The sequence below is a fragment of the Amycolatopsis sp. NBC_01307 genome (assembly GCF_035975215.1).
In the GTDB taxonomy this organism is placed as follows: domain Bacteria; phylum Actinomycetota; class Actinomycetes; order Mycobacteriales; family Pseudonocardiaceae; genus Amycolatopsis.
This window is the reverse complement of sequence record NZ_CP108403.1, coordinates 10527630-10758315: the sequence shown is the minus strand read 5'-3', so window position 1 is coordinate 10758315 and position 230686 is coordinate 10527630. Positions and strand designations below refer to the sequence as shown.

The window sequence follows — 230686 nt, the reverse complement described above, 5'->3', positions numbered from 1 at the left end:
ACGCTGTCACCCTCCGCGGGTTCCGGCGCCACGGACAACGCCAGCTGGGCGCTTTCGCCCTCGGCGTTCTGGACCGCCAGGCGGAGCCCGGCGTCCCCGTCGCCCTGGCTGGTCAGTGCGGTGATCGCCTCGGCGGCGGCTTCGGTCACGGTCAGCATCTTCGGCCTTCCCTTCGTCGCGGTCCGGTGCACTGGGGTCCCACGCTAAATGCGCCCGAACGGACGCGCAGCGTGAGCGGATCAGCCCTGTCTCGCCTCGCGGATGGCGTCCGCCACGGAGCCGCCCGCGTAGTCCGCCCGCTCGCCCGGATCCGGGTTCGCGTGGCGGTGGGGCACCTCGTCGTCGGGGACGACCTGCTCGTAGTCCGCCGGCGCGTCCTCGACGGTTTCGTCGAGCTCAGCCGCCGGGGTGGCCGCGAGCGGGCGGTCCGGGATCGGGTCCGGCTCGGTGTCCGGCTCCTCTTCCGCGAGCCGCAGGTCGATCGGCTCGCCCTCGCGGACCTCTTCGGGCGTGGTGCCGTACCGGTCGGCGGCGCTCCAGTGCTCGGGCGGTTCGAGCCCCTCTTCGAGCGGGTCGACGCGCAGCTCGTCCTCGTCCAGGGCCTCACTGGGGCTCAGGCTGTCCGATTCGGCCGAGTCGCGGTCACTCACTGGTTTCTCCCGGCGTAGAGGAAGTAGTCATCGGAAATAGTCATCGCCGGGGACCTACCCGAGGTGCCGGGGCCCGAAACGCCCGCGGTGTCACCGGGATCACATTTCTTCAACGGGTTTAACATATTCACAAGTTTGTGAAGGCGGAGTAGCTTCGGATCATGGCCACCACCAGGTGCGCACCGGAACACCGGCTCATCGCCACCGACCCGGACCGCCACCACGAACTCGGCATGCACGCGGCGTGGTACGTCGTGGCCGGCGTCGTGACGACCGGCATCCAGGCGGCCCTGTTCCTCCTGCTGCGCGACCGGCTCGGCTCCCAGGTGGCGAACCTGGTCGCGATCGCGCTGACGACGGTCGGGAACACCGAGTTCCACCGCCGCGTCACCTTCGCCGGGCGGCAGAGCAACGCCGGGAAGCGGCATCTGCAGGACCTCCTCACCTTCGCCTTCTACGCCGGGTACGGCTCGGCGGTGCTGGCGATCCTCGACGCGGTCGTCGACCGGCCGACGTCGTGGGAGGAGACGGGCACGCTGCTGCTGTCCAGCCTGGTCGGCGGGTTCGTGCGGTTCGCGGTGCTGCGCTGGTGGGTCTTCGCGCACCGCAGCGAAGAGGCCGAGGCCGCGCACACCGGCTAGCGTGCCGACGTGGCCCCGCGAGAAGACATCAAGCCCCACGAGGGCGGCACCGAACCGGACTACCGCTTCACGCTGGCCAACGAGCGCACGTTCCTCGCCTGGCTGCGCACCGCGCTCGGCCTGCTCGCCGGCGGGGTCGCCGTGCACCAGCTCGTGCCCGCCCCGGCCGGGGCCAGCGCCGTGCTCGCCGGGCTGTGCGTGGCCTTGGCGGCCGTGCTCGCCGCGGCGGCGTACCCGCGCTGGCGGCGTGTGCAGATCGCGATGCGGGCCGGTGAGCCGCTGCCGCGCAGCCTGATGATCGTGGTGCTGACGGCGGGCCTGTTCCTTCTCATCCTCACGGCGGCCGTCCTGCTGGCGCTGTCGTGACGGCCGCCACACCGTTCGGTCACCGTCCGTGGTGCCCCGAAACCGGCGTCCCGGGCCGGCCCGGCGCCCTCGGACCCGTCCCGGCCGCCGGCTTATTGGCAGTCGGATTATCGGCCGTTCGCGACTACTCCGGTCTCACCGCACCGGTGGCACCGTGACCGCCCCCGCCGGTGCGCAGGCCGAGCGGACCGGGCTGGCCTGGCGGCGAACCGCCCTGGCCTCCGCCGCCTGCACCCTTCTGCTGCTCCACTCGGCCGCACTGCGCCACTGGGGCCTCGCCCTCCTGCCCGTTCTGCTCTCCGCGGCGACGTCCGCCCTGCTCGCGGGGGTCGGCGCGGCCCGCGAACGGGCGTTGCGTGCCGCCGAACCGGTGGCCATGCCCCGGCTACTGCCCGCCGTGACGTCGCTCGCCGTGACCTTGACTGCCACGTCCGTGATCGCGCTCCACTGACGAGTGAAGTCGGCACATCCTGAAAGCGATTAATCGCAATGTGAGGCGTCTGGTCGCGGTTGCATCACGGTCGCTCCTGCGAACGGGGTATTGGTGGTTGAAATCTGGACTGATGGGCCAGGAGGTGCTTACGATTACCCAGCGTCGCACGGAGCGCAGGTGGGACCGGATCTCCGGGAGTACCTGCGATCACACCGTTACGGAGAGTTGAACCCCCGGCAGCGACGGTCGAGGGTCGGCCGGGGAGACGACCATGACTGCACCGTCCAGGACCACCGGGGAATCCGCCACGGAGGTTCGCGATTATCGCACTCCGGAATCATTGCCCCGACCTGGTGGGCGACTGACCAAGGAGGACCTCGACCCGCTCGTCAAAGACGCGGGCGAGGGCAATCCCGCCGCCATCCACACCCTGCTCAAGATGATCGAGCCGGTGGTCGTGCGGTACTGCCGCGCCCGGATGGGCGGCCGTGACCTCTCGTACCTCTCGGCGGACGACGTCGCCCAGGAAGTGTGCCTCGCGGTGCTGAAGGCGCTGCCGGACTACCAGGACCGCGGCGGTTCCTTCCTCTACCTCGTGCACGCCATCGCGGCGAACAAGGTCGCCGACGCCTACCGCGCCGTGGCCCGCGACCGCTCCGAGCCCGTTCCCGAGCTCCCGGAGCGGCCGCTGATCGGCAACGAGCCGGAGAACCGCGCGCTGTCGCTCGACCTCGGCGCCCGGCTCGGCCGGCTGCTCGCCACGCTGCCCCGGGTGCAGCAGGAGATCCTCGCGCTGCGCATCGCCGTCGGCCTCTCGGCGCAGGAGACCGCCGAAGCGCTCGGCATCTCGGCGGGCAACGTGCGCGTGACGCAGCACCGCGCGCTCGCCCGGCTGCGCGGCATGATCAGCGACGACGAGTTCTAGGACCAGACCTTCACGCCGCGGGCGTGGGACCTCCTGTACCCCCTGGGGGAGGTCCCGCGCCCGCATCCATGTGTTCAGAGGCCGTAGACCTCGCGCGCGTTGTGCTCGAAGACGCCCAGGCGTTCCGCGTCCGACAGGGAGCCGGTCAGCGAGACCGCCGCGTCCAGGACGACTTCGTAGGACGCCGCCAGTTCGCAGACCGGCCAGTCCGAGCCGAACAGCAGCCGTTCCGGACCGAACGCGTCCAGCACGTGGTCGACGTAGCGGCGCAGGTGCGCCACCTCCCAGCCCGACCAGTCCGCCGCCGTGACCAGGCCGGACAGCTTGCACACGACGTTCTCGCGCTCGGCGAGCGCGGCGATCGCGCCGGCCCACGGCTCCCACTCCCCCGCCGCGATCGGCGGCTTCGCCGCGTGGTCCAGGACCAGCCGCAGCCCCGGCAGCCGCAGCGCCACCTCGCTCGCCGCCGCGAGCTGCGCGGGCCGCACCAGCAGGTCGTAGACCAGACCGGCGTCCCCGACCGCGCTCAGCCCCGCCACGATCTCCGGGCGCAGCAGCCAGTCGTCGTCCGGCTCGTCCTCGACCTGGTGCCGGATCCCCACCAGCGGCCCCCGCGACCGCAGCGCGGCCAGCCGGTCCGTGACGTCCGGGGCGCGCAGGTCGACCCAGCCGACGACGCCCGCGACCACCGGTTCCGCCACGGCCGTCGCGAGGAACTCCTCGGTCTCCTCTTCCGACGACACCGTCTGGACCAGCACGGTCGCGTGCACCCCGGCCGCCTTGGTCACCGCGCGCAGGTCGTCGGCCGTGTAGGGCCGGCGGATCGGGTCCATCGCGCCCCCCGCCAGCCACGGGTACGCCCGCCGCGACGGGTCCCAGAGGTGGTGGTGCGCGTCGATCATGAGACTCCTTCGGCAATGACGGCGTCGGCGCGCAGCAGTCCCGCGTCGACCAGTTCGGCCCACAGCTCCGGCGGCACGACGGCCCGGGCGCGCCGCGCGTTCACGCTCACCTGTTCCGGATCATGCGCGCCGACGACGACCGACGCCACCGCGGGATGGGCGATCGGCAGGGCCAATGCGGCCTCCGGCAGCTCGACGCCGTGCCGCGCGCAGATCTTCGCGATCAGCTGCGCCCGCTCGACGAGCTCGGGCGGCGCCTCGGCGTAGTCGTAGACCCGGCCGGGTTCCGCGGTGGCCAGGATGCCGGCGTTGAAGACCCCGCCGGCCACCACCGTGACGCCGCGCTCGGCGCACAACGGCAGCAGCTCGTCCAGCGCGGCCTGGTCGAGCAGCGTGTAGCGCCCGGCCACCAGCACGACGTCCAGGTCGGTGCGGCGGACGAACTCGCCGAGCATCGGCGCCTGGTTCATCCCGGCGCCGAACGCGCCGATCACGCCCTGGTCCCGCAGCTCGCGCAACGCCGGGAAGGCACCGCGCAGGGCCTCCTCGAAGTGGTCGTCCGGGTCGTGGACGTAGACGACGTCGACGCGGTCGAGGCCCAGCCGGGTCAGACTGTCCTCGAAGGAGCGCAGGACGCCGTCGCGGCTGAAGTCCCAGCGGCGCTTGTAGGCGGCCGGGACGGCGAAGCCCTCGTCGTCCTTCTCCCCCGCCCCGCCCGGGTTCGGCTCCAGCACGCGGCCGACCTTCGTGGACAGCACGTACTCCTCGCGCGGGAACTCGCGAAGGGCCGCGCCGAGGCGGGCTTCGGACAGCCCGAGGCCGTAGTGGGGCGCGGTGTCGAAGTAGCGGACGCCCTCGTCCCACGCGCGCCGCACGGTCTCGGCCGCCGTCTCGTCGGTGATCGCGTGGTACAGGTTGCCCAGCTGCGCGCAGCCGAGCCCGAGCGGGGACAGGGAGAGGTTCACGCGGTCACTCCTTCACCGGCAGTTCCCAGACCAGCCCGATGCCGGTGTCGTCGCCGGAGTAGTCGTCCTCCACGGCCAGCAGCTCGGCCATCCTGGCCTGCCACGGGACGTTCGCTGGGTGCTCCCGCAACGCCGCGCGCATCGCCGCGTAGTCGTCGACTTCGAGGACGTGGAAAAGGTCGAGGCCGTTACGCCAGATCCGCCAGGTGCGGACGCCGGCCGCGCGCAGCGCGACGTCCAGCTCGGGCGGGATCACGGCGTGGACGGACTCGTACTCGGCTTCCTTGCCGGGTTTCAGCTTCGTGTGCAGGGCCACTCTTTGTGGTGCGGGATCGTGGGTCATGACCACTCCTTCGCCGGGACATGGCACGCTGGGGAGTAACACCCAAACATCCGAGGTCTGTTGCAGGGAAGGGCGGACACGATGCCCGTCACCGATGTCGCGATCGACAAGATCAAGGACATGATCATCTCCGGCGAGCTGGCGCCCGGCGACCGGCTGCCGAAGGAGGCCGAGCTGGCCCAGCGGCTCGGGCTTTCGCGCAGCTCCCTGCGGGAGGCCGTGAAGGCGTTGTGCCTGATCCGGGTGCTCGACGTGCGCCAGGGCGACGGCACGTACGTCACCAGCCTCGAGCCGAACCTGCTGCTCGACGCGATGACGTTCGTGGTCGACTTCCACCGCGACGACACCGTGCTCGACTTCCTCGCCGTGCGGCGGATCCTCGAGCCGGCCGCGACCGCGCTGGCCGCGCTGCACATGAGTGACGACGACATCGCGGAGCTGGGCACCCTGCTCGGGGAGCTGGCCGACTCGCCGACCGTCGAGGCGCTCGTCGCCAACGACCTCCAGTTCCACCGCAAGATCGCCGACGGCTCCGGCAACCCCGTGCTCTGCTCGCTGCTCGACAGCCTCTCCGGGCCGACCGCGCGGGCCCGGATCTGGCGCGGCCTCACCCAGGAGGGCGCGGTCGCGAAGACCCGGGAACAGCACTCGGCGATCTACGAGGCCATCGCGGCCCGCGAGCCGGAACTGGCGCGCTCGTGGGCGACCGTGCACGTCGCGGGCGTGGAGCAGTGGCTGCGCAACGCACTGGGCACGGCCGACGACCCGACGTCGGACGCCGCCGCCGACCTGCCCGCCGCGGAAGCTTCCTAGCCGCACCCGCAGCACCTCCTCCTCCCACCGGTCGTGAGTGGTAATGAGGGTTAGAACCCTCATTACCACTCACGAGAGCCGCGGCAGACCCTGGAACGTCGGATGATCACGCTTTTGGACTCAGGTCTGCGGCTTTCCACCCGCATACCGGGCGATGATCAGCGCGACCAAGATGATGGCGCCGTAGATGGCGCCCTGCCACTCCGCCGTGACGTGCGCGTAGTTGAGCAGGCTGGACACCGACGACAGCAGCAGGACGCCGGTCAGCGCGCCGACCAGCGTGCCCTTGCCGCCGTCGAGGGAGACGCCGCCGATCACCGCGGCCGCGAAAACCTGCAGGATCAGCCCGGAGCCCTGGTTCGCGCCCAGCGCGCCGACGTACCCCGTGTACGCGAGCCCGCCGATCGCGGCGAGGATGCCGGCGACGACGAACACCGCCCACGCGATCCGGTCGACGCGCACACCGGCCGCCCGCGCGGCCTCGCGGTTGCCGCCGATCGCGTACAGCGCGCGGCCGACGCGGTGGTAGCGCAGCACCCAGCCGGCGACCGCGAACAGCACCGCCGCCAGCCACACCGACATCGGCAGCCCGGCGAACGTCGTGGTCGCCAGGTTCGTGAACGAGTCCGGCAGGTTGAACAGCGTCTTGCCCTTGGTCGAGCCGACCTGCACCCCGCGCAGCACGGTGAGCATGGCGAGCGTGACGATGAAGGCGTTCAGCTTCAGCTTCACGATCAGGAAGCCGTTGACGAACCCGACGAGCGCGCCGCACAGCGGGATCACCAGCAGGCCGATCGCGGTGGGCAGTTCGACGCCGAAGCCGGCCGACGCCGCCGGGATGACCACCATCGCGCCGAGCGCGGGCGCCAGGCCCATGGTGGATTCCAGCGACAGGTCGAACTTGCCGGTGATCAGCACCAGCGACTCGCCCAGCACGACCAGCGACAGCGCGGCCGACGCGGTCAGGATGCTGACGATGTTGCTCCAGCCGACGAACGTGTCGTCGACCAGGCCGCCGATGACGAACACCACGACGAGCGCGGGCAGCAGCGCGAGTTCCCGCAGCCAGAGGGCCTTGCGACGCCGGGGTGGCGCGGGCAGCTCCGTTTGGGGATCGGTCATCACGTCGGTCACGACAGCTCGACTCCTTCGATGTCGGCCACGAGGTCGCCGTCGGACCACCCGGCCTGGTGCTCGGCGACCACGGCCCCGGCGCGCAGCACCAGGACCCGGTCGCTCAGGCGCAGGTCGTCGAGCTCGTCGCTGACGATCAGCACACCCTTGCCCTCGGCGCGCACCCGGTCGACGACCGCGAGCAGCGCCTCCTTCGACTTCACGTCCACCCCGGCCGTCGGGTTGATCAGCACGACGACCCGCGGGTCACTGGCCAGCGCCCGGGCGAGGACGACTTTCTGCTGGTTGCCGCCGGACAGGTCCGACACCGGCTGCTCGGCGCTCGCGGCGACGATGCCGTAGTCCGCCAGCGCCTGGGACGCCTTCGTGAACCGCGTCTTCGGCGACGCGAGCCCGCCGCGGCCCATCTTGTCCAAAATGGACAGTGTGGCGTTGTCCATGATCGGGTGCTCCAGCACCAGGCCTTCGTGGTGCCGGTCGCGCGGCACGCAGCCGATCCCGGCCTTGAGCGCCGCCGGGATGTCGCCCGGCCGCAACGGTTTGCCGTCGACGCGGACCGTGCCCGCCGACGGGCGCCGCAGGCCGTAGACCGTCTCGGCGACCTGGTGCTTCCCGCTGGCGTTGCTGCCCGCGAGCCCGACGACTTCGCCCTGGTGGAGCCGGAAGGAGACGTCCGAGAAGCCGTCGCCGGACAGGCCGTCGACCGCGAGGATCTCCGGTGCGTCCGCCTCCAGGGCGTCCCGCGTGGCGGCGTCGCGGACGGACAGGCCGCCCGGTTCACCGGTCATCGCGTCGACCAGCTCGGCCCGGCCGACTTCGGCGACCGGCGCGGTCAGCACGTGCTTCGCGTCGCGCAGCACCGTGACCGCCTGGCAGACCTCGTACACCTCATGGAGGTGGTGCGAGATGAACAGGAACGTCACGCCGTTCGCCTGCATCTGGCGCATCCGCTCGAAGAGCCGCTCGATGGCCTGCTTGTCCAGCTGCGCGGTCGGTTCGTCGAGCACGATGAACCGGGCGCCGTAGGACAGCGCGCGGGCGATCTCGACGAACTGCCGGTCCTCGACCGACAGCTCGCCGGCCGGGGTGTCGACGTCGACGTGCACGTCCCACGACCCGAGCAGCTCGGTGGCCTGCCGCCGCAGCTTCTTCCAGCCGATCGAGAACCCGCCGCCCGCCTGCCGGTTCAGGAACAGGTTCTCGGCCACCGTGAGCTGCGGGACGACCATCGCGTGCTGGTAGACGCACGCCACGCGCGCCTTCCAGTCGTCCTGCTTGGTCAGGGGCGGGGCCGGCTCGCCGCCGAACTCGACGTGCCCGGTGTCCGTGGCGGACAGGCCGGTGAGGATCGAGACGAGCGTCGACTTGCCGGCCCCGTTGCGCCCGACGAGCGCGTGCGACTCGCCCGGGTGCACGTCGAGGCTGACGTCGTGCAGCGCCACGGTCGGGCCGTAGCGCTTCCCGACGCCGCGGGCGCTGACCACCGCGGTGGCGGGCGGCGCGATCACAGGTTGTTCCCCCACAGGGCCTTGTCGTCCACGTTGGCCTTGGTGATGACGGGCGCGGGCAGCTGGTCCTCGAGGATGCCGGGGCTGATCTCGACGATGGTGCTGTCGTGGTCGGTCGGGCCCGGCTTGAACGTCTCGCCGGCCATGGCCTTCTTCAGCCAGTACAGGCCGTACTTCGCGTACGCGTCGGCGGGCTGGGACACGGTGGCGTCCAGCTCGCCGGCCCGGATCGCGGCCAGCTCCTGCGGGATGCCGTCGTTGGACACGAGCACGATGTGCTTCGGGTCACCGACCGGGAAGAACAGGTTCTTGCGCTTGAGCGCCTGCTCGGTCGGGGCGAGGTAGACGCCGCCGGCCTGCATGTAGACGCCCTTGATGTCCGGGTTCGCCGTCAGCATGCTGTCGAGGCCGGAGGACGCCTTGTCGGCCTTCCACTCGGCCGGGATGTCCAGCACCTGGATGCCCGGGTACTTCTGCGCCATGCAGGCCTTGAAGGCCTCCGAGCGGTCGCGGCCGTTGACCGAGGCGAGGTCACCCTGGATCTGCACGACCTTGCCGGACTTGACCTTCTCGCCGATCGCGTCGCACGCCTTGGTGCCGTAGGCCTTGTTGTCGGCCCGCACCACCATCGCGACCTTGCCGCTCTCGGGGGCGACGTCGACCGCGACCACCGGCACGCCCTTGTTCTCCGCCTGCTTGAGCCCGGCGACGATCGCCGCGGAGTCCAGCGGCGTCACGACCAAGCCCTTGACGCCCTGGTTGAGGAACGTGCCGATGTCGGTGATCAGCTTCGCCGGGTCGCTGTCGGCATTGACCGTCGGGAGGACGTCGACACCCTCGGTCTTCGCCATCTGCGGCACGTAGTTGTTGTAGGCCTGCCAGAACGGCGAGGTCAGCAGCGGCAGGGTCGCGCCGACCTTGCCGCCGGTGTCGCCCCCGCCCGCACTCGGTGCGGCCGCATTGTCCTTAGTGGACCCGCAGGCGGCCAGCACCAGGCCGCAGACGGCGGCCGTGGCGGCCACCTGGATCACCCTGTTGTGCACCGCATCCTCCTTGATGACAGCGAAAAAGTCTTATTGGGGTTGCACCGGCCCGCGCGGGCGCAGGCCGTACATGCCACCGTCGACCGCGAGCGCGGTGCCGGTGGTCGAAGCGGACAGCGGGCTGGCGAGGTAGACGATCGCGCCCGCGACCTCGTCGGCGGTGACCAGCCGGCCCATCGGCTGGCGCGCGGCGAGGGCCGCGCGTTCGGCCGCCGGGTCGTCGGCGGAGTCGAGCAGCCGGCCCACCCAGGGGGTGTCCGCCGTGCCCGGGCACACGCAGTTGACGCGGATCCGGTCGGGCAGGTGGTCGGTCGCCATGGCCAGGGTCAGCGAGAGCACCGCGCCCTTGCTGGCCGAGTAGAGCGCGCGGCTGGGCAGGCCGGCCCAGGCCGCGATGGAGCAGGTGTTGACGATCGCCGCGGACGGCGAGTTCCTGAGGTGCGGCAAGGCGGCCCGGGCGAGCCGGACCATGCCGACGACGTTGACGTCGAACACGCGGTGCCACTCGTCGTCGCCGTTGGCGGTGACGTCGCCCTGCGCGCCGATGCCGGCGTTGTTGACGAGGATGTCGAGCCGTCCGAAGCGCTCCACGACGGCGTCGACGGCCGAGCGCACTTCGTCGTCCGAGGAGACGTCACAGCGGAAGCCCTCGTCACCCGGTTTCAGATCCAGGACCGCCACCTGCGCGCCGCGCTCGGCCAGCAGGGTGGCCGTCGCCAGGCCGATCCCCGAGGCGCCTCCGGTGACGGCGGCCACCAGGCCCTCGAATTCACTCACTTGCGGTCTCCGTCCACTCGGGACCGTCCGGGAAGCGGAACCGGCGCAGCGTGGCGTCGTGCATGCGCGCGGAGAACCCGGGGGCGGTCGGGGCGAGGTACCGGCCGCGCTGCACGACGGCCGGGTCGGTGAAGTGCTCGTGCAGGTGGTCGACCCACTCGATGGTGCGGTCGGTGTCGGACGCCGACACCGCGACGAAGTCGAACAGCGACAGGTGCCGCACGAGCTCGCAGAGCCCGACACCACCGGCGTGCGGGCACACCGGCACGCCGAACTTGGCGGCCAGCAGCAGGATCGCCAGGTTCTCGTTGAACCCGCCGACGCGGGCGGCGTCGAGCTGCAGCACGGAGATCGCGTTGGCCTGCAGGAGCTGCTTGAACATCACCCGGTTCTGGACGTGCTCACCGGTGGCGACGCGGATCGGCGCAAGCGCTTTCGCGATGGCGGCGTGACCGAGGATGTCGTCCGGGGACGTCGGTTCTTCGATCCAGTACGGGTCGTACGGCGCGAGCGCGGTCATCCAGGTGATCGCGGCGGAGACGTCCCAGCGCTGGTTGGCGTCGACGGCGATGCGGATGTCGTCGCCGACGGTCTCGCGGGCGAGTTTCATCCGCCGGACGTCGTCGTCGAGGTTGCCGCCGACTTTGAGCTTGATCATGTCGAAGCCGTCCGCGACGGCCTGTTCGGACAGCCGCACCAGCTTCGCGTCGGCGTACCCGAGCCAGCCGGGTGACGTGCTGTAGGCGCGGTAGCCGTGCGCTTCCAGCTGCGCGACCCGCTCGGCCCGACCCGGCTCGGCGGCACGCAGGATGTCGAGGGCTTCGGCCTCGGTGAGCGCGTCGGACAGGTACCGGAAGTCGACCAGGCTGACCAGCTCTTCGGGCGTCATCCGGGCCGCGAACTTCCAGACCGGGAGGCCGGCGCGGCGCGCGGCGAGGTCCCACGCGGCGTTGACGACCGCGCCGACCGCCATGTGCGCGACGCCCTTTTCCGGACCCAGCCAGCGGAACTGCGAGTCGCCGACGAGCGTGCGCGAGAGGTCGCCGAGTGCGGCCGCGTCCGCCGGGACGTCCCGGCCGACGACGTGCGGCGCGAGCGCGCGGATCGCGGCGGCCTGGACGTCGTTGCCGCGGCCGATGGTGAACGCGAGGCCGTAGCCGTCCGGGCCGCCGTCGGTGTGCAGCACGACGTAGGCCGCGGAGTAGTCCGGGTCCGGGTTCATCGCGTCCGAGCCGTCGAGCTCCCGCGACGTCGGGAACCGGACGTCGAGGACCTCCATGCCGATGATCTTCGCCATGGTCAGGCCTGCCTCGCGGTCTGGCGCTGCCGGCCGAGGCCGTCGATCTCCAGCTCGATCACGTCGCCGTCGCGCAGGTACGGCTTCGGGTCGGGCTGGCCGAGCGCGACGCCTTCGGGCGTGCCGGTGTTGATCAGGTCGCCGGGGCGCAGCACCATCACCTGGCTCAGGTGGTGGATGATCTCGGCCACGGAGAAGATCATGTCCTTGGTCGACGAGTCCTGCTTCTTCTCGCCGTTGACCCACAGCCGCAGGCCGAGGTCCTGCGGGTCGGGCACCTGCGCCGCGGGCACCAGCGCCGGGCCGAGCGGGTTGAAGTTCTCGCAGGACTTGCCCTTGTCCCACTGGCCGGCGCTGAACTGGAACGCGCGCTCGGAGACGTCGTTCGAGACGACGTACCCCGCGACGTGGTCCAGGGCCTCCTCGACGCTGTCGAGGTAGCGGGCGGTCGTGCCGATGACGACGCCGAGCTCGACCTCCCAGTCGGTGCTGACCGACTTGCGCGGGATGAGGACGTCGTCGCCGGGGCCGACCACGACGTCCGGCGCCTTCATGAACACGACGGGCTCGGTGGGCGGCGTCGCGCCGGTCTCCTCGGCGTGGCGGCGGTAGTTCATCCCGATGCAGACGACCTTGCCCGGCTGGGCGATCGGCGAGCCGACGCGCAGGCCCGTGACGTCCTCCGCCGGCAGCTCCCCGGCGGCGAGCGCGGCGGCCACCCGGGCGAGGCCGCCGGTGGCGAGGAACCCGCCGTCGACGTCGGCGGTCAGCCCGCTCAGCCCGTAGGTCGTACCGTCGTCGGCGCGGACGTACGGACGCTCGCTTCCCGGCTCTCCGAGGCGTACCAGCTGCACGGATGTTTCCCTTCACCAGCCCGACCAGACATCCGATGTATATCGCAGACGGGGCCTCCGATCCAGAGCCGTCGCACAATCGGCGGGAAAATGATCGGATCAGTGTCGGTGGGAGCCCGGTCGAGCACGGGGTGTCACCAGTCACAGGCGGAATAGGCCCGGTGACCGCGTCGCTGCTCCTCGGTGTAACTGGAGGAGGCGCATGACCGACACGGCGGAACCTGCCGCGCCCACCCGGCGCGCGCAGCTGAAGTTCGTCCTGATCCTGGGCGGGCTCTCGGCGTTCGGGCCCCTGTCCATCGACATGTACCTGCCGGCGCTGCCGCAGATGGCGGGCGACCTGCACGCCGCGGACACGACGGTGCAGCTGACGCTCAGCGCGTTCATCGTCGGCCTCGCGGTGGGCCAGCTGGTGCTCGGGCCGCTGTCGGACGCGCTCGGCCGTCGCGGGCCGCTCCTCGTGGGGCTGGTCCTGTACGTCGTGGGCTCGGTGCTGTGCGCGGTCAGCCCGGACGCGTGGCTGCTCGTCGCCGCCCGGGGTGTGCAGTCCCTCGGCGCCGCCGCGGGCATCGTGATCGCCCGCGCCGCCGTGCGCGACCTGTACTCCGGCACCGCGATGACGAAGTTCTTCTCGACGCTGATGCTGGTCAGCGGCCTGGCCCCGATCCTCGCCCCGCTGATCGGCGGCCAGCTGCTGAACTGGACGTCGTGGCGCGGGGTGTTCGTCGTGCTGACGGTGTTCGGCGCGCTGCTGCTCGCGGTGGTGGCTTTCGCGCTCCCCGAGCCGCTGCCGGTGTCCCGCCGCTCACCCGCGCGTCTGGGCCGGGTGATGAAGACGTACGGACGGCTGGCGGTGGACCGGACGTTCGCGGGTTACGCGCTGGCGTCCGGCCTGCTGTTCGCGTCGATGTTCGCCTACATCTCGGGATCGTCGTTCGCGCTGCAGGGCGTGTACGGGTTGAGCCCGCAGTCCTACAGCGTGGTCTTCGGCGCCAACGGCGTCGGCATCGTGCTGGCGGGTCAGCTCAACGGCCGGCTGGTGGGCCGGGTTCCCGAGCGCACGCTGCTGCTCGCCGGTCTCCTCCTCGGCGCGCTCGGCGGCGTCCTGGTGCTGGTGTCGGCGTTGGCGCACCTGCCGCTGGCCGCGCTGCTGGTGTCGTTGTTCCTGCTGGTGTCGAGCATCGGCCTGGTGATGCCGAACGCGAGTTCCCTGGCGCTGGCCGAACACGCCCGCTCGGCGGGCGCGGCGTCGGCGCTGCTGGGCGTGCTGCAGTTCGTGGTCGGCGGAGTGGCCACACCACTGGTGGGCTTGGGCGGCCCGGGAACGGCCGTCCCGATGGCGGCGACCATCGCCGGGTTCGCGTTGCTGGCGCTGGTGGCGTTCTTGACGCTGACCCGGCCGGTGGTCACGGCTCCGGATCCGCTGCCGTAAGCCGGCTGTTCTCCCTCGAGCCGTCGTCGATCGAACCCAGGTCGACGCGCATGGCGTTCGTGAGCAGCTCGAACGCGTCCACGGCAGGGTCCCACACGTCGTCGAAGTTCCGTCCCCGCAGCTTCATGTCCGGCCGGGCGAGCCAGTCCCGGGTCGCCCGGAGCCGGCCACCGAAGCCGCGAGCCGCCGACGTGACGTCTTCGGAAGCGACGATGGCGCACGAGGTGACCAGGTCCTGCAACCTGCGCAGCGCCCCGGCCAGCTCGAGAACGGTCTCCGCGTTGCCATCGGACTGATCGGAACGAGAGACGGAAAGCGCGGTCACAGCGTCCGCGAACACCTGGGTGATCTTCAGGTAGATCTCCGATCTCAACCCGAACAGGAGCTTCCGGCGTTCCAGCTCGCGCTGGTGCTCGAGCTCCTGGGCGAACCGCGCTCGTTGCTGCTCCAGCTCGGTCGCGGATCTCTTGTTCGCGCTTTTCGTCGTCAACCACGTGGTGATCGACGCCGTCAGGAGGGCGACCACCGCTGTCATGCCGGCGACAGCGATGGTCAGCCAAGCGGGAGTGTTGTTCATCTGGGCAGGCTTGACCCTCAGCCGAGGTCCGCGAGATCGCCCGTCTCGAGCTGCTCCGCCGTCACCTTCGTGCGGCCGTCGACCAGCGCGCTCAGTGCGTCGCCGTCGTCCCACATGTTCACGTTCATCGCCGCCGCCACTTCGCCGTCGCGGAGCCAGAACGCCGTGAACTCCCTCGACGCGAGGTCGCCCCGCACCACCAGCTCGTCCGCGGCCGGGTCGGCCAGGCCGCGGTACTCGCAGCCCAGGTCGTACTGGTCGGTGAAGAAGTACGGCGACGCCAGGTAGGGCTCGTTCTCCCCCAACAGGTTCTGCGCCACGTGCGTGCCCTGGTCCTTCGCGTTCTGCCAGTGCTCCACGCGGATGCGGCGGCCGTAGCGCGGGTGGAAGTGGGCCGCGATGTCGCCGACCGCGTAGACGTCCGGGGCCGCTGTGCGCAGGCCCGCGTCCACCGCGACGCCGCCGTCGTCGGACAGCTCCAGGCCCGCCGCGTGGGCCAGCTCGACCCGTGGGGCCGCGCCGACCGCCACCAGGACCACGTCCGCCGGCAGCTCGTCGCCGTTGCCCAGCTTGACGCCGCGGACGCCGTCCGGGCCGCCCGTGATCTCCGCGACCTGCTCGCCCAGGCGCCAGTGGACGCCGTTTTCCGTGTGCAGGTCCCGGAACACCCCGCCGATCGTCTCGCCGATGACCGTCGAGAGCGGGACCGCGACCGGGTCCACCACCGTGACGTCCGCGTCGTGCGACCGGGCGGCCGCGGCAGCTTCCGAGCCGATCCAGCCGGCGCCGATCACGACCACGCGCTCCGCCTCGGCGAACGCGGACCGCAGCTTGAGCGCGTCGTCGAGGCTGCGCAGCGTGTAGAGGCCCGGCAGGTCGCCGCCGGGGACCGGGAGGACCTTCGGGCGCGAGCCGGTGGCCAGCACGAGGCGGTCGTAGCGGTGCTCGCCGCCCGCGTCGTCCAGGACCAGCCGCGCGCCCAGCTCGACGCGGGTCGCGGTGACGCCCGGGGTGAACCGGATGTCCTTCTCCGCGTAGTACTTCTCTTCGTGCACCCAATCGGGTTCGTCGGTCGTGCCGAGCAGGACGCCCTTCGACAACGGCGGCAGCTCGTACGGCCGGTGCGGATCGGACCCCATGAGCAGGACTTCGCCGGTGTAACCGCGTTCGCGCAACGCGGCCGCGGCGGACGCACCGCCCAGGCCCGCTCCGACGACGACGATCTTCCGCGGCTCCGACATCCTGACCTCCACCGGCGACAGCAAATCCTGGCGCGAACCTACTCCGGAACCCGCCGCACCACATCCCGGTACGCCGGAACCCCTCGTTCCGCAAGGGAAAACTCGCGAGTAGGCAAATCGGGTGAACCGGCGTCATGGCCCCGTGGCGCAGGTCTCCCACCCCCGCACGAAGCAGAACGTCGAGGGAATCGGAGGCGACGACCATGAGTCGGGGCGAGTGGTCGGTCACCTGCCGGGATCTGGCCGGCAGGCGCAGGGACGTGACGGTGTTCGTCAGCAACGACAAGGTGGTGCTCGTCGCGCCACCGGGCGAGGCGGCGGTGCTCGGGCCGCTGGACGTCGGACGGCTGCGGGCCGCCCTGCGTGACGCCATCGTGGCTACGGCGGACGACAAGGTGGAAACCTGACAACTACCGTTCCTACTTTCCAGTAGGTTAGAGTCGGCCCGACGACGTCGAGTGCGAGGGGCCGGCCATGACCACCTACTTCGTGACGGGCGCGACGGGTTTCCTCGGGAAACGCCTGGTCGCCCGGCTGCTGCGGCGACCGGAGACGTCCGCGGTGTACGCGCTCGTGCGTGAGACCTCGCGGGAGCGGCTGTCGGTGCTCGCGGAGGGCTGGGCGAACGCCGGCAAGCTGCACCCGGTGGTCGGCGACCTGACCGAGCCCCGGCTGGGCGTCGACGCCGCCGGGCTGCCGCACCTGGACCACGTCGTCCACCTCGCGGCGGTCTACGACTTCACCGCGGACGAGGAGACCAACCGGCGCGCCAACGTCGAGGGCACCCGCCACCTGCTCGCCTTCGCCGCGACGGCCGGGGCGGGGCTCGTGCACCACGTGTCCTCGATCGCCGTCGCCGGCGACCACGCCGGGCGCTTCACCGAGGCCGACTTCGACCTCGGCCAGCACTTCGGCTCGCCGTACCACGCGACGAAGTTCCAGGCCGAGAAGCTCGTCCGCGAGCAGCCGCTGCCCTACCGCGTCTACCGGCCCTCGGCCGTCGTCGGCGACTCGCGCACCGGCGAGATGGACAAGATCGACGGCCCGTACTACTTCCTGCCCGCGATCTCGCGGCTGGCGGCACTGCCCCGGCGTCTCCCGCTCGCCGCGCCCGACCTCGGCGCGACCAACCTGGTGCCGGTCGACTACGTCGTCGAGGCGATGGAACACCTGATGCACCGGGACGCGCCGGCCGGGGCGACCTACCACCTCGCCGCCGCGCGCCCGCAGTCGCTGAACTCCGTCTACAACGCCTTCGCGCGCGTCGCGGGCGGGCCGGCGATCCGGGCCGTGCTGCCCGCGAGGCCGTCGAACGTGCTGCGGCGGGCGGGCACCCGGCTCGCGCACGCGGCCGCCGCCGGGGTCGACCGCGTGCCCGGCGGGCGCGCGACGCGGGCCGCCGTCCTCGACGAGCTGGGCGTCCCCCTCGAAGTCCTGCCGCACCTGAGCACCGAGGTCGTCTTCGACACCGCGCGCACGACGACGGCGCTGTTCGGCAGCGGCGTCCAGCTCCCCGAGCTGCGCGACTACGCCGCCCCGCTCTACCGCTTCTGGCGGGAGCACCTCGACCCCGACCGCGCCCGCCGCACCCACGGCCTGGCCGGGCGGACGGTATTGGTCACCGGCTCGTCGTCCGGCATCGGCCGCGCGTCGGCGCTCGCCATCGCGCGCAAGGGCGCGAAGGTGATCCTCGTGGCCCGGCGCGCCGACGAGCTCGACGACGTCCGTGGCGAGATCACGGCCGCCGGCGGCGTCGCGGCGGCGTACCCGTGCGACCTCACCGACGGCGACGCGGTCGACGCGCTGGTCAAGGACGTGCTGAGCGACCACGGCGCCGTCGACATGCTGGTCAACAACGCCGGCCGGTCGATCCGGCGCTCGGTTTCGCTGTCCACGGAACGGTTCCACGACTACGAGCGCACGATGGCGATCAACTACTTCGGCCCGGTGCGGCTCATCCTCGGGCTCCTGCCGTCGATGGCGCAGCGGCGCTTCGGGCACGTCGTCAACGTCACCACTATGGGCCTGCAGACCGACACCCCGCGCTTCTCCGCCTACTTGGCTTCGAAGGCGGCGCTGGAGGAGTTCGGGCTGGCCGCCGGGCGCGAAACGCTCTCGGACGGCGTCACCTTCACCTCGGTCCGGATGCCGCTGGTGCGGACGCCGATGATCGCGCCGACCGGCTACCGCGGGATCCCGTCGAGCAGCCCGGAACGCGCGGCCGCGCTCGTCGTCAAGGCCCTCGAAGAACGTCCCGCGATCCTCAGCCTCCCCGAAGGACGGGCCGCGGAGATCGCGACGTTCGTCGCGCCGCGGCTCTCCCGCTTCGCCGCACACCTCGCCCACCGGGCGACGCGGGAGTCGGCGCCGGAGGCCCGCGGGCTGCCGGGCCGGCCCGCGCCGGCGGCCGTCGCGGCGGCGATCACCCGCGTGATCTGGCGCCGTCGTGCGTGATCGGTGCGAATTCCGGCAAAACCCTGGCACCGCGGCGACGGTACTTCTACCCTCGCGCGAGTCTCGTTCATCAGGACGAGCGTGAACTGGGGAGTTCGAAATGCCGGAACGCAGTACTGGGGAACGCACCGCCTTCGCGGATCAGACCGCCGCGATCGGCACCGCCCGCACCACGACCGGGTGACGTCTTGTGAGTGTTTAGGGCGGTTAGAACCGCCCTAAACACTCACGAGCAGGTGGGGGCGGGTGGTCCGGCCGGTATCCGCGGGCGGCCCGGCCGCTACCATCGCTTCCCGGGTGTGATCGGGAGCGGAAGGCGGGCGGCGTGGACGTGGCGAGTCCGGTGCGCGCCACTGCTTCTCCGGAGCCCGCTCCCGTGGAGCCCTCCCGGCCGCTGCTGCGCTGGAGCGTGCACGCCGCCTGGGTCGTGCTGCTCGCGCTGGCCACCGAACTGCGCGTCGGCCGCTTCGGCTTCCACCCGTCCGACCAGGGCTTCATCCTCGCCCAGGCGTGGCGGGTGCTGCACGGCGAAGTGCCGCACGCCGAGATCATCTCCGCGCGCCCGCTCGGTTCGGCGGTGCTGCACGTCGCCGACTTCGCGCTGCCGATGCCGCTGTTCTTCGGCTCGAGCTTCCTGTCCATGATCGAGATCATCGTGGCGACCATCGGGTTCGCCGCGCTGGTCACCCGCCGCCGGGTGCTGGCCTGGGGGCCGGGCATGACGGCGATGGTCGCGGCGGCCTCGCTCATCAACCTCAACGCGTTCCCGCTGATGGCCTGGCACACGGTCGACGGCATCGCGCTCACCGCGTGCGGCGCCTGGGCCCTGGACGCGGGCCTGCGCGGCGGCCACGCGTTCGCCCGCCGCGGCGGGCTGGCCCTGCTGGGCTGCGCGGTGTTCGTCAAGCAGAGCTTCGCGCTGGCCGCGGTGATCGGCGTCTGCTGGCTGCTGCTGCACCCGGCGACGCGGGCCGGCGCGCTGCGGACGGCGCGCTGGTGGCGTCGCCTGGTCCTCGACCTGCTGTCCCTCGGCGCGCCCGGGCTGGCGTACGTGGCCTGGGTGAGCCTGGGCGGCGGGTTCGCGGAGATGGTCGAGCAGCTCACCGGCGGCGTGCCCGCGTACGGCCAGCGGCTGCTCGGGCTGTGGCTGGAGGACCCGGAGGTGCTGACCCGGGCGCCGGTGCGGGAGCTGAGCTTCTTCGCCGCGATCGCCGTGGTGCTGCTCGCGGTCCGGCTGCCGGGCGACCGGCTCGGCGCGGCCGGCCGGGTGGCGTCCTGGGTGCTGGTGCTGGCCGGCGCGACGGCCGTGGTCCTGACCGTGGTCGACGGCCGGTTCACCGGCTCGTCGCGCTGGGCGGACGTGCTGTGGTGGATCGTCGCGGTGAGCGTGCTGGTCAACGCGGCCGTGACGCGCAAGGTGCCGTGGGCCGGGCTGCTGGTGCTCGCGACCGGGTTCATGACCAGCCTGTCCTGGGGCAACGACACACCGACGCTGCTCACCGGGACGCTCGCGCTGACGGCGTTGCTGCTGCTGAGCGCCGTGGTCCCGCCGCGGCCGCGGCTGGCGCGGCGCTGGGTGACGGCGACGGCGGGCCTGACGGCGGTGGCGGTGTGCGGCTGGGTCGTCGTCGCGCGCCACGACCAGGCGGCCTACCTCGACCTGAGCCACGACAAGCTGACCGAGGACCTCGGCGCGGTGACCCCGGCGATGAGCGGGATCCGCACCAACCCCTCGACGTTCACCTACGTCCGGCAGATCCGCGACTGCCTGGCGGAGTTCCCGGCGGCCCGCACGGCGATCCTGCCGGACAGCTCGTTCGCCTACCCGGCGTTCGGCCTGCGCAACCCGTTCCCGCTGGAGTGGCCGCTGCCGCTGGAGATCGTCGGCGACGCCCCGCAGCGCATGCTCGCGGAGGCCGACGACCTCAACCGCGAGGGCGACTACCTGGTGCTGTTCCAGACGGACTCGATCCGGCAGCTCGCCACCGGCGGCCCGGTGCCGGCCCAGATCCCGCTCGACACCCCGGTGTTCGACTACCTCGGGCTGGAGAAGGCGATCCAGGCGAAGCTCACCGGGCGCGCGGTGACCTGCGGCAGCTTCGTCGGGAAGTACGCGCGCTGAGTCACCCGCCGTCGATCTGCTCCTGGATCCAGCCGGCGACGACGTCGACCCGCGCGATGACCTCGAGCCCGGGCTGGGGGCACGCCGGGCCGTCGTTGACGATGGCCACGAGGGTGCCGGTGCGGTCGTCGTCGGAGGTGAAGAACGGGCCGCCCGAGTCGTCCTTGCACGGGCTGTTCTCGACGGTCCGCGTCACGACCGGCGCGGCTTCGAGGGTGGTCTGCCGGATCTTCGCGACGGTGAACTGACCGCGCTTGAGGTGGTCCGAGGGCGCGACGACGGTGGCCGACACCGAACCCCAGCCGATGAACCGCAGTGGCTGCCCCTTCGACGGCGGCTCGGTCGCCAGCTTCAGCGGGGTGATGCCGGTGATGGGCGCGCTGAGCTTCACCACGGCGAGGTCGTTGACCGCGGACTGCCGGACGTCGACGACCTGCGCCGACTCGCCGCCGGTGTCGCTGTCCTTGAGCTTCCCGAGCGTCACGGTCATGTCGTAGCGCGGCTTGCCCCCGACCCGGACGTCGTTGACGTCGTGGAAGCAGTGCCCGGCGGTCACGACCCATCGGGCGTCGATGAGCGAGCCGCTGCAGGCACCGCTGCGGACACCGCCGCCGGGGACCGGAATGTCCGTGGAAGTCAGCTTCGCGTTGAACGGCAGGATGGGATCCGGTACCGGACGACTGAGCACCGGAGTCGTCGGACTACTCCCGGTAGTGCTGCTTTCGGTCACCGCGGTGTGACGCGGAGCGTCGGCGCTCGCGATCAGCGACGCGCCGAAAGTGGTGTAAGCGCAGGCCAGCCCGGCTCCCACGACAGCCGCGACAGCGGCAGCCCCCAGCCTCGGCCCGCGGCGGCCGCGCGATTTCTTCCTCACTCTTATGAGTACGTACGCCAGGCCGAGATGGTTGCGTGATCTAGTCCACGAGCAAGTCGTCGGGCGTGCCGGACGCCAGCTCGGCGAGGACTTTCAGGGCCGCGTCGAGCGTTTCGGGAGGCGGCGCCGACACCGCGATCCGCACCGCGTTCGGCGCGTGACCCGGCAGCACCGCGAACGCCGACGCCGGGGACAACGCGATCCCGCGCCGCGCCGCCGCCGCGACGAACGTCTCCGCGCGCCACTGCTCGGGCAGCACCCACCAGCGGTGGTATGACGCCGGGTCGCCGTGGACGTCGAACCCGGCCAGCCGCTCCGCCAGCACCGCGGCCCGCGAAGCGGCGTCCGCACGCTTCGCCGTCTCCACCTCCGCCAAGGTGCCCGTCGTGATCCACTGCGTCGCCGCCTCGACCGCGAACCGCGGCGCCGCCCAGCCGCCCGAGCGGACCGCCGATGCCAGCCGGGCCGTCCACGCCGGCGGCGGCACCAGGAACCCCGCTGTCAGCCCCGGCGCGACGCGCTTGGACAGGCTGTCCACGAACACCGTCCGCTCCGGCGCGAACGCGGCGAACGGGCGGACGTCGGCGCGCAGGAACGTGTAGATGCCGTCCTCGATCACCGGCAGGTCCAGCCGCGTCACGACCTCGGCGAGAGCCGCGCGGCGGGCCGCGGGCATCGTCGTGCCGAGCGGGTTGTGCAGCGTCGGCTGGACGTACAGCGCCCGCACCGGCCCGGCCGCCAGCAGCGCCGCGGGCACCAGGCCGTCGTCGTCCGTCTCGATCGGCACCAGCTCCACGCCGAGCCGCGCGGCGACGCCCTTCACCACCGGATACGTCAGCGACTCGACCGCGAGCCGCTCCCCCACCGGCACGAACGCGGCGATCGCCGCCGCGATGGCCTGGCGGCCGTTGCCGGTGAACAGCAGCGTCGCCGGGTCCGGGCGCCAGTCGCCGCGGGTGAGCAGCGCGGCCGCGGCGTCGCGCGCGACCGGGGTGCCCGCGGCGCCGATCGGGTGCAGGGCCGCGGTCAGGACGTCCTGGCGCAGCAACGGTTCCAGCGCGCGGGCGAGGCTCGCGGACTGGCCCGGCAGCACGGCGAAGTTGAGCTCGAGGTCGACGCGGGCGTCGCCGGGCTCGGCGAGCGCGGGTTCCGCCGGTGGCTTCGCGGCCCGGATGAACGTGCCGCGGCCGACCTCGCCGACGGCCAGGCCGCGCCGGACCAGCTCGCCGTAGACGCGGGCGGCCGTGGAGTTCGCGATGCCGCGCTCCCGCGCGAAGCGGCGCTGCGGCGGGAGCCGGTCGCCGGGGCGCAGGCGGCCGGCTTCGACGTCGGCGGCGAGGGTGTCCGCGACGACGCGGTAGTCGTCCATGTCCACCTTCCTCCCCGGCCGTCCCAGCCATGATCCCACCGGCGCGGATCCCGCTAGGTTGGGTCCCATGAGCGACAACACCTGGGCCGCGGTCGACGACTACTTCGCCGCCGCCGTGCTGAGCCCCGATCCGGTGCTCGACGCCGCGCTGGCCGATTCCGCGGCCGCCGGCCTGCCGTCGATCGCCGTCGCCCCGAACCAGGGCAAGCTGCTGAACCTGCTGGCCCGCCTCGCCGGCGCGCGGTCGATCCTGGAGATCGGCACGCTCGGCGGGTACAGCACGATCTGGCTGGCCCGCGCGCTCCCGGCCGGCGGCCGGCTGGTGACCTGCGAGTACGAGCCCAAGCACGCCGACGTCGCGCGGGCGAACCTGGCGCGCGCGGGCTTCGGCGAAGAGGTCGTCGACATCCGGGTGGGCGCCGCGCTGGACACGCTGCCGACGCTCACCGGGCCGTTCGACTTCGTGTTCATCGACGCCGACAAGGCCAACCTCGACAACTACGTCCGCGAGGCCCTGGCGCTGTCGCGGCCGGGCACGACGATCGTCGTCGACAACGTCGTGCGCGGCGGCGCGGTGGTCGACGCCGGGAGCACCGACCCGAACGTCCAGGGCGTGCGGCGGATGGCCGAGCTGATCGCCGCCGAACCCCGGCTGGACGCGACCGCCGTCCAGACGGTCGGCGGCAAGAGCTACGACGGGTTCCTGCTGGCCCTGGTCAGCTGAGCCGTCACCGCCGCGGGCGGATCTCCGGCGGCGGCGCGAGCGCCACGCCCCGCTTCGCGTCGCCGAGCGGCCGGATCGGCTGCCCTTCGTGCGCCGCGGCCATGAACGCGCGCCAGATGTCGGCCGGGACGACGTCGCCGGTGAGCTTGGCGCCGGTCGCGTCCTTGAGCAGCCGGTCGTCGTCGGAGCCGATCCAGACCGCGGTCGCCAGCTGCGGCGTGTAGCCGACGGCCCAGGCGTCCTGGTTGTCCGGCGAGTTGCCGTGCTCGGCCGCGCCGAACCGCAGCGCCGCCGGGCGCCCGTCCGGCAGTGACGTGCCCAGCGTCGCGGTGACGTCCTCGGCGATGCGGCGGCTCGCGTCGCCGTCGTCGTCGAACGCGGGCCGCTCGGTGTCGGTGTGCTCCCAGACGACCGCGCCGCTCTCGTCGCGCACCTTCGCCACGAAGTGCGGGGTGGCGCGCTGCCCGTCGGCGGCGAAAGTCGCGTACGCGCCCGCCATGTCCAGCGGCCGCAACGGGTACCGGCCGATCGCGATGCCCGCGCCGATCAGGAAGCCGTCCTTCTCCCGCATGGTCGGCACGCCGTCGACGGCCTCCGGGATGCCCGCCTGCCGCGCGGCCTCGCTCAGCGCGTCCGGGCCGAGTTTCCTGGCCACGGCGATGAACGGGCCGTCGGCCTGGGACTGCATCGCGGCGACCGGCGTGCACTTCGGGCAGACGACCGGGTACTGGAAGCTCTCGCCGAGGAACTCCTGCTTCTCCGGCGACGGGAGCGGCTGGTCGAGGCCGTACCCGCCGCGCAGGGCCGCGGCGAGCGTGAACGGGTAGAACGCCGAGCCGGCCGCGTGCGGGGTGCTCGCGTAGTCGCGGACGCCCTGGTCACCGCCCTGGTAGGCGCGCACGGCGCCGGTCTTCGGGTCGACGGCGACGACGGCGCCGCGGAACTCCTTCGGCTCGCCCTTCAGCCTGTCCTGCAACGCTTTCGTCGCGGCGGCCTGCGCGGTCCGGTCCAGTGTCGTCTCGACCGTCATGTTGCCCTGCTGGAGCCGGCCGAGCGGGAAGCCGTCCTGTTCGAGCTCGGCCAGCACCTGCTGCTTGACGTGGAATCCGTCGTAGGTGACGCGGCCGGCGCGGGTTTCCGACGGTGGCTGGATCTCGGTGCCGGGGTAGGCCATGCTTTCGTCGCTCTTCACGTAACCGCGCTCGACGAGCTTGTCGTGCACGTACTGCCAGCGCCGCGCGGCGTGCGCGTCGCCGGAGGCCGCCGGGTCGTGCACCGACGGCGACTGGATCATCCCGGCCAGGAACGCGGCCTCGCTCCAGGTCATCGAGTCGTCGAGCTTCTTGCCGAAGTAGGCGTTCATCGCCGCGGCGGGCCCGAACGTGCCACGGCCGAAGGAGATGATGTTGACGTAGCTCTCGAAGATCTGTTCCTTGCTCTGTTCCTGGGTGATCTTGGTGGCCAGCACGAGCTCGGCGAACTTGCGCCCGACCGTGGCGTCGTCGTCGCCGGTGGACTTCTTGATGTACTGCTGGGTGATCCCGGACCCGCCGCCGACGCCGGTCAGGAACGCGCGGCCGATGCCGGTCGGGTCGAACCCCTGGTTGTCCCAGAAGGTCGGGTCCTCGGTGGCGATGATCGCATCGCGCAGCTTCGAGGGCACCTGCGCGTAGGGCACGAACATCCGGTCGCCGTCGGCCGGAATCACCTTGAGCAGCGGCGATCCGTCGGAGTAGTTCAGCACGACGGTCTTGTCGAGCCCGGCGAGCACCTCCTGCGGGCTGCGCACGTCGAGCACGAGGTAGGCGATCCAGAACGCGATCAGCGGCACGCCGACGAGGAGCCCGAAGCTCCAGTAACCGATCCGCCGCATCCGCCGCCATCGCCGGCGCCGCGGGGTGTCGGGCTTCGCTTCGGCGTCATCGGCACCGTCGGGTTCCGTCGTCGTCGAGGTCACGAATGGATGACGTCCGGTCGAGTGAAAAGGTTCTGTGGAGAATTAACGGAGTTGTTCGAATCCTGTCAAGACGCCTCGGCCGGGTGCTTCAGGCCAGGAAAGCGCGCAGCAGCGAGGCTGCGCGTTCGATGTGCTCCGCCATCGCCTGGCCGGCCGCGGGCGCGTGACCAGCCGAGATTGACGTGCGCTGCGCCGGTTCCGACCGGATCGGAGCATCGCGGGCGCGAGCTGGCGGCTCGCGTCAAATCCGCCGGGATCACGTCGCGCCACATCGGTTCCGGCCTGCGCCGGAACCCCATTTCGCGGGCTGACCGCGGCGCGCGTCAGGCCAGGAAAAGGCGCGCAACAGCGAAGCCGTTCCCTCGATCAGCTCTGCCATCACCTCGCGGCCGCAGGCGTGTCACCAGCCAGGATCCCCTCACGCTGCGCCGGTTCCGGCCGAAACCGAAGCAGGCGTCAGCGGGAGGTCAGCGGGAGGTCAGCGTTGCACCAGCCGAGATTGCGCCGCGTCGTTTCCGGCCTGCGGCGGAGCCCCTTGTGCCGGGCTGACCGCCGCGCTCGTCAGGCCAGGAAGGCGCGCAACAGCGAAGCCGTTCCCTCGATGTGCTCCGCCATCGCGTGGCGGGCCGCGACCGCGTCGCCGGCCAGGATTGCGTCCACTATTGCCTCGTGCTGGGCGTTCGAGTGCTCCAGGTTCGGCTGCAGCAGCGGGATCCGGTCCAGCAGCTGGTTCACCCGGGTGCGCGCGTCGGCCATCGCCGTGGTCAGTGAGCCGGATGCCGTGACCTCGGCGATCGCCAGGTGGAGGCGGGAGTCCTTGCGGCGGTAGTCGTCGAGGTCGGCGCCCGCCGCCTCGGCCAGGGTGCCCGTGAGGTGCTGGCGGTCGGCCGGGCTCAGCGAGCGGGCCGCGGCCATCTCCGCCGCGCCCGTCTCCAGCACGTAGCGCAGGCTCAGCGCGTCCTCCAGCACCACGGAGTCGACGGCGACCGCGTCGGGTGCGTGTTCCGGCGGGCCGGGGAGGGTCTCGTTCACGAACGTGCCGCCGTAGCGACCTCGACGTGACTCGACGTAACCGGCGTCGGAGAGTGCGCGGATGGCCTCGCGCAGCGTGACGCGGCTGACCCCGAGCCGCTCGGCGAGCTCACGCTCCGACGGGAGCCGCTCCCCCGCGCCGACCACGCCCAGCCGGATCGCCTGCAGCAGCCGCTCGACGGTCTCCTCGAAAGCGTTGCCCGCGCGGACCGGCCGGAACAGCGCTTCGCCGGCATTCACCACCGAGGTCGACTCCATCCCGCGAGTTTAGGCCGCGGGCCACGGTGGCCGGGTGGTTCACCCGCCGCGCGCGACCCGGGCACGCTGGGTGTCCGTCACGGTACGCCTCGCACCTTCGAAGTGGACCGAGGCTCGCGCGGCGATCACACTGTGTTCGCGGTGTGAAAAACCTGTGGAACCGAACGGGCACAGTCGGCGACGATGGGCCGCACGACACCGATGAGCGACGCAGGGGGCGAGCCGGTGCACTTTCTGATGGCCGAGGATCTGGTACACGAGCGCGAGAACGAGTTGCGCCACGGCGTGCGCAACCGTCCGCCGGGCCGGGCGACACCACGCCGCCACACCGGGACCCGGCGCCAGCAGTTCGGCTGGACCCTCGTGGAGGTCGGCCTGCGGCTGGCCACCGAGTCCGACGACGAGGCCCGCCGCAACTGACCCGTCAGCACTCGATGACGTTCACCGCCAGGCCGCCGCGGGCGGTTTCCTTGTACTTCACGCTCATGTCGGCGCCCGTCTCGCGCATCGTCTTGATCGCCTTGTCCAGCGTCACCACGTGACTGCCGTCGCCGCGCATCGCCATCCGGGCCGCGTGGATGGCCTTCGACGCGCCGACCGCGTTGCGCTCGATGCACGGGATCTGCACCAGGCCGCCGACCGGGTCGCACGTCAGGCCCAGGTGGTGCTCGACGCCGATCTCCGCCGCGTTCTCGACCTGCGCCGGGGAGCCGCCGAGCACTTCGGTGAGCCCGGCCGCCGCCATCGCGGACGCCGAGCCGACCTCGCCCTGGCAGCCGACTTCGGCGCCGGAGATCGAGCCGGTCTGCTTGAGGATCGAGCCGATCGCGGCCGCGGTGAGCATGAACGTGACGATGCCGTCGTCCGACGAGTGCCGGATGAACCGCTGGTAGTAGTGCAGGACCGCGGGGATGATCCCGGCGGCGCCGTTGGTCGGCGCGGTGACGACGCGCCCGCCCGCGGCGTTCTCCTCGTTGACCGCCAGCGCGTAGAGACTGACCCAGTCCATCGCGTACAGCGGGTCGTCCAGGCCGTCCTCGGCCAGCAGCTTCTCGTGCAGCGCACGAGCCCGGCGCGGCACCTTCAGCCCGCCCGGCAGCACGCCTTCGTGGACGCAGCCGTTGCGGACGCACTCGGCCATGACCGCCCAGATCCGCAGCAGGCCGTCCCGCACCTCTTCGCGCGAACGCCACGACAGCTCGTTCGCCATCATGATCTCGCTGATCGGCAGCCCGGTCGACGCGCAGTGCCCGAGCAGGTCCGCGCCGGTGCGGAACGGGTACGGCACCGGCGTCGCGTCCTCGACGAACACCGCGTCCGTCTCGTACGACTCATCGCGGACGAAGCCGCCGCCCACCGAGTAGTACGTCCGCTCACGCAACAGCGAGCCGGACGCGTCGAAGGCCCGGAAGATCATGCCGTTCGGGTGCGCCGGCAGGGACTTGCGGCGATGCATGGTGAGATCGGTGTCCTCGTCGAACGCGATCTCGTGCGTGCCGCCCACCTTCAGCCGGCCGGACTCGCGGATCTCCGCGACGCGCACCGGCACGGTGTCGGTGTCGATGGCCTCGGGACGCTCACCCGAAAGCCCGAGCAGGACGGCTTTGTCGCTGCCGTGGCCGAAGCCGGTCGCGCCGAGCGAGCCGAACAGCTCGGCCTGCACGCGCGCGGTCCGGCCGAGGTCGTCGCCGAGACCGTCCACAAAGGTCAGTGCCGCGCGCATCGGGCCGACGGTGTGGGAGCTCGACGGCCCGATACCGATGGAAAACAGGTCGAAGACGCTGATCGCCATTGATCCGCCTCTCCTATCTCGCCAGCAGGGAGCTGGCTTCTTGCGCGGCCGGCCCCTGGTCGGTGAGGTGCCGCAGGTTCTCCGGCAGCTCCTCACCACGGTGGGCCTTGGTCTGGGCGTAGAGCCGTCCCGCGCGGTACGACGACCGCACCAGCGGACCCGCCATGACGCCCGCGAAGCCCATCGCCTCGGCGGCGTTCGAGTGCTCCACGAACTCCTCCGGCTTCACCCACCGGTCCACCGGGTGGTGCCGCGGGGAGGGGCGCAGGTACTGCGTGATCGTCAGGATCTCGCACCCGGCGTCGACCAGGTCCTGCATCGCCGGCGCGACCTCGTCCGGGGTCTCCCCCATGCCGAGGATCAGGTTCGACTTCGTGACGAGCCCGAACTCACGCGCCTTGGTGATGACCTCCAGCGAGCGCGCGTACCGGAAGCCGGGACGGATCCGCTTGAAGATCCGCGGAACCGTCTCCACGTTGTGCGCCAACACTTCCGGCCGCGAGCCGAACACCTCGGCCAGCTGCTCCGGGTCCGCGTTGAAGTCCGGGATCAGCAGTTCGACACCGGTACCCGGGTTCAGCGAGTGGATCTGACGGACGGTCTCGGCGTACAGCCACGCCCCACCATCGGCGAGGTCGTCACGAGCCACGCCGGTGATCGTCGAGTACCGCAGCCCCATGGCCTGGACGGACTCCGCGACCTTCCGCGGCTCGGTGCGGTCCAGCTCCGCGGGCTTACCCGTGTCGATCTGGCAGAAATCGCACCGGCGGGTGCATTGGTCGCCGCCGATGAGGAACGTGGCTTCGCGGTCTTCCCAGCACTCGTAGATGTTGGGACAGCCCGCTTCTTCGCAGACGGTGTGCAGACCTTCGCGGCGCACGAGGCCCTTGAGTTCGGTGAACTCCGGGCCCATCCGCACTCGCGTCTTGATCCACGGCGGCTTCTTCTCGATCGGCGTTTCGCTGTTGCGGACTTCGAGACGCAGCAGCTTCCGGCCCTCGGGCAGAGCGCTCACCGGGACAGGTCCGCGTACAGCGGGTGCTTCTTGGCCAGGGTCTCGACGCGGTCGCGCAGCTTCGCGCGGAGGGCGTCGTCGAAGTCGGGCTTGAGGGCCTCGGCGATGACGTCGGCGACCTCGGTGAAATCGTCGGCCTGGAAGCCGCGGGTGGCCAGCGCCGGGGTGCCGATCCGCAGGCCGGAGGTGATCATCGGCGGGCGCGGGTCGAACGGCACGGCGTTGCGGTTGACCGTGATGCCGACCTCGTGCAGCCGGTCCTCGGCCTGCTGACCGTCCAGAGTGGACTGGACGAGGTCGACGAGCACCAGGTGGACGTCGGTGCCGCCGGTCAGCACACGCACGCCGGCCGAAGCGCAGTCCTCCTGCGACAGCCGCGACGCCAGGATGCGGGAGCCGTCGAGGGTGCGCTGCTGGCGCTCCTTGAACTCCTCGCTCGCGGCGATCTTCAGCGCGACGGCTTTGGCCGCGATGACGTGCTCGAGCGGCCCGCCCTGCTGGCCGGGGAACACCGCCGAGTTGATCTTCTTCGCCAGCTCCTGGCGGCACAGGATCAAGCCGCCGCGCGGGCCGCCGAGGGTCTTGTGCGTGGTCGTGGTGACGATGTCGGCGTGCGGCACCGGCGACGGGTGCAGGCCGGTCGCGACCAGCCCGGCGAAGTGCGCCATGTCCACCATCAGCTTCGCCTCCACCAGGTCCGCGATGCGGCGGAACTCGGCGAAGTCGAGCTGACGCGGGTACGCCGACCAGCCGGCGATGATCAGCTTCGGCTTGTGCTCGACGGCGAGGCGCTCGATCTCGGCCAGGTCGACGATGCCGGTCTCTTTGTCGACGTGGTAGGCGACGACGTTGTAGAGCTTGCCCGAGAAGTTGATCTTCATCCCGTGCGTCAGGTGGCCGCCGTGCGCCAGGTCGAGGCCGAGGATGGTGTCGCCGGGCTTGAGCACGGCGAACATCGCGGCGGCGTTGGCCTGCGCGCCCGAGTGCGGCTGCACGTTGGCGTGCTCCGCGCCGAACAGCGCCTTCGCGCGGTCGATCGCGAGCTGCTCGACGACGTCGACGTGCTCGCAGCCGCCGTAGTAGCGGCGGCCGGGGTAGCCCTCGGCGTACTTGTTGGTCAGCACCGAACCCTGCGCCTCGAGCACGCCCACCGGGGCGAAGTTCTCGGAGGCGATCATCTCCAGGGTCGACTGCTGGCGGGTCAGCTCGTCGGCGACGGCCGCCGCGACCTCGGGGTCGACGTCGGCGAGGTGGGCGTCGAAGGTCGTCATCAGCTCTCCTGGGTGAGTGCGGCGTAGGCGGCGGCGTCGAGCAGCTCGGGGACGTCACCGGAGAGACGCACCTTGAGCAGCCACCCTTCGGCGTACGGGTCCGAGTTGATCACCTCGGGGGTGTCCGACGTGGTGCCGTTGACCTCGACGACCTCGCCGGAGACCGGCGCGTACAGCTCGCTGACGGACTTGGTCGACTCGACCTCGCCGAACACCTCGCCGGAGGTGATGGTGGCGCCGACGTCGGGCAGCTGGACGAACACGATGTCGCCGAGCGACTCGGCGGCGAAGGCGGTGATGCCCACGGTGGCGACGTCACCTTCGACGTTCAGCCACTCGTGTTCCTTGGTGTACTTCAGGTTCTCGGGGATGCTCACGGTGGAAGAGTCCTTTACGCGCGGGAGTAGAAGGGCAGGGCGACGACCTCGACGGGCTCGATCCTGCCCCGGATGTCGACGGAAAGTTCGGTGCCGGGCTCGGTGTACGCCCGATCGACGTACGCCATGGCGATCGGGTGACCCAGCGTGGGCGACAGCGCCCCGCTGGTGACCTCGCCGATCACAGTGCTGTCCACGCCATCGGCCAGCAGCTTGTAGCCGTGCCGCGGAGCGCGCCGCCCCTGGCCCTTGAGCCCGACGCGCACGCGCGGGACGTCGGCCTTGGACCGCTCTTCCAGCGCCGCGCGGCCGACGAAGTCACCCGGCTTCTCGAACTTGACCACGCGCCCGAGCCCGGCTTCGAACGGGCTCTGGCCGAGGGTGAGTTCGTTGCCGTACAACGGCATCCCGGCTTCGAGCCGCAGCGTGTCGCGGCAGGCCAGCCCGGCCGGGACGAGCCCGTGACCCTCGCCGGCCTCGGACAGGATGCGCCAGACGGCCGGGGCCTCGTCGGCCGGGACGAACAGCTCGAAGCCGTCTTCACCGGTGTAGCCGGTGCGGGCGAGCAGGACCTCGTGGCCCTTCACGACCGCCGGCACGCTGGCGTAGTACTTGAGCGCGTCGAGGTCGGCGTCGGTGACCGTGCCGAGGATCTTGACGGCGTTCGGGCCCTGGACGGCGATCAGCGCGGTCGTCTCGGACCGGTCGTCGACGACGGCGTCGAAGCCCGCGACCCGCTCGGCGAGCGCGTCGGCGACGACCTTCGCGTTGCCGGCGTTGGCGACGACCAGGTAGTGCTCGTCGGCCAGCCGGTAGACGACCAGGTCGTCGAGCACGCCGCCGCCGGCGTCGCAGATCATCGTGTAGCGCGCCCGGCCCGGCTTGACGCCGGTGAGGTTGCCGACCAGCGCGAAGTCCAGGACGTCGGCGGCCTGCGGGCCGGTGACGTGGATTTCGGCCATGTGCGAGAGGTCGAACAGCCCGGCCGCCTCGCGGACGGCCTTGTGCTCGGCCAGCTCGCTGGCGTAGCGGACCGGCATGGACCAGCCGGCGAAGTCGGTGAACAGCGCACCGAGTCCCTTGTGGACTCCGTGCAGGGACGTTTCGCGAGACATGTTCGCCTTCCGTGGGTGGGGTCGTGAGTGCGTAACAGTGTTAGAACACTGTTACGCACTCACGACCCGTACTCGCTGAGGGGCGGGCAGGAGCAGACCAGGTTGCGGTCACCGCGGGCGCCGTCGATGCGGCGGACCGGCGGCCAGTACTTGTTCTTGCGCGACACGCCCGCCGGGAACACGGCCAGCTCGCGGTCGTAGGCCTTGTCCCACTCGCCGACCAGCGTCTCGGCGGTGTGCGGCGCACCGCGCAGCGGCGACGACTCCGCCGTCCAGGTGCCCTTGGCGACCTCGTCGATCTCGCCGCGGATGGCGATCATCGCGGCGATGAACCGGTCGATCTCGCCCAGGTCCTCGGACTCGGTCGGCTCGACCATCAGCGTGCCGGCGACCGGGAACGACATGGTCGGCGCGTGGAAGCCGTAGTCGATGAGCCGCTTCGCGACGTCGTCGACCGTCACGCCGGTCTCCTTGGTGATCTGGCGCAGGTCGAGGATGCACTCGTGCGCGACCAGGCCGTCCTGGCCCGTGTAGAGCACCGGGTAGTGCGGGGCGAGGCGCGAGGCGACGTAGTTCGCGGCCAGCACGGCGACCTTCGTCGCGGCGGTCAGGCCGGGCGCGCCCATCATCCGGACGTAGGCCCAGGAGATCGGCAGGATCGACGCCGAGCCGTAGGGCGCGCCGCTGATCGGGCCGACGCCGGTCGCCGGGCCGGCCGCCTCCAGCAGCGGGTGGTTGGGCAGGAACGGCGCGAGGTGCGCGCGCACCGCGACCGGGCCGACGCCGGGGCCGCCGCCGCCGTGCGGGATGCAGAAGGTCTTGTGCAGGTTCAGGTGCGAGACGTCGCCGCCGAACTCGCCCGGCTTGGCCAGGCCCAGCAGGGCGTTGAGGTTCGCGCCGTCGACGTACACCTGGCCGCCGCCGTCGTGCACGATCTTGGCCAGCTCGTCGATCGAGTGCTCGTACACGCCGTGCGTCGACGGGTAGGTGACCATGATCGCGGCGAGCGTGTCCCGGTGCGTGTCCACTTTGGACCGCAGGTCGGCCAGGTCGACGTTGCCCTCGTCGGTGCACTTGACGACGACCACGCGCATCCCGGCGAGCACCGCGGACGCGGCGTTGGTGCCGTGCGCGGACGACGGGATCAGGCAGACGTCGCGGGCGTCGTCGCCGTTGGCGCGGTGGTAGGCGCGGATCGCGAGGAGCCCGGCCAGCTCGCCCTGGCTGCCCGCGTTCGGCTGCAGCGACACCTGGTCGTAGCCGGTGACCTCGGCCAGCCACTCGGCCAGCTGCGCGACGAGGACGTGGTAGCCCTCGGCGTCCTCGGCCGGCGCGAACGGGTGGATGCCGGCGAACTCGCGCCAGCTGATCGGCTCCATCTCGGTGGTGGCGTTGAGCTTCATCGTGCAGGAGCCGAGCGGGATCATGCCGCGGTCGAGCGCGTAGTCCTGGTCGGACAGCCGGCGCAGGTAGCGCAGCATCGCCGTCTCGGAGCGGTGGCTGCCGAAGACCTCGTGGCCCATGAAGCCGCTCTCGCGGGCGAGGCCGTTCGGCAGCGCGACGCCGTCCCGCGCGTCCTCTTCGACGCCGAAGGCCTTGAGGACCTTGGCGGTGATCGCGGGGGTGCTGACCTCGTCGAAGGCGACGCGGACGTGGTCGGCGTCGACGTGGCCGAGGTTGACGCCGGCCGCGCGGGCGGCGACGTGGACGTCGGCCGCCTGACCCGGGACGTGCGCGACGACGGTGTCGAAGAAGGACTCGTGCACGACCTCGACGCCGGTCTTGCGCAGCGCGTCGGCGAAGCCCGCGGCCAGGCCGTGGACGCGCTGGGCGATCCGCTTGAGGCCGTCCGGGCCGTGGTAGACCGCGTACATCGCGGCCAGCACGGCCGGGAGGACCTGCGCGGTGCAGATGTTGGACGTCGCCTTCTCGCGGCGGATGTGCTGCTCACGCGTCTGCAGCGCGAGGCGGTAGGCCGGGTTGCCGTCGGCGTCGACCGAGACGCCGACCAGGCGCCCGGGCAGCGAGCGCTCGAGCCCGGCGCGGACCGACATGAACCCGGCGTGCGGGCCGCCGTAGCCGAGCGGGACGCCGAAGCGCTGCGTCGACCCGGCGGCGACGTCGGCGCCGAACTCGCCGGGCGAGGTGATGAGCGTCAGCGAGAGGAGGTCGGCGGCGACGGTGAACAGCGCGCCCGCGGCCTTCGCCGACTCGGAGATCGCGTGGTAGAAACCGCGGCCGCGCAGCACGCCGGACGCGCCGGGGTACTGGACGACGACGCCGAAGAAGTCCTCGGGCAGCCCGGTGAGCAGGTCGCGGACCTCGACCTCGATGCCCAGCGCCTCGACGCGGGTCCGCACGACGGCGATGGTCTGCGGCAGGCACTCGGCGTCGAGGACGACCTTGTTCGACTTCGACTTGGACGCGCGGCGCATCAGCGTGACGGCCTCGGCGACGGCGGTCGACTCGTCGAGCAGGGACGCGTTCGCGGTGGCCAGCCCGGTCAGGTCGGCGACCATCGTCTGGAAGTTGAGCAGCGCTTCGAGGCGGCCCTGCGAGATTTCCGGCTGGTACGGCGTGTAGGCCGTGTACCAGGCGGGGTTCTCGAGGACGTTGCGCCGGATCACGCCGGGGGTGACGGTGTCGGAGTAGCCGAGCCCGATCATCTGCGTCATCGGCCGGTTACGCGCGGCGAGCGCGCGCAGCTCCGCGGTGGCGTCCTCTTCGGACGCGGCGGGCGGCAGGACCAGGTCGCGAGTGACGCGGATCGCACTCGGCACGGCCGTTTCGAGCAGCGCGTCGAGGGATCCGTAGCCGCACTCGGCGAGCATCTTGGCGCGTTCGGCCTCGGAGGGGCCGATGTGGCGGGCGTCGAACTGCGTAGAGGTGATCGGGAGCTCCTCGGGCCGGGCACCGGACACAACGGTGCGCTGGGAACTCCCCCTCTGTCATGGCACCTGAGAGTTTCACCGTGTCAGACACGGCTTTCACCTTGGGTGAGGCGCGGGTGCGCCTGCTTTCCAGAGTGGCCTCGCACGAAGCGGTAGCAGGTACCTGAGAGATTCCGGGGAGTTTGCTCCTTCGGTGCCCCACTGACTTCGTGAGGGCTCTCCCGCCTCGGCTCGACGGCCCGATCTGCAGTTATGGCGGCTACCGTACCTGCCGGGTTCAACCCCCGTCTACTTCACCCGGCCAACACCACACCGGCCCTCGAGCCCGCCTCGACCGCCCCTGGCCCGAACGGGATCAGCGGCCGGCGACCCGGCGGGTGACCGCGCTAGCCAGCGCCGGTGGGCGGCGGACCCGGCCCGAGGGCAGCACCAGCCGTTTCAACGGCCCGCCCAGCGGGACCGGTGGTAGGCCCGCGCCCAGCAGGACGTGCTCCACCACCTGCTCCGCGAGCCACGCCACCGAGTCGTTGAGCCGGTCCAGGGACGGCCGGTCGCCGTCGAAGACGTCCGTGTCGTCCAGGACCACCTCGAAGTACTCCCCCGGCAGCCGGGCGACCACCGCGTCGACGGCCGTCTCGATCGCGCGGGCGCCTTCCGCCGGGTCGGCGAACCCCGCCTCGAGCAGCGGCTCGCGGTAGATCCGGGCGGCGCGGGCGCGCATCCGCGGGCCGTAGCGGACCACGACCGGGAGCCGTCCGGTCAGGTCCGGCACCTCGAGGCCGTGCAGCAGCATGATCGGCGGCACCGCGTGCACCAGCCGCGGCGCCGGCTCGGCCAGCTCGCGCGCGGTGATCCGGAGCCGGCCGGCCATCGCGTCCGGGAGGCCGAAGTAGCGGAAGTCGACGTTGCCGAACCCGAGGCCGTCCGCGACCAGCGACGCGAGCAGCTCGCCGTAACCCCAGATCGGCGACAGCACCACGACCGGCGGCGCCGTCACGAACGGCGGCGACGGTGACGGCGGGCGGGACGCCTCCTGCTCGGGCACCTGGATCACCAGCCGCGGCGGGTCGTCCCAGTCGTGCGGCTCGGCGACCCGCCAGTACAGCCCGAGCGGCTGCCAGAGCCCGCCGAGGATCTCGCGTTCGATGATCCGGCGCGCTTCGGCGTCGGAATGCGGGAAGTCGCGGGGCGGCACGATCCCGACGTAGTGGTGGTAGGTGACGCGGATCTCGTCGCCGCGGGTGGCCGAGCGAATCCGCATCTCCCAGTCGATCGGCGACGCGGCGATCGCGTTCGCCACCTGCGTGCCGGGCGAGGAGTAGACGAGCGCGGTGGCCTGCCGCAGGAAGTCCCCGGCCCGCTCGATGCCTTCCCGCAGCGACTTCGCGGCCTGCGCGACGTGCACCGGCGTGGCCAGCGACTCGGGCAGCACACCGGCGACGCGGAGCAGCTCGGCCTCGCCGAGCCCGGTGACCTCGGCGAGCTGCGCCCAGTGGTCGAAGACGGTCACCTTCGGCGCGTGCCGGTGCTCGACCCAGCTGCGCAGGGTGGACGTCGGCACGCCGATCCGCCGCGCGGCCTCGTCGAAGGAGAGCCCCCGCGCCCGGATCCCGGCCCGGACCGCTTCCGCCCACTCGTCGGCGCGCCAGTGCGTCACCTCACAAAGCTAACGAAACCCGCTAGCTTTGCGCAGGGACAAACCGCCCGCACCACGTCGACGCTGGTGAGCATGACCACCACCGTCCTCGCCCTGACCCTGATCGTCGGCGTGCTCACCTTCGCCGCCGGGGCGTTCCTCGCCGCCGAAACCGCGGTCCGCGTGCTTCGCCGCCGGGAAGCGCGAGTCGCCGCCGAGCGGAAGTCGCTCAACGCCGCGTGGAAGTACCTGCGGGAGGTGTACGGCCTCAAGAAGGCGTGGTTCCCCGGCGAGAAACCCGCCGGGAACCGCAAGCGCCGTTAGATCGGGGTGACGTACGCGCCGGAGATGCCGCCGTCCACCAGGAACTGCGACGCCGTGATGAAGCTGGCGTCGTCGCTGGCCAGGAACGCGACGGCCGCCGCGATCTCGTCGGGCTCGGCGAACCGGCCGACCGGGACGTGGACCAGGCGCCGCGCCGCGCGTTCCGGGTCCTTCGCGAACAGCTCCTTGAGCAGCGGCGTGTTCACCGGCCCCGGGCACAGCGCGTTGACGCGGATGTTCTCCCGCGCGAACTGCACGCCGAGCTCGCGGCTCATGGCGAGCACGCCGCCCTTCGACGCGGTGTAGGAGATCTGCGACGTCGCCGCGCCCATCACCGCCACGAACGACGCCGTGTTGACGATCGAGCCCTTGCCCTGGCGCTGCATGTAGGGCAGGACCGCCTTGCAGCACAGGTAGACCGACGTCAGGTTGACGCGCTGGACCCGCTCCCAGGCCTCGATCCCGGTGGTCAGGATCGAGTCGTCCTCGGGCGGCGAGATACCGGCGTTGTTGAACGCGACGTCGATCGAGCCGAACTGCTCGGCCGTGGTCCGGTAGAGGGCTTCCACCTGCTCGGCGTCGGTGACGTCGGCCTGCACGAACAGGCCGTCGACCTCGTCGGCGGCGGCTTTGCCGGATTCCGGCGTCAGGTCGGCGATGACGACCTTCGCGCCTTCGCTCGCCAGACGGCGGGCCGAGGCGAGGCCGATGCCGCTCGCGCCGCCCGTGATCACCGCGACGCGGCCTTCGAAACGCTGGACCATTACTCCTCCGTGCTGATGAAAACGTTCTTGGTCTCGGCGAACGCCGTCGGGGCGTCGGGGCCCAGCTCGCGGCCGAGGCCGGACTGCTTGAAGCCGCCGAAGGGCGTCCAGTAGCGCACCGACGAGTGCGAGTTGACCGACAGGTTGCCGGCCTCGACGGCGCGCGCCACGCGGAACGCGCGGCCGGTGTCGCGGGTCCAGATCGAGCCGGACAGGCCGTACTCGGTGGTGTTGGCCTGCCGCACCGCGTCCGCTTCGTCGGTGAACGGCACGACGGCCACGACCGGGCCGAAGACCTCGTCGGCCGCGGCCGGGTGCCGCAGGTCCGGCGGGGTCAGGACGGTCGGCGGGAACCAGAAGCCGGGCCCGGCCGGCGCGGTGCCGCGGAACGCGACGGGCGCGTCGTCCGGCACGTACGAGGCGACCTTCTCCCGGTGCGCGGCGGAGATCAGCGGCCCCATCTCGGTGTTCTCTTCGGCGGGATCGCCGACGACGACGCCGTGGACGGCGGGTTCCAGCAGCTCCATGAACCGGTCGTAGACGCTGGCCTGCACCAGGATCAGGGACCGGGCGCAGCAGTCCTGGCCGGCGTTGTCGAAGACGCCGTAGGGCGCGGTCGCCGCGGCTTTCTCCAGGTCGGCGTCGGCGAAGACGACGTTCGCGTTCTTGCCGCCCAGCTCCAGCGTCACGCGCTTCACCCGCGCCGCGCAGCCGGCCATGATCTGCTTGCCGACCTCGGTGGAGCCGGTGAAGACCACCTTGCGCACCGCCGGGTGGTCGACGAACCGTTGTCCGACAACGGACCCCTTGCCGGGCAGCACCTGGAAGACGTCTTCCGGGATGCCGGCCTCGCGCGCCAGCTCGCCGAGCCGGATCGCGGTGAGCGGGGTCAGTTCGGCGGGCTTGAGCACGACGGTGTTGCCGGCGGCGAGCGCGGGCGCGAACCCCCAGCCGGCGATCGGCATCGGGAAGTTCCACGGCACGATCACGCCGACGACGCCGAGCGGCTCGTGGAAGGTGACGTTGACCCCGCCCGGCACCGGGATCTGCTGCCCGATCAGGCGTTCCGGCGCGGCGGAGTAGTAGTTGAGCACGTCGCGGACGTTGCCCGCCTCCCAGCGCGCGTTGCCGATGGTGTGCCCGGAGTTCTCGACCTCCAGCCGCGCGAGGTGCTCGATGTCCGCCTCGACGGCGTCGGCGAAGCGGCGCAGCAGCCGCGCGCGGTCGCCGGGGGCGACGTCGCGCCAGACCGGGAACGCCGCCTGGGCGCGGACGATCGCCGCGTCGGTCTCGTCGGCGCTGGTCAGCGCGACCGACCGCACCACCTGCTCGGTGGCGGGGTTGATCACCTCGAAGCTGGTCATGCCCTCTCCTTGCTCGCCGCGACCAGGGCCTGGAACAGCCGGACGTCGTCGGTGTGCTGCTCGGGGTGCCACTGGACGCCGAGCAGGAAGTCCTCACCCGGCGCTTCGGCGGCTTCGATGGTGCCGTCGGCGGACCAGCCGACCGGGTCGAGGCCGTCACCGAGCCGGTCGATCGCCTGGTGGTGGTAGCACAGGGTCTTGGTCTCCGGCCCCAGGATCCGCGCGGCGCGGCTGCCGTCGGCCAGCGTGACGACGCCCTGGCCGAACGTCGCCGGCGCGGGCTGGTGCTCGGTGGACTCCCGCGCCTCGGGCAGGTGCTGGACCAGGGTGCCGCCGAGGGCGACGCTGATCACCTGCAGGCCACGGCACACGCCGAGCACAGGCTTCCGCGCCTTCCTGGCCGCGTCGAACAGGCCGAACTCGAACGCGTCGCGCTGCGGGCGGACGTAGGTCTTGGGGTGCTGCTCCTGGCCGTAGCGCTGCGGCTCGACGTCGGCGCCGCCGGTCAGCACCAGGCCGTCCACTGTGGACATCAGCCGATCGTACGCGTCACTCATCGGTGGCAGCAGCACCGGGATGCCGCCCGCCGCGACGACGCACTCGACGTAGACGCGGTGCAGCAGCGCGACTTCCGTGTCCCACACGAGGAACTTCGCGGGCTCGAGGTAAGTGGTCAGCCCGATGATGGGCTTAGAGGCGCTCGAAGCCACGAACCCGCTCCCAGTCGGTGACGGCGGCGTTGTACGCGTCCACCTCGATCTTCGCCGCGTTCAGGTAGTGCTCGACGACGTCCTCGCCGAAGGCCGCGCGGGCCAGCTCGCTGCCCGCGAGCGCGGCGGCGGCTTCGGGCAGGGTGGTCGGCACCGTGTCGCGGCCGGAGTTGTAGGCGTTGCCGGTGAAGGGTTCTTCCAGCTCCAGCTCGTTCTCGATGCCGTGCAGACCCGCGGCGATCAGCGCGGCGACGGCGAGGTACGGGTTGACGTCCCCGCCCGGCACGCGGTTCTCGACGCGCAGCGACTCGCCGTGCCCGACGACGCGCAGCGCGCAGGTGCGGTTGTCGGTGCCCCAGGCGATGGCCGTCGGCGCGAAGCTGCCGGGCACGAACCGCTTGTAGGAGTTGATGTTCGGCGCGAGGAAGTAGGTCAGCTCGTGCAGCGCGGCCAGCTGGCCGGCGAGGAAGTGCTCCATCAGCTTCGAGAAGCCGTGCTCACGGTCCCCGGCGAGCACCGCGCCGCCTTCGGTGGCGCGCAGGCTGATGTGGATGTGGCAGGAGTTGCCCTCACGCTCGTTGTACTTCGCCATGAAGGTGAGGCTCTTGCCCTCCTGCGCGGCGATCTCCTTGGCGCCGTTCTTGTAGACGCTGTGGTTGTCGCAGGTGGCGAGCGCGTCGGTGAAGCGGAAGGCGATCTCCTGCTGGCCGGGGTTGCACTCGCCCTTGGCGGACTCGGGGTAGAGCCCGGCGCCGGCCATGTCGTTGCGGATGCGGCGCAGCAGCGGCTCGAGGCGCGCGGTGCCGAGCATCGAGTAGTCGACGTTGTACTGGTTGGCCGGCTTGAGGCCGTGGTAACGCTTGTCCCAGGCGGCTTCGTAGGTGTCGTCGAAGACGATGAACTCGAGCTCAGTCCCGACGAAGGCGCCGAGCCCGCGCTCGGCGAGCCGCTCGAGCTGGCGGCGCAGGATCTGGCGCGGCGACACCGACACGGGCCCGCCCTGCACGCGCTCGACGTCGGCCAGCACCAGCGCGGTGCCCTCCTGCCACGGCACCAGCCGCAGGGTTTCGAAGTCGGGCCGCAGCACGAAGTCGCCGTACCCGCTGTCCCACGACGAGAGCGCGTAGCCGTCGACGGTGTTCATGTCGACGTCCACGGCGAGCAGGTAGTTGCAGGCCTCGGTGGCGTGCCCGACGACCTCGTCGAGGAAGTACTCCGCCGCGCAGCGCTTGCCCTGGAGCCTGCCCTGCATGTCCGTGATCGCGACGAGCACGGTGTCGATCGTGCCCGCCTCGACGAGCTCCCGGAGTTCGTCGAGGGTGAGCATGCCTCGCCTGCGTGCCATCAGCTACCCCAAAGGTTTGATGCGAATCCTTTGCCGGTCCTTCCTACCCTGGTGGCGCGCGACGGGTCAACCCTCGAAAAGGTATTTTCTTGACCCATTACAGTGACGTTCTCGCGGCGTGGTGGAATGTCCGGGATGCCCGGCTGAGAAGAGTCTGTGAATCCCGTCCGACCGGGAGGAATCCGGGGTACTCCCACGTTGTACGGGGCAAGAGAGGTGAGATCGATGACCACAGCATTCACGCAGAGCACGATCGGGCAACAGCAGCAGGCCCGGCCTCAGCTGCCGACCCTGCCCACGGGCTGGCCGATCGGTTCGTACGAGTCCTACGAGCAGGCACAGCGCGCGGTCGACCACCTCGCGGGCACGGACTTCCCGGTCACCGACGTCACGATCGTGGGTGTCGAACCGCTGCTCGTCGAGCGCATCGCGGGCAAGATGTCGTGGAGCAAGGTCCTGGGCAGCGCGGCGATGTCGGGCGCGATGTTCGGCCTGTTCCTCGGCCTGGTGCTGAGCCTGCTCAACCCGGGCGCCGGCCTGGTCCCGATCGCGATCGGCCTGATCGCCGGTCTGGGGTTCAACCTGCTGTTCGGCGCTCTGGGTTACGCGACGAACCGCAACAAGCGGGGGTTCATCTCGCAGAGCCAGCTGGTCGCCCGCAGGTACGACGTCCTGTCCCAGCCACGCAACGCGGAGAAGGGACGTGCGCTGCTGGCCGACCTGGCCGCCCGAAGCGCATTCGGCCACTGACGGGTTTCCTCTCGAAGGCCACTTCCCCGTCCGGGAGGTGGCCTTCGGCGTGTCCCCGCTCGGGTTGGCCTTCGGCGTTCCCTCGGCAGGTGACTTTCGGCGCGTCCCCGGGGTCGCTTCCGCGCGGAACTGTCGGTGCCCACCGGTAACGTGGGAATTCAGGGGGTGCTCGATCAGCTCACCCGGCCCCCACCTGCGCGCCGTCGTCGGCTGGTGCCGCGTTCGACCGTTCGCACCCCGTTGAACGGCCGCTGAGCGCGTCGGCGGGCTCGCGCCAACGGTGGATTCCGGCCCCCAGCGGCGCGCCCATCAGCTCCGCGGCCGCGGGTCATGCGCGCTCGCCCAGCGACTCCGGCCCCAGGCGGCGGACTCGCGCCAGACTTCCGGACCCCAGCGGCGGCACGCGCGCCAGCGGTGCGCCCATCAGCTCCATGCCCCGCGGGTCGTGCGCACTCGCCCAGCGACTTCCAGTCTCAGGCGGCGGTCTCGCACCAACGGTCACTTCCGGACCCCAGCGGCGGCACGCGCGCCAGCGGTGCGCCCATCAGCTCCGCGGTCCGCGGGTCGTGCACGCTCGCCCAGCGACTTCCAGCCCCAAACCGCGGGCACGCGCCAATGGCGACTTCCGGACGCAAACGTCACCGAACCGCCGGGGCCCGACCGCGGCCACCCGGGACTGTCGGTGCCCGCCGGTAGCGTGGAAACGGGGGCTGCTCAGGTGCCCGACGAGACCGTCGGGGTGCCGGGGGCGTCCTCCGGGTCCGGCAGGTCCGCCGGGCGGCCCGAGCGCAGCAGGTCACCCCAGCGGGAACGGTCGTGGTGCGCCGCCGGGGTCGTCGTCAGGAACTCGCGCAGGATCTCCAGGAACCGCTTCGGGTCGGAGCGGTGCGGGAAGTGCCCGGCGCCCTCGAACAGCACCAGCTTGCTGCCCGGCATCGCCTGGTGGGCGCGCAGCGCGTGGCCGCTCGGCACGACGACGTCGTCCGTGCCCCACACCAGCAGCGTCGGGATTCCCTCGGTCAGGTAGCACCGGTCGAGCATGTTGACGACCTGGCCGCGCCAGTCGACGACCGAGCGGAGCGTCCGCAGGAACGCCGTGCGGCTGCTCGGCTGGAGCAGGCGGACGTAGCGCGTCAGCACGTAGTCGAGGTCCGGGCCGAGCCCGAGGCCTTCGGAGATCCGCAGCAGCTCGGCGAACCCGCGCATCGCGGCCAGCGCCGGCTTGGTGCCCAGCAACGGCATCACCAGCCCCGCGCCGGGCGCCGCCGCCAGGCGCAGCAGCGGGTGGACGCTCGCGCCGACCCCACCCGAGCCCACCAGCATCAGCCGTTCGCAGCGCTCCGGGAACTGGTACGCGAACTGCATCGCGACACCGCCGCCGAGCGAGTGCCCGACCACCGTCACGCGGTCGATGTCCAAAGTCGTCAGCAGGTCCCGCATGCCGCACGCGTAGGCGGCGACCGAGTAGTCCGCGCGCGGCTTGGCCGACGCGCCGTGGCCGAGCAGGTCCGGCGCGATCACCGTGTAGTCGCCGGACAGCGAGGCCAGCAGGTCCAGCCAGGTCGACGAGTCGTCGCCGATGCCGTGCAGGAACAGCAGGGCCGGCCCGCGCCCGGCCATCCGGTACGCGCGCTCGTACCCGTGGACCACCCGTATCCGTGGGGCGAAGGTGTCCGCCCCGATCCCCGTGAGTGCCGGCACCCACCCAGATCACCACGCCGGCGTTCGCGGCACGTTTCGGGCAGGTTCGGATCGGGTGAACGCCAGGAGCGGCCCCGACCTCCGCTCCTGGCGTTCGTCCCCCCTACCTCGTCGGCGTCGTCGTGGATGGCGCCGTGGGCGCCGACGTCGACGAGGGAGCACTGGGTGAAGGTGGCGTCGTAGGCGACGCCGTGGGTGGCGTCGTCACCTTCGGGATCGCCGCGCTGAACGGCACGTTCGGGTCTTCGCGGCAGGCTGAGCGGTAACCGTTGTAACCGTCGAAGTTGCCCTGGTCGTCGGTGACGCCCTGCTGGATCCGCGGCCGCGGGAACCGGTTGTCCGACCCGATCTTCTCCTTGGTGCCGGACGAGCGTTCACAGGCGTAGCGGGTCAGCGTGATCGGCCGGCCCTCCTCGTCGTAGAGGTAGACCTCGGTCAGCGGCTTGCCCTCGGCGTCGAAGGCGTAGACGTTGCCGATCGACTGACCGCCGTAGGACAGCTGGTCGTTGCCGTACGGGTCGGACGACGACGGGTAGTACGACGACGCGCTCTGGTAGACGTTGCGGTTCGAGATGAGGTCGACCGCGGCACCGAACCCGCCCAGTGACCCGCCGATGACGAACGCCGACACCGGCACGGCCACCCACAGCAGCCGCCGGTCGGCCCGCACCCGCGGCCCGGCCCACACGATCGCGACGCCCGCGAGGAGCAGGAACGGCAGGAGCAGCACCGCGTCCCGGTCGCGCAGCATGAGCAGCACCCCGAAGGCGAGCAGCGCGAGGGCGCACAGCACCCACCACGCCGGCTTGAGCGAACCGAGGTAGCCCAGGAACTTCCCGCCGTCCTCCTGCTCGCGCACCTTCGTCAGCGAGCCGCGCAGCCAGGCGAGCTCCGGCAGTGCCAGCACCGGTTCGACGCCGCCACGCAGCAGCAGTACCAGGCTGATCAGGAACACCGGGGCCACCACCAGCAGGCCGGCGAGGACGTCGGGATTGACGCTGACGGCGGCGCCGAAGGCCAGCAGGGCGAGCGCCACCGCGCAGAGGATGAGCCCCCACAACGCGATCCGCGGCTTCACCCGGCTCGGTGACGCCGGCGCCGCGGTCAGCACGGTCGTCGCCCCCTCCGCGGCCGGCGGATAACCGCCGGACGCCCGCAGTTCGGCCGCGTAGCTCTCGGGCGTGCCGAGCCGTTCGATGAGGGCCTCGACGCGCGCGCCCTCCCCCAGCTCGGCTTCCAGTTCCGTCAGGTGCGGGCGGACGTCTTCGAGGATTTCTTCGATCTCGCTCGCGGGCAGGTCGGCGAGCGCGGTCCGGACCCGCGCCAGATACACCCGCACGGCGGTCGGCTTGTCGCTCATGCTGCCTCTCCCAAAAGCACGTTCATCGTCGAAGCGAAGCTGTGCCAGGTCTTGCCCGACTCCGCCAGGCGGAGCCGGCCCGGCTCGTTCAGGCTGTAGTACTTGCGGTGCGGCCCCTCTTCACTGGGCACCACGTACGAGGTGAGCAGGCCGGCCTTGTAGAGCCTGCGCAACGTCCCGTACACCGACGCGTCCCCCACCTCTTCGAGGCCCGACGCCCTGAGTCTTCGCAGGACGTCGTACCCGTAACCGTCTTCCTCGCGGAGCACCGCGAGGACAGCGAGGTCGAGCACACCCTTGAGCAGCTGACTGATCTCCACTGCACCCTCCAGTCGTACGCTTAGGAAGGTACCACGCATTGCGCAGTAGTGTGCACGGCGGAGGGGCGCCGCGAGGTCAACCGGGGTCGACCGGCCGCTCGAAGAAGGACTCCAGCACGACGATCGTCTGCGTCCCGGTGACGCCGTCGATCGTGAACAGCCGTTGCAGCGCCGCCTGCAGTTCCTCGGTCGACGCCGTCCGCACCTTCACCAGCAGCGACGCCGGACCCGCGACGACGTGTGCCTCGATGACCTCGGGCAGCGCCTCGAGGGCGGCCTTCACCGAGCTGTCCCCCATCCAGGCGTTGGCTTCGACGAGGACGAACGCCGCGACCCCGCGGCCGACCGTGGCCGGGTCGACCTCCACGGTGGTCCGCCGGATCACGCCCTGTTCGCGCAGCTTGCGCACGCGCTCGTGGGCCGCGCCGGCCGAGAGCCCGACCGCGCGCCCGAGCGCGGTGTACACCTGAGCCGCGTCCCGCTGGAGTTCCGCCAGCAATTTCCGATCCACGTCATCCACCTCTTGACCATACCAGGTTCGGTGTACGATGATCGAAGCAGGATGACATTCGGACTCGGGAGGTGAGAGATGGATCTGGTCAAGGCGGATTTCCAGGTGCTCGACGAGCGGTTCACACCCGTCAACGGCGACGAGTGGATGCAGCGCCTGCACACCGGCTGCCGCTGGACCGAGGGACCGGCGTACTTCCCGGCCGGGCGTTACCTGGTGTTCAGCGACATCCCGAACGACCGCACGCTGCGCTGGGACGAGACGACGGGCCAGGTCGGCGTCTTCCGGCAGCCGTCGGGCTACGCGAACGGGCACACGGTCGACCGGCAAGGCAGGCTGATCAGCTGCGAGCAAGGTCCCCGGCGGGTGACGCGCACCGAACACGACGGGTCGGTCGCCGTGCTCGCGTCACACTTTCAGGGGAAGAAACTGAACAGCCCCAACGACGTCGTCGAGCACTCCGACGGCTCGATCTGGTTCACCGACCCGAGTTACGGCATCGACAGCGACTACGAGGGCTACCGCGCGGAGAGCGAGATCGGCGCGTGCCACGTGTACCGCGTCGACCCGGCGGACGGCGAGGTGCGCATCGTCGCCGACGACTTCTCCCGGCCGAACGGGCTCGCGTTCTCGGCCGACGAGTCGCTGCTGTACATCGCCGACACGCGCCAGGAACCCAGCCACATCAGGGTGTTCGACGTCCGCGCCGACGGCACGCTGACCGGCGGCGAGATCTTCGGAACCTGCGACAGCGGCGGCTTCGACGGCGTACGGGTCGACAGCGAGGGCAACGTCTGGACGGCGGCGCACGACGGCCTGCACTGCTTCGCCCCGGACGGCACCCGCATCGGCAAGCTCCGGATGCCGGAAGTCTGCTCGAACTTCACGTTCGGCGGCGAGAGGAGGAACGAACTGTTCATCACCGCGTCGAGCTCGCTGTATACGCTGCGGGTGACGGTGAACGGCGCCCGCTACCCGTAAATCCCGGCGGCTGTCCTGGCTCGGTGGCGGCAGGCGCGGCCGGAGCAGCACGTGAACGCTGCGGTTCGGAGTTGGGTTCGGCAGCACCCCATAACCAGGGCCGAAGCCGACACCCGCGGGCGGGCGGCTGAGCGCGCACCAGCCCGAACCTCGTTCGGCGGCACCCGTAGCTGAGACCGAGTCGACACCGCGCGTGGTGGGGTCAGTTGAGCGCGGCTGACCGAACCTGGTTCAGCGGAGGCCGACGTGGCTGGAGCCGACAGGAGGCGGGCCGGCTGAGCGGCGCGAGCCGGACCGGGTTCGGCGGGAGCTGGCGTGGCTGGAGCCGACGAGCGGCAGGTCAGCTGAGTGCTGCGGCTCGGACCGGGTTCGGCCGGAACCGGCGCACGGAGCTGGCTGGCGAGGGCCAGCGAAGCACCGCGGCCCGAACCTCGTTCGGTTGGAACCGGCAACTCGAGCCAGTAGGCGACACGAGGCGAAGTCAGCCGAGTACCGCAGCCCGAACCGGGTCCGGTTGGAGCCAGCGGCTGGAACCGGCGAGTGACACACGGCGGGGTCAGTTGAGCACTGCGACCCGAACGTGGTCCGGTCGGAAGCAGCTACCGAAACCGGCGAGCGACAGGCAGCGGGACAGCTGAGTGCCGCTGTCCGAACCGAGTTCGGCTGGAACCGGCGACTCGGGCCACTGGGCGACACGAGGCGGAGTCAGCTGAGTGCCGCGACCCGAAGCGGGTTCGGTTGGAACCCGCGACCGGAGCCAACGGGCGACAGGTAGCGGGTCAGCTGAGTGCTGCTGTCCGGACCTCGTTCAGCAGGGCGTTGCGGCGCCAGGCTCGGCTCACCCGGACGAGCCAGGCCGCTTCAGCTTGGACGTCTGCGTCCACGTCGGCGATGTGCTTTGGCTCCTCGTCGGCCGGGGCGAACTTGTGGCCTTTGCGCTCTGCCTCGATCGCCGCTGCCAGGGTGACTGCTTCCACCGTTGCCGCGATGTCGGCTTCGGGGACTCCTGCGCGGCGGGCTTCCTCCTCCGCTCGGGCCGGGAGCTGTGGGTCGAAGTGGGCGCGTAGGGCCAGGTGGCCGTCGCGGATTTCGATGACCCTGCGGTACAGCGCGAACTCGGGGCCGCTCGTCAGCTCGTGGCCCGGGTTGAGCGCGATGCCCGGGACGGCCGCGTGCAAGGCCGTCCACAGTGGCTCGATGCGGCGGTACGCCCGGTACGCGCGCACCCGGCCCAGCACCGATGACACCGCCGGTGACCACGCGCTCAGCGTCGCTCCGGCGGTGAGGAAGCTGACCGTCGTCGCCGCGAGGACCGAGGACAGTACGTCCTCGCGGGCGCCGATCCTCGCGGTCCGGAGCAGCTGGCGGACGTCGTCGACGTCCCAGAACGTCCAGGCGAACGCGGCGCCCACCCCGCCCACCAGCAGCCAGAGCCCGGCGCGCAGCGGGCCTGGCTCCGCGTGCCACGCGCTGCGGACGAACACCGTGATCAGCAGGCCGAGGCTGATCAGGCCGTAGGCCAGGAACACGCCCTGGTTGGCGAGCGCGAACGGCAGACCGGCTTGGGAAACGACCATGTCGTCGCCGTCGCGTTCCGGCCCCGACAGCGCGTAACACACCGCGAGCAGCACCATCGCCGCGCCGGTGAACAGCGCGTGCGGGGCGAGCCGGGCGCCTTCGCCGCGCCACACCGACTGGCTGAAGGCGACCGCGAAGCCGATCGCGGCGAACTTCAGCTCGTCACCCACCAGTGGCGCGACCCAGTCGAACACCGGGCCCTGGCCGACTAGCGCCTCCATCGCCGGGGTCAGCACGACGATCCCGGCGGCGATGCAGATGCCGAACCCGGCGAGGAACCACATGGTGCGCACCGGCTGGCTGCGACGCGCCTCGACAAGCTTGTACCCGAACCCGGCGAATCCCACCAGGCACAGGTGATAGGCCAGCGTCTCGATCACGGCGTACGGCGGGGGCCGAACAGCGAATCGAAACGTCGGACGCCGTCCGGGACGTCGGCCGCCGGTTCGCGCGGTTCTTCGGGCCGCACGACGCGCTGGGCGAGCAACGTCGCGACCAGTTCCGCCTCGCGCTCCTCGACCTCGGTGTAGGTGGTGCGGCCCAGGACCCGCCGGACCAGCTCGGGCGAGAGGTTCGGCATCAGCTGCCGGCCCGCGGCGGCGTCGATGGCCGCGCCGTCGGCGCCGGCGCCGGAACCCGTGTGCCCGCACAGCAGGTGCCCGACCTCGTGCAGCAGGATGTGCCGCCGGTGCAGGGCGGTCGTGTTGGTCGGGTAGAGGATGTAGTCGGCGCGTTCGGTGCTCATCAGCAGCCCGCACGGCGCGCCTTCGGGGGCGCTGACCGGCATCAGCTCGATCGGGCGCCCACGCACGGCGGCCAGGCCGGCGACGAACGCCTCGGCATCGAACGGTTCCGGAAGGCTGACGGCGTCGGCGACCTCACGGGCCCGCCGCCACAACGCGCGGCCCGGTCGCCGCGCGGAGAGCCGCGATGGTCGTTCCGCCACGTCAGCCCTCCTCGCATCACGCCGCCACGGCCGGATTCGTCGCGGCAGGCGATGGCGAGAGCCCGCTCCGGGATCCGGTTTTCGTCCGCACCGCCATGCCGACCCCGCGAACCTACCGCGACAACGGGCGCCTCGGGGCCACCACGTCAGTTCTCACCTCACCGCGAGGCCCGAAGTGTGTCCGCGCGGCTCCGAGCGATGACGCGTTGGCTCTCCCTCGCGACGCCTCAAGCGGTCCGAGGCCGAGTCGACGCCACGTCAGATCACTGACACAACGCCCGAAGTGTGCGTGCGGCCCCGAGCCATGACGCAGTGGCACTCCCGCGCAACGCCTCGCCCGACGCATCCACACAGCCCGAACAACGACGCATCGGCACTCCCTCACGACGCCTTAAGTGATCCGCCGCCGAGCTGACACCGCGCCAGCTCCCCGACACAACACCCCGACGCAGCCTCGAGCGATGACGTGTCGGCTCTCCCTCACGACGCCTCAAGTGGTCCGCGGCCGAGCTGATCCCGCATCCGCCCCCCGACGCAACCCGCCGACGGGTGCCTGCGCAGCCTTGAACGAAGACGCAGTGGCTTCTCGCGTCGCCTCGAGTGGTCCGCGGCCGAGTTGGCGCTGCGTCAGATCTCCTACACAACGCCCGATCTATACCCACGCGGCCCCGAGGGGTGACGTAGTGGTTCTCCTGCTCCGCCCGGGTAGCGACGCCTGGAGTTCGCTGCTTAAGGCAGCGACGCATCACCACACCCGAAGTGCGCCCGGCGGCTTGTTCCCAAGGCGAAGCTTGGGGTGCTTCCGTCGCGACGTCGAAGTGTGGGTCGCGCGGTGGGTCAGTTCTCCTTCTTCGGGGCGCGACTTGCTTCTCGGCGGGCTATTGCGTCGATCATGTCGCTGATCGTGTCCAGGCCGTCCGCTGACAGTGTCACCGCTCGCAGGGCCAGGTCGCGGACGCCCGCGTCGCGTAGGGCGCCCAGTAGGGCCAGCTCGTCGGCTATCTTGCGGCTCTGCTCGTCGTCGAAGAAGTAGGCCGGGGGGACTCCGAAGAACTGGGCCAGGGCTTCCAGGTGACGTTTGGTCGGGTTGGTGCGCCGACCGGTGCGCAGCTGCCACAGGTAGGTCGTCGAGAAGCTTTCGCCCGTGGCCTCGCGGCAGGCCGTCGCGACCTCCTCGTTGCTGTACGGCTCGCGATCAGACCTGCGGACCACGTGGAACAGCTGGTCGACCTTGTCGGCCAGCGTCGACTTGCCGGGCTCCTTGACCACGTTGCACTCCCTCAGCTACCAGGCGTATTCATCCTAGCTGAAAGGCGAACACCTTTTATCAACGCGAGTTCGCCCTCGGCCGGGGCTGGCACCGCGGGCACGAGAACGACGACCGGTTCATGAACGGCTCCCGCCGGATCGGCGAGCCGCAGCGGTGGCACGGCAGGCCCTCCTGGCCGTACGCGTCGAGCGAACGGTCGAAGTAACCCGACTGCCCGTTGACGTTGACGTACAGCGCGTCGAACGAGGTGCCGCCCTGGCCCAGGGCCGCGTTCATCACGTCCGACGCCGCGGACAGCAGCTCGCGGCACTTCGCGACGGTGAGCTTCTCCGTCGGCCGCGCCCAGTGCAGCTTCGCGCGCCACAGGGCTTCGTCGGCGTAGATGTTGCCGATGCCCGAAACCAGGGTCTGGTCCAGCAAAGCGCGCTTGATCTCGGTGCGGCGGGACCGCAGGGCCTTGACGGCCGTGTCGAGGTCGAACGCCGGGTCCATCGGGTCGCGCGCGATGTGCGCGATCGTGCCGGGCAGCAGCACGCGCTCGCCGATGTCGGTCAGGTCGTCGAGCACCAGGCCGCCGAACGTTCGCTGGTCGACGAAACGCAGTTCCGGACCGTCGTCGTCGAAGCGCAGCCGGACGCGCAGGTGCTTCTCGTCCGGCGCGTCTTCGGGCTGGACGAGCATCTGCCCGCTCATCCCGAGGTGGGCGACAACGGCTTCCTTGTCGGACAGTTCCAGCCACAGGTACTTGCCCCGCCGCCGCGCGGCTTCGACGCGGACGCCTTTGAGCCGCCGGGTGAAGTCGTCCGCACCCGGCACGTGCCGGCGGATCGCCCGCGGGTGCAGGACCTCGGCCTCGCGCACCGTCCGGCCGGCGACGTGCGCTTGCAGGCCCACGCGGACGACTTCGACCTCGGGAAGTTCGGGCATGACGTCATTGTGCCCGGGGGGTACGACACTTTTCGCAGGGGCGGTGCCGAGGCAAAAGAAATCCGCCTGTCTCCCGGAGGATTCGTGGCGGCCGGCCACGAACGCCTCTGGGCTACAGGCGGATCAGGGGAACGCGAGCTTCAGGCGTCCCCGGTGTCCTTCTTCTCGGCCTCGAGCTCGGCCGACAGCGAACGCCAAGCCGTCTCGGCGGCCTTCTGCTCGGCTTCCTTCTTCGTCGAACCCGAACCCGTGCCGAGGGGACGGCCGCCGATGAGGACGGTGGCCGTGAACTCCTTGCGGTGGTCCGGGCCCGTGTCCTCGACGCGGTACTCGGGCACACCGAGACCGGCCGACGCCGTCAGCTCCTGCAGGCTGGTCTTCCAGTCGAGACCGGCACCGCGCAGCGGAGCTTCGGCGAGCAGCCCGTCGAAGAGGTGGTGCACGAGCTTGCGGGCGATCTCGATGCCGTGCGCGAGGTAGACGGCACCGATCACCGCCTCCAAGCCGTCGGCGAGGATGCTCGCCTTGTCCCGGCCGCCGGTGAGCTCTTCGCCCTTGCCCAGCAACAGGTGCGCCCCGAGCCCGCCCTCGCCCAGCCCGCGCGCGACCCGGGCCAGCGCGTGCATGTTGACGACGCTGGCACGGAGCTTCGCGAGCTGACCTTCGGGCAGGTCGGGGTGTGTGTTGTACAGGTGATCGGTGACGACCAGGCCGAGCACGGCGTCACCGAGGAACTCCAGCCGCTCGTTCGGCGGCAGGCCCCCGTTTTCGTACGCGTACGAACGGTGGGTCAGCGACAGAACGAGTAGCTCGGGGCCGAGTGTGACTCCGAGCGCTTCGAGCAACGCCGCCGAATCGGCTGGTGGTCCCCCGGGCGTCTTGCCCCCCATATCGGCTACCCGATCAGGCGGGCTCGACGACCTGGCGGCCGTTGTGCTGGCCGCACGACGGGCACGCGATGTGCTGGAGCTTCGGCTGCTTGCAGGCGCGGTTGGAGCAGGGCACCAGCTGAACCGGAGCCGCCTTCCACTGGCTGCGGCGGGCGCGCGTGTTGGATCGCGACATCTTCCGCTTCGGGACGGCCACGAGTAGATCTCCTTAAGACGGTCTGCTCGCGGTGCGAGCGAACTTTCCTCACCGACGAGCTGGACGCTCGTCAGGCTTGCTCTTGCTCAGCGGGGTCCTGCGCAGGCTTTTCGCCCGCATTCTCGTCGAAGCGCTCGACCAGTGCGGCCCACCGAGGGTCTATCTTCTCATGCCCGTGTCCGGGCTCGAGATCGGCCCACTTGACGCCGCAGCCGATGCAGAGCCCGGCGCAGTCTTCGGTGCACAGCGGCGCCAAGGGCAGCGCCAAGACGACGGCGTCGCGGACGGTCGGCTCGAGGTCGATGCGGTCGTCGACCAGCCGCGGGATCTCGTCCTCGTCGGTGGTCTCCTCGGTGACCGACCCCGGGTAGGCGAACAGCTCCTGGACCTCGACCTCGACCTCCTCGACGACCGGGTCGAGGCAACGCGCGCAGTTGCCCTTCGCGGTCGCCGTCGCGGTGCCGCTGACGAGCACACCTTCGACGACGGACTCGAGCAGCAGGTCGAGCCGGAGCTCGGAGCCGGCGTCGATGGTGATGACATCGGGGACGCCCAGGGGCGTCTCCACCGGCACGCTGCGCTGCAGAGCGCGGCTGAGACCGGCGTGACGGCCGAGCTCACGGGTGTCGATCACCCACGGGCTGCGGCCATCGAGCTGGGGGGTCTTGTTCTCGGACATCCAGTCCAGAGTACGCACGGGGTGCCGGCCCGTTCGAGCTGGCACCCACGCACGTCGGAAAGCGGCCGAGAGGCTCGTCACACCTGATAGTCGTAGAGCGTCGGGCGGCCGCCGCTGTTGGGCAGGTTCGCCGGGGAACGCAGGTGGTTGCGGCCCGAGTCGACGGTGCGCAGCGTCGTCGCCAGCAGCTCCGAGAACTCCGCGAGCTTGCCGTCGACGTACGCGTCGCAGTCGCCGCGCTGGCGGTCCGCTTCCGCGTGCGCCTCGTCGACGATGCGGGCCGACTCGGCGTGCGCCGCCTGGACGACCTCCGTCTGCGCGACCAGCCGGGACTGCTCGAGGCGGCCGTCTTCGATGGCGCGGTCGTAGGCGTCGCGGCCGGCCTGGATCATCCGCTCCGACTCGCCGCGGGAGCGGTCGGTGAGGTTCTGGTACTCGGCCTGGCCCGCCGCGACCGTGCGGTCGGCCTGGTCGTGCGCGTCGGCGAGCATCTGCTCCGCGCGGGCCCGGGCGTCGGCCAGGATGCGCTCGGCCTCGTCGGTGGCCTCGGCGATCGCGCGCTCGGCCTCGGAGTTCGCCCCCGCGACCGTCTCGCCTGCCTCCTTGCGGGCGGCGTGGATCAGGTCGTCACGCTTGTCCAGCACGTCCTGGGCGTCGTCGACCTCCGCCGGCAGTGCGTCGCGGACGTCGTCCAGGAGTTCGAGGACGTCGCCGCGGGGCACCACGCAGCTGGACGTCATCGGGACGCCGCGCGCCTCCTCGACGATGGTGACGAGCTCGTCGAGCGCCTCGAAAACCCGGTACACGGCAACTCCAATCCCCTGTCGCTGGGACCAGTCTGCCCTCATCCGGCGCCGAAGCGGTGAAGGCGCACGGCGCCGGGCGTGTCCGCGTTCCACGACCGGGTGAACGCCGGATCGGTGATCACCTTCACGAGCTGGTCGCGGGTCGCGCCGGGTCTCCCCCGTCCGTGTCCCGAATGGCCACGGACGAGGGAGTCACCGCGTTCAGGAGTTCAGGTCGACGGCCTTGAAGGTGACGTAGCGGTCGGGGGTGTAGGCCAGCTCGCCGGCCTTGCCGGAGATCACGCGGTCGTTCGTGCCGACGGCGAACAGCTTGTAGTAGCCCGCCGCGCAGGCCGGGAGCACGCCTTCGCGGTTCTCGTAGGTCGTGCCGGTGGACGCGCCGCCGCGGACGTTGTCCACCACGGTCTTCGCGGCCGCCGAGAGCTGCGAGTAGCCGATCTTCGCCAGGCCGGAGAGGTTGCCGCACTGCGACGGCGTGCCGCCACCGCCGATGTCGACGACCTGGAAGGTGGCGTAGTGGTCGCCGGTGTAGAAGTACTCGCCGCCGCTGCCGGTCACGATGCGGCGCGTGCCGCGGTTGCTCGCGCCCGGGGTCGGCACCGTGTACTCGTGGTAGTAGCTCGTCGCGCAGGACGGCAGGATGCCCTCCCGGTTGTCGAACACGACGCCGTCGTTCTGCGGGTAGGGGAACGGCCCGCCCTTCTTGATGAGGTTGTAGGTCGTCGTGGCCTCGGCGGGCAGCGACGAGAGCGCCTTGTGCGTGAACCCGGCGAGGTTGCCGCACTGGTTCTGCGCCGCGACGGCGGGTGCGCTGGTGACCGCTTCGGCGGCGGTGACCCCGGTGAACAGCGTGGCCAGGAGCGCGAAGACAACCGCGACCAGGCGAGATCGGGAGTTGGTCATTTTCGGACCGTAACCCGATCGAGTGATCGTCAGAAGACGGGAATGTGAACTCCGCCGCTGTCGGCCCGAAGTCCCGACGTTCGTAGGGGGCCGATCGACGGGAACCGGACGCGCGGGGCTCTCTTGTGGAGCGTCAGCGGCCGAGCGCGGGGAACTTCGCCGACAGCCGCTCGTAGACGATGTCGGGCACCAGGTGCTCGATGTCACCGCCGAGGGCCGCGACCTCCTTGACCAGCGAGCTGGACACGAACCCGTACGCCGGGTTGTTCGCCATCAGCAGCGTCTCGACGCCGGTGAGCTCGCGGTTCATCTGCGCCATCTGCAGCTCGTAGTCGAAGTCGCTGACCGAGCGCAGGCCCTTGGCGATCGCCGCGATGTCGTTGTCGCGGCAGTAGTCGACCAGCAGGCCTTCCCACGAGTCGATCCGCACGTTCGGCAGCTTCGAGGTGATCTCGCGCAGCATCTCCAGGCGCTCTCCGAGTTCGAAGAGGCCCTTCTTGCTCTTGTTCACCCCCACCGCGACGACGACCTCGTCGAACAGCCTGCTCGCCCGCTCGATGATGTCGAGGTGCCCGTTGGTGGCCGGATCGTAGGAACCGGGACAGACCGCACGCCGCATGGCGCGGACGCTACCGTGCCCGCGCGCTCCACGCGGGGTGGTTCACACCACAGCCGCGAATTCCGCCCAGTACACCGCGGTGTCGCCGTACTTCTTCGCGCGCGAAGGCTCGAAACCGGCCGGCCAGTCCGGTTCGCCGTCACGCGCGGCGCGTTCGACGACGACCAGCGCGCTCTCGCCGAGCCAGCCGCCCTCGGCCAGCGCCGCGAGGACCTTGCCGAGGGCCGCGGCGTCCACGGCGTAGGGCGGGTCGGCGAGCACCAGGTCGTAGGCCCGCGGCGCCGGCGCGGCGACCACCGCCTCGACCTGGCCCGCGCGGACCGTGCCGCCCAGGCCCACCGTCGCGACGTTGCCGCGCAGGACGTCGACGGCGCGCCGGTCGGACTCGACGAACAGCGCGCCCGCGGCGCCGCGGGAAAGCGCCTCCAGGCCGAGCGCGCCGGAGCCCGCGTAGAGGTCGAGCACGTGCGCGCCGTCCAGCTCGCCGGCCGTCCCGAGGGCGTTGAACAGGGCCTCCCGCACGCGTTCCGACGTCGGCCGGGTGCCCTTCGGGGGCACCTTCAGCCGCCGTCCGCCCGCCGTTCCGGCCACGATCCTGGTCACCCCCTGATTGTGCGGGGATGACACGGAGCACGGATGGCCGGGACATTGGTGAACCCGCCGGACGCAACGCGTAGAGTCGTTCTTCGCCCTCGGAGGCGATCCAGAGCTGTCAAGGAGCCATGCGTGTCGGAACCTCGGGTCAGACGGGCCGAGATCGCCATCGAACAAGCCCACGTCGATCACGTCTACACCCGTCTGGACGAACTGCGGACCCAGGCCGAGGCGATGCGCACCAAGGGCTACGAGCTCGGCCAGGGCGCGCAGCGCGAGGCGATCTTCGAGCAGGCGTCGATGCTGTTCGAGCGCGACATGATGGTGTACCACGCCAACCAGACGCTGCAGTCGCTCGACGCCGAGTACGAGGGCCTGGTCTTCGGCCGGCTCGACCTGCGCGAGGACAACGAACGCGTCTACGTCGGCCGGCTCGGCATCCGCGACGCCGAGTTCGACAACCTCGTCACGGACTGGCGCGCCCCGGCCGCGGCGGCGTTCTACCAGGCCACCGCCGAAGAGCCGATGGACGTCGTGCGCCGGCGGGTGATCCGCTGCTCCGGGCAGAACGTGCTGGACGTCGACGACGACGTGCTGATGGCCGACGCCGTGCCCGAGGACATGCAGATCGTCGGCGAGGGCGCGCTGATGGCCGCGCTGGGGCGCTCGCGCGGCGAGAAGATGCGCGACATCGTCGCGACCATCCAGAAGGAGCAGGACGAGGTCATCCGGGCGCCGTGGCGCGGCGTCACGGAGATCACCGGCGGGCCGGGCACCGGCAAGACCGCCGTCGCCCTGCACCGCGCCGCCTACCTGCTCTACCGCCACCGCCGTCAGCTCGGCGGGGCCGGCGTGCTCGTGATCGGGCCGTCCGGGGTGTTCACCAGCTACATCTCGCGCGTCCTCCCCTCGATGGGTGAGACGAACGTCGAGCTCCGCGCGCTCGGCGAGGTCCTCGACGGCCTGGAGGCGACGCGGCAGGACGCGGCGCCGCTGGCCGCGATCAAGGGCTCGCTGCGGATGCGGCGGGTGCTGCTGCGCGCGCTGCGCGACACGCCGCCGGACGCGCCGGAGGAGATGCGGATCGTCTACCGCGGCGAGGTCCTCAAGCTGGACGCGCGCGAGCTGGAGAAGGTGCGTCGCAAGGCCCACACACAGGGCGCGCCGCCGAACCGGTCGCGGATCCGGGCGGCGGAGATGCTGCTGGACGCGCTGGCGACGAAGGCCGAGGGGTACGCGAAGGCCGACGGCAAGCCGTTCGAGCGGGCCGACCTGGTCTCCGACCTCGGCGAGCGGATCGAGTTCCACCGCTTCCTGGTCGTGTGGTGGCCGGTGCTGTACCCGGCGCAGATCCTGAAGTGGCTGGGCGAGGAGAAGCGGCTGGCGGCGGCGTCGAAGGGCGTGCTGAACCGGCCGGAGATCTCGCTGCTGGCCGCGGACCTCGCGGACCGCTCGCGGGGCTGGTCGATCGCGGACGTCGCGCTGCTCGACGAGCTGCGGGTGCTGCTCGGGCCGCCGCCGAAGCGCAAGCGCCGTCAGGTGGTCGAGGGCGAGGTCGAGCGCGGCGGGGGCGGCACCACCCGGCCCGAGCACTACGACGAGTACTCGCACGTCGTCGTCGACGAGTCGCAGGACCTGTCGCCGATGCAGTGGCGGATGGTCGGGCGGCGCGGGAAGTACGCGAGCTGGACGGTCGTCGGCGACCCGGTGCAGAGCTCCTGGCCGGACCCGGCGGAGGCGGCGCAGGCCCGCGACCAGGCGTTCGGGGTCAAGACGACCCGGCGGCGGTTCACGCTGCGCACGAACTACCGGAACTCGGCCGAGATCTTCGACCTGGCGGCCAAGGTGGTGACCGGCCACGCGGAAGCGGGCGAGCTGCCGGTGGCGGTCCGCAAGACGGGCGTCGAGCCGGACGTCCGCCCGGTCGAGCCGGCCGGCCTCGCGTCGGCGACCCAGGCGGCGGTGAAGGAGCTGCTGGGCGCGGTCGAGGGCACGGTCGGCGTGATCACGGCGATGGACCGCGTCCCGGAGGTCGCGGGCTGGCTGTCGGACCAGGCGGACGAGCGGCTGAAGGTCGTGGGCAGCCTGGATTCGAAGGGCCTGGAGTACGACGCGGTGGTCCTGGTCGAGCCGATCGACCTGGTCACGGAGTCGACGACCGGACGCCGGGTGCTGTACGTGGCGCTGACCCGCGCGACGCAGCAGCTGACGGTGCTGGCCTCGAACCCCGACTGGATCCCGGCGGGCTGAGCCGCTCGGTCTGGCGCTCCCGGGGAGCGGCGACGTCGTGCCCGAGCGGACACGGCGAGGGCGGGAATGGCTCGCGTGGCCTGAAGCGGGACTCACGTGATCCGGGCCGGAACTCGCGTGATCCGAGGCGTGACTCGCGTGATCACGGGCGGAACTCGCGTGATCCGGGGCGTGACTCGCTTTCACGTGGGATCCTGGCGGGCTGAACCTGCTTTGCGCGAGAAACGCTGAAGGGCTCCTTCGAGGGGCGGGAGGCAATTTCCCGTGCCCTTGAAGGAGCCCTTCAGACCCCCGGTGAGCGAAACGTTCGTGGGACGCGGCCGTCCGAGGGCATGTCTAGTCGATCCGGGTTGTTCGGTGTCCGCGAGCGGCTACCGAACAACAACGCCGAACAATGTCGTTACGCCGTTCAGGTGCACGGCGGGGCGTAGTCCAGGCCCGGCAGGCTCGCCGTCCACTCGTCCTGTGTGATGCGCGGGGCCGCGATCGCGCAGATCCGCTCGGCCGCGCGATCGGGATCCGTTTCCTGCACCCGGACCGTGCCGTCCGCGATGGCTGCGGCGAGCGTGTGACCGTCCGGGGCGTACCGCACGGCGTAGACGCGGTCGCGTTCCTCCGGCAGGACCGCGCGCGGCGCCGCCGTGTCGACGTCCCACAACCGGATCGTGCGGTCGTAGCCGCCGGAGGCGAGGGTGTGGCCGTCGCCGCTGAACGACACCCCCATCACGATGTCGGTGTGCCCGGTCAGCACCGCTGCCGGGCGAGCGGGTGCGACGTCCCACAACCGGACCGTGCGGTCGGCGCTCGCCGTGGCGACGCGCTTGCCGTCGGGGCTGAAGGCGATCGAGAAGATCGTGTCCGTGTGCCCTTCGAGCTTGGTCAGCGGCTTCGGCGCATGTGGCGCCGAGATGTCCCACAGCCGCGCCGTGTGGTCCCAGCCCGCGGTGGCCAGGGTCCGGCCGTCGGGGCTGAAGGCGAGGGTGTGAACGTCGTCGGCGTGGCCCTCGAGCCGGGCGATCTCGACCGGGTGCGCGCGGTCGGCGAGGTCCCAAAGCCGGGCCGTGTGCCCTTCGCCCGCGGTGGCCAGCAGCCGGCCGTCCGGGCTGAACGCGACCGCGTCGATGTCGTCACCCGGCCGCGAAAACACCACCGGCGGCCCGGGTTTCGCCGGGTCGGTGATGTCCCGCAGCGTCATCGTGTGGTCCCAGCTGCCGGTGGCCAGCGTCCGGCCGTCGGGGCTGACCGCGACGCCGCAGACCGCGTCGCCGAAGCCGCCGATCGTGGCCAGCGGGCGCAACGTGCCCAGGTCGCGCAGCCGCACCGTCTTGTCGTAGCCGCCGGTGACGAGCAGGCCGCCGGGGCCGAAGTCCACGTCGCACGCCTTGTCCGAGTGCGCGGGGACGGCGGGGCCCGGCAGGTCCCAGAGCCGGGCGGTCTGGTCGTCGCTGGCCGTGGCGAGGGTGCGGCCGTCCCGGCTGAACACCGCCGAGCCGACGGCGCCGGTGTGCCCCGGCAGCGGCGCCAGCTCGCGCGGCCGCCGCGGGTCGGCGACATCCCACAGCCGCGCCGTGCGGTCGAACCCGGTGGTCGCGAGGGTGCGCCCGTCGGGGGTGAACGCGACCGACCGCACGATCGCCTTGTGCGCGAGGAGCGCCGAAAGCTGCGCCGGCCGGGCCGGGTCCGTGACATCCCACAGCCGCGCGCTCTGGTCGGCGCTCGCCGTCGCGAGCGTGTTGCCGTCAGGGCTGAAGGCCACCGAGTGCACGACGTCGGTGTGCCCGGTCGCGACGCCGAGCGGGCGGCGGCCGGCGACGTCCCAGAGCCGCGCCGTCTTGTCCGCCGACGCCGAGGCGAGCAGCTTGCCGTCGGCGCTGAAGGCCAGGTTGTTGACGTACGACGTGTGCCCCGTCAGCTCCCCCACCTGCTTGAGGCTCGCGGTGTCGTACAGCCGGAGCGTGCCGTCGACGTCGCCGGTGGCCAGCAGCGGACCGGCGGGGCTGAACGCGACCGCGTACGCCTTGCCATCGTGGCGTTCCACGACGACGCCGGGCCCGGGCCGGTGCGGATCGGTGACGTCCCAGACCCGGACGGTGCCGTCGAAGCCCGCGGTGGCGACGGTCCGGCCGTCGGCGGCGAAGGCGACGTTGTTGACGTTGCCGGTGTGCCCGCTCAGCGTGGCGAGCGGCGCCGGGTGGTGCGGGTCGTGGACGTCCCACAGCCGGGCCGTGCCGTCCCAGCTCGCGGTGGCCAGCACCTGCCCGTCCGGGCGCAGGGCGACGGTGTTGATCCGGCCGGTGTGCCCGGTGAGCCGCGTCGAATACGGCGTCGCGAACACGCCGAGGACGGCACCGCGCGCGTCGGCGGCCGGGTCGAGGCGGTACGCGGCGAGCGCGAGCTGCGCGGCGAGCGCGGGGTTGGTGGCGCGCATGGCCAGCGCCTGGCCGGCGACCTTCTGGGCGAGCGCGCTGTTGCGCTGGCCGGTGGCGGTGGACTCGGCGCGCACCGCGTAGGCCGTCGCGCCGACGGCGAAGACCAGCAGCACGGCCAGGAGCGCGACCAGCTGGCGCAGCCGCCGTGTGCGTCGGCGTTCCCGCTGCTGCTCGGCGTGCTCGACGGCGAGGCTGGCGTCGAGGAACCGCCGTTCCCGCTGGGACAGCACGGAGTCCTGGCGCGCGGCCCATTCCCGCGCGATCGCGAGCCGGGTGCCGCGGTAGAGCCAGCCGGGGTCGCGCTCGACGGACTCCCAGGCGTCGGTCGCCTCGGTGAGCTGGCGGTGCACACGCAGGCCTTCGCGGTCTTCGGTGAGCCATTCGCGCAGCCGCGGCCAGCCCCGGATGAGGGCCTCGTGCGCGATGTCGATGCCGGTGTCGTCGAGGGTGACCAGCCGGGCCGCGGCCAGTTCGGCGAGGACGACGGCGGTGTCGTCGTCCTCGGTGTCGAGCTCGTCGCGGCTGAGCCGGCGCTTGGTGTCCTCGGTGCCCTCGCCGAGCGCGGTCATCCGGAGGAAGATCTGCCGCGCCAAGCGTTGCTGGCGCGCGGAGAGCGTGGCGAACGTGCCTTCGGACGTCTGCGCGACGGCCCGTTCGATGCCGCCGGTGGACTCGTAACCGGCCAGGGTGAGGGTGGTGCCGCGACGGCGTCGCCACGTCTCGAGCAGCGCGTGCGAGAGCAGCGGCAGCACGCCGGGCTGGCCGGTGGCGTCCGCGACGAGCCGCGAGACGAGCGCGTTCTCGACGCGGTAGCCGGCGTCGACGGCGGGGCGCGAGATCGCCTGCCGCAGCTCTTCGGTCGTCATCGGGCCGAGGAGGACCTGCGCGTCCTGCATGGCTTCGGCGAGGTCCGCGTGACGCGCGCAGTGGGTGTAGAAGTCGGTGCGGATGCCGAGCACGACCCGGGTCCGGCTGCCGGGTTCGGTGGTCGCGGTGACCAGCGCGGCGAGGAACGCGGCGCGCTCGCCGGCGTCCTGGCAGAGCGTGAAGACCTCTTCGAACTGGTCGACGACCAGGACGACGTCTTCGTCACCGCCGTCGGCCAGCTGCCGTGCGGCGAGGCCGAGGTTGCGCGGGTGGGCGGTGAAGTCGTCGAGCAGCGCGCCGGGGGCGACACCGAGCGCGGCGGCGAACTTGACGGCGCACTCCTGCAGCGGCCGGGCGCCCGGGGTGAGCAGCACGACGTGGCCGCGGACGGCGGGGACGAGACCGGCGCGCAGCAGCGAGGACTTGCCCGAGCCGGACGCGCCGAGGACGGCGAGAAAACGCTGTCTCGAAAGGCGTGTCGTGAGCTTTTCGACCAGTCGTTCCCGGCCGAAGAACCGGCTCGCGTCGGCGGCTCCGAATGCGGCCAGGCCGACGTACGGCGGCGATTCCCCGGCTTCCGGCTCGGCCGGTGAATCGGCGCCGCTCCGGTCGTCCGCGACCTCGTGCCAGCGCTTTTCCCAGTCGCCGGGGGTGCCGCCGCAGGCGCGGACGTAGGCCAGAGTCACGGCCAGGCTGGGGAGTTTCCGCCCGCCGGCGGCCTCGGAGAGCGTGCCGGCCGAGTAGTGCGCGCGCCGGCCGAGCTCGCGGTAGGTGGGATTCCCGGCACTTTCGCGCAATCGCCGGAGATCGGCGGCGAAGTCGGTGAGCAGGTCGTCCCCGGGATCCAGCGGTCGCTCCGGACGCGGCACCCGTCCTCCTTTGCGGTTCCGGTGCGCCACACGGTATCCGGTCGGACATGCCTCAGAGGGAAAAGGCGGATTTCACAATCGGCGCCGGACTTCCTGCTGGTCGACGCCGAGCGCGGCGAACAGGTCCGCGGCCGGATCCGGCGGGGTCACCGACAACAGCGCCCGCAGCAGCTCCACCGGATCCCGGCGCCGCGGCACGCCGCGGATCGCCTCGTTGACCACCGCCCGGGCGTTCGACGTCAGCGCTCCCGGCGTCAGCTTCGCGCGCCGCCGGGGTGCGGGTGCCGGGCGGAGGCTTTCGACGTCGATGCCCAGGGCCGTCAGGGCTTCGCGGTCCAGGCGGTCGAGGGCGGCGTGGGCCGCGGCCAGGTCGACGCCGAGGGCCCGCGCGCAGTCGGCGTTGTGGAGCAGGCCGAGCAGCAGGTGTTCGGTGCCGAGCCGGCGGTCGCCGCGGCGGCGGGACTCTTCGAGGGCCTCCGCGACGACCGACGCGAACGGGCTCTTGGCGATCATCCGGCCCTCACTTCCCGTGCTTCGTGTGCACCGACTGCCGGGCCACGCCCAGGGCGTCGCCGATCTGCTCCCACGACCAGCCGCGGTCCCGGGCGTGCGCGACCGCCGCCGTCTCGACCTGCTCGGCGAGCCGGTGCAGCGCGCCGACGGCCCGCAGCGCGACCGCGGGGTCGGTTTCGGAAACCCGGCCCGAAAGCTCTTCCGCCTCCATGGCATGTCAGTCTAGCCTGACACCAGACGTCAGTTCAAACTGACAAGAGGAGAGACGTCATGGATGTAGCGGTGATCGGAGCGGGCCCGGTGGGCCTGATGCTGGCGGCGGAGCTACGCCTCGGCGGGGTCACGGCCGTGGTCCTCGACCGGCGGGCGACGCCGGACGAGCGGCCGCGGGCGAACGGGCTCGGCGGCCGGATCGTCGAGCAGCTGGACCACCGGGGGCTGTTCGAGAGATTCGCGGCCGAAGCGGCGTTCGCCGGGCCGTTCCCCGGGTTCCCGTTCGGGCCGGTGCCGCTGGACTTCACGAAGCTCGCCAGTCCGCCGCTGCGTGGGCTGATGCTGCAACAGCCGCGAATGGAGGCGCTGCTCGCCGAACGCGCCGTCGAACTCGGCGTCGAGATCCGGCGCGGGCACGAACTCGTGGACGTCGATACGGTTCGCGGCCCGGACGGCGAGTACCGGCCGGCCGCGCAGTACGTCGTCGGCTGCGACGGCGCGCACAGCCGCGTCCGCACGCTGGCCGGCATCGGGTTCCCCGGCACGACCGACGACGAGCTGCTGCGGTTCGGGCACTTCCGGACGGACCAGCCGTTCGACCTCTTCACCACGGCTCACGGCCTGCGCCGGGGCTGGAACCGCCGTCCGGCCGGGCGGGTGCTGGTGACGTCGCTGACGCCGGGTGTGGTGATCGTCGGCGTCCGGGAGGTGACGCCGGAGCCGTCCGGCGAGCCGACCCTCGACGAATTCCGGGAGAGCGTCCGGCGCGTGCTCGGCGCCGACCTGCCGCTGGGTGAGCCGCTGTGGCTGTCGCGGACGGTCAGCCAGGCTCGGCTCGCCGAGCGCTACCGGGCCGGGCGGTTCCTGCTGGCCGGCGACGCCGCGCACCTCTTCCCGGCCGGCGGCTCGTCGCTGAACGTCGGGCTGCTGGACGCGGTCAACCTCGGCTGGAAGCTCGCCGCCGTCGTCCGCGGCGAAGCCGGTGACGATCTGCTCGACAGCTACGGTTCCGAACGCCGTCCGGTGGCCGCGCGGACGTTGACCCAGACGCGCGTCCAGGCCCTGCTCGAACGGCTGATCGGCGAGGACGGCGACGCGCTGCGGACGCTCTTCGGCGAGCTGGCCGCGTTCGAGGAGCCGACGCGGCACCTCGCCGGGCTGCTGCGGGACGCCGACGACCTGCCGTACGTCGCCGATCTGGCGCTGACCGTCGGCGGCGAGACGACTCGGGTGGCCGAGATCATGCGGGCCGCCCGGACCGTGCTGTTCGACTTCGCGGACCGCGCCGACCTGCGGGAAGCCGCCGGATCGCGCGTGAAGATCGTCACAGCCACCTGCCCGGAGGCGACGGAGGACGCGCTTCTCGTGCGTCCGGACGGCGTCGTGGCGTGGAGCGGCGGCGATCCGGCGGCGTTGCGGGAAGTTATCGGGACACCGGGGCGTTGACCCCGGTTGTGAGCTCACTGCCTGATGTGCCGCTGTCCGTGCTCGATCTGTCCCCGGTGTCCGAGGGGATCAGCATCGGGGAGACGTTGCGCAACACCCTCGACCTCGCCCGCGCCACCGAGCGACTGGGCTTCAACCGCTACTGGCTGGCCGAGCACCACAACATGCCCGGCATCGCCAGCTCGGCGACGGCGGTGCTGATCGGGCACGTCGCCGACGCGACCGAGCGCATCCGCGTCGGCTCCGGCGGGGTCATGCTGCCCAACCACGCGCCGCTGGTCGTCGCCGAGCAGTTCGGCACGCTGGAGGCGTTCCACCCGGGCCGCATCGACCTGGGCATCGGCCGCGCGCCGGGCACCGACCAGCGGACGGCGCTCGCGCTGCGCGGGCCGGGCGGGCTGTCGGCGGAGAACTTCCCGGAGCACCTGCAGGAGCTGATCGGCTACTTCACCCACTCGGAGGCCCGCGGGGTCAACGCCGCCGTCGCCGAGGGCAACCAGCCGCCGGTCTGGCTGCTGGGTTCGAGCGGCTTCAGCGCGCAGCTCGCCGGCCGGCTCGGGCTGCCGTTCTCCTTCGCGCACCACTTCGCCGCGGAGAACACGATCCCGGCGGTGCAGCTCTACCGCGACAACTTCCGGCCCGGCGCGCTCGACGAGCCGTACGTGATGCTCGGGACGTCCGTGATCGCCGCCGAGACCGACGAGCGTGCCCAGTTCCTGGCCGGGCCGTCGGGCCTGACGTTCCTCAGCCTGCGCCGCGGCCGGCCGATCGCCATGCCGACGCCCGAGGAGGCGGCGGAGTACCCGTACACCGAGATGGACCGCGCGTTCCTCGCCGACCGCTTCGGCTCGAGCATCATCGGCTCGCCGGAGACGGTCCACAAGGGACTCCAGCAGCTCCTCGACGACACGGACGCCGACGAGCTGATGATCACGACGATGGTCCACGGCCACGCGGACCGCGTCCGGTCCTACGAGCTGATCGCCGGCCTCAAGTCCTGACGGGCTTCCGGCGGACGCGTGATCCGAGGGTCGACACGCGTGATTGAGGAGCCGACTCACGTGATTGAAGGGTCGACACGGCGCGGCATCGCCCGCACCACCGTGTCGACCCCAGGATCACGCGTGTCGACCTCCTGATCACGCGTGTCGGCTTTGCGATCACGCGGGCCGGCGTTCCGGACATCTCCGGCGAACACGCGTACCGGAAGGGTCGGGTCGCGTGGCTGGACGGGCGGCTCTCTTGCACCTACCCTGCCGGGCAATCTTCCGGCAGGGTTGATGTGTCGTCCATTCGGGTAGACGTGCGTGCCGGGAATGGGCCGGACTGTGCAGGGGTGAACAGTGCGTGCGCCCGGAGCCGTAATTTCCTTTCCTCGGTTGACAACAAGATCCGGGCCGTTTGTCAGTAATCGACAAGAAATGCGCGGTTACCAGGCCGTGACCGCGTGATCATGCTCAAGTTCTTGTCTCCCAGCAGGGCCGTGGTTAGCGTACCGACCAGTAGGAAACGGCACGGTGACCCCCGAGACCGTGAATGGCCGACATGAGATAGCCCGTTCGGACCAGTTCATTTGCTCACCTCGGGTGTATTCGTCGTGCCCGCGAAACACTGGGGAGGCACTCGAATGGCCGAACGGACGACGACGACGTCGTTCCCCGGGGCCGCCGCACTGCGGCAGACCGGGCGGCTTTACGCGCTCGGCCTCGACGTCGTCCGGCTGACGTTCCGGCGTCCCTTCCAGACGCGCGAGCTGATCCAGCAGTTCTGGTTCATCGCGAGCGTCTCGATCCTGCCGACGGCCCTGGTGTCGATCCCGTTCGGCGCGGTCATCGCGCTGCACATCGGGTCCCTCACCACGCAGATCGGCGCACAGTCGTTCACCGGCGCGGCGAGCGTGCTGGCCATCATCCAGCAGGCCGCCCCGATCGTGACGGCGCTGCTCATCGCCGGCGCCGGCGGCAGCGCGATGTGCGCCGACCTGGGCTCGCGGACCATCCGCGAAGAGATCGACGCGATGGAGGTGCTCGGCGTCTCGCCGGTCCAGCGCCTGATCGTGCCGCGGGTGCTCGCCGCGATGGGCGTCGCGATCTTCCTCAACGGCATGGTGAGCGTCGTCGGCGTGCTCGGCGGCTACTTCTTCAACGTCGTCATGCAGCACGGCACCCCGGGCGCGTACCTGGCGAGCTTCTCCGCCCTCGCCCAGCTCCCCGACCTGTGGATCAGCGAGATCAAGGCGCTCATCTTCGGCTTCGTCGCCGGGGTCGTCGCCTCCTACCGCGGGCTCAACCCCAAGGGCGGGCCGAAGGGCGTCGGCGACGCGGTCAACCAGTCCGTGGTCATCACGTTCCTGCTGCTGTTCGTGCTGAACCTGGTGCTCACCACCGTCTACCTGCAACTCGTGCCGCCCAAGGGGAGCTGAACGTGACCACCACGGAAGTCCCCAAGTCCGCGCGGGTGCGCGAAGCCGTCGACCGCCGGTTCGGGTTCCTCGACACCCTCGGCGACCAGATCCTGTTCTTCCTGCGCGCGATCGCCTGGATCCCGCGCGCGCTGCGCCGCTACCTGCGCGAAGTCGTCCGGCTGCTGGCCGAGGTCAGCTTCGGCAGCGGCGCGCTCGCCGTCATCGGCGGCACGATCGGCGTGATGATCGGGATGACCGTCGCCACCGGCACGGTCGTCGGGCTGCAGGGCTACTCCGCCCTCAACCAGGTCGGCACGTCGGCGTTCGCCGGGTTCGTCTCGGCCTACTTCAACACCCGCGAGATCGCGCCGCTCGTCTCCGGCCTCGCGCTGAGCGCCACCGTCGGCTGCGGTTTCACCGCGCAGCTCGGCGCGATGCGCATCTCCGAGGAGATCGACGCGCTCGAGGTCATGGGCATCCCGAGCGTCCCGTACCTGGTGACGACGCGGGTGATCGCCGGTTTCCTCGCCGTCATCCCGCTCTACGCGATCGGCCTGCTCTCGAGCTACCTCGCCTCGCGGCAGATCACCGTGTGGTTCTTCGGCCAGTCCGCGGGCACCTACGACCACTACTTCCTGCTGTTCCTGCCGCCCGGCGACGTGCTCTGGTCGTTCGGGAAGGTCCTGGTGTTCAGCGTCGTCGTGGTCTTGGCGCACTGTTACTACGGCTTCCGCGCGAGCGGCGGCCCGGCCGGCGTCGGCGTGGCCGTGGGCCGCGCGGTGCGCACCGCGATCGTCGCGATCAGCGTGCTCGACTTCTTCCTGTCCCTGGCCATCTGGGGCGCGACGACCACCGTGCAGGTGGCCGGATGAGACGCGATACCCGCCGGAAGGCCGGGGTCCGCACCGCCGGGGTGCTGTTCCTGGTCGTGATGGGCGTGCTGGTCACGCTGTCCATCAAGGTCTACGACAAGGACTTCGTCGCCACGGTGCCGGTGACGCTCAAGGCGAGCCGCATCGGCAACCAGCTCTCCCCCGGCGGCCAGGTCAAGGCCCGCGGCGTGCTGGTCGGCGAGATCCGCGACGTCAAGGCGACGCCCGAGGGCGCCGAAGTCGCGCTGGCGCTGGAGCCGGACAAGGTCTCTCTGCTGCCCAAGGACGTCTCCGCGTTGCTGGTGCCGAAGACGCTGTTCGGCGAGCGGTACGTCCAGCTGTCCATCCCGGACGGCGACCGGGGCCCGCACCTGAGCGCGGGGGACGTCATCGCGCAGGACCGCTCGGCCAACGCGATCGAGCTGGAGCGGGTGTTCGACAACCTGCTGCCGCTGCTCAAGGCCGTCCAGCCGCAGAAGCTCGCGACGACGCTGACCGCGGTGTCGACGGCGCTGCAGGGCCGCGGCGAGCAGCTCGGACAGACGATCGACACCGCCGCGAGCTACCTCAAGGAGTTCAACCCCAACCTGCCGCAGCTGACCTCGGACATCCGGGACCTGGCCACGGTTTCCCAGGTGTACGGCGACATCGCGCCCGACCTGCTCGACGCGCTCACCGCCTCCGCCGTCACGCTCAACACGGTCAAGGAGAAGCAGGCCGATCTCGCCGGGGTCTACCAGCAGGTGACGTCGTCGTCGCAGGAGATCACGACGTTCCTGCAGAACAACCACGACAACCTCATCTCCCTGGCCGCCGACAGCCGCGCGCCGCTGGAGATCGCCGCGAAGTACTCCCCCAGCTTCGCCTGCACCCTCGCTTCGCTGAACGCCCTGAGGGGATCCATGGACAAGGTGCTCGGCGCGAGCACGAACGAACCGGGCCTGCACGCCGAGGTCGCGGTGACCGCCGACAGCGGCAAGTACCTGCCCGGCAAGGACGACCCGCGCTTCACCGACGGCGGCGAGCCCCGCTGTTACCCCTCCGGCGTCGCCCCGACCGCCGGCACCGCCGCGGCCACCCCCGGTGCCACCGGTCATCCGCTGCTGCCCGGCGGCCAGGGTGACCTCGGCGTCGCGAACTCGCCGCAGGAACAGCAGCTGCTCGCCACGCTCGTCGCGCCGTCGATCGGCGTCCCGGACGCGCAGGTGCCCGGCTGGAGCAGCGTGCTCGTCGGCCCGCTCTACCGCGGCACGGAGGTGAAGCTCAAGTGAGGAACATCGCCTCCCCGCTGATCAAGAGCCTCATCTTCATCGTCGTCACCGCGCTCGCCACGACGTTGCTGGCCATCTCCATCACGAACTCCGGCCTCGGCGACTCGAAGCCGTACTCGGCGAAGTTCCTCGACGCCACCTCGCTCAACGTCGGCGACGACGTGCGCATCTCCGGCGTCCGCGTCGGCCAGGTCGAGTCGCTCGACATCAGCGACCACAACCGGGCGCGGATCGGGTTCTCCCTCGACAGCGGCCGCCGGCTCCCCGCCGACGTCCACGCGGTCATCAAGTACCGCAACATGGTCGGGCAGCGCTACATCGCGCTCGAACGCGGCACCACCGGGACGCGGGACCAGCTGCCCGAAGGCGGCGAGATCCCGCTGGACCGCACGACGCCCGCGCTGGACCTGACCGACCTGTTCAACGGCTTCAAGCCGCTGTTCCAGGCGCTCTCGCCCAACGACGTCAACGAGCTCTCCGGCGAGATCGTCCAGGTGCTGCAGGGCGAAGGCGGCACCGTCGAGAGCCTGCTCGCCCACACCGGCTCGCTGACCACCACCCTCGCCGGGCGCGACCAGGTGATCGGCGAGGTGATCGGGAACCTCAACACGGTCCTGAAGACGGTCAACGGCAAGGGTGACGCGCTCGCGAACCTCGTCTCCACGCTGCGGCAGCTGGTGTCCGGGCTGGCCGGCGACCGCGCCGCGATCGGCGACGCCATCAGCGGCATCGGCGACCTCACCCAGTCCACCGCCGGGCTGTTCGAGCAGGCCCGGCCGCCGCTCAAGGCCAGCATCGCCGGGCTGCAGGGCGTCGCCGGGAACCTGGCCCAGAACCAGTCCGATGTGGACAGTTTCCTCACCAACCTGCCGGTCAAGTTCACCGAGATCGGCCGGGTCGCCTCCTACGGCAGTTGGATGAACTTCTTCCTCTGCCGCGCCACCCTGGAAACCACGCCCCAGCGCGGTGTCTACGTCCCGACGCCGAGGTGTGAGTCGTGAAGTCCTTCAAGGAGCGCAACCCGCTCGTCCTCGGCGTGCTCGGCAGCGTCGCGCTGGCCGCGCTGCTCACCGTCACGTTCAACTACGACAACCTGCCGATCGTCGGCGGCGGCACGACGTACGAGGCCGAGTTCTCCGAGGCGGCCGGCCTGCAGGCCGACGACGAGGTCCGGATCGCCGGCATCAAGGTCGGCGAGGTGCGCGACGTCGCGCTGGCCGACGACCACGTGCTCGTGTCGTTCCGGGTCAAGGACGCCTGGGTCGGCGACCGCACGTCCGTCCAGATCAAGATCAAGACGTTGCTGGGCCGCAAGTTCCTCTCCCTCGACCCGAGCGGCGACGCTGTGCAGAACCCGGACCAGGCGATCCCGCGCACCCGGACCGTCACGCCCTACGACGTCACCGACGCCTTCAACGGGCTCGCGAACACCGTCGGCTCGATCGACACCAAGCAGCTCGCGGACAGCTTCACGACGTTGTCGGACACCTTCCGCAACTCCCCCGAGCACGTCCGCAGCGCGCTCGACGGGCTGTCCCAGCTGTCGAAGACGGTGTCGAGCCGCGACAGCCAGATCTCCGAGCTGCTGGCCAACGCCCGGACGCTGACGACGACCCTGGCGAACTCGAACGACGACTTCGAGAAGCTGATCGACGACGGCAACCTGCTGCTCACCGAGCTGAACCGGCGCCGCGACGCGATCCACGACCTGCTCACCGGCTCGGCCCGGCTCGCCGACCAGCTCAGCGGGCTGGTGCAGGACAACACCGCGCAGCTCAAGCCGGCGCTGCAGGCGCTCAACCAGGTGACGGACCTGCTCAAGCGGCAGAACGACAACCTGACCAAGGGCCTGCAGCTGGCCGGGCCGTACTTCCGCGTCGTCACCAACACGACCGGCAACGGCCACTGGATCGACGCCTACCTCTGCGGCCTGCTGCCCGAGAACCACGACCCGTGCGTCCCGCCGAAGAACCCGGGAGGGACCAAGTGAGCGCGCTGACCACCACCAGGGCCGGGGTCCTGACCAGCCGGTTCATCGCCGCCGCCCTGCTGCTCGCGCTGGTCGTCACGGCCGCGTTGTGGTGGGTGTTCGCCGGCAGCGGCCAGCACCACGTCACGGCCTTCTTCTCCCGCGCGGTCGGCGTCTACCCCGGCTCCGACGTCCGCGTGCTCGGCGTCCGGATCGGCGAGGTCGACGCCGTCACCCCGCGCGGCGAGCAGGTGCAGGTCGACATGAGCGTCGACGGCTCGGTCGGCGTCGCCCAGGACACGACGGTCCTGGTGATCGCGCCCAGCGTCGTCGCCGACCGCTACGTCCAGTTCGCCAAGCCGGCCCGCGGCGGGCCGCGGCTGCCGGACGGCGCGTCGATCCCGGTGCAGCGCACGGCGACGCCGGTGGAGCTCGACCAGCTCTACGCCAGCCTCGACTCGCTGACCAAGGCCCTCGGCCCGAACGGCGCCAACTCCCAGGGCGCGCTGTCGGACCTGCTGAAGACCGGCGCGGCGAACCTGCAGGGCAACGGCCAGGCGTTCAACGACAGCGTCAAGAACTTCGCCCAGCTGGCCCGCACGCTGGCCGGCAACTCGGGCGACCTGTTCGGCACCGTCGACGAGCTGCAGCAGTTCACGACCATGCTCTCGACCAACGACCAGCAGGTCAGCAGCGTCAACCAGCAGCTCTCACAGGTGTCGGGCACGCTGGCCGCCAACAGCGGCGAGCTGGCCCACGCCCTCGACGGCCTGGGCCGCGCGCTCGGCGACATCCAGGGGTTCATCCGCGACAACCGCGGCGCGCTCAAGGCCAACGTGGACAACCTGGTGACGACGACGCAGACGCTCGTCGACCAGCGCGCGTCGCTGGCCGGCACGCTCGACGCTGTCCCGCTGGCCGTGACGAACGTGCTCAACGCCGTCGACCCGGACACCGGACGGCTGCTCGGGCGCGCGAACCTCGACTACTACCAGGAGCTTCCGCTGCCGGTCACCGGCGACGTCTACACCAACGGGGGTGGGCGATGAAGCGGGCCCTCGCCGCCGCGGCCGTCGGCTGCCTCCTGCTCACCGGCTGCTCGTCGGGTGAGTTCAAGGGCGTCTACGACCTGCCGCTGCCCGGTGGCGCCGACGTCGGCGCCCACCCGTACGACGTGACCGTGCAGTTCGCCGACGTCCTCGACCTCGTGCCGCAGGCCGCGGTGAAGGTGGGCGACGTCCCGGTCGGGCGCGTCCGGGAGATCCGGCTCGGCACCGACGGCTGGACGGCCGAGACCGTGCTCGAGGTCAACGGCGACGTCGTGCTGCCCGCCAACGCCGTCGCGCGGCTGCGCCAGTCCAGCCTGCTGGGCGAGAAGTTCGTCGAGCTGGCGCCACCGGACGACACGACGACGGCGTCGACCGCGGGCCCGCGGCTCGCGAACGGCGCCACGATCACCCTCGACCGCACCAACCGCAACCCCGAGTTCGAAGAGATCTTCGGCGCGTTGTCCCTGCTGCTCAACGGCGGCGGGATCGGGCAGCTGCAGACGATCAACCGCGAGCTGTCCAAGGTGATGGACGGCAACGAGGAGCAGATCCGCTCGTTCCTGGGCGGGGTCGACAGCCTGATGACCGACCTGGACGCGCACCGCTCCGACATCACCGAGGCGCTCGACGGCCTCAACCGCCTGTCGGCGACGCTGGCCAACCGCCACGAACAGGTGTCCGGCGCGCTGACCGACCTGACGCCGGGCCTGCAGTCCCTGACCGAGCAGCGCACGCAGCTCGTCTCGATGCTGCAGTCGCTCGACCGGCTCTCGACGGTGGCCACCGACGTCGTCGACCGCAGCCGCGACGACCTGGTCGCCGACCTGCGCTCGCTCGCGCCGATCCTGCAGCAGCTGGCCAAGGCCGGGGACGACCTGCCGCAGTCGCTGCAGATGCTGCCGACGTTCCCGTTCCCCGACTCGGTGCTCCCCGCGGTGAAGGGCGACTACATCAACGTCTACACGTCGATGATCCCGGCGGCCGGCGTGCCGCTGCCGCCGCCCGGCCAGGGCGTCCCGCCCGGCCTGCCGACGCTCCCGCTGCCGAGCGGCGAAGCCCGCGTCTCCGGAGGCCGCTGATGCTGACGCGCAGAGTGCGGATCCAGGTGGTGCTGTTCGTCATCATCGCCCTGGCCACCACGGCGTTCGTGGGCGCGAACTACGCCGGCCTCGGCCGGTTGTTCGGCTCCGGCAGCTACACGGTCAAGCTGGAACTCGCCGAAGGCGGCGGCCTGTTCACCAACGGCGAGGTGACCTACCGCGGCGTCGCCGTCGGCCGGGTCGGCGAGCTGCGGCTCACCACCACCGGTACCGAGGCCGACCTGCTCATCGACGACGGCGCCCCGCCGATCCCGGAGAACTCCCAGGCCGTGGTGGCGAACCGGTCCGCGGTCGGCGAGCAGTACGTCGACCTGCAGCCGCGCACGTCCGACCGGCCGTACCTGGCCCAGGGTTCGGTGATCCGGCGCGAGTCTACGACGCTGCCGCTGCCGGTGAACAACCTGCTCACGGACCTGGACTCCTTCACCGCGTCCGTGCCGACGCAGGACCTGCGCACGGTGGTGAACGAGCTCGACGACGCCCTGCGCGGCGCCGGCCCGGACCTGCAGACGCTGATGGACTCGGCGACGACGTTCACCCAGGAAGCGAGCACGCACCTGCCGCAGACGTCGAAGCTGATCGGCGACGGCGCGACCGTGCTGCGCACCCAGGTCGACTCCGCGGCCGAGTGGCGCTCGTTCAGCAGCAACGCCAAGGTGTTCGCCCAGCAGCTGGCCAGCTCCGACGGCGACCTGCGGCGGCTGATCGCGACCGCGCCGCCCGCGGCGTCCGAGCTTTCGAGCCTGCTGAAGGAGAACGACCCGGGCCTGCCGATCCTGCTGGCCAACCTGCTGACGACGTCCCGGGTGTTCGCCACCCGCACCGACGCCGAGCAGCAGTTCCTGGTCAACACGCCCAAGGCCGTCGCGGCCGTCGGCTCGGCGCTGAACGACCAGGGCAACGCGCTGCGGATGGGCCTGGTGCTGAACTTCGACAACCCGCCGCCGTGCCGGCAGGGCTACGAGGACACCCCGCACCGGGCGAGCACCGACGTCTCACCGCTGCCGTTCCGGACCGACGCGGCGTGCACGCTGCCGTACGGGAACGAGAGTTCGGTGCGCGGCACGCAGAACGCGCCGCACCCGGCCGTGCCGGCCCCGGCCGTGCCGGGCGGGCTGACCGGCCCGCTCGGGTTCGGCACCCAGGCGACGTCGACGAGCCTCGAGGAGATGCTGTGGCTGCGGTGAAGTACCTGCCCTTGGTGCTGGTGGCGGCCGCCTTGGGGGCCACGGTGTTCGCGGGCGGGTCGGGCTACGCGTGGTACTCGGCGTCGAACGACCCGGCCCTGACCTACGGCACCGCCCGCGACGACGCCCTCTCCAGCGGCCGGACGCTGGTGACGGAGCTGAGCAGCCTGGACTACCACGACGTCGACGGCGGTCTCGGCCGCTGGCTGGCGGCGTCGACGGGCCCGCTGCACGACCAGCTGGCCCACACCGACGACACGACGAAGAAGACCCTCGCGGCGAACGCCACGGTGGCGACGGGCCGCGTCCTGGACGCGGCGTTGAGCGAGCTGGACGAGCACGCGGGCACAGCGAAGCTCCTGGCCTCGGTGGAGATCACGATGGCGAAGCAGGGAACGGCCCCGGCGGTCAAGCGCAACCGGTTCGCGGCGGCGCTGACGCGCACGCCGGACGGCTGGAAGCTGAGCGCGCTCGACCAGCTGCCGGTGGGTGCGTGATGAGCCGCACGGAAGAGATCACGGCGATCGACGAAGCCGACGAGCGCGACCTCGTCACCGAGCCCGACACCGAGACCGACGCCGACGCTGACGCCATCGAGACCGAGACCGACGACTCCGACGTGGTCCCCGAGGCAGCTGATGCGGACGAAGCAGACGAAGCAGACGAAGCGGATTCCGCCGAAGCGGCACTTTCACGTGAAAGTGCCGCTTCGACCCGGCGACCGGCCTGGCTGCGGCTGCCCGCGCTCCTGCTGGCCGCCGCCCTCCTGCTGACCGGGGCCGGCGTCTGGTTCACCCTCGAAGCGCGGTCCGCCTCGGGGAACCCGGCCGCCGACAACCTCGCCCTCACCGACGTCGGCGCCACCGCCGACGTCACCTCGGCCGTCACGCTCGCCATGAACCGGATCTTCTCCTATTCCTACGACAAGACCGACGTCACCGAGAAGGCCGCCGCGGCCGTGCTGCGCGGTTCAGCGAAGGATTCCTACGACAAGCTCTTCGCCCAGGTACGCGAGAAAGCGCCGCAGCAGAAACTCGTGCTCACTTCACGCGTTTCGGCGATCGCCGTGCAGGATCTCCGGAATGGTCACGCGCGGTTACTCGTCTTTCTCGATCAATCAGCCGTCCGGGCCGACAACAATGCGACCGACAGTGCCGCGGCCCAGCTTTCCGTGACCGCGGAACACACCGGCGACGGCTGGGTCGTCACCGAACTCGAACCGCGCTGAGGCCGTTCCACCGAATAGCGCACTTCACCGGTTCCGGAAGCATCCGGAACCGGCCGGGAAAATCGCAAGGGAGAACAACTATGTCCGTGGCAACGCAGCTGAAGAGACTGGCTGTGCTCACGTCGGCGGCCGCCGTCGTGCTGACCGGGGTCGCCGTGACGCCCGCGTCGGCCGACATCATTCCCATCGCGGTGTCCTACAAGGTCACCGGCTCCACCACGGTCAAGAAGACCGGCAGCGCCATGAAGCTCGGCCCGGGCAGCCTCAAGGGCAACCTGCTGATCGACGACCAGACCGGGTCGGTCGGCCTCAGCGCCGACCTGGCCCTGCCGCCGGCGCAGGCCGACATCTCCCTGCTCTCGGGCATCTTCCGCATCAAGGCGAAGGTGAAGGTCACGCCGCTCGGCCCGGCCACCGGCACGATCGCCGACGGCAACATCGTCACCAAGGCCAAGGCCAACATGGAGATCTACGACATCTGGGCCGGCCCGATCGTGCCGATCATCCCGCTGCCGACCGTGCCGGGCAGCTGCAAGACGAAGACCCCGCTCGACCTGACGCTGTCCGCGCAGGACGTCGACATCACCGCGCCCTCGTTCACCGTCAAGGGCACCTACACGATCCCCGAGTTCACCAACTGTTTCATCGCCGACATCGCACTCGGCGCGCTGATTTCGGGGCCGGGCAACACGATTTCGCTCGACCTCGCCAACGACGCCACCTGATCCGGCCGCGGGTGGCGGGCTTCCGGGCCCGCCACCCGCAGCTTCAGCAGGCCGCGGCCGGGTCCTCCTTGAGCGCGAAGCTGTCGTTGTCCCCGGCGGACACCCCGAAAACCGGGCCGCACCAAATGAACGTCGACTCGCCGACGACGTTGGAGCCCCAGCTCACCACCGTTCCGTCGGCCTTGTAGGCGACGTTGTGGTTGAACCCGGCGTCGACGCCCACGACGCCCGACTGGGCCTCCGGCGGCACCTCGGTCTGGTGCAGGCTGTCGCGGCCCCACGCGTAGACGCGGCCGCCCTTGAGCGCCAGGCTGTGGTTGAACCCGGCGGACACCGTCGTGACACCGGATGTGAGCCCGGCCGGCACCGTCGCCTGGCCGTAGGTGTTGCTCCCCCAGGCCAGCACCCCGCCGTTCTTGATGGCCAGGTTGTGGTCGCCCCCGGCGGAAATCGCGGTGACGCCCGTCTGCGCGGCGGCCGGCACGTCGGTCCGCGTCCCCCAGCTCACCACCAGCCCGCCCTGCTTGAGGGCCAGGCTGTGCATGTTGGACGTCGAGATCGCGATGACGCCGCTGCTCACCGACGCGGGCAGGGTGGTCTGGCCGTACCAGTTGTTCCCCCAGGCCAGGACCTTGCCGCTCTTGAGGGCCAGTTCGTGCCCCCAGCCGGACGCGATCTGGCTGACCCCGGACGTCGCCGCCGCGGGGATCTGGTTGGCGCCCCAGTTGTTCGCGCCCCACGCGAGGACCGCGCCGCCCTTCAGCGCCAGCGCGGTCGTGCTGCCCGCCGACACCGCGGTGACCCCGGTCAGCGCGTCCGGCGGCGGGATCGTGACGTCGTAGTCCGGCTTGCCCCAGGCGAGCACGCCGCCCACGGTGGCCGCGTTCGCGGGCAGCGCGCACAGCGACGCCGCCATAACCGCGGACACCGTGAATACGGCTCCGCCGAGCGATAGCCGTCCACAACGGGAAGTACCGGGCACGGTAGCCTCATTTCTCCGGTTTCGTTATCCGGGATTGCCTCGGCAAGATCACAAATGGTAGACCGTTCGGCACAGCGGTTCGCCGCCGTGACCGCACTTTGTCACAATCCGCCAAATCCGCGACCGAGCCTACGCGGCGGGACACAAGAAATCGATGCACCCGCACGGGCCCTCACCCACGCAAGGACGAAGTCTTGTTCCGTACTGAACTGGCGAGTAGCCTCGATTTCGGCAGATGGACCTCCACCTCGCACGCCGGTGAATCGCGTCCCGCCACCCGGGGCAATGGGGTCGGGTGAACGCGATGGGGGCACGGCGGCGAGAAATCGATCAGCCAAAGCCGAGACTGAACTGAATCAAAGGAGATGAAGCCATGTCCCGACTCAGCAGGCTGTCCGCCGGTATCGCCACCACCGCGACCGCCATCGGCGCCATCGCGGTGCTGACGGCCGGCGTCGCGTCGGCCGCGACGATCACCTACACCGCCGGCGGCTCGACGCCCGTCACGTACAACTGCACCTTCCCGGGCATCTCGCCGCAGCCGGTCACGGTCGTCGCGCACCTGGACGCCCCGAGCTCGGTCGTGCACAGCACCTCCGTCACCCCGACCAACGTGAACGGCACGGCGACAATCAGCGCGACCGTCCACTCGCTGCTCACCGCGGTCGGCTACGACGGCATCCGGGGCACGGCGTCCGTGCCGGTCTCCGTGTCGTCGGGCACGCTGTCGCAGCCGGCGGCGACCGGGCTGAACATCCCGCAGGTGATCTACCCGACCGGCGGGGCGATCACGGTGAACATCGCGCAGGTCGCGACCTCCAGTATCCCGACCTACACCGCCCCGGCCGCCGCGGGCACCTCGACGCTGTCGCTGACGAGCTCGCTGTCGGCGGCGCTGGAGTTCCACAAGAAGTCCACCGGCGCCTGGACGCCGTGGGCGATGAGCTGCACCCTGAAGGTGACGAGCCCGGCGCAGAACACCGCGTTCAGCCCGAGCATCACCGTCTCCTGACGCGACGTCCCGGTGCGGGCCCCCTCGACGGGCCCGCACCGGGACTTCCCGTCCCCGCTCGCGAACCACCCGAGGAACCCGATGCCCCGTCGAGTCCGGCCCCGCACCCTCACCGTTTCCGCGCTGGCGGCCGTCGGCCTGCTGTCGGCGGTGAACGGCGCGCTGACGGGAGTCGGCTCGGCCGCGCCCGCACCCGCGGTCCCGCCGGACACGAACGCGAAGACGTCGGTGACGGTGACCTGTCCCTTCGCCGATCCGCTCGGCGCGCGCAAGCTCACCACCGAGACGGCGGCCACGCTGCCGGCGCAAGCGAAGACCGGGACGTCGGCGACGATCCGCGAGTTCGCCACGAAGCTCACCCTCCCCCGCGACGTCGCGCTGTCCCTCCTCCCGGCCGGGGCCACCGCCGGGTCGCTGCAGGGGAGCCTGGACGTCGACCTCGCCGTGCACCAGGGCGACCGCGCGGACAAGGTCCCGGTCCCCCTCACCGTGGCGGCCACCCCGCTGCCGGACACCGGGGACGTCACCCTGACCGCCACCGGCGCCGTGCCGGAGATCGCGCTGAACACCGTCGGCGCCGTCACCTTCGACGTCACCGCGCCGACGCTCTCGCTGACGGCGGTGCCGCCGGCCGGCACCGTGGCCACGCAGCCGGCGCCGTTGATCGCGTGCACCCTCGATCCCGACCAGCAGACGACGCTGGGCAAGGTGCTGGTCCTCCCGCCGGTGAAGCCGGGGACAGCGGCGAAGAAGCCGGCCGCGGCCGGCGCCGACGCCCCCGCTCCGGGCGATCCGCCGACCGAGGACGAGTTCGCGGTGCCGCTGAGCCTGGTCACGATCATGACGAGGTCGACGGTCAAGAAGCTCGGCGCGACCGTCACCGCCGACCCGTCGTTCCTGATCAACGGGCTGTTCATCCTCAACCTGAACGACGGCAGCTCGCGGGTGACCGGGTCGACCACCTTCAACCAGGCGACCACGTCGTTCCTCGGCTTCGGTTTCGTGCCGACGACCGCGACCGTGGAGTTCCTGCCGGTCGACTACCGCAACAGCAAGATCATCGAGGTCGCCGGGAACATCACGACCGACCCGGACACCGGGGCCACCTTCCTGAACACCACGCTGCAGGTGATGGCCCGGCTGAGCAACGCGAAGGTCAACGGCGTCCCGCTCGACCTCGGCCCCGACTGCGTGACGGCGGAGACGGTGACGCTCACCCTGAACGGCCCGTACGAGGCGTTCGGGGTCGGGCACATCCAGACGGACCCGGAGAAGGGTTTCCGCCTCCCGGCGTTCACCGGCTGCGGCACCGGCGGGCAGGACCTGTCACCGCTGCTCACCGGCATGAGCTCCGGCGACGGCAACCAGGCCTACGTGGACACCTACAACCTGGTGGTGTGCACGGATCCGGACAGCACCCAGTGCCCGCCCGGCTCCAACGGACCGCCGCCGGACGCGCTGAAGGCGGCCGCGAAGCACGCGGAGAAGGCCGTCAAGAAACCACACTGAGGGGGAAGCTCATGAGGGGGCTCGGAACGGCCGTCGTCGCGGCACTGCTCGTCACCGGCGTGACGGCGGGAACCGCGAGCGCGACCACGCTGACCAAAACCGGTTCGCTGACCTACAACTGCCCGTTCCCGGGCATCACGCCCCAGCCGACGACGGTGGCCGCGGAGCTGTCGGTCACCGATCCCCACCCAGGCCTGCCCTTCACGGTTTCGCCGTCCCTCCAGCAGACCTTCCCCACCAGTGTGCGGACGCTGCTGAACGCGATCGGCTACGACGCGGTGCGCGGGTCGCTCAGCGCGGCGTTCTCCGTCACCGACGCGACACCGGCGGCCGGAGTGATCGCGGGCGGTTTCCCCGCTCAGCCGTTCACCACCGTCACCGTGACCGGCGCGCCGCAGACGTTCACCGCCGGCACGGCCGGCGCGGTCGGCTTCTCGCTGGGCGCGAGCGTGAGCGGGATCCTCGAGTTCCACAAGGCGTCCACCGGGGCGTGGACCCCCTGGACGTCGAACTGCACGCTCAAGGTCACCAGCCCGGCGCAGAACACGGCGTTCACGCCGAGCGTCCCGATCACCTGACCCGGGAGGAAACCGTGAAGATCCGCCGCTCGCTCGTCCTGGCCGCCGCGACGGCCGCCGTGCTCGCCGGAACGGCCGCGCCAGCCTGGGCGGTCACGACGACGTTCCACTCCGCCTCCGGCGTGGCCCACAACTGCACGTTCCCCGGGATCGCCGCGCAAACGCTGTCCGCGGTGGAGCAGTTCGACGGTCCCGGCTCGATCCCGCACGGCACCGCTCCCGGGATCACGAACATCTCCGGCAGCCTCGGCATCACGACGACCCTGAAGAACCTGCTGCACGCCGCTGGGTACGACGGCGTCCGCGGCAGCGGCATGATCCCGGTGAAGCTGACGGGCGCCACCGTGACCTCGAGCACGCCCGGCGTGATCGCCCCGACCATCTGGAGCGGCACCACGGCGGCGATCACCTTCACCGGCGGCGCGGAGACGTTCTCGGCCCTCTCGGGGACCGTTTCGGCCACGTTCGCGATGAACCCGCCGTTCAGCCTGGCCCTGGAGATGCACAAGTACACCACCGGCACCTGGACGCCGTGGACGATGAACTGCTCGCTGAAGGTGACCAGCCCCGCGCAGAACACGGCGTTCAGCCCGAGCCTGATCATCACCTGAGCGCGGCCACCGTCCACAGGGGAGCAACCACGACGATGCGCCGTGCCCGGACCACGGTTCTCGCGACCGTGGCGGTCTTCGCCGCGGCCGCGGGGCCGGCCCGGGCGAGCACGATGCAGCTGTCGCCGCACCGGGTGCCCGGCACCACGGGACCGACGGGGTTACGCGCCGACCTGCACGCAGCAGCCCGGCCAGGACGGCGCGTTCACGCCGGCCCTGCCGATCCGGCAGCACTCGACCGCCCGCTGCGGCCGGAGCAACCACTACCGCTAGCTCGGCGTCCACTGTGGACGGATCGCGCCCGTGCGCGGGACCGGCAGCAGGTCGCTCACCGGGTAGCGCAACGGCAGCGGGGCCGCGCCCGCGCGTAGCGCCAGCTCCATCTCGAAGCGGGCGCCCGGGTCGCGCAGGCTGTCGCCGAAGGTCGCCTGGAGCTGGCGCATGCGGTAGCGGACCGTCTGGGGGTGGACGCCGAGGCGTTCCGCGATCTCCACGACGTTGCCCTGGCTGTCCAGCCACGCCCGCAGCGTCTCCAGCAGCCGCTCCTGCTGCTTGCCCGTCATGTCCGCCAGCGGCGCGAACAGGCGGTGCCGCAGCGTGCCGACCAGGCCCGTGTCGGAGTTGACCAGCAGCGTCGCCAGGTGCTCCTCGGCCCGCAGCACCGGGCGGGGCACCAGGACGCCGCGTTCGGTGAGCTGCAGCGCGTTCCGGGCCCAGCGCAGGGAGTCCGCGACCGAGGCCAGCGGCACGCACGGGCCGATCGAGAGGCGGCAGTCCGGCAGCGCCACCTGCAGCGTCGCCAGGCGGGCGCTGCCCAGCTGGCCGGGCACGACCAGCTTCGGGTCGGGGGTGTCGAGCTCGGCGAGGACGTCGGCGTCCAGGCCCGCGTGCCGCCGGGCCGGGGCGACGCCGTCGGCCGGGCAGACGGCCACCGGGGTCGCGTCGGTCGGGACCGTCCAGCCGATCAGCTGGGCCAGCTCGGCGATCGCCTTCGGTGACGCGGGCGGCGTCTCGAGGATCAGGTGCAGCAGCTTGCGGCGCCAGGTGTCGAGCGCGCCCGCCGTGCGCGCCTTCGCTTCCAGGTAGCCGTCGAGCGCGACGGAGGCGAGCTCGTCCATGAACGCCAGCATCGCGTCGGCCAGCTGGGACATCACCGCCGACGAGAGCCCGCTCCGCCGTCCGACGCGCATGATCCGCCGCCACGACACCCGCGCGCCGACCCGGTAGGCCGACTGCAGCGTGTCGAGGCTGCGGCCCTCGCGCATCTCGTTCTGCCCGAGGCGGTGGTGCACGTCGTGGGACTGTTCCTTGGACACCGTCGGGTCGGCGATCTGCGCGACGAACAGCGTGATCGCGTATTCGACGCCGGCGCGGATCGACTTGCCGTAGGGCCCGTCGAGCGGGCGGGCGTAGGCCGGGATGGTCGCGCGGATCTCGTCGACGATCTCGGCGGCGAGGCTGGCCAGCTCGGGCCGGAGGATGTCGGCGAGCTTGCGGGGCAGTGCCGCGGGTGGTGCCGGATGGTCGAATCCGCGCTCGACCGACATCGCAGCTCCTTTGCTCCGCCCCAGAGGCCCCGCTCCACGCGCGGCCGAGCACCCCGCGTCCGATGCGGGGTGACACCGGACACATCGAAAAACTAGCCCGGAACGTGTCACACCTTCGAAGGGAAACCGATTTCTTGTCATCTTCGTGACAAGTTCACGAGGACTCCATGCGCAACGCTGACAACTACCCCGCCGACTGCACCCGGATGTACGTACGAACGGACGAACTCCGCGCCCGCCGCGCACCCGGACACGGCCGCTTGTATCGTGTGGTTGATACAAGCGGGAGGTACGACATGGCGTGGGACAACATGCTCGCGGTCGGGCTCTTCATGGGCCTGGTCGGCCTGGTGATCCTGATCATCCTGTGGCCGAACGACAAGCGCGGGGCCCGCCTGCTCGTGCGCTGGGGGGTGCCGGACCCGGACGCCGCCGAGGTGGCGCTGGCCGTCCGGTACCTCAAGCGGCGCCGGTTCTGGTACCCGTGGCTCTACCTGGGGCTCCCGCTGCTGTTCGGCGGCAACAACGACGGCGCCTCGATCGCCGGCACCCTGCTGCTCGGCGGCCTGATCGCCGAACTGCTGGCCCAGCGGCCCACGCGTGGCCCGCGGCGGGAGGCGGTCCTCGTCCGGCGGCGGCTGCTGGACGTCGTCCCGGCCTGGGCCCTGGTGCTCAGCGGGCTGGCGTCGGTGTCCGCGATCGCGCACCTGGCCCTGATCACGCAGTGGAAGCTGCTGGCGGTGGCCGCGGGCACGACGGCCGTCTGCTGGGCGATCACCCTGCTGGCCGTGCGGCGCCCGCCGGCCGGGGAGCCGCGCGCCGACCTGGCGCTGCGCTGCCGCAGCGCCCGCGTCGCGATCGGGCTGGGCATCGGCACCTGCACGGCGATCGGCTGGACGCAGGGCAACCTCGGCTCGCTCCTGATCGTCGTGGTGGGCATCGCCGCATTCCTGGCCGTCACCGCCCCGCTGAAGAGGCTCCCGGCTCTCGCGTGAAGATCGTCGTCGACACCGAGAACGGCCTGGCGCCCTGGCGGCAGGTGCACGACCAGATCATCCGCGCGGCCACGGCGGGCGCGCTCCCCGAGGGGACGCGCCTGCCGCCGATCCGCCAGCTGGCCCGCGACCTGGGCCTGGCGTCGGGCACGGTGGCCCGCGCGTACCGCGAGCTGGAGGCGGCGGGCTGGGTGGAGACGGCGCGGGCCCGCGGCACGGTGATCACGATCCCCACGGACCGTCCGGACCCGGCGGCCCTGCTCCTGGCCGCGGCGGCCGAGTACGCGACCCGGGCCCAGGACCTGGGCGCGAACCTCGACATCGCCCTCGACGCGGTCCGCAAGGCCTACCCGTCGTGAGTGGTAATGCGGGTTAGAACCCTAATCACCACTCACGAGAAGCCGGCCCAACGCAGCCAGAACCGGCTGAAGGACCTCGACCTCGCGCGAGTTGCCCACGCACTCGGTGACGCCCGCACCCACGACGTCGTAGGCCGCCAGGGCGTCCAGCGACGACACCAGCCGCGCGATCGTCCACCCGTCCGGCTCGGGGTAGTTGAGGCCGCCGAACTCCGACGGATCCAGCACGTCGAGATCCACGTGGACGTACAGCTTCTCCGCGCCCGCCAACGCATCGACCGACGTGACCGCCAGCCCCCGCGCAACCGCCGCACGCTCCTCCGGGTCGAACACCCGCGTCCCCAGCAGCACCGCGCGTCCCGGCTCCAGAGCCGGCGCCGCCGCGAACTCCGGGTCGCCCTCACCGAGCAGTGACCGCAGCACCATCCCGTGGAACGCCCCCGACGGCGACGTCGCCGCCGTGTTCAGGTCCGCGTGCGCGTCGAACCACGCGACGCCGAGGCCCGGGCCGTACCGGTACCGGGCGACGCCGATCGGGACCAGCTCGACGCCGCAGTCGCCGCCGATCGTCAGTACCGGTCCACCGGGCGCCTCCAGCGCGGCCAGCTGGGCCGCGCGGTTGGGCCCGGTCAGCACGGCCCGTGACGCGATCCCACCGTCCACTGAGGACAGTTCCGGGGACTGCGGGACGTGGTGCACGGGCCGGCCGAGCACGTGCCCGGCCAGCTCCGCGAGGGCCGCGCAGCCCCCGGGCAGGTCGCCCGCCCGAGGGCCCACCGCGCCTTGCCGCTGCGGTACGGCGTTGATCAGCAGGGTCACTCCAGGACGAGCAGGAGGTCGCCGCCCTCGACCTGCTGGACGGCGTTGATCGCGCGCCGCGCCACCTTGCCGCCCGCGGACGCCGTGATCGACGCCTCCATCTTCATCGCCTCGATCGTCGCGACCGTGGCGCCGGCCTCCACCGTGTCGCCCTCGTTGACCTGCAGCGTGACCACGCCGGCGAACGGCGCCGCGACCTGCTTCGGGTTGCCCTTGTCCGCCTTCTCGGTCGCCGGGATGTCCGACGCGATCGAGGTGTCGCGGACCTGGATCGGGCGCAGCTGGCCGTTGAGCGTCGACATCACCGTGCGCAGGCCGCGCTCGTCGGCCTCGCCGATCGCCTCCAGCTCGATGAGCAGCCGCACGCCCGGCTCGAGGTCGACGGCGTACTCCTCACCCGGGCGCAGGCCGTAGAAGAAGTCCTTGGTGGGCAGCACCGAGGTGTCGCCGTAGGCCTCGCGGTGCGCCTCGAACTCCTTGGTGGGGCCGGGGAACAGCAGCCGGTTGAGCGTCCGGCGGGGGTTCTCCTCCAGGGCCTTGCGGTCCTCTTCGGACAGTTCCTGCACGGGCTTCGGGTCCGCGCGGCCTTCGAGGGCCTTCGTGCGGAACGGCTCCGGCCAGCCGCCCGGCGGGTCGCCGAGCTCGCCGCGCAGGAAGCCGATCACCGAGTCGGGGATGTCGAACTTGTTCGGCTCCGCCTCGAAGTCGGCCGGGGAGACGCCCGCGCCGACCAGGTGCAGCGCGAGGTCGCCGACGACCTTCGACGACGGCGTCACCTTCACCAGGTGGCCGAGGATCTTGTCGGCCGCCGCGTACATCGCCTCGATGTCCTCGAAGCGGTCGCCCAGGCCCAGCGCGATGGCCTGGGTGCGCAGGTTCGACAGCTGCCCGCCGGGGATCTCGTGGTGGTAGACGCGCCCGGTCGGCGAGGCCAGCCCGGCCTCGAACGGCGCGTAGATCTTGCGCACGCTCTCCCAGTACGGCTCCAGCTCGCCGATCGCGTCCAGGCTCAGCCCGGTGGTGCGGTCGGAGTGGTCGGTGGCCGCCACGATCGAGGACAGCGACGGCTGCGACGTCGTGCCCGCCATCGACGACACCGCGCCGTCGACGGCGTCCGCGCCCGCGTTGATCGCCGCGAGGTAGGTGGCCAGCTGGCCACCCGCGGTGTCGTGGGTGTGGATGTGCACCGGCAGGTCGAACTCCTTGCGCAGCGCGGTGACCAGCCGGGTCGCCGCGGGCGCGCGCAGCAGCCCGGCCATGTCCTTGATCGCCAGGACGTGCGCCCCGGCGCCGACGATCTGCTCGGCCAGCTTGAGGTAGTAGTCGAGCGTGTAGAGCTTCTCGCCCGGGTCCGACAGGTCCGAGGTGTAGCAGAGCGCCACCTCGGCGACGGCGGAGCCGGTCTCGCGCACGGCTTCGATGGCCGGGCGCATCTGCTCGACGTCGTTGAGCGCGTCGAAGATCCGGAAGATGTCGATGCCGGTCTTCGTGGCCTCCTGGACGAAGGCGTTGGTCACCTCGGTCGGGTACGGCGTGTAGCCGACGGTGTTGCGCCCGCGCAGCAGCATCTGCAGGCAGATGTTGGGCACGGCCTCGCGCAGCGCGGCGAGCCGCTCCCACGGGTCCTCGGCGAGGAACCGCAGCGCGACGTCGTAGGTCGCGCCGCCCCAGCACTCCAGGGAAAGCAGCTGCGGCACGGTGTTCGCGACGACCGGCGCCACCGCCAGCAGGTCCTTGGTGCGGACGCGGGTGGCGAGCAGCGACTGGTGCGCGTCGCGGAACGTCGTGTCGGTGACGCCGATGTGCGGCGACTCCCGCAGCCAGCGCGCGAAGCCCTCCGGACCGACCTCGACGAGCTTCTGCTTCGAGCCGGCGGGCGGCTGCGCGTCCTTCGCGAGCTTCGGCAGCTTGAGCGTCGCGTCGGGCGTCTTCGGGCGCTCGCCGTGCGGCTTGTTGACCGTCTGGTCGGCGAGGTAGGTCAGCAGCCGCGTGCCGCGGTCGGCGGAGTGCCGCGCGGTGAGCAGGTGCGGCCGCTCCTCGATGAACGACGTCGTGACGCGCCCGGCGCGGAAGTCCGGGTCGTCGAGCACGGCCTGCAGGAACGGGATGTTCGTGGCCACGCCGCGGATCCGGAACTCGGCGACGGCGCGGCGCGCGCGGCCGACGGCGGTCTCGAAGTCGCGCCCGCGGCAGGTGAGCTTCACCAGCAGCGAGTCGAAGTGGGCGCTGATCTCGGTGCCGGAGAAGGCGGTGCCGCCGTCGAGCCGGATGCCGGAGCCGCCCGGCGAGCGGTAGGCGGAGATCATCCCGGTGTCCGGGCGGAAGCCGTTGGCCGGGTCTTCGGTGGTGATGCGGCACTGCAGCGCGGCGCCGCGCAGGTAGATCTTGTCCTGGCTCAGGCCGAGGTCGTCGAGGGTCTGGCCGGAGGCGATCCGCAGCTGCGACTGCACGAGGTCGACGTCGGTGACCTCTTCGGTGACCGTGTGCTCGACCTGGATGCGCGGGTTCATCTCGATGAACACGTGGTTGCCCTGCTTGTCGAGCAGGAACTCGACGGTGCCGGCGTTGCGGTAGCCGATCTGCTTCGCGAACTTGACCGCGTCGGCGCAGATCCGGTCGCGCAGCTCGGGGTCGAGGTTCGGCGCCGGGGCCAGCTCGACGACCTTCTGGTGGCGCCGCTGCACCGAGCAGTCGCGCTCGTAGAGGTGGATGATGTTGCCCACGGCGTCGGCGAGGATCTGCACCTCGATGTGCCGCGGCTCCACGACGGCCTTCTCGAGGAACACCGTCGGGTCGCCGAAGGCGGACTCCGCCTCGCGCGCCGCGGCCTCGATGGACTCGCGCAGCTGGGCGGGCTCCAGGACGCGGCGCATACCGCGCCCGCCACCACCGGCGACGGCCTTGACGAACACCGGGAAGCCCAGCTCGTCGGCCGCCGCGACCAGCGCGTCGATGTCGCTCGATGGCTCGGACGAGCCGAGCACCGGGACGCCGGCCTCGCGCGCGGCCTTGACCGCGCGGGCCTTGTTGCCGGTGAGCTCGAGGATGTCGGCACTCGGGCCGACGAAGGTGATCCCCGCTTCCTCGCACGCGCGCGCGAGATCGGGGTTCTCCGACAGGAAGCCGTAACCCGGGTAGACGGCGTCGGCCCCGGCCTTCTTGGCCGCGGCGACGATCTCGTCGACCGAGAGGTAGGCGCGCACGGGGTGACCCGGCTCGCCGATCTCGTACGCCTCGTCGGCCTTCAGGCGGTGCAGCGAGTTGCGGTCTTCGTGGGGGAACACGGCAACCGTGCCGGCCCCCAGTTCGAAGCCGGCGCGGAACGCGCGGATCGCGATCTCACCGCGGTTGGCCACCAGCACCTTGCGGAACATGCCCGGTCCTTCCCGTTTGGATCGGTAGTCAGCGCACGTTACCCGGTTTTTCCCGCTGGGCGGGAGCTGCATACCAGGTGATGGACATCATGCGCGTGGAAAGATTGGCCGATCAGCGCTGGTGGCACCTCCCTGCCGGAGTCTCAGGACGCCTGCGGCACGTAGAGGAGCCGGTTGGCCGTGCCTGCCGGGACGCCCTTCAGCGCGTCCGGCGTCGCGGCCTGAACGAGGGCCTGGTCCACCTGCGCGGGCGTCGAGCCGGGGTGCTGGGCCAGGTAGATCGCCGCCGCGCCGGCCGCGAACGCCGCGGCCACCGACGTGCCCGACTCCGGGCCCGCGGTCGTACCGCCCGCGATCGGGCTCGGAACGGCGACACCCGGCGCGTACAGGTCGACGTCCTGGCCGAAGTTGGACGCCTTGTCCGGGTGGTCCTGGTCGTCGATCGCCCCGACGGTCAGGGCCTCGGTCACCCGGCCCGGCGAGAAGCCGCTCGCGTCCGCCGTCTCGCTGCCGGCCGGGACGGCGATCGGCAGCACCGTGGCCAGCCGCTTCACGGCCGCGTCGAGCTGGTCGTTCGGGACGCCGCCGATGCCGAGGACGGCGACCGCGGGCTGCCGGGCGTTCTGCGCGACCCAGTCGAGCCCGGCGATGATCTGCTCGGTCGCGCCGCCGCCGTCCTTGTCGAGCACCCGCACCGGGACGATCTGCGCGCCCTTCGCGACGCCGTAGGCCTGGCCCGCGGCGATGCCGGCGAGCCGGGTGCCGTGGCCGTTGGTGTCGGTCGTGTCGGTGCCGCCGCCGAGGAAGTCCCGCCCCGGCGCGACGCGGCCCTGGAAGTCGGGGTGCTGCGCGTCGACGCCGCTGTCGATCACGTAGATCGTGACGCCGGCCGCGTCGTCGCCGTACCGGTAGGCGTGGTCGAGCCCGGTGCGCTGGTCGATCCGGTCCAGCCCCCAGCTGGGCGGATCCTGCTGCACTCCCCCGGCGGCGGCCGCCGGCGCCTGCCCGGCGAGCACGATGGCCACGGCCGCGAGAACACCCCGTCGTTTCCTCATGATCAGCGTGGTACCCGCGAGCCGGAGCCGCGACAACTCAGGGCTGTCGCCCGATCGGCTGATCTACACTGGGAGCACTAACGCAACGGGAGTGGCACTTGGAGACCATCGGCACGCAGCGCCCGGGCGGCCGCACCGAGCGGACGCGTCGCGCCGCCCTCGACGCGACCCTGGAGCTGCTCGGCGAGCGCGGGTACGCGGAGCTGACGGTCGAGGCCGTGGCCGAACGCTCCGGCGTCCACAAGACGACGCTGTACCGCCGCTGGGAGTCCGCCGAAGGCCTGGTCGCGGCGGCGCTGCTGATGGGCACCGAGCAGGAGTGGGCCGCGCCGGACACCGGCTCCCTCGAAGGCGACCTGCGCGAGGTCAACCGGGAGCTGGTGCACTTCTTCACCGAGCCGGGCCTGCGCGAGCTGCCGATCGCGTCGATCTCGGCGGCGTTCCTCTCGACCCGCGCGGCGGCCGCCCTCGAGGAGTTCTACGTCGACCGCCACGCGCGGTCGGCGCCGATCGTCGAACGAGCCGTGGCCCGCGGCGAGGTTCCGGCCGGGACGGACGCGGTCGAGGTCGTGCGCGTCGCCTGCGGGCCGGTCTTCTACCGCCTGTTCGTCTCCCGCGAAGGCGTCACGCCGCGAGACGCCGACGTCGCCGCGGCGGCCGGCGCGGCCGCCGCGAAAGCCGGGGTCTTCGTCACGGCAACGGACGGCTGAACCGCAGCTCCTCCAGCGAAACCGCGCCGCCGTCGATCGTCTCGGTGCGCGTGCCGCCGTCGAGCGACCAGCCCGCACGCTCGTAGAACGCCTTCGCACGCTCGTTCGTCGCCAGCACCCACAGCACCGCGGCCGGCTAGCTCTCGGCCAGCGACGTCAGCACCTGTTCGTGCAGCAACCGGCCCAGGCCGCGGCTCCACGCCTCGGGGTGCAGGTAGATCGCGTACAGCTCACCCTCGTCCGGCCCGTCGCGGCGCGGGCCGAACGCGGCGAACCCGACCACTTGCGGGGCTTCCACCACGAGCACGCGGCCGCCGTCGCGCAGAGTGCGGGCCCAGCCCGCGGTCCGGTTCCCGACCGAGATGCGGGCGAGGAACTCCGCCGGCATCAGGCCGTCGTAGGCCGCCTGCCAGGACCGCACGTGGATCTCGCCGATCGCGCCCGCGTCCGCCTCGGTGGCGGGCCGGACCACGGCGGTCACGACTTCTCCAGGTACTCCGCGCGCTCGACGTCGACGACGTCCGCGACCATCTGGGCCAGGCCGGGGAACTTCGAGATCGCCGGGTCCTTCTCGACGATCTCCTGCGCCCTCGCCCGCGACTCGGCGATGACGTCTTCGTCCCGCAGCAGGGAAAGCAGCTTCAGCGTGGACCGCTTCCCGGACTGCGCGGCGCCGAGGATGTCACCCTCGCGGCGCAGCTCCAGGTCGAGGCGGGACAGCTCGAACCCGTCCGTGGTCGACTCGACCGCCGCCAGCCGCTCGCGGGTCGTCGTGCCGTCGAGAGCCTCCGTGACCAGCAGGCACAGCCCCGGCACGCTGCCCCGGCCGACGCGGCCGCGCAGCTGGTGCAGCTGGCTGATCCCGAACCGGTCGGCGTCCATGATCACCATCGCCGTCGAGTTCGGCACGTTGACGCCGACCTCGATCACGGTGGTGGCCACCAGCACGTCCAGCTCCCCCGCGGCGAAGGCGCGCATCACGGCGTCCTTGTCGTCCGCGGGCATCCGGCCGTGCAGCACGGCGATGCGCAAGCCCTTGAGCGGGCCCTCCACCAGCTGCGGCGCGATGTCGAGGACGGCGACCGGCGGCCGCTTGTCGCTCTTGTCCGACGGCGGCTCGTCGCCGATCCGCGGGCACACGATGTAGGCCTGGTGCCCCTTGGACACCTCTTCGGTGACGCGCTGCCAGACGCGGTCCATCCACGCCGGCTTCTCCGCCACCGGGACGACGGTCGTGCTGATCGGCGACCGGCCGACCGGCATCTCGCGCAGCGCGGAGATCTCCAGGTCGCCGTAGACGGTCATGGCGACCGTGCGCGGGATCGGCGTCGCGGTCATCACCAGCACGTGCGGGCTGGTGCCCTCACTGCCGCGGGTGCGCAGGGCGTCGCGCTGCTCGACGCCGAAGCGGTGCTGCTCGTCGACGACGGCCAGGCCGAGGTCGGCGAACTGCACGGTCTCCTGGATCAGCGCGTGCGTGCCGACGATGATGCCCGCCTCGCCGCTCATGGCCTCCAGCAACGCTTTCTTGCGTTCCTTCGCGCCCATCGACCCGGTGAGCAGCGTGACGCGGGTGGCCTTCTCGGCCGCGCCCAGCTCGCCGGCCTGCGCCAGGTCGCCGAGCATCTCGCGCAGCGACCGCGCGTGCTGCGCGGCGAGCACCTCGGTCGGCGCCAGCAACGCGGACTGCCGCCCGTTGTCGACCACCTGCAGCATCGCCCGCAGCGCGACGATCGTCTTGCCCGAGCCGACCTCGCCCTGCAGCAGCCGGTTCATCGGGTGCTCGGTCGCCAGGTCACCGGCGATCTCGTCGCCGATGCCGCGCTGGCCCGCGGTGAGGTCGAACGGGAGCCGCTTGTCGAAGGCGTCCATGATCCCGCCGTCGACGTGCGGGTTCGCCTTGGCCGGGCGGGAGATCGCGGAATGCCGGCGCTGCGCGAAGATCAGCTGCACGGCCATCGCTTCGTCCCACTTGAGGCGCTTCTTCGACGCCTCCAGGTGCGCCCAGTTCTCCGGGCGGTGGATGCCGCGCAGCGCGTTTTCGAGGTCCCCCAGGTGCTGGAGCCGCAGCAGCTCCGGCGGCATCGGGTCCTCGTCGACCTCGAGGACGTCGAGCACCTGGCGGACGCACTTGGCGATCGACCACGTCGGCATGCCTTGCGCCGCCGGGTAAACCGGGATGATGGCGGCCAGGAAGTCGTCCATCGCCTCGGCTTCGCGATCGGCCTCGAACAGCTCGTACTCGGGGTTGGTCAGCTGCAGGGTGTCGCGGAACGCCGAGACCTTGCCGGCGAACAGGCCGGACTTGCCGGGCACCAGGTCCTTCTCCCGCCAGGCCTGGTTGAAGAAGGCGCACGTGAGCCGGCGCTTCCCGTCGGTGATCACCATGTCGATGATGGTCCCGTTGCGGGCCTTCATCCGGCGCTTGCTCACCTTTTCGATGCGCGCCAGCACGGTCGCGTGCTCGCCCAGCTCGAGGCCGGCGATGTCGGTGAGCTCACCCCGCTCGGCGTAGCGGCGCGGGTAGTGGCGCAGCAGGTCGCTGACCGTCTCGATGTCCAACGCCGTGGCGAGCGCCTTCGCCGTCTTGGCACCCAGCAGCAACGGCAGCTTGTCGCGCAGTCCGGCCATCGCTATTCGACTCCCATCAGCAGCACGGCGTCCGCCTGCCCACCCGCGTACCCGGCCAGCTCCACCTCGGGGTGCTCCAGCCGAAGCTGCTCCGCGAGCTCTTCGGCGACCCCCGGCGGCGCGGCCGCCCCGCTCAGCACCGTCACCAGTTCCCCGCCCAGCGCCAGCATCCGGTTCAGCACCTTCATCGCCGCCGCGACGAGGTTGGTCTCCGACGCCGGGGCGGCCTCGATGAGCACCACCTCGTCGTCGACCAGGCCGACCACGTCGCCGGACTGGGCCCGGCCCACCCAGGTTAGCGACTCCTCCTGCGCGATCCGCAGTTCGCCACGCCTGGTCGCGGCGGCCGCCTCGGCCATCGCGACGACGTCGTCGTTGGTGCGGCGCCCGGCGTCGTGCACGGCCAGCGCCGCGAGCACCTGCACCGGCGACGTGCACGGGATGACCACGACGTCGCGGTCGGCGGCCATCGCGTGCCCCGCCGCGGTGTCGGCCGCCGCGGTCAGCGCGACCCCGCCCGGCAGCACCGTGACGTGCCGGCCGGCGGCCTCGTTGAGCAGCCCGATCATGTCCTCGACGCTCGGTGTGGTGCCTTCGGGCACTTCCAGGACCGGGATGCTCTCGGCGCGCAGCACTTCGGCCAGCCCGCCGCCGTGCACGACGGCGACGACCGTGCGGTCGATCCCGCCACCCGGCTCGATCGGCGTCGGCGTGAGCAGCGGTTCGACGCGGATCCGGCGGGGCCGCCCCAGCGTCAGCCCGGCTTCGATGGCGGCGCCGATGTCGGCGCAGTGGACGTGCACGGCGTGGCTGCCCGAGCCGTCACCGGCCACCGTGACGCTGTCGCCGAGGCCGCCCAGCTCCTTGCGCAGGGTCGGCAGGCTCGCCTCGTCGACGCCGTCCAGCAGGTACATGACCTCCCAGGCGTAGACCTCGTCCGCCACCACCGGCACCTCGAGCGCGTGGTCCTGCTCGACCGCGGTGCCGGTGAGCACCCCGACCAGCGCGTCGAGGACGGCGACGAGCCCGCGGGCCCCGGCGTCGACGACCCCGGCCTTGGCCAGCGCGGGCAGCTGGAGCGGCGTCTTCTCCAGCGCGTGCGCGGCTTCCTTCGCGGCGGTTCGCGCCACTTCGCCGAGCTGACGCGTATCGCCGCGGACGGCGAGGGCGACGGCGTGCAGCACGGTCAGGATGGTCCCGGCGACCGGCCGGCTCACGGCCCCGGTGGCGACCTCGTCGGCGTGCCCCAGCGCGGCGGCCAGCCACGCGCCGTCCAGCTCGCCCTCGGCCCGGTCGGCCAGCCCGCGCACGACCTGGGAGAGGATCACGCCGGAGTTGCCCTTGGCCGAGGCGACGGCCCCGCGCGCGAGGACCCTCAGCGCGTCGGCGGCGGTCGCCGGCGCCGCGACGTCGAGCTCGGCGGCCGCGCCGGTCATCGTGAAGAGCATGTTGGAGCCGGTGTCGGAGTCCGCCACGGGGTAGACGTTGATCCCGTCGATGGCCGGCCGCAGGCTCGCCAGGCTGCGCACACAACCCGCAGCCCAGGCCGACACCGCCGCCGCGTCCAGCACCCGCACCCCGTGACCTCCTCGCCGTTCCCGGGGCGAGCGTATCGACCCCGTGCGGAACCCGGCGGAGCCACTGGTTACTATGGTCGAGTTGCCCAGTCCGTCTGGGCTCATTTCTATGACCCAGATCCAAAGGAGTTCGACGTGGCTGCCGTGTGCGACGTCTGTGGCAAGGGACCCGGCTTCGGCAAGTCGGTCTCGCACTCCCACCGGCGTACCAACCGCCGGTGGAACCCGAACATCCAGACCGTCCACGCCAAGGTGGGTATTTCCCAGCGCAAGCGCCTGAACGTGTGCACCTCGTGCATCAAGGCGGGCAAGGTCGTCCGGGGCTAAGGCGAAACTTAAAGGTGGCGAGTGCTCGTGGAGAGCACTCGCCATTTTTTTTGTGCCCGGCCCAGGTCAAAGCCGTGAAGGCCTCCTTCCCGGCTCTTATGGCCGGTAGGGAGGCCTTCACGGCTTTTCGGGGTTCCGGAGGTCGGCCGCTACTTCAGGAAGTCGACCAGCATGTCGCGCAGGGACTCCGGGTGCTGCAGCACTCCGTGGTCCTGGCCCGGGAGGGTCTCGTGGCGGGCGCCGGGGACCACCGACGCCGCGACGCGGGCTCCTGACTGCAGCTTCTCCGGGCTGGCGCCGCCGCCGATGACCAACGTCGGGGCCGTGATCCGGGCCAGGTGGTCCTTGCGGGGGTGGGCGCCCGGGCCGCAGATCTCCAGGTCGTACGGGAGCGTGTGCGCCAGCGACGTGAACCAGCCCCACACCGGGGCCCGCTTCATCCCTTCGATGACCTCGGGCGGGGTGCCCGCGACCTCGAGGAACGTCGCCGCCGCGCCGTCGCGGTCGCCCGCGGCGATCTGCGCGGCCACCTTCTCCGTGACGTCGGGGCGTGACTCCGCGTCGGTCGCGTACGGCGGTTCGTACGCCACCAGCTTCTCGATCGCCAGGCCCGCTCCGGCCGCCTCCAGGGCCAGCACCGCGCCCGACGAGTGGCCGAACACCGACGCCGAGCCGCCGACCTCGGCGATCAGCGCCGCGATGTCCTCGATCTCCCGCTCGACCGCGTACGGACCGGTGTCACCGCTGTCGCCGCGGCCACGCCGGTCGTACGCGATCGTCGTGAAGTCCGCAGCCAAGACGTCGGCCAGGCCGGCGACCGTGGTCCGGTCGTTGAACGCGCCGCCGACCAGGATCACGGGCGCGCCCGTGCCGCGCTGGTCGTAGGCGATGGTCGTGCCGTCGGCCGATGTGACGTTCATGTGCCCTCCAAAGGTTTCCCCCTGGTCGGAGCCGTCACTCCGATCCGGACACCGAACCTACGGGAGCTTCCAGTCGACCGGCGCGGCACCCTGCTGCTCCAGCAGCTCGTTGGCGCGGCTGAACGGGCGCGACCCGAAGAAGCCGTTGTGCGCCGACAGCGGGCTCGGGTGCGCCGACTCGATGCACGGCACCTCGCCCAGCATCGGGCGCAGGTTGCGGGCGTTGCGGCCCCACAGGATCGCCACCATCGGCTCGGACCGGGCCGCGAGGGCCTTGATCGCCTGCTCGGTGACGTCTTCCCAGCCCTTGCCCTGGTGCGAGTTCGACTTGCCCGGCTGCACCGTCAGCGCCCGGTTGAGCAGCAGGACGCCCTGGTCGGCCCACGGCGTCAGGTCGCCGTTGGCCGGCAGCGGGTGGCCGAGGTCCTCGGCGTACTCCTTGTAGATGTTGACCAGGCTCTTCGGGATCGGCCGGACGTCCGGCGCCACCGAGAAGCTCAGGCCGACGGCGTGCCCGGGCGTCGGGTACGGGTCCTGGCCGACGATCAGCACCCGGACGTCGTGGAACGGCTGCTTGAACGCCCGCAGCACGTGTTCACCCGCCGGGAGGTACGTGCGGCCCGCGGTGATCTCCGCGCGGAGGAACTCCCCCATCGCGGCGACCTGCGGCGCCACCGGTTCCAGGGCCTCGGCCCAGCCTGCCTCGACGATGTCCTGCAGCGGTCGTGCGGTCACGGGCGGCGAGCTTACCGGCCGTGGCCGCCGTCACTCGCGCGGGTCGAGCCGCCGCAGTTCGACGCGGAACCGTTTCGCCCGCTCGACGTACGAATCGACCACGAGAGCGATGCTCTCCGGCCCGAAGGACTTGTTCTCCCGCGTCTTCGCGGGCACGCCGAGCGCGATCTCGCCGGTCTTGACGTACGAGCCGTACGACAGCACCGCGCCCGCGCCGACCATGCCGCCGTCCTCGACCACCGTGCCGTTGAGCACCACCGAGCCGGACGCGATCAGGCAGCCGGTGCCGATCTTCGCGCCCTCGATGTGCACCGCGTGCCCCACCGCGGACGACGGACCGAGGATCGTCGGGTGCTGCTCGGTGCAGTGCAGGACGCAGCCGTCCTGGACGTTGGAGCGCTCGCCGATCTCGATGTAGCCGTGGTCGCCGCGCAGCACGGTCTGCGGCCACACCGACGCGTGGGCGGCGATCCGGACGTCGCCGATGACCGTCGCGTCCGGGTGGACGTAGGCGTCGGGGTGGATCGTCGGTTCGAGCGAACCGAGCGCGTAGATCGGCATGCCGCCTCCGGGGTGACTGCGGTTTCACGTGCTCTGCGATTGGATCACGTCATCGACCCGAGGCAGCACACCCGTCCGAGAAGCACGCTCCTCGTGCTCCTGCTCGTCGTGCTGACCTGGCTGTTGAGCGCGCCCGTCGTGTCGCCGGCGATGGCGAACGGCCTGGCCACGACGCCGCCGATGGGCTGGAACAGCTGGAACCAGGTCCGCTGTTACGACCTCACCGAGGACGTCGTCAAGCAGGTCGCCGACGCGCTCGCGGACGACGGCCTGCGCGACGCCGGGTACCGCTACGTCGTCGTCGACGACTGCTGGCAGGCCCCCGCGCGCGCCGCCGACGGCTCGCTGCAGGCCGATCCCACGCGGTTCCCGCACGGCATCGCCGACCTCGCCGACTACGTCCACTCGCGCGGCCTGCTGTTCGGCATCTACGCCGTGCCGGGCAGCCGGACCTGCGCGATGGCCAACGACGCCTACCCCGCGGCCGGCATCGGCTCGCTCGGCCACGAGCGGCAGGACGCCGAGACGTTCGACCGCTGGGGCGTCGACTACCTCAAGTACGACTGGTGCAATGCCGACACGGTCGACGGCCTGGACCGGCGGGCGGCGTTCGAGAAGATGCGCGACGAGCTGGCCGCGCTCCCCCGCCCGATCGTCTACGCGATCTCCGAATACGGCGTCTCCAGCCCGTGGACCTGGGCGCGGCCGGTGGCGAACCTGTGGCGGACCACCTACGACCTGACCCCGACCTGGGACTCCGTGCTCGCGACGATCGACCAGCAGGCCGCCGTCGCCGTCCACAGCGGCTCGCCCGGCGGCTGGAACGACCCGGACATGCTGCAGGTCGGCAACGGCACGCTGACCGCCGACGAGGCCCGCGCGCACTTCAGCGTCTGGAGCGTGCTGAACGCGCCGCTGTTCGCCGGGACCGATCCGGCGAAGCTGGGCGACGACGACCTCGCGACGCTGGGCAACCCCGAGGCGATCGCCGTCGACCAGGACTTCGCGGGCGGCCAGGGCCGGCAGCTCGCGGCCGGGCCGGGCTACCAGGTGTGGGGCAAACCCCTGTCCGGCGGCGGGTTCGCGGTGGTGCTGCTCAACACCGGCACCACCACCGCGACCGTGTCCGCGACGGTCCCGGGCGCCTGGAACGTCCGGGATCTCTGGACCCACCAGGACGTGGGCACCGCGGTCTCCGCGTCCCTGCGCCCGCACGCCGCGGCCCTGCTGAAGCTCACGCCCCGCTGAGGTCCTTGGCGTAACACCGGCTGTCCGGCTCGTTCTTGTAGATGCCGAAGCCGGGGATCTCGACGTAGCCCGACGACGCGTAGAGCGCGATCGCCTCCGGCTGCTTGGTGCCGGTTTCCAGCACCGCGCGCTTGCGGCCGGACAGCGCCGCCGTGCGCTCCAGCTCGAACAGGATCATCCGCGCGAACCCGCGGCCCCGCGCGGAGTCGGCGACGTACATCCGCTTGAACTCGGCGTCGCCGTCCTGGAAGTCGGGGGCGGGGCCGTCGTGCGCGCGCCACGCTCCACAAGCGACGGCTTCGTCGCCCTGGTAGCCGATGAGGAACAGGCCCTGCGGCGGGTCGAACTGCGCGGGGTCCATCGGGGTGGCGTCTTCGTCGCCGTAGCGCTCGACGTAAACCTGTTGCACCGCGGCCATGAGCTTGGCCGCGTCGGGGTGGTCGTAGGGGACCGGAACGATTCTCACGTCCGTGGAGCCTACTTCAGCGCCAGTGTGTCCAGCCGCCTTCGCGTGTAGAAGGCTTGCCGTCCACGGTGATCCCCGAGTCCGGCATGGTCGCGACGCCGATGGTGCGCCAGCCCTCCGGCAGTTCGGCGAACGACGGGAACGTGGCCACCAGGGCGTGGTCCTCGCCGCCGGTGAGGACCCAGTCGAGCGGGTCCGCGCCCAGCGCGGCGCCGACTTCGGTGAGCCGGGCGGGGACGTCGAGGTCGGCGGTGCGGACGTCGATGCCGACGCCGGACGCCTCGGCGATGTGCCCGAGGTCGGCCAGGAGCCCGTCGGAGACGTCGATCATGGCCGTGGCTCCGGCGAGCGCGGCGCGAGGACCGGCCTCGTACGGCGGCTCCGGGGCGCGCTGGGCGTTGACGACGCCGACCGGGGACCGGAAGCCGCGGCCGAGCACGGCCAGGCCCGCGGCCGCCCAGCCGAGCTTCCCGCAGACCGCGACGACGTCGCCGGGGCGGGCCCCCGAGCGCGTCACCGGTTCGCGGTCGCCGAGGTCGCCGAGCGCGGTGACGCTGATCACGAGCTGGTCGGCGCGGACCATGTCACCGCCGGAGACGCCGACGCCGGCGCGTTCGGCCTCGGCCCACATGCCGTCGGCCAGCGCGGTGATCACCTCGCGCGGGGTGTCGGGCGGGCAGGCGATGCCGACGAGGACGGACGTCGGCGCGGCGCCCATGGCGGCGATGTCGGCCAGGTTGACCGCGACGGCCTTGCGCCCGACCTGCTCCGGGGCGGACCAGTCGAGCCGGAAGTGCACCCCCTGCACCAGGACGTCCGTGCTGGCGACCACGCGCCCGTCGGGGGCGGCGATCACGGCGGCGTCGTCACCGGGGCCGAGCAGCGTGCCCGGGGGCTGGCGGCGTCCTTCCGTGACGGCTCGGATGAGCGCGAACTCCCCGGTCTCGGCGACCGTTGCGTCGTTCGGTGACACCGGTCACCTCTGCTTTCTCTACCGGGACAAAGATCGATCACCGATAGTCGGATGCCCTATGTTTTTGCGTGAGCTGGCGATACGTTGCTGGCTGAGAACGTTCCTGCTCCCAAGTTCCTACCCTGAGCCGATCGATCCCGACGAAAGGGCGCGCCGTGGTCCACGCATACATCCTCATCCAGACCGAGGTCGGCAAGGCGGCCGCGGTGGCGGCCGAGATCTCGAGCATCCCTGGTGTGACCAGCTCGGAGGATGTCACCGGCCCGTACGACGTCATCGTGCGCGCGGCCGCCGACAGCGTGGACCAGCTGGGCCAGCTCGTGGTCGCGAAGGTGCAGAACGTGGAAGGCATCACGCGGACGCTGACCTGCCCGGTCGTGCATCTCTGAGCAGTGGTGTAGTGGTCCGGTGCCTGACTCCGACACCGGCGCCCCACCCAGGGTGGTGCTCGTCACCGCGGCCGCGCTCGCCGTGGCCCTGGCGGTCGCCGTGGCCGTCTTCGCCCTGACTCACCGTTCTCCGGATCCCGCAGCCGGCCCGCTGCCGTTGGTCTCCGTGCCCGCCCCGGCGGCGGCGTCCCCGGCCTGCAAGACGCTGCTGGGCGCGGTGCCGACCGAACTGACGTCGAACGGGTCATCGCTGCCTCTGCGCACCCTGGCCGACCCGGCCCCGCCGGCGACGGTGGCGTGGGGCACGACCGACCCGCTGGTGCTCCGGTGCGGGCTGGACCGGCCGCCGGAGCTGACCCCGACGTCACAGCTGAGGCTGGTGAACGGCGTCCAGTGGCTGCAGGTCCCGGGCGACGGCGCGTCGACGTGGTACGTGGTGGACCGCGAGGTCTACTCGGCCCTCACGGTGCCGGACAGCGCCGGAACGGGCCCGTTGCAGCAGATCTCGGACACGGTGGCCGCGAAGCTGCCCGCGCGCCCGCTGCGGTTCGGCTGAAAGCCGTGAAGGCCTCCTTCCCGGCTCTTATGGCCGGTAAGGAGGCCTTCACGGCTTTGGGCTAGCGCAGGCCGGTGCCGCGAGCGATCGCCGTCTCGATGAGGGTGGTCAGCAGGGTCGGGTAGTCGACGCCGGTGACCTCCCACATCTTCGGGTAGGCGGACTTCGTCGTGAAGCCGGGCATCGTGTTGACCTCGTTGATGCTCGGTTCGCCGTCGGGGCCCACGAAGAAGTCGACGCGGGCGAGGCCCTGGCAGTCCAGCGCGCGGAAGGCCTCGACGGCCATCGCGCGGAGCTTCTCGGTGACGGCGTCGTCGAGCTTGGCCGGGATGTCCAGCTCGGCGTCGTCACCCAGGTACTTGGTTTCGAAGTCGTACCAAGCGTTTTCGTCCTCGGACAGGACGCGGATCTCGGCCGGGAGCGACGCCTCGACGCGGCCGTCCGGGAACTCCAGGACGCCGCACTCGACCTCACGGCCGACGACGGCCGCCTCGACGAGGACCTTCGGGTCGGTGGCGCGGGCCAGCTCGATGGCGGCGTCGAGGTCGTCCCAGGACGTCACGCGGCTGATGCCGACCGAAGAACCGGCGCGCGACGGCTTCACGAACACCGGCAGGCCGAGCTGGGTTTTGGCCTCGTCGTCCAAAGTGGACTGACCCCGGCGGAGCGCGGCGAAGGTACCGACCGGAAGTCCTTCGGCGGCCAAGAGCTTCTTCGCGGTCTCCTTGTCCATGGCGGCCGCGCTGGCGAGCACGCCAGGGCCGACGTACGGGATGCCGGCGAGCTCGAGCAGGCCCTGGATGGTGCCGTCCTCACCGAAGGCGCCGTGCAGCACCGGGAAGACGACGTCCACCTGGGACAGCAGCTCGCTTTCCCGCCCCGGCTCGACAGCGACGAGCCCCTGGCTGGAGGGATCCCCGGCGAGCACGAGGTTCTTGCCGTCTTCGACGGAAGGCAGCTCACGGCCGCGGATGGCGAGCTGCGCGGAGTCGCCGGTCCCGAGCACCCAGCGCCCTTCACGAGTGATGCCGACCGGGACGGCTTCGAACCGCTCCGGGTCGAGGTTCCCCAGGACACTGCCCGCGGACAGGCAGGAGATGGTGTGCTCGCTACTGCGCCCGCCGAACACGACCGCCACCCGGATCTTCTCGCTCATGGTGAGCCACCGTACCCGGTGACCTCGACGAACACCCCAGCCCCGTGCGACGGGCGAGACGCTCAGAGCGCCGAACGCAACCCTCGCGGCCCAGGGACGTCGTTACCTACGAGGGGCATTGTCAGCGCAGCAGCGACACCGATGTCGGCACCAACACCGGCACCAACGCGGCAGCGCCGCGCCGAGCGCCTCCCCGCGCAGCCGACTCGCCCTTTGCGGGCCGTACGCGGGTGTTGGCCGTCCATGAGTGTCAGCCTTACGCGAGTGCCGGCCATCCGTGAACGGCCCGACTGACCCGCCCGTCCCCTTGGCCGGCGTGTGCATCCGCTCGGCTGGCCCGCCCGCCCGAACACAGCGCCCGCCCTCCCAGGGGGTCCATCCCCGCTCCAGCGTATCCAGGCCGACCGACGAAAATTCGGAAAAGCCCTCGCCAGGGCCCGGTTATCCACATCACGGCCAGGCTGTGGACAGCGACTGGACCGCCGCCCGGCACCCGGCCGCCATCACGCGGGCTCAGAAGGTCGGCACGCGTGATCAAAGCCGGTACTCAGCTGCTTGAGAGCGGAGCAGCGTGACGGGCGGCGAGACTCGCGTGAGTGGGAACGGAACTCGCGTGACCGGAGCCGGAACTCGAGTGCCTGAGAGCCGAGCCGCGTGATGGGAGGCGAGACTCGCGTGATTGAGGACGGAACTCGCGTGATCGGAGGCGGAACTCGCGCTGCTGGAGACGGAACTCGCGAAGGTGGGTCGGCGGCGGACTGCTGGCAAACCGTCAGCGCAGCAGCGAGACCAGCGTCGGCAGCGCCGACACCAACGCCTCCCGCGTGCACCCCGCGTACCCGATCGCCACTCCGTGCGCCGTCGGGACTCCGGCGAAGTGCCGCGCCAGCCCGTCCAGCCGGATCCCCCGCCGCTCCGCCGTCGCGATCACCGACGCCTCCACCGCCGCCGACGGGAACGGGACCACCAGGTGCGCCCCGGCGTCGTCGCCGCGGAGGGGGATGCCCGCTGTTGCCAAGGCGCCCGCCAAGAGCGTTCGGCGTTCCGCCATCTCGCGGCGGATCTTGCGCAGGTGCCTTCCCAGGTCTCCGTTGCGCGCGAACTCGTACAGCACCCGCTGCCCCGCCGGCGACGGCCGCGTGCCCGTCAGGTCGCGGTACGCCAGCACCGCCGACGTGATCGCCTCCGGCGCCACCATCCAGCCCGCGCCCAGCGTCGGCGTCAGGATCTTCGACGTCGTCCCGAGGTGCGCGACCACGTCCGGGGCCAGCGACGCCAGCATCGGCAGCGGCGCGACGTCGAAGCGCAGTTCGCCGTCGTAGTCGTCCTCGATCACCAGCATCGACGACGCCCGCGCCCGCTCGACCAGCGAAACCCGCCGCGCCGCGCTCAGCCGGCTGCCCATCGGGTACTGGTGCGCCGGCGAGCAGTACACCGCCCGCGCGCCCGCCGGGATCGCCTCCGGCCGCAGCCCCTCCTCGTCCACCGGGACGCCGACCACCCGCATGCCCGCCCGGAGGAACGCCTGCACCGCGCGCTGGTAGCCGGGCTCTTCGACGGCGACGACGTCGCCGCGTTCCAGCACCGCCGAGGCCAGCTCGACCACCGCGGCGGTCGTCCCGCCGGTGGCCAGCACCGAACCCGCCGCCAGGCCGCGGTGACGCAGCAGGTGCTCCGACACCGCCGCGCGGTACTCCGGCAGGCCCGCGCGGTGGGCGCGGATCAGCGGGTCCGGGTCGGCCGCGGCGCGCCAGGCCCGGCGCCAGGCCGCGCGGTCCAGCCCGGCCGCCCACGGCGTGCCCGGCCCGAGGTCCAGCAGCGACGGCGGCTCGACCTCGGCCGAAGGCGCGACGCCCGGCGCCGGGACCTCCGAAGCCGAAAACGACGGCGGCGTCGTCACGTACGTCCCCGAGCCGTGCCTCCCGGCGATCCAGCCCTCCGCGTGGAGCTGCTCGTACGCAGCCGACGTCACCGTCCGGCTGACGCCGAGCCGGCCGGCCAGCGCGCGGGTCGACGGCAGCCGGTCGCCGCCGCGCAGGTGCCCGGACGCCGCCGCCTCGCGCAGCGCGTCCGCGAGCTGGACGGCGAGCGGCGTGACGGACGCGCGGTCGAGGCTGACCGGGAGCGCGGTGTCGGCGTGGGTCACGGGGACCTCCTCAAGTGGACTTCCCAAGTGTACGAGAAGTGGACGTTTTCCGATGCCACTGCCGGGAGAGACGCTGGTCGCATGCTTTCCACCACGCCCCGCACCACGCTCGGCCGCAAGAAGAACCGGGCCGTCACCGACCGCGCCGTGCTGCACGCCGTGCTGGACGACGGCCTGATCTGCCACCTCGGCGTCGTCCGCGACGGCGTCCCGCTGGTCCTGCCCACCGGCTACGGCCGCGACGGCGACACGCTCTACCTGCACGGTTCCACCGGCGCGTCGAGCCTCCGGAAAGCCACCCAGGACCTCGACGTCTGCGTCACGGTGACCCTGCTCGACGGCATCGTCTACGCGCGGTCGGTGAACAACCACTCGATGAACTACCGCAGCGCCGTCATCCTCGGGAAGGCGAAGCTCGTCACCGACGCCGAGGCGAAGATGCACGGCCTCGAGGTGCTCACCGACCACCTCGCGCCGGGCTCGTGGGCGCACGCGCGGGAGGTCAACGCCAAGGAGTTTGCCGCGGTGTCGGTGCTCTCCCTCGACCTGGCCGAGGCGTCGGTGAAGATGCGCGCGGAAGGCCCCGACGACGAGCCGGACGACGTCGGCGCGGACACCGCGTGGGCCGGGGTGCTGCCGGTGCGGACGGTCTTCGGCGCGCCCGAGCCGTCGGCCGACCTCTCCCCCGGCTGGGTGATTCCGCCGCACGTCACCGATCGGGAGTAGCACGCTGTCGATCCGCGCGGTGGCCGTTCGTATAGGCGGCGACAGACCGAAGCGGAAGGAAACCCCATGCGCGAACTCAGCGTCACCATGAACGTCACCCTCGACGGCGTCGTCCAGGGCCTCGGCCGGCCCGACGAGGACACCCGCGGCGGCTTCACCCACGGCGGCTGGGGCGGCCGCTACCAGGACGAGGTCCTGGGCCAGGAGATGAGCCAGGGCATGGGCAAGCCCGGCGACATGCTGTTCGGCCGCCGCACCTGGGAGGACTTCATCGGCGCGTGGGCCGGGCAGACCGACGGCAACCCGTTCACCACGCACCTGAACGCCGCCACCAAGTACGTCGCTTCGACCACTTTGGACGACGCCGGCGCGTGGCAGAACTCCGTGCTGCTGCGCGGAGACGCGGCGAACACGGTGGCCGAGCTGAAGGCCACGCCCGGCAACGACCTGTCGGTCATCGGCAGCGCCGCGCTCGTGCGCGCCCTGCACGCGGCCGGGCTCGTCGACCGCTACACGCTGCTGATCCACCCGCTGACGCTCGGCCGCGGCGCGCGCCTGTTCGACGCCGACGCGCCCTTCACCGAGTTCACGCTCACCCGCAGCGTCGCGACCACCAAGGGCGTGATCATCGCCTACTACGACCGGCGCAAGTCCTCGTGAGTGGTAATTCGGGTTAGAACCCTAATTACCACTCACGACCGGGCGAGCGGGAGCCGGACGGTGAACGTCGTGCGGCCCGGGGCGGATTCCACCGAGACCGTGCCGCCGTGCGCCGTGACCAGGGACTGCACCACCGACAGGCCGAGGCCGGTGCCGCCGCCCGAGCGGGTGCGGGAGTCGTCGACGCGGAAGAAGCGGTCGAAGATCCGCTCCTGGTCGGCCGGCGCGATGCCGGGCCCGGCGTCGGTGACGCGCGCGACGGCCCCGGCGCCCTCGACCGCCACCGCGACGTGCACCGCGGTCCCCGGCGGCGTGTGCACGGCCGCGTTGGCCAGCAGGTTGTCGAGCACCTGCCGCAGCCGCACCGGGTCGGCGTCCACCAGCGCCGGATCCAGGGAAGTCGTCACCGGGTGGTCGGGCCGGCCGGCGGCGAACGCGTCCGCCGCGTCGCCGGCCAGCTCGGCCAGGTCCGTCCGCTCGGGACGCAACGGCGTCTCGGCCGCCCGCGCGTCGAGGCGGGCCAGCAGCAGGAGGTCGTCGACGAGCACGGTCATCCGCGCCGTCTCCTCGCGGATCTTGCTCAGGTGCGCCTCGCGTTCCGCCGGCTCGTTCGCGGCCGCGTAGCGGAACAGGTCGGCGTAGCCCCGGATCGACGTCAGCGGGGTGCGCAGCTCGTGGGACGCGTCGGCGACGAACCGGCGCAGCCGCTCGTTCGCCTCGGTCCTGGCCGCCAGTGACGTGTCGATGTGCGCCAGCATCACGTTGAACGCCGTCCGCAGCTCCTCCACCTCGACGCCGCCGCCGCTGCCCGACGCGCGCACCGGCAGGTCGGGGTTCGCGGTGAGGTCGTGGGCCGCGATGTCGTGCGCGGTGCCGGCCATGTCGGCCAGCGGGCGCAGGCCGCGGCGCAGCACCAGCCGGCCGACGACCACGAGCACCGCCAGCGCGAGCGCGAACGCGCCCACCTCGACCCAGACCAGCTGCCGGACGGTCCCGTTCAGATCCCCCTGCGGCGCGGCGCTCAACAGCACCGAATCGGTGTCGACCGGGCAGGCCCGCACCCGGTAGGGGCCGTCGTCGTAGAGGTAGATGTCGCGGGTGACGTCGCCGCCGACGGCGTCGGCGGCGATCTTCGCCAGCTGCTTGCCATCGCCCGGCAGCATCCCGCCCGGCTCGGGCGTCGCGACGCCGTCGCGCACCGAGTACAGCGCCGAGTACCAGGAGTAGACCGACTGCGGCGAGCCGTGCGTCTCGCGCAGCGTCGGCACCTGGGTGTTCTGGCTCTTGGACAGCTGCTCGTCGAGGCGCCGGTCGAGGTAGCCGTGCATGATCCCGACGGTCGTGACGCCGACGGCGGCGAACACCACCAGGGCGAGCGCGCCGAGGCCGAGCGTGATGCGGGTGCCGAGCCGGGTGCGCCGCCAGGCCCCGTACCACCGGCGGAAGAAGCCCCTCACCGGTTGACCTGGCGCACGACGTACCCGACGCCGCGCACGGTGTGGATCAGCGGTTCGCCCGCGCCCGCGTCGATCTTGCGGCGCAGGTGCGAGATGACGAGTTCGACCACATTGGACCGGCCGCCGAAGTCGTACTCCCAGACGTGGTCGAGGATCTGCGCCTTCGTCAGCACCGACGGCGAGCGGCGCATCAGGTAGCGCAGCAGCTCGTACTCGGTCGGCGTCAGCTCGGCCGGCGCCCCCTCGCCGCGGCGGACCTCGCGGGTGTCCTCGTCCAGCGTCAGGTCCCCGACGCGCAGCACGGCCCCGCGCGCGGCGGCCGGGAGCGCGGCGCCGGTGCTGCGGCGCAGGACCGCCCGCAGCCGCGCCATCAGCTCCTCGACGGAAAACGGTTTCACCAGGTAGTCGTCACCCCCGCGGGTGAGCCCGGCGATCCGGTCCGCCGTCGCGTCCTTGGCCGTGAGGAACACCACGGGCACCGCGCTGCCGTTCGCGCGCAGCCGGTCGAGCACCGTGAAGCCGTCGAAGTCGGGCAGCATCAGGTCCAGCACCACGATGTCCGGCGCGAACGCCGCCGCCTCGCTCAGCGCGGCCTTGCCGGAGCCGGCCGTGACCGCCTGCCAGCCCTCGTACCGGGCGACGGTGGCGACGAGGTCGGCGATGTGCGGCTCGTCGTCGACGACGAGCAGGCGCACGGGTTCGGAGGGCTGCACCACCCCATCTTCTCCCGGCGCGCGAGCGGGCGGCGAGGCGGTGACGCGGGCCGACAGGAACCCGACAGCCGGCACCCAGACTCGCCACAGGCTCGGTGGCGAGGCTGGCCTTCGTGAACCGAACCGACGAGGGATCCGTGTGACCAGCATGACGCAGACCGCCGAGGCCACGCGCCCGGCGATCCGCCCCCGGATCGCCGCGAAATCCGGCCTCTTCCTCCTCCTGGGCGCCAACGTGGCCGCCGTGACCACCCTGTTCGCGCAGGCCGGGCTCTCCGACGACGTGCTGATCAGCATCGGCAGGCTCGCCGGGCTGTACGGCGCGCTCGCGATGGCGTTCCAGCTGCTGCTGGTGGCCCGGCTGCCCTGGCTGGACCGGCGCATCGGCATGGACCGGCTCACGACGTGGCACCGCTGGACCGGCTTCACGATCCTGTGGACGCTGCTCGCGCACCTGGTGTTCATCGTGTTCGGGTACGCCGAGGTCGAGCACCACGGCGTCGTCGACGAGCTGGTGGACATGGCGAACCAGCTGGAGGGCATCCTGCGCGCGCTGGTCGCGTTCGCGGTGATCCTGATCGTCGGGGCGGCGTCGGCGAAGTTCGCGCGCCGGCGGCTGGCCTACGAGACGTGGCACTTCATCCACCTCTACACCTACGCGGCGGTGTTCCTCGCGTTCACGCACCAGATCGCGCTCGGGACGTCGTTCGCCGGCTCGCCGATGGCGAAGAGCTACTGGTGGACGCTCTGGCTCAGCGCCGGCGCCGCCGTGCTCGCCGGGCGCGTGCTGCTCCCGCTGTGGCGGAACCTGCGTCACCGGCTGCGCGTCACCGCCGTCGTTTCCGAGGCCCCGGACGTGGTTTCGGTCTACATGAGCGGCAAGCACCTCGACCGGATGCCGGTCCGCGCCGGCCAGTTCTTCCTGTGGCGGTTCCTCACCAAGGACCGCTGGTACCAGGCCAACCCCTTCTCGCTGTCCGCCGCGCCCGACGGCCGCACGCTGCGCCTGACCGCGAAGGCCCTCGGCGACGCCAGCGCGTCGCTGCGCAACCTCCGCATCGGGACGCGGGTGTTCGCCGAAGGCCCGTACGGCGCGTTCACGACGATCCACCAGCAGCGGCCCGACGCGCTGCTCGTGGCGGGCGGCGTCGGCATCACGCCGATCCGCGCGCTGCTGGAGGACATCCAAGGCCACGTCGTCGTGCTCTACCGGGTGCGCACGCAGGCCGACGCGGTCCTGCTGCCCGAACTGAACCAGCTGGCCAAGACCCGCGGCGCGATGGTGAGCGTCCTCACCGGACCCGACCAGGCCGTCGGGCCGCGCGGCACGATGCTCGGCCCGGCGAACCTGCACATGATGGTGCCGGACGTGCACGAGCGCGACGTCTTCGTCTGCGGCCCGCCCGGGATGACGTCGGCCGTGCTGCGCAGCCTGCGGGAGCTGCGCGTGCCCAAGGCCCAGGTCCACGCCGAACGCTTCAGCCTCGCGGCCTAGGGGGACTCGTCATGAAGAGAACCATCTTCGTCGTCGCGCTGTCGATCGCGGGCTTCATCGCGGTCTGGCGGTTCGAACCCGGGCCGCCGGTGCAGAACACCGCCGTCGCCCAGGCGCCGCCGGCCGTCGTCGCACCGTCCGCTCCGGCTCCTACAACGGCGCCTTCACCGTCCACTTCGGCCGGTGGCCCGACCGGTGGCACCTCGAACTCCCCTGCGACGTCCGCGCCGCCGCCGTCCACTTCGGACAGTGCGAAAGCGACGGTGACCACGCAGGGCACGGCCGAGTGGAGCACCTACGGGACCGTGCAGGTCCAGGTGACCTTCGCCGGCTCCCGGCTGGCCGCGATCACCCTGCTGCAGGCGCCGGACGGCGGGCGCGCGCTGACCGCGTTGCCGAAGCTGCAGGAAGAGGCGATCAAGGCGCAGAGCGCGAAGATCGACACGGTGACCGGCGCGACCGAGACGAGCGAGTCGTACAAGACGTCACTGCAGGCCGCTATCGACGCTCGGGGCAACTGATGACGAACCGCGTGGAACAGGTGATGGGCCTGCCGATCTCCCTCGACCTGCGGGACAGGGACGACACCGGCGACTTCGCCGACGTCATCGACGACGTCTTCGCGTGGTTCCGCGACGTCGACGCCCGGTTCAGCCCGTTCAAGCCGGACAGCGAGGTCAGCCGCTACGACCGCGGCGAGCTGCCGGCCGAGGACCTGAGCGACGACCTGATCGAGGTGCTGGAGCTCTGCGCGTACTACGAGCAGCTCTCCGGCGGCGCGTTCCGGGCGCGGCTGCCCGGGCGCGGCCTCGACCCGTGCGCGGTGGTGAAGGGCTGGGCGGTGCAGCGCGCCGCCGACATGCTCAAGGCCGAAGGCGCGACGACGTTCTGCCTCAACGCGGGCGGCGACGTCGTCACCGCCGGCGAGCCCGAACCCGGACGGCCGTGGCGGGTCGGCGTCCGCCACCCCGAGCAGCCCCTGGCCGTGTGCGCGGTGCTGGAGTCGCGCAACGGCGCCATCGCGACGTCGGCGGCCTACGAGCGCGGCTCGCACATCCTCGACGGCCGCGACGGCACCCCGGCGACCGGCCTGATGAGCGTCACGGTGGTGGCCGGCGACCTGGTCACGGCGGACGCGCTGGCCACGGCGGCGTTCGCGATGGGCGCCGAGGGCATCACGTGGGCGGCGGACCGGCCGGGCTGCGAGATCCTCATCGTCGACGACAGCCGCCGCATGCACCGGACCGCGGGGCTCGCGGTCGCTTCGTAAATCGAGTCGCTCCGGCGTGGACACTCGGCCAGACTCGGGGCATGCCTTCCGCCGTGCTGAACGTGTCCGTCGACTGCGCCGACCCGTACACCCTCTGCCAGTTCTGGAGCCAGGTCACCGGGAAACCGATCCCCGACGGCGACCACCCGGGTGACGACGAGGTCGGCATCGAGCTGTCCGACGGCACCGCCTTGCTGTTCCTGAAGGTCCCGGAACCGAAGACGGTCAAGAACCGCCTGCACCTGTGCCTGCAACCGGACGTCCCGCGTGACGAAGAGGTCGCGCGCCTGATCGGGCTGGGCGCCACGCTCGTCCACGACCGGCGCAACGAGGACGGCACCGGCTGGGCCGTGCTCGCCGACCCCGAGGGCAACGAGTTCTGCGTGCTGCGCAGCAAGGCCGAGCGCGCGGCGACGTCGTGACGGACTCGTTCGCGGCCTCTTTCGGGGTGAACAAGGCCAACTGGGACGACCGCGCGCCGCTGCACGCGTCCTCACCGGACTACAACTTCGCGGACTTCGCCGCCGATCCGGCGTACTTGAGCGCCGTCGTGCGGTTCGACCGGCCCCGGCTGGGTGACATCGCCGGGCTGCGCGCGGTGCACCTGCAGTGCCACCTCGGCACGGACACGGTGTCGCTGTCCCGGCTGGGCGCGCGGGTGTCCGGGCTCGACTTCTCGGGCGCGGCGCTGACCGAGGCGCGGCGGCTGGCCGAGGCGGCGGGCGCGGACGTCGACTACCACGAGGCCAACGTCTACGACGCCGTCTCCGTGCTGGGCGCGGAGAGCTTCGACCTGGTCTACACCGGAATCGGCGCCCTGTGCTGGCTGCCGTCGGTGGCGCGCTGGGCCGAGGTCGTCGCGGGCCTGCTGCGGCCGGGCGGGCGGCTGTTCATCCGCGAGGCGCACCCGATGCTGCAGACGCTCGACGAGACCGTCGACCCCGCGCTGCCGCGGTACCCGTACTTCGAGCAGGCCGAGCCGCTGGTGTTCGACGAGCCGGGCACCTACGTCGAGGTCGACGGCGAGCTGACCCACACGGTGACCCACGAGTGGAACCACTCACTGGGCGAGATCGTCACGGCGCTGCTGGCCGCCGGGCTGACGCTGACCGGGCTCACCGAGCACGACAGCGTGCCGTGGAACGCCATCCCGGGCCAGATGGTGCACGACGAGGCCGTCGACGAGTGGCGGCTGAAGGACACGCCACAACGGCTCGCGGCGAGCTACACGCTCCAGGCCGTCAAGTGACCGTGATCGCGGTCGCCACCCTGGGCGGCACCATCTCGATGGCCCCTGCCGGCGGTTCCGGGGGCGCGGTGCCGCGGTTCGGCGCCGCGGAGCTGCTCGCCGGTCTCGGCGAGCTGCGGTTCGAGGTGCGCGCGGAGACCTTGGCGGGCATCGGCAGCGCGTCGCTGGACTTCGCGACGCTGCTGCGCTGCCGCGACTGGGGGCTGGCCCAGGACGCCGACGGTTTCGTGGTCGTCCAGGGCACCGACACCCTCGAGGAGACGGCGTACTTCCTGGACCTGTGCTGGCCGTCGGAGACCCCGGTGGTCGTCACCGGCGCGATGCGCAACGCGGGCCTGCTCAGCCCGGACGGCCCGGCGAACCTGCGGAACGCGCTGACCGTCGCGGCCGATCCCCGCAGCCGGGGGCGCGGCGCGATGGTGACGCTGAACGACGACGTCCACGCGGCGCGGTGGGTGCGGAAAGCGCATTCGAGCCACCTGGAAGCGTTTTCGTCGGCGCCGGCGGGCCCGCTCGGCATGGTCGTCGAGCAGGCGGTGCACTGGTTCCACCCGTCGCCGCCGCGGCCGCCTGTTCTTTCCGGCGCCGACTTCACGGGGCTGGTGCCGGTGGTCGAGTCCGGTCTGGACGACCCGGGCGCGGTGCTGGAGCTGGTCGCGTCGGATCCGCGGGTACGCGGCGTGGTGCTGGCCGCGGCGGGCGCCGGACACGTCTCGGCGGGCGCGGCCGACGTCGTCGAGCGGCTGGTTCCGCGGCTGCCGGTGGTGGTCGCGTCCCGGACGGGCGCCGGGCCGACGCTGCGCTCGACGTACGGCTTCCGCGGTTCGGAGTCGAGCCTGATCGCGATGGGCGCGACGATGGCGGGCTGGCTGGACGCCCGCAAGTCCCGGATCCTGCTGGCCACGCTGCTGGCGGCGGGCGCCGACCGCACGCGCATCGAGCAGGAGTTCCGCCTCCGCGGCGACCTCGACTGACCCTGGCAGGTCAGTCGCGGATCGGACCGCTCAGCGGGTCCAGGTGGTACGGGCGCATCGCGCGGCCCGCGTCGCGGTAGACGTGGACCGAGACCGCCGGGTCCGGGCCTTCGTTGCGGACCTCGTGCACGTAGCCCGGGCCGAACACCCGCGACTGCCCCGCGGCGAGCGCGTGCAGCTCGGTGATCGCGCGGCCGTCGGGCGCGCGGCGGGCGACCGCCTCCGTCAGGTGGCCGCTGACCACCGTGAACGCGCCGCTGGCGATCGCGTGGTCGTGCAGGTCGGTGCGCTGGCCGGGCAGCCAGCTCATCAGCCACACCTCCTGCTGCTCGTCCTGGGAGACGAGCGTCGCGTAGCGCTCTTCCGGGTCGTAGCGCAGCAGGTGCTTCCAGCGGTCGCGATCGGCGGCGACCTCCAGCGCGACGCGCACGGGGTGGCGCAACGCGGGGTTCTCGGGACGCAGCAGGGTGTTGTCCGGGACGGCGAACATGAGGGTCCTCACGGGAGAAAAGGGGTGTCGAGCTGGGCCGGGGCGGGGTTCACCGACAACAGCGACACGCACACATGACGGCGCGGAGGTCGTGACGACCCCGCGACTCGATCATGGTTGGCGCGAACATGGCGCCTACGGTTCCAGCCGCCCGGAGACCGGTCAAGCGGCTCCCAGCATCCGGGCGGTACGTGCCCCGCCCGCCCGGTGCCGGAAAGCCGTGAAGGCCTCCTTCCCGGCCTTTAGCGCCGGTAAGGAGGCCTTCACGGCTTTTCGCTTTACGACCACTCGTGCTTCTGGGAACGGCCCAGCAGTTCCGCGCCGGCCTGGCGCGGGTCGACGCCCTCGTGGCAGACGCGGTGCATCGCGTCCGTGATCGGCATGTCGACACCGAGGCTCCGCGCGAGTGCCCGGATCGACGAGCACGACATGACGCCCTCGGCGACCTGCCCACCGCCGGCGGCCTGGGCCTGCTCCAGCGTGTCGCCACGGCCGAGGCGCTCGCCGAACGTCCGGTTGCGCGACAGCGGTGACGAGCACGTCGCGACCAGGTCGCCGACCCCGGCGAGCCCGGCGAACGTCAGCGGGTCGGCGCCGAGCTTCGCGCCGAGCCGGGCCATCTCGGCCAGGCCGCGGGTGATGAGCGTCGCCATCGTGTTCGTGCCGAGGCCGAGGCCCGCGGCCATCCCGGTGCTGAGCGCGATGACGTTCTTGCACGCCCCGCCCAGCTCGCAGCCGACGACGTCCGTGTTGGTGTAGGGCCGGAAGTAGGAGTTGGCGCTGGCGCGCTGGATCGCGACCGCGCGCTCGTGGTCGGCGCAGGCGAGCACCGACGCGGACGGCTGCCCCGCGGCGATCTCCTTGGCCAGGTTCGGCCCGGTGACGACGACGACCTCGCCGGCTGGGATTTCGACGATCTCGGCGATCACCTCGCTCATCCGCTTGAGCGTGCCGAGTTCGACGCCCTTGGCCAGGCTGACGAGGATCGTGTCGGCCGGCAACAGGGGGCGCCAGTCCGAGAGGTTGGCCCGCAGGCTCTGGCTGGGCACGGCCAGCACCACGGCCTCGGCGCCGTCGAGGGCCTCGGCCGGGTCGGCGGTCGCGGTGATGTTCGCCGGCAGCGCGACATCCGGCAGGTACGCGGAGTTGGCGTGGCGCTCGCGGATGTCCGCGGCGACCTGCTCGCGGCGCGCCCACATGGTGACGTCGCGCCCGGCGTCGCCGAGGACCTTCGCGAACGCCGTGCCCCACGAACCGGCGCCGAGCACGGTGACCCGCTGGACGTCGGCGCGCATCAGGCGGTATCCCCCGGCTTCGCCGGCGGCGGTTCTTCGTGCCGGATCTCGCCGAGCAGCCGGGTCACGTCGTCCATCATCACCTTCGTGACCTCGCGCAGTTTCGCCGCGCTGCGCGTGTTGCCGCCGCGGTAGGCGGACAGGTCGAGCGGGTCGCCGACCGAGTGGGTGATGGTCTTGCGCGGGAACGGCGTGAACTTCTTGGTGTAGCCGTTGAAGATCTGGCTGGTGCCCCAGCGCGCGATCGGGATCACGGGGACGTCGTTCTGCAGCGCGAGCCGGGCGGCGCCGGTGAAGGACTCCTTCGGCCAGCCGGCCGGGTCCTTGGTGATGGTGCCCTCGGGGTAGATCACGACGAGCTTCCCCGCGGCGAGCGCGTCGTGGGCGGCCTTGAGACTGTCACCGGCGGCGGCCGAGCCCCGCGAGACGGGGATCTGCCCCGCGCCGACGAAGATCTTCCCGAAGATCGGCGTCCGGGTCAGCGACTCCTTGCCGAGGAAGCGGGGAACGCGCTTCTGACGGTGCACGAACACGGCGTCGACGACGGGGTCGAGGTGCGAGATGTGGTTCATCACCAGCAGCGCGGGCCCCTGCCGGGGAATCTTCTCGGTCCCGGCGTACACCCGCCGCCCGATCCCGGTCACCGGGTAGAACAGTACGGCGGCGAGCCCCACCCAGAAGCCGCCCTTTTCACGCCGGGCCACAGTCTTCCTCCTCCACAGCTCAAGTCCACCCGTGATCCTGCCGCGCCGGCCTCAGAGCGGTCCAGGGAGGGTGGCCGACGGCCCCCGAGCCCAGGTGAAACACCCCGACCAGCACAAGCCGGCCAGGCCCGGCTGGGCTCGGCCAGGCTGGACAGGGTCGCCCGGGGTGGGCGGTGGGGTGCCTCCCAGAGCGGGCCCCGGCCCCCGGAGCAGGCGGCGGTCTCGGCGCTGGTCCACACCTGGCGAGGCTGCGCGGGCTCGGGGTCGTGAGTGTTTAGGAGGGTTAGAACCCTCCTAAACACTCACGACCAGCCGCGGCAGACCAGGAACAGCAGACCTAAAGCGCGCCCCCGCGGCGGCCGAACGAACCGCAGATCCCCAGCAACAGGCCCAAATCCGCCGCCATTCCCGCCCCCAGACAGAGCCCACCCTCCCTGGGGGCCACCCCGTCTCAAGCGTATCGACCGGCCCGGACGAAACCCGCCTCGCACGCACCCCCGGCCTGGAGTTGTCCACATCACGGTGGACCTGTGGACAACCGCCCCGCCCGTGCCCCGGCCGCCCTGGTTTCGGGTAAAGATGGACGGGTGGACGTGGACCTGGTCGTGCCGATGAAACACCCTCGCGATGGCAAGTCGCGGCTGCGTGGTGCCGTGGACACCGAGCGCCATCCCGGGCTGGTGCTGGCGCTCGCCGCCGACACGCTCGCCGCCGTGGTCGCCACCGCGAACGTGCGGCGGGTGCTGCTCGTCGCCGCCGATCCCGATGCCGTCGCCGAGCTGCGGGACCTCGGGATCGAGATCATCGGGGAAGGAGGCGGAAGAGGCCTCAACCAAGCCTTCCGGCACGGGGCCGACCTGCTCCGGCGGGACGACCCGGGCGGCGTGGTCGGCGCGCTGCAAGCCGACCTCCCCGCGCTGCGGGCCGGCGATCTCTCCGCCGCGCTCGTCGAGGCCGCGGGGCGGCGGGCCTTCGTCGCCGATCGGCAGGGCACCGGCACCACGCTGCTGCTGGCCGCCCCCGGCGCGCCGCTCGACCCGCGGTTCGGGCCCGGCTCCGCGCGGGCGCACGAGGCTTCCGGAGCCGTCCCGCTCCGGGGCGGGCTGCCGTCGCTGCGCAGTGACGTCGACACGCCCGAAGACCTCGCCCACGTACGGACCCTCGGTGTCGGAAAACACACCACCGCCCGGCTAGGGGAACCATGCGCCGCACCCGGCTGAGCTGTTCATCTGACCTTCACCACGCTCGGAGCAAATCCGCGTGGCTTAGTGAAGAATGGGTCCCGTGAGCACAGACGACGGCAGCACGCCCGCACCGCGGAGGCGACGGAACACGACGACCGGGTCCTCGGAAACGCCGAAGGAAGCGCCGAAGAAGACCCCCGCGGCCAAGAAGGTCCCGTCGAAGTCCACCGCCCGCGACACCGCGGCCCGTGCCACCGCCGGCAAGGCCAGGGTGCGCAAGAGCACGCCCGCGGCGTCCACCCCGCGCCGCCGCAGCGCCGCGCACGGCAACGCGCGCGGGGCCGAGGAGTTCCGGGCCGTCCCGTCGGCGCCGCCCGCCGTCACCACCACCTCGCCGACCGCGGCCGAGACGCTGCCGGACGACCGGTACTTCAACCGCGAGCTGTCGTGGCAGGACTTCAACGCCCGGGTGCTCGCACTGGCCGAGGACGAGTCGCAGCCGCTGCTCGAACGGACGAAGTTCCTCGCCATCTTCGCGTCCAACCTGGACGAGTTCTACATGGTCCGCGTCGCCGGCCTGAAGCGCCGCGACGAGACCGGCCTGCTGGTGCGCAGCGCGGACGGGCTCACCCCGCGCGAGCAGCTCGACTACATCTCCAAGCGCAACCAGGACCTGGTCGAACGGCAGACCGGCGCGTTCGAGAAGCACCTGCGCCCGCGGCTGGCCGAGCACGACATCCGGATCGTCGGCTGGACCGACCTCACCGGCGCCGACCAGCTGCGGCTGTCCAGCTACTTCTCCGAGCAGATCTTCCCGGTGCTGACGCCGCTGGCCGTCGACCCGGCGCACCCGTTCCCCTACATCTCCGGCCTGTCGCTCAACCTCGCCGTCACGGTCCGGGACCCGGAGGGCGGCACCGAGCGGTTCGCCCGGGTGAAGGTGCCGAGCAACGTGCCACGGCTGATGCGCGTCGAAAACGAGCGCACCAGCCGCACCGCGACCTTCCTGCCCCTCGAAGAGCTGATCGCGGCGCACCTCGGCGAGCTGTTCACCGGCATGGACGTCACCGAGCACCACGTCTTCCGCGTCACCCGCAACGCCGACTTCGAGGTCGACGAGGACCGCGACGAAGACCTGCTCCAGGCCCTCGAACGCGAGCTGGCGCAACGCCGGTTCGGCCCGCCGGTGCGCCTCGAGGTCGCGCTGGACATGAGCGAGCACATGCTCGAGCTGCTGCTGCGCGAGCTGGACGTCGACCCGGCGGACGTCGTCGAGGTCCCCGGCCTGCTGGACCTGACCTGCCTGCACCAGCTGTCCGGGGTGGACCGCAAGGAGCTCAAGGACCGGCCGTTCGTGCCGGCGACGCACCCGGCGTTCGGCGAGCGCGAGACGCCGAAGAGCGTCTTCGCGACGCTGCGCGAGGGTGACGTCCTGGTGCACCACCCGTACGACTCGTTCTCCACGAGCGTGCAGCGGTTCATCGAGCAGGCCGCGGCCGACTCGAAGGTCCTCGCGATCAAGCAGACGCTGTACCGGACCTCGGGCGACTCCCCGATCGTCGACGCCCTGATCGACGCCGCGGAGGCGGGCAAGCAGGTCGTCGCGCTGGTCGAGATCAAGGCCCGGTTCGACGAGCAGGCCAACATCACCTGGGCGCGGACGCTGGAGCGCGCGGGCGTGCACGTCGTGTACGGCCTGGTCGGGCTGAAGACGCACTGCAAGGTGTCGATGATCGTGCGCCAGGAGGGCTCGACCATCCGCCGCTACTGCCACATCGGCACCGGCAACTACAACCCGAAGACCGCGCGGCTCTACGAGGACATCGGCCTGTTCACCGCCGACCCGAGCATCGGCGCCGACGTCACCGACCTGTTCAACGTGCTCACCGGCTACTCCCGGCAGGACACCTACCGGACGATCCTGACGTCGCCGCACGGCATCCGCCGCGGCATCGTGCGCGCGATCGGCGAGGAGATCGAGCTGGCCAGGGCCGGGCAGCAGGCCGGCATCCGGATCAAGTGCAACTCGCTGGTCGACGAACAGGTCATCGACGCGCTCTACCACGCGTCGCAGGCCGGGGTGCCGGTCGAGATCGTGGTGCGCGGGATCTGCACGCTCAAGCCCGGTGTCGAAGGGCTGTCCGAGAACATCCACGTCCGGTCGATCCTCGGCCGGTTCCTGGAGCACTCGCGGATCTTCAACTTCCGCGCCGGCGGCACGCACTGGATCGGCAGCGCGGACATGATGCACCGCAACCTGGACCGGCGGATCGAGGCGCTGGTGCGGGTCAAGGACCCGAAGCTGACGCGCCAGCTCGACGACATCTTCGACTCGGCGCTGGACCCGGCGACGCGCTGCTGGGTGCTCACCGCGAGCGGCGAGTGGTCGCCGTTCCCGGCGGACGGTTCGCGGGTGCGTGACCACCAGCTCGAGCTCGCCAAACTGCACGGGGCCGCCGGATGACCGAAGAGGTACGGGCGGCCGGCGCGGTGCTGTGGCGCCTCGCCGGGAGGGTGACCGAGGTCGCCCTGGTCCACCGCCCGCGGTACGACGACTGGTCGCTGCCGAAGGGAAAGCTCGACCCGGGCGAGACGACGGCCGAGGCCGCCGTGCGGGAGGTCCGGGAGGAAACCGGGTTCCGCGCGGTCCTGGGCCGGTACCTGGCCCGGACGTCCTACCCGGTGCCCGCGAAGCACGGGTCCGGCACGGTGCCGAAGACCGTCGACTACTTCAGCGCGGAAGCCGTCTCCGGCGCGTTCGAGGACAACGACGAGGTCGACGAGCTGCGCTGGCTGGCACCGACCGCCGCGGAGAAACTGCTGACGCGGCCCGAGGACGTCCGCGTGCTGCGCGCGTTCTGCGAGCTACCGGTCGGATTGACGACGCTGCTGCTGGTGCGGCACGCGAAAGCCGGCAAGCGCGACGGCTGGAACGGCGACGACGACCTCCGCCCGTTGTCCGAAGCGGGACTGCGGCAGGCGGCGGGACTGCGCCGGGTGCTGGCGTTGTCCGGCCCGGACCGGGTGCTCTCGGCGCCGCGGCTGCGCTGCGTCCAGACGGTGCACGGGATCGCCGAGGACATCGGCGCCGAGGTGCGGCACGAACCGCTGCTGTCCGAAGAGGGTTACTGGCCGGACCCGGTCCTGGGTGTCGCGCGGCTGCTGGCGATCGCCGGTGACGGCGGCACGCCCGTGGTGGCCAGCCAGGGCGGCGTGATCCCGGACCTGGTGAGCGCGCTGGCCGACCGCGACGGCGTCGAGCTGAGCGCGGCGCGCGGCGGTGTGGTGCCGAGCAAGAAGGGCTCGTTCTGGGTCCTGTCGTTCCGCCCGCCGACGGCCGAAACCGGCCCGGTGCTGGTGGCGGCGGACTACCACCCGAGCGCGCTGCCCGCCCCGGCTCCCAGCCGGCACTGAGCCGATCGACGCCGATCGACGCCGGACGACGCCGATCGACGCCGTCGAAGACAGCGCCGTGACAGTGGATGTTGGTGTACTGGTTCCGGTCCCCCGCTGGGCCGCGCCGGGCTAGGGGTACGGCGCGTCCTTCGCCGGGGGCTCTTCTGGTGGCACCGTGGCCAGCAGTGCCTGGATCTCCGGAACGCGGGGATCTCCGAGGCGCTGGCTGGCGGCCAGCGCCTCGGCCCAGTGGCCGCCGGCCTCGCGCGGCCGGCCCGTGTAGAGCTTGAGCCGGCCCAAGGTGATCTGGACGTCGATGGTGCCGTAGTCGGCGTTGAGCTCCTTCAGTTCGGCGAGCGCGTCGAGCCCCGCTTTCTCCGCTTCGTCGTGTCTGCCGGCACCTTCGAGCGCTTCGGCGACGTTCCCGAGGGCCAGCGCCGCGTGGTAGCGGTCGCCGAGATCCGCGAAGGCTTCGTGCGCGGCCTGGGCGGCTTCGGCCGCGTGGTCGTAGTCGTGCAGGCCGATGCGGCTCGCGCTGACGTTGAGCAGCGCGTGCGGGACGAAGGCGCGCTGGCCGCGGTCGCGCGCGAGGTTGACGGCCTTGAGGGCGTAGCGCTCGGCTTCCGCGTACTCCGCGCGGACGTAGTAGGCCCCGGACAGGTTGGACAGGATCGCGACGGTCAGCGCCGTCCCGTTGCCGGTCTCGGACGCCGTCCGCGCTTCTTCCAGCGCTTCGAGGGCCTTGTCGGGCTGGAGGGTGCGCAGGTAGGCCGAGCCGAGGTTGTTGGCGCTGTACTGGAGTCCGGTGTTGTCGCCGGCGTCGCGGGTGGCCGCGACGGCGATGCCGGCCGTCGCGATCCAGTCCTCGCGGTCGTGGCGTTCGGCGAAGAACCCGCGCAGCAGCCAGGCGAGCTTCCACGCGTGGGCGACCCAGCCGTGCTGCGCGGCGACGCCGACGAGCGCGGTCAGCGCCGGGCGTTCGGCGGTGTACCAGGCGATCGTGTCCTCGTGCTGCGCGAACCGGACGGCCGGCAGCGGCACGGGTTCGAGCGTGATGTCGTCGGTGAGCAGGTCGGGCCGGACGAGCTTGTTCGCCTCCGCGACGCCGGCGAGGTACCAGTCGACCAGCCGCCGCAGCGCCGCCTCCCGTTCCGGCGCGGTCGTTTCCGTCTCGACGAGCTCGCCGGCGTAGACGCGCAGCAGGTCGTGGAACTGGTAGCGATCGGTGCTGGGCTGGTTGAGCAGGTGCGCGGCGGCGAGCTGATCGGCGAGCTCACGCGCTTCGCGCAGGCCGGCGCCGGCGAGCGCGGCGGCCGAGGAGAGGCTGAAGGCCAGGCCCGGGTGCAGGCCCAGCAGCCGGAAGAACCGGGCGGCGGCCGGGCGCAACGCCTTGTAGGACCAGGAGAACGCCGCGCGCAGGTCGGTGCCGGCGTCCTGCGGGTCGCGCAGGGTGTCCAGCCGCAGCTTCTGGTCGCGCAGCTCCTCGACGATCCCGGCCAGCGAAACGCCGGAGAAGCGCGACGCGCGTTCGCCCGCCAGTGCCAGCGCCAGCGGGAGCCGGCCGCAGAGCTGCACGAGCTCCGCGACGGCGTCGGGTTCGGCCGCGATGCGCTGCGGCCCGACGCTCCCGGCGAGCAGCGCCTCGGCGTCGCGGTCGTCGAAGGAGCGCAGGGCGATGCGGCGGGCGCCGTCGCGGGCGACCAGGCCGCGCAGCTGGTTGCGGCTGGTCACGACGACGAGGTTGCCGGTGCCGGGCAGCAGCGGGCGGACCTGGTCGGCGTCACGGGCGTTGTCGAGCAGCATCAGCGTGCGGCTGCCCGCCAGCCGGCTGCGCAGCAGGCCGGAGCGTTCCTCCACTGTGGAAGGCCACGTCTCGGGCGGGACGCCGAGCGCGCGCAGGAAGCCGGCCAGCGCCGTCTCCGGCGTGACGGGGGTGCCCGCGGAGTGCCCGCGCAGGTCGAGGAACAGCTGGCCGCCGGGGAAGCGGTCCCGGACGCGGTGGGACCAGTGCACGGCCAGCGACGTCTTGCCGACGCCGGCGGTGCCTTCGATGACGACGATGCCGGACGCGCCGCCGGGCGGGAGGCGGTCCAGCTCGGCGAGTTCGGGGCCGCGGCCGGTGAAGCCGGCGACGTCGAAGGGCAGCTGACGCGGGACTTCGGTGCGGGCGGCGGGTTCGGCGTCGGCGGCGAGCAGCTCGGCGTGCAGGCGGCGCAGGTCTTCGCCCGGTTCGACGCCGAGCTCGTCGGCCAGCAGCGCGCGGAGCCCGGCGTAGCGCGACAGCGCCTCGGCGCGGCGCCCGGACCGGGCGAGCACGCGCACCAGCCGTTCCCACAACGATTCCCGCAGCGGGTGCTGCGAGACGAGGTCGGTGAGCTCGGCGATCAGCCGCGCGTCCGGGACGAGCCCGCCGTCGAGGTCGATCCGCTGCTCGACGGCGAACAGGTACCGCTCGGTCAGCAACGGCCCCCATTCGGCCGTCAGCGCGGGTGATCCGACGCCTTCGAGCGGGGAGCCGCCCCAGGTGCCGAGGGCGGTGGTGAGCAGGGTGCGCCGGTGCGCGGGCTCGGTGGTGGCCGCGGCCTGGTCCAGGGTGCGCAGGAAGCGCAGGGCGTCCACCCGGGACGGGTCCACGACCAGCCGGTACCCCTCCGGTTCGGTGACGACGGTGTCCTCGCCGCACAGGCGGCGCAGGCGCATCACGTACGTCTGCAGGCTCCCCCGGATGTGCGCGGGCGGTGCTTCGCCCCAGACGCCGCGCGCGAGGGTGTCGATCGAGACCAGCCGGCCCGCGGCCAGCGCGAGCGTCGCGAGCAGCGCGCGCTGGCGGGAACTGGTGAGCAGGACCGCTGAACCGTCGACGAGCACCTGGAAGGAACCGAGTAGCCGGATGTCGATGGTGGTCGCCCCCAGGTTCGCCTTGCTCGGCTGCCGGCCCCGCCGGACGCGGGTTCCGAGAAACGCAGCGTGGCATCACTCGGCCGGGCGCTCAAGCGACTTGGCGGAATTGATCGGAACCGGTCCCGGCGACGCGAGAGTAGCCCGAGTGGCGGTGTGCGTGTTCCTTTCGGGAAAGGCGTCCTCGCCGTGAGTAACTCTTACGGCACACGCGAATACGGCTCATGTTTCCGCAGAGTGGGCTCACGTACCGGAAGGGTCGGTTCGCGTACCTGGGCAATCGGTTCGAGTCGGTTCGCGAGCCGACCCTCTGGGTACGTGAGCCGACTCCCTGGGTACGCGAGCCGACCCTCTGGGCGGGATTGCTTCTGGCGCACCGGGGTGCGAACCAGGCAGGGCCCCGCGCTCGGTTGCGCGGGGCCCTGCCTGGGAAACTCGGTTGCCGCGGGTCAGCTCTTCTTGGCCGCGGTCGACGTCCGCCTGGCCGGTGCCTTCGCCGCGGTCGTCTTCGCCGCCGTGGTGGTCTTCGCCGCGGTGGTCGTCTTGGCCGCCGTGGTGCGGGTGGCGGCCGGCTTGCGGGCGGTGGTGGTCTTCGCCGCCGTCGCCTTCGGGGCCGCCTTCGCCCTCGTGGTGGTCGTCTTCGCCGGTGCGGCCTTGGTGGCCGTCGCCTTGGCCGCGGCGGGCTTCGCCGCCGTGCGGGTCGTGGCCGGCTTCGCCGCGGTGGCGCGGGTCCGCGTGGCCGTCGCCCGTGCCGTGGCGGGCTTCGCCGCGGCCGCGCGAGGTGTGGTGGCCCGCGTGCTGGTGGCCTTGGCCGGGGCGGACGCCTTGGCCACGGACGCGCGCGTCGTCGTGGACGCCGCCGTGGCGCGCCGGACCGGCGCGGCCTTGGCCAGCTTCTTCGCGCCGGAGATGACGTCCTTGAAGGTCGTCCCCGCGCGGAAGGCGGGCACGTTGGTCTTCTTGACCTTCACGGCCTGACCGGTGCGCGGGTTGCGCGCGGTGCGAGCGGCGCGGGCGCGCTTCTCGAACACGCCGAAGCCGGTGATGTTCACCTTCTCGCCCTTGTTGACCGTCCGGATGATGATGTCGACCAGACCGTCAACGGCCTGCGAAGCCACCTTCTTGTCGCCCAGACGCTCCGACAGCGCCTCGATCAGCTGGGCTTTGTTGGCCATCCAGTCCTCCAAGAAGGAAGTACCCGTCCACGGCCACCTCGGCCGACTAGCGACACGGTATTACCAACGCAGCACAAATTCCAACGGCTCGCGGAAACCTTCCCTTGCCCCGGGACGGGTTCCGCCTCGCGGACGAGCCCCTTGACGGGGTGCCGGAGGGCCGTTGGAAGCAGTGCGGCAGCCAGTCGCGGAGGGCGGGATTCCCGTTGCGGGGCAAGGGATCCCGCCCCCGCGGCCGGCCGGGGCCGGGCTAGCCGGCGGCGATCGGCGTGGTCGTCGGCTTCCAGGACGGACGGGTCGTCTCGAAGCCGTCGATCTCACCGGCATGGCGCAACGTGAGAGCGATGTCGTCGAGTCCTTCGAGCAGCCGCCAGCGGACGTATTCGTCGATCTGGAACGGCGCGGTGAAGTCCTTGGCCCGCACGGTCTTGGTCTCGAGGTCCACCGTGACCTCGGTGCCGGGCTCGTTCTCGAGCAGCTTCCAGAGCAGTTCGACGTCGTGCTGCTCGCACTGGGCGGCCACCAGGCCGCCCTTGCCGGAGTTGCCGCGGAAGATGTCGGCGAACCGGGCGGAGATGACGGCCCGGAAGCCGTAGTCCATCAGCGCCCAGACGGCGTGCTCGCGGGAGGAACCGGTGCCGAAGTCCGGTCCGGCGACGAGCACGCTGCCGGCGTTGAACGGCTCCTGGTTGAGGATGAACTGCTCGTCGCCGCGCCAGGCGGCGAACAGGCCGTCCTCGAAGCCGGTCCGGGTGACCCGCTTGAGGTAGACCGCCGGGATGATCTGGTCGGTGTCCACGTTGGACCGGCGCAGCGGGACGCCGACGCCGGTGTGCTGGGTGAACGGTTCCATGGTGGGAGCTCCTCTCGGGAGATCGGCAGTGGTCAGCGGGTGGCGGTGACGAGGTCTTCCGGCGACGACAGCGTGCCGCGCACGGCCGTCGCGGCGGCGACCAGCGGCGAGACCAGGTGCGTCCGGCCGCCCTTGCCCTGCCGGCCCTCGAAGTTGCGGTTCGACGTCGACGCGCTGCGCTCGCCCGGCTTCAGCTGGTCCGGGTTCATGCCGAGGCACATCGAGCAGCCGGCCTGCCGCCACTCGGCGCCCGCCTCGGTGAAGACCGTGTCGAGGCCCTCCTCCTCGGCGGCCTTGCGCACCCGCATCGAGCCGGGGACGACCAGCATCCGGACCGAGTCCGCCACCTTGCGCCCGCGCAGCACCTCGGCCGCGGCCCGCAGGTCCTCGATCCGGCCGTTGGTGCAGGAGCCGAGGAAGACGGTGTCGACCGAGATCTCGCGCAGCGGCGTCCCGGGCTTCAAGTCCATGTAGGACAGCGCTTTTTCAGCGGCGATGCGGTCGTTCTCGTCCGGGATCTGCTCCGGGTCGGGCACCTCGGCGCCCAGCGGGAGGCCCTGGCCGGGGTTGGTGCCCCAGGTCACGAACGGCGTCAGCGCGCTCGCGTCGAGGTGCACCTCTTCGTCGAACTCCGCGCCGTCGTCGGTGCGCAGCTGCCGCCAGTTTTCGACCGCGGCGTCCCAATCGGCGCCCTTCGGCGAGTGCGGGCGGCCCTTGAGGTACTCGAACGTCGTCTCGTCCGGGCCGATCATCCCGGCGCGGGCGCCGGCCTCGATCGACATGTTGCACACGGTCATCCGGGCTTCCATCGACAGGGCTTCGATGGCCTTGCCGCGGTATTCGAGGATGTAACCCTGGCCGCCGCCGGTGCCGATCTTCGCGATCACCGCGAGGATGACGTCCTTGGCCGTGACGCCGGGGCGCAGCTCGCCGTCGACCGTGATCGCCATCGTCTTGAACGGCCGCAGCGGCAACGTCTGGGTGGCCATGACGTGCTCGACCTCGGACGTGCCGATGCCGAAGGCGATGGAGCCGAACGCGCCGTGCGTGGACGTGTGGCTGTCGCCGCAGACCACGGTCATGCCGGGCTGGGTCAGGCCGAGCTGCGGGCCGATGACGTGCACGATGCCCTGCTCGGCGTCACCCATCGGGTGCAGCCGGACACCGAACTCCTTGCAGTTGCGGCGAAGGGTGTCGACCTGCGTGCGCGAGACCGGATCGGCGATGGGGAGCTCGATGTCCACGGTGGGGACGTTGTGGTCCTCGGTCGCGATGGTGAGGTCGGGGCGGCGCAGCGGCCGCCCGGCCAGCCGGAGGCCGTCGAAGGCCTGCGGGCTGGTCACTTCGTGCAGCAGGTGGAGGTCGATGTAGAGCAGGTCCGGTTCGGCGCCTTCGCCTCGGCGCACGAGGTGGCTTTCCCACACCTTCTCCGCGAGTGTGCGGGCCTTGCCGGTCGGGCTGGTCATCTCCGGCTCCTTCCACGGTTCATTGTGGTGGTGGAACTCGGGCGCACACCTGCGGAACTGGTGCGAGCCGCGAAGGGAGGGCGCAGCTCGAGTTCGGGTTTCCCAGATGCTGGACTTCCCAAAGTGCGGGACGCTAGTATCGGGTCGTGGGACAGCATAGCGGTATCGGAGTACTGGACAAAGCAGTGGCCGTTCTGCAGGCGGTCGCCGACGACCCCTGCGGCCTGGCGGAACTGTGCACGCGGACCGGGTTGCCGCGGGCGACCGCGCACCGGCTCGCGGTCGGTCTCGAGGTGCACCGCCTGCTGCGTCGCGGACCGGACGGACGCTGGCGCCCGGGCACGGCACTGGCCGAACTCGCGGGCGGCTCGACCGACCCGCTGCTCGACGCCGCGGGCGTGGTCCTGCCCAAACTGCGGGACGTCACCGGCGAAAGCGTGCAGCTGTACCGGCGTGACGGCGTCCAGCGCGTGTGCGTCGCGACGGCCGAACCGCCGTCGGGTCTGCGCGACACGGTCCCGATCGGCTCCCGGCTGCCGATGACGGCGGGCTCGGGCGCGAAGGTGCTGGCGGCGTGGGCGGATCCGCACACGCAGCGCACGATCCTGGCGGACGCGGTCTTCGGCGAGCGCACGCTGCTGGAAGTCCGCCGCCGCGGCTGGGCCCAGAGCGTGGCCGAGCGCGAGCCCGGAGTGGCGAGCATCTCGGCGCCGGTCCGCGACTCGGCCGGCACGGTGGTCGCGGCGGTCTCGGTGTCCGGCCCGATCGAGCGCATCGGCCGCAAGCCGGGCGCCCGCTGGGCCGCGGACCTCCTCGCGGCGGCCGACGCGCTCCAGGAACGTCTCTGACGTCACTTCCGCCTCAGGAGTCACACAAACGCCGTGAGGGGCACCTTCAGGGACTCAGCGTCCCTGAAGGTGCCCTTCACGGCGTTCGGGGTTAAGCCTGGCCGGTTTCGAAGCGGGCGACCTTGCCGTCGCGGACCGTGAAGCTCCAGCGGGTGCGCATCGCGCCCCACGTCGCGTTCGAGTAGCTCGCGACGAACGAGCGGCCGTCGTCCTGCGCCTTCTCGACCGTCAGGTGGCCCTCGCTGGAGAAGATCTCCCGCTCGGTCCAGTCGCCCAGGTCGCGCTCGGTGCCGTCGTCGGACATCGTCGCGTCCGGGGTCAAGGCGGCCTGGAACGCCGTGCGGTCGCCCGCGTTCAGCGCGTCCACGAAGGCGCGCACCGCCGGGTCGCCGATCTGGTCCGTCATGGCTTCATCCCACCAGGCGGCGGCCCGGCGTGCACCTTTTCGGGGGAACCTGGCCGCGGTGGCGTATTCGGTGACCGCGGTCACGTCTCCTTCCCGACGGAACCATGGAGGGGGCACACCATGTCCACCACGCTGTCCACCACGCTGAACCGCCGGGCGCTCGCGATGCTGCGGGCCGTCGGGGCCGGGCGGGCCGAGCTGACCTGCAGCTGCGAACCCGACCTGCGCGTCGACGGCCTGCCGTGCTGCGACCAGGCGACCGCGCACGACCTGGCCCGCGCCGGGCTGATCCGGCCGGCGCTCGGCCCGGCCGTCGCCGTCGGGCAGTGGGCGCGCGCGGAGCTGACCGACGACGGCCTGCTCGCGCTCGGCGCGGCAGTTGCCGCCTGAGAGGCAACCGTTCGGCCGCCTCGCGCGTGTACGCGGCAACGGAGCACCGCGAGGGGGAAACATGAGGATCGCCGTGGGCCTGCTGGGCGTGGGCCTGGCCCTGACCGCCTGTACCGGACCCGGGGCGGAACCGGCCGCCCCGACCGTGACGGTGACCTCGCCGTTCCCGGTGGCGCCGACCGCGGATCCGGCCGTCCTGAGCTGGGTGGACGGCTTCTGCTCCGCGATCAACGGCTACCGCGTGCGCAACAACGCCGAGACCGGGCCACCCGGAGCCCCTCCGACGACGGTCGCCGAGGCGCAGAAGGCGCTCTCCGCCCAGCTGGGCGGGATCGCGAACCGGACCGGCGAGGTGGTGGACAAGCTGGCGGCGCTGCCGCCGGCCCCGGAGCCGCTGGCGGAGCAGGTCCGGACGGCGTTCGTCACGAAGTTCACGACGTCCCGGGACCGCGCCGCCTCGGCGAAGACCGAGCTCGACCGGGCGAAGCCGGGCGACCAGGCGTCCCAGGACCCGGCGGGCGACGCCCTCGACCTGGCCCAGAAGGACATCGACGGCGTCTACGACCCGGTGGCCCCGCTGGCGGAGTCACCGCAGCTGATGGCCGCCGCCGCGGCCGCACCCGGCTGCAAGGCCTAGCCCGCGCGGGTCGGGCCGAAGTCCGTGAATGCCACATTCACGGACACCAGGTCCCTCGATGTGGCATTCACGGACTTGCGTGGGTCAGCGGTGCAGGGACGCCTGCAGCGGCAGGGAGCGGGACGAGTCGCCCACCTGGATCGTGAAGCCGCCGTGGACCGGGCGCCACGCCTTGTCCCAGATCGAGAAGTCGCGGGCGTCCAGCTTGATCGTCACGCGCCGGGCCTGTCCCGGCGCCAGCTGCACCCGCTCGAAGCCCTTGAGCTGCCGAGGCGGTTCGCCCGCGGCGGCCGGGAAGCCCAGGTACAGCTGCGCGACCTCGGCACCCGCGCGGTGGCCGGTGTTGCGGACTGTGAACGTCGCCGTCGCGCCGTCGCCCGTGTTCCGCACCGACAGGCCCGAGAAGGCGAACGTCGTGTACGACAGGCCGTAGCCGAACGGGAACAGCGGCGCCTTGCCCTGCGCGTCGAACCAGCGGTAGCCGACCTGCAACCCCTCCGAGTACGACGCCACGCCGTCGACGCCGGGGAACTGCTCGGGTGTGTTCGCCGGGGTGTCGGCGTCCGCCGCCGGGAACGTGATCGGGAGCTTCGCCGACGGGTTGCTGTCACCGAAGAGCACACCCGCCACCGCCGCGCCGTCCTGCTGGCCCGGGTACCAGGCCTGCAGGATCGCGGGTACCGACGACGCCCACGGCATGAGCACCGGGCCGCCGCTCTTCACCACGACCACCGTGTGCGGGTTGGCCGCGGCGACCGCCGCGACGAGCGCGTCCTGGTTGCCTTCGAGGGCCAGGCTCGGGCGGTCCTTGCCCTCCAGTTCGTTGTCGCCGACCATCACGACCGCGACGTCGGACGCCCCGGCCAGCGCCGCCGCCCGCGCGGGGTCGCCGCCGTCGTCGAGCGTCACCGCGGCGCCGGGAACCCGCTGCCGGAGGCCCGCCACCGGGTCCACTGTGGACGTCGGGATGACGGCGGAGCTGCCGCCACCGCCGGTCTTCGCCTGGGTCGCGAACGGCCCGATCAGCGCGATCGACCGCACCGAAGCGGAGTCGAGCGGCAACTGCGCGTGCTCGTTGCGCAGCAGCACCATGCCGCGCTCGGCGAACTGCTTCGCGGCCGCGTCGTGCTCGGCGGTCGGCAACGGCGTGAGCACCGGCGGGTGGTCGAACTGGCCGAAGGCGAACATCGTCCGGAACCGCGGCAGCAGCAGCTGGTCGACGCGCTGCTCGGTGACCTGCCCGGCGAGCACGGCCTGCTTCAGCTTGTCGCCGTACCAGGTGCCGTCGATCATCTCGAGGTTCATGCCCGCGTTCGCCGAGCCGACGGTGCTGTGCGCGGCGCCCCAGTCGGACTGCACGAACCCCTTGAAGCCCCAGTCGTCGCGCAGCTTTCCCTGCAGCAGCGCGGGGTTCTCGCACGTGAAGACGCCGTTGATCTTCGGGTAGGCGCACATCACCGACCCGGCCCGGCCTTCGGTCACCGCCTGTTCGAAGTGCGGCAGGTAGATCTCGTTGAGCGTGCGTTCGTCGATGTGCTCGTCGATGCTCTGCCGCTGCGTCTCCTGGTTGTTCGCCGCGTAGTGCTTGACCTCGGCGATGGTGCCGTTCTCCTGGATGCCGCGGATGTCGGCGGCGGCCAGCGCCCCGGCGAGCACCGGGTCCTCCCCCATCCCCTCGAACGTCCGGCCGTTGCGCGGGACGCGCGCGATGTTGATGTCGGGCGCCTCGGACACGTTGTGCGCGAGCGCGCGGGTCTCACTGCCGATCAGCCGGCCGTAGCGGCGCGCGGCGTCGGTGTCGAACGTCGAGGCCAGCGCCATCGTGGCGGGCAGCGCGGTCGCCGGTTTCTGCGGCTTGTCGTCGGCCGGGCCCATGCCGGCCGGGCCGTTGGCGATCCGGAACCCGGGCACGCCGAGGCGCGGGATCGGCGGCACGAACCGCTGGTGCTCGGCGTCGGGCTGCAGGTGCAGCTGGGAGATCTTCTCGTCCAGGGTCATCGCCGCGATCAGTTCCGCGGCGCGGCGATCGGGCGACTGCCGGGCGTCGCGCCACGGCTGAGCGGCGGCCATCCCGGTGAGCGGGACCGTCAGCGAAAGCCCCAGTAACGAGGCAAGAACCATTCGGCCGTAACGCATCGAGTCTCCCTCGCCACTGAACGGGACCAAGCCGGGGAGAAGGTAACGCATACGTGGCACCAAAACATAGACTCGATGGTCGTTCACGTACATGAACATTCCTGGGACTCAACCGTTTTCGCGGCTCACGCGTGGAGGAGGCGAGGAACGAGGGAGGACGCAGGATGCTCGAGAAAACACTGATCGGCGTAATGGTGGCGGGCGCGGCGACGCTGACCGTGGCGGCCCCGGCGAGCGCGGCGGATGAGGTCAGCTGGGGAATCACCCAGCAGGTCGAGCCCGGCGGGCGGATCGACGCGGAGACCCACGCGGCGATCGGCAACGGCTGCAGCCCGCGCACGGCGGTCACGTCGAAGGGGTTCGCCGCACCGCTGCAGTTCACCGAAGGTGGCAACTTCGGCCGCGCCGGCGGCCACACCACGGCGATCAGGACCCCGGGGAAGTACACCGCGACGTTCACGTGCTCGGACGGCCGCGTGGCGACGGGCACGTTCACCATCCTGGGCACCCCGCCGCCGGCCACCACGACCAAGCCGAAGCCGACCACCACGAAGCCCAAGCCGCCAACGTCGACGTCGGCCAAGCCCGCCAAGCCGGTGAAACCGCAGGTCGCGGTCAAGCCGGCCGGTGCACCGCAGACCGGGGACGGGTCGCTGAGCTGACCCTCCACATAGGACCCCCGGGCCGGCCGCATCCCCAGTCGGCCGTCCCGGGGCCCGGCTCAGCGTGAAGCGGCCAGCCGCAGCGCGCGGTAGACGAACTGCTGGTCGCCGAGCCGGTGCCGCAGGTCGCGCTCCAGCCCGGCGATCGGGTACAGGTTCTGCGGCGCCCGCGAGTCCTTATACGGCACCGACGCGAACCGCCCCAGCACCGACTGCGTGACGTTCGCCAGGTCCGTCACCTCTTCGCGCGCGAGGTGCGAGGCCGCCTCGACCCGCACCACCCCCGACCACGGCGGGCCGCCGTCCGAGGGCAGGCGCAGGTACCACGAGTGCCGGACCCACGTCGTACCCATCAGGAACACCGGCGTGCGCTGGTGCGGGGTGAGCTCGCCGACCATCGCGTTGAGCTCGCCCGGCAGGTACGTCGTCTGGTGGCTCTTGATGAACCCGACGGCCCGGGGCAGGTGCGTGCGGCCGCTCAGCGGGCCGTCGACGACGAGCAGGTCGTGGCTCACGTGCCCGGCGATCGCCCGGCGCGCCTGTTCGGCCGTCTCCAGCTCGACGTCGGCCAGCTCGCTCTGCAGCGCCGACGACAGCACCACGGCGAGGGGCTTGTCGTCCTTGGCCGTCGCGCGGAAGGCCTCGTACCGCCCGGCCGTCGTCTCGATGCCGGCGGCCTCCGGGGCCACGGTGAACAGCCCGCGCCGGACGTTGGCGCCGATGACGTGGGCCCGGCCCGCGCAGCAGCACACGACGCCGGCCGCGTAGGACGCGCAGATCCCGATGGACGCGGAGTTCGCGCCGTCCGGGTCGTCGATCCAGACGCGGGCGTCGATGCGGCGGACGCCGTCCACGAACAGCACCGCGTCCGGCGGCGACGGCACCGGCGACGGGTCGATCGGCGCCCACTCGGCCGCCGGGACCTCGACGTCGAGCTCGACCTCGGCCTGCGACCGGGCGAGCTCCTCGGCCTCCATCGAGCTGCCGTAACCCGGGTCCCAGGCGTCGATGTTGAAGCTCATCCCCGCCACCGCGGTCATGCGCCCTCCCTGGTGATGTGCGAGCCGCTGCCGTCGCGGGTGACCAGGAACCGGACCGGCACGCGCTCGGCCAGCGCCGGCACGTGCGTGATCACGCCGACCATCCGCGTGCCGGAGGCCGACAGGTTCTCCAATGTGGACGCTACGACGTCGAGGGTCGCCTCGTCGAGCGTTCCGAAGCCCTCGTCGAGGAAGATCGACTCCAGCTTGGTCGCGCCGGCCACGGCCATGGCGCCCAGCTGGGACGACAGCGCGAGGGCCAGCGCCAGCGACGCCTGGAAGGTCTCCCCGCCCGACAGCGTCTTCACCGGGCGGCGGGCGTCGGCCTCGTTGTGGTCCACCACCAGGAAGTCGCCCTTGTCGTGGGTCAGCTCGAACTGGCCGCCGGACAGCTCCAGCAGCGACGCGGACGCCTCGGCGACCAGCGTGTCGAGCGCCCCGGCGATCAGCCAGCGCGGGAACTTGTCCGAGCGCAGGAGATCCGCGAGCAGCTTCGCGACCTGCGACTCCGACTCCGCGCCCGCGATGTCGCCGCGCAGGCCTTCGACGTGGGCCACCCGCCGCCGTAGCTCGGTGTGGTCGGCCTCGGCGCGGGCGCGCGCGGTGGCCAGCGCCACCGGCACCCGGTCGCGCACCGGCCCCGCCGGCAGGGTGATCCCGAGCGCGGTGACGTCGTCGGCGACCTGCTGTTCGGCCCCGCGCAACGCTTCCGCGGCGGATCCCTCGGCGGCCTCGGCGGCGGCCAGCCGCGCACGGCGTTCGGTAGCCTGCCCGGCCGCCCAGTCCGTCAGCGACGTCCAGGCGTCCAGCAGGCTTTCGCCGTCGATCGGCGGCGCGCCGAAGCCGACGAGGGGATCGCGCGCCCGGGACAGCTTCTGCCGCTCGGCCTCGACTTCTTTGCTCACGCGCGCCTGGCCGTCGATGGCCTGCTTCGCCGCGGCACGCGCTGTGCGCAGCTCCGCGTCGGCGGCACGCGCGGCTTGTTCGAGCGACGCGACCTGCGCCAGCCGCGCGGTGACGACGTCGGCGGACGGCGCTTCGGCGAGCGTCACGACCAGTTCGTCACGGCGGCGCGTGGTGGTGTCCAGCCGGGTGCGTGCCGACTGCTCGGCCAGGCCCGCGTCGTTCGCCTGCGTGCGGCGGGTTTCGGCGGTCCGCTCGGCCGACGCGAGGTCGTCCGCCGCGACGACGGCTTCCTTGCCCGCGGCTTCGGCGGCCGCTTCGAGCGCCCCCAACGCGGTGCGCCGCGCCTCGAGCGCCGCCGCCGCCCACGCCGTGAGCCGCTGCCAGCCCGCCGCGACGTCGTCGGCGTCGATCCCCGGCGCACCCAGCTCCACCAGCGGATCCCGGGTCGCCCGCAGGGCTTCCCGGGCCGCCACGGCCGACTTCTCGACGACTTCGGCGTCGTGCTGGGCCGCCGTGCGCTCGGCGCGGGCCGCCGCCAGTTCGGCGTCGGCGGCGCGGGCGGCCTCGATGACGCGGGCGCGGGCGTCGAGCGTCGCGGACAGCCACTCCCCCCGCTCGCGCACGGCGGCGATGAGATCGGCGAAGTCCTGCTCGGAAGAACCGGCTTCGACCGGGCGCAGCAGCAGCGCCGACTCCGGCGGGCCTTCGACGTCCACGAGGGCCACCCGCAGCTCTTCCGCCTGCGCGGCCGCCGAAGCGGACTGGTCGGCGTCGCGGTCCACGGCCCGTTCCAGCTTGCGGACGGCGGTTTCGGCCGCCGCGCGCCGCTGCTCCGCCTGGTCCTGGCGCTCGCGGGCCTCGGCGAGGTGGGCGTGGCCGTCGTGCGCCGGCACGGCCGAGACTTCCTGCTCGCACACCGGGCACGGGTGCCCGACGGTGAGCCCGGCCCGCAGGACCAGCGCCTGCCCGGCGCGTTCGGCGTCGGTCACCGCGGTCCGGGCCGCAGCGAGTTCGGCGTCGGACGCGGTGAAAGCCGTCCGTGCCGCGTCGAGTTCCGTGCGGCGGGCCGCGTGCTCCGGCAGGGCTTTGCGCTGGGTCTCGGCGACTGTGTAGAGGGTGCGGGCGTCGGTCCGGGCCGCGGTGAGCGCGGCGCCGTCCGGCTGGGCGGCCAGCGCGGCGCGCGCTTCGGCGTCGGCGGTCTCGGCCGCGGTCAGCCGGGATGCCGCGGCCGTCACGCGCTTCGCGACGCGCGCGGACTCCGCCGACAGGTCACCGAGATCCGCCGGCGGCCGCAGCCCGGCCAGCCGGTCCCGCTCGCCGCGGACGCGCGCGGCGTCGGCGGCGGCGTTCTCGGCGGCCCGCGCGGTGGTGTCGTGGGTCTTGCGGGCCGTGTCGACGATCGCCACCGCGTCGGCCACCGCCGTCGCGGCGGTGTCTTTGGCCTGCGACGCCGTCTTCGCGCCTTCGGCCAGGCCGGGGAGGGCCTCCTCGGCCGCGACGAGTTCCGTGCGGGCGGCGCGGATCCGCTCCAGCTCGCCCCGGTCGGGCGCGGCGGCCAGCGCGGCGCGGGCCGCTTCGTCCGCCGTCTCGGCCGAGTCGAGGGTGCTCCGCGCGGCCGTGGCCGCCTCCGCCGCGGTCCGGCGCCGGGCTTCGAGATCTTCGACGTCGTCGGGGCGTTCCAGCGCGTCGAGGACCGCGAGGTCCCGGGTGAGCGTGGTGACGAGCTGCCGGGCTTCGTCGTGCGCGCGGGTCGCGTCGGTCAACCCCGGCAACGCCGTTTCGACCCGCGCGTCCAGTTCGGCCAGCGCGGTCATGCGCGCGGCCAGGGCTTCGACGGCTTCCTCGGTGGCGTCGGCGTAACTGCCGAGCTGCTCTTCCAGGACCTTCGCGCGCTGCGCCTGCTGCTCGGCGGTCACGTTGGCGCGGCGGCCGATCCGCTCGTAGACCTCCAAGCCCAGCAGTTTGATGAGGATCTTCTGCCGGTCGGCGGCCTTGGCGTGCAGGAACTCCGCGAAATCGCCCTGCGGCAGCGCGACGCAGGTGCAGAAGTGCTTGAACGTCAACCCGAGCAGACGTTCGATCGCCGGCGTCACCTCGGAGTCCGCGGCGACGGCGTCGGCCTCGTCGTCCGGGCCGCCGAGCGCGGCGTTGTCGGCGAGCCGTTCCAGGCGGACGTTCTTCACGCTGACCGTGGGTTTCTTGCCGCCGCTGCGGCGGACTTCGCGCACCACGTGGTAGCGCGTGCCGCCCGCGTCGAAGACCAGCCGCACGGTCGCGCGGTTCGCCGTCGGGGCCAGCGCGGGCGCCACCAGGCCTTCGTGGTCCCAGCGCGCGACCGAACCGTAGAGGGCGAAGGTGAGCGCGTCGATGACCGTGCTCTTGCCGGCGCCGGTCGGCCCCACGAGCGCGAAGTAGTCCGTGTCCTCGAAGCTGACTTCGGTCTTCTCGCGGAACGACGCGAAGCCGGTCATCTCCAGCAGTACCGGTCGCATGTCACACCCCGCTCGTCTCGTCGTCGTGCAGCCGCGCGAAGAGCGCCTGCACCCTCTTGTCCGCCACCGTCCGCTCGTCGCAGTACGCCGCGAACAGCTCGCCCGGTGACCGGTCCGCCACCGCGCGTTCGCCGCCCGACGCCGTGATCGGCGCCGCGAACTCCGGGTCGATGCGGATCTCCAGGGCGTTGGGCAGGGCTTCCTGGATCTCCTCGCGCAGCCCGGCCCGGGTCGCTTCCCGGACGTAGACGCGGAGGTAGTCCTCGCCGAACTCCGCGGCGCGGCCGACGAGTTCGGCCACCGTGCCGTGGACGGTGCGCAGCTTCCGCCCCGACGTCAGCGGGATTTCGGTGATCTTCGCGGGCGTGCTCGGCGTCACCTCCACCGACAGCACGACGCTCGTGTTGTCCTGTTCGCCGAAATCGACGGGCATCGGCGCGCCGCTGTAGTGCACCGGGCAGGCCGCGGGCAGCGACTGGCGCCGGTGCAGGTGCCCGAGCGCGACGTAGTGCGGGTCGGCGCCGAACGCCGTCGCCGGCACGTGGTACTCGAAGATGGACTGCGCCGCGCGTTCCCCGCCGCCCATCGCGCCGCCGGTCACGGTCAGGTGCGCCATGACGAGGTTGACGGCGCCGTCGGTGAAGCCGGACTTGAGGTGCTCCAGGATGTCGCGCACGCGCTGGTCGTACTGGCCGACGTTGTCCGCCGGGGTGCCGGCGAGCAGCTCGGCGGCGCGCACCGCGTAGCGCTGGGAAAGGAAGGGCAGCACGGCGACGTTGACGCGCTCGCCCGTCGAACGCGCGTCGAACGACACGACGCCGCCGTCGGCGACCGGGCGCGGGTCGCCGGAGAGCTGGATGCCCGCCGCTCGCAGCAGCGGCCGGTACGCCTCGAACGTCGCGGCGTGGTCGTGGTTCCCGGCGATCGCCAGTACCTCGGCACCGGTTTCGCGCAGCGCCATCAGGGCCTGCACCACGAGTTCCTGCGCGGCGGCCGACGGCGCCGACGTCTCGTAGAGGTCACCCGCGATCAGGATCGCGTCGAAGGCCTCCTTCCGCGCGATCCGGACGATCTCGCCGAGCACGGCGCGCTGCTCGTCCAGGCGGTTGCGGCCCTTGAGCGTCTTGCCGACGTGCCAGTCGGAGGTGTGCAGGAACTTCACGCGGCGTCCTTCCGTTCTTCGCCTGTGGCCGGGGGGCTCAGAAAGGTGGTGGGTCGTCGCCGAACGGGTCGCTGCTGCCGCGTGTGGGCAGGCCCGCGAACGGATCGGCGGACTTCGACGCGGCGGTCGTCGTCGGTACCTGTCCCGCCTCGGAGAGCCGCGTGGCCCAGGCCGGGAACGGGAAGCCGACCGCGATCGGCACCGGGATCTCCGGCTGGCTCACGAACATCGTGCCGGGCGTCGCGAGCGTCGCGCGGACCCGCTGGCTGGCCGGGAGGAAGCCGTACTCGGGGCGCGAGGCCTCCGCGGCGTCGAGGCGGCCGACGATCCGGATCGAGCTGTTGCTGACGATCCGGCGTTCGACCTCGGACGCGGTCTGCTGCGCGCCGATCAGGATCACGCCGAGGGAGCGGCCGCGCTCGGCGATGTCCAGCAGGACTTCCTTGATCGGGCTGCTGCCTTCACGCGGCGCGTACTTGTTGAGCTCGTCCAGCATCGTGAACAGCAGCCCGCCCGCGCCGGCCGCTTCCTTGCGCGCGGTCTCCGCGGCGAGCGTCACGCCGACGACGAACCGCTGCGCCCGCTCGACGAGGTTGTGGATGTCCACCACGGTCACCTGCTGGTTCTCCGTGGAGAGCTTGCGCGCGGCGTGGTCGGTGAGGTCGCCGCGGATGAGGCCGTTGAGCGCGCGCTGGCTCGAGCGCAGGCGGCGGATGAAGGCGTTGACCGTGCCCGCGCCGGTGACCGCACCCGCCCAGCTCGCGCGGGTTTCCTCGTCGGTGACGCGGTCGCAGATGACGTCGATCAGCTCGGCGTAGGTGCGGCACAGCACGCCGTCGACGTTGGCGGCGCCGTCCTTCCCGGCCGGCGTGGTGTCCAGCCGCAACCGGTTCGCGACCTGGTGGATGACCATCGTGTACTGGTTGCGCTCGTCCTCGGCGTCGGCGAAGACGTAGGGCAGCAGGTCGGTCGCGCAGAACTCCGCGATGGTCCACCAGAAGGCGCCGACGCCGGTGGTCCGCCCGGTGACGTAAGGCTTCCCCGTGGTGTCCGACGGCGTCGGCGGCGCGTAGAACCCGACCGAGGCGAAGGGCTCCGCGGGCAGCCCGAGCTTGGCGTACTCCTCCTGCAGCTTCGCGTCGAGGTGGATGTTCGGGGTGTCGAGGAACAGCAGGTCCTCGCCCTTGACCGAGAACACCAGGGCCTTGGCGTTGTGGGCGTTGGACAGGGCGCCGCCGCGGAAGATCGAGTGCAGCAGGAACAACGCGAACGACGTCTTCGTGGCGACGCCGGACACCCCGCTGATGCTGACGTGCGCACCGCGCGTGCCGTCGAGGAAGTCCAGGTTGAGGAACACCGGTTCGCCGTCGCGGCCCAGGCCGACCGCCACCTGGCGGCTCATGTTGTCGAAGTACAGCGCCTGCGCGCGATCCTCCCCCACCGCACGGGAGACCACGGCGCCCGGCCGCGGCGGCACGTAGCACTCGGGCTCGACGCGGGTGGTCGCGATCTCGGCGATCTCCTGCACCTGCGCGGGCAGGACTCCGTCCGAGATCAGGAAGACGTCGCTGCCGAAGCTGGCGCCTTCGTGCCGCGCGCTCACCTGCGTCACGACGCCGTAGGAGACGACTTCGCCGCGCCCCGGCAGCTCCCGCCGTGTCACGACCACGTCGTCGAGCTGCAGATAGGCTTCCGGATCGATGGCCACGTGGAACTGCAGCGGCGTCGAATCCTCGGTGCCCGCCACCCGTCCGACCACGGTGGTGAGAGTCTCCTGGTCCACGGTTCTCCCTGTCCGCCCGGCGCTTCCTCCGGCCGCAGACTAGCCCGCCGGAAGTCCGCGGCCCCGGCCAACACGGCGTTGCGCCTTCCGCGGTACCGAGGACGTCACCGCCCGCCACGGCTGGGCCGAACGAGTGAGTTCACCCTTCGGGGAAGATCTTTTAGTCACCACAGGCATTTCGGGCGGCACCCGGCCGGGGTCCCGCACGCCGGAAAGGTCGTCCCGGCGGGGCGCGGCGTTACCGCCCGGCGCCGGGCTTCCCCCGGGCCGCCGTCCGGACTTCCGCTGGCTCCAGGGTGAAGCGGCGCCGGCGGCCCTCGCCGCGGGGTCCGGCGGGGCCTCGCGGGGGCCGCCGGCGGGCCCGCGATCCCCGATCGCAGCGCGGGATCGGAGCCGGAGTGGCCTCAGCCACACGCCGGACGCGCCCGGCACGGCGTGTCGGCGAAAAAGTCTTCCGGGACCCCACCGGTCCTATATGGACGACCACTGTGGACGGCACCGGAACCAGGTTTTGCCTGCTCAGGGCCATGGTCGGCTTCCCGGGACCGTTGCGGGCGGGATCGGGCAAGCCCCTCTCAGGGGGCGGAACCCGCCCCCGTACAAGGAAATATTTCGACCCCCAGTTGGATTTTGTGCGGTATTGGTAATACCGTGTGCAGTGTCGGCCGAGATGGGCCGTGTACAAGTTCCACTATGGAGGACTGGAATGACGAACAAGGCCCAGCTGATCGAGGCGCTGTCTGAGCGTTTGGGCGACAAGAAGGTGGCTTCGCAGGCCGTTGACGGTCTGGTCGACATCATCATCCGGACGGTCAACAAGGGCGAGAAGGTGAACATCACCGGCTTCGGCGTGTTCGAGAAGCGCGCCCGCGCGGCCCGCACCGCGCGCAACCCGCGCACCGGTGAAGCCGTTCGCGTGAAGAAGACGAACGTCCCCGCCTTCCGCGCCGGCACCACCTTCAAGGACGTCATCTCCGGCACGAAGAAGCTGCCGAAGGCGACCCCGGTCAAGCGTGCGACCGCCGCCACCACGACCACGCGTGCGGCTGTCGCCAAGGCGTCGGCCCCGGCGAAGGCCACCAGCACGCGGGCCACCACGCCCCGCGCGGCCGCGGCCAAGCCGGCCACCGCCCGCGCGACGGCCACCCGCACGCGCGCCACCACGGCGAAGCCGGCCGCCAAGGCCACCGCGACCAAGGCGGCGACCGCCACCAAGGCCGCCCCGAAGACCGCGGCCGCCAAGGCCGCCCCGGCCAAGGCCACCGCCGCCAAGGCCACCACCACCCGGGCCAAGGCAGCGGCCAAGCCGGCCGCCACCAAGACCGCGGCGGCGAAGAAGCCCGCCGCAGCCAAGGCCCCGGCCAAGCGCACGTCGGCCGCCAAGAAGAAGTGAAGTAGCTTCTGACGCCGGAAGGGCCCCGCACCACTGGTGCGGGGCCCTTCCGCATGTCCGGGGGGTTGTTCGGGTCCGGGCGTCCGCGGCAGGGTCTGGCATCGCGGACGGCTGGGCCTGGGAATCCGGCCAGGCCCCGGCATCGTGGCCGAGTCTGGCATCGCGGCCGGGTCCGGGCATCCGGTTGGGCCTGGCGTCCGGCAGGGTCCCGGCATTGTGGCTGGGCCTGGGTATCGAGGCGGGGGCTGGGCCTACGGCCGGGGCTGGGCATCGGCTGTGTCCGGGCCTCCAGCCGAGTCCCGGCATCGTTGGCCGGGCTTTGGGCATCGCGGCCGACCGGGCATGGGCATCGCAGACAGGCCCGAGCACCGCAGGCGGCTGGTTGAAAACGGGCCGCTGTCCGCATCTCGGCCGGGCTGCCGTGTGGCACTGGTCAGGGCTCGCGGGCGCTTGCTCGGTCCTGGTCAAGTACTTGCGGTTCCCCTGGCACAGCGGCAGCTCGGCTTCGGGGTCGACGCGCGGTTCCCTTGGCTCAGCGGCGGCTGGAGCCTGGTCAACACGTGCGGCTCACCGGTGCGAGGGCTGCCCGGTCCCGGTCAGCGCTACGGCTCCGCCGCTGCGGCACAGCTCGGTGCCGGTCAGCCCCTTGCGATTCTGCTGCGACGGCGGCCGCCGGTCCCTGCGGCTCCGCTGCCCAGACGACTGCCCAGACCCGGTCAGCTTCGTGCGGGTTTCACTACTGCGCCGACTACTCGGGCCCGTCCAACTGGTCCCGGTCAGCACGCGCGGTTCCACCGATGCAGCGGCCGCTCGGCGCCGTCGGTACCTGCGATTCCGCTGATGCACCGGCCAAACGGTCCCGCTCAGCACGCGCGGTTCCACCGATGCGGCGGCCACGCGACGCCGTCGGTACCTGCGATTCCGCTGGTACAACAGCAGCCCAGGCCTGGTCAGCGCGCAGCGCCGCCGGGGGCACCGGCCACTCGGTCCCGGTCAGGACCTGCAGCACAGCGGCGCAACAGCGGCCCAAGCTCGGCGGGCACGCACGATTCCACCGCTGCTACAGCAGCAGCCCCAGCTCCGGTCAGCGTGGACGACAGGCGGGACAGCTCCGTCGCCCGCACGCCGTCCTTCTCCAGGAGGGCCAGTACCGAGCCGTGGCGGGGGTGCAGCTTTGCGAAGAGCTGCACCGCGAACAGCAGCCGCCCGGCCAGGACACCTGGATTCGGGTCGCGTGACCTCACCGCTGACAGGGAGTGTGGTCAATTATTCCGCGGGCAGTGTGATGAGCGTATGGCCCGATCCGAATCCGGGTTCCCGGCCCGATTGGAACGAGTCCGTTATTCGGCCGGTGCGAATGTCTCGCGAATGCCCGATGTCCGGGATGAAGCATCCCCCGAATTCTCGAAAGGTGACCGACCCCGCGTACGTCCGGACCGCGTCGCTCCGGTGCGCACCGGAGCGACGCGGCTCCGATCAGGAGAAGGTGACCGGGATGAACACGTCCGCCGTGCGGTCGTTGGCCGACACGTGGTCACGGCGGGAGACGATCGCGCACGTCACCGACGGGTCGCCGCAGTCCAAGCCGGTGCCGGCCCGGGCTACGCGGATCCGCGTGGTGAACGTGCCGTTGGCCGCGATCGTCGACGTGCCGCCCGGTGAGTTCGTCACCCACGCGGACGGGCCGACGCCGGTGCCGCCCTGGCCGTCGCCGCCCGCGCAGGGGCTGGGCTTCACGCCGTAGCTGTAGTCCTCGGGCACCGCGCACAGCGCGACGTAGTAGCCGTTCAGCGCGCTGAAGCCGCTGCCCGTCACCGTGACCGTCTCGCCCGCGGCGGCGAGGCCGGTGGCGTTGGACGCGGTGAGCGTGAAGCCGTTGTGGGTGGCCGAGCCGCCGGCGGCGGACGCGGGTGCGGCGAGCGCGGTGGCGGCCGCCGCGACGGTGGCGGTGACCAGAGCGGCGCGGAGCGCGGTGGATCTCTTCGACATGCGGGGATCGTCCCTTCGATCACGACGACGTAACAGGATTAGGTAAGCCTTACCTATCCATCGAGTAATATGGTTAGGCTTACCTAATGTTGTCAAGGGGGCTGCTCCTCGCTGCCGTCACGCTCGCCGTGGTGACCGGATGTTCCGTGCCACCAACGACTTCCGCCCCGGCAGGCGGGCCCGTCGCACCACTCGCCGCGCTGACGCCGTTGCCCGATCCGAAGGCCCGGACCGGCCCCAGCACCGCCGTCCTCGCCCAGCCGGACATCGGCGCCGAGCCGCCCGCGCAGCACCTGCCGGTCACCGTCACCGACCACCAGGGCACGAAGGTGACCGTCTCGGACACCCGCCGCATCCTGGCTTTCGACATGGCCGGCACGCTCGCCGCGACGGTGTTCGGCCTCGGCCTGGGCAGTCACGTCGTCGGCCGCGACGTCTCGACCGGCTTCCCCGCCGCGCGGAAACTTCCGCTGGTCACCCGCAACGGCCACCAGCTCAACGCCGAAGCGATCCTCGCGCTGCGCCCGTCCGTGGTGCTGACCGACACCACGCTCGGCCCGTGGGACGCGGTCCTGCAGCTGCGCGACTCCGGGATTCCCGTGGTCGTCCTGGATTCCCGGCGCTCGCTCGACAACGTCGGCGCGCTCGTCCACGACGCCGCCGCCGCGCTCGGCGTCCCCGAAGCGGGACAACGCCTCGCGGACCGGCTGACCGGCGACATCACCGCCAAGCGCACCGAAATCACCCGGCTGGCCCCCGCCGACCCGGCGCGGAAGCTACGCACAGTCTTCCTTTACCTGCGCGGCCAGGCCGGCGTGTATTACCTGTTCGGCCGCGGGTCCGGCGCCGACTCGCTGATCACGGCGCTCGGCGCGGTCGACGTCGCGAGCGAGGCCGGCGTCGAGGGAATGCGCCCGGTGAACCCGGAAGCGCTGATCAAGGCCCGGCCGGACGTGATCCTCGTCATGACGAAGGGCCTCGAGTCGGTCGGCGGACCCGATGGCCTGCTGCGGGTTCCGGGCGTCGCACAGACGCCGGCCGGGCTGCACCGCCGGTTCGTCGACATGGCCGACAGCCAGATCCTCGGCTTCGGGCCGCAGACGCCGGGCGTGCTCGACGCGCTGGCCCGCGCCCTCTACGCGCCGGGGTCGGCCGGATGAGCCGTCCGGTCCGCGTCACCGCTTTGTTCGCCGGGCTCGGCGTCGCGACCGTGGTCGTGGCGTGCGTGTCCGCGGGCACCGGCCAGTTCGCCATCCCGCTGTCCGACGTCGTCGCGTCGCTGCTGCATCGGTTCGGGGTCGGGCCGGGCCTGGCCGATCCGTTCGCCGAAGGGACGCTCTGGCAGGTCCGCTTTCCCCGCGTGGTGCTGGCGTTGCTGGTCGGTGGCGTGCTCGGCGTGTCAGGGGCCCTGATGCAGGGCCTGTTCGGGAACCCGCTGGCCGAGCCCGCCGTCGTCGGTGTTTCCGCCGGGGCCGCGGTCGGCGCCAGTCTGTCCATTGTGGCCGGCTGGGTGTTCCTCGGCGCCTTCACCACGCCCGCGCTGGGGTTCGCCGGCGGCTTGCTGACAACGCTGGCCGTCTACGGCCTTTCGCGCTCGCGCGGCCGGTCGGAGGTGGTGACGCTCATCCTCACCGGCGTCGCGGTCAACGCCGTGGCGAGCGCGGTGATCGCGTTCCTGATGTTCTCCGGCGACCAGGCCGCGCGCGAGCAGATCGTGTTCTGGCAGCTGGGTTCGCTGGCCTCGGCGCGCTGGCCGTACGTCTGGTCGGTGCTGCCGCTGATGGCCGTCGGCGTCGTCGTGTCCCTGATGCTCGCGCGCCGGCTCGACCTGCTCGCGCTCGGCGAGCGCCCGGCCCGGCACCTCGGCGTGAACGTCGAAGTGCTGCGCACGACCGGGATCGTCGTGGTGGCGCTGATGGTCTCGGCGGCCGTGTCCTACTCCGGGATCATCGGCTTCGTCGGGCTGATCGTGCCGCACGGCGTGCGGATGGTCACCGGGCCCGGGCACCGTGTGCTGGTCCCGGCGTCGCTGCTGGCCGGCGCGTTCCTGCTCGGCGTCGCCGATCTCGCTGCGCGCACCCTGTTCGACTACGCCGACCTGCCGATCGGCATCCTCACCGCGCTGGTCGGCGGGCCGTTCTTCTTCTGGCTGCTGCTGCGGACCCGGCGCCGGGCGGGAGGCTGGGCGTGAGAGCCGCGGCCGAACTCGTCGGCGTCACCTACACGATCGACGGCAAACCCCTGGTGCGGGACGTCTCCCTCGACGTCCGGCCCGGCGAAGTCCTGGCACTGGCCGGGCCGAACGGCGCGGGCAAGTCGACGGCGCTGGCCCTGCTGGCCGGCGACCTGACGCCGGACGCGGGCACCGTCCGGATCGCCGGCGCCGACCTGACGTCCTGGTCGCTGCCGGAACTCGCGCGGCGCCGGGCGGTCCTGCCGCAGCAGCACACCGTGAGCTTCCCCTTCACCGTGGCCGAGGTCGTGCGGATGGGCCGGGCGCCGTGGCGGCGCACCCCGGCCGAGGCCGACGACGACACCGCTGTCGACGCCGCGCTCGCGGCGACCGATCTCGCCGGCTTCGCCGACCGCCGGTTCACGACGTTGTCCGGCGGCGAACAGGCACGCGCGGCGCTTTCCCGCGTCCTCGCGCAGCACGCCGGCCTGCTGCTGCTCGACGAGCCGACCGCGGCCCTCGACCTGCGCCACACCGAACAGGTGCTGACGCTGGCCGCGCGGCGCGCGAGCGAGGGGGACGCCGTGCTCGTCGTGCTGCACGACCTCGGGCTCGCAGCGGCGCACGCCGACCGCGTCGCGCTGCTGCGTGGCGGCTCGCTCGTCGCGCTCGGGCCGCCGGCCGACGTGCTCACCGAGGCCGTGCTGAGCGACGTCTACGGCCATCGCGTCGAGGTGTTCCCGCACCCCAGGACCGGAAAGCCCGTTGTCCTGCCTTACCGATCGGCGAAGGAGAGTTGATGCGCAGATCCGCTGCGAGTGTGCTGGTGACCGGGCTGCTCCTGACGACGGCGTTCCCGGCGCAGGCCGCCGGGGCGCGCGTCCAGGTGTCGCCGGCCGCCGCCGACCCGGACTACGCGACCACGCTGACCGTCCGCGGCAGCGGGTTCCAGTCCGTGCCGAAGGGGTACGGCGGGATCTACGTGCTGTTCGGCTGGGTCGCCGGCGGCGCGTGGCAGCCCAGCAAGGGCGGCGCCGCGGGCGCGACCTACCGGTACGTGCCCGACAAGGAGAGCAAGGACAACCGCGGTTTCCAGCGGTTCGTCGCGTTCCCCGGCAGCGACACGGCGTCGTCGGCCAACGGCGGACAGCTGTCGGCCGACGGCTCGTGGAGCACGCAGCTCGTCGTGCCCGGCGCCCGGTTCCGCGCGACCGACCGCGACGGCCGGGTCGTCGACGTCGACTGCCTCACTGTCCGCTGTGGACTGATCACGGTCGGCGCGCACGGCGTGGTCAACGCGAACAACGAGACGTTCACACCGGTCAGCTTCGCCGTCCCGACGAAGGCCGCGGCACCGCCCGCTCCGGCGCCGGCCACGACGGTCACGCCGTCCACAAGCGACAGTCCAACACCGACAGTCGCGTCGCCTTCGACGGCCCCGGCGCCGTCGCCGAGCCCGGATCCGACCCCGACTCCGCAGCCCGCGGCCGCCGAAGCCCCGGCGTCACGCGGCGCGCTGTGGTGGGTGGTGTCCGCCGTCGCCCTGCTGGTGACGGCGGCCGCGCTCACCGTCCCGCCCCTCCTGCGGCGTCGCCGCGGGAGCTCCCCCGATCAGGAAGGAACCGATTCGTGAACCTGCGAAGATGGGCTGCCGTCGCGGTGGCCGCGGCGGTGCTCGGCGCCGTCGGCGCGCCCCCGGCCTCGGCCGCGACGACCCCCGCCGTCACCGTCACCCCGGCCACCGGGCTGGACCCCGCGGGCACGTCGATCACCGTCAAGGGCACCGGGTTCGCCCCGGACGCCAACGACGGCAAGGGGTTCGGCGTCCGCGTCGGCCCCGCGAAGGACGACGTCCGCGCCCGCACCGCGACCGGGTTCCAGGTCAGCAAGCTGGTCAAGAAGGACGCGGTCGGCGTCCAGATCCCGCTGAACGCCGACGGCAGCTGGGAGCTGACCGTCCCGGTCAAGGCCGAGTACACCTCGGCCGGCACCACCTACAACGCCGCGTCGCAGCCGTTCAGCGTCTACGTGTTCGGCTGGGACACCCCGGACCTGACCTGGGACAGCACGACCGCGCTGAAGTTCACCGGCGCCGGCGACCCGCCGCCCGCGGCCACGACCGGCCTGGACTGGGGCCTCAAGCAGACCTGGCGCTCCTACATCGAGCGGTTCGGCGGCACGGCGACAGCCGACCGGGGCGCCACGGCCACGCCGTCGCCCTACCGCTGGCCGGCGGGCCCGTCGACGTTCGACGGGAAGACCGGCAAGGGCTCGGTCGCCTTCGGCGGGCGCGTCACCTTCGTACTGGAACCGCACCTGATCTGGAACTTCGAGCTGTCCAACCCGAAGGTCACCTTCGCCGGTGACGGCACCGGCAAGCTGAGCGCGACCGTCGGCTACTCCTTCTACGGCACCAAGGCCGCGCCCGAGCAGGTGCGGGCGCCGTCCGAAGTGGACTTCGCGGACCTGAAGTTCACGGCGGCGCCGCGGCAGGAGGGTGACAACGTCGTCGCCGACATCGCCTCGGCCACGCTCACCGAAGCGGGCGCGGGCGCGTTCGCCGGGTTCTACCCGGCCGCGGCGGACCTCGACGCGGGCAAGCTCGTCTTCCCCGGCAAGATCGGCGGCACCGAGCCCCCGGCCACGACGCCGCCGACGACCACCCCGCCGCCTTCCTCGACGACGCCGCCGCCGTCGACCTGCGCGCTCTCCCCCGGCGCGCTCACGCGGGGAAACCTGTTGTGGGGCTTCAAGAAGAGCTTCCGGAGCTACGTCGGCGGCGGCACCGGCACCACGATCACCGCGACCGAGGGCGCGGAGGTCACGAACGTGGACGAGGTGGCCGGGAAGGCGATCCCGACCGGCGCGTACCGCTTCCCGCTCGGCAGCGGCCAGTACACCGCGGCGGGCGAGTTCACCGCCCGGTTCGGCGGCCAGGTCGCGTTCAGCTACCCCGCGCACTTCTTCACGCTGGTCCTGGCCAACCCGAAGGTCACGGTCGCCCAGGGCAAGGGCACGCTCTCCGCGGACGTCGAACTGCGGACGACCGCCGGAGCGCCGTCGCCGCCGGTGAGCAAGCCGGGCGTGGCGCTGGCGAACCTCGACCTGGCCACGGCCACGACGACGCCAGGCGCGGGCACGCTGACGGTGTCGGCGATCAAGGCGGCCCTGACCAGCTCGGACGCCTTCGCGGGCTTCTACCAGGCCGGCGACGCGCTCGACGAGCCGACGGTCACGCTGGCCGCGAGCTGCGCGACACTCCCGCCGGCCGGCAACCCGGGCGGGCCGGGCGCTCCCGGCGGCGCGGGGACCGACCTGGTCCCGGACGTCGCGTTCCGGCCGGACAACCTCGCCTCGACCGGCGTCAGCCTGACGGGCGTCTACTGGGGCCTCGCGCTCCTGGCCGCGGGCGGTTCCCTGCTGCTGTGGACCCGCCGGCGCGCCATCCGCTCCGCGAAGTGAACTGACGAGGGCCGGGCGCTGACAGGCGCCCGGCCCTTCTCGCAGTTCGCGTAGTCCAGCACGTTCTAGTACAGTACGTACTATGGCACCACGCGGACACCTCTCCCCGATCGCTGTCGCGGTCTTGGCCCTGCTGGCCGAGGAACCGATGCACGCGTACCGGATGCAGCAGCTGGTCAAGGAACGCGGCGTCGACCTGGTCGTCAACGTCCGCAACCGCTCCGGCCTCCACGCCGCCCTCGATCGCTTGGTGCGCGACGCCCTGGTCGAGGTCCACGCGGTCGAGCGCGACACGCGTCATCCGGAGCGCACGGTCTACGCCCTGACCGCAGCCGGCCGCGAGACGTTGCTGGCGGGCCTGCGGGAGACCGTCGCCACGCCGGCCGCGGAGTTCCCGCTGTTCCCGGCCGTCGTGTCGTTCCTCCACCTGCTCGACTCCGGCGACGTGCGGACGCAGCTGGACCTGCGGGCCGCGGAACTCGAGCGTCGCCTGACCGCGACGCAGGCGGTGCTGACCGCGTCCATCGAGCACCACGTCCCCCGGGTGCACCTGCTCGAACACGAGTACACCCGCGCGGTCACCGAGGCCGAGCTGGCGTGGGTGCGCGGGGTGTCCGCCGACCTCGCCGCCGGGACGCTCGCCTGGGACGCCTACTTCGTCCCGCGATAAGGAGCGATCATGACACCCAAGCCCGGCCTGCTGACCACCCTGCTCGAGATTGCGCTTTCATTCGGCCTCTACTACCTCTTGCGCGCTTTCGGCCTCGACGTCTTCCGGTCGCTCGTGATCCCGGCCATCGCGGTCGGCGCCGTCGCGGTGGCGGTCACGATCCGCCGGCGGCGCATCGACCTGATGGGGCTCCTGGTGCTCACCGAGCTGGCGGTGACGATCACGGTGTCCCTGGCGACGCAGAGCCCACGCGTCGCGGCCCTGCGCGAAGTGGCTTACATCCTGGTCGGGGGCGTGTTCTGCCTCGTCACGCTCGTCCGGCGCCGGCCGCTCGCGCACACGACGGCGGCGTCGATGGCGAGCTTCGGCGACCCGAAACGGGAGAAGGCGTTCGAACTCGCGTGGACGGAAGAGCCGCGTTACCGCCGGTGGCAGCGGCTGCTCACGGCCACGCTCGGCGCGCTTATGGTGGGCGCCGGCGTGATCCGGGCGTACATCCTTTACGCCGCACCGGACAGCGGGATCGCGCACGCGGTCGACGTCTCCAACGCCGTGGGCACGGTGATGTGGGTGGCGGTGTTCGTCGTCCCCGCCGTCCTCATCCAGCCCGCGCGCCGGATCGTGCAGGACGTGCTCGAACGGCTGCAGGCCACGCCCTAGCGCCTGGCGGTCACTGGAACAGACCAATTTCGGCCCGGCTGAACCGAGCAAGATCTCCCGGCCCTACCGGCGGGTGCCAGCGGCGCGCGAGCATGGGAACTTCCGTGCTGACCCCGGGATGTGGCCATGAAACGGATCGCCGTCCTCTTGCTCCTGGCCGTCGCCTGCCTGGTTCCGACGTCGAGTGCCGACGCCGGGCAGACCGGGCTGCGGGCCGCCGATCCGAGCGTGCTGCGCGTCGGCTCCACCTACTTCGCCGCGCAGTCCACCGGTGGCGGGATCGCCGTCCGGGCCGGCTCCTCCCCCGACGCCGCGGCGAGCGCGCCCGCCCGGCAGGTCTGGTCCGACACCCGGGGCCGCGGCGAGGTGTGGGCGCCCGAGATCGTCATCGACGGCGGCCGGTTCTACATCTACTTCTCGGCCGGGACCGGCAACGCGCACCGGATGTACGTCATCAGCTCCGCCGTCGCCGACAGCGGGTACACCGCCGAGACGCAGCTCGCGCTGCCCGACGGCAAGTGGGCCATCGACGGCACGCTGTTCACCTTCGGCGGGCAACGCTGGTTCGTCTGGTCGGGCTGGGCGGGCGACACGAACGTCGAGCAGAACCTCTACCTGGCCCGGATGAGCGGCCCGACGACGCCGACCGGCGCGCGGTACGTCATCTCGCAGCCGCGCGAGAGCTGGGAACGCGTGGTGGGCAACCCCTTCATCAACGAAGCGCCCACGGCGATCAAGGACCCGAACGGGCAGCTGCACATCGTCTACTCCACCAACGGCAGCTGGAGCGACCAGTACTGCCTCGGCGAGGTCCGGCTGCGCGCCGGCGGCGACCCGGCCTACGTCTGGGACTGGTACAAGTCGAACGGCTGCCTGTTCGGCTCCCACCGCGAGACGATGATGGCCGGCTGGGACCCGACCCTGCACGTCGACGGGCCGGGCAGCCACAGCTTCGTCCTGCTGAACGGCGACATCGCGACGAGCCCGCCCGCCGGGCCGAAGTTCCCGCTGATGTACCACGCCGTGGCCAAGGGCACGCCGTACTCGTGGGCGAACCGCTACTGGTACTCGGGCACGTTCTGCTGGTGGGGCTCGACGACCTACCGCCGGGCCAACGTCCCGGGCGCGACCACCGACACCGGCTGGAGCCTCAAGTTCTTCGAGTGATCTGCCGGAGGTAGTTCACGTTGCCGGGCTGCGCGGTCTTGCCGGCAGTGGTGGTCCGCCGCGCGTAGCCGGCCGGCGCGGCCGCGGTGACGACGCCGGGCGACAATGGTCTTCGACGGCGGGGAAAGGGCGGTGCGGACGTGGGAAAGCGCGTGCTCGGCGTCGACCTGCACCTCGACGTCGGGACCGGGCGCCGGGCCCTCGAAGCCGCGCTGCGGGATGCCGTTTCCTCCGGGCGGCTGCCCGCCGGGACCAAGCTGCCCGGCTCGCGCAGTCTCGCCCAGGACCTCGGGGTCGCGCGGGGCACCGTCGTCGAGGCGTACGCGCAGCTCGTGGCCGAAGGGCGGCTCGTCAGCGCGACCGGCTCCGGCACCCGCGTCGCCGACACCCGGCCGCCCGGGAAACCCGCGCCGGAGACACCGTCGCGGGCCGGTTTCGACCTGCGTCCCGGCCGGCCGGATCTCGGCCTGTTCCCGCGCGCCCTCTGGGCCGCCAGCGTCCGGCGGACGCTCGCCGCGGCGAGCCGCGAGAGCATGGACTACAGCGATCTCGCCGGGCTGAAGGGCCTGCGCGAAGCCGTCGCGACCTACCTCGCCCGCGCCCGGGGCGTGCGCGTCGACGCCGGGGCCGTCGTGATCACCAGTGGCTTCACGCACGGGCTGGCGGTGCTGGCCCGCGCCCTGCGCGACACCGGCGTCCGCACGATCGGCACCGAGGACCCCGGGCTCGCCCACCACCGGTCCGTGATCCACGCGGCCGGGCTGGCGACCACTCCCCTGGCCGTCGACGCGGAAGGCGCCGCCCTCCCCGGAGACGCGGGCGCCGCCTTGCTGACGCCCGCCCACCAGCACCCGCGCGGCGTGGTGCTGAGCCCGGACCGGCGGGCCGCGTTCCTCGCGTGGGCGCGCGAGCACGACGGGATCGTCGTCGAGGACGACTACGACGGCGAGTTCCGGTACGACCAGAACCCCGTCGGCGCCCTGCAGGCCCAGGCGCCGGACCACGTCGTCTTCGCCGGCAGCACCAGCAAAACGCTCGCGCCCGGGCTGCGGATCGGCTGGCTGGTCGTGCCCGGACGGCTCCGCATCCCGGTGCTCGACGCCGTCGCCGCCACCGGCGCCACGGTCGGCACACCCGCCCAGCTCGCGATCGCCGACCTGCTCGACCGCGGCGACTACGACCGGCACGTCCGCCGCGCCCGCCAGGTCTACCGGAAACGGCGGACCGAGCTGGCCGCCCGCCTCGCCCCGTTGGACGGCATCCCCGCCGGGCTCCACGCGCTCCTGCCGCTCGCGTCCCGGCAGGAGGAGAAGCGCGTGATCGACGCCGGTCTCGCGGCGGGCCTGCGGCTGCAGGGGATCAACGCCGCCGGCTACTGGCATTCCGCCGGCCGTCCCGAGGCCGGGCTGATCATCGGGTACGCGACGCCGCCGCAGCACGCGTGGCGGCCGGCCTTGGACGCCCTGACCGAGCTGCTCGCCGACGCCGCGATCAAGCCCTGGTGAACCCGGCCCGCCAGGACGTTCCAGCTTCCCAGCCCAGCTTCCGCGCGCGGCCGTTGGCGGCCCCGCGGGCCCACCCGGCGCGTTCGCCGTCCACGCGCCGGGGTTCCGGCGCGCCGACGCCGGCACAGAAGACGGGCACCCAGTCGTGGCCCGCCGCGGGCTCGTCGTCGCAGACGTTGACCGCGCCCGACGGCCAGTCCAGCGCCGCGACGGCGGCCGTGGCGGCGTCGTCGACGTGGACGAAACTGGAGACATCCCCGGTGGCGGGCAGGTTTCCGGCCTGGGCGAGCTGTGCCATCAGCGCACCGGGTTCGTACCAGGTGCCCGGGCCGTGCAGCGTGCCGTAGCGCAGCACGACCCACTCGGGCAGCTCGGCGACGGCGGCCTCCAGCGACGCGACGCCGTCGACCGTGCCACGCCGTTCGGGCGCGGCGCCGAGGTCGAGCGGCGTGTCCTCGGTCGCGGGCCCGGTGCCCGGTTCGCAGGCCCACGAGATGCTCTGGGCGACGATCCGCCGGACGCCCGCCGCGAGCGCCGCGTCGACGAGGTTGCGCGTGCCGGCCGTGCGCACCTTCGCGTTGGCCGCGCGATCCCCCGCGCCGAGGTCGGTGAGCTGGTGCATCACGACGTCGGGCCGGGCGGCGCGGACCAGGGAGGCGAGCCCGGCGGCGTCGTACACATCACCGACGACGGCGGTCGCGCCCAGCGCTTCGACCTGGGCGGCGGACTGCCGCGTCAGGCCGACGACGTCGTGCCCCCGGGCGACCAGCGCGGGAACCACCCGGCGGCCGACGGCGCCGGACGCCCCGGCGAGGAAGATCCGCATCACCGCCCCCTTCCGGCCAGCTCTTCGGCGCTGACGAACGTCAGCATCTCCTGGCCGGGCGCGCAGAGCATCACCACGACGAACCGGCTCCACCGGTCGGCGAGGTGGTTCGCCGCCTGGTAGTGGATCACGTCGCCGCCGGGTTCCCAGAACGCTTCACCCGCCTTGATGACGCGTTCGGGCTCGCCTTCGAGTTCGAAGACCATCTCGCCTTCGAGCATGTACCCGAAAACGGGCCCGGAGTGCCGGTGCGGCGGCGTCCCCGCGTCCCCCGGCGGCAGCTCGATCGTGGCGGTCATCACGTGCGCACCGTCCGGAATGGACGGAGCCTGCGAGGCGAGCATCGTGAGCACGGAGTTCGTCCGCGGTGGTGCACCAGTCATGGTGCCCACGCTAAGCCCGGCGATCACGCGACGACTGGTCCACTTCCGGGTGCTCGGGTTGGACCGCTTTCACCTCGCCTGCCCGAACGCGTGAAGTTTCGCCACACCAGGTCGGGTGAACGCCCCGGCAAGGGCAGCAGGTTGACGATCAGAACCGGAACGTAGGCGAAGAGGTACGCCGCTCCCACTCTCCAGTCCTCTGCCGCGGCTGGTCGTGAGTGTTTAGGGCGGTTAGAACCGCCCTAAACACTCACGACCGCGAAGTCGAACAACAGCAGTGCTTCGCGATACCGAACGCACCAGCCGGTACCCAGCCACTGACCGCTTTCAGCCCGCCTGACCGAACGCGAACAACCGCCGGTGCTCCCGTGGTGACACGTTCGTCGCGCGGCGGAACTGTGCTCGCAGGTTGGCCGCCGTGCCCAAGCCGACGGCCCGGGCGATCTCCTCGATCGGCCGGTCCGAGTTCTCCAGCAGCTCCTTCGCCCGCGCGATCCGCTGCTCGCGCAGCCACGACAGCGGCGGCAGGCCCGTCCGCTCGCGGAACCGGCGGTGGAACGTGCGCTCCGACATGCGCGCCCGCTCGGCCATGTCCCGCACGGACAGGTTCTCCCCCAACGCCGTGAGCAGCCACTGCTGGGCCCGCGCGATGACGTCGTCGCCGGGTGGCACCACCTTCTTCTCGACGAACTGCTGCTGGCCGGCCGCCGATCGCGGGGCCATCACGATGCGGCGCGAGACGTGCCGCGCCGCCGTGGCGCCGAGGTCGCGGTGCAGGACGTGCAGGCACAGGTCGACGCCGGCCGTCACGCCGCCGGACGTGAGCACCGTCCCGGTCTCGGCGACGAGCAGCGACCCGTCCACCGTCACAGCCGGGAACCGGGCCGCCAGCTCGTCGCAGAGCGACCAGTGCGTCGTCACGGTCAGGCCGTCCAGGACACCGGCCGCCGCCAGCGCGAACGCGCCCGAGCAGATCGAGATCATCCGGGCGCCCCGCCGGTGCGCGGCGGCGACGGCCCGCACCACCGCCCCGGGCAGCTCCCGCTCGGCGGCGCCCGCGTAGCCGGGCACGATCACCGTGGCCGCCTTGCGCAGCAGGTCGAGGCCGCCGTCGGGGACCACGGACGTCCCGCCCGCGACCGGCACCGGGCGGCCGACGACCGACGCGGTCACGACGTCGTAGGCCTCCGGCGCCTCCCGCGCGAAGACGTGCAACGGGATCGCGTAGTCCAGCGGGAGCACTTCGTCGAGCAGGACGACGACCATCCGGTGACGGGTCATGGCAGGATCGTAGCGCTTGTAGGCAGTGCTGCCACTTCTCGGCGGGGACTCAACAGCCCAGACTTTCGCCATGACCACCAAGACCATCGTTCTCGTCCACGGCGCCCTGACCGACGCCTCGGTGTGGCGCCACGTCTCCGCGACCCTGCAGGCCGACGGCCACCAGGTCATCGCGCCGGCCCTGCCCCTGCGTTCCCTGGACGGCGACATCGCCTACCTGCGCCGGTTCCTCGACACGCTGCCCGGCCCGCTGGTCGTCGCCGGCCACTCCTACGCCGGCTCCGTCATCTCCGCGCCGGACGCGCTCACCCCGGCGGTGCGGGCACTCGTGTTCGTCGCCGCGTTCCAGCAGGACGCCGGCGAGACGGCCGGCGAGCTGAACGGCAAGTTCCCCGGCAGCCTCCTCGGCCCCGACAACCTGCTCTTCCGCGACTACCCGGGCGGTCAGGAGGCCTACCTGCGGCCGGCGATGTTCGCCCCGGCCTACGCCGCCGACGTCGAGCCGGCCGAGGCGCGGGTGCTGGCCGCCGCCCAGCGCCCATTCGACCCGACGGCGCTCTCGCAGACCTTCGACCAGACCGCGACGTGGCGGACGCTGCCGTCCTGGGCCGTGATCGCGACGGCGGACCGATCGATCCCGACGGAGGCCCAGCGGTGGATGGCCGAACGCGCGGGCTCGACGATCACCGAGGTCGACGCGTCCCACGCGGTTCCGCTCTCACAGCCCGACGTGGTCGCCCGGGCGATCGTCGAGTCCACAAAGGACATTTAAAGCTCCGTACTCCGGCTGACGTCTTCCCACTGCGCGAAGTCTCGCCGCAGCGCCTCGATCTTGCCGCGCGCCACCTTCAGGGCGGCCGTGCCGAGGAGCAGCCGCAACGGCGGCTCGTCGGCCGCCAGCGCGGCGACGATCGCCTCCGCGGCACGGGCCGGGTCGCCGGGCTGGCTGCCGTATGTCGCCAACGTCGCTTCACGGCGTTTGCCGGCCGTCTCGGCGTAGTCGTCGATGCGGATCGCGGACTGCTTCATCGACGGCCCGGACCAGTTCGTGCGGAACGCGCCGGGCTCGACGATGGTCACGCCGATGCCCAGCGGCGCCACCTCGGCGGCCAGGGACTCCGACAAGCCTTCCACGGCGAACTTCGTCGCGTGGTAGTAGCCCGTGGCCCCGAAACCGGCCAGGCCGCCGAGGGACGAGACGTTGACGACGTGGCCGGAGCGCCGGGCGCGCATGCCCGGGAGCACCGCCTTGGTCACGTCGGCGAGCCCGAAGACGTTGGTGTCGAACAGCGCGCGCACCTCGGCGTCGTCGCCTTCCTCGACGGCGGCGAGGTAGCCGTAACCGGCGTTGTTGACCAGGACGTCGATCCGGCCGAACGTCTCCTCGGCCCGCGTGACCGCGGCGGTGACTTGCGAGGGATCGGTGACGTCGAGGGTGAGGGCGATCGCGCGATCGCCGTGGCGGCCGACGAGGTCCGCGACGGTCCGCGGGTCGCGGGCGGTGACCGCCGCTCGCCACCCACGTTCGAGGACGTGGGTGGCGAGCGCGCGGCCGAGGCCGGTGGAGCAGCCGGTGATGAACCAGACCGGGGATTCGGTGAGTGTCATGGGATCCACGCTCGCCCCGGCCGGCCCCGGCCACCAGTCGTCGGGTCTTCCTGGGACCGCTGGTACCAGGCACATCCGACGCCGGCGGCGCACACTGGACCTCATGGCGAACGCGGAATTCGGGCAGGCGGTGCGGCGCTGGCGTGACCGGGTCGCGCCGGACACCGCCGGGCTGCCCGCCGGCGGCCACCGGCGCGCGGCCGGCCTGCGGCGGGAGGAGCTGGCCCTGCTGGCCGGGATCTCCGCCGACTACGTCACGCGGCTCGAGCAGGGCCGCGCGTCGCACCCGTCCGCCCAGGTCGTCGAGACCCTGGCCCGGGCGCTGCGGCTGTCGCGGCCCGAGCGCGAGCACCTGTTCCACCTGGCCGGGCTCACGCCGCCCGGCCCCGACACCGTGCCCGCGTACCTCACCCCGAGCGTCCAGCGCCTGCTGGACCGGCTCACCGGGACACCCGTCGCCGTCTACGACGCGGCCTGGACGCTCCTGGTCGCGAACCCGCCGTACGCGGCGCTGCTGGGTGACCCGTCCGGGTGGCGTGGACACGAGCGCAACGCCGTGTGGCGCAACCTGATCGGCCCCGGCACCCGGGTCCGGCACACGCCGGAGTCGCAGCGGGCGATGGAAGCCATGCTGGTCGCCGACCTGCGGGCCGCCGCCGGCCGCTACCCCGCCGACCGCGGCCTGCGGCGACTGGTCGCCGAGCTGCGCGCGCACAGCGACCGGTTCGGCGAGCTGTGGGACTCCGGCGCGGTCGGTCACCACGAGGCCGCGCGGAAGATCGTCGACCACCCGCACGCGGGACCGGTGACGCTGGACTGCGACACGCTCACCGTGGCCGGCAGCGACCAGCGCGTCATGCTCTACACGGCCGAACCCGGCACCGAAGACGCCGAACGCCTCGCGCTGGTCACCGTGCTCGGCACGCAGGCCCTCACGGGCTAGCTTTCCCGAATATGGCACACACCGCGCCGGTGACCAGCGCTTCGCCGGGTCGACCGGGATCATCGTCGTCATCTCCCGCAGCCGGTCCGCCGGCAAGAGCAACGCCGTGCGGAACCGGTCCCAGTCCCGCGCGGTCGACACGACCCCGCCCGCGGCGCCCGCCCAGTCCGGATCGATCCCCGTGACGTCGGTGTGCCCGTCGTGTTCCGGGCCGGCGGTCCGGGGCGCCGTAGTACGTGTCCTTCAGGCCGAGCGGCTCGATGATCCGCTGCCGGAACAGCGTGGGCAGCGTCTTGCCGGTGGCCTTCTCCAGCACGAGCCCCAGCGCGACGTAGTTCGTGTTGCTGTAGGACCACGTCTCGCCCGGCGGGAACAGCGCGGGGTGCCGGGTGCCCGCGGCCAGCAGCTGCTCCGCCGTCCACGGCCGCGGCCGGAGATCGGCCAGGCCGAGCCGCTTCTCGCCGACGAGCTGCAGCACCATGGTCTTGGTGTTCGACCCGACCCGCAGCTCGTCACCGGCCCTCAGCCGGTGGTCGGCCGTGGTCCACGGCGCTTGCCGGGCCAGCTCGACCGGTGGCCCGTGACCGGCGTCGACGCGAACCACGACTCCCGGCGCACCCGCGTCCACCGTCCGCTGGACCAGCGCGGCCGGCCCTACCGGTGCGCGGCGACCTCGTCGCTGGTCGTCACCCACACGCCGGGGTGGTTGACGATGTACGCCAGCGCCTGCTCGACGTACTTCACCCGGAACGCCTGCCCCGAGACGTACGGGTGCAGCGACAACGCCATCACCCGCCCGCCGGCCGCCGAGTCCGCGTAGAGCTGGTCGAACTGGTCCCGCACGATCTGGACGTAGTCGGGCCCCGTCATGCTCTTGACGTGGAACAGCTGGGTGTCGGCGAGCTCGAGGGTGTACGGCACGGACCGCAGGCCGGGGACGTTCAGCGCGTACGGCTGGTCGTCGTTGGTCCAGTCGAGCACGTAGTCGACGCCGAGTTCGGCGAGCAGCCGCGGGGTGTCGAACGTCTCGGTCAGCCCCGGGGAGAGCCACCCGCGCGGCCGCCGGCCGGTCGTCTTCTCGATGCTGTCGAGGATTCCGGTGAGGAACGCGCGTTCTTCGTCTTCGGCCATTCCGGTCTGCGGGAGCGAGTTCGACTTCCCGTGGGCGAGCCAGGCCCAGTCGCGGTCCCGGCCCGCTTCGACGATCCGCGGGTACCGCTCGCCCGCGTCGGAGTTCAGCAGCGCGCTGGCCCGGATCCCCTGCCGGTCCAGGACGTCGATCAGCCGCCAGATCCCGACGCGGGCGCCGTAGTCGCGCCACCCGTAGTTCATCGGGTCCGGCACCAGCTTCGACGTCGCTTCGTTGAAGCTGACCGACGGGCGGTCCACGTAGAAGTGCTCGATGTTGAGGCCCACGTAGAACGCCACGCGGGCGTCGCCGGGCCAGCGCACCGGGGCGCGGTCGACGATGGGGTCGTAGCCGAAGAGTTCGATGTCCACGGCGCTCACCGCTCCAGCGGGACGGCGATGCCGCCGCCGTAGCGCCGCTGTTCGGCCTCGTCGAGCATCGCGGCCGCCACCGTGGCGCGGCTGACGCGCGCGGGGAAGAACCGCCGCGGCGCGGACTCCAGCGGCACCGTGCGCCGGGCCGGGCTGAGGTCGCCGTCGGACAGCGGCCCCGCGTGGAACACCGTGCCGCCGCCCCGGAGCACGATCGCGTCCGCCGTGGTGCGGTCGTCCAGCTCCTTACGCATGAACGTCTTCAGCAGCCCGCGGGTGAACGCGCCCGCGTGCGGAGCCGAGTCGCCGGTGCCGAACGCGGCGAGCCAGACGACGAAGTCGGGTCCGGCGTCGACGGCCGCGCGGGCGCCCGCCGTCAGCACGCCGGGTGCGCCGGTGATCCCCAGTCCGGACAGGACGGTCCGGGCGCCCTTGAGCGCGCGGCCGATGGAGTCCGGGTCGAGGACGTCGCCCGCGACGCGTTTCAGCCGGCCGGACGGCGGCAGCGTGATCCGGTCCGGGTCGCGGGCGACGGCGGTGACGGTGTGCCCGCGCTCCAAGCCTTGCCGCACGAGTTCGGTTCCGGTGGCGCCGGTGGCGCCGAGAATCGTGAGTTCCATGGTGGTTCCCTTCAGTTCACTGTGGACAGAGTGGCCAGCGCCGCGGCGTGGAGCGCGGGCGCGCTGGCGAGGATGTCGGCGCTGCCGGGCCGCCACGGCTGTCCGGCGAGGTCGGTCACGGTCCCGCCCGCTTCGGTGATGAACAACGCGCCGGCGGCGACGCCCGGCAGCGTCGGCCGGTACTGCCAGAAGAGGTCGGCGTGCCCGGCGGCGACGAGCAGCATCGGGAACGTCGAGGGCACGGTCGCGCGGACCAGCAGCGCGGCGCCGAGCATCGTCGTGATCGACTCGCCGATGCGCCGGTAGGTGTCGCTCTGGCCGGCTTCGGCCTGGCCGGTGGTGGCGATGGCGGCCCCGAGCTCGGCCTTGGCGGACACGCTCAGACGCCGGCCGTTCGCGAACGCGCCGCCGCCGCGGACCGCGCTGTGCACGACGTCGGGGACGGGCTGGTAGACGGCGGCGAGCACCGGGACGCCGTCGCGGAGCAGGGTCGCGCTGACGCACCACTCCGGCAGCCCGTGCACGTGGTTGACGTTGCCCTCGACCGCGTCCACGGCCCACCACTCACCCGGCGGCAGCTCGGTGGTCTCCAGCTCGTCGGTCAGCCACTTCGCTTGCGGCCGGGCCGCGGCGAGCGCGCGCCGCAGCTCGTCGTTCGAGGTCCGCTCGTTCTCCCCGGCCGCGGCGAGCAGCCCGGCGCGATCCGCGGGACGAGCGTCCTCGGAGTAGCGCGCCAGCAGGCGGCGACCGGCGTCCCGCACGGCGGCGACGGCGGCTTCGAGCACTGCGGCGTCCTCGATCGTGTTCTCTTCGGTGGTCATGACGTTCCTGTTCTGCCAAGGGGAAGAAGCTGTTGTCTCCGACCGTAGGCAGAAATGCCGATGACTTCAAATGAATGCTTTGCACTCGTTGATTTACCCAGACGCAATCCACATCGCCGGTCCCGCTGCTGGAGGGGCTCGCCATCGTGCTGATCGGCACCACCGGCGGGATCGGCCGGTTCGCGGCGCTGCGCTGGTGGGTCCTCCCGGTCCGCCGCCCCGTCTGAGCGGCCACAGTACGATCCGCGGCATGTACCTGGACCTGAACCTCCTGACGGCGCTGGACGCGCTGCTCGAGGAGGGCAGCGTCGCCGCGGCCGCCGATCGCCTGCACCTGTCGTCGCCCGCGATGAGCCGGACGCTCGGCCGGATCCGCAAGACGACCGGCGACCAGATCCTCGTCCGCACGGGCCGGACGATGACGCCGACGCCGTACGCGCTGGAGATCCGGGCGCAGGTCCGCGATCTGGTGCAGCAGGCCGAAAGCGTGCTCGCCCCCGATCGTGCGCTCGACCTCGCCGAGCTCGACCGGCTCTTCACGCTGATCTGCCACGACGCGATCACCACCGCCCTGGGCCCCCGGCTCATCGCCGCGGTCCACCGCGACGCGCCGAACGCCCGGCTGCGGCTGCTGGCGGAAGGCCGGGCGGACACCCAGGAACTGCGCCGGGGCCAGGTCGATCTGGAGCTCGGCAGCGCGGCGCCGGACTCCCCCGAGATCCGGTCGGAGCTGTTCTTCGAGGACCGCCTGGTGCTGGCCGTCGCACCGGATCACCCCTTCGCCACGCGAAAACCGACCCTGCGCCGCTACGCCGAGGCGTTGCACCTGCGGATCACCCGCCGGGGCCGGCTCCACGACCCGATGGACGACGCGCTGGCCGAGCACGGTCTCGAACGCCGGGTCGTCGCGACGACCCCGACCACCACGTCGGCGCTGAGCGTCGTGCGGCTCGGCGAGTGCGTGGTGGCCGTGCCCGAACGCATGTGCGCGGGGATGATCGACGCGCTGGGCCTGGTGACCGTGCCGCTCCCGATGCCCGTACCCCCGGCGCCGCTGGTGGGTTCCTGGCACCAGCGCTACGAGAACGACAAGGCGCACCGGTGGCTCCGGGACCGGGTCCGCGAAGCGTTGCGGGACCTCGGGTAGCCGGCACCGCGGCCGCCGAAAGTACGATTCCACCGCACACATCTGATACCCCGGGTTGATCCCCGCCCGGCGAAACCGTGCCACGGTCGCGTCCTCCACACCTTTCGGGAGGACTTCAGATGCCAGGTTTCCGAGCCGGACTGGTCGTGACGATCGCGGCCCTCGTGGCGGCCGCGACGCCCGCCGCGGCCGCCGACGACCCGCTCGCGCCCTACACCGGACAGCAGCTCACCTGGGGCGCGTGCGCGTTCACGCCCGCCGCCGACGCCAGACCGGCGGAGTGCGCGATGGTCACCGTCCCGCGCGACTGGGCGAACCCCGCCGCGGGCGTCGACCTGCAGGTGTCGATCAGCCGCGTCGCGGCCACCGGGCAGCGGCTCGGCGCGCTCCTCGTCAACCCCGGCGGGCCGGGCGGGCAGGGCACCTCGCTCGCCGGCGCGCTGGCCGGCCTCGAACCGTCGGTGAACCAGCTCTACGACCTGATCGGCATGGACCCGCGCGGGACCGGCCGGGAAGGCAGCGACGACCACGGCTTCCAGTGCCAGGTCCCCACCGGGCGGCTGCCGGCCGGGCTCGACGCGCGTGACCGGTCGGCGCAGAGCATCGCGCTGCACCAGCAGTCGCCGCGCGCCATCGCCGAGGCGTGCCAGAGCAACGCGCTCACGCCGTACGTCACGACGTGGCAGACCGCGCACGACATGGACCTGATCCGCGCGCTGCTGGGCGACGAGAAGCTGAACTACCTCGGCTACTCCTACGGGACCTGGCTCGGCGCGAAGTACGCGTCGCTGTTCCCGGAGCACACCGGCAAGACCGTGCTCGACTCCAGCGTGAACTTCGAAGGCCGGCTGCAGGCCGACTTCGAGGCGTTCCCGGTGATCGACCAGCGGCAGTTCGACGACGTCTACCTGCCGTGGGTCGTGCGCCGCTACGGCGACCAGCTCGGCACGAGCGTCGCCGAGGTGAAGGCGAAGATCGAGCAGATCCGCGCCTTCTACAAGACCCAGGGCGTGGACGGCGACTCGTTCGACCGGATCTTCGTCGGCAACGGCAGCCAGTTCCAGTGGTACCTCGGCGTGCTGGTCCTGGTCCTCGGCGCGAACTCCCTGGAGCCCGGCGGCGCGGCTCCGGGCGGCGAGCTGGATGCGGTGTCCCGCAGCGCTTTCGGCGTCCCGGCGGCGCAGCTGACGGTCGCGAAGGTCGCGGCCGCCGTGCCCGACTACACCGCGGTCCCCGGCACCCGGTACGCCGTGGCGTGCGGTGACCAGCCGACGCAGTCCGCCGCCTGGTACAAGCGGCTCAGCGACCGGCAGGGCCCGCAGTACCCGTTGTACGGCTGGCTCTACGGCCTCAGCGAGCCGTGCGGGTTCTGGTCCGACGCGCCGCAGCACCCGCTGCCGAACCTGCCGGCGCAAGTCGCGAAGAACGTGCTCGTCGTCCAGGGCGAGTTCGACCCGCAAACGGGTTACGAGCAGGCGAAAGCGGCCACGCGCGCGGCCGGCGTCCCGCTGGTGTCGGTGGACGACTCGCCGTTCCACGGCCAGTACGCCCTGTCCGGCAACCCGTGCGTCGACGGGATGGTGAACACGTTCCTCACCAGGAACTCCCGGCCGGGCAGCGCCACCTGCCCCGGCGTGCCGCTGCCGGACGAAGACGCCGTCCACCCGGTCACGGGTCCGCTGGGCGCCGCGCACAGCAGCCTCACCACGCGGCTCGGTGACGCGCATTCCGTGCTGCGCAACGAGGTTCAGCGCCAGGTCAGCGCGCTGAACTGACACCTCCCGGGACGGCCGCTTCGGGCGGGGCGGCCGTCCCCGGGCTCAGCCCTGGACCGTCGGGCGGAGGACGATCTCGCCGATTTCGACGTCGTGCGGCTGCTCGATGGCGAACGCGACCGCGCGGGCGACGGCCTCCGGCGCGATGGCGAACTCGTCGATGCCGCGCTGGATCTCCGCCCGCACCTCGAGGTTGTCGATCGAGCCCGCGAGATCGGTCCGGACGAACCCGGGCGAGACCGCCGTGGTCCGCAGCACGCCGTCGGTCGACTCCTGCCGGAGGCCTTCCAGCAGCGTGCGGACGGCGTTCTTGGTGCCGGCGTAGACCGCCATCGTGGGCGTGATCTTCAGGCCGGACGTCGACACCGTCGTCACCAGGTGCCCGCGGCCCTGGCGCCGGAACACCGGCAGCGCCGCGGCGATCCCGTGCAGCACGCCGCGCAGGTTGACGTCGATCATCGCGGACCAGCCGTCGACGTCGAGGTCCGCCATCGGGCCGATCTTGCTGATGCCGGCGTTGCTCACGAGCACGTCGAGCCGGCCGAACTCCTCGACCGCCCGGGCGACGAGCCGGTCGAGGTCTTCCCGGACGGTGACGTCGGTGATGCAGACGATCGCGCGGCCACCCCGGGCGCGGATGTCCTCCGCGACCTTCTCGAGGCGTTCCGTCCGGCGCGCACCCAGGACGACGGCCGCTCCGCGGTCGGCGAGGGTGCGCGCGATGGCCTCGCCGATGCCGCCGCTCGCTCCGGTAATCGCGACGACCTTGCCGTCGATCTCCGACATGAAGAGCCTCCTAGCGATTGATGTGGACAAGTGTCCGCTTGTTTCGACGCTAGCGGACACTTGTCCACTTGTCCACCGGGCTCAGCTGTCCACCGGGCTCAGCGGACAGCGAACCCGCCGTCGACGGTGAGAATGCTGCCGGTGACCCAGGTGCTGGCCGGCGAGACGAGGTAGAGCGCCGCGGCGGCGACGTCGGCCGGAAGCCCGATCCGGCCCGCCGGGTACGAGCGCCGGACGTAGTCGTCGTAGTCCGCGCGCTGGTCGTCGCTCATCGGGCCGAGGAAGCGCCGTTCGAACGCCGGGGTGCGGACCGACCCCGGCACGATGGCGTTGACCCGCACCCCGGCCGGCCCCAGCTCGCTGGCCAGCGCCTGGGTGAACGAGTTGAGCGCGCCGCGCGTCGCGGAGTACACCGACGCCGGGCGGCCGTCGACCATTTTCGTGCCCCAGTAGCTGGAGATGTTGACGACGCTCCCCCGCGCCGCGACGAGCCCGGGCAGCAGCCGCCGGACCAGCCGGAACGGCACACCGAGGTTGACCCGCACCATCGCGTCGAAGTCGGCGTCGGTGGTGTCCTCGAGGGACTTCAGGTGGGTGACCCCCGCGTTGTTGACGACGATGTCGACGGCGAGATCGGCGGGGAGCGCGGCCAAGGCGTCCGGCTCGGCGAGATCGACGGCGACGGTCCTGACGGACGCGCCGTGCAGCCGGGCCGCGACGGCGTCGAGCTTGCCGGGGTCGCGCGCCAAGAGGACGAGATCCGCGCCTTCCCGCGCGAAGGCGTCGGCGATCCCGAGGCCGATCCCCTCGCTGCCGCCGGTGATCAGCGCGGTCTTGCCGGTCAAGGTGCCCATGAATGCCCTGCTTCCCAGACGGAGAGTCGTTCTCCGTTTCACGGTAGCACTAGACGGAGAGCGGTTCTCCGTCTAGTGCTAGGCTCGGGAAATGGCCAGGGAGATGCGATCCGACGCGCGCCGCAGCGCCGAGCTGGTGATCGCGGCCGCGCGGACGGCCATCGCCGACCACGGGCTGGCGGTGTCGACCAACGAGATCGTCAAGCGCGCCGGGGTCGGGCCCGCGACGTTCTACCGGCGCTTCCCGTCACGCCACGCGCTGCTGGAAGCGGTGCTGCTGGAAGTCGTCGGCGAGCTGGTGGAGCAGGCCCGCGAAGCCGCGGAAGCCCCCGATCCGTGGACCGGCTTCGCCGAGCTGGTGCGCGCGCTCGCGTCGGCGCAGTCGGAGAACAAGGGCTTGTCGGACGCCTTGGCGGCCGAGCCCGGGGAGAGCGGCTCCGCGGTGGCCGAGGCGTTCGCCGTCCTGCGCGACCACGTCCGCGCGGTCACCGAGCGAGCCCGGGAAGCCGGCGCGCTCCGCCCCGACGTCGCCTGGCAGGACGTCCCGTTCCTGGCCGGCGCCGCCGCTGGGATGTCCCCGCACTGCCTGGGCCTCGACGCGGCGAAGAGCGGCCGCGACCGCGTCATCGCCATCACCCTCGACGGCTTGCGCGCCCCGGGCCGCGACCCCCTACCGGGCGCCCCACCGACCTAGGCTTGGGTGCTCTGCCGCGGCTTGTCGTGAGTGTTCAGGGCGGTTAGAACCGCCCTGAACACTCACGACCGGAGCCGGTGCGCCTGCTCCCGGGTCTCGTCGTTCATCGGGAAGAAGCACTCGATGCGCAGCTCCTGCAACGTCACGTCCTGCGGCGTACCGAGCGTCGTCACCGTCGAGAAGTAGTCGAACCGCCGGTCCCCCAGCGCGTACCGGATCGGCACGATCGGCAGCACCGGCGTCGCCGCGTCCAGCGACCGCAGCGACTTCGGCACCCCGGGGTAGTCCAGCACCTCGTCGAGGATGCGCTGGGCCCGCTCGTCGGTGACGCCGCCGATCGCCTCCCGGCGCGCCCGCCGGACCAGGGCCTCGGCGACCTCCGGCCAGTTCGTCACGCGCTGCCGGACGCCGTCCGGGTGGAACATCCGGCGCAGCACGTTCGCCGGCCCGGGCGCGGCTTTCGGCTGCCCGTCCTGGAGGAGGGCGAAGAACCGGCGCGCGGCCGCGTTGGTGTGCCGGATGTCCCAGCTGCGGTCCATCACCAGCGCCGGGAACGGCTCCTGCTGCGCCAGGATCGTGTCGAGCGCGTCCCGGACGGCGGCGAGCGACGGCGCGTCCAGTCCGGACTCCGGGTACTCGGGCGCGAACCCGGCCTTGAGCAGCAGGGTGTTGCGTTCGCGCAGGGGCACGTCGAGCACCTCGGCGAGCTTGAGGACCATGGCGCGGCTGGGGTTCGCGCGGCCGGTCTCCAGGAAGCACAGGTGGCGGATCGACACGGCGGCCTCGGCGGCGAGGGCCAGCTGGCTCAGCCGCCGGGCGCCGCGCCAGTGTTTCAGCAGTGGACCGACGTCAGACACGGCTCGAGTATCCCGCGGTCCACGCGTGCGGACGCACCGCCGCCTCCAGCGCGGGCCGGGCGAGGTTCGCGGTGTAGTTCGTCATCGCCGAGATCGCCACGCCGGTGATCACCTCGAACACCTGCTCCCCGGTGAAGCCGGCCGCGGTGAACGCCGCGACGTCGGCGTCGTCGAGGTGCCCGCGCTGCTCGATGAACGCGCGGGTGAGCGCCGACAGCGCCGCCATCCGCGGGTCGGCGGGCCGCTCCCCGCGGCGCAGGGCCTCGACGACGGCCGGTTCGACGCCGTCCGCGAGCGACTCCAGCGTGTGGAACGCGACGGCCCACTCGCTGCCGTTCGCGACGGCGTTGGTCAGCAGCAGGACCTGCCGCTCGTCCGGGCCGAACGTGCCGCCGCCGCGGAAGTGCCCGAACGCCGAGAAGAAGGTGTTCAGCAACGCCGGCGAGTTCGCCATCAGCCCGGCCGCGGCCGGGACGAACCCGAACGCTCCCTGCAGGACGGTCAACGGCTCCTTCGCGGCTTCGGGTGCGGTGTCGGCGGTGTGGATCGGGTAACTGGTCATGAACCGAGTCTGGGCCGGTCGCGGCGTCGATCCAATTCCCTGGGAGGTAAACGTGCTCGTGCGACAATCGCCGGATGGGCTTCACCTCAGCAGGGCAGGTCGACACGCCGACCTTGAGCGTCGCGTACGAACACTCCGGACCCACTGACGCGGTGCCCGTGATCCTGCTCCACGGCTTCCCTTATGACGTAAGGGCTTTCGACGAGGTCGCACCGCTGCTGGCCCGCCGCAACGCCTGGGTCGTCGCCCCCTACCTGCGCGGCTTCGGCGCGACGTCGTTCCGCGACGACGCCACCCCGCGGTCGGGCCAGCAGGCGGCGCTCGGCACCGACCTGGTCGAGTTCATGGACGCGCTGGGCATCGAATCCGCGGTCCTCGCCGGCTATGACTGGGGCGGGCGCGCGGCGTGCATCACGGCCGCGGTGCACCCGGAGCGCGTCCGCGGCCTGGTCACCGTCGACGGCTACAACGTCCAGGACATCGCCGCCGCGCACGAGCCCGGCAAGCCGGAATGGGAAGCCACGTACTGGTACCAGTACTACTTCCACTCCGAGCGTGGCCGCCGCGGGCTGGAGCGCAACCGCGAAGAGCTGTGCGAGTTCCTGTGGCGCACCTGGTCGCCGGCGTGGTCCGGTGCCGCCGCGGCGTTCCCCGCGAGCGCGTCCAGCCTGCACAACCCGGACTTCGCCGACGTCGTGATCCACTCCTACCGGCACCGCTACGGCCTCGTCGACGGCGATCCCCGTTACCAGGACCTGGAAGACGTCCTCGCGGGGCAGCCGCCGATCACCGTGCCCACCGTGCTGCTGGAGACCGGCGCCGACGGCCTGCTCGGCCCGAGCGCGGCCGGTGACCGGGAGTGCTTCACCGGCCCGTACGAGCACCGGCTGCTGGCCGGGATCGGGCACAACGCGCCGCAGGAAGCGCCGGAAGCCTTCGCGGACGCCGTCGCGAGCCTGCTTTAGTCCTCAGTGGACAGAAGCCGCGGGAACAACGCGCGGACGCCGTTCCGGAGGTCGTCGAGCGCGCCTTCGGTGCTCATCAGGTAGCGCAGCAGGGCTTGCTGGAACAGGCCGTCGAACAGCGCGTAGGCCTCCGACGGCGAGCAGTTCGGCGGCGTGCCGGCGAGGTCGGCGTACGCGCTGACGTTGCGCCAGATCATGTCCTGCAGGCTGTCGTCGATCTCGGCGACGTCGTCGCGGAAGGCTTCCTCGAACATCGACTGCGAGCGCAGGTCGTACCAGAGCCGGTGCATCAGCGGCGCGTCGGCGAGCGCGGCGGCCAGCCCGTCCGCGCAGGCCGCGGCGAGCTCGGCGGGCGTGGCCACCTCGCCGACGCCGCCCTCGTAGCGCTGCACGCAAGCGGCTTTGTAGCGCCGCACGCAGTAGGTGATCAGCTCGACCTTGTCGGCGAAGTAGTAGTGCAGCAGCCCGTGGGAGAACTTCGTGTGCTCGGCGATCGTGCGCAGGCTGGTGCGGGCGTACCCCAGGTCGGCGAGCGCCAGCAGCGCCGCGTCGGCGAGTTCCCGGCGGCGCTCTTCGAACTTGTCGACACGGGTCCGGCGCCTCACGGCGGCTGCGCTGGTCACGGGCCGAAGATACCATCGAGCGGTTCTCTGACCAATCGTCCAAGAAAATCTTGACATTCGTCCAAATGGCGGTCAAGGTCGTGACCAGCCGCCGGTGCCGCCGGCGGAGGTTTCGAAGGGACGACGATGTCTCTGTTCTTCTACCTGGAAAAGGGCGCTTCGCTCGACCCCGAGGCGCCTTGCCTGACCCTCGACGAAGTCTCGCTCTCCTACGGTGCGGTGATCGCACTCGCCGAGCGGGTCGCCCGGGCCCTGCGGCGCTCGGGCGTCGCGCCCGGGGACAAGGTCGGCATCCTCTCGGCCAACGACCCGACCGCGTTCGCCTGCGTCTTCGGCATCTCCCGGGCCGGCGCGGTCTGGTGCCCGATCAACCCGCGCAACGCCGCCGGCGAGAACGCGGAACTACTGGATCTGTTCGACTGCACCACGTTGATCTTCCAACCCGGCTTCGAGGAGCTCGTCGGCCAGATCGCCCCCAAGCTGCCGAAGCTGACCACCCTCGTCCGGCTCGGCGACGGCGACGACGTCGCCCCGGGCTTCGACGCCTGGCTCGACGCCGCCCGCGACGACCCGGCCGCCGCGGCCGCGCCGCCCGACGACGTCGTCGCACTGGTCGGCACCGGCGGCACGACGGGCCGCCCCAAGGGCGTCATGCTCACCGACCGCAACCTCGAGGTCATGTCGGCGATCACGCTGATGAGCTACCCCTTCGACGGCCGCCCGGTGTACCTCGCCCTGGCCCCGCTGACGCACGCGGCCGGCGTCCTGTGCTTCCCGATCCTCGCCCGCGGCGGCGAGGTCGTGATCATGGCGAAGCCCGACGTCGGCCGGTTCCTGGAGCTGATCGAGCGCCACCACGTAACCCACACGTTCCTGCCGCCGACGCTGATCTACATGGTGCTCGGCCACGAAGCGCTCGCCACCACGGATCTCTCGTCACTGCAGTGCTTCTGGTACGGCGCCGCGCCGATGTCGACGTCCCGGCTGACCGAAGCGCTCGACCGCATCGGGCCGATGGCGCAGCTGTTCGGCCAGTCCGAGGCCCCGATGATGATCTCGACGATGGCGCCCGCCGAGCACCGCCATCCGGACGGCACCGTCCACACGGGACGGCTGGCGTCGGCGGGCCGGCCGTCTCCCCTGGTCACGGTGGCGATCCTCGACGACGACGGCAATCCGGTCCCGCGGGGCGAACGCGGCGAGATCTGCGTGCGCGGCTCGCTCGTGATGGCCGGCTACTACCGCAACCCGGAGGCCACGGCGGAGGCGTCCGCCCACGGCTGGCACCACACCGGCGACATCGGCTTCCTCGACGACGAGGGCTACCTCCACATCGTCGACCGCGCCAAGGACATGGTCATCACCGGCGGGTTCAACGTCTACTCCGCCGAGGTCGAGCAGGCCGTGATGGCCCACGACGCCGTCCGCGACTGCGCGGTGATCGGCCTGCCGGACGACAAGTGGGGCGAGCGCGTCACCGCCGTCGTCCAGCTCCAGCCCGGCGCCGACCTGGACGCCGGCGAGCTGATCGCGTTCGTCAAGGCCCGCATCGGCAGCGTCAAGGCGCCCAAGCAGATCGAGATCTGGCCGGAGCTGCCGCGCTCGACCGTCGGCAAGGTCCTCAAAGCCGACATCCGCTCCACCTTCACCGAACGCAGCAAGGAGGCTGTCCGACCATGAAACTCGCGCTCTACCTGCCGAACTTCCGGGACAAAGTGACCGTGCGGGAACTCGAGGACCTCACCGCCCTCGCCGAGGACCTCGACTTCGACTCCGTCTGGACGCTCGACCGGATCATCGTGCCGGAGTCGTCGGACCGCGGGGAAATGCAGTACCCCTTCGGGATGCTGGACGAAATGGGCAAGCAGCTCCCGGTGAGCTCGCGGGGCGAGTTCCTCCAGGGCATGCCGCTGCTCCCCTGGCTCGCCGCGAAGACGTCGAAGGTCCGGATCGGCATGAGCATCATCGACACGCCGTACCGGTCCCCCGGCGTCCTCGCCGCGGAACTGGCCACCATCGACCACCTCTCGGGCGGCAGGCTCAACGTCGCCGTCGGCTCCGGCTGGATGCCGGAGGAGTTCGCCGCCGCCAGCGCCGCGCACATCTTTCCCAAGCGGCACAAGCACGTCCGCGAAACCCTGGAGATCATGCAGGGCATCTGGACCAACGAGGTCTTCGAATACCACGGCGAGTTCGCCGACTTCGAGCCGGCCGGGTTCGGGGCGAAGCCGGTGCAGAAGCCGCACCCGCCGATCTTCTTCAGCGGCCTCAAGGACCCGAAGCGCTCGGCGAGCCGCATCGCCAAGTACAACCTGTCGGGCTGGATCGGGATCCAGGACTCGCCCGAGGACATCCAGCGGTGGCGCACGGAGATCCAGCGTGAGCTCGACGAGCTCGACACCAAGCGGTCGGTCGACGACCTCGAGATCTCCAGCATGATCTGGTTCGTCATCACCGACGAGGACGTGGACCAGAGCCCGCTGGGCAAGGGCACCAACCTGCTCGTCGGGTCGGCGGCGCAGATCACCGACCGGCTCAAGCGCTACAACGAAGCCGGGCTGACGATGCCGTTCCTGTGGCCGCCGTTCCAGGACGTGCCGGTGGCGAAGACGCTCGACGACATGAAGCGGCTCAAAGAAGAAATCCTGCCCAAGATCGACGCGATGTGAAAGGGAACGAGAATGTCCGAGCTTGAGGGAAAGCGCGTCTTCGTCACCGGGTCCGGCGCCGGGATCGGCAAGGCCATCGCGACGCTGTTCATCGAACGCGGCGCCAAGGTCGTGGTCAGCGACCTCAACGCCGACTCGGCCAAGCAGGCGGCCGAGGAGATCGGCGCGGCCGGCGTCGCCAACTGCGACGTCACCGACGAAGCCCAGGTCCAGGCGGCGATCCAGCAGGCGGTCGACCTCCTCGGCGGCCTGGACGTCCTGGTCAACAACGCCGGGATCGAGGTGTCGTCGCCGCTGCTGCAGCAGTCCACGGAGAGCTTCGACAAGATCTTCGCGGTCAACGTGCGCGGCACGTTCGTGGCGATGAAGGCGGCGACCCCGCACCTGGTGGAGTCCAAGGGCAACATCGTCAACATCTCGTCGATCGCCGGCATCGGCGGCAGCCCCCTGCTGGGCTCGTACTGCGCGACGAAGGCCGCGGTCATCCAGCTGACGCGCGTGGCGGCGGTCGAGATGCGCCCGGCGGGCATCCGCGTCAACGCGGTCTGCCCGGGCTTCGCCGACACGGCCATGGTGGAGCGCCTGGTCCCCGACTTCGAGGCGGCGACCCAGGTCCCCTTCGGCGACCTGGTGGCGGCGAAGCAGGGCCGCCTGGGCACCCCGCAGGACATCGCGGAGGTGGCCGCGTTCCTGGCCTCCGACCGGGCCACCTGGATCACCGGAAGCCACTACGTCCTGGACGGCGGCCTGTCGGCGTCCCTGGTCTGAGGCCCGGGGCGGGCCCGGCCATCACTCGTTCGATTGACTCCAGAAAATCTGTGCCAGCCGGGGTAGACATTCCCGAGCGGGCGTGTGTAGTGTTCTGCTCATACCGAGAAAGACAACGTCAAGCAGGCGCGGGAGAGAACGTAACTACCCGCGAGGTGAGACAAGACGGTCAGGCAGGACGGAGCCGATCAAGGAACAGGTTCCGGCTGGTGCCCGTGCGGGTGACGTGTTCCCGCGAAGATCAGCAGTAGTGGTTAGTGCAGTTGCAGGACCGGTCAGGTGGCCGGAGCCGATCGGTGACGGGGCTCCGGGCAGTGACCAGCGACGTCAAGCGTGCTGGGACCGATCAGTGGAAGGGTTCCCGTCGTTGACGTTCGCAGCAGGTGCAGTGACAGTAGGGAAAATTCAGGAGAGAAGGGAACGGAACCATCATTGGATCGCCCGCAGCGGCCGGGTAGTGCCGCGCGGGTGCCGCAGTCCCATCGAGTTCGGAGGTGGTGCTCGGTCACGAGTAAGCGATCCCCGCACAACCCGGCTTCACGCCGGACGCGGGTGCAGGAAGCTGACGTTCGCGTCGGTTGACAATGGTGAAACCCAACCCTTGAGGACCCCGGGTGCCGCAGTGGCACCCGGGGTCCTTTGTGACGTGGAGGCAGAGTGATTCCTGACCAAGAAGGACCGGCCACGCCCAGCGGGGCCGACAAGTTCGACGACGAGCACTACCCCGCCTACACCATGGGCCGAGCCGCCGACATCCTGGGCGCCACCCAAGGCTTCCTGCGCAGCCTGGGCGAAGCGGGCTTGATCACCCCCCAACGCTCCACCGGCGGCCACCGCCGCTACTCCCGCCACCAGCTGAGACTGGCCGCCCGAGTCCGGGAACTGGTCGACCAGGGCACCGCAGTGGACGCCGCGTGCCGCATCGTCAACCTCGAAGACCAGCTGCACGAAGCCCAGCGCCGCAACACCGAACTCCGCACCACCGACTGACCCGGCCGTGTAACGCCCCAGCCTCGACTCGGCCGGGGCCTTCGGATTCGCGGGGCAACGACGCCCCGGAAGCCGGCGCGGTCAGCAGCTGGTCGGCGCGGCTCCTCGCCGCGGAGGGGACCCAGCGTCTGGCTGATACGCACTCACATGCCGAAGAGCGGACGCCTTCGGAGCCTGGTGGCCGCGCGTGAGCTGAGCCGGCGGTCAGCCGCAGCTCCGCCGCATCGGTCTCACTCACGGGCGCACTCAAGGAGTAGCCGTAAGGAAGGCCGTCGTCGGGCAACGACGTCGGCACAAGCGTTTCCGGGCCACCGGGCAACCGCGGTGCCCCTCCCGGCGTGCTGGAGGCATGACGTCGTCGAAGTCCTGGCTGCCCGAAGCGGCCCTGTTGTGGCTTCCCCTGGTCGTGCTGATCGGCGGGCTCGCGGTGGTGTGGACCGGCGTTTCCATGGCCGCGGACGTGAACCGGTCGGCGGGGCTCTTCCCGGGGCGGGTCGTCTCGGTCGGGGTCCGGGAGCCCCCGACCGCGGACGTCGAGTACACCGGAACCGACGGGGTGACGAGGTGGCAGACCGTCGAGAACCACCGAGGGCGGCATGCTGTCGTTCTGGGCCGACAGGTGCAGATCCGGGTGTGGCCGGACGAACAGCGCGCGGAATTGGACGCCGGGGACAAGCACACCGGGCCGATCGTGGCCGGCAGCTTGCTGACTCTGCTCGGTGCGGGCGCCACCGTCCTGCTGTTCCTGTGGCATCACGGCGTGAAGATGGAGAGAACCCGGGCACGACTCGAAGAGTGGTGGTCGTTGTCGTTGTGGTGGCTGTCTCGCTGGCTGTGACGTCTCTTCCCTCTGCGCGCCGTCCCGGCGCAGCAGTGTCGCGGCCATGGACATCAGGTTCCGGTGGCCGGAGAAGTTCGAAGGTTTCGGTCGGGTCCCACCGCCGGACCCGGTCCACGCAAGCCAGTTCGCTGCGCTGCGGAACGAGGACTACGACCTCGTCCTGCGGGGCGAAGCCTGACTGTCTGGCCCCAGGGCAAAGCCGGCGAACAGCTGGCCGAGCTCGGCTGGCACTGAAGACGGCCGGCAGGCGAGACGTCCGGGCAAGGACCAGTTCCGCAGTGTGAAGGCCCGCTCGCCGAGTACTCTCGGCGCAGTGGGGAGCACGAAGATGAGCAGGATCCTGGCCTGGTCGGTGGCCGGGATCGGTGTGTCCACAGTGGTCTGGTTCACCGGAGACACCAGGCTCGCCGGTTACGGCTGGGCCATGAGCGGAGCCGGGCTTGCCTTCGCGCTGTGGGCGATGCGGCGGAAAAGCTCACAACCCGAGCCCCAACCGGTACCCGACGATCCGGGAACACCGGCTGTTCCGCCGGACCAGGACGCTGTCCTCGTGAAGGCCGCGAGTGCCCGGGTCCGGACCGCCCGGTGGGTCGTCGGCGTCGCCGCGGTTGTCGCTGGCGCGCTGGCGGTCGTCGCACTGCTGCCGCAAGATCCGTGGCGCACCTCGCTCCTCACCTGGGCGGTCATCGCCGGGCTCGGTGCCGTGACCGCGCTGGTCGACGCGATGCGCTCCCGGCTCCCGGCAGCGTGGACGGAACTGCAGGTCCTCGGCCCTGCGGCGGCCAAGCCGTGGCAGCTGGCCCGGACACCCGACGGCAGTGAGCTGGCGTTCAAGCTGACCTCGGCCGACGACGTCCTGACCCGCCACATCGAACAGACGGGCCGTCTCCGGGTGATGGGCGAACCCCGCATCGGCGGTCCGGTCCGGATCGCCGTCCCGGGCCACCCGCTGCTGGGACTCGCATCGTTCAGCCTGCCCTGACCACCACCGCGGCGACCGGCAACCGGAGTCGAGCACGCCGACGCCGATTTCGACCACACCGCAACCAAAACCGGATCAACGCCGGATGGAGGCGCAGAGCCGGTCCCAGTTGCCCGAGGCGATCTTCAGCCGGTCCGCGTCGCTCAGCGAAGCCTCTGCAAAGAAAGCACGCGCCCCGCCCGGCGGCGGGGTGACGAAGGGGTAGTCCGTCGAGAACAGGATCCGGTCGACGCCGGCCACCTCGGTCGCCCACCTCAGGTAACGCCGGCTGAGGATGCCGCTCGGTGCCAGGAAGATGTTGGTACGGAAGTAATCGGAGACCGGCCGTCGCAGGCCGGCCAGCTCGTTCAGGGAATCGATGCGGTCCAGGTAGAACAACACCATCTCGCCCCAGTGGCCGACGATCACCCGCAGGTCGGGGAAGCGGTCGAACACCCCGCTCAGGATGAGGCGGAGGACCTGCACGCCGCTGTCGTAGTGCCACCCGATGCCGTGCGTGGCGAGGGCGGCGTCGACACGCGGGCCGTAGCCGCTGTAGTAGGCACCGCGCACGGCGGCGGGCGGTGACTGCGGGTGCAGGTGCAGCGGCGCCTTGAGCGCGGCCGCCGCCTCGTAGATCGGCCAGAACGCGGGCTCGTCCATGTTGCGGTCCCTGGTGCGCCCGAAGAGCATCGCGCCGTTGAGGCCCAGCTCGGTCACCGCGCGTTCCAGCTCGGCGGCCGCCGCGGCCGGACGCGGCGTGGCCAACGTCGCCAAGCCCTGGAAGCTGCCGGGACGGGCGCGGATCGCCTCGGCGAGGGTGTCGTTGGCGGCGGTCTGCAAGGCGACGGCGTCGGCCGAGGCCAGGTTCTGCACGCCCGGGGTGCTCAACGACAACACCTGGACGTCGAGTCCCGCCTTCGCCATCCCGGCGAGCCGTTCGTCACCGAAGTCGGCCAGCCGGCGGGCGGAATCGCCCCGCGTGGACGGCGTCAGCGACAGATCCTGCCACTCGGGTTCCAGCGCGCACCACGCGTCGACGACGTCGCGGGTCACGAAATGTTCTTCCAGGCCGATGATTTTCACGAGCTTTCCTTCACGTGTCGAGGAGTTCGGGGGCGAAGATGTCCTCGGCCGTGAGCCGCCGCCGGGACAGCCCCTGCTCGTGGTGGTAACGCAGGAAGGTGTCGACGGCCTTGCGGTTGGCGTCGAGGCCGTACGGCCACCAGTCCTCGCCCAGCAGCGCCCGGTTCTCCGCGAACAACTCGCTGAACCACGGGGTGATCACGGCCATGTGCTGCTTCGCGGCGTTGGCCCGGTACTGCTCCTGCACGATCTCCTTGGCCTGGCCGAACGCCCGGTAGATCGACGCGGCCAGGCCGGGCACCTCGGCCAGTTCCCGGCGGATCGCGACGACGTGCATCATCGGGAAGATGCCGGTACGGCGGTAGTAGTCCCGTTCGACCGCTTCGTAGTCGACGAACAGCCGCCGGATCTTCTTCGTGGAGCCTTCGAGGAGACTCTGCGGGACGTCGACCGAGAGCAGCGCGTCGATCTCGCCCGCTTCGAGCAGCGCGGCCAAAGTCTCCTCGTCGCCGGCGTGGCGGACGTCGACGCCGTCCGGGACGGGCTGCGGGATCCAGCCGAACGACGGGATCGGGTGGTCGGTGCCGCCGATCACCCAGTTCATCTTCTCGGGCGTCACGCCGTATTCGTCGGCGAGGATGCCCTTTATCCAGACACCCGGGTCGGAACCGTACAGCGCGAACTCGCCGATCGTCTTGCCCGCGAGGTCCTCCGGCCGCTCGATCCCGCTGTCGGCGTTCACGAACAGGGCCGAGTGCCGGAAGTTGCGGTTCGGGAAGATCGGCAGAGCCAGGAAGGGCGAGCCGGCCAGGTCGAACGAGCGCAGGAAGTAGGTCAGCCCGTACTCGGCGACGTCCAGGTCACCCTCGGCCATGCGCTGGAAGACGTCGGAGATCAGCGGCGACGTCTCCAGGGTGGCGTCGATCGCGACGCGCCCGTCGAACAGCGGCTCGGTGTGCTCGTACCGGTAGACGCCCATGGTGAGCTTCGGGTCGGTCATGACAAGTCCTCCTTCGCCTCGCGGGCCGCTTCCGTGAACGACCTTTCATTTTGATGATGCCGCGCGCCCCCTGCTATCGTCAAGGCGAATGGTCATTCACGGAAGGAGGTGAGCCGTGCCCCGCATCACCGCCGAGCGCCGGGCGGCGAACCGGTCGCAGATCGTGGCTGCGGCCCGTCGCTGCTTCTCGCGCGACGGCTTCCACCAGACGTCGATGCCGGACATCGCCGCCGAGGCGGGCGTGTCGGTCGGCGCCCCGTACCGCTACTTCGCCGGCAAGGAGGAGATCATCCTCGAGATCGCCGGCGACGCCTTCCGGGTGATGTTCGATCCCGTCGAGCAGTTCGTCGACGCGGCCGGCGACGTGACGCTCGCCGACCTGGTCGCGGCGGCGATCGACCCGGTGAGCGGCGAGATCGCCGTCGACGAGACCGGCCAAGCCGTCCCGGTCGACGAGCTCCTGCGCTGCGCCGTCCAGGCCTGGGGCGAGCTGCTACGCCACGAAGGGTTGCAACAGCAGGCCGAAGCGGGCTTCGAGGGCGTGCGCGGACGCATCGCGGACGCCCTCCGCACCGGCCAGCGGGCGGGCAGCGTCCCGGCCGAACTGGACCCCGACCGCGGAGCGCGCGTGGTCATGGCCGTGCTGCACGGATTTGTCCTGCAGTACACGGCATTCGGGCTCGACGACACCACCGGCTTCGTCCGCGACGTCCGCATCGCCCTCGGCGACACCGGACTGCTCCGCGAACGTCGCTGACCCACCGCTCCGGCGTGGTCAGAGCTTCGCGCTGAGGGAACGGAGTTCGGCGACCACGTCCTCGCCGGAGGGTGCGCGCTCGGGATCCACCAGCCACTGCAGCATGAGGCCGGTCATCAGCGCGAGCGGCACCGAGCCGCCGAGTGCACCCCGGCCCCTTTGCTGCCCGCGGGCGAGGTGCTCGCGGACTTCGGGGGATCGTTCGGCTTGCACGAGGGCCTCGACCTGGGCGACCCACAGCGCCCGATGGGTGGCGAAGGTGTCGATCAGGACCTGCCAGCCCTGCTCCGGGGTGTCGGCCGTGGCGCGGTCGGCGAGTTCGACGCCGAGTTCGTCCACCGCTTCCACCAGCGCCTGAGTGAGCAGCGCGTCCCGGGACCCGAAGTGGTAGCCGATGGCCGCGTGGTTGACCCCGGCGGCCGCGGCGATGTCCCGCACGGTGGTCCGCGCCCAGCCGCGTTCGACCAGGCACTGCTTGGCCCCGGCCAGCAAGTCCTCTCGGTTACCCATGGCCGGAGTGTACCCACCCGCTTAACCAAATGAATTATCCGTATGGATTGACCATGTGGATAAATCTCGGCTATGGTCAGGACCACGACCAAGCCGACCGGCTGATCCAGGGTGCGGGCCCAGCGTTCGCCTTCCGGTCCGGACGTCATCGCCGGCGAAGTCACGGGATCGCTTCTCCCGCATACGAAACAGTGCTGCAACCAGCCCAAGGCCGACGAGCCGCAATGACGCTCGGCGGCGCCTTCTGCTGCCGCCGACCCTCGCCGGCAGCTCCACATCCCCTGATGGCACCGCCATCGAGAAACCGAAATGAGGAACTCTGGTGAAGAATTCTGTTCGCAGGGCACGAAGATACGCGTGGTCCCGGCAAGTGGTGCTCGTGACCGCGGTCGCCGCGGCACTCACCGGTGGCGGCGTGGCCACCGCGTCGACCGGCCCCGATCCGGTCGCGCCGAACACGGAAGGACAGGGGACGCTCGCCGCATCACCGAAGGTCGCGGCCGCCGTCGGTGCGGATCTCTGCGCGCAGGTCGCGGTGAACGCCGGCTTCTCCGGGCACAACCTGCTCGTCGCGGTGTCCGTGGCCCTCGCCGAATCCGGCTGCAACCCCAGCGCCCAGGCCCACAACTCGAACGGTTCGACGGACTACGGGCTGTGGCAGATCAACAGCGTCCACGGCATCGCCGTGTCCTGCCTGCTCGACGCCCAGTGCAACGCCGGCGCCGCCTGGTCCATCTCCAACGGCGGGACGAACTGGGCGCCCTGGACCACCTACAACTCCGGCGCCTACCTGAGTCACGAAAGTGTGGCGCAGGCGGCGATCGACCGGCTCGGGTCGACGCCGCCCGCGCACCGCACCGGCAAGGTGTTCGACAACGTCCTCGACGGCAACGGCGCCTGGAGCGGCGCGGGCGTCTCCGACGGCGGCGGCAGCGTCTCGCAGATCGCGGTCGCCGCACTGCCCAACGGTTCCATGCACCTGGAAACCCTCAGCGGTGGCCTGGTCTTCGACAACGTCCGCAATCCCGACGACAGCTGGAGCGGCGCGGCCATCTCCGACGGCGGCGGCACCGTCCAGCAGATCGCCGTCGCCGGCCTGCCCAACGGGTCCATGCACCTGGAGACGTTGACCGGCGGCAAGGTCTTCGACCACGTCCGCCGCGCCGACGGCAGCTGGGACGCCGTAACCCTCGCCGACGGCGGCGGCTCGGTCTCCCAGATCGCGATCGCCGCGTTGCCCGACGGCTCGATGCACCTGGAGACCCTCAACGGCGGCCGGGTCTTCGACAACGTCCTGCGGCCCGACGGCAGCTGGAGCGGCCCGGCCGTCTCCGACGGCGGCGGCACCGTGCAGCAGATCGCCATGGCCGGCCTGCCCGACGGCTCGATGCACCTCGAGACGCTGACCGGCGGCCGCGTGTTCGACAACGTCCGCCTGCCCAACGGGAACTGGACCGGCCCGGCCGTGTCCGACAACGGCGGCACGGTGCAGCAGATCGCGATCACCGGCATGGTCGACGGCTCCCTGCACCTGGAAACCCTGACCGGGGGCAAGGTTTTCGACCACATCCGCAACCCCGACGGCAGCTGGGCCGCGCCGAGCATTTCCGACGGCGGCGGCAAGGTCTTCTTCATCGCCGTCACCGGAATGCCCGATCGGTCCATGCACCTCGAAACGCTCGTCTGACCGAACCGCGTCACGAACACGAGGAGAATACATTGTTCACCAACACAAAGGGCCGGGCGAGACGGTCGGCGCTGGTCGTGATCGCCTGTGTCGCGGTCGCGATGTCCGCCGCAGGACTGCCCGCAAACGCTTCCACCACAACAGCACCCGCGGTAGCCGCACCGCGGACCACGGCCGCGGTCACCCGCCAGGCGATCGCCGATCTCGCCCACTCCAAGGTGGGCCAGGGCTGCGGCGGATTCGCCGACGCCGGCGGCAAGTCGGCCTGCGCCGATTTCTGGTGCGCGGTTTTCGCCGGCTGGATCTGGCGAGGCGCCGGCGTCAACCCGAGCCCGAACCTGTGGGTGGCCACGAGCGTCGGCGGCTGGGGCATGCAGAACGGCGTGTGGAAGCCGCGGGCGAACGGCACCATGGGCAACCCGGCCCCCGGTGACCTGGTCGTGTTCGGCGCGCCCAACGCGGGCGTCGGCGGGCACGTCGGCATCGTCTACTCGGTCAACTCCAACGGCACGATCACCACCGTCAACGGCGACTACGGCGGCAGCAGCGCGGCGCAGAACCACGTCGTCCAGGAGACGATCAACCCGGTCACCGCGGTCTCCGGGGGCAACAGCTGGCCCATCTCGGGTTACGTCAGCCCGCCGGGCGTGTCCGGCGGCGGACCGACCACCGGCAAGGTGTTCGACAACGTCCTCGACAGCACCAGCAACTGGAGCGGTCCGGGTGTCGCCGACGGCAGCGGCCACGTCTCCCAGATGGCGGTCACCACGCTGCCCAACGGGTCGATGCACCTGGAGACGCTCAGCGGCGGTGTCGTCTGGGACAACGAACGCAAGCCCGACGGCAGCTGGAGCGGCGCGGCCATCTCCGACGGCGGCGGCACCGTCCAGCAGATCGCCGTGGTCGGCATGCCCAACGGGTCGATGCACGTGGAGACGCTGACGGGCGGGAAGGTCTTCGACCACGTCCGCCTGGCCGACGGCAGCTGGACCGCACTGACGGCGTCCGACACCGGCGGCACCGTTTCGCAGATCGCGGTCGCCGCGTTGCCCGACGGCTCGATGCACCTGGAGACGCTCAGCGGTGGCGTCGTCTGGGACAACGTGCTCGGGCCGGACGGCAACTGGAGCGGCGCGGCCATCTCCGACGGCGGCGGCAGGGTCCAGCAGATCGCCGTGGCCGGCTTGCCCGACGGGTCCATGCACCTGGAGACCCTGACCGGCGGCCGGGTCTTCGACAACGTCCGCCTGCCCAACGGAAACTGGACCGGCGCGGCCGTCTCCGACAACGGCGGCACGGTGCAGCAGATCGCGATCACCGGCATGATCGACGGCTCCATGCACCTGGAAACCCTGACCGGCGGCAAGGCCTTCGACCACATCCGCAACGCCGACGGCAGCTGGGCCGCCCCGACCATCTCCGACGGCGGCGGCAAGGTGCTGTCCATCGCGGTCACCGGAATGCCCGATCGGTCCATGCACCTGGAAACGCTCGCCTGACCCACCGAAAGGATCGGCTTGGGGCTCCTGACACCAGTGGTGTCAGGAGCCCCAAGCCGCGTCACCAGGCGTGAGCGACCCACAAAGCGGGCACGCCACGAGAAGACCCGCGCGACCCACCCAGCTGAGTGTTCGAGTGCACGGATTCGGGAACGAGGTGCCGATCACAGTCAAACTGCCTGTCGATCGGCTTCCAGAAACGGCACAAGCCGCGGAAGAGATCTCCGACGCTTCCGCTCGAACGTCAAAGAACTTGATCAAGGAGGTCGAAGCGCAGTGCTTCCTGGGGAACGGCTCTACCGTCCGTCAGCAAGCTGAAAGCGCGTTCGCGTGCTTCGGCCGGAAGCCACGCCGTCAGTGTGCCCGCCCGTCCGGCCACAACCGTCGCTCCTGGTCGCGACGGCTGTTCTGCCAGCAAGGTCCAGAGCGCCGCCGCGGGTCCTGCTGGGATCCCGAGCCGACGCACGATCGCGCAGGCGGTCGCCGCTATCTCCAGCCCGGGGGCGTCGAGGTCGCCGAGGTAGTCCAGCCGCGTCACCTGGAACGGCAAGCCCGGGAGGGACTCCAGAGGTGCGGTATTGCGGCCCTGGATCCAGGCTACCGCGACCCACAGCGGCGCAGTACGAGCGCGGAGAACCCGGAGCAGACTCCGGAAAGTGGCATGGTTTTCGACGCAGACCATCGCTCCCGGCGACCCCACCGAAGCCATCGCGGGTTCCCAGGTGAGAGGGGTCGGTATGCGGACGCAACGCAGCAAGTCAAAGGTCAGTCGTCCCGGCCGCCACAGCGTTTCCCCGCCCAGCGGCGGAGTCGAATCGAACGCCTTTTCGTTGCGCAGCAGGTCGTAGGCGCGTTCGGCGACGGCGACGACCGGTGCCTGCCCGCCGTTGGTACGCCGGAGCCACTCGTTCGCGGCGAGCAACACGGTCCGCTGGGTACCGGACAACTCGAGTGCCGTCGCCCAACCGGCGAGTTCGTGACGCAATGGCACGCCGACTGGGCGCCGGCGGTCCCCGGACCGGGTCACGCTGCTCAGCGCGATCGATTTCGGCAGCACGCCGCGCCCACGCCGGACCGTGGTCTTCGCGCACGTCCAGAGGCCCGCCACCTGGCCGCGCTCGATCGTCTCGAGGATCAGCTCTGCGACGTCCGCTGGGCCCGCGTCCGGTACCAGCTTCGTCAACGCGGTGGCGAAGGTATCGATGTCGCGACGCCCACCGACGGCGTCCGGGTCGAGTGCGAGGACGAGCGCGTCGAGATCGACAGTGCTCATTCGCCGAGCACCTGCAGAACGTCGTGCTGGATCAGCATAAGGTCCGCGAGCTCGCGATCACCGTCGTCCACGACGACGACCTTCTCCCCGGACGACGGCCGGGAGCGACGGCCGAGGGTGATGATCCGGTCGAACATCGACAGCGCACCCTTGTCCTTGGGCGCGGCGGTGAAGACGAGCTGGAGGCCGAGCTTGTCGGCGGCGAGCCGCATCGTCCGGACGAACTGGTCTGCCGAAGCCTGGCCGAACGGGTTGTCCAGCCACAGCCAGCCGATCGAAGTGTCGTTGCCTGCCGCCTTCACCCGCGCCATCGTCGCGTACAGCAGCACCCCGGCGGTCACCCGTTGCCCGCCCGAGAAGTTCTTCAGCTCCGCCACGTCGACCCGGTCGAGGACGAGGTCGGTGTGCGGCTTCAGCAGGCGGACGCGAAACGGCGCGTCCACCAGCGCCCGGGCGGCGGCGAACAGCATCACCTGGGCGTCCGATCGGCCGGCACCGGGAGTCAGCAGCGCGTGGACGACGCGGGCCACCCGGTCGACCGCCACGGACTCGTCGGCGGGGACCGGCTCGTGTTCGATGACGGCGAACCGCTGTCCCGACCACTCGCCGAGGCCGTCGGGCAGGCGCGACTGGTTCTGGTAGTGACGAAGCTTTTCGATCGCGGTCGACGCCTGGATGTGCAGCATCCGGGCGCAAGTGCGAATGCGTTCGTCGTGCTGATCGAGATCGTCGCGCAGGGTCGCCACACGTTGTTCGAGCTGACCTGCGACGCGCTCCGCGTCGACAGCGAGGTTCCGATCCGCTCGTAAACGCACGATCAAGTCCGCCAGCCGGGGGTCTTTGCCGTCCTCGACCGCCCGGGCGTCCTTGCCGTTGGCGAGGGCGCGCACCTTGCCGACAAGATCACTGGCCACTGCCGCCTTGTCGCTCACAGCTCCTTCCGCCTGCCTCAGCTCTTCGGCGGCTTTGGCCAGCTGCGTGGTCAGCTCATTGGTGTCGCCGAAAACGCGGCCGGTCGTATCCTCGGCCGCGAGATGGCGCAGAGGCTGTACCGAGACGTCGATCAACCGGCTCGCCACCTCGGACTTTTCCACCTCGTCTTTGGCTTCGGCCACCGAGCGCTCTTCCGCGGCGCGTTTTTCGAGGTATTCGACGGCCAGGTCGTCGAGCAGGCGGGCCTGGCGATCAGCCTCCTGCGGTGAAGTGACCAGGACCGCCGCGGGAAAGCCGTCGAAGTCCGCCGAAGTCCGGTCCGCCCGATCTTCGACGTGCGCACGGTGGACATCGCGGGCGGACTCGGCTGCCGCCTCTGCCTTCGCGAGAGCCTGCCCCGCGTCGGCGCTCCGGACTTCCGCGGACCGGATCGACTCGGCGAGCGCCACCGGATGACGGGCACCGTCACTCAGCGCGTACTGCTCGGCGAGCGTGCGCCGATCGCGGTCCGCGCCGATACGAGCGCCGGCTTCGGCACGTTCGGCACGGACTTGGTCGATCTCGTCTTGCAGCGCGGGATCGATGGTGGCTTCCGACATGGCTTTCCGCACACTGCCGAGACGCGCCCGTAGGCTGGTGTCTTCTTCGGCCGTGACCGGTCCGTCGGCAGTGGGCGCGAGACCGGCGTCCCGCAACGCTTCCGCGGCGTCGTCGCGTGTACGCACGTACTCGGCCAGCTGCGCTTTGCCTCCCTCGATCCGTTCAGCGAGTTCCTCCTTGACGCCGGCCAGCTCTTCAAGGCGCTCGTCCAACGCGACGACCGACTCGCGCAGAGCCGGGAGCTCTGCGCGAGCCACCGCGATCGTCGAGACCGCGGCGATCACCGGGACGAGCAGGCGACGCAGCTCAGCCGCCACGTCAACCGTCTCCCTCGCCCGCTTTGCTCTGGCCCGCTGGCCTTTCTGCTGTTCCGCCAAGTTGCCCAGTTCGATCTGAGCTGCCTGGGCGTCCCGATCCGCGTCGGCCTCGCGCTGCTGCGCGGCCGCGCGGCTGCGGTTCAGTTCGGCCCGCGGGTCTGCTACGAAGTCGTCCCAGAACCGGCGGCAGGACGCCAGCGTGGTACGAGTCGCGTGGGCACGCGTCGTGGCATCCTTCAGATCTTCTTCGGTTTGAGCAAGTTCGTCCAGGGCCGCAGCGACGAGCCCCGCCGCGGCGTCCCGATCGAACGCGCCGGCGGGCGGAAGCAGGATCCGCGCTTCCGTGCCATCAACGCCTTCCCCGGTTGCCGCGACGTCCGGGTCGGTCACAGCTCCCACCCACAGCGCTGTGTCGAGCTCCAGATCCCCCAGTACGTCGAGGACGTCCACGACCAGCCGGGGTTCGGCGACGACGACGCCGGACGCGATGTCGGGCCGTGCGCGCGCGAAGGACGCGGCGACCTCCGCGTTCATGGTGTCGGCGATCCATCGCCAACCGGACCAGGCCGGGATTTCGCGGTCCTCGCACCGGCGGATCGCGTTTTCGACCGTCTGCGCGGGCGGCAGCAAGCCGTCTGCTCCGATCGAGTCGATGGTGCGCCGAGCACGATCGACGAGTGCGCGAGCCGCGTCGGCATCCCGGTCCGCACGACCGGATCGCTCGTTCAGCGCGTCGGTGAGGAACGACCGGCCGCCCCACAGATCGACCTCCGAACTCCCCACGGCGTCAAGGAGTTGATCGTCTTCGTGCAGTTGCGTCACACGGCGTTCGACGGCCGCGATGGTCTCGCCGAACCGCCGGCCTTCGTCGCGAGCTTCCCGGCCACGGCGCTGCGCGGCTACGAGCGCGTCTTGCACCGCGCCGGCTTTCGTCCGGATCCGGTCGGCCTCGACGTCCGCGGCCTCACCGTCGGTCCGGGCAGTCGTGATCTGCTCGGCAAGCGCCGTGTCCCGTCGCGCCGGGTCGTCCCCCTCCCCCAGCAGTTCCGCCTCGATCGCGTCGGCGAGCGTCACCTCAGCGGTGACCCGGTTCTGCTCGTGTTGACGTACCTGCTCGGTGGCCGCGCCCCTCTTGCGGTGGCAATCCTGTTCTTCCCGGCCGGCGTTCTCGAACTCTCCGACCGCGGTCTTGAGCGTTTGTCCAGCAGTCCGGCGCGCGCTCTCCGCGTCGTCACGCCGCTGCGTGAGCAGGCGGGCGAGATCGTGCCGAAGCCTCCGTTCCTGCCGTTGAAGTTCGTCGGTGGCCTTCTCAGCGGCCTGCAGGAGCTCCTCGAGACCGGCAAGACGACTGCCGAGACTCTTGGCCAGAAGCACATCGGCGACGATCCGCCAAGCATCGAACTCCGCGACAGCGTTTCGGCGTTCCCCGCGTCGCCGGTCAGCGACGCCCTCGGCTTCCCGCACCCGCAGTTCCGCGGCACGAAGCTCCATCCTGAGCCGGTGCCCCTGGGCGCGCCGGGCCGCGGACCCAGCCTCTTTGCGAGCTTGGTCGTGATGGTCGTACCGCAGCTTCGCGGTCCGTCCCTTGTCGCGCACAGCATCAGCCGTGGCATCCGCATCGGCCACGGCGGAAGTCGCCTCGATCCGGGCGGTCGCGGCCGTCCGCTTCGCCTGGCCGACCTGCTCATGGGCGACGGCGAGGTCGAGCAGCGGGTCGACGAGCTTCTGCCACAAGTTCAGCTCTTCTTCCCAGAGTGGGCGGCTGGCCGCGTTCTGCCGGAGCGTGTCGATGCTGTTGGTGATCTGCTCGACGGTCGACGTCGGCATGGTCGCCCCGATCAGCCACTGGACGAACGCATCGGAGTCGGTGAACCGCATGACCCGGTCGACGCCGCCCTCGGCGGCGTTCATCACCGCCTGGAACCGGATCTGGTCGAGGTCGACACCGACGACGTCGAGCCATCTCCGCCAGTTCCTCTGATGATCGGACGGCGGGTACGGTGGCGCGGCCCCACCAGGCGGAAGCACCGCGCGCACGCCGTCCACGAACTGCGCGTGGGTGGCCCACCTGCCGATATCGGTGCGGAAGGGCAGATCGTCGATCGTGGGCCCGTGTTCGCCCGTGAACCAGCCGTAGAACATCCGGTGCAGGCGCGACGGGTTCTCGAGGTCCTGGGTACCCCCGCCCGGCCAGCCTGCGACCATGCCGACGACGACACGCTGCAGTTCACCGTCCACGACTCGGCTGGCCTGCTCGACGACGTGGCAGACATCGCGTGATCGGACCAGCTTCGCCAGCGACCGGTCCGAGTCACCGCGGATGAAGTCTCGGCTGTCCGGCAGGTACAGCGCGTACCGCAACGCGGTGATCATCGTCTTGCCGGTGCCGTTGTCCGCCCAAAGAGCCGCGTGCGCGGTGGGGTCGAGCGGTTCCGACCACACGAGGTCCAGCCCTTCCAGCCGGGACTCGGCCAACCCCGCGCCCGCCAAGTAGGTCCGCTCGAGACGCCACCCGAGGTGCATCAGCTCTCCTCCTCGCCGAGCACCGACGAGCCCGTGTTCACGATCGTCTGCCATGCCAGCGGTCCGCCGCCGGCGGCGACGTGCGCCCGGAAGCGGTCAGTCGACCGCCACACCTGCAGGTCGGGACGGGGGCGTGGGATCGTCTTGTCCGGCACCACCAGTCCGAACGACGAGAGCATCACGAGTACCTCTTCGCACATCTTCACCGTGCAGCCGCGCTTGAGCTGACCTGTGTTCTTCGTGACGGCGATCTGCTTGCGATGGACGCTGTACTCCTCCCACGCCGGCCCGAGTCCCCCCGGCAGCTCGGCATCCCCCGCCTCGACCGCGGCGGCGTGCTCCCGGATCAACCGATCGACATCGACGGCGGTGACGCGCCGGGTGCCTGGCTCTCGGACTGCACGCGCGGTCGGGTAGCACCAGGCCGCGACTCCGCCCAGCGCGACGCCGTAGACCATGCGGTCACCGGAGCCGGTGATCCGGAGCCACTGGGTCGTGTCGGCGACCGCCAGCGGCGAGTCGGTCTCGGCGGCGAGGACGAGACCCGTCGTACGGTCCGCACTGAGCGTGCGCACACCGAGACCAGCGGCTGTCTCTTCGAACGCCGTTCGCAGCTCAGGATCGGTGGTGTACCGATCCAGCAGCCGGTTGTACGTGTCGTGCCGAGCCGGGGTCAGCGTGTGGTCGAGTGCGTACCGCAGCAGCAGGCCGACGTCACGAGCGACTTCTCGATCAGTCATCCGGTCCTCTCCGGTGCATGAGCAGGTCAGGGAACTCGAGGTCGGGGGCGGACGCCCGGCTCTCGTCGTCCACTGCCCACCACTCGTCGCTCCGGTCGGGCACGCCGTCGGGGCGCCACAGCATCATGGCGTCCAGGGCGAGCAGCAGCCGCAACCGAAGCCGTGCGGTGTGCACGCCACCGGCGAGAGCGACGAGCTCGGCCACCGTCCGCATGTCCGGCTGGTCGAACAGCAGGTCCGCATCGGCAAGCAGATCCGACAATCGCGCTTTCATCCCCGGAGCGATCCGGCGGCCGCGCAGGGCGGCCGCGACGTTGTGGAACTGCTCGGGGAACTGCTCGTAAACGCCCTCGTTGTCCTCGAGCGGCTCGGCCGGCACCTTGCGGCCTGGGACATCGAGAACCTGCCGCGGTGGTGCCACCAGCCGATTCGCCAGTGCGGCGAAGTTCAGCAGCCGCGCCGGCGCTGTCGGAGTGGTGTCGGCACCGGATGGCAGCCGGCCTCCGGTGAGCAGAGCCGACAAGACGTCCGCGGTCGGATCGATTTCGGTCGCCGGCACGGCTGTGAAGGACTGCGCCGCTTGGGCGTCCCGCCAGCGCGGCGTGGCGCCGATGACGTCCGTGTGGAGTTCGGCGAGCGTCTCGACGGCCTCGCCGAGCCGGGAAGCTGCGACAGTCAGCTGTCGGACGGCTTCGGGATCCTGCTCCTCGGACGCGTCGGAACGAAGTCCTTCCAGGTGGCGCAGGAAAGTACCGTCGACCTGGATCCGCCGTTCCAGGTGCCGAGAAGCCTTGCTCAGCTCCGGCCGTAGCGTGGTCAGGTAGTCGATCCGGCTGACGTCCCGCTCCGCCTCGATGATCATGCGACGGACGTTCGCCGAGTACGTCCGGGACAGTGTCAAGGCGTCCTCGGCCGACTCGATCGCCGCGCCGAGCCGGCCACTGTCGGCCTGCGCTTGCATCACCGCGATGACCGCTTCGTGCTCATCCTCGAGCGAGCGGTTCGTCGCGATCAGCAGCAGCGAGACCGCCGTGTGATCGACGTTGACCTGAAGCGACGCCCCGTCGCCGGCGAGCGTCTCGTAGAGCACGCGGACCTGGTGGCTCACTCGCGCCCACCCGGAGTCGGCGTCGGCGTAGTCGACCGTGAAATAAGGAGACGGTTCGTCGTGGCGCAGCAGGTGGTCGAGTACGAATCGAGCGACACGCTCGTGCTCACCAACCGGCCGCCGGGGCGCCATCATCGCCGCACCCCGGGTCATCTCGTCCAGCACCGCGTCCCGGGGAGCACCCAAGTTGCCATCGAGACCGGACGACAACGCGATGGTGTCCACGCTCAGCTGGATCAGGGCGACGAAGTCATAGGCGGCCCAATCGACGTCCGACGGGTTCCGCGCCCGGTTGAGGTGCACTTCGAAGATCGGCGACAGGTGCGCCAAGGTACGACGACGGCGAGCCGCGCTACCGGTCAGCGACGGGCCGGCCATCACTGCCGTGCCCGGGGAGAATCATCCCCCTGTCCCGCCCACGGGGCCGGCCACACCTCCGTCATAGTGCACGATCCTCCCGCCGATCCAGCCGAATGTAACCGACCGTGACCAGCGGCGACACGGCCAACCGGGTGGCGACTTACGGCTGCCAGCAACCCGCGTCGTACCTGTGGAGCGGCGTCAGCTGCAACGCGGTGGTCTCGGCGGGAACGAGCGGGGAGATCGATTTGCCGCCCCTGATGGTCCGACTCATGTGTTCCGGCGTCGTCCCTTCAGCCAGACCGAACTCACGCGGCAGCGCGGGGGACCGAGGACTTCGTCGCAGCCGGCGACCGGACGATGTGTGGACAGGGCTCGACGCGGCGCCCCTTCGATCTGGCCAATCCCGCACATCGGCCCCGGACGACCGGTTTCCCAGTAGCATGAAACGACAAGGTGCTCGTACAGCAGAGGGAGCCACTGTGCCTGAACCGATCCTTGTGTCCATCGCCGCGGCAGCCGCCGGACGGGCCGTCGCCGGGCTGTACAAGCTGATCAGGAAGCAGTTCGCCGACGATCCGGTGGCGACCGCCGTGCTCGAGGCCGCGGAAGGCACGGCAGAGGATTCGACCGAGGTGCGGGACCTCAGCATCGCTCTGGAGGGCGCGGAAGCGACGGACCCGGACTTCGGCGAACGCCTGCGCACCCTCTGGCAAGCAGAAGTCACCCAGAACGCCGAGGACAACGGCGTCGCGAACCAGATTTCCGGCACCGTGCACGGGAATGTGGTGCAGGCGCGCAGCGTCGGCGACATCACGTTCTGACCAGCCATACCACCCGAACGCCGCTGGTGAGCGGCGAGAACCTGCCCGGCCGATCGGGTGATCAGCCGGGCGACCCCGGTCTAGACGCGGAACTCGGGCACCCAGTAGTCGGTTCGCTCAGGCACCCAGTACTGGGGATTCGCCTGCACCGGCAGTGCGATGTGCACGTCGTGGGATCCGGCCGGTATCGCATTCGCCGAACCCGGGAAGAGAATCCCGAATGCGATCGCTCCCGCAACGGGAAGCACGATCGCGAGGCCGCCTATACGTCGTTCTCGATTGAGCAAGTGACGTCCTTCATGGGATATGAACGCGGGCTCTCACCCGCGTCGGGCCGGTTAGTACACGCTCGCCGCGCGAAGATCGTCGAGCGGCGGCGAGCCTATACAAGCCGCCATAGGCGCACGCACCGAGGGTGGCTGGTTCGGCCGTGTCGTACCCAGAACGGACGACCCGATCGGAGTCGACTAGCCCGTTAGATGGAAAGATTCCGTGACGTCCAGCTTCTGACGTCACCGAAGAGGCTAACGAGCCTTAGTAATCGACAATGATGTCGGAAAAATGTTCACTTGCGGCGGACGGGCTACCGCCGACGACATGGAACGTGGCCAGGTTCGCCAGATCCTCATCGAGATGCACGATCCGATGACCGTCACCCAGGTCTACGGCGATCGCGGCAGCTTGCCGCCACCCCTCCTCGGCGGCGGGACCGTGACCGAGGTCGCACAGCGCGTGACCGAGTACGTGGAGCGCGTCGGACTCGACGACGGAGTTATGGTTGTTCGACGCGATGCGAACCGCCTGGCGGGCGTACCCGATCGCGGGCGCGTAGTCCACCTGCCGGTAGCTGTTGGTGGCCATGACGCACAATGCACGCGGGCCCAGCTCGGTGTCGTTGATCTGCTCGATGACCGCCAACGCCCGGGTGCCGTGACGCTGCGCGTCGTCGCATTCGCCCTGATCGCTCAACGCGGCGGCCATCTCGATCAGCGTCTCGGCCTGCCCGTGCAAGTTGCCTATTTGCTCGCGCAAAGCCAACGCTTTCCGGTAGAGAGTGAGGGCCTCGCCGAAGTTCCGGCGAGCACGAAAGGTCTTCGCGAGCCGGTGCAGTGTCGCCGACTCGGCACTGGCACTCCCCTTGACGGCGACCTGGTCCAACGCCTGCCGGTAAAGTGCCGCGGCGGCATCCAGATTGCCGATCTTCGCCTCGTACGCGCCCAGGTGCGAAAGCGAAATGGCGATCCCCATCGCACTCTTCGATTTCTGCGCGAGCGCAGCGGCGAGATGAAATTCTCGCAGGGCGGATTCCCGGTCACCCTGGGCAAGGTGAATCAGCCCGAGGTCACTCCGGCCGGCCCCTTCCGACTCTTCGTCCTTGACTATCTGCGCAGAGGTCACGGAAATCTGCAATGAATCTCGGACATCACCATAAAAGCCGCGGGTACGGTAAAGGCCATAGAAATTATGCGGAATTCGCCAGGCAAATTCGTGGTGGCCACGAACCGCGGCCCAGAGAACTATCTTCCCGTAATTGATTCTCTCGTTCAGGAGCCACGCCGCGGCGGCCTCGTGGTCGGCCCCGAACTCAAGCGGAACCACGCCGACCTCCACCGGGAGCATCGGTACGGATTCCCGGAACGGGAACAGCAAGCGGTCGGCGTGGTAGCTGGTGTGCAGGTAATAGGAAAGAAGCCGTCGCTCGGCGGCCTCACGGTCCACGGATGACAACCCCACCTCGGCGAGCTCGGCGGCGAACGCGCGGAGCAGGTCGTGGGCGCAATGCCGGTCGTAAGTGCCCGTGCGGATCAGGAAATGCGTGCTGACCAGCACATCGAACGGACGTTGGAGCTCCTTGGCCGGACGACCGGCGAGCGCGGCCGCGGCCGGAAGCGTCAGTTCTGGTGCTGGTGAAACGCCGATCAGCCGGAACAGGTCCTGCGCGTCCGTGGGAAGGGCGCGGTAGGTGACCGAGAAAGTGGCGCGCAGGTTCGTGGGCGGGTCGTCCCCGTCGTCACCGATGTCGAGCAACCGGCTCTGGTCGCGGAGTTCGTCCGCGAGCCTGGTCAACGCGGGGTCGCGGAGGCGCCCGATGCGGTGGGCGACCAGCCGCAGCGCGAGCGGGAAACCACCGCACAGCGCGGTGAGCCGGGCGAGCGCCGCGGCGTCGGAGTCCGGCCGGTCCCGGACCTGGCTGCCCAGCACCTGAGCGGCGTGGGTTTCGTTCAGCGGCGTGACCGAGCAGTGCCGCGCCCCGAGCCGGCTCGCCAGCGTGGTCAGGCCCTGCCGGCTGGTCACGACGACGAGGCAGCGCGAGAGGGTGGGCCAGAGCGGCAGCACGTGCGCCGAGTTCGCGGCGTTGTCGAGCACGACCAGCGTGGGAGCCGCCCCGAGGAGCTCACGGAGCTTCGCCTCGCGCCTGCCGCGGGTGCCGAAGCGGGCGATGGGCACGTCCAGCGCGTCGAGGAGCTCGTCGACCACCTCGCCGGCTTCGATGCGCGGGCCACCGTCGAAGCCGTGCAAATCGAGGTACAGCGCCGTGTCGACCAGCGTTCCGCACTGCCGGTGCGCCCAGTGCAGTGCCAGCGCCGTCTTGCCGATGCCGGCCAGCCCGTCCAGGACGACGACGCCGGGGCGGAACCAGCCGTCTGGCGTGCGGGCCAGTCCGTCGAGGGCCGCCTGCAGATCGTCGTGGCCCACGAAATCGAGTACACCCGGCGGCAGCAGGCACCGGGCCCGGCGTGGGAACGCGGGAATCAGGCTGGACGGCCGGTCCGGCGACGGCTGGTCGGCGGGAAGCCGCGGGCGGGGCAGCGCGGACAGGCGCTCCGCCGCCGCTCGGGCCCCGGGCGCCGCCGCCCTGGCGAGCCGGTCGGGCGGATTGAGCGAGTTGTAGAACCCCAGCAGGTCATGGGCCGCCGTCGTGTCCCCTTCGGCCAGGAGCAGCTTGCGGACGGCGAGGTGGTAGGCGCCCATGTCCTCGACCAGTTCGAGGGCGCGGAGGACGGACAGCCGGCGGCGGGCCAGCCCGACGTCGGCCGGGTACCCGGCTTGGAGCTCGTCCAGCTTCTGCAACGCGGCATCGTAGCGGCCCAACGCCATCAGCTCCCCCAGCAGCAGCTGGTTCGCGGGCAGCCAAGTATTGTGAATCGCCCCGTAGCGCCAGTCTTGCGCCCGCTGCGACGTCAGGTCCGCGAGCGGGTTGTCGCGCCACAGGTCCAGCGCCGCGGTGATCGACGCGGCGGCCGCTTCGTGGTCCTGCTCCCTGATGTGGGCGCGGGCTCCTTTGACGAGATCCACGAACGCGAAGTAGTCGATGGCGTCTTTCTGGACGTCCAAGCAGAGCGCGCCGTCGACCGTCCGGAGCTTCGCGGCGACGCCGGCGTCCCGCATCGCCCGGCCGATGCGCCCGGCGTAGGTCCGGAACGTGGCGGCGGGGTCGTTCGGCTCGTGCTCGTCGACCGACCACACCCATTCCACCAGAGTGGATACCGGCACCCGTGTCCCGGGCTGCACGAGCAACGCCGCCAAGATCTTCTGCAGTTTCAGTGAACCCCAGCCGACGCTCAGTCGCCCGTGCATTTGCATGGTCGTCCGACCGAGAATTCCGAACGCGATTTTCATCCCCCGACGCACGCCCCTCCCCCGGATTGCCGAGTACCTTCCCGCGCATTCCGATTCTGGCATTCACCCGTCGCGTGACGCTACCGCTCCGACCTGCGATGACATTGATCTGTCACTTCTGCGGCACTTTTGTTGCGGCCTTGACCGCGCCGCCGACACGCCGCTGTCCGCGGGTTCACGGCATGCTCCGGAGATCCGAAACCGATCGAGGAGAGCGCCATGGAGATCGGCAGCAGAAACGTCCGCACGGCCGGCCGACGGGTGGAACCCGGCAGATCCGGCGGCGGGTGCCTGATCTTCACGCCCATTCTTCTCCGCACGGAACCGAGGAAGGAGGAGGGACACCGTGATCGAATTCAGTGAAGTCCGGCGCGAGCCGGCGTTCTGCAACCCCACTCAGGAAAGTTAGGAGTCCCCCGTGCCGCGTCCCATGATCAAACCCGAGCACCTGCCCGTCCGCCACGGGCACGACCGAATCCGGATCGGCGGCACCGTCGGTGGCATCGCCGCCGACATCGTGGATCCGGACGGGTGGATCTGGGCGCTGCTGGAGGCCCTGGACGGATCGAGGACGACGGACCAGGTCGTCGCGGACCTGGTCCGTCTCCACCCCGCCCGATCCGGCGAGGAGATCCGGGAGGCCGTCGACGACCTCGTCCGCGCCGGCTACGTCGAAGACGCGAGTGCTCCGGCCACTTGCGAGCTGACGGCCGCGGAGCGGGAGCGCTACGGGCGGAGCAGGGCCCTGTTCCGGTGGATGGACCGCACGCCCCGCCGCGGCGGTTGGGACACCCAGCTGCTGCTCCGGCAGTCCCGGGTCGCCGTGATCGGGGTAGGCGGCGTCGGCTGTACCGCGGCTCTCGCCCTCGTCGTGTCGGGAGTCGGTCAGGTGCACTGCGTCGAGCCCGACGTCGTCGAGCTGTCCAACCTCAACCGCCAGATCTTGTTCACCGAACACGACGTCGGCCGGCCCAAGGTGGACGCGGCCCTCGACCGGTTGCGCGCACACAACTCCGACGTCGACGTCACCGGGGAACGGCTGATCGTCGACGGCCCGGCCGCGCTGCGCGACCTGGCGCTCCGGTTCGACCTGCTGGTGCTGGCCGCGGACCGCCCCGGCGAGATCCGCTCCTGGGCGAACCAGGCCTGCCAGGAGACCGGCACCTGCTGGGTGCACGCCGGCTACCACGGGCCCCAGGTGGTCACCGGGCTGTACCGGCCCGGCGCGGGTCCCTGCCACGACTGCGCCCGCACGGCCGAACGCGAACGGTGGGCCAAGGCGGCGCCGCGGACCCTCGCGCGGTCCGCCGGACGCACCGCGCGGCCGCACGCCGCGAACGCCGTCTCCGCGGGCATCGCCGGGCACCTCGCGGCGCACGCCGCCCTCAGCCTGCTCACCGGGGTTCCCGCGCTGCGGACCAACTGCGAATTCGGCTTCAACCTCGTCACCTTGGAGGACAGTTACGCGCTCGGCCCGCACGCCCCCAGATCCGATTGCCCCACCTGTGGCCCGCGGGCCGGATAACGGCTCAGGATTCGTCGGCCGCGGCCAGTTCCCGCGCCCGCGTCCGCAGGGATCCGGCACGTGGGTCGGCCAGGTCTTCCAAGAGGGCGGACGCTTCGGCCAGGTATTCCGCGGCGGCGGGGAGCTCTCCCCGCCGCTCGAGCGACGAGGCCGCGGTCTCGAGAGCGAGCGCGAGGAAGGCACCCGTGCCGTCGAGCTCCCGGTACAGCGCGATGGACCGGCGCGCGGACTCGAGGGCACTGTCGTGGTCGTCGAGTGCCTGTTGCGCCGACGCGACGTCGCACAACGCGTACGCCTCGCCGACACGATCACCACTACCGCGGCGCAGTACGAGTTCCCGCTCGGCGTGTGCCAGCGCCGGCTCATACCGGCCCAGCCGCAGGTTGATCCGGCTGAGGTTGCACTCCACGACGGCTTCCGGACGGCCGCCGCCGGTCTCCCGAGCCAGGAGCAACGCTCTGCCGTAGTAGTGCAGGGCTTCGGGGTGCCGATGTTGTAGCAGCCGTACCTGTCCCAGGCCGACCACGGCCACCCGCTGCCGCACCGCGTCGCCGAGCTCACCGGCCAAGTCGAGCAGCCGCTCGAAGTCGGCTTCCGCCTCGTCCAAGCGCCCCAGGTCAGCGAAAGTGTCGCCGCGGAACCCCAGGAGAACCGCCTCCGCCGGCCGGTTCCGGCTCGCTCGCGCAGCTTGCACACCCAGTGTCTCGGCACCCAGCCGCGCGGACCACCGGGCACGTTCCCGCAGGCTCAAGAACCGCGCGCACCCGGCCAGGGCGAGCACGATGTCGTGGGCCCGCTGTCGGTGCGCAACGCGCTGCACCTCCTGCAGGTTCATTTGCTCGGTGTTCAGCCACGCGAGCGCGGACGGGCGATCAGGCAGCCCGACCTCGTACCCGACCGGTTCCAGCGTGACGTCGAAGGTGGGCAGGCCGGGAAAGACCAGCCGGTCCGCGGCCTGCGCGGTCCACGCGTACCAGGTGAACAAGCGGGTCGCGGCTTCGCCGCGGTCTTCCGGTGTGCAGTCCCGCTCTGCGCGATGGGTCGCGTAGGCGTGGAGCAGGTCGTGGCACCGGTAGCGCCGGCCGCCGATCGCTTCGACCAGGTGAGCGTCGGCGAGCGCTTCCAGCTGCCGGTACGCGGCGGTCTCGTCGATGCCCGCCACCACGGCCGCGGCAGTCACTCCGAATTCGGCACCGGGATGCAGCCCGAGCCTGCGGAACAAGTGAGCCCGCTCTTCGGGAAGCTGGGTGTACGACCAGTCGAACACGGACTTCACCGCACTGCGCTCGTCTCCGTCGCTGCTGAGGACATCCAGCCGGCTCCGGTCGTCGACGATGTCCGCGACGACGTCGGCGATGCCGATCAGCGGCCGGGTAGCGATCCGCGTCGCCGCGATCCTCAAGGCCAGGGGCAACCGCGCACACACTCCGATGAGGTCGGCCACCGCCTCGGGCTCGGCGTCGACCCGTTGCGGCCCGAGGATGCTGCGCAGCAGGGTTTCCGCCTCGTCCGCGGTGAAGAGGTCGAGCGTGACCTGGCTGGCGGCCTCGGCAACGACGAGCCCCGTCAACCTGGCACGGCTGGTCACGAGCACCAGGCACCCGGCTGCTCCGGGCAGCAGTGGGCGGACCTGCTCGGAGGTGCTCGCGTTGTCCAGCAGGATCAGCACCCGCCGACCGGCCAGCAGGGAGCGATACAGGCCCACCTGGGCGTCCGGCTCGGCCGGGATGCGGTCCTCGCGGACCCCGAACACGTGGATGAACGACGTGAGCACCAGGTTCGGATCCAGCGGTGCGCTGGGGCCGTAACCGCGCAGGTTGGCGTACAGGGTGCCGTCACCGAACCGGTGTTCCACCCGGTGCGCCCACTGGACCGCCAACGCCGTCTTCCCGACGCCGGCCGTGCCGTCCAGCGCCGAGATCACCGTCGCGGGTGACCTGGTCTCCGAGTCGGTGGCAAGCAGCTCGTCCAACTCCGCCAGCTGACGGTCGCGACCCGCGAAGTCACGAACGGCCGGAGGCAGCTGACGCGGTACCGGCAGCTCGTCGCGTGGCGGTGGTGGCAGGACAACCTGGTGAATCGTCCCCGCCTGTACCACCGGCCCCGTCACGCGACCCGACAGCTCGTTCCGAGTCCCCTCCGTGCCGTGTCCCCGCTCCACCTCGCCGACCATCGTCGCACCCCAGCCCGCACCGACTCGCACGCCTTTCCGGTGTACCGCACGTCGCGTGGAAATGAACCGAGGTGTGCGCGGAGCCATCCCAGACTTCACCCGTATGCTCGTACTGTTCCCGTCCTGATCGATCAAGCCTTGAAGCTGGCCGCACGTCAGGGTGCGCGACAAGTCCCGAGCCCTCAGCGACCGCAACGCACCGACTTCGGCCACGAGGGGCGATCGGAGCCCCACGTCATTCCCCGCTCGCCAGAGCTTTCGACTTGAGCCACAGAGATCAACCCCCGTTCAGGTGAGGCAGATCAAGACGCAGGCGACCCGGTCGCCGCTGTTCGGGGCATTCACCACGGCTCCGTGCGCTGGGCCAGCACCAAGAGAAACCTCACCAGTGATGGCGTTCGGGCCCGCAGGAAGCGACCGAGCAGTTCAAAGGGCGTCTTTGTGCTGAACCCCACTCGTTCTTCACGCTCGTTTCGAGGTGAGCTGGTCGACGCCCGCGGCCAGTGTCAGATTGAGCTTGTGGGTGGTCTCGTCGGCTCGATCGCTTTCGGCTCCGAGGCTGATGGTGCCCTCCTCAGTGACCGCGAACACCAGTTCCCTCGGCCGCTTCCTTCACCTTGATCGCAACCTCGTGCGCCTGACGAACCCTCGTCAGGTTCTCTTCGGCGGTCATGGTCACCTCTCACAGGATCTCCCGGCAAGTCGCCGAACGCTTTGCTGATCATCGGGAGTTTCACCTTCTCCGTCACCGCAAACAGCACGTCCGCGAGCGCCTAGCCGGTCTTGACCTCGAACGCGGCGGCGAACAGGCCGACGCCACCGAGATTCTTCGCGAGAATTACCTGGAGCCGGTGGGTCCGTCCTCGGTCGAACCGGAGCTGGTCTCGGGGTGCCACCGCCGACTGTCGGCTAGAGGCCTCGCGGACAGGACGTACGGGCGGGTGTACAGGCACCACCCGTTGCGCACGATCATCGTGGCGAGGTCGGCGCGGGTGATCCCGTGGTGAAGCAGTAAGGCGCGCAACGACGGCCAGTCGAGCGGGCCGGCCTCCAGCCGGGCGCGTACCAGCGACGCCTGCGTGAGATCGACGTCTCGCTCGATCAGGTCCGCAGCCGTGTGAAAGTAGCTGTCGACGGCCGTGAAGCCCCAGCCCCGCCGATGGCAGAACCCGGTCGCCGCCACGATCTTGCGGATGTTGCGATACTCCGCGAGTTCGGTGTTCCTGGACTTGACCTCGATCACCAGCCGCCGGCCGTCGGCCAGTTCCACCATCAGGTCCGGGTAGTAGCGGCAGGCGCGTCCGTCCAGCTCGTAGGGGATGACCAGCGGCTGCTCGCAGTAAGTCGTGACGAGGTCCGCTTCCTCGGCCAAGGTGATCATGGCGAGTTCGGCGTCCGAGTCGTAGCCGACCCGCCTGCCCAGCCGCGCCGAGTCCACGTACCCGGAGTTGCTGCGGTCGTCCGGCTCACGTGGCAGACGCTGGGGCCCGTCGACCGGGAATGCCGCCGCGGGCGTGCCGGCGGGCCACGACGCGCCGGCAACCACCTTCGCGAGGTTGTCGTTCAGCTTGCCTTGCACGCGTTCGGCACGCTGCCGCTCAGCACGTTCTCGCTCGTGTTCTGCTTCAACGGCCTGAATCTGCAGTCCGATATCGGCCACGTGGTCCGGCGAGAAACCGCAAAGCCCGGCAACCAGCCGCAGAGCCGGCTGCCTCGGCGCGGCCGGAACGACCGATTCGATGAACTGGAGCACCAACCGCGCGTCAAGCAGGCCATCTCCGCCGCACAGCGCTTTCCGGAGAACTCCGTGAACATGGTCCCATGATCGGAAGACATCGCCCGGCGACGACGTGATCGCGACTTTTCGCAGTCCGCGCACTTGACGCTGCCGGATTCGTTCCCCGGTGACCCCGAAGACCTCGCCGATCGACGTCAGGGTCACGGTCTCGCCGTCGAGACCGAGCCGTCTCAAGAGGATCTCCCGGTCATCGGTGGGCACTTTCACCAAAGCCGCACGAACCAGTTCGGCGCCGATCCACGGCACTTCGTCCGACTCGCCGTCAATCTGCTCCGCGGTGAGGTTCAGCCGCTCGACGTCGAGCCAGTCGCAGTCGAGCACCCAGTCCGAAAGCTCAAGTTTCCCGTGGTGGCGGAACAACCGGGTGCCCACAGTCTCGAGCAAAGTCGCGTCGTGCCGGGCCAGTACCGGCAGCTCCGGTCCTGAAGTCAGGCGATCCGGGGCCAACCCGGTGATCGAAGACCACAACGAGACGACTTCCGGCTGACCTGCCGAAGGCGCCTGCCGTTGTCGCTGCCGCGACGGGCCTCCCGGCTGAGAGCGCGGTGGAGGTGGTGTCCAGCCGGCGGCTGCCGACGTGATCCGTTCGAGCAGCGAGGCCAGACTGCCGGCCCGTCCTTTGCGCAGTTCGTCTCTGGCCCAGTCGAAAACGGCCTGATTGTCCGGGAGGTCAGCAGGCCCGCCGACGAGTTCCTCGGCCCGCAGCAGGATCGAAACCACCGAGCGCTGGTGCGCCGCCGCGATCACCTCCGGCGCTTCCTGGTCGAACAGCATGCGCAGCAGGTTGTCTTCTTCAGCCTGGGTCCACCGGTCGCCACGACGTGCAGCGTCCATCATTACTCTCCCCTGATCATGCGCCTCGACCGCTCGACCACGTAGGTTCGATGAGTGGATCCCATTGCCCTTCCCCAAGTCCCCCTGCGGATCGCGGCCGCGCAGGCGTGCCCCGCCGCCGGTGACGTCGTCGCGAACGTCCGCACGGCCGCCGAGTTCGTCCGGGCGGCCGGGGCGCGTGTCGTCGTGCTGCCCGAGAAGTTCCTCAGTGGCTACGAACCCGACCTTATCGGCAGCGATCCCGGCCGCTACGCCGTGCACGCCCAGGATTCCCGGCTGGATCCGATCGCCGAGGCCTGCCGCGACACCGGCACTGTCGCCGTCGTCGGCGCCGCCACCCGTGCGGACGGCGAGCTCTTCATCTCGTCGCTCGTGTTCGGTGGTGACGGCGACGTGCTCACGCGCTACGACAAGCAGTTCCTCTTCGGCAGCGAGCGCAAGCTGTTCTCCCCCGGGGCCGCCGGCTGCACGCTCGAGGTCGACGGCTGGCAGCTGGGGCTCGGGATCTGCTACGACTCCGGCTTCCCCGAGCACGCCCGGGCCGCCGCGACGGACGGGGCGCACGCCTACCTCGTGAGCGCCCTGTTCAGCGTGGGCAACGGCTTCCACGAGTCCCGGACCTGGCTGCCCGCCCGCGCGCTGGACAACACCGTCTACGTGCTGCTGGCGAACCACACCGGCACCACCGGCGGCTGGACCACCTGCGGCGGCAGCGCGGTGTGGGGCCCGGACGGCCGGCTCCTGACCCAGGCCGGCCCCGACGACACCACACTGGTGATCGCGGACCTCGATCCGGACCGGCTTTCGGCGGCGAGGACGGCGGAACCGCTGCTCGCCGACCTCACCACACCGGCTCCCGACGCCCTGCGCCGGCGCGGCACCGTCCGGGCCTGATCAGGGGAGCCGCCGGGCCGCCCACGCCACGAGCGGGCCGGCCACCAGCGTCGCGGCGAGGAAGACCGCGGCCAGCACGGCCCACCCGGTGAGGCCGTGGTCGATCACGCCGACGGTCACCGCCGCGGGTCCCAGCACGAACTGCGCGCTCATCCCGAGATTGAACGTCGCGAGGTACTCCGAACGGTTGCGGTCCGGGGCGAGCGCGTAGGACAACCCCCACCCGCCCGCGGACTGGAACAGCTCTCCCCCGGTCAGCGCGACCACACCCAGCACCAGCAGCACGACCGCGAAGACGGGTGAGGTCACCAGCCCGGCGCAGGCGAACACCGCGGCGCACGCCACGAGCGCGAACCCGCCGCGCCGCAGCGCCTTGAGGCCGCCTTCGGTGGTCTCCGCGCCCTTCGACGCCCGCACCTGCAGCAGCACCGCCAGCACGGTGTTCACCACGAGCAGGCCGCCGACCAGCGCCTCGGGGGCGTGGGTGTGCAGCGCGACCCACAGCGGCACGCCCACGCCGAGCAGCGACACGTGCAGGCTCAGCACCCCGTTCACCGCGGCGACGGCGAGGTAACGCAAGTCGCCCAGCGACCGCAGGCGCAGGCCCGGCTTCCGCGCGGAACCGCCCTTCGCGACCAGCGCGACCCGCACCAGCAGCAGGGCCGCGGTGAGGCAGCACAGGGCGTTCGCCAGCACGATGACGTCGAACGCGAGCCGGTTGCCGGCGACGATCGCGAGCACCGCCAGCAGGCCACCGAGGGAGAAGCCGAGGTTGTACACGGCACGACTGCGCGCCATGACCGGCACGCGCAGGTCCTCGCCGACGACCTGCTCCACCAGCGCCTGGTACACCGGCGACAGCGCCTGCTGGCCGATGCCGATCATCGCCGCGACCACGACGAACCCGGCGTAGTCGCCGACGACCACGAACAACGCGAAGCTCAGGGCGCGCCACAGGTGCAGCGCGATGAGAACCTGCTTCGCGCCCCAGTGGTCGGCCCACCAACCCAGGATCGGCTGCGCGACCAGGCCCAGCAGGCCCGCGGCCGACAGGCCCAGCCCGACCTGGGCCGCGGTGAGGCCGAGGGCGATCGTGAAGAACACGGCCGAGCCGGCCAGGTACAGCCCTGTTCCGGTGGAGTCGACGAGCCCGATGGCGAGCATCACGACGGCCCCGCGAGACCCGGCGACGGGCCCGAGGAAGCGGGCCAGCGGACCGCGCGGGGCGGCGCTGGTGGTGTTCACGAAGTGGTCCTTCCGGTGACTGGTGCGCTCGTCACGTGGGTGGTGTGTGCCCCGTGACCGGCCGGGCGGCGGAGCCGCCAAGTCGTCACGGTGACTCCGCCGGCATTCCGGTCAAGACGATCTCGGCGCCGCGTAGGCACCGAAACCCCGGTGCGACGGCCACCTCGCTTGCCGGTCACGGCGTGAGCTTCCCCGCGACGAGCGCCGCGATGTCGGCCGGCCGGGTGCGGGTGAAGTAGTGGCCGCCGTTCGCGAGGACGTGCAGCTCGGGTTCGGCGACCAGGCGGCCCCACTCGGCGTGGGTGTCGGCGAAACCTTCGGTCACCGGGTCGTCGGCGGCGATGACCAGCGTGGCGGGGACGTCGAGCGGCGGCTCGGCCGCCTCCAGCAGGAAACCGTTGGCGGTCAGCGAATCGTGCCGGAACGCGCGGGTCAGCAGCTGCTCGAACTCCGCGCCGAGGTCGCCGAACGAGTCGGATCCCGTCCACTCCGCGAGCCAGCCGCGGATGTCGTCGAAGGTGAGCACCTCGGCGTTCGCCAGCGTCTCACGGATCTCGGAGGGCTGTGGCAGCAGCTTCGCGGCGAGGAACAGGTGCCCGACCTCGCGGCCGCGGTCCCGCAACTGGCGGCTGACCTCGATCGCGAGCGCCGAACCCACGCAGTGACCCCAGACGACGACCGGGCCGGCGAGCGAGGCGGTGATCTCGTCGGCGACCCGCGCGGCGATCTCCGCGAACGGGAGCAGATCGTCCACAGTGGACCCAGGCGCGTGGCCGGGCAGCTCGACCGCGTGCACGGCGACGCCCGGGTGGGCGGTGCGCATCGCGTCGGCGACGGGCTTGAAGTGCACCGCGTTGCCGCCCGCGTAGGGCACGCACACCAGGTGCGCGACGGGCGTGGCCACGTCGGACAGCGGGACCAGCAGCCCGGTCTCCGCGGCGGACGCCCGGTCGACGGCTTCGGCGAGTTCGCCGAGGCGGGAGCAGCGCATCACCTCCCGCAGCGTCACCAAGCCGTCGAGCAGCAGCACCACGCGCATCGCGGCGAGGGAGCTGCCTCCGATCTCGAAGAAGTCGTCCTCGACCTCGATGGTCTCGGCGTCGGCTTCCAAGACCTCGGCCCACACGTCTCGCACCTGGCGCAAGGCCGCGTCAGATGCCAGTGGCTCCATGACGTCCGGAGCCGCGGTCTCGACGGGCCCAGCCGGCGTCGCCACCGCCAGCGAACCGTCGGACAGCCGGCGTCCGCGACGGCCGTCCGGCAGCGTCCCCGGCGTGCCCACCGGCACCGGCAGCCCGCGGGTGTCGCGCACGGACACCCCGTCCACGGCCGAGAACGCCTCGATGAGCGCGAGTTCCTCAGCGCCCAGCAGCACGGTGGTCTCGTGGTCGGCGTCCGGCGTCGCGGTCATCGCCTCGAGGACGCGCACGAAGTACCCGCCGATGCGCCGGATGTGGTCGGCGTCGAAGACGGCCGTGTGGTAATGCAGGCTGAGCTGCACCTCGTCGGTGTAGAAGTGCCGCGAGTACTCGGTCCGCAGCGGGAACTCGGTGATCGCTGCGGCGCGGACGTCGAGCAGCGCGAACTCCGGCAGCTTCTTCAGCTCCTTGAGCGAGTAGAAGTGCGTGAAGTTGAAGACCGTTTCGAACAGGGGCTCCGTGGTCCGGAAGTCCTGCTTCACCTTCGCCATCGGGTACCGGCGGTAGGGCAGCGTGCGGGCCTCGGTCTCGTAGGCCTGCCGGACGAGGTCCGCCCAGCTGCCCGGGGCCACGCGCATCCGGAACGGCATGCTGTTGAGGAAGACGCCGAGCGCGCGGTCGGCGTCCGGCAGCTCGGGACGGCCGGCGTGTTCGTACCCGGTGAGGACGTCGACGTCGCCGCACAGCAGCGTGTGCACCCGCATGTGGGAGGCGAGCAGCACACTCTTCACCGGCACGCCGAGCCGGTCCGCCAGCGCCACCACGCGGCCCGAAAGCCCGTCCGGCAGCGGGATGTCTTCGAACACCACGTCCAGGTCACGCGCGGGGTCGGGCTCGCGCAGGCGCGGCACGACCGTGTCCGGGCGCTCGGCGAGTTCCTGCTGCCAGAAGCCGTGGTGGGCCGCCGAGCCGAGGGAGTACTGCTCCAGGCCGATGAAGTTGCGCAGGTGGTTGGCGACCGGCGTGCCGGTGTAAGCGCCGGTGTCGCGCAGCGCGTAGTAGATCTCGAACAGGCGGGTGTGGAGCTGGTTGATGCTCCAGCCGTCGAGTGCGGAGTTGTGCTGGCTGTAGCTGTAGCGGTAGAGCCCGTCGGACAGCACGTGGACGTGCAGCCGCACCAGGCCTGGCTCTTCCCAGGCGAACGGCCGGTTCTGCTCCTCGGCGAACCACCGCTCGTACCAGGCGTCCTGGTCCGCGACGTCCCGCAGGTCCTCGACGACCAGTGGCAGCTCGCCGGCCTCGCGGTGCACGAGTTGCAGGTAGTCCGAGTAGCCCGACAGGTGGTAGCTGGTGCGCAGGATGGGGTTCTGCGCCACCAGGATCCGGACGGCTTCGCGAAACACGTCGGTGTCGACGCTGCTGCGGATGAGGTAGCTGATGATGTCGTGGTAGCTGGTGTTGCCTCGCATGATCTCCGACTGGTAGATCAGGCCGGACTGCAGCATCGACATCGGGTACGCGTCCTCGACGTCGGCGGGCAGCTTCGCCTGGTCCTCGGCCGTGATGAGGGAGAACGGCGCGAATTCCGCGGGCGCGACGTCCCCGTCGGCGACCTCGTGGGCGTGCGCCACGAGTGCCTCGACGGTCGGGTGGCGGAACAGCTGCTGGAACGTGAAGTCGAGCCCGTGACGGCGGGCGCGGGCGAGCACCGACACGAAGTGGATCGAGGTGCCGCCGAGCGCGAAGAAGCCGTCGGTGACGCCGACCTCGTCGACGCCCAGCACCTCGGCCCAGATCCCGGCGAGCACCCGCTCTTCTTCGGTGCGCGGGGCGACGCGGGCGCCGGTCGCGGCGAGCGGCTCCGGCAGCGCGTCGCGGTCGAGCTTTCCGTTGGGCGAGAACGGGAAGCCGTCCAGTACCACGATCCGCTCGGGCACCATGTACCCGGGCAGATCGCCGGCGAGCGCGGCCCGCAGGTCGTCCTCGCCGGCCGACGCCGCCACGACGTAGCTGTACAGGTGCGGCTGGCCGTCGGCGTTCGTGCGGACGACGACCGCGGAGTCGGTCACGCCCGGGTACTCGCGCAGGCGCTGCTCGATCTCGCCCAGCTCGATCCGGTAGCCGCGGATCTTGACCTGGAAGTCGTTGCGTCCCAGGTACTCCAGCTCGCCGTCCGGGAGCCGGCGCACCAGGTCGCCGGTGCGGTACGCGCGCTGCCCCCGCACGACCGGGAAGCGCTCGGCGGTCAGCTCGGCGCGGTGCAGGTAGCCGCGGGCGAGACCGGCGCCGGTGATGTACAGCTCGCCGGGCACCCCGACGGGACGTTCGCGCAGGTGCTCGTCGAGCACGTGCAGCGAGGTGTTGTCGATCGGCAGCCCGATCGGCACGACGTCCTCGCCGGGCACCGTGACGTGGTGGCTGACGTCGACGGTCGCCTCCGTGGGCCCGTACAGGTTCACCAGCTCGGCACCGAGCAGCTCGTGGAAACGACGGACGTGGTGCGCGCCCAGTGCCTCACCACTGGCGAACACCCGGCGCAGCGACGCCAGCCGGGAACCGTCGGTGAGGTAACCGAGGAACGCCCCGAGCATCGTGGGCACGAAGTGCAGCACGGTGACACCGTGTTCCTCGACCGCGGACACGATCGCTTCGGGCTCTCGCTCGCCGCCGGGCTCCAGCAGGCACACCGACGCGCCCTCGATCAGCCACCAGAACAGTTCCCACACCGAGACGTCGAACGAGACCGGCGTCTTCTGCAGGATCACGTCGCCCGGCCCGATCGGGTAAGCGCGTTGCATCCAGTGCAGCCGGTTCACCACGCTGCGGTGCTCGACGACGACGCCCTTGGGCCGCCCCGTCGAGCCGGAGGTGTAGATGACGTAGGCGGCGTCACCCGGGGCGCCGGGCGCCGGGGGCGCCACCGCGGGCCCGAGTTCGGCGGCGCCGGTGAGGTCGAGCCGCGTGACGCCGTCCGGCAGCTCGACGCCGGCCGTGGCCAGCACCAGGGTGGCCTTGCTGTCGTCGAGCACGTACGCGATCCGGGCGGCCGGCAGCGCCGGGTCGAGCGGCAGGTACGCCGCGCCCGCCTTGAGCACGGCGAGGATGGCGACCAGCATCTCCGGCGACCGTTCGGCGGCCACCGCGACGATGCTCTCGCGACCGGTCCCGTGCTCCCGCAGCCGGTGCGCGAGCCGGTTCGCGGCGCCGTCCAGCTCGGCGAACGTGAGTCCGCCGGCTATCGCGACGGCGTCGGGCCGCGTCGCGGCGGTCCGCGCGAACAGCTCCGGCAGCGTGACGTCGGCGGGGAACTCGCGGGTGGTGTCGTTGGTGGCGGCGATCAGCGCGCGGTCGTCGTCGCCGAGCAGGTCGAGCGCGATAAGCGGCGCGTCCGGGTCGGCCAGCGCGGCGGTGAGCAGCCGCAGGAAGTGCTCGCCGAGGCGGCGAGCAGAAGCCGCGGTGTAGCGAGCCGGGTCGACGTGGATGCCCAGCACCGGTTCGGCGCCGGGCCGGTAGTGCACCACGACGTCGGCGGTGAACACGACCGGCTCGCCGCCGAGGGCCACGGCCACGTCGGCCTCGCCGGTCAGCTCGATCGGGAAGTCCTGGTGCGCCAGCGATTCCGGCACGCACGTGCGCAGGGCGCCCAGCAGGGACCGGAAGGTCTCGCCGTCGGTGAACCGGTGCCGGACCGGCACCAGCCGCGCCAGCGCCTCGCCCGCGGGCGGCCGGGACACGAGCAGGTCGGCGGAGCCGGTGTACTCGCGCAGCAATGCCAGCGTCGCGGCCAGCAGGACGACGTGCAGCGCTTCACCGTCGCCGCGGCTCACCGCGGCCAGGCGCGCAGCCAAGGCGGACTCGACCGGCAGCGTCGCCGCCGGTTCGGCCGCGGCAGACCGCTCGGCCGAGGCCCGGTCGAAGGGGAACGTGCTCACCGGTGCGTCGGCCAGCAGGGTGCGCCAGAACCCGGCGGCGGCGGTGCGGGAGGCGGCGGCGATCTTCCGCTCGCCCGTGGTCAGGTCGGCAGTCACGGTGTTCCTCGGTTCTTCAGAGGTCGAAGTCGGGTACGGGCGGGGCGGGGACCGGTGCCGGCGCGGCGGGCAGCACCTCGGCGCCGGGCGCGGCGAGGAGCCGGTCGACGGTCGCCAGCAGCAGGGTCCGGAATGCGGCGGCGGTGCCCGGGTCGAAGCGCTCGGTGGCGTACTCCCACTCCGCGCGCAGGTCGCCGTCCTCCTCGTACACCTGCAGGTTCAGGTCGAACATCGTCTGCCCCGGGAACAACGGCCGCAGCGCGACGCGCTCGCCGAGGAACTCGACGTCGAGCAGCCCGGCGTTCTGCAGCGCGAACATCGTGGCGGGCACCGGGCCGTCCGGCGCCGGACCGCGGGCGGTCGCTTCCCGCGTGGTGCGGGTGACCTCCGCGGTGAAGGCGTCGAACGAACCGGCGGGGCGGGTGCGCAAGCCGAGCGTCTGCGCGAACATGCCGACCGTGCCCGCGCCGCCCTGCCCGGCGGAGGGCACCGCGACGACATGGTCCGGTACCCCGGTGACCGTAGCCAGGAACACGCTGTACGCGGCGAAGAGCGGTGCGAACAACGTGGTCGAGCACCGCGTGGCGCAGGCGCGCAACGCGGCCGTCCGTTCCGGTCCGAAGTGGACGTCCATCGTGGCGCCCGCGTACGTGCGAACCTCGGGGTCGCGGTCCACCGGCAGCGTGAGGGGCGGCAACGGCTCCGCATGGACCTCACGCCAGTACTCGACGTCCGGCACCGGGGCGGCGAAGTCCGCGTACTGGTGCGCGGGCGTGGGCAGCGATTCGCCGCGGTACAGCGAGTCCAGCTCGCGGACGATCTGGGCGAGGGACGTGCCGTCGACCACCAGGTGGTGGAAGTCCAAGAACAGGACGCGGTCGTCGTGCAGCGACGCGTGCAGCAGCGGCGCCGTGGTCAGGTCCAACGGCCGGATCAGCTCGGCGGCCACCGGGGCCCCGGTCCGGCGTTCGAGCACGACCTCGGCGTGGTCCGTGACCACCTGCTCCGGTTCGTCCACCAGGACGAAGGTGGTGCGCAGCGCGTCGTGGCGAGCGACCAGCTCCCGCAGGGCGTCCTGCATCCGCGTGTGGTCGGCACCCGCGGTCTCCAGCACGATGGGCACGTTGTAGCGGACGGTACCCGGGTCCCGTTGCTGCGCCGCGTACAACGGCCGCTGCTGCGGGGTCAGCGGGTGCCGTGAGCCGGTGGCGTGGGTGACGGCTTCCGGCGCGGGGCCGCCGACCAGCTGGGCGAGCGCCTCGATGGTCGGGTGCTCGAGCACGTCCCCTGTGGACAGTGCGCAGCCGAACGCGCCGCGCGTGCGGGCGGCCAGGGTGGCCGCGGTGAGCGAGTCCACCCCGAGGTCGAACAGCGAATCCAGCACGCCCACCGCGGGCCGGCCGAGCACGTCCTGCCAGATTTCGGCGAGCCGCTGCTCGGCTGTGTCGCGCGGCGGCACGAACTCCGCGGGCAGGCCGGCGAACTCCGCTGGATCCGGCAGCGCGGCGCGATCCACCTTGCCGTGCGCGGTCAGGGGGAAGGCGTCCAGTTCCAGCACGTGCCCGGGGACGAGGTGAGCGGGCAGCCGCGCGGCGAGCGCTGTGCGCAGCTCCACCGGATCGAGGAAGCCGTCGCCGGTCACGTACGCGACGAGGTACTTCTCCCCCGGCGTCTCGCGTTCCCGGGCGATGACGACGGCGCCGGTCACGCCGTCTTCGGCACGCAGTGCGGCTTCGACCTCGCCGGGTTCGATGCGGAACCCGCGGACTTTCACCTGGCCGTCGCGGCGGCCGAGGAACTCCAGGGCACCGTCGGCCCGGTGGCGGGCGAGATCGCCCGTGCGGTACATCCGGCCGCCAGGCCGGAACGGGTCGTCGAGGAACGCCGCCGCGGTCAGGTCCGGGCGGCCGAGGTAGCCCAGCGCCACGCCGTCGCCGCCGACGTACAGCTCGCCCGGCTCGCCGTCGGCCACCGGACGCAGCTCGTCGTCCAGCACGTACGCGCTGGAGTTGGCGAGCGGGCGGCCGATCGGGAGCGGGCCCGCGGTGTCGGCCGGGTTGATCAGGTGCGTCGTGGAGAAGGTGGTGTTCTCCGTCGGGCCGTACCCGTTGGTCACGCGCAGGGCCGGGCACGCGCGCTGCACGGCGGCCACGTGCTCGCCGGCCACGACGTCGCCCCCGACCAGCAGGTCACGCAGCGGCGCGAACACCGCGGGGTCGGCGGTGGCGAGCCGGCTGAACAGCGCGGACGTGAGCCACATCGTGGTGATCGCGTGCGTGCGGAGCTGGGCGCCGAGGTGCACGGCGTCGAGGACGTCGCCGTCGGGCAGCACGACGGTGCCGCCGTTGAGCAGCGCGCCCCACAGCTCGAACGTGGTGGCGTCGAAGGACACCGCGCCGGTCTGCAGGATGCGGGGCGCGGTGAGGTCGGCAAAGTCGGTGCCGCACACCAGCCGCGTGATGTTGCGGTGGCTGACCAGTACGCCCTTGGGCCGCCCGGTGCTGCCCGAGGTGTACATGACGTAGGCCGGCCCGGTGGCCGGGATCCGGGCCGGCAACGGCGCCGCCCCCGTCAGCGGGCTTCCGTCGAGGACGAGCACGGCCCCGCTGTCCGCGAGCAGCTGAGCGACGCGCGGAGCGGGCTCCGCCGGGTCGATCGGCAGGTACGCACCGCCCGCGCGGAGCACGGCGAGGTTGGCGACGACCCAGTCGACGCCACGGCCCAGCCGCACGGCGACGAGGTTGCCGGCGCCGACGCCGTGCGCGGCGAGCGCGCCCGCCAGCCGCTCGGAACGCTGCGCGAGCTCGCCGTAGGTCAGCGTGGCCGCCCCGCTCGTGACGGCGGGCGCGTCGGGCACCGCGGCGGCCTGGCGCAGGAACAGCGTCGCGACGTCTTCGCCGGACGGATACGGCCCGACCGGGCCGAACGCCGCCGCCGGCGGTGCCAGGGCTTCGGTGCTCATCGGGAACTCCCCTCGAAGATCGGCCGGAACACCTCGGTCATGCGCCGGGCGGTCCGGGCCAGGGTGTCGTGGTCCGGCGCGATGCCGTGCACCACGCCGAGCAGGGCTTGGGTGCCGGCGCGCCGATCGACGTGGTCGCCGGCCCGGGCCCGCAGATCGACCCGCTGCACCCCGGGCAACGAGGCCAGCTCGTCCGCCCCGTCGACGCGGGCCAGCACGCCGTCATCGCCGGGGGTGAGGAAGAGCTGGTAGGTCACGCAGGCCCAGCGCGGCTCGGGCAGTCGTGGTTCCAGCCCGAGCGCCACCTGCAGCGCGACGCGCACGAGGTCGATGCCGGTGGCCTGCTTGAGAATGCCGGGGACGTAGCCGCCGAGCCGGCCGTTGACCTCGATGATCCGCGGCCCGTCCGGGGTCAGCTTGATCTCGGTGTGGGTGAGGCCGTGCCGCAGGCCCAGCGCAGCCGTCGCGGTCGCGTCGAGCGCCAGCACCGCCTCGGTGTCCACTTCGGACAGTGTCGAAGGCAGCAGCATGCCGGTCTCGCGGAAGCCGTCGAGGGGGAACTTCCCGGTCACGCACACCTGCCGCGAACCGGCCGGAGTATGGACGGATTCCACCGAGACGTAGTCGCCCCAGCCCGGGCCGGCCGTCGCCGGGTCGCCGGTCAGCAGCTGTTCCAGCAGGTAGTCGTCCACCGGCAACTCCGAGAGCGCACCGCGCAGCTCCTCGGCGGTGTCGACGCGCACCGTCCCCGCGCTGCCCGCGCCCCGGCGCGGCTTCAGGACCGCGGGCAGCCCCGTCGCCGCCAGTGCCGCGTCGACGTCACCGGCTCCGGCGAACCTGACCGGCGAGACCGCCGCGAGTGTCCGGCGCTGCGCGAGCTTGTCCGTGAGCAGCGCGACCGCTTCCGCCGAATGCCCCGGCAGGCCGAGGGCGGCCGCGTACTCCGCGGTCTCCCCCAGCCGGTATTCGCTGAAGGTGACCACACCGTCGGGAGCGAGCGCCTCGACGGCCTTCAGCCGCCCTTCCGCGTCCAGCCCGGCCAGGTCGGTGAACCCGGCGAAGCGCCGGATCCCGTCGGCCGCGGCCGCGACGTGGGGCCGGGTGCTGTCGCCGACGAACTCGACCTCGCACGCGCGTCCCGCGGCGGTCCGGATCTCCAGCGGGGTCGCCGAGCCCAGGTCGTAGACGACGGCGACCCGCCGCCCGCCCACTCAGCCCTCCGTCCGGGTCGCGAGCAGCGCGGTCAGCTCGGCCGGCGTCGGGTTGACGTACAGCTCGCGCAGGGCGACCGGCGGCAGACCGGCTCGCTTCAGCGCACCCGACAGCTTGACGGCGAGCAGCGAGTTGCCACCCGTCTCGAAGAAGTCGTCGTCGGCCATCGCGGAACCGCCCAGCACCTCACGCCACACGGCGAGCACGTCACCCAGCAGCCCGCCTTCACGCGGCGCCTCGGCCGGCACCGGCTCGGGCGCGGCCGGCACCAGCCGCGAGACGTCGGCTTTGCCGTTCACCGTCAACGGAATCTCGTCGAGGACGGTGAACGTCGAGGGCACCATGTGCTCCGGCAGGAAGCGCGTGGCGCGGCGGCGGACGTCGTCCGGTGCGGCCGTCCCGGTGAAGTAGGCGTCGAGCCGAGCGGCTGCCGCGTCGCCGTCGCCGTCGTGCAGGACCACCACCGCCGCCGCGACGCCGGGGTCGCCGAGCAGCACGGACTGGATCTCACCCAGCTCGATCCGGAACCCGCGCAGCTTGACCTGGCTGTCGATCCGGCCGAGGTGGTCCAGCCGGCCGTCGGGCCGCAGCACGCCGAGGTCGCCGCTGCGGTACACGCGCGCGCCGTCGACCGGGTCGAGCACGAACCGGTCCGCGGTCAGGTCCGGCAGGTTCAGGTAGTGGCTCGCCACGCCCGCGCCCCCGACGTGGATCTCCCCCGGCACGCCCAGCGGCTTCGGCCGGCCGTGCTCGTCGCGCACGGACACCGACCATCCCGGCAGCGCGCGGCCGACCGAGCGTGACCGCGTCTCGATCTCCGCCGGCGTCACGGTCTGCGTGGTCACGTGGACCGTGGTTTCGGTGATGCCGAACATGTTCACAACGCGGCAGCGCGTGTGGGAGTACCGGCGGAACCACGGTTCCAGCAGCCGCACGTCCAGCGGCTCCCCACCGAAGACCACCAGCCGCACCGCGAGGTCGTCGGCATGGGCGAGCGCGACGTCGCGCAGCGCGGCGAACGCCGACGGGGTCTGGTTCAGCACGGTCACACGGCGCTCGGCCAGCAGCGCGCGGAATTCCTCCGGCGAGCGGGACACCCAGTACGGCACCACGACCAGGTGGGCGCCGGTGAGCAGGCTGCCCCAGATCTCCCACACGGAGAAGTCGAACGCGCCGGAGTGGAACAGCGTCCAGACGTCCGACGGGTGCAGCCGGAGATCGGCCGTGGTGGCGGCGAGCAGCGCGACGATGTTGCGGTGCGGCACCGCGACACCCTTCGGCCGGCCGGTGGAGCCGGACGTGTAGATGACGTAGGCGACGGCGTCCGGGCTGACGGCGACGTCCTCGCCCGGCTCGCCGGCGAGGTCACCGGGCCCGACCAGGCGCACGCCTTCGCCGGCCGGGAACTCGGCGGCCGTCGTGACGACCACGCGGATCCCGGCGTCCTCGACTGTGTAGGACAGCCGCTCGGCCGGGTACGCCGGATCCATCGGCACGTACGCCGCTCCCGCTCGCAGCACCCCGAGCAGCGTCACGACCAGCTCGGCCGTGCGGTCCAGGCAGACCCCGACGCGGTCGCCGGGTTCGACGCCGATCTCCCGCAGCCCGGCGGCGACGACCGCGGACCGGGCGTCCAGCTCACCGTAGGTCAGCTCGGTCCCGTCGTCCGACAGCGCCGGCGCACCGGGATCGCGGCGGGCCACCTCCGCGAACACGTCGTGGATGGTGCGGGGCACGGACTCGCCGGGGGTGCGGCCGAGCGCGACCAGTGCGGTCGCTTCGGCGTCGTCCACGAGCGCGGCGTCCGGGTCCGCGACGCGACGGGCGAGGTGCCTGGCCAGCTGGGCCGCGACCGCCGGATCGGCGTACTCCTCGTCGTAGCGGATTTCGCCAGTGCCGCCGGACCACGTCACGGTGATCGGGAACGGCGGCGCGACCTGCGGGAGGTAACCCGCGCCGAACTCCGGGAGGACCAGGCCGATCGCCGCGCCGGACGGCGGGTCGAGGACGTCGGCGGCGCCGGGCCCGGTGGTCAGCCGCGCGAACGGCGTGGTGTCGCCGTACTCGTCCAGGACGGAACGCAGGGCGTCGGCCACGGCGTCCCCGCCGGCGGCCTGAGCGGTGAACCCGACCGCGCCGTGTCGGCCGGCACGGCGGGCGTTGCCCAGGCCCCACGCGGGCGGCGGAAACTTCGGCTCGACGGCGGACTCCGTGTCGAGAACGCGGACGTCCGGCGCGTGGCCGTCGTTCGTCAGTGCGTCGGCGAACGTGGCGAGCGCCTGTCCGTCGAACACCGCGCGATGCGCGACGACGACGAGGTCGGCGCCACCGTCGAGGTACCGCAGCACGAGCACGCGAGCCGGTGTGCGGACGCCGTCCACCGGACGGCGGGCCTCCCGCGCCCGGCGGTTCGCGGCCAGCGGATCGGCGGCGGCCGCGGGGATGTCTTCCTGCCACAACCGGATGCCCGGCGGCAGCGCGAGCGCCGCGAGCCGCGCGGCGGGATCGGCGCCGGTGGGCAGGGGCCGGACGAGACTGTGCGAGGCCGCAGCCGGCGCGACGTCCGCGAAGAACCTGGTGTCGATGGTGGCGGTCATGCCGAGTCTCCCTCTACTTCGCCGCGAAGCCGCTGTCGACGGTGATCACCGTGCCGGTGACCCGCCGCGAGTCGTCACCCGCGAGCCACACGGCCGCGCCGGCGACGTCGGCCGGGTCGACGAGCACGTTGGTGGGTACCGATTCGAGGTACACGGCCTCCTGCTCGGCGTAGGTGATGCCGAGCGCGTCCGCGACCACGGCCGTCATCTGGCCTTCCATCTCCGGGTCGTCACGCACCGGCCCGGGACACAGCGCGTTGACGCGGACCCCGGACGGCGCGTAGTCCAGCGCGGCCGCCTTGGTCAGGCCGACGACACCGTGCTTCGAAGCGACGTAACCCGCGAAGTGCCGGTAGCCGACGAGCCCGGCGGTCGAGGCGACGTTGACGATGCTGCCGCTGCCCCGGCGGACCATATCCGGCGCGAACGCCTTGATCGCGCGCCACGGCCCGGACAGGTTGACGTCGAGCAGCACCTGCCATTCGACCTCGGTGAACCCGTCCGCGGCCTTGCCCGCGGGGGCGCCGATGCCGGCGTTGCTGATCAGCGCGTCGACCTGGCCGAACCGGTCGAGTGTGTCGGCGGCGACCTCTTGCAGCCGCCCGAGATCCCTGACGTCGGCGAGCCGCGTGAGCACCGAGGCGCCGTTCTTGCGGCACAGCTCGGCGGTGGTCTCCAGCTGGGCGGAGTTGCCGAGGCGGTAGGGCACGTCGGCGGCTTCGCCGTCGACGTCCACGAGGACCAGGTCGGCGCCCTCTTCGGCGGCGCGCACGGCGCAGGCGCGCCCGATCCCGCGGGCGGCACCGGTGATGACGACGGTCTTACCGGGCAAGCGCATCGGGCACGTCCTCGAGCGTCGTGGTGATCAGGTCGAGCACGAAGCGGGCGGCGTCGGCGATGTACATGTGGTCACCGGTGACGTCGAGGATCTCGAAGCGGCCGGTGGTCGCGTCGGCCCAGCGGGCGGCCTCGTCGTGGGAGACGACCAGGTCGTGGTCGGCGCACACGGCCGTGATCGGCACGTCGAGGGGCTGCCGGCTGCGGGGTGCGTAGTCCTCGTACATCCGGAAGTCGGCGCGGATGGCGGGCAGCAGCAGCTCACGCATCTCGGGGATGTCGAAGGCCGGGTGCCAGTAGCCGGTGAGGTCGCGGACCAGCTTGAGGAACTCGTCGTCACTCAGCGCGGCACTGCCCTGCCACGGCGGCGAGCCCGTCCACGGTCCACGCGAGGCGCTGGTGAACAGGTGGAGCACGGTGGCGCCGGCCGCAGTCATCCGCTGGGTGAGCTCGAAGGCGATGACCGCGCCGAGGCAGTGGCCGAACACCGCGACCGGCCCATCGGCCGCGATCTCCATCGCCTTGGGCAGCAGACCGTCGGCCGCGGCGTGCAGATCCGTGTAAGGCGCTTCGTCCACGAGCCGTTCGCGGCCCGGCAACTGCAGCGGCTTCACCGCCACGCCTTCGGTGGGCAGCTTGCGCCACGGCTGGTAGAAGCTCGCGCCCGCCCCGGCGAAGGGCAGGCAGATCAACGGGACCATGTGTGCTCCGGCGGTATCTCGTGATCGACGATGAATCGCGGGCACACTCATTACCGCACCGCCCTTATGGACGGCACGGAACAAAAGGGTGGTTCCCCCGTGCCCGCGCGCGGCTCACACCCCATTACGGAGGCGCGCGGCCCTGACAACACCAAAGGTACATTTTCAAACCCGCCAAGTACTGTGATTCAGGTCACCGTTCAACAACATCCCCCGCGCGGGGGAATTGCACCACGCCGCAACGCCAGTTGTTTCGTGGCTCATTTCAGATTAATCGCGAACAGGTCCTGTTGACACGTTGGCAACCAACGGACGAATCACGCGGCCGGATAACCGTTCACTCGCTACTCCATCCGGTTCACCCCCCTTCCCAAACGACCGCCTGCCATGTAAGGAAATCATCGAGAGCGCCAGGAGTCTCCCCGCGCCGAGCGAGGACCGGCACGTCGGTCCGACGCCGGGGATGTACCGAGAACACGGTCTCCATTCGTGATCCGGAAAGCATATTTCGCGTGCATTGTTCGAGACTTCGCGGACGATATCGAGTCCCACCACCCGAATGCGACGCCCGGGCGTGCGAGTATCGGTTCACAACACGGAGGCCATACGGCAATAGCCACCCCAGGCCGACTGAACGGGATGCCGTCGCCGGCATTCGAGACGGCCCGGCGATCCGCAAACCCGGCCCCGATGAGGCACCCCGCCGGAGTGCGCGCGCCGCGACGGTCGACTCGGGACACGACGCCGGCCGCGGAGTTGTCATCATGATCGGCACCAGCAGAGCACTGGTGGGTGCACGTGGCCGGCACCCCTGGAACTACGCCGATCGCCGGCCGCCGCACGGCGAATTCATGGCGTCGGCGGTTGCGTGCGGAACACACGCCAAGCACCGCAGACAGGGCATTCCCACGATGCAGTCGAGCAAGTCCGTCACGTCCCGGGCCAGCGGGTCACCGCAGAGGGCATGCAGCACGAGCGGCGTCGGCATGTCGGCGGGCAGCGCGACGAAATGCACCTGCCGGTCACGTTCCCCGACGCGGCGCCCGTCGGCACGGGGGACACCGAGCCGGATTCGAGCGGCGACGACACGGCGGCTTCGGACGCGGTGTTCGGCAGACATGGCATGTCCTGTTCGTCGATGTGGGCCACCCATCAGGGCAGTGTTGTTCCCAGGTAGCGGCGAAGATGCGATACTCAGTGGCGCGGGACCGGCCGGGTAACGATCGGATTCCGGCCCCGCGCCACGGTTCTTCGGGAGAGGAGCCGGACTAGCCGATCAGGAAGTGCGCCTGATCAGCGAGGGTGGCCAGCAGGAACAACAGTGGCGTGGCGATGAACACGATCACCACACACCCAGCCCTGCTGGCCTCCCTTTTCCGATGCTTTCCGGCCACATGGCCTCCTTGTGTTTTTCGGGCTGCTTACACAGCCGGCGGCTCCTGCCCACGGCAGGAGCCCCAGCGCATCCGAGCGCCGAGGTCTTCGGGAAATGCCTGCACAGAGGCGTCTTACGCCGAGAAGCTCAGCACCGCCGGGGCCCAGGCAACCGACGGCCACACCTCCTCGCCTCGCACGTCGCACAACCATTGCCCGGGAATCAGCAAGCATGAAGCACCTCCAGGTTTTACGTGGTTCTTGTCGACGAAGTGTCACGGTTGACGTTATCCGGTGGCCATTCACCCCGGAACCGCTCCACGACCAACGGACCACATGGTGCGACGACCGGCTTTCGGGTCGACCAGTAGAACGTAAGTAGCCGATCAGTTGCCCGGAAACCCCCGGCCCGCCAGCAATCCGAAACTATTGTTCACCTAATTCGGAACTGAACAGCAACCGCACTGTTCCACCAGTTGCGCATTAGTGTCTTTTCACTTCCCCTGCAGGTCGGCGCAGGTATCCACCGGCGGCGATCAGCCGCGCAACGGCCGGGGACTCGGCAGGTCCGACACGACGGCCGGGCGAAGCTGCTCGTTGATCAACTGCCGGATCGTGTCGATGGATGCCCTCGGACACTTCTCCCGCAGCGACTGCTCGAGCAAGCTCCGGAGCCGCTGATTCTCGGACCGCCCTCGCCAGTTCGCGACCTGCTCCGATCTCAGGTCGGCGTTGAGCACCTCGACCCGATCGGCAAGTTCACTGGCCGTCTTCGCGGTCGCCAGCAATACTTTCCGCAGCGCGACCGGGTCGTCTATAGGATGTCGCCGCGCGTCGGCCGGCCGGACCTCGACGGGCCTCTCTCGCCGCTGGTCGTCGAATCCTTCCGCCGCGTCGCTCGGGCCACCGGATCCCCGCGGCACACCTTCACGGAAACCCGGAGCACCGTCTTCACCATCGGCCAAGATCATCTCGATCGTGACAACAGGCTCTTCCAGCCAAGCCGGCGCCGACAACGGCCCCTCGTAGCCGCACACCGGGCGATCTCGTCCCACGGTCCGCGCGAACAGAGCCGCCGCCCGGCCCAGCACGGCGCCCCGGCGAGCGAGTGGCACCGCGACGTCGACGATCTCGACGATCCGCTCCCACGGCGGCGGGCTCGTCGCACCTTGACCGATGGACTTGGCCAACAGGTGCAGCAGCGAATCCTCGGTCTTCCCGGCGCACCAATGCCCTTCACGGCTCCCGTAGGCCTCGATCAGGCGGCGGCGCGTTTCCGCGAGGCTGCCCCGATCGTCGGCGAAGCTCACCAGCAAGAACAGCACGAGCTTCCGCTCGTCGAGCGTGAGCGGGGAGTCCTTCTTGTCCGTGTCGAAGGCCGCGGTCGACGAAAGTCTTCCCAACGCGGTCCGCCCCCTTACGCGCGGACCGCGCCGCCGTTCACGGGCGCACACAGCTTGCCCCCTCGCCGGGCATCGAGCCGACGCCGAGCGTCGTCAAACGCATAGTGGTTCACCTTTGCTTCCGCGGTACATCACGCAGTTCCGCAGCAGCACCACTCGCCCCGACCGCGAGTTCTGCGACTTCCGGACCCGGTCAGCCCCCACCGTCTCCCGTGCACTCCGTGAAATAGGAAGAGCGAGGCGAATGGCCTCAACGGAGTCCCAACCTAGCCGCATGAACATCGCGGTCCACATATGCACGAGCACCGGCCGACTGCTCCGGTGCGCGAATACCCCTCACTCTAATGCGCCAAAGTGTCACACGTCGGAGACGCAGAGCCTCGTCATTACCCGCCTGACACCCACTTTCCGTGCCAGCGGACAGACGCTGGACTCACCACAACGGCCTAGTGATGGCAACCCTTGACGCAGAAGGCGGGGCACCGCCGAAATATTCAGGATCCCAAGAGGAATACATCACCACCCCGGCATAAGCCGGCGAGCCGGCCACCTCCTCGGCGGCCAGTCGCACCGGCACCCACGGCGACAATCGGCGGACCACGACATACCGGACACATATCGCCAGGCAAATTCACAGACCCATGAAATGCGCGCCAGTTCGACTTACCCGCGCATTGGCACTCGCTTCCGCATGTGCACCTTCACAAGCAAGAGACCATTCGAGTGAATACTTCACCCCTCTCAGCGGTGCTGCATGCCATCGCCTTGCAACTGGAATATTCGAGATCTAATGCTGAATAAGGCCAGATATTCCAAATCCGGACTTGCCCTTGACATGAGGGGGACACATGGACATCCCAACCTACGACCCGATGGCCGCCGCGGCGGCGTTCGACCCCGCCGGCTGGCAGCGGAGCCCGCGGTGCGGGCCCGATCAGGGCGATTGCGTCGAAATCAACTTCACGCGGCCCGGACTGGTGGCGATCAGGGACACCAAGCTGGCGAACAGCCCGGCCCTCGTGTTCACGGTCTCCGAATGGAACTCCTTCACCAGCGGCCTGCACCAGGACGACTTCCAGCGGGGGTGAGCGAAGAACCCGCCGTTGAGCGGGCTCGCCTCACAGGGTGAAGCGTTGCTGAAACCGGACAGGTGAGAGACCGGCACATAGCCACTCAGCGTGGGTGACCGGCGGCCGCGCCACTATCATCGGGAGGACAACTTCTCCCGATTGGACGACCTGAAGTGACGCGGCCGCCCTCCTCTCCGGACGACATCCAGCAGCGCAAGCAGCTCGGCCTCACGGTGCGCACCCTGCGCAAGCGAGCCGGGTTGACCCAGACCGAGCTGGCCACCCTGGCCAGCTACCACCAAACGGTGATCAGCCGCTTGGAGAAGGGGTACAAGCTCAGCACCGGCGTCCTCGAGAAAGTCCTGCCGGGTCTCGACGTCTCTCCGGCGGAAGAAACCGAGCTTCGGGAGCTGAACCAGGCCAACGAGCAGGGACGTGAGCAGCGGGAGGACAATCTGATCAAGGACGGTGCGCCGTGGTTCCGCAGGGTTTGCAATGTGAACCGTCCGCGACCGCGGTCCAGAGCTGGACCGGCGAGCGCTTGAAAGGACTGCTGCAGGCCGAGAGTTACATGATCGCCCAGTGCATCGAGGACGGTACCGAGGACATCGCCGACGCAGTGAGCGCACGAACCGGACGCACGATCAGGGCGTTCACCGAGAACCCGGATTGCCGGTACGAGTTCTTGATCAGTGAAAGCGCGGTCGATCGGCTCGCCCGGTGCGAGACGGTGAACAAGTACGTCGCGATCGACCAGCTCAAGCACCTGCTCAACCTGATGGAGCGGTACTCGAACATCGATGTCCGCGTGGTCCCGTACGCCCAGCGGCTGCATGTCGGCCCCGACTTCACGATCATGGAGTTCGCGGCCCCGGAACCCGCGCTCGGTTACAGCGACCTGCTGCGCACCCTGGTGACGACCGACCCCGGCGGCCTCGACCTTGGCTACCTCCACGGCTGCTGGGATCAACTGCAACGATCCACCTTCACCGCCGAAGAGACACGCAAGGTTCTCGAAAAGGCACTCCATCGATGCCAGGGGTCACCCTGATGCCTCCTGTCGAAGGCAAACGCACCGAATAGAATTAGCTGATCACAGACGCTACGGGGAGCGGAAAAGTGCCGAATTCAGCTGGAGAGAAGTTCCCGCCGGCCGGTGTGGATCTCAGCCAACCCAGCATCGCCCGGATCTACGATTACTATCTCGGCGGTGACACCAACTGGGAAATCGATCGCCAGTTCGCCGATAAACTGCTGAAAAAGTTCTCGATCCTGCGGCCGATCGCCCGGTCGAACCGGCTGTTCCTCCACCGCCTGGTCCGGCACCTCACAAAACAGGGAATCCGGCAGTTCGTCGACCTGGGATCCGGAGTGCCGACCATGGGCCACGCCCACGAAGTCGCCGACCAGGTCGCCCCCGGCGAGGTACGCGTCGTCTACGTCGACCACGAACCGGTCGCCGTCGCTCATTCCCGCAGCCTGCTGCGTCAGTACGGCGACGAGGACCGGCACACCGCCATCCAGGCGGACCTCCGCGATCCCGAAGGTCTGTGGGAAAAGATCGGGCAAACGGGCGTCGTCGACCTCAACGAGCCCGTGGCGCTCCTGATGATCGCCGTCCTCCACATCCAGCAGCTGCCTGCTCCCGGCAGCCCCGTCTCCGACGACCTCGGACCACAACTCGTCGCCACCTATCGGAACATGCTGACGAGTGGTTCCTATCTGGCGATTTCCCACGTCACCAACGACGGCGTGTCCAGCAAATCCGCCGACATGCTCACCCGCATCAAAACGATGTACGACAGCTCGGGAAGCCCGGTCATCTGGCGGTCGAGAAGCCAGATCGAGGACCTCTTCGGTGATTTCCGGCTCATCGATCCCGGCCTGACATGGACGTCGCTATGGCATCCCGAAGAAGCGACGATCACCGACGAAACGCCCAGCCTCGAGGCCGACCAGTCCATTGTGCTCGCTGGGGCAGCGAAGAAGGCTTGAGCGCAGCAATCCGGGCAATCACCAGACGAAACGAGGTGCGCGTAACGCCGCGGCCGGCTCGCGACTTCCGCGTACCAGGACAGGCCGGCTGGGAAGAGGCCGATGGAGCTGCAGTTTAGTCACCGGCGGGACGGGCTCGTTGTACCGGTGGCGGTTCGCCGACGCGGCCGCCCTCTCGAACTGGAACGCGCCGACGTCCCGCTCTTCGCCTCCGAACAGTCCTGGGGTGGGCTGTGCACGCACATCCGCGACGGCTGGAACATCGGCTAGCCGCCTTACGGGTATAAGGCGAAGGTCAGATCGCCCACTGGCGCTACCACGAGAAGCTCGGCTGTTCGACCATCGCCGACCTGCTCAACGCCGACCTCGAGAAGTACCCGCCACCTGAGGCGCCATGCAAGGCGCGTACCCGCGGCGCCTGGACCCGCAGCTCCGTTTACAACATCCTGTGCAACCCGAAATACACCGGCCACCAGGTCTTCAACCGCCGCGCGACGACATCCAAACGCGGCAAGGTCAACGAGCCTTACAAGTGGGTCTGGTCTCCTCAGCCGGTCCACGAACCGCTGATCGAACGGTGGATGTTCGACGAGATCAACGTCAATCGCGCCAGGAAGCGCGGCTCACGTGACGATGACACGCTCAACAACCATCCCCAGACCAAACGCAAGTACGTCCTTCGCGGACGAGTCGTCCACAGCTGCGGTCGTCGCATGACCGGCGACACGAAGGCCTCGGGTGTGGCCTACTACCTCTGCTGGCCCCGCAAGAACAACCGGGCCACACCACACCTGCATCCCGGCTTGCCCGCGTCGATCCGCTTGCGTGAAGACGAACTCCTGGAAGCCATCTGCCGGTTCTACGCCGACCGGCTCTTCGGCCCCGAACGGCGAGCGATCCTCGAAGTTGAGCAAGGCAGCATCGATGATCATGCGGTCTTTGAACGAGAAGCCGAGCGAACCCGTCGGCAGAAGCTGCTTGCCACGATCACCCGCCAGCAGGACTCGATCATGCGGCAAGCCCGCGAAGGCGACCCGGGCGACCCCTTCACCCGAGGGCTCCGCGAAAGCTACAACGACCTCGAGAGCCAGAAGAAGGTTGCACTGTCCGCCATCGCAGAACTGGACACAGCCGACCAGAAAGCGGCGCCGATCGTGGCCGACCTCAGCCGGCTCGATGCGCTTCCCTACCTCGCCGTGCACCTGGCGAAGGCACCGCGGGAGCTCCTGTACGAGCTGTTCGACGTCACTCAGCTCAGCGTTCACGTCCACGGACTCGGGAGCGAGGTGACGATCACAGTTAAACTACCGGTTGATCAGCTTCCCAAGACGGCGGAAGCCGCGGAAAGGATCTCCGACGCCATGACATCCACAGAACCAAAAAACGCAGCTGACCTGGGTCAACTGCGTTCGGGTGGATGCTGTTGTACCCCCGATGGGATTCGAACCCACGCTACCGGCGTGAGAGGCCGGCGTCCTAGGCCGCTAGACGACGGGGGCTTAGGAACTTCCCTGGTCTCCCAGGGGCTTTTCTGTTTTTCTTGCTGGAGAGAACTTACCAGAGGCGATTTCTCGCTCTGCAGGGGGGTCACTCTCCGCAGCTGGGGTACCAGGACTCGAACCTAGACTAACTGGACCAGAACCAGTCGTGCTGCCAATTACACCATACCCCAGTGAGGTACTCTGCCGACCTGAACTACCGGTCTGGCTCAGCACCGCACGAGAGGAAATACTAGAGCACGCCGTTCCGGACGGTGAACGCGGGGGTGTCACTGCGGCGCTGAGCGGGGACGCCGATCGTCGCGTACTCCGAAACCAGCAGCTCAGGCAGCTCGGCGAGGCCGGCTACCGTGTGGACGCCCTCGGGGGCGCGCTCGCCGATGCCGTCGCGGTCCAGCCAGACCGCGCCGAGGCCGGCGTCGCGGGCGCCGATCGCGTCCGTGTCGAGTTTGTCCCCGACGTGCACGGCCTGGGCGGGTGCGCAGCCCAGGCCGAGGCAGACCGTGTGGAACATCACCGGATCGGGTTTCGCCACCCCCAGCTCGCCGGCGATGGCGACGTGATCGAAGAACGGCGCGAGGCCGAGATCGGCGATTTTCTTGCGCTGGTGAACACCTGACGCGTTCGTCACGGCGGCCAGGACGAGACCGGCGGCGCGCAGCCACTCCAGGCACTCGAGGACGTCGTCGAACAGCTGCCACGACGTGTCGAGCAGCTCGCGGCGGCGGCGTTCGAACGACCGCACCTGCTCGTCGTCGGCGAGGATGCCGAGCTCCGCCAGGAAACAGTCCGTGCGGCGCTGGTGCATGGTCGCGTAGTCGATCTCCCCCGCGACGACGAGCGCGACGTGCTCTTCGGTGATCAGGTCCCACAACGGCCAGAGATCACCCCGGCCGGTGAGGATGTGGAGGCTGCGGCGGATCGCGGCGGTGCAGTCGATGAGGGTGTCGTCGATGTCCAGGCACACCAGCCGGAGCGCCGGCGGCGCCCAGGGCTCGGGCGCCGCCTCGGCGGGGGCGGTTCGCGACGGGGTCCGGGGTGCCAAAGCGAAATCCACCCAGTGAGGCTAGGGCAACGGCAGCGTTCGCGACGCTGCCAAAGAGGTGATTGCCGCTCGCCTGTTCCGGCGTGGTCGCTCTACTCCCAGTTGGCGAACCGTCTTCTTTCGGTTATCCGACCATTGCGCGGCGCAGGCGTCCCAATGAGACGTCGCGGCCGAGCAGCTCCATCGATTCGTACAGCGGCGGGGAAACGGTGCGGCCGGTGATGGCGACCCGGACGGGCGCGAAAGCCTTGCGGGGCTTGAGACCCAGACCGTCCACAAGCGCGTCCTTCAGCGCCTGCTCGATGGCCGCGGTCTCCCACGACGGCAGCGCTTCGAGCGCCGACAGCGCGGCTTCGAGCACCGGCCGCGCGGGCTCGCCGAGGTTCTTCGCCGCGGCGTCCTCCTCCGGCGCGAAGGTCTCCTCGTCCGCGAACAGGAAGCGCACCATCGGAGACGCGTCCGCGAGAAGCGTCACGCGCTCCTGGACGAGCGGCGCGATCGCGTTCAGCCGCGCGACCTGCTCGTCGCTGGGCGAGTCCGGCAGGACGCCCGCCGTGACGAGATAAGGCGTCACCCGGCTCACGAACTCGGCCGCCGGCAAGGCCCGGACGTGCTGGCCGTTGATGGCTTCGGCCTTCTTGACGTCGAAGCGCGCCGGGTTGGCGCTGACCTTCGTGACGTCGAAGGCGGCGATCAGCTCCTCGGGGGAGAACACGTCGCGGTCGTCCGCGATGGACCAGCCGAGCAGGGCCAGGTAGTTCAGCAGCCCCTCGCGGATGAAACCGCGGTCGCGGAGGTTGAAGAGATTCGACGAAGGGTCGCGTTTGGACAGTTTCTTGTTGCCCTCGCCCATCACGTACGGCAAATGGCCGAACCGCGGCGTGAATTCCGCCACGCCGACGCGCTCCAGCGCCGAGTACAGCGCGATCTGCCGCGGGGTCGAGGGCAGCAGGTCCTCACCGCGCAGCACGTGCGTGATCTTCATCAGCGCGTCGTCGACCGGGTTGGTCAGCGTGTAGAGCGGGTCGCCGTTCGCGCGCACCAGCACCGGGTCCGGGATCGTGTTCGCCGGGAAGGTGATGTCGCCGCGGACCAGGTCGGTCCAGCCGAGGTCGGTGTCCGGCATGCGCAGCCGCAGCACCGGCGCGCGGCCCTCGGCGCGGTAGGCGGCGCACTGCTCGTCGGTGAGGTCGCGGTCGAAGTTGTCGTAACCCAGCTTCGGGTCGAGGCCGGCCGCCTTGCGCCGCTCCTCGACCTCTTCGTTGGTCGAGAACGCCTCGTAGAGCTCCCCCGCCTCGAGGAGCTTCGCGGCGACGTCGGCGTAGGTCGCGCGCCGCTCGCTCTGGCGGTACGGCCCGTACTCGCCGCCGACCTCGGGGCCCTCGTCCCAGTCGAGGCCCATCCAGCGCAGCGCTTCGAGCAGCTGCTCGTAGGACTCCTGCGAGTCGCGCGCCGCGTCGGTGTCTTCGATCCGGAACACCAGGCTGCCCTGGTGGTGCCGGGCGAAGGCCCAGTTGAACAGCGCCGTGCGGATCATCCCGACGTGCGGGGCGCCGGTCGGCGAAGGACAGAAACGCGCGCGAACCACCGATGTCTCACTCATAGCCCGATCAGCGTATCCGTCGCCACATCGCTTGACGCACGGACCGGGGCGGGTGCATCCTCGCCTTATTCAACAGACGATGAAATAGACGGGGAGATGGTGGAGATGACCGAGCGCGCGGGGTGCGTCGTCGTGGGCGGCGGGCCGGCCGGGATGGTCACGGGACTGCTGCTGGCCCGGGCCGGCGTCGAGGTGACGGTGCTGGAGAAGCACGCCGACTTCCTGCGGGACTTCCGCGGCGACACGGTCCACCCGTCGACCCTGACCCTGCTCGACGAGCTGGGGCTGGGCGAGAAGTTCGACGCGCTGCCGCACAGCGAGATGCGCTCGGCGGGCTTCCCGCAGGAGAACGGCGAGCTGATGCAGCTGGCCGACTTCACCCGGCTGAAGGTGGCGCACCCCTACGTCGCGATGGTGCCGCAGTGGGACTTCCTGGATCTGCTGGCCGAGAGCGCGCGCAAGGAGCCGACGTTCGTCCAGCGGATGGAGACCGAGTGCACCGGGCTGGTCCGCGAGCAGGGCCGCGTCGCCGGCGTCACCTACCGCACGGCCGCCGGCGAGACCGGGGAAATCCGCGCCGACCTGGTGATCGCCGCCGACGGCCGGTGGTCGCTGGCCCGCCGTGAGGCCGGGCTCGTGCCGCGCGAGTACGACTGCCCGTTCGACGTCTGGTGGTTCCGGCTCTCCCGCGGCACCGACGACGTCGACGGCATGCTCCTGCCGCAGATGCGGGACCGCCGCTTCGCCATCCCGCTCCCCCGGCCGGACTACTTCCAGATCGCCTACCTCGGCCCGAAGGGCGACGACCTGCGTAAGCAGGGCATCGAGGCGTTCCGGGAGAACGTCACGCAGATCCTGCCCGGGTTCGCCGACCGGGTGCCCGAGCTGACGACGATGGACGACGTCAAGTTCCTCGACGTGCGGATGAACCTGCTCAAGAAGTGGCACGTCGACGGGCTGCTCTGCATCGGCGACGCGGCCCACGCGATGTCGCCGGTCGGCGGCGTCGGCATCAACCTGGCGGTGCAGGACGCGGTCGCGGCGGCGACGCTGCTGGCCGAGCCGCTGCGGCGCGGCCGGCCGCGCGAGGCCGACCTGGCGAAGGTGCGTGGCCGGCGGCTGCTGCCGACGCTGCTGGTGCAGGGGCTGCAGCGGCTGCTGCACGGGACCGTGGTCCGGCAGGTCATGGCGGGCAAGCGCAACGGCCCGCCGGCCGGGATGATCAAGCTGTTCGCCCGGTTCCCGCGGCTGTCGTACGTCCCGGCCCGGCTGCTGGGCCTGGGCCTGCGGCCGGAGCACGCCCCGGCCTACGCCCGCCGTCCGATGGAGCCGGTGCAGCGGTAGCGCGCCGGAAAGCCGTGAAGGCCTCCTTCCCGGCTCTTAGCGCCGGTAAGGAGGCCATCACGGACTTCGGTCAGATGCTCTCGACCGGGTTGGTCAGGGTGCCGATGCCGTCGATGGTGATCGAGACGATCTGGCCGCCCTCGATCGGGCCGACGCCCTCCGGGGTGCCGGTGAGGATGACGTCACCGGGCAGCAGCGTCATCACGCCGGAGATGAACTCGACCAGCTCGGGGATCTTGTGTACCAGGTCGGAGGTGCGGCCGTCCTGCTTCAGCTCGCCGTCGACCTCCGAGCGCAGCGCCAGGTCGGACGCGTCGAGGGACGTCTCGATCCACGGCCCGAGCGGGCAGAACGAGTCGTAGCCCTTGGCGCGGCCCCACTGGCCGTCGGACTTCTGCAGGTCGCGGGCGCTGACGTCGTTGGCCACGGTGTAGCCGAGGATGGCGCTCGCGGCGCGCGCGGCCGGCACGTTCTTCACCGGCTGGCCGATCACGATGGCCAGCTCGCCCTCGAAGTCGACGCGGCCGACGCCGGACGGGCGGCGGATGGCCGCGTTCGGGCCGATGACCGAGGTCGACGGCTTGATGAACAGCATCGGCGAGGTGGGTACCTCGTTGCCGAGCTCGGCCGCGTGCTTGGCGTAGTTGCGGCCGACGGCGATCACCTTGGACGGCAGGATCGGCGCGAGCAGCCGGACGTCGGCCAGCGGCCACCGCTTGCCGGTGAAGTTGGGCTGGCCGAACGGGTGCTCGGCGATCTCCAGGACCTGGGCGTCGTCACCGTCCCCTTCGACCGAAGCGAACGCGACACCACCGGGATGAGCAATACGGGCTAGGCGCACGCGGTCAGTCTACGTGCGCTCCCCCCGCCACTCAGGCCACGGTCGTGCTCTTGTGCACCAGCGCGTCGCACAGGGCCAGCCAGCTGGCCTCGACGATGTTCCCGTGCACCCCGACCGTGGTCCACTCGCGCTCGCCGTCGGTGCTCTCGACCAGCACGCGCGTCACGGCGTCGGTGCCGGGGTGGCCCTGCAGGATCCGGACCTTGTAGTCGGCCAGGTCCACACTGTCCAACCAGGACAGGTGCGGGCTCAGGGCCTTGCGCAGCGCGGCGTCGAGGGCGTGGACCGGGCCGATGCCCTCGGCGGTGGCGATGACGCGCTGGCCGCCGACGTGCACCTTGACCGTCGCCTCGGAGACGACCTCGGCGTCGGCGCGGTGGTCGAGCACCACGCGGTAGGACTCGAGCTCGAACGGCGCCTCGACCGGGACGTCGGCCTCCTCGCGCAGCAGGAGTCCGAGGGAGGCGTCGGCGGCTTCGAAGGACCAGCCCTCGGCTTCGAGGCGCTTGACCTTCCGGAGCGCGCTCGTCAGCGCTTCGGGCCGGCCGGCAAGGTCGACCCCGAGCTCACGTCCCTTGAGCTCGAGGCTGGCCCTGCCGGCCATCTCGGTGACCAGTACCCGCATGTCATTGCCGACGGAAGACGGATCGATGTGGTTGTACAACAACGGATCCACCTTGATCGCGCTCGCGTGCAGTCCCGCCTTGTGAGCGAAAGCCGACGCCCCTACGTATGCCTGGTGGGAGTAGGGGGCGAGGTTGGCGATTTCGGCAAGGGCATGGGAGACCCGGGTGAGTTCGGCGGCGCCTCCGGTCGGGAGGACGTCCATACCGAGCTTGGTCACCAGGTTTCCCGTCACGGCGAAGAGGTCGGCGTTGCCGGCCCGCTCCCCGTAACCGTTGGCGGTGCACTGGACGTGCGTCACGCCGGCCTGCACCGCGGCGACGGAGTTCGCCACGGCGCAGGAAGTGTCGTCCTGACAATGGATCCCGAGCCGGAACCCGGTCTTGTCCTTGACCTCCCGGACGGTTTCCGCGAGCCCCAGCGGCAGTTGCCCGCCGTTGGTGTCGCAGAGCACGAGGACGTCGGCGCCCGCGTTTCCCGCGGCGTCGAGGATCCTCAGCGAGGTTTCGGGGGAATGCGCGTAGCCGTCGAAGAAGTGTTCGGCGTCGAGGAAGACCCGCCGGCCTTCTTTCGTGAGGAACCCGACGGTGTCGCGCACCATGGCGCAGGCCTCGTCGACGTCGACCCGCAGGGCGCGTTCGATGTGCCGCAGATCGGATTTCGCGACGAGCGTGATGACCGGGGCCTCACTGTCGAGAAGGGCCTGGACCTGCGGATCGGCGTCGGCGGTGGTGCCGGCCTTGCGGGTCGAGCCGAACGCGACGAGCGCGGCGTGCTTGAGCTGCAGCTCGCCTTTCGCGGCCCGGGCGAAGAATTCCGTGTCCTTGGGCAGCGCGCCCGGCCAGCCGCCTTCGATGAACCCGACGCCCAGTTCGTCCAGCAGCCGCGCGACGGCCAGCTTGTCCTGGACGGAGTAGGAGATGCCCTCACGCTGCGCACCGTCGCGCAGCGTCGTGTCGTAGAGGTGGAAGGCATCGCCGAGGGGGGTATCGGCGGGCTCCTTGCGGGTCACGGTCTGTCTCCTCGATGCGATGGCGGCGGTTTCGGGCGGTTCTCGGGCGGTTCCGAGCGGTTTCAGGCAACAAAAAAACCTCCCGCAGGGGTGCGAGAGGTTGCGCGCCGGGAGCTCTTGTGGAGCTATCGTCCGGCGCGCTCGATGATAATGATCGCGAAGCTGGTCACAGCCGCATCATGCCACAGGCTTTCGACGGAAGTCCACAACCTGGGCCAAGCTCCCACCATCCGGGAACGCCGCGCGCAGACATCCCCCGCCGCGCCCTAGGGGGCCGGCCCCGCATCCAGTTTATCGGCGCCCACGGACAGAACCGCCTGGAAAACCGTTCCACGGCCGGGTTGTCCACATCACGGCGGTGCTGTGGACAACCAGCGACCGCCCGGCGCCGCGGTCGGCGCGAGCACAGCACGAGCGGCCCGCTCGCGACCAAAGCCGCACCAACGGGCCACTCGCGCTACCCGCCGAGCATGAGCGGCCCGTTCGTCACCGGACCCGCACCGGCGGCCCACACGCGGCATCAGCGCGCGAAAGGGCCCGTTCGCACCACCTGCGCGCGAACGGTCCGTTCGCGACCGAAGCCGCAACAGCGGTCCACTCGCGACGCCGACGCGCGAAAGGGCCGTTCGTGACACCAACCCTGCACGCGAGCGGCCCGTTCGTGACGCCACCTACGCACGAGTGGCCCGTTCGCGACCAAACCGGCACCAGCGGCCCACTCGCGACGCAAGCGCGAAAGGACCAACCGCCACACACAGACACACGAAAGAGCCCCGCACCGAATCGCGGTGCGGGGCTCTCCGTCAAGCAGCAGGCAAGTCTCAGCCGGTGCGGACGTTCGACGACACGAGGGCCGCCAGTCGGTCACCGACAGCCGTCGTCGCACCCGGCGACGCCTGGTCCCGGGTCGCCAGATCAAATGCCACCGAAGCCTCGATGCGGCGCGCGGCTTCCTTCTGGCCCAGGTGGTCCAGCAGCAGCGCCACCGACAGCACCGCGGCCGTCGGGTCGGCCAGGCCCTGGCCCGCGATGTCCGGCGCCGAACCGTGGACCGGCTCGAACATGCTCGGGTTGCGGCGGGTCATGTCCAGGTTGCCGCTCGCCGCGAGGCCGATTCCGCCCGTCACCGCGGCCGCGAGGTCCGTGATGATGTCGCCGAACAGGTTGTCCGTCACGATGACGTCGAACCGGGACGGGTCGGTCACCAGGTGGATCGTCGCCGCGTCCACGTGCGAGTAGGCGACCGTCACCTCCGGGTGCTCCAGCGAGACCTCTTCGACGATCCGCGACCACAGCGACCCGGCGAACGAGAGCACGTTGGTCTTGTGCACGAGCGTCAGGTGCTTGCGCGGCCGGGCCTCGGCGCGGTTGAACGCGTCCGCGACCACCCGCCGGACGCCGAACGCCGTGTTGATGCTGACCTCGGTCGCGATCTCGTGCTCGGTGTCCTTGCGGATCAGGCCACCGGTGCCCGCGTACGGGCCTTCGGTGCCTTCGCGCACGACGACCATGTCGACGTCGCCGGCGTCGGCCAGCGGTCCCCGGACACCCGGGTACAGCCGCGCCGGGCGCAGGTTGACGTGGTGGTCCATTTCGAACCGCAGGCGCAGCAGCAGGCCGCGCTCCAGGATCCCGCTCGGCACCGTCGGATCGCCGACCGCGCCCAGCAGCATGGCATCGTGCTGGCGAAGCTCACCCAGCACCGACTCCGGGAGCAGCTCACCGGTCGCGTGCCATCGCGCGGCGCCGAGGTCGTAGTTCGTGATCTCCGCCGTAGGTGCCACTTCACCGAGCACCTTCAACGCCTCGGCGACCACCTCGGGCCCGATCCCGTCTCCTGGGATCACCGCGAGCCGCATCCACACACCTCCGTCGACCAGGCCACCGGACGCACCGATGGCCCACCGCAACAAAACGCCAGCAGCCGGAAGGTTACCGGCCGTAGACAAATGGCCGTAGCCGCACCACCCTTATGCCGCATCCTCCCGCAGGGTGAGACACCCGATTGGGTGAATAACAGTGGGGCGCCCCGGCGGATACCCGCCGGAGACGCCCCTGAACCTGCACAGATCGATCTTCCGGCCCCCTAGTGGCGGCCCGCCCCGATCGGCTGACGGTCATTCCCCGGCCGGGCACCCTGGGCCGCGTCCACCTTGACCACGTTCGCCCGGTTCCCCGC

The 230686-nt window shown here is 71.3% G+C and carries 207 protein-coding genes, 2 tRNA genes, 1 pseudogene and 1 riboswitch (2 of these 211 only partly in view); of the genes and pseudogenes, 91 read left to right on the top strand and 119 right to left on the bottom strand.

Annotated features, from left to right (window positions below; all coding sequences use genetic code 11):
• Both OG439_RS48605 and OG439_RS48600 read right to left on the bottom strand, forming a co-directional pair.
• Positions 1-158: the 5' portion of an iron-sulfur cluster biosynthesis family protein gene (locus OG439_RS48605; RefSeq protein WP_247062237.1), read on the bottom strand. It extends 136 nt beyond the left edge of the window; 158 of the gene's 294 nt are visible here — the first part of the coding sequence; it begins with the start codon at positions 156-158; the stop codon falls past the left edge of the window.
• 81 nt (positions 159-239) lie between these two features.
• Positions 240-650 (bottom strand): hypothetical protein, encoded by a 411-nt coding sequence (locus OG439_RS48600; RefSeq protein WP_326947068.1) that lies wholly within the window; start codon positions 648-650, stop codon positions 240-242.
• A 161-nt stretch (positions 651-811) separates the two neighbouring features.
• Between OG439_RS48600 and OG439_RS48595 the strand changes: the two genes are divergently transcribed.
• From OG439_RS48595 to shbA, 4 genes are all read left to right on the top strand, one after another.
• Positions 812-1291 (top strand): GtrA family protein, encoded by a 480-nt coding sequence (locus OG439_RS48595; RefSeq protein WP_326947067.1) that lies wholly within the window; start codon positions 812-814, stop codon positions 1289-1291.
• 9 nt (positions 1292-1300) lie between these two features.
• Positions 1301-1657 carry a YidH family protein gene (locus OG439_RS48590; RefSeq protein ID WP_247062232.1) on the top strand — a complete coding sequence of 119 codons (357 nt, stop codon included), beginning with the start codon at positions 1301-1303 and terminating at the stop codon, positions 1655-1657.
• Between the two features lie 154 nt (positions 1658-1811).
• Positions 1812-2108: a DUF202 domain-containing protein gene (locus tag OG439_RS48585; protein ID WP_326947066.1), complete on the top strand. Its 297-nt coding sequence runs from the start codon at positions 1812-1814 to the stop codon at positions 2106-2108.
• A gap of 253 nt (positions 2109-2361) precedes the next feature.
• Positions 2362-3015, top strand: coding sequence for an RNA polymerase sigma factor ShbA (gene shbA, locus OG439_RS48580; protein ID WP_247062228.1), 654 nt, complete (start codon positions 2362-2364; stop codon positions 3013-3015).
• 74 nt (positions 3016-3089) lie between these two features.
• On the opposite strand, the gene OG439_RS48575 is transcribed toward shbA, so the two are convergent.
• From OG439_RS48575 to OG439_RS48565, 3 genes are read right to left on the bottom strand one after another with little or no spacing between them, the layout of a single operon-like run.
• Positions 3090-3917 (bottom strand): amidohydrolase family protein, encoded by an 828-nt coding sequence (locus tag OG439_RS48575; protein ID WP_326947065.1) that lies wholly within the window; start codon positions 3915-3917, stop codon positions 3090-3092.
• On the bottom strand, positions 3914-4882 hold the full coding sequence (locus OG439_RS48570) for an aldo/keto reductase (protein WP_326947064.1): 969 nt from the start codon (positions 4880-4882) through the stop codon (positions 3914-3916). The genes OG439_RS48575 and OG439_RS48570 overlap by 4 nt, the downstream gene beginning before the upstream one ends.
• A gap of 4 nt (positions 4883-4886) precedes the next feature.
• Entirely contained in the window at positions 4887-5225 is a 339-nt protein-coding gene (locus OG439_RS48565; protein ID WP_326947063.1) for an L-rhamnose mutarotase, read from the bottom strand.
• 81 nt (positions 5226-5306) lie between these two features.
• On the opposite strand from OG439_RS48565, the gene OG439_RS48560 reads away from it, so the two are divergent.
• Positions 5307-6038: a FadR/GntR family transcriptional regulator gene (locus OG439_RS48560; protein ID WP_326947062.1), complete on the top strand. Its 732-nt coding sequence runs from the start codon at positions 5307-5309 to the stop codon at positions 6036-6038.
• Between the two features lie 120 nt (positions 6039-6158).
• Here OG439_RS48560 and OG439_RS48555 read toward each other — a convergent pair whose 3' ends face one another.
• Genes OG439_RS48555 through OG439_RS48530 form a run of 6 tightly spaced genes read right to left on the bottom strand, consistent with a single transcriptional unit; the run spans position 6159 to position 12651 of the window.
• Positions 6159-7172 carry an ABC transporter permease gene (locus tag OG439_RS48555; protein WP_326947061.1) on the bottom strand — a complete coding sequence of 338 codons (1014 nt, stop codon included), beginning with the start codon at positions 7170-7172 and terminating at the stop codon, positions 6159-6161.
• Complete coding sequence (locus OG439_RS48550) at positions 7169-8680, bottom strand: sugar ABC transporter ATP-binding protein (protein ID WP_326947060.1); 1512 nt, start codon at positions 8678-8680, stop codon at positions 7169-7171. Before OG439_RS48550 ends, OG439_RS48555 begins: the two co-directional genes overlap by 4 nt.
• Positions 8677-9711, bottom strand: a complete 1035-nt coding sequence (locus OG439_RS48545) for a sugar ABC transporter substrate-binding protein (protein WP_247064049.1) — start codon at positions 9709-9711, stop codon at positions 8677-8679. The genes OG439_RS48550 and OG439_RS48545 overlap by 4 nt, the downstream gene beginning before the upstream one ends.
• Positions 9712-9753: 42 nt before the next feature.
• Complete coding sequence (locus OG439_RS48540; protein ID WP_326947059.1) at positions 9754-10500, bottom strand: SDR family NAD(P)-dependent oxidoreductase; 747 nt, start codon at positions 10498-10500, stop codon at positions 9754-9756.
• Positions 10493-11797, bottom strand: coding sequence for an enolase C-terminal domain-like protein (locus tag OG439_RS48535; RefSeq protein ID WP_326947058.1), 1305 nt, complete (start codon positions 11795-11797; stop codon positions 10493-10495). The genes OG439_RS48540 and OG439_RS48535 overlap by 8 nt, the downstream gene beginning before the upstream one ends.
• Positions 11798-11799: 2 nt before the next feature.
• Complete coding sequence (locus OG439_RS48530; RefSeq protein ID WP_326947057.1) at positions 11800-12651, bottom strand: fumarylacetoacetate hydrolase family protein; 852 nt, start codon at positions 12649-12651, stop codon at positions 11800-11802.
• Positions 12652-12853: 202 nt separating this feature from the next.
• Between OG439_RS48530 and OG439_RS48525 the strand changes: the two genes are divergently transcribed.
• The gene (locus tag OG439_RS48525) at positions 12854-14083 is read left to right on the top strand and encodes a multidrug effflux MFS transporter (protein ID WP_326947056.1); all 1230 of its coding nucleotides are present in this window, start codon (positions 12854-12856) and stop codon (positions 14081-14083) included.
• Here OG439_RS48525 and OG439_RS48520 read toward each other — a convergent pair.
• Entirely contained in the window at positions 14058-14660 is a 603-nt protein-coding gene (locus OG439_RS48520) for a hypothetical protein (protein WP_326947055.1), read from the bottom strand. The two genes, OG439_RS48525 and OG439_RS48520, sit on opposite strands and share 26 nt — an antisense overlap.
• Before the next feature lie 17 nt (positions 14661-14677).
• On the bottom strand, positions 14678-15901 hold the full coding sequence (locus tag OG439_RS48515) for an NAD(P)/FAD-dependent oxidoreductase (protein ID WP_326947054.1): 1224 nt from the start codon (positions 15899-15901) through the stop codon (positions 14678-14680).
• A gap of 203 nt (positions 15902-16104) precedes the next feature.
• Between OG439_RS48515 and OG439_RS48510 the strand changes: the two genes are divergently transcribed.
• The 3 genes from OG439_RS48510 (at position 16105) to OG439_RS48500 (ending at position 20477) form a co-directional block, all read left to right on the top strand.
• Positions 16105-16308, top strand: coding sequence for a hypothetical protein (locus OG439_RS48510; RefSeq protein WP_247062208.1), 204 nt, complete (start codon positions 16105-16107; stop codon positions 16306-16308).
• 67 nt (positions 16309-16375) lie between these two features.
• A complete protein-coding gene (locus OG439_RS48505; RefSeq protein WP_326947053.1) occupies positions 16376-18355 on the top strand; it encodes an SDR family oxidoreductase in 1980 nt (659 codons plus the stop codon).
• Positions 18356-18680: 325 nt separating this feature from the next.
• Positions 18681-20477, top strand: a complete 1797-nt coding sequence (locus OG439_RS48500) for a hypothetical protein (protein WP_326947052.1) — start codon at positions 18681-18683, stop codon at positions 20475-20477.
• A gap of 1 nt (position 20478) precedes the next feature.
• Here OG439_RS48500 and OG439_RS48495 read toward each other — a convergent pair whose 3' ends face one another.
• Positions 20479-21165, bottom strand: a complete 687-nt coding sequence (locus tag OG439_RS48495) for a S1 family peptidase (RefSeq protein WP_326947051.1) — start codon at positions 21163-21165, stop codon at positions 20479-20481.
• Positions 21166-21391: 226 nt separating this feature from the next.
• Positions 21392-22720, bottom strand: a complete 1329-nt coding sequence (locus OG439_RS48490) for an aminotransferase-like domain-containing protein (RefSeq protein ID WP_326947050.1) — start codon at positions 22718-22720, stop codon at positions 21392-21394.
• A gap of 67 nt (positions 22721-22787) precedes the next feature.
• Here OG439_RS48490 and OG439_RS48485 point away from each other — a divergent pair, with 67 nt between their 5' ends.
• A complete protein-coding gene (locus tag OG439_RS48485; protein ID WP_326947049.1) occupies positions 22788-23444 on the top strand; it encodes an O-methyltransferase in 657 nt (218 codons plus the stop codon).
• Positions 23445-23448: 4 nt separating this feature from the next.
• On the opposite strand, the gene OG439_RS48480 is transcribed toward OG439_RS48485, so the two are convergent.
• Complete coding sequence (locus OG439_RS48480; protein WP_442792270.1) at positions 23449-25401, bottom strand: transglycosylase domain-containing protein; 1953 nt, start codon at positions 25399-25401, stop codon at positions 23449-23451.
• A gap of 561 nt (positions 25402-25962) precedes the next feature.
• Positions 25963-26691: a FadR/GntR family transcriptional regulator gene (locus tag OG439_RS48475; RefSeq protein ID WP_247062196.1), complete on the bottom strand. Its 729-nt coding sequence runs from the start codon at positions 26689-26691 to the stop codon at positions 25963-25965.
• 237 nt (positions 26692-26928) lie between these two features.
• Here OG439_RS48475 and OG439_RS48470 point away from each other — a divergent pair, with 237 nt between their 5' ends.
• A complete protein-coding gene (locus OG439_RS48470; protein ID WP_326947048.1) occupies positions 26929-27111 on the top strand; it encodes a hypothetical protein in 183 nt (60 codons plus the stop codon).
• A gap of 4 nt (positions 27112-27115) precedes the next feature.
• Here OG439_RS48470 and OG439_RS48465 read toward each other — a convergent pair whose 3' ends face one another.
• The 7 genes from OG439_RS48465 to OG439_RS48435 form a co-directional block, all read right to left on the bottom strand.
• A complete protein-coding gene (locus tag OG439_RS48465; protein ID WP_326947047.1) occupies positions 27116-28483 on the bottom strand; it encodes an L-serine ammonia-lyase in 1368 nt (455 codons plus the stop codon).
• Positions 28484-28496: 13 nt separating this feature from the next.
• Positions 28497-29498, bottom strand: a complete 1002-nt coding sequence (gene lipA, locus OG439_RS48460) for a lipoyl synthase (RefSeq protein ID WP_326947046.1) — start codon at positions 29496-29498, stop codon at positions 28497-28499.
• The gene (glyA, locus tag OG439_RS48455) at positions 29495-30769 is read right to left on the bottom strand and encodes a serine hydroxymethyltransferase (protein ID WP_326947045.1); all 1275 of its coding nucleotides are present in this window, start codon (positions 30767-30769) and stop codon (positions 29495-29497) included. The genes lipA and glyA overlap by 4 nt, the downstream gene beginning before the upstream one ends.
• The gene (gene gcvH / locus OG439_RS48450) at positions 30769-31146 is read right to left on the bottom strand and encodes a glycine cleavage system protein GcvH (RefSeq protein ID WP_247062187.1); all 378 of its coding nucleotides are present in this window, start codon (positions 31144-31146) and stop codon (positions 30769-30771) included. Before gcvH ends, glyA begins: the two co-directional genes overlap by 1 nt.
• Positions 31147-31160: 14 nt before the next feature.
• On the bottom strand, positions 31161-32261 hold the full coding sequence (gene gcvT, locus OG439_RS48445) for a glycine cleavage system aminomethyltransferase GcvT (RefSeq protein ID WP_326947044.1): 1101 nt from the start codon (positions 32259-32261) through the stop codon (positions 31161-31163).
• A 59-nt stretch (positions 32262-32320) separates the two neighbouring features.
• Entirely contained in the window at positions 32321-35152 is a 2832-nt protein-coding gene (gene gcvP, locus OG439_RS48440; protein WP_326951812.1) for an aminomethyl-transferring glycine dehydrogenase, read from the bottom strand.
• 140 nt (positions 35153-35292) lie between these two features.
• Positions 35293-35386: riboswitch (glycine riboswitch) on the bottom strand.
• Positions 35387-35507: 121 nt separating this feature from the next.
• The gene (locus OG439_RS48435; protein WP_326947043.1) at positions 35508-36809 is read right to left on the bottom strand and encodes a helix-turn-helix domain-containing protein; all 1302 of its coding nucleotides are present in this window, start codon (positions 36807-36809) and stop codon (positions 35508-35510) included.
• Between the two features lie 72 nt (positions 36810-36881).
• Here OG439_RS48435 and OG439_RS48430 point away from each other — a divergent pair, with 72 nt between their 5' ends.
• Complete coding sequence (locus tag OG439_RS48430) at positions 36882-37112, top strand: hypothetical protein (protein WP_326947042.1); 231 nt, start codon at positions 36882-36884, stop codon at positions 37110-37112.
• On the opposite strand, the gene OG439_RS48425 is transcribed toward OG439_RS48430, so the two are convergent.
• Genes OG439_RS48425 through OG439_RS48410 form a run of 4 tightly spaced genes read right to left on the bottom strand, consistent with a single transcriptional unit; the run spans position 37109 to position 41295 of the window.
• Positions 37109-37876, bottom strand: coding sequence for a 3-oxoacyl-ACP reductase (locus tag OG439_RS48425; RefSeq protein ID WP_247062178.1), 768 nt, complete (start codon positions 37874-37876; stop codon positions 37109-37111). The genes OG439_RS48430 and OG439_RS48425 overlap by 4 nt on opposite strands.
• On the bottom strand, positions 37876-39240 hold the full coding sequence (locus OG439_RS48420; RefSeq protein WP_326947041.1) for an aldehyde dehydrogenase family protein: 1365 nt from the start codon (positions 39238-39240) through the stop codon (positions 37876-37878). Before OG439_RS48420 ends, OG439_RS48425 begins: the two co-directional genes overlap by 1 nt.
• A complete protein-coding gene (locus tag OG439_RS48415) occupies positions 39237-39950 on the bottom strand; it encodes a gamma-glutamyl-gamma-aminobutyrate hydrolase family protein (protein ID WP_326947040.1) in 714 nt (237 codons plus the stop codon). The genes OG439_RS48420 and OG439_RS48415 overlap by 4 nt, the downstream gene beginning before the upstream one ends.
• The gene (locus OG439_RS48410) at positions 39931-41295 is read right to left on the bottom strand and encodes a glutamine synthetase family protein (RefSeq protein ID WP_247062172.1); all 1365 of its coding nucleotides are present in this window, start codon (positions 41293-41295) and stop codon (positions 39931-39933) included. Before OG439_RS48410 ends, OG439_RS48415 begins: the two co-directional genes overlap by 20 nt.
• Positions 41296-41520: 225 nt before the next feature.
• On the opposite strand from OG439_RS48410, the gene OG439_RS48405 reads away from it, so the two are divergent.
• Complete coding sequence (locus OG439_RS48405; RefSeq protein ID WP_326947039.1) at positions 41521-42045, top strand: general stress protein; 525 nt, start codon at positions 41521-41523, stop codon at positions 42043-42045.
• A 714-nt stretch (positions 42046-42759) separates the two neighbouring features.
• On the opposite strand, the gene OG439_RS48400 is transcribed toward OG439_RS48405, so the two are convergent.
• From OG439_RS48400 to OG439_RS48385, 4 genes are all read right to left on the bottom strand, one after another.
• Positions 42760-43665 (bottom strand): alpha/beta fold hydrolase, encoded by a 906-nt coding sequence (locus OG439_RS48400; RefSeq protein WP_326951810.1) that lies wholly within the window; start codon positions 43663-43665, stop codon positions 42760-42762.
• Positions 43666-43849: 184 nt separating this feature from the next.
• Positions 43850-45106, bottom strand: a complete 1257-nt coding sequence (locus tag OG439_RS48395; protein WP_326947038.1) for a DUF1700 domain-containing protein — start codon at positions 45104-45106, stop codon at positions 43850-43852.
• On the bottom strand, positions 45103-45426 hold the full coding sequence (locus tag OG439_RS48390) for a PadR family transcriptional regulator (RefSeq protein WP_323331770.1): 324 nt from the start codon (positions 45424-45426) through the stop codon (positions 45103-45105). Before OG439_RS48390 ends, OG439_RS48395 begins: the two co-directional genes overlap by 4 nt.
• Before the next feature lie 76 nt (positions 45427-45502).
• Positions 45503-45937, bottom strand: coding sequence for an Lrp/AsnC family transcriptional regulator (locus OG439_RS48385; RefSeq protein WP_326947037.1), 435 nt, complete (start codon positions 45935-45937; stop codon positions 45503-45505).
• A 78-nt stretch (positions 45938-46015) separates the two neighbouring features.
• Here OG439_RS48385 and OG439_RS48380 point away from each other — a divergent pair, with 78 nt between their 5' ends.
• The gene (locus tag OG439_RS48380; protein ID WP_326947036.1) at positions 46016-46918 is read left to right on the top strand and encodes an SMP-30/gluconolactonase/LRE family protein; all 903 of its coding nucleotides are present in this window, start codon (positions 46016-46018) and stop codon (positions 46916-46918) included.
• Between the two features lie 779 nt (positions 46919-47697).
• Here the strand turns inward: OG439_RS48380 and OG439_RS48375 are convergent.
• The 11 genes from OG439_RS48375 to rsmD form a co-directional block, all read right to left on the bottom strand.
• Positions 47698-48876: an MAB_1171c family putative transporter gene (locus OG439_RS48375; protein WP_326947035.1), complete on the bottom strand. Its 1179-nt coding sequence runs from the start codon at positions 48874-48876 to the stop codon at positions 47698-47700.
• Positions 48873-49394 (bottom strand): hypothetical protein, encoded by a 522-nt coding sequence (locus OG439_RS48370; protein ID WP_326951809.1) that lies wholly within the window; start codon positions 49392-49394, stop codon positions 48873-48875. The genes OG439_RS48375 and OG439_RS48370 overlap by 4 nt, the downstream gene beginning before the upstream one ends.
• A gap of 885 nt (positions 49395-50279) precedes the next feature.
• Complete coding sequence (locus OG439_RS48365) at positions 50280-50711, bottom strand: helix-turn-helix domain-containing protein (protein ID WP_326947034.1); 432 nt, start codon at positions 50709-50711, stop codon at positions 50280-50282.
• A gap of 58 nt (positions 50712-50769) precedes the next feature.
• The gene (mutM, locus tag OG439_RS48360; protein ID WP_247062162.1) at positions 50770-51639 is read right to left on the bottom strand and encodes a bifunctional DNA-formamidopyrimidine glycosylase/DNA-(apurinic or apyrimidinic site) lyase; all 870 of its coding nucleotides are present in this window, start codon (positions 51637-51639) and stop codon (positions 50770-50772) included.
• A 140-nt stretch (positions 51640-51779) separates the two neighbouring features.
• Entirely contained in the window at positions 51780-52529 is a 750-nt protein-coding gene (gene rnc / locus OG439_RS48355) for a ribonuclease III (protein ID WP_247062160.1), read from the bottom strand.
• 13 nt (positions 52530-52542) lie between these two features.
• Positions 52543-52725, bottom strand: a complete 183-nt coding sequence (gene rpmF, locus OG439_RS48350) for a 50S ribosomal protein L32 (protein ID WP_247062158.1) — start codon at positions 52723-52725, stop codon at positions 52543-52545.
• Positions 52726-52795: 70 nt separating this feature from the next.
• Positions 52796-53404, bottom strand: coding sequence for a YceD family protein (locus tag OG439_RS48345; RefSeq protein WP_326947033.1), 609 nt, complete (start codon positions 53402-53404; stop codon positions 52796-52798).
• 77 nt (positions 53405-53481) lie between these two features.
• Positions 53482-54210: a DivIVA domain-containing protein gene (locus OG439_RS48340; protein ID WP_247062153.1), complete on the bottom strand. Its 729-nt coding sequence runs from the start codon at positions 54208-54210 to the stop codon at positions 53482-53484.
• Between the two features lie 201 nt (positions 54211-54411).
• The gene (locus OG439_RS48335; RefSeq protein WP_247062152.1) at positions 54412-55113 is read right to left on the bottom strand and encodes a ribonuclease domain-containing protein; all 702 of its coding nucleotides are present in this window, start codon (positions 55111-55113) and stop codon (positions 54412-54414) included.
• Between the two features lie 133 nt (positions 55114-55246).
• Positions 55247-55732, bottom strand: a complete 486-nt coding sequence (coaD, locus tag OG439_RS48330; RefSeq protein WP_326947032.1) for a pantetheine-phosphate adenylyltransferase — start codon at positions 55730-55732, stop codon at positions 55247-55249.
• Between the two features lie 42 nt (positions 55733-55774).
• Entirely contained in the window at positions 55775-56335 is a 561-nt protein-coding gene (gene rsmD, locus OG439_RS48325) for a 16S rRNA (guanine(966)-N(2))-methyltransferase RsmD (RefSeq protein WP_326947031.1), read from the bottom strand.
• Positions 56336-56458: 123 nt separating this feature from the next.
• Between rsmD and OG439_RS48320 the strand changes: the two genes are divergently transcribed.
• A complete protein-coding gene (locus tag OG439_RS48320) occupies positions 56459-58576 on the top strand; it encodes a HelD family protein (RefSeq protein ID WP_326947030.1) in 2118 nt (705 codons plus the stop codon).
• Positions 58577-58985: 409 nt separating this feature from the next.
• On the opposite strand, the gene OG439_RS48315 is transcribed toward OG439_RS48320, so the two are convergent.
• The 3 genes from OG439_RS48315 to OG439_RS48305 all read right to left on the bottom strand — a co-directional run bounded on the left by OG439_RS48315 (position 58986) and on the right by OG439_RS48305 (position 63465).
• Positions 58986-62741 carry an nSTAND1 domain-containing NTPase gene (locus OG439_RS48315; RefSeq protein WP_442792269.1) on the bottom strand — a complete coding sequence of 1252 codons (3756 nt, stop codon included), beginning with the start codon at positions 62739-62741 and terminating at the stop codon, positions 58986-58988.
• A 72-nt stretch (positions 62742-62813) separates the two neighbouring features.
• The gene (locus tag OG439_RS48310) at positions 62814-63254 is read right to left on the bottom strand and encodes a Clp protease N-terminal domain-containing protein (protein ID WP_326947029.1); all 441 of its coding nucleotides are present in this window, start codon (positions 63252-63254) and stop codon (positions 62814-62816) included.
• Between the two features lie 7 nt (positions 63255-63261).
• On the bottom strand, positions 63262-63465 hold the full coding sequence (locus OG439_RS48305) for a hypothetical protein (RefSeq protein ID WP_247062147.1): 204 nt from the start codon (positions 63463-63465) through the stop codon (positions 63262-63264).
• 59 nt (positions 63466-63524) lie between these two features.
• Between OG439_RS48305 and OG439_RS48300 the strand changes: the two genes are divergently transcribed.
• The 13 genes from OG439_RS48300 to OG439_RS48240 all read left to right on the top strand — a co-directional run bounded on the left by OG439_RS48300 (position 63525) and on the right by OG439_RS48240 (position 76718).
• On the top strand, positions 63525-64913 hold the full coding sequence (locus OG439_RS48300; RefSeq protein ID WP_326947028.1) for an FAD-dependent monooxygenase: 1389 nt from the start codon (positions 63525-63527) through the stop codon (positions 64911-64913).
• 8 nt (positions 64914-64921) lie between these two features.
• Complete coding sequence (locus OG439_RS48295; protein ID WP_326947027.1) at positions 64922-65914, top strand: LLM class flavin-dependent oxidoreductase; 993 nt, start codon at positions 64922-64924, stop codon at positions 65912-65914.
• Between the two features lie 626 nt (positions 65915-66540).
• On the top strand, positions 66541-67335 hold the full coding sequence (locus tag OG439_RS48290) for an MlaE family ABC transporter permease (protein ID WP_247062143.1): 795 nt from the start codon (positions 66541-66543) through the stop codon (positions 67333-67335).
• A 2-nt stretch (positions 67336-67337) separates the two neighbouring features.
• The gene (locus OG439_RS48285; protein ID WP_326947026.1) at positions 67338-68189 is read left to right on the top strand and encodes an MlaE family ABC transporter permease; all 852 of its coding nucleotides are present in this window, start codon (positions 67338-67340) and stop codon (positions 68187-68189) included.
• The gene (locus OG439_RS48280) at positions 68186-69460 is read left to right on the top strand and encodes an MCE family protein (RefSeq protein WP_326947025.1); all 1275 of its coding nucleotides are present in this window, start codon (positions 68186-68188) and stop codon (positions 69458-69460) included. Before OG439_RS48285 ends, OG439_RS48280 begins: the two co-directional genes overlap by 4 nt.
• Positions 69457-70461, top strand: coding sequence for an MCE family protein (locus tag OG439_RS48275; protein WP_326947024.1), 1005 nt, complete (start codon positions 69457-69459; stop codon positions 70459-70461). Before OG439_RS48280 ends, OG439_RS48275 begins: the two co-directional genes overlap by 4 nt.
• A complete protein-coding gene (locus tag OG439_RS48270) occupies positions 70458-71450 on the top strand; it encodes an MCE family protein (protein WP_326947023.1) in 993 nt (330 codons plus the stop codon). Before OG439_RS48275 ends, OG439_RS48270 begins: the two co-directional genes overlap by 4 nt.
• A complete protein-coding gene (locus OG439_RS48265; protein ID WP_326947022.1) occupies positions 71447-72478 on the top strand; it encodes an MCE family protein in 1032 nt (343 codons plus the stop codon). Before OG439_RS48270 ends, OG439_RS48265 begins: the two co-directional genes overlap by 4 nt.
• Positions 72475-73557 (top strand): MCE family protein, encoded by a 1083-nt coding sequence (locus OG439_RS48260; RefSeq protein ID WP_326947021.1) that lies wholly within the window; start codon positions 72475-72477, stop codon positions 73555-73557. The genes OG439_RS48265 and OG439_RS48260 overlap by 4 nt, the downstream gene beginning before the upstream one ends.
• Positions 73557-74765 carry an MlaD family protein gene (locus OG439_RS48255; RefSeq protein WP_326947020.1) on the top strand — a complete coding sequence of 403 codons (1209 nt, stop codon included), beginning with the start codon at positions 73557-73559 and terminating at the stop codon, positions 74763-74765. Before OG439_RS48260 ends, OG439_RS48255 begins: the two co-directional genes overlap by 1 nt.
• On the top strand, positions 74753-75262 hold the full coding sequence (locus OG439_RS48250; RefSeq protein WP_326947019.1) for a hypothetical protein: 510 nt from the start codon (positions 74753-74755) through the stop codon (positions 75260-75262). Before OG439_RS48255 ends, OG439_RS48250 begins: the two co-directional genes overlap by 13 nt.
• Positions 75262-75993 carry a hypothetical protein gene (locus tag OG439_RS48245; protein WP_326947018.1) on the top strand — a complete coding sequence of 244 codons (732 nt, stop codon included), beginning with the start codon at positions 75262-75264 and terminating at the stop codon, positions 75991-75993. Before OG439_RS48250 ends, OG439_RS48245 begins: the two co-directional genes overlap by 1 nt.
• 80 nt (positions 75994-76073) lie before the next feature.
• Positions 76074-76718 carry a hypothetical protein gene (locus tag OG439_RS48240; RefSeq protein WP_326947017.1) on the top strand — a complete coding sequence of 215 codons (645 nt, stop codon included), beginning with the start codon at positions 76074-76076 and terminating at the stop codon, positions 76716-76718.
• A gap of 43 nt (positions 76719-76761) precedes the next feature.
• Here the strand turns inward: OG439_RS48240 and OG439_RS48235 are convergent, their stop codons facing one another.
• Positions 76762-77634 carry an RCC1 domain-containing protein gene (locus OG439_RS48235; protein ID WP_326947016.1) on the bottom strand — a complete coding sequence of 291 codons (873 nt, stop codon included), beginning with the start codon at positions 77632-77634 and terminating at the stop codon, positions 76762-76764.
• A 439-nt stretch (positions 77635-78073) separates the two neighbouring features.
• On the opposite strand from OG439_RS48235, the gene OG439_RS48230 reads away from it, so the two are divergent.
• The 4 genes from OG439_RS48230 (at position 78074) to OG439_RS48215 (ending at position 81410) form a co-directional block, all read left to right on the top strand.
• A complete protein-coding gene (locus tag OG439_RS48230) occupies positions 78074-78712 on the top strand; it encodes a DUF6801 domain-containing protein (protein ID WP_326947015.1) in 639 nt (212 codons plus the stop codon).
• 81 nt (positions 78713-78793) lie between these two features.
• The gene (locus OG439_RS48225; protein WP_326947014.1) at positions 78794-80221 is read left to right on the top strand and encodes a DUF6801 domain-containing protein; all 1428 of its coding nucleotides are present in this window, start codon (positions 78794-78796) and stop codon (positions 80219-80221) included.
• A gap of 11 nt (positions 80222-80232) precedes the next feature.
• Positions 80233-80799: a hypothetical protein gene (locus OG439_RS48220; RefSeq protein WP_326947012.1), complete on the top strand. Its 567-nt coding sequence runs from the start codon at positions 80233-80235 to the stop codon at positions 80797-80799.
• 14 nt (positions 80800-80813) lie between these two features.
• Positions 80814-81410, top strand: coding sequence for a DUF6801 domain-containing protein (locus OG439_RS48215; protein ID WP_326947011.1), 597 nt, complete (start codon positions 80814-80816; stop codon positions 81408-81410).
• Between the two features lie 269 nt (positions 81411-81679).
• Here the strand turns inward: OG439_RS48215 and OG439_RS48210 are convergent, their stop codons facing one another.
• A complete protein-coding gene (locus OG439_RS48210; RefSeq protein ID WP_247062109.1) occupies positions 81680-82957 on the bottom strand; it encodes a PucR family transcriptional regulator in 1278 nt (425 codons plus the stop codon).
• Between the two features lie 296 nt (positions 82958-83253).
• On the opposite strand from OG439_RS48210, the gene OG439_RS48205 reads away from it, so the two are divergent.
• Together OG439_RS48205 and OG439_RS48200 are read left to right on the top strand one after the other, a co-directional pair.
• On the top strand, positions 83254-83952 hold the full coding sequence (locus OG439_RS48205; protein WP_326947010.1) for a hypothetical protein: 699 nt from the start codon (positions 83254-83256) through the stop codon (positions 83950-83952).
• Positions 83949-84311 (top strand): GntR family transcriptional regulator, encoded by a 363-nt coding sequence (locus tag OG439_RS48200; protein WP_326947009.1) that lies wholly within the window; start codon positions 83949-83951, stop codon positions 84309-84311. The genes OG439_RS48205 and OG439_RS48200 overlap by 4 nt, the downstream gene beginning before the upstream one ends.
• A 21-nt stretch (positions 84312-84332) precedes the next feature.
• On the opposite strand, the gene OG439_RS48195 is transcribed toward OG439_RS48200, so the two are convergent.
• The 3 genes from OG439_RS48195 to OG439_RS48185 all read right to left on the bottom strand — a co-directional run bounded on the left by OG439_RS48195 (position 84333) and on the right by OG439_RS48185 (position 89559).
• Positions 84333-85124, bottom strand: a complete 792-nt coding sequence (locus OG439_RS48195; RefSeq protein ID WP_326951807.1) for an arginase family protein — start codon at positions 85122-85124, stop codon at positions 84333-84335.
• Between the two features lie 2 nt (positions 85125-85126).
• The gene (locus OG439_RS48190) at positions 85127-88504 is read right to left on the bottom strand and encodes a pyruvate carboxylase (RefSeq protein WP_326947008.1); all 3378 of its coding nucleotides are present in this window, start codon (positions 88502-88504) and stop codon (positions 85127-85129) included.
• 143 nt (positions 88505-88647) lie between these two features.
• On the bottom strand, positions 88648-89559 hold the full coding sequence (locus OG439_RS48185; RefSeq protein ID WP_326947007.1) for a S8 family peptidase: 912 nt from the start codon (positions 89557-89559) through the stop codon (positions 88648-88650).
• Positions 89560-89657: 98 nt separating this feature from the next.
• Between OG439_RS48185 and OG439_RS48180 the strand changes: the two genes are divergently transcribed.
• Complete coding sequence (locus tag OG439_RS48180) at positions 89658-90269, top strand: TetR/AcrR family transcriptional regulator (protein ID WP_326947006.1); 612 nt, start codon at positions 89658-89660, stop codon at positions 90267-90269.
• Here the strand turns inward: OG439_RS48180 and OG439_RS48175 are convergent.
• The 4 genes from OG439_RS48175 to OG439_RS48160 are packed head-to-tail and all read right to left on the bottom strand — an operon-like array spanning position 90250 to position 94477.
• Complete coding sequence (locus OG439_RS48175; RefSeq protein WP_326947005.1) at positions 90250-90396, bottom strand: hypothetical protein; 147 nt, start codon at positions 90394-90396, stop codon at positions 90250-90252. The two genes, OG439_RS48180 and OG439_RS48175, sit on opposite strands and share 20 nt — an antisense overlap.
• Positions 90397-90405: 9 nt before the next feature.
• On the bottom strand, positions 90406-90750 hold the full coding sequence (locus OG439_RS48170; RefSeq protein WP_326947004.1) for a GNAT family N-acetyltransferase: 345 nt from the start codon (positions 90748-90750) through the stop codon (positions 90406-90408).
• Positions 90747-92900, bottom strand: a complete 2154-nt coding sequence (gene recG, locus OG439_RS48165; protein WP_326947003.1) for an ATP-dependent DNA helicase RecG — start codon at positions 92898-92900, stop codon at positions 90747-90749. Before recG ends, OG439_RS48170 begins: the two co-directional genes overlap by 4 nt.
• Before the next feature lie 2 nt (positions 92901-92902).
• Positions 92903-94477, bottom strand: coding sequence for a DAK2 domain-containing protein (locus OG439_RS48160; RefSeq protein ID WP_326947002.1), 1575 nt, complete (start codon positions 94475-94477; stop codon positions 92903-92905).
• A gap of 135 nt (positions 94478-94612) precedes the next feature.
• Between OG439_RS48160 and rpmB the strand changes: the two genes are divergently transcribed.
• Positions 94613-94804 (top strand): 50S ribosomal protein L28, encoded by a 192-nt coding sequence (gene rpmB, locus OG439_RS48155; protein WP_247062089.1) that lies wholly within the window; start codon positions 94613-94615, stop codon positions 94802-94804.
• A 149-nt stretch (positions 94805-94953) separates the two neighbouring features.
• Here the strand turns inward: rpmB and OG439_RS48150 are convergent, their stop codons facing one another.
• Genes OG439_RS48150 through OG439_RS48140 form a run of 3 tightly spaced genes read right to left on the bottom strand, consistent with a single transcriptional unit; the run spans position 94954 to position 97020 of the window.
• Positions 94954-95724: an alpha/beta fold hydrolase gene (locus OG439_RS48150; protein ID WP_326947001.1), complete on the bottom strand. Its 771-nt coding sequence runs from the start codon at positions 95722-95724 to the stop codon at positions 94954-94956.
• A gap of 57 nt (positions 95725-95781) precedes the next feature.
• Entirely contained in the window at positions 95782-96459 is a 678-nt protein-coding gene (locus OG439_RS48145; protein ID WP_326947000.1) for a uracil-DNA glycosylase, read from the bottom strand.
• Positions 96460-96489: 30 nt separating this feature from the next.
• Positions 96490-97020: a gamma carbonic anhydrase family protein gene (locus OG439_RS48140; protein ID WP_326946999.1), complete on the bottom strand. Its 531-nt coding sequence runs from the start codon at positions 97018-97020 to the stop codon at positions 96490-96492.
• A 93-nt stretch (positions 97021-97113) separates the two neighbouring features.
• On the opposite strand from OG439_RS48140, the gene OG439_RS48135 reads away from it, so the two are divergent.
• Positions 97114-98268, top strand: coding sequence for a glycoside hydrolase family 27 protein (locus OG439_RS48135; protein ID WP_326946998.1), 1155 nt, complete (start codon positions 97114-97116; stop codon positions 98266-98268).
• Here OG439_RS48135 and OG439_RS48130 read toward each other — a convergent pair.
• The gene (locus OG439_RS48130) at positions 98255-98734 is read right to left on the bottom strand and encodes a GNAT family N-acetyltransferase (RefSeq protein ID WP_326946997.1); all 480 of its coding nucleotides are present in this window, start codon (positions 98732-98734) and stop codon (positions 98255-98257) included. The two genes, OG439_RS48135 and OG439_RS48130, sit on opposite strands and share 14 nt — an antisense overlap.
• 16 nt (positions 98735-98750) lie before the next feature.
• Entirely contained in the window at positions 98751-99707 is a 957-nt protein-coding gene (locus OG439_RS48125) for a thiamine-phosphate kinase (protein ID WP_326946996.1), read from the bottom strand.
• A gap of 155 nt (positions 99708-99862) precedes the next feature.
• Here OG439_RS48125 and OG439_RS48120 point away from each other — a divergent pair, with 155 nt between their 5' ends.
• Together OG439_RS48120 and OG439_RS48115 are read left to right on the top strand one after the other, a co-directional pair.
• Positions 99863-100096 (top strand): Lrp/AsnC family transcriptional regulator, encoded by a 234-nt coding sequence (locus OG439_RS48120; RefSeq protein WP_125306405.1) that lies wholly within the window; start codon positions 99863-99865, stop codon positions 100094-100096.
• Positions 100097-100115: 19 nt separating this feature from the next.
• Complete coding sequence (locus OG439_RS48115) at positions 100116-100652, top strand: DUF3515 domain-containing protein (RefSeq protein WP_326946995.1); 537 nt, start codon at positions 100116-100118, stop codon at positions 100650-100652.
• Positions 100653-100713: 61 nt separating this feature from the next.
• Here the strand turns inward: OG439_RS48115 and OG439_RS48110 are convergent, their stop codons facing one another.
• Positions 100714-101808, bottom strand: coding sequence for a D-alanine--D-alanine ligase family protein (locus OG439_RS48110; RefSeq protein ID WP_326946994.1), 1095 nt, complete (start codon positions 101806-101808; stop codon positions 100714-100716).
• A 772-nt stretch (positions 101809-102580) separates the two neighbouring features.
• Entirely contained in the window at positions 102581-103954 is a 1374-nt protein-coding gene (pdxR, locus tag OG439_RS48105; RefSeq protein WP_326946993.1) for a MocR-like pyridoxine biosynthesis transcription factor PdxR, read from the bottom strand.
• 81 nt (positions 103955-104035) lie between these two features.
• Between pdxR (OG439_RS48105) and OG439_RS48100 the strand changes: the two genes are divergently transcribed.
• A complete protein-coding gene (locus OG439_RS48100; RefSeq protein ID WP_326946992.1) occupies positions 104036-104680 on the top strand; it encodes a pyridoxamine 5'-phosphate oxidase family protein in 645 nt (214 codons plus the stop codon).
• 66 nt (positions 104681-104746) lie between these two features.
• Positions 104747-105340, top strand: coding sequence for a dihydrofolate reductase family protein (locus OG439_RS48095; protein ID WP_326946991.1), 594 nt, complete (start codon positions 104747-104749; stop codon positions 105338-105340).
• 32 nt (positions 105341-105372) lie between these two features.
• Here the strand turns inward: OG439_RS48095 and OG439_RS48090 are convergent, their stop codons facing one another.
• Both OG439_RS48090 and OG439_RS48085 read right to left on the bottom strand, forming a co-directional pair.
• A complete protein-coding gene (locus OG439_RS48090) occupies positions 105373-106797 on the bottom strand; it encodes a sensor histidine kinase (protein ID WP_326946990.1) in 1425 nt (474 codons plus the stop codon).
• On the bottom strand, positions 106794-107510 hold the full coding sequence (locus OG439_RS48085) for a response regulator transcription factor (RefSeq protein ID WP_326946989.1): 717 nt from the start codon (positions 107508-107510) through the stop codon (positions 106794-106796). Before OG439_RS48085 ends, OG439_RS48090 begins: the two co-directional genes overlap by 4 nt.
• Before the next feature lie 148 nt (positions 107511-107658).
• Here OG439_RS48085 and OG439_RS48080 point away from each other — a divergent pair, with 148 nt between their 5' ends.
• Genes OG439_RS48080 through OG439_RS48055 form a run of 6 tightly spaced genes read left to right on the top strand, consistent with a single transcriptional unit; the run spans position 107659 to position 112498 of the window.
• A complete protein-coding gene (locus tag OG439_RS48080) occupies positions 107659-109005 on the top strand; it encodes a ferredoxin reductase family protein (RefSeq protein ID WP_326946988.1) in 1347 nt (448 codons plus the stop codon).
• Between the two features lie 11 nt (positions 109006-109016).
• Complete coding sequence (locus tag OG439_RS48075; RefSeq protein ID WP_326946987.1) at positions 109017-109526, top strand: FMN-binding protein; 510 nt, start codon at positions 109017-109019, stop codon at positions 109524-109526.
• Positions 109526-110275: an FAD:protein FMN transferase gene (locus OG439_RS48070; RefSeq protein ID WP_326946986.1), complete on the top strand. Its 750-nt coding sequence runs from the start codon at positions 109526-109528 to the stop codon at positions 110273-110275. Before OG439_RS48075 ends, OG439_RS48070 begins: the two co-directional genes overlap by 1 nt.
• Positions 110276-110316: 41 nt before the next feature.
• Positions 110317-110697, top strand: coding sequence for a VOC family protein (locus OG439_RS48065; RefSeq protein WP_326946985.1), 381 nt, complete (start codon positions 110317-110319; stop codon positions 110695-110697).
• Complete coding sequence (locus tag OG439_RS48060) at positions 110694-111524, top strand: class I SAM-dependent methyltransferase (protein WP_326946984.1); 831 nt, start codon at positions 110694-110696, stop codon at positions 111522-111524. The genes OG439_RS48065 and OG439_RS48060 overlap by 4 nt, the downstream gene beginning before the upstream one ends.
• Positions 111521-112498, top strand: a complete 978-nt coding sequence (locus tag OG439_RS48055; RefSeq protein WP_326946983.1) for an asparaginase — start codon at positions 111521-111523, stop codon at positions 112496-112498. The genes OG439_RS48060 and OG439_RS48055 overlap by 4 nt, the downstream gene beginning before the upstream one ends.
• A 10-nt stretch (positions 112499-112508) precedes the next feature.
• On the opposite strand, the gene OG439_RS48050 is transcribed toward OG439_RS48055, so the two are convergent.
• The 3 genes from OG439_RS48050 to OG439_RS48040 all read right to left on the bottom strand — a co-directional run bounded on the left by OG439_RS48050 (position 112509) and on the right by OG439_RS48040 (position 114987).
• The gene (locus OG439_RS48050) at positions 112509-112988 is read right to left on the bottom strand and encodes a cysteine dioxygenase (protein ID WP_326951806.1); all 480 of its coding nucleotides are present in this window, start codon (positions 112986-112988) and stop codon (positions 112509-112511) included.
• Positions 112989-113266: 278 nt separating this feature from the next.
• A complete protein-coding gene (locus tag OG439_RS48045) occupies positions 113267-114283 on the bottom strand; it encodes an NAD(P)H-dependent glycerol-3-phosphate dehydrogenase (RefSeq protein WP_326946982.1) in 1017 nt (338 codons plus the stop codon).
• The gene (locus OG439_RS48040; RefSeq protein ID WP_247062065.1) at positions 114283-114987 is read right to left on the bottom strand and encodes a lysophospholipid acyltransferase family protein; all 705 of its coding nucleotides are present in this window, start codon (positions 114985-114987) and stop codon (positions 114283-114285) included. Before OG439_RS48040 ends, OG439_RS48045 begins: the two co-directional genes overlap by 1 nt.
• A 587-nt stretch (positions 114988-115574) precedes the next feature.
• On the opposite strand from OG439_RS48040, the gene cofC reads away from it, so the two are divergent.
• The 3 genes from cofC to OG439_RS48025 are packed head-to-tail and all read left to right on the top strand — an operon-like array spanning position 115575 to position 119585.
• Entirely contained in the window at positions 115575-116207 is a 633-nt protein-coding gene (gene cofC, locus OG439_RS48035; protein WP_326946981.1) for a 2-phospho-L-lactate guanylyltransferase, read from the top strand.
• Positions 116208-116262: 55 nt separating this feature from the next.
• Complete coding sequence (locus OG439_RS48030; RefSeq protein ID WP_326946980.1) at positions 116263-118635, top strand: RNA degradosome polyphosphate kinase; 2373 nt, start codon at positions 116263-116265, stop codon at positions 118633-118635.
• A complete protein-coding gene (locus OG439_RS48025) occupies positions 118632-119585 on the top strand; it encodes an NUDIX hydrolase (RefSeq protein WP_326946979.1) in 954 nt (317 codons plus the stop codon). The genes OG439_RS48030 and OG439_RS48025 overlap by 4 nt, the downstream gene beginning before the upstream one ends.
• 111 nt (positions 119586-119696) lie before the next feature.
• Here OG439_RS48025 and OG439_RS48020 read toward each other — a convergent pair whose 3' ends face one another.
• The 4 genes from OG439_RS48020 to leuC form a co-directional block, all read right to left on the bottom strand.
• The gene (locus OG439_RS48020) at positions 119697-122435 is read right to left on the bottom strand and encodes an AfsR/SARP family transcriptional regulator (protein ID WP_326946978.1); all 2739 of its coding nucleotides are present in this window, start codon (positions 122433-122435) and stop codon (positions 119697-119699) included.
• Positions 122436-122914: 479 nt separating this feature from the next.
• Positions 122915-123640 (bottom strand): HU family DNA-binding protein, encoded by a 726-nt coding sequence (locus tag OG439_RS48015; protein WP_326946976.1) that lies wholly within the window; start codon positions 123638-123640, stop codon positions 122915-122917.
• Positions 123641-123890: 250 nt separating this feature from the next.
• Positions 123891-124493: a 3-isopropylmalate dehydratase small subunit gene (leuD, locus tag OG439_RS48010; protein WP_247062055.1), complete on the bottom strand. Its 603-nt coding sequence runs from the start codon at positions 124491-124493 to the stop codon at positions 123891-123893.
• 32 nt (positions 124494-124525) lie between these two features.
• The gene (leuC, locus tag OG439_RS48005; RefSeq protein WP_326946975.1) at positions 124526-125959 is read right to left on the bottom strand and encodes a 3-isopropylmalate dehydratase large subunit; all 1434 of its coding nucleotides are present in this window, start codon (positions 125957-125959) and stop codon (positions 124526-124528) included.
• Between the two features lie 146 nt (positions 125960-126105).
• Between leuC and OG439_RS48000 the strand changes: the two genes are divergently transcribed.
• A complete protein-coding gene (locus tag OG439_RS48000) occupies positions 126106-126807 on the top strand; it encodes an IclR family transcriptional regulator (protein ID WP_163046815.1) in 702 nt (233 codons plus the stop codon).
• A 91-nt stretch (positions 126808-126898) separates the two neighbouring features.
• On the opposite strand, the gene OG439_RS47995 is transcribed toward OG439_RS48000, so the two are convergent.
• The gene (locus tag OG439_RS47995) at positions 126899-127213 is read right to left on the bottom strand and encodes a nuclear transport factor 2 family protein (protein ID WP_326946974.1); all 315 of its coding nucleotides are present in this window, start codon (positions 127211-127213) and stop codon (positions 126899-126901) included.
• A 120-nt stretch (positions 127214-127333) separates the two neighbouring features.
• Between OG439_RS47995 and OG439_RS47990 the strand changes: the two genes are divergently transcribed.
• Entirely contained in the window at positions 127334-127603 is a 270-nt protein-coding gene (locus OG439_RS47990; protein WP_326946973.1) for a hypothetical protein, read from the top strand.
• Between the two features lie 61 nt (positions 127604-127664).
• Complete coding sequence (locus tag OG439_RS47985) at positions 127665-128240, top strand: hypothetical protein (RefSeq protein ID WP_326946972.1); 576 nt, start codon at positions 127665-127667, stop codon at positions 128238-128240.
• A gap of 84 nt (positions 128241-128324) precedes the next feature.
• Here OG439_RS47985 and OG439_RS47980 read toward each other — a convergent pair whose 3' ends face one another.
• A complete protein-coding gene (locus OG439_RS47980; RefSeq protein ID WP_326946971.1) occupies positions 128325-130376 on the bottom strand; it encodes a glycoside hydrolase family 3 C-terminal domain-containing protein in 2052 nt (683 codons plus the stop codon).
• A gap of 164 nt (positions 130377-130540) precedes the next feature.
• Here OG439_RS47980 and OG439_RS47975 point away from each other — a divergent pair, with 164 nt between their 5' ends.
• The gene (locus OG439_RS47975) at positions 130541-131038 is read left to right on the top strand and encodes a hypothetical protein (RefSeq protein ID WP_326946970.1); all 498 of its coding nucleotides are present in this window, start codon (positions 130541-130543) and stop codon (positions 131036-131038) included.
• Positions 131039-131097: 59 nt separating this feature from the next.
• On the opposite strand, the gene OG439_RS47970 is transcribed toward OG439_RS47975, so the two are convergent.
• The 4 genes from OG439_RS47970 to OG439_RS47955 are packed head-to-tail and all read right to left on the bottom strand — an operon-like array spanning position 131098 to position 138421.
• The gene (locus OG439_RS47970; protein WP_326946969.1) at positions 131098-132078 is read right to left on the bottom strand and encodes a hypothetical protein; all 981 of its coding nucleotides are present in this window, start codon (positions 132076-132078) and stop codon (positions 131098-131100) included.
• On the bottom strand, positions 132075-135476 hold the full coding sequence (locus tag OG439_RS47965) for an SMC family ATPase (protein WP_326946968.1): 3402 nt from the start codon (positions 135474-135476) through the stop codon (positions 132075-132077). Before OG439_RS47965 ends, OG439_RS47970 begins: the two co-directional genes overlap by 4 nt.
• 1 nt (position 135477) lies before the next feature.
• A complete protein-coding gene (locus OG439_RS47960; RefSeq protein WP_247062044.1) occupies positions 135478-136638 on the bottom strand; it encodes an exonuclease SbcCD subunit D in 1161 nt (386 codons plus the stop codon).
• Between the two features lie 37 nt (positions 136639-136675).
• Positions 136676-138421 (bottom strand): ATP-binding protein, encoded by a 1746-nt coding sequence (locus OG439_RS47955; protein ID WP_326946967.1) that lies wholly within the window; start codon positions 138419-138421, stop codon positions 136676-136678.
• Between the two features lie 706 nt (positions 138422-139127).
• Between OG439_RS47955 and OG439_RS47950 the strand changes: the two genes are divergently transcribed.
• Positions 139128-139814, top strand: a complete 687-nt coding sequence (locus tag OG439_RS47950) for an HU family DNA-binding protein (RefSeq protein ID WP_326946966.1) — start codon at positions 139128-139130, stop codon at positions 139812-139814.
• A 1476-nt stretch (positions 139815-141290) separates the two neighbouring features.
• Here the strand turns inward: OG439_RS47950 and OG439_RS47945 are convergent.
• Positions 141291-141803, bottom strand: a complete 513-nt coding sequence (locus OG439_RS47945; protein WP_326946965.1) for a hypothetical protein — start codon at positions 141801-141803, stop codon at positions 141291-141293.
• Between the two features lie 209 nt (positions 141804-142012).
• On the opposite strand from OG439_RS47945, the gene OG439_RS47940 reads away from it, so the two are divergent.
• The 9 genes from OG439_RS47940 to pdxR (OG439_RS47900) all read left to right on the top strand — a co-directional run bounded on the left by OG439_RS47940 (position 142013) and on the right by pdxR (OG439_RS47900) (position 151440).
• A complete protein-coding gene (locus OG439_RS47940; RefSeq protein WP_326946964.1) occupies positions 142013-142963 on the top strand; it encodes a heme/hemin ABC transporter substrate-binding protein in 951 nt (316 codons plus the stop codon).
• A complete protein-coding gene (locus OG439_RS47935) occupies positions 142960-143994 on the top strand; it encodes a FecCD family ABC transporter permease (RefSeq protein WP_326946963.1) in 1035 nt (344 codons plus the stop codon). Before OG439_RS47940 ends, OG439_RS47935 begins: the two co-directional genes overlap by 4 nt.
• Entirely contained in the window at positions 143991-144776 is a 786-nt protein-coding gene (locus OG439_RS47930) for a heme ABC transporter ATP-binding protein (protein WP_326946962.1), read from the top strand. Before OG439_RS47935 ends, OG439_RS47930 begins: the two co-directional genes overlap by 4 nt.
• Complete coding sequence (locus tag OG439_RS47925) at positions 144776-145609, top strand: hypothetical protein (RefSeq protein WP_326946961.1); 834 nt, start codon at positions 144776-144778, stop codon at positions 145607-145609. The genes OG439_RS47930 and OG439_RS47925 overlap by 1 nt, the downstream gene beginning before the upstream one ends.
• The gene (locus OG439_RS47920; RefSeq protein ID WP_326946960.1) at positions 145606-147438 is read left to right on the top strand and encodes an HtaA domain-containing protein; all 1833 of its coding nucleotides are present in this window, start codon (positions 145606-145608) and stop codon (positions 147436-147438) included. The genes OG439_RS47925 and OG439_RS47920 overlap by 4 nt, the downstream gene beginning before the upstream one ends.
• A gap of 82 nt (positions 147439-147520) precedes the next feature.
• Positions 147521-148108, top strand: a complete 588-nt coding sequence (locus OG439_RS47915) for a PadR family transcriptional regulator (RefSeq protein ID WP_326946959.1) — start codon at positions 147521-147523, stop codon at positions 148106-148108.
• Positions 148109-148117: 9 nt separating this feature from the next.
• Positions 148118-148768 (top strand): VC0807 family protein, encoded by a 651-nt coding sequence (locus tag OG439_RS47910; protein WP_326946958.1) that lies wholly within the window; start codon positions 148118-148120, stop codon positions 148766-148768.
• A gap of 126 nt (positions 148769-148894) precedes the next feature.
• The gene (locus tag OG439_RS47905; RefSeq protein ID WP_326946957.1) at positions 148895-149935 is read left to right on the top strand and encodes a glycoside hydrolase family 43 protein; all 1041 of its coding nucleotides are present in this window, start codon (positions 148895-148897) and stop codon (positions 149933-149935) included.
• A gap of 140 nt (positions 149936-150075) precedes the next feature.
• Positions 150076-151440, top strand: a complete 1365-nt coding sequence (pdxR, locus tag OG439_RS47900) for a MocR-like pyridoxine biosynthesis transcription factor PdxR (protein WP_326946956.1) — start codon at positions 150076-150078, stop codon at positions 151438-151440.
• Here pdxR (OG439_RS47900) and OG439_RS47895 read toward each other — a convergent pair.
• From OG439_RS47895 to OG439_RS47885, 3 genes are all read right to left on the bottom strand, one after another.
• Entirely contained in the window at positions 151427-152266 is an 840-nt protein-coding gene (locus tag OG439_RS47895) for an NAD-dependent epimerase/dehydratase family protein (RefSeq protein ID WP_326946955.1), read from the bottom strand. The two genes, pdxR (OG439_RS47900) and OG439_RS47895, sit on opposite strands and share 14 nt — an antisense overlap.
• Complete coding sequence (locus OG439_RS47890; protein WP_326946954.1) at positions 152266-152649, bottom strand: cupin domain-containing protein; 384 nt, start codon at positions 152647-152649, stop codon at positions 152266-152268. The genes OG439_RS47895 and OG439_RS47890 overlap by 1 nt, the downstream gene beginning before the upstream one ends.
• A 327-nt stretch (positions 152650-152976) precedes the next feature.
• Positions 152977-153930 carry a GlxA family transcriptional regulator gene (locus tag OG439_RS47885; protein WP_326946953.1) on the bottom strand — a complete coding sequence of 318 codons (954 nt, stop codon included), beginning with the start codon at positions 153928-153930 and terminating at the stop codon, positions 152977-152979.
• A gap of 70 nt (positions 153931-154000) precedes the next feature.
• Between OG439_RS47885 and OG439_RS47880 the strand changes: the two genes are divergently transcribed.
• Positions 154001-154702: an alpha/beta fold hydrolase gene (locus OG439_RS47880; RefSeq protein WP_326946952.1), complete on the top strand. Its 702-nt coding sequence runs from the start codon at positions 154001-154003 to the stop codon at positions 154700-154702.
• On the opposite strand, the gene OG439_RS47875 is transcribed toward OG439_RS47880, so the two are convergent.
• Positions 154699-155538 (bottom strand): oxidoreductase, encoded by an 840-nt coding sequence (locus tag OG439_RS47875; RefSeq protein WP_326946951.1) that lies wholly within the window; start codon positions 155536-155538, stop codon positions 154699-154701. The genes OG439_RS47880 and OG439_RS47875 overlap by 4 nt on opposite strands.
• A gap of 103 nt (positions 155539-155641) precedes the next feature.
• Between OG439_RS47875 and OG439_RS47870 the strand changes: the two genes are divergently transcribed.
• Positions 155642-156481, top strand: coding sequence for a helix-turn-helix transcriptional regulator (locus OG439_RS47870; protein ID WP_326946950.1), 840 nt, complete (start codon positions 155642-155644; stop codon positions 156479-156481).
• On the opposite strand, the gene OG439_RS47865 is transcribed toward OG439_RS47870, so the two are convergent.
• From OG439_RS47865 to OG439_RS47850, 4 genes are read right to left on the bottom strand one after another with little or no spacing between them, the layout of a single operon-like run.
• Positions 156471-157085: a serine hydrolase domain-containing protein gene (locus tag OG439_RS47865; protein WP_326946949.1), complete on the bottom strand. Its 615-nt coding sequence runs from the start codon at positions 157083-157085 to the stop codon at positions 156471-156473. The genes OG439_RS47870 and OG439_RS47865 overlap by 11 nt on opposite strands.
• Positions 157086-157135: 50 nt before the next feature.
• Entirely contained in the window at positions 157136-157981 is an 846-nt protein-coding gene (locus OG439_RS47860) for a polysaccharide deacetylase family protein (RefSeq protein WP_326946948.1), read from the bottom strand.
• Between the two features lie 5 nt (positions 157982-157986).
• Positions 157987-158601 carry an NAD(P)-dependent oxidoreductase gene (locus tag OG439_RS47855; RefSeq protein WP_326946947.1) on the bottom strand — a complete coding sequence of 205 codons (615 nt, stop codon included), beginning with the start codon at positions 158599-158601 and terminating at the stop codon, positions 157987-157989.
• Positions 158602-158612: 11 nt separating this feature from the next.
• A complete protein-coding gene (locus OG439_RS47850) occupies positions 158613-159422 on the bottom strand; it encodes an inositol monophosphatase family protein (RefSeq protein ID WP_326946945.1) in 810 nt (269 codons plus the stop codon).
• Between the two features lie 250 nt (positions 159423-159672).
• Between OG439_RS47850 and OG439_RS47845 the strand changes: the two genes are divergently transcribed.
• Positions 159673-160569 carry a LysR family transcriptional regulator gene (locus OG439_RS47845; RefSeq protein WP_326946944.1) on the top strand — a complete coding sequence of 299 codons (897 nt, stop codon included), beginning with the start codon at positions 159673-159675 and terminating at the stop codon, positions 160567-160569.
• Between the two features lie 119 nt (positions 160570-160688).
• Entirely contained in the window at positions 160689-162344 is a 1656-nt protein-coding gene (locus OG439_RS47840; RefSeq protein WP_326946943.1) for an alpha/beta hydrolase, read from the top strand.
• Between the two features lie 45 nt (positions 162345-162389).
• Here OG439_RS47840 and OG439_RS47835 read toward each other — a convergent pair whose 3' ends face one another.
• Together OG439_RS47835 and OG439_RS47830 are read right to left on the bottom strand one after the other, a co-directional pair.
• On the bottom strand, positions 162390-163130 hold the full coding sequence (locus OG439_RS47835; protein ID WP_326946942.1) for an SDR family oxidoreductase: 741 nt from the start codon (positions 163128-163130) through the stop codon (positions 162390-162392).
• A gap of 98 nt (positions 163131-163228) precedes the next feature.
• Positions 163229-163984 carry an SDR family NAD(P)-dependent oxidoreductase gene (locus OG439_RS47830; RefSeq protein WP_326946941.1) on the bottom strand — a complete coding sequence of 252 codons (756 nt, stop codon included), beginning with the start codon at positions 163982-163984 and terminating at the stop codon, positions 163229-163231.
• Between the two features lie 91 nt (positions 163985-164075).
• Between OG439_RS47830 and OG439_RS47825 the strand changes: the two genes are divergently transcribed.
• On the top strand, positions 164076-164678 hold the full coding sequence (locus tag OG439_RS47825; protein ID WP_326946939.1) for a TetR/AcrR family transcriptional regulator: 603 nt from the start codon (positions 164076-164078) through the stop codon (positions 164676-164678).
• A 62-nt stretch (positions 164679-164740) separates the two neighbouring features.
• On the opposite strand, the gene OG439_RS47820 is transcribed toward OG439_RS47825, so the two are convergent.
• Entirely contained in the window at positions 164741-165535 is a 795-nt protein-coding gene (locus OG439_RS47820; protein WP_326946938.1) for a helix-turn-helix domain-containing protein, read from the bottom strand.
• Positions 165528-166097: a carboxymuconolactone decarboxylase family protein gene (locus OG439_RS47815; RefSeq protein WP_326946937.1), complete on the bottom strand. Its 570-nt coding sequence runs from the start codon at positions 166095-166097 to the stop codon at positions 165528-165530. Before OG439_RS47815 ends, OG439_RS47820 begins: the two co-directional genes overlap by 8 nt.
• 74 nt (positions 166098-166171) lie before the next feature.
• Here OG439_RS47815 and OG439_RS47810 point away from each other — a divergent pair, with 74 nt between their 5' ends.
• Positions 166172-167062 (top strand): alpha/beta fold hydrolase, encoded by an 891-nt coding sequence (locus OG439_RS47810; protein ID WP_326946936.1) that lies wholly within the window; start codon positions 166172-166174, stop codon positions 167060-167062.
• Here OG439_RS47810 and OG439_RS47805 read toward each other — a convergent pair.
• A complete protein-coding gene (locus tag OG439_RS47805; RefSeq protein WP_326946935.1) occupies positions 167059-167685 on the bottom strand; it encodes a TetR/AcrR family transcriptional regulator in 627 nt (208 codons plus the stop codon). The genes OG439_RS47810 and OG439_RS47805 overlap by 4 nt on opposite strands.
• Positions 167686-167811: 126 nt before the next feature.
• Here OG439_RS47805 and OG439_RS47800 point away from each other — a divergent pair, with 126 nt between their 5' ends.
• The 7 genes from OG439_RS47800 to OG439_RS47770 all read left to right on the top strand — a co-directional run bounded on the left by OG439_RS47800 (position 167812) and on the right by OG439_RS47770 (position 173935).
• Positions 167812-169365: an acyl-CoA synthetase gene (locus OG439_RS47800; RefSeq protein WP_326946934.1), complete on the top strand. Its 1554-nt coding sequence runs from the start codon at positions 167812-167814 to the stop codon at positions 169363-169365.
• Complete coding sequence (locus tag OG439_RS47795; RefSeq protein WP_326946933.1) at positions 169362-170354, top strand: LLM class flavin-dependent oxidoreductase; 993 nt, start codon at positions 169362-169364, stop codon at positions 170352-170354. Before OG439_RS47800 ends, OG439_RS47795 begins: the two co-directional genes overlap by 4 nt.
• Before the next feature lie 12 nt (positions 170355-170366).
• Positions 170367-171122, top strand: a complete 756-nt coding sequence (locus tag OG439_RS47790) for an SDR family NAD(P)-dependent oxidoreductase (RefSeq protein ID WP_247062000.1) — start codon at positions 170367-170369, stop codon at positions 171120-171122.
• Between the two features lie 657 nt (positions 171123-171779).
• Positions 171780-172112 (top strand): MerR family transcriptional regulator, encoded by a 333-nt coding sequence (locus tag OG439_RS47785; protein WP_326946932.1) that lies wholly within the window; start codon positions 171780-171782, stop codon positions 172110-172112.
• Positions 172113-172461: 349 nt separating this feature from the next.
• The gene (locus OG439_RS47780) at positions 172462-172950 is read left to right on the top strand and encodes a hypothetical protein (protein WP_326946931.1); all 489 of its coding nucleotides are present in this window, start codon (positions 172462-172464) and stop codon (positions 172948-172950) included.
• 46 nt (positions 172951-172996) lie between these two features.
• Positions 172997-173131, top strand: a complete 135-nt coding sequence (locus OG439_RS47775) for a hypothetical protein (protein WP_326946930.1) — start codon at positions 172997-172999, stop codon at positions 173129-173131.
• A gap of 150 nt (positions 173132-173281) precedes the next feature.
• Entirely contained in the window at positions 173282-173935 is a 654-nt protein-coding gene (locus OG439_RS47770) for a hypothetical protein (RefSeq protein ID WP_326946929.1), read from the top strand.
• Between the two features lie 75 nt (positions 173936-174010).
• On the opposite strand, the gene OG439_RS47765 is transcribed toward OG439_RS47770, so the two are convergent.
• Positions 174011-175000 (bottom strand): amidohydrolase family protein, encoded by a 990-nt coding sequence (locus OG439_RS47765; RefSeq protein ID WP_326946927.1) that lies wholly within the window; start codon positions 174998-175000, stop codon positions 174011-174013.
• Between the two features lie 10 nt (positions 175001-175010).
• Positions 175011-176000, bottom strand: coding sequence for a PhnD/SsuA/transferrin family substrate-binding protein (locus tag OG439_RS47760; RefSeq protein WP_326946926.1), 990 nt, complete (start codon positions 175998-176000; stop codon positions 175011-175013).
• Positions 176001-176115: 115 nt separating this feature from the next.
• On the opposite strand from OG439_RS47760, the gene OG439_RS47755 reads away from it, so the two are divergent.
• Entirely contained in the window at positions 176116-176757 is a 642-nt protein-coding gene (locus tag OG439_RS47755; RefSeq protein WP_326946925.1) for a TetR/AcrR family transcriptional regulator, read from the top strand.
• Between the two features lie 18 nt (positions 176758-176775).
• Here OG439_RS47755 and OG439_RS47750 read toward each other — a convergent pair whose 3' ends face one another.
• Positions 176776-177267 carry a TetR/AcrR family transcriptional regulator gene (locus tag OG439_RS47750; RefSeq protein ID WP_326946924.1) on the bottom strand — a complete coding sequence of 164 codons (492 nt, stop codon included), beginning with the start codon at positions 177265-177267 and terminating at the stop codon, positions 176776-176778.
• Positions 177268-177646: 379 nt separating this feature from the next.
• Here OG439_RS47750 and OG439_RS47745 point away from each other — a divergent pair, with 379 nt between their 5' ends.
• Both OG439_RS47745 and OG439_RS47740 read left to right on the top strand, forming a co-directional pair.
• On the top strand, positions 177647-178954 hold the full coding sequence (locus tag OG439_RS47745) for a hypothetical protein (protein WP_326946923.1): 1308 nt from the start codon (positions 177647-177649) through the stop codon (positions 178952-178954).
• Between the two features lie 32 nt (positions 178955-178986).
• Entirely contained in the window at positions 178987-180453 is a 1467-nt protein-coding gene (locus OG439_RS47740; protein ID WP_326946921.1) for a CHAP domain-containing protein, read from the top strand.
• Positions 180454-180697: 244 nt separating this feature from the next.
• On the opposite strand, the gene OG439_RS47735 is transcribed toward OG439_RS47740, so the two are convergent.
• From OG439_RS47735 to OG439_RS47720, 4 genes are read right to left on the bottom strand one after another with little or no spacing between them, the layout of a single operon-like run.
• Complete coding sequence (locus tag OG439_RS47735) at positions 180698-181726, bottom strand: hypothetical protein (protein ID WP_326946920.1); 1029 nt, start codon at positions 181724-181726, stop codon at positions 180698-180700.
• Positions 181723-186099 (bottom strand): hypothetical protein, encoded by a 4377-nt coding sequence (locus OG439_RS47730; protein WP_326946919.1) that lies wholly within the window; start codon positions 186097-186099, stop codon positions 181723-181725. The genes OG439_RS47735 and OG439_RS47730 overlap by 4 nt, the downstream gene beginning before the upstream one ends.
• The gene (locus OG439_RS47725) at positions 186099-186839 is read right to left on the bottom strand and encodes a hypothetical protein (RefSeq protein WP_326946918.1); all 741 of its coding nucleotides are present in this window, start codon (positions 186837-186839) and stop codon (positions 186099-186101) included. The genes OG439_RS47730 and OG439_RS47725 overlap by 1 nt, the downstream gene beginning before the upstream one ends.
• Entirely contained in the window at positions 186832-188277 is a 1446-nt protein-coding gene (locus tag OG439_RS47720; RefSeq protein ID WP_326946917.1) for a hypothetical protein, read from the bottom strand. The genes OG439_RS47725 and OG439_RS47720 overlap by 8 nt, the downstream gene beginning before the upstream one ends.
• A gap of 512 nt (positions 188278-188789) precedes the next feature.
• Here OG439_RS47720 and OG439_RS47715 point away from each other — a divergent pair.
• The gene (locus OG439_RS47715; protein WP_326946916.1) at positions 188790-189131 is read left to right on the top strand and encodes a hypothetical protein; all 342 of its coding nucleotides are present in this window, start codon (positions 188790-188792) and stop codon (positions 189129-189131) included.
• A 534-nt stretch (positions 189132-189665) separates the two neighbouring features.
• On the opposite strand, the gene OG439_RS47710 is transcribed toward OG439_RS47715, so the two are convergent.
• Entirely contained in the window at positions 189666-192752 is a 3087-nt protein-coding gene (locus tag OG439_RS47710) for an AfsR/SARP family transcriptional regulator (RefSeq protein WP_326946915.1), read from the bottom strand.
• Positions 192753-193170: 418 nt separating this feature from the next.
• Here OG439_RS47710 and OG439_RS47705 point away from each other — a divergent pair, with 418 nt between their 5' ends.
• Complete coding sequence (locus OG439_RS47705; protein ID WP_326946914.1) at positions 193171-194277, top strand: HesA/MoeB/ThiF family protein; 1107 nt, start codon at positions 193171-193173, stop codon at positions 194275-194277.
• Positions 194278-194281: 4 nt separating this feature from the next.
• Here OG439_RS47705 and OG439_RS47700 read toward each other — a convergent pair whose 3' ends face one another.
• Together OG439_RS47700 and OG439_RS47695 are read right to left on the bottom strand one after the other, a co-directional pair.
• Positions 194282-196585 carry an ATP-binding protein gene (locus OG439_RS47700; protein ID WP_326946913.1) on the bottom strand — a complete coding sequence of 768 codons (2304 nt, stop codon included), beginning with the start codon at positions 196583-196585 and terminating at the stop codon, positions 194282-194284.
• A 703-nt stretch (positions 196586-197288) separates the two neighbouring features.
• Complete coding sequence (locus tag OG439_RS47695) at positions 197289-199082, bottom strand: TnsA endonuclease N-terminal domain-containing protein (protein ID WP_326946912.1); 1794 nt, start codon at positions 199080-199082, stop codon at positions 197289-197291.
• Between the two features lie 54 nt (positions 199083-199136).
• Between OG439_RS47695 and OG439_RS47690 the strand changes: the two genes are divergently transcribed.
• Complete coding sequence (locus tag OG439_RS47690; protein WP_326946911.1) at positions 199137-199976, top strand: carbon-nitrogen hydrolase family protein; 840 nt, start codon at positions 199137-199139, stop codon at positions 199974-199976.
• Here the strand turns inward: OG439_RS47690 and OG439_RS47685 are convergent, their stop codons facing one another.
• The 7 genes from OG439_RS47685 to OG439_RS47655 form a co-directional block, all read right to left on the bottom strand.
• The gene (locus OG439_RS47685) at positions 199977-201221 is read right to left on the bottom strand and encodes an MFS transporter (protein ID WP_326946910.1); all 1245 of its coding nucleotides are present in this window, start codon (positions 201219-201221) and stop codon (positions 199977-199979) included. It abuts the gene before it with no gap.
• Positions 201222-201396: 175 nt separating this feature from the next.
• Positions 201397-206388, bottom strand: a complete 4992-nt coding sequence (locus tag OG439_RS47680) for a non-ribosomal peptide synthetase (protein WP_326946909.1) — start codon at positions 206386-206388, stop codon at positions 201397-201399.
• A gap of 16 nt (positions 206389-206404) precedes the next feature.
• Positions 206405-209350 (bottom strand): amino acid adenylation domain-containing protein, encoded by a 2946-nt coding sequence (locus OG439_RS47675; protein ID WP_326946908.1) that lies wholly within the window; start codon positions 209348-209350, stop codon positions 206405-206407.
• On the bottom strand, positions 209347-210561 hold the full coding sequence (locus OG439_RS47670; protein WP_326946907.1) for an ATP-grasp domain-containing protein: 1215 nt from the start codon (positions 210559-210561) through the stop codon (positions 209347-209349). The genes OG439_RS47675 and OG439_RS47670 overlap by 4 nt, the downstream gene beginning before the upstream one ends.
• Positions 210562-213159, bottom strand: a complete 2598-nt coding sequence (locus OG439_RS47665) for a non-ribosomal peptide synthetase (RefSeq protein WP_326946906.1) — start codon at positions 213157-213159, stop codon at positions 210562-210564. It lies immediately after the preceding gene.
• 13 nt (positions 213160-213172) lie between these two features.
• Positions 213173-213997: an SDR family oxidoreductase gene (locus OG439_RS47660; protein ID WP_326946905.1), complete on the bottom strand. Its 825-nt coding sequence runs from the start codon at positions 213995-213997 to the stop codon at positions 213173-213175.
• The gene (locus OG439_RS47655; protein ID WP_326946904.1) at positions 213981-214697 is read right to left on the bottom strand and encodes a thioesterase II family protein; all 717 of its coding nucleotides are present in this window, start codon (positions 214695-214697) and stop codon (positions 213981-213983) included. The genes OG439_RS47660 and OG439_RS47655 overlap by 17 nt, the downstream gene beginning before the upstream one ends.
• 964 nt (positions 214698-215661) lie before the next feature.
• Here OG439_RS47655 and OG439_RS47650 point away from each other — a divergent pair.
• Entirely contained in the window at positions 215662-215874 is a 213-nt protein-coding gene (locus OG439_RS47650) for a hypothetical protein (protein ID WP_326946903.1), read from the top strand.
• Positions 215875-215965: 91 nt separating this feature from the next.
• On the opposite strand, the gene OG439_RS47645 is transcribed toward OG439_RS47650, so the two are convergent.
• Together OG439_RS47645 and OG439_RS47640 are read right to left on the bottom strand one after the other, a co-directional pair.
• Positions 215966-216091: a hypothetical protein gene (locus tag OG439_RS47645; protein ID WP_326946902.1), complete on the bottom strand. Its 126-nt coding sequence runs from the start codon at positions 216089-216091 to the stop codon at positions 215966-215968.
• 516 nt (positions 216092-216607) lie between these two features.
• Positions 216608-217474: a hypothetical protein gene (locus tag OG439_RS47640; protein ID WP_326946901.1), complete on the bottom strand. Its 867-nt coding sequence runs from the start codon at positions 217472-217474 to the stop codon at positions 216608-216610.
• A gap of 848 nt (positions 217475-218322) precedes the next feature.
• Here OG439_RS47640 and OG439_RS47635 point away from each other — a divergent pair.
• The 6 genes and pseudogenes from OG439_RS47635 to OG439_RS50535 all read left to right on the top strand — a co-directional run.
• Positions 218323-218562, top strand: a complete 240-nt coding sequence (locus tag OG439_RS47635; protein WP_326946900.1) for a DUF397 domain-containing protein — start codon at positions 218323-218325, stop codon at positions 218560-218562.
• A 155-nt stretch (positions 218563-218717) separates the two neighbouring features.
• Positions 218718-219089, top strand: coding sequence for a helix-turn-helix domain-containing protein (locus tag OG439_RS47630; RefSeq protein WP_326946899.1), 372 nt, complete (start codon positions 218718-218720; stop codon positions 219087-219089).
• A complete protein-coding gene (locus OG439_RS47625; protein ID WP_326946898.1) occupies positions 219086-219595 on the top strand; it encodes a Scr1 family TA system antitoxin-like transcriptional regulator in 510 nt (169 codons plus the stop codon). Before OG439_RS47630 ends, OG439_RS47625 begins: the two co-directional genes overlap by 4 nt.
• Positions 219596-219663: 68 nt before the next feature.
• The gene (locus OG439_RS47620) at positions 219664-220539 is read left to right on the top strand and encodes an SAM-dependent methyltransferase (RefSeq protein ID WP_326946897.1); all 876 of its coding nucleotides are present in this window, start codon (positions 219664-219666) and stop codon (positions 220537-220539) included.
• A gap of 147 nt (positions 220540-220686) precedes the next feature.
• Positions 220687-220809, top strand: coding sequence for a hypothetical protein (locus tag OG439_RS47615; RefSeq protein WP_326946896.1), 123 nt, complete (start codon positions 220687-220689; stop codon positions 220807-220809).
• 29 nt (positions 220810-220838) lie between these two features.
• Positions 220839-221138, top strand: a pseudogene (locus OG439_RS50535) (recombinase family protein); the annotation flags it as partial.
• A gap of 24 nt (positions 221139-221162) precedes the next feature.
• On the opposite strand, the gene OG439_RS47610 reads toward OG439_RS50535, so the two are convergent.
• The 5 genes from OG439_RS47610 to gltX form a co-directional block, all read right to left on the bottom strand.
• Positions 221163-221804: a hypothetical protein gene (locus OG439_RS47610; RefSeq protein ID WP_326946895.1), complete on the bottom strand. Its 642-nt coding sequence runs from the start codon at positions 221802-221804 to the stop codon at positions 221163-221165.
• 161 nt (positions 221805-221965) lie between these two features.
• A tRNA-Glu gene (locus OG439_RS47605) sits at positions 221966-222038 on the bottom strand.
• 101 nt (positions 222039-222139) lie between these two features.
• Positions 222140-222211 (bottom strand) — tRNA-Gln (locus tag OG439_RS47600).
• Between the two features lie 59 nt (positions 222212-222270).
• Positions 222271-223005 (bottom strand): HAD family hydrolase, encoded by a 735-nt coding sequence (locus OG439_RS47595; RefSeq protein ID WP_247064033.1) that lies wholly within the window; start codon positions 223003-223005, stop codon positions 222271-222273.
• A 202-nt stretch (positions 223006-223207) separates the two neighbouring features.
• On the bottom strand, positions 223208-224686 hold the full coding sequence (gltX, locus tag OG439_RS47590; protein ID WP_326946894.1) for a glutamate--tRNA ligase: 1479 nt from the start codon (positions 224684-224686) through the stop codon (positions 223208-223210).
• Positions 224687-224791: 105 nt separating this feature from the next.
• Between gltX and OG439_RS47585 the strand changes: the two genes are divergently transcribed.
• On the top strand, positions 224792-226030 hold the full coding sequence (locus tag OG439_RS47585) for an FAD-dependent oxidoreductase (protein ID WP_326946893.1): 1239 nt from the start codon (positions 224792-224794) through the stop codon (positions 226028-226030).
• 70 nt (positions 226031-226100) lie between these two features.
• On the opposite strand, the gene OG439_RS47580 is transcribed toward OG439_RS47585, so the two are convergent.
• From OG439_RS47580 to OG439_RS47565, 4 genes are all read right to left on the bottom strand, one after another.
• Positions 226101-226871 (bottom strand): fumarylacetoacetate hydrolase family protein, encoded by a 771-nt coding sequence (locus OG439_RS47580; protein WP_326946892.1) that lies wholly within the window; start codon positions 226869-226871, stop codon positions 226101-226103.
• A 31-nt stretch (positions 226872-226902) separates the two neighbouring features.
• Positions 226903-228507, bottom strand: a complete 1605-nt coding sequence (cimA, locus tag OG439_RS47575; protein ID WP_326946891.1) for a citramalate synthase — start codon at positions 228505-228507, stop codon at positions 226903-226905.
• An 821-nt stretch (positions 228508-229328) separates the two neighbouring features.
• Positions 229329-230366, bottom strand: a complete 1038-nt coding sequence (locus tag OG439_RS47570) for a 3-isopropylmalate dehydrogenase (RefSeq protein WP_247061922.1) — start codon at positions 230364-230366, stop codon at positions 229329-229331.
• A gap of 227 nt (positions 230367-230593) precedes the next feature.
• Positions 230594-230686, bottom strand: the final stretch of a protein-coding gene (locus OG439_RS47565) for a S8 family peptidase (protein ID WP_326946890.1). It continues 3270 nt past the right edge of the window; only the last 93 of its 3363 coding nucleotides appear in the window; the start codon falls outside the window, past its right edge — the gene reads right to left on this strand; the stop codon is at positions 230594-230596.

What these genes read in the sequence shown, in the direction of transcription:
- OG439_RS48255 (WP_326947020.1), top strand. Translation starts at nt 73,557, where the DNA reads ATGCTGACGCGCAGAGTGCGGATCCAGGTGGTGCTGTTCGTCATCATC.
- OG439_RS48240 (WP_326947017.1), top strand. Translation starts at nt 76,074, where the DNA reads ATGTCCGTGGCAACGCAGCTGAAGAGACTGGCTGTGCTCACGTCGGCG.
- OG439_RS48280 (WP_326947025.1), top strand. Translation starts at nt 68,186, where the DNA reads ATGAGACGCGATACCCGCCGGAAGGCCGGGGTCCGCACCGCCGGGGTG.
- OG439_RS47810 (WP_326946936.1), top strand. Translation starts at nt 166,172, where the DNA reads ATGGGCTTCACCTCAGCAGGGCAGGTCGACACGCCGACCTTGAGCGTC.
- OG439_RS47790 (WP_247062000.1), top strand. Translation starts at nt 170,367, where the DNA reads ATGTCCGAGCTTGAGGGAAAGCGCGTCTTCGTCACCGGGTCCGGCGCC.
- OG439_RS47855 (WP_326946947.1), bottom strand. Translation starts at nt 158,601, where the DNA reads ATGGAACTCACGATTCTCGGCGCCACCGGCGCCACCGGAACCGAACTC.
- OG439_RS47635 (WP_326946900.1), top strand. Translation starts at nt 218,323, where the DNA reads ATGGACATCCCAACCTACGACCCGATGGCCGCCGCGGCGGCGTTCGAC.
- OG439_RS48305 (WP_247062147.1), bottom strand. Translation starts at nt 63,465, where the DNA reads ATGGAGGCGGAAGAGCTTTCGGGCCGGGTTTCCGAAACCGACCCCGCG.
- OG439_RS48565 (WP_326947063.1), bottom strand. Translation starts at nt 5,225, where the DNA reads ATGACCCACGATCCCGCACCACAAAGAGTGGCCCTGCACACGAAGCTG.
- glyA (WP_326947045.1), bottom strand. Translation starts at nt 30,769, where the DNA reads ATGACGACCTTCGACGCCCACCTCGCCGACGTCGACCCCGAGGTCGCG.
- OG439_RS47875 (WP_326946951.1), bottom strand. Translation starts at nt 155,538, where the DNA reads ATGACACTCACCGAATCCCCGGTCTGGTTCATCACCGGCTGCTCCACC.
- OG439_RS48595 (WP_326947067.1), top strand. Translation starts at nt 812, where the DNA reads ATGGCCACCACCAGGTGCGCACCGGAACACCGGCTCATCGCCACCGAC.
- OG439_RS47710 (WP_326946915.1), bottom strand. Translation starts at nt 192,752, where the DNA reads ATGAAAATCGCGTTCGGAATTCTCGGTCGGACGACCATGCAAATGCAC.
- OG439_RS48070 (WP_326946986.1), top strand. Translation starts at nt 109,526, where the DNA reads ATGACGAACCGCGTGGAACAGGTGATGGGCCTGCCGATCTCCCTCGAC.
- OG439_RS47965 (WP_326946968.1), bottom strand. Translation starts at nt 135,476, where the DNA reads ATGCGACCGGTACTGCTGGAGATGACCGGCTTCGCGTCGTTCCGCGAG.
- OG439_RS47935 (WP_326946963.1), top strand. Translation starts at nt 142,960, where the DNA reads ATGAGCCGTCCGGTCCGCGTCACCGCTTTGTTCGCCGGGCTCGGCGTC.
- gltX (WP_326946894.1), bottom strand. Translation starts at nt 224,686, where the DNA reads ATGAGTGAGACATCGGTGGTTCGCGCGCGTTTCTGTCCTTCGCCGACC.
- OG439_RS48575 (WP_326947065.1), bottom strand. Translation starts at nt 3,917, where the DNA reads ATGATCGACGCGCACCACCACCTCTGGGACCCGTCGCGGCGGGCGTAC.
- OG439_RS48030 (WP_326946980.1), top strand. Translation starts at nt 116,263, where the DNA reads ATGGGTCCCGTGAGCACAGACGACGGCAGCACGCCCGCACCGCGGAGG.
- OG439_RS47850 (WP_326946945.1), bottom strand. Translation starts at nt 159,422, where the DNA reads ATGACCACCGAAGAGAACACGATCGAGGACGCCGCAGTGCTCGAAGCC.
- OG439_RS48535 (WP_326947058.1), bottom strand. Translation starts at nt 11,797, where the DNA reads ATGGCGAAGATCATCGGCATGGAGGTCCTCGACGTCCGGTTCCCGACG.
- OG439_RS47775 (WP_326946930.1), top strand. Translation starts at nt 172,997, where the DNA reads ATGGACATCAGGTTCCGGTGGCCGGAGAAGTTCGAAGGTTTCGGTCGG.
- OG439_RS47800 (WP_326946934.1), top strand. Translation starts at nt 167,812, where the DNA reads ATGTCTCTGTTCTTCTACCTGGAAAAGGGCGCTTCGCTCGACCCCGAG.
- OG439_RS47995 (WP_326946974.1), bottom strand. Translation starts at nt 127,213, where the DNA reads ATGACGGACCAGATCGGCGACCCGGCGGTGCGCGCCTTCGTGGACGCG.
- OG439_RS47905 (WP_326946957.1), top strand. Translation starts at nt 148,895, where the DNA reads ATGAAACGGATCGCCGTCCTCTTGCTCCTGGCCGTCGCCTGCCTGGTT.
- OG439_RS47770 (WP_326946929.1), top strand. Translation starts at nt 173,282, where the DNA reads ATGAGCAGGATCCTGGCCTGGTCGGTGGCCGGGATCGGTGTGTCCACA.
- recG (WP_326947003.1), bottom strand. Translation starts at nt 92,900, where the DNA reads ATGGCCGGACTGCGCGACAAGCTGCCGTTGCTGCTGGGTGCCAAGACG.
- leuD (WP_247062055.1), bottom strand. Translation starts at nt 124,493, where the DNA reads ATGGAACCGTTCACCCAGCACACCGGCGTCGGCGTCCCGCTGCGCCGG.
- gcvT (WP_326947044.1), bottom strand. Translation starts at nt 32,261, where the DNA reads ATGTCTCGCGAAACGTCCCTGCACGGAGTCCACAAGGGACTCGGTGCG.
- OG439_RS47760 (WP_326946926.1), bottom strand. Translation starts at nt 176,000, where the DNA reads ATGACCGACCCGAAGCTCACCATGGGCGTCTACCGGTACGAGCACACC.
- OG439_RS48470 (WP_326947048.1), top strand. Translation starts at nt 26,929, where the DNA reads ATGGCCGAGGATCTGGTACACGAGCGCGAGAACGAGTTGCGCCACGGC.
- OG439_RS48475 (WP_247062196.1), bottom strand. Translation starts at nt 26,691, where the DNA reads ATGGAGTCGACCTCGGTGGTGAATGCCGGCGAAGCGCTGTTCCGGCCG.
- OG439_RS48395 (WP_326947038.1), bottom strand. Translation starts at nt 45,106, where the DNA reads ATGAGCGACAAGCCGACCGCCGTGCGGGTGTATCTGGCGCGGGTCCGG.
- OG439_RS48310 (WP_326947029.1), bottom strand. Translation starts at nt 63,254, where the DNA reads ATGATCGCCAAGAGCCCGTTCGCGTCGGTCGTCGCGGAGGCCCTCGAA.
- OG439_RS47655 (WP_326946904.1), bottom strand. Translation starts at nt 214,697, where the DNA reads ATGGTCCCGTTGATCTGCCTGCCCTTCGCCGGGGCGGGCGCGAGCTTC.
- OG439_RS48490 (WP_326947050.1), bottom strand. Translation starts at nt 22,720, where the DNA reads ATGGACGACTACCGCGTCGTCGCGGACACCCTCGCCGCCGACGTCGAA.
- OG439_RS48245 (WP_326947018.1), top strand. Translation starts at nt 75,262, where the DNA reads ATGAGCCGCACGGAAGAGATCACGGCGATCGACGAAGCCGACGAGCGC.
- OG439_RS48205 (WP_326947010.1), top strand. Translation starts at nt 83,254, where the DNA reads ATGGCGTGGGACAACATGCTCGCGGTCGGGCTCTTCATGGGCCTGGTC.
- OG439_RS47970 (WP_326946969.1), bottom strand. Translation starts at nt 132,078, where the DNA reads ATGACCGCGGTGGCGGGGATGAGCTTCAACATCGACGCCTGGGACCCG.
- OG439_RS48045 (WP_326946982.1), bottom strand. Translation starts at nt 114,283, where the DNA reads ATGCGCGCCGACGTCCAGCGGGTCACCGTGCTCGGCGCCGGTTCGTGG.
- OG439_RS47945 (WP_326946965.1), bottom strand. Translation starts at nt 141,803, where the DNA reads ATGTCGAAGAGATCCACCGCGCTCCGCGCCGCTCTGGTCACCGCCACC.
- OG439_RS47870 (WP_326946950.1), top strand. Translation starts at nt 155,642, where the DNA reads ATGGCGAACGCGGAATTCGGGCAGGCGGTGCGGCGCTGGCGTGACCGG.
- OG439_RS47910 (WP_326946958.1), top strand. Translation starts at nt 148,118, where the DNA reads ATGACACCCAAGCCCGGCCTGCTGACCACCCTGCTCGAGATTGCGCTT.
- OG439_RS48400 (WP_326951810.1), bottom strand. Translation starts at nt 43,665, where the DNA reads ATGGCCGGGCGCGGGCCGGCCCTGCTGTTCCTGCACGGCATCGGCGAC.
- OG439_RS48185 (WP_326947007.1), bottom strand. Translation starts at nt 89,559, where the DNA reads ATGAGGAAACGACGGGGTGTTCTCGCGGCCGTGGCCATCGTGCTCGCC.
- OG439_RS47845 (WP_326946944.1), top strand. Translation starts at nt 159,673, where the DNA reads ATGTACCTGGACCTGAACCTCCTGACGGCGCTGGACGCGCTGCTCGAG.
- OG439_RS48015 (WP_326946976.1), bottom strand. Translation starts at nt 123,640, where the DNA reads ATGGCCAACAAAGCCCAGCTGATCGAGGCGCTGTCGGAGCGTCTGGGC.
- OG439_RS47880 (WP_326946952.1), top strand. Translation starts at nt 154,001, where the DNA reads ATGACCACCAAGACCATCGTTCTCGTCCACGGCGCCCTGACCGACGCC.
- OG439_RS47990 (WP_326946973.1), top strand. Translation starts at nt 127,334, where the DNA reads ATGTCCACCACGCTGTCCACCACGCTGAACCGCCGGGCGCTCGCGATG.
- OG439_RS48080 (WP_326946988.1), top strand. Translation starts at nt 107,659, where the DNA reads ATGACGCAGACCGCCGAGGCCACGCGCCCGGCGATCCGCCCCCGGATC.
- OG439_RS48065 (WP_326946985.1), top strand. Translation starts at nt 110,317, where the DNA reads ATGCCTTCCGCCGTGCTGAACGTGTCCGTCGACTGCGCCGACCCGTAC.
- OG439_RS48230 (WP_326947015.1), top strand. Translation starts at nt 78,074, where the DNA reads ATGTCCCGACTCAGCAGGCTGTCCGCCGGTATCGCCACCACCGCGACC.
- OG439_RS47895 (WP_326946955.1), bottom strand. Translation starts at nt 152,266, where the DNA reads ATGCGGATCTTCCTCGCCGGGGCGTCCGGCGCCGTCGGCCGCCGGGTG.
- OG439_RS48150 (WP_326947001.1), bottom strand. Translation starts at nt 95,724, where the DNA reads ATGAACGTCACATCGGCCGACGGCACGACCATCGCCTACGACCAGCGC.
- OG439_RS48335 (WP_247062152.1), bottom strand. Translation starts at nt 55,113, where the DNA reads ATGACCAACTCCCGATCTCGCCTGGTCGCGGTTGTCTTCGCGCTCCTG.
- leuC (WP_326946975.1), bottom strand. Translation starts at nt 125,959, where the DNA reads ATGACCAGCCCGACCGGCAAGGCCCGCACACTCGCGGAGAAGGTGTGG.
- OG439_RS48075 (WP_326946987.1), top strand. Translation starts at nt 109,017, where the DNA reads ATGAAGAGAACCATCTTCGTCGTCGCGCTGTCGATCGCGGGCTTCATC.
- OG439_RS47985 (WP_326946972.1), top strand. Translation starts at nt 127,665, where the DNA reads ATGAGGATCGCCGTGGGCCTGCTGGGCGTGGGCCTGGCCCTGACCGCC.
- mutM (WP_247062162.1), bottom strand. Translation starts at nt 51,639, where the DNA reads ATGCCCGAACTTCCCGAGGTCGAAGTCGTCCGCGTGGGCCTGCAAGCG.
- OG439_RS47950 (WP_326946966.1), top strand. Translation starts at nt 139,128, where the DNA reads ATGACGAACAAGGCCCAGCTGATCGAGGCGCTGTCTGAGCGTTTGGGC.
- OG439_RS48510 (WP_247062208.1), top strand. Translation starts at nt 16,105, where the DNA reads ATGAGTCGGGGCGAGTGGTCGGTCACCTGCCGGGATCTGGCCGGCAGG.
- OG439_RS47840 (WP_326946943.1), top strand. Translation starts at nt 160,689, where the DNA reads ATGCCAGGTTTCCGAGCCGGACTGGTCGTGACGATCGCGGCCCTCGTG.
- OG439_RS48300 (WP_326947028.1), top strand. Translation starts at nt 63,525, where the DNA reads ATGGATGTAGCGGTGATCGGAGCGGGCCCGGTGGGCCTGATGCTGGCG.
- OG439_RS48525 (WP_326947056.1), top strand. Translation starts at nt 12,854, where the DNA reads ATGACCGACACGGCGGAACCTGCCGCGCCCACCCGGCGCGCGCAGCTG.
- OG439_RS48505 (WP_326947053.1), top strand. Translation starts at nt 16,376, where the DNA reads ATGACCACCTACTTCGTGACGGGCGCGACGGGTTTCCTCGGGAAACGC.
- rnc (WP_247062160.1), bottom strand. Translation starts at nt 52,529, where the DNA reads ATGGGGGGCAAGACGCCCGGGGGACCACCAGCCGATTCGGCGGCGTTG.
- OG439_RS47660 (WP_326946905.1), bottom strand. Translation starts at nt 213,997, where the DNA reads ATGCGCTTGCCCGGTAAGACCGTCGTCATCACCGGTGCCGCCCGCGGG.
- OG439_RS48430 (WP_326947042.1), top strand. Translation starts at nt 36,882, where the DNA reads ATGACCACCACCGTCCTCGCCCTGACCCTGATCGTCGGCGTGCTCACC.
- OG439_RS48425 (WP_247062178.1), bottom strand. Translation starts at nt 37,876, where the DNA reads ATGGTCCAGCGTTTCGAAGGCCGCGTCGCGGTGATCACGGGCGGCGCG.
- OG439_RS47890 (WP_326946954.1), bottom strand. Translation starts at nt 152,649, where the DNA reads ATGACTGGTGCACCACCGCGGACGAACTCCGTGCTCACGATGCTCGCC.
- OG439_RS48220 (WP_326947012.1), top strand. Translation starts at nt 80,233, where the DNA reads ATGAGGGGGCTCGGAACGGCCGTCGTCGCGGCACTGCTCGTCACCGGC.
- OG439_RS48095 (WP_326946991.1), top strand. Translation starts at nt 104,747, where the DNA reads ATGCGCGAACTCAGCGTCACCATGAACGTCACCCTCGACGGCGTCGTC.
- OG439_RS48100 (WP_326946992.1), top strand. Translation starts at nt 104,036, where the DNA reads ATGCTTTCCACCACGCCCCGCACCACGCTCGGCCGCAAGAAGAACCGG.
- shbA (WP_247062228.1), top strand. Translation starts at nt 2,362, where the DNA reads ATGACTGCACCGTCCAGGACCACCGGGGAATCCGCCACGGAGGTTCGC.
- OG439_RS47570 (WP_247061922.1), bottom strand. Translation starts at nt 230,366, where the DNA reads ATGCGGCTCGCGGTGATCCCAGGAGACGGGATCGGGCCCGAGGTGGTC.
- OG439_RS47735 (WP_326946920.1), bottom strand. Translation starts at nt 181,726, where the DNA reads ATGAGCACTGTCGATCTCGACGCGCTCGTCCTCGCACTCGACCCGGAC.
- OG439_RS48520 (WP_326947055.1), bottom strand. Translation starts at nt 14,660, where the DNA reads ATGAACAACACTCCCGCTTGGCTGACCATCGCTGTCGCCGGCATGACA.
- OG439_RS47730 (WP_326946919.1), bottom strand. Translation starts at nt 186,099, where the DNA reads ATGCACCTCGGGTGGCGTCTCGAGCGGACCTACTTGGCGGGCGCGGGG.
- OG439_RS48410 (WP_247062172.1), bottom strand. Translation starts at nt 41,295, where the DNA reads ATGGCACGCAGGCGAGGCATGCTCACCCTCGACGAACTCCGGGAGCTC.
- OG439_RS47830 (WP_326946941.1), bottom strand. Translation starts at nt 163,984, where the DNA reads ATGGGCACCTTGACCGGCAAGACCGCGCTGATCACCGGCGGCAGCGAG.
- OG439_RS48405 (WP_326947039.1), top strand. Translation starts at nt 41,521, where the DNA reads ATGACCACAGCATTCACGCAGAGCACGATCGGGCAACAGCAGCAGGCC.
- OG439_RS48235 (WP_326947016.1), bottom strand. Translation starts at nt 77,634, where the DNA reads ATGGCGGCGTCGCTGTGCGCGCTGCCCGCGAACGCGGCCACCGTGGGC.
- OG439_RS47750 (WP_326946924.1), bottom strand. Translation starts at nt 177,267, where the DNA reads ATGGGTAACCGAGAGGACTTGCTGGCCGGGGCCAAGCAGTGCCTGGTC.
- OG439_RS47675 (WP_326946908.1), bottom strand. Translation starts at nt 209,350, where the DNA reads ATGAGCACCGAAGCCCTGGCACCGCCGGCGGCGGCGTTCGGCCCGGTC.
- OG439_RS47725 (WP_326946918.1), bottom strand. Translation starts at nt 186,839, where the DNA reads ATGACTGATCGAGAAGTCGCTCGTGACGTCGGCCTGCTGCTGCGGTAC.
- OG439_RS48560 (WP_326947062.1), top strand. Translation starts at nt 5,307, where the DNA reads ATGCCCGTCACCGATGTCGCGATCGACAAGATCAAGGACATGATCATC.
- OG439_RS47665 (WP_326946906.1), bottom strand. Translation starts at nt 213,159, where the DNA reads ATGACCGCCACCATCGACACCAGGTTCTTCGCGGACGTCGCGCCGGCT.
- OG439_RS48345 (WP_326947033.1), bottom strand. Translation starts at nt 53,404, where the DNA reads ATGTCCGAGAACAAGACCCCCCAGCTCGATGGCCGCAGCCCGTGGGTG.
- OG439_RS48515 (WP_326947054.1), bottom strand. Translation starts at nt 15,901, where the DNA reads ATGTCGGAGCCGCGGAAGATCGTCGTCGTCGGAGCGGGCCTGGGCGGT.
- OG439_RS47925 (WP_326946961.1), top strand. Translation starts at nt 144,776, where the DNA reads ATGCGCAGATCCGCTGCGAGTGTGCTGGTGACCGGGCTGCTCCTGACG.
- OG439_RS48225 (WP_326947014.1), top strand. Translation starts at nt 78,794, where the DNA reads ATGCCCCGTCGAGTCCGGCCCCGCACCCTCACCGTTTCCGCGCTGGCG.
- OG439_RS48190 (WP_326947008.1), bottom strand. Translation starts at nt 88,504, where the DNA reads ATGTTCCGCAAGGTGCTGGTGGCCAACCGCGGTGAGATCGCGATCCGC.
- OG439_RS47825 (WP_326946939.1), top strand. Translation starts at nt 164,076, where the DNA reads ATGGCCAGGGAGATGCGATCCGACGCGCGCCGCAGCGCCGAGCTGGTG.
- OG439_RS47650 (WP_326946903.1), top strand. Translation starts at nt 215,662, where the DNA reads ATGCAGCACGAGCGGCGTCGGCATGTCGGCGGGCAGCGCGACGAAATG.
- coaD (WP_326947032.1), bottom strand. Translation starts at nt 55,732, where the DNA reads ATGCGGCGTGCGGTCTGTCCCGGTTCCTACGATCCGGCCACCAACGGG.
- OG439_RS47975 (WP_326946970.1), top strand. Translation starts at nt 130,541, where the DNA reads ATGCTCGAGAAAACACTGATCGGCGTAATGGTGGCGGGCGCGGCGACG.
- OG439_RS47915 (WP_326946959.1), top strand. Translation starts at nt 147,521, where the DNA reads ATGGCACCACGCGGACACCTCTCCCCGATCGCTGTCGCGGTCTTGGCC.
- OG439_RS47980 (WP_326946971.1), bottom strand. Translation starts at nt 130,376, where the DNA reads ATGCGTTACGGCCGAATGGTTCTTGCCTCGTTACTGGGGCTTTCGCTG.
- OG439_RS47885 (WP_326946953.1), bottom strand. Translation starts at nt 153,930, where the DNA reads ATGACCCGTCACCGGATGGTCGTCGTCCTGCTCGACGAAGTGCTCCCG.
- OG439_RS47815 (WP_326946937.1), bottom strand. Translation starts at nt 166,097, where the DNA reads ATGACCAGTTACCCGATCCACACCGCCGACACCGCACCCGAAGCCGCG.
- OG439_RS47585 (WP_326946893.1), top strand. Translation starts at nt 224,792, where the DNA reads ATGACCGAGCGCGCGGGGTGCGTCGTCGTGGGCGGCGGGCCGGCCGGG.
- OG439_RS48380 (WP_326947036.1), top strand. Translation starts at nt 46,016, where the DNA reads ATGGATCTGGTCAAGGCGGATTTCCAGGTGCTCGACGAGCGGTTCACA.
- OG439_RS48465 (WP_326947047.1), bottom strand. Translation starts at nt 28,483, where the DNA reads ATGGCGATCAGCGTCTTCGACCTGTTTTCCATCGGTATCGGGCCGTCG.
- OG439_RS47795 (WP_326946933.1), top strand. Translation starts at nt 169,362, where the DNA reads ATGAAACTCGCGCTCTACCTGCCGAACTTCCGGGACAAAGTGACCGTG.
- OG439_RS47695 (WP_326946912.1), bottom strand. Translation starts at nt 199,082, where the DNA reads ATGGACGCTGCACGTCGTGGCGACCGGTGGACCCAGGCTGAAGAAGAC.
- OG439_RS48025 (WP_326946979.1), top strand. Translation starts at nt 118,632, where the DNA reads ATGACCGAAGAGGTACGGGCGGCCGGCGCGGTGCTGTGGCGCCTCGCC.
- OG439_RS48290 (WP_247062143.1), top strand. Translation starts at nt 66,541, where the DNA reads ATGGCCGAACGGACGACGACGACGTCGTTCCCCGGGGCCGCCGCACTG.
- OG439_RS47780 (WP_326946931.1), top strand. Translation starts at nt 172,462, where the DNA reads ATGACGTCGTCGAAGTCCTGGCTGCCCGAAGCGGCCCTGTTGTGGCTT.
- OG439_RS47835 (WP_326946942.1), bottom strand. Translation starts at nt 163,130, where the DNA reads ATGTCGGAGATCGACGGCAAGGTCGTCGCGATTACCGGAGCGAGCGGC.
- OG439_RS48420 (WP_326947041.1), bottom strand. Translation starts at nt 39,240, where the DNA reads ATGACCAGCTTCGAGGTGATCAACCCCGCCACCGAGCAGGTGGTGCGG.
- OG439_RS48140 (WP_326946999.1), bottom strand. Translation starts at nt 97,020, where the DNA reads ATGCCGATCTACGCGCTCGGTTCGCTCGAACCGACGATCCACCCCGAC.
- OG439_RS48110 (WP_326946994.1), bottom strand. Translation starts at nt 101,808, where the DNA reads ATGAGCGAGAAGATCCGGGTGGCGGTCGTGTTCGGCGGGCGCAGTAGC.
- OG439_RS48260 (WP_326947021.1), top strand. Translation starts at nt 72,475, where the DNA reads ATGAAGCGGGCCCTCGCCGCCGCGGCCGTCGGCTGCCTCCTGCTCACC.
- OG439_RS48210 (WP_247062109.1), bottom strand. Translation starts at nt 82,957, where the DNA reads ATGTCGGTCGAGCGCGGATTCGACCATCCGGCACCACCCGCGGCACTG.
- OG439_RS48050 (WP_326951806.1), bottom strand. Translation starts at nt 112,988, where the DNA reads ATGTTCGCCGTCCCGGACAACACCCTGCTGCGTCCCGAGAACCCCGCG.
- OG439_RS48485 (WP_326947049.1), top strand. Translation starts at nt 22,788, where the DNA reads ATGAGCGACAACACCTGGGCCGCGGTCGACGACTACTTCGCCGCCGCC.